Origin of the sequence: Abyssisolibacter fermentans (genome assembly GCF_001559865.1) — a bacterium.
Taxonomy (GTDB): Bacteria; Bacillota; Clostridia; order Tissierellales; family MCWD3; genus Abyssisolibacter; species Abyssisolibacter fermentans.
In genome coordinates this window covers 57672-288357 of sequence record NZ_LOHE01000037.1, presented here as the reverse complement: position 1 = coordinate 288357, position 230686 = coordinate 57672, and the positions used below count along the sequence as shown (strand labels likewise).

222 protein-coding genes and 1 riboswitch (2 of these 223 only partly in view) are annotated in these 230686 nt (G+C 28.9%); of the genes, 34 read left to right on the top strand and 188 right to left on the bottom strand.

What is annotated here, in order from left to right:
* The 11 genes from AYC61_RS04925 to glnA all read right to left on the bottom strand — a co-directional run.
* Window positions 1-764: the beginning of a sensor histidine kinase gene (locus tag AYC61_RS04925; RefSeq protein ID WP_066497685.1), read on the bottom strand. It extends 1432 nt beyond the left edge of the window; 764 of the gene's 2196 nt are visible here — the first part of the coding sequence; it begins with the start codon at window positions 762-764; its stop codon lies beyond the left edge, outside the window.
* 500 nt (window positions 765-1264) lie between these two features.
* Window positions 1265-1948, bottom strand: a complete 684-nt coding sequence (locus AYC61_RS04920) for an anaerobic ribonucleoside-triphosphate reductase activating protein (protein ID WP_066497684.1) — start codon at window positions 1946-1948, stop codon at window positions 1265-1267.
* A 9-nt stretch (window positions 1949-1957) separates the two neighbouring features.
* On the bottom strand, window positions 1958-4078 hold the full coding sequence (locus AYC61_RS04915) for a ribonucleoside triphosphate reductase (protein WP_066497683.1): 2121 nt from the start codon (window positions 4076-4078) through the stop codon (window positions 1958-1960).
* Window positions 4079-4503: 425 nt separating this feature from the next.
* The gene (locus AYC61_RS04910; protein WP_066497682.1) at window positions 4504-4860 is read right to left on the bottom strand and encodes a hypothetical protein; all 357 of its coding nucleotides are present in this window, start codon (window positions 4858-4860) and stop codon (window positions 4504-4506) included.
* Window positions 4861-5080: 220 nt separating this feature from the next.
* Complete coding sequence (locus AYC61_RS04905; RefSeq protein WP_066497681.1) at window positions 5081-6820, bottom strand: ABC transporter ATP-binding protein; 1740 nt, start codon at window positions 6818-6820, stop codon at window positions 5081-5083.
* A 325-nt stretch (window positions 6821-7145) separates the two neighbouring features.
* Window positions 7146-7292: a hypothetical protein gene (locus AYC61_RS21555; RefSeq protein ID WP_162265437.1), complete on the bottom strand. Its 147-nt coding sequence runs from the start codon at window positions 7290-7292 to the stop codon at window positions 7146-7148.
* Window positions 7293-7351: 59 nt separating this feature from the next.
* Window positions 7352-7543 carry a DUF5320 domain-containing protein gene (locus AYC61_RS04900; RefSeq protein ID WP_066497678.1) on the bottom strand — a complete coding sequence of 64 codons (192 nt, stop codon included), beginning with the start codon at window positions 7541-7543 and terminating at the stop codon, window positions 7352-7354.
* Between the two features lie 419 nt (window positions 7544-7962).
* Entirely contained in the window at window positions 7963-8451 is a 489-nt protein-coding gene (locus AYC61_RS04895; RefSeq protein ID WP_066497674.1) for a DUF134 domain-containing protein, read from the bottom strand.
* Window positions 8452-8546: 95 nt separating this feature from the next.
* Window positions 8547-9113 (bottom strand): ANTAR domain-containing response regulator, encoded by a 567-nt coding sequence (locus AYC61_RS04890; RefSeq protein ID WP_066497671.1) that lies wholly within the window; start codon window positions 9111-9113, stop codon window positions 8547-8549.
* Between the two features lie 349 nt (window positions 9114-9462).
* Window positions 9463-9888 (bottom strand): hypothetical protein, encoded by a 426-nt coding sequence (locus AYC61_RS04885; protein ID WP_066497663.1) that lies wholly within the window; start codon window positions 9886-9888, stop codon window positions 9463-9465.
* Window positions 9889-10158: 270 nt separating this feature from the next.
* Window positions 10159-11493: a type I glutamate--ammonia ligase gene (gene glnA / locus AYC61_RS04880; RefSeq protein WP_066497661.1), complete on the bottom strand. Its 1335-nt coding sequence runs from the start codon at window positions 11491-11493 to the stop codon at window positions 10159-10161.
* 309 nt (window positions 11494-11802) lie between these two features.
* Between glnA and AYC61_RS04875 the strand changes: the two genes are divergently transcribed.
* Entirely contained in the window at window positions 11803-12405 is a 603-nt protein-coding gene (locus tag AYC61_RS04875; protein ID WP_066497660.1) for a superoxide dismutase, read from the top strand.
* Window positions 12406-12457: 52 nt separating this feature from the next.
* Here AYC61_RS04875 and AYC61_RS04870 read toward each other — a convergent pair whose 3' ends face one another.
* The 5 genes from AYC61_RS04870 to AYC61_RS04850 are packed head-to-tail and all read right to left on the bottom strand — an operon-like array spanning window position 12458 to window position 15948.
* The gene (locus AYC61_RS04870) at window positions 12458-13219 is read right to left on the bottom strand and encodes an energy-coupling factor ABC transporter ATP-binding protein (protein ID WP_066497658.1); all 762 of its coding nucleotides are present in this window, start codon (window positions 13217-13219) and stop codon (window positions 12458-12460) included.
* A gap of 16 nt (window positions 13220-13235) precedes the next feature.
* Window positions 13236-13997 carry a cobalt ECF transporter T component CbiQ gene (cbiQ, locus tag AYC61_RS04865; RefSeq protein WP_066497656.1) on the bottom strand — a complete coding sequence of 254 codons (762 nt, stop codon included), beginning with the start codon at window positions 13995-13997 and terminating at the stop codon, window positions 13236-13238.
* Window positions 13997-14635: a cobalt transporter CbiM gene (gene cbiM, locus AYC61_RS04860; RefSeq protein WP_066497654.1), complete on the bottom strand. Its 639-nt coding sequence runs from the start codon at window positions 14633-14635 to the stop codon at window positions 13997-13999. The genes cbiQ and cbiM overlap by 1 nt, the downstream gene beginning before the upstream one ends.
* Before the next feature lie 5 nt (window positions 14636-14640).
* Window positions 14641-15078 (bottom strand): hypothetical protein, encoded by a 438-nt coding sequence (locus AYC61_RS04855; RefSeq protein WP_066497653.1) that lies wholly within the window; start codon window positions 15076-15078, stop codon window positions 14641-14643.
* A gap of 57 nt (window positions 15079-15135) precedes the next feature.
* Entirely contained in the window at window positions 15136-15948 is an 813-nt protein-coding gene (locus AYC61_RS04850; protein ID WP_066497652.1) for a hypothetical protein, read from the bottom strand.
* A gap of 302 nt (window positions 15949-16250) precedes the next feature.
* Here AYC61_RS04850 and AYC61_RS04845 point away from each other — a divergent pair, with 302 nt between their 5' ends.
* Window positions 16251-16886, top strand: a complete 636-nt coding sequence (locus AYC61_RS04845) for a DUF3786 domain-containing protein (protein WP_066497646.1) — start codon at window positions 16251-16253, stop codon at window positions 16884-16886.
* 130 nt (window positions 16887-17016) lie between these two features.
* On the opposite strand, the gene AYC61_RS04840 is transcribed toward AYC61_RS04845, so the two are convergent.
* Window positions 17017-17637 carry a GyrI-like domain-containing protein gene (locus tag AYC61_RS04840; RefSeq protein WP_066497644.1) on the bottom strand — a complete coding sequence of 207 codons (621 nt, stop codon included), beginning with the start codon at window positions 17635-17637 and terminating at the stop codon, window positions 17017-17019.
* A 283-nt stretch (window positions 17638-17920) separates the two neighbouring features.
* On the opposite strand from AYC61_RS04840, the gene AYC61_RS04835 reads away from it, so the two are divergent.
* Both AYC61_RS04835 and AYC61_RS04830 read left to right on the top strand, forming a co-directional pair.
* Entirely contained in the window at window positions 17921-18304 is a 384-nt protein-coding gene (locus tag AYC61_RS04835) for a hypothetical protein (protein WP_066497641.1), read from the top strand.
* Between the two features lie 267 nt (window positions 18305-18571).
* Window positions 18572-18805, top strand: a complete 234-nt coding sequence (locus tag AYC61_RS04830; protein ID WP_066497637.1) for a hypothetical protein — start codon at window positions 18572-18574, stop codon at window positions 18803-18805.
* 645 nt (window positions 18806-19450) lie between these two features.
* Here the strand turns inward: AYC61_RS04830 and AYC61_RS04825 are convergent.
* The 33 genes from AYC61_RS04825 to AYC61_RS22255 all read right to left on the bottom strand — a co-directional run bounded on the left by AYC61_RS04825 (window position 19451) and on the right by AYC61_RS22255 (window position 55466).
* The gene (locus tag AYC61_RS04825; protein WP_066497634.1) at window positions 19451-19789 is read right to left on the bottom strand and encodes a DUF8180 domain-containing protein; all 339 of its coding nucleotides are present in this window, start codon (window positions 19787-19789) and stop codon (window positions 19451-19453) included.
* Between the two features lie 344 nt (window positions 19790-20133).
* On the bottom strand, window positions 20134-20547 hold the full coding sequence (locus AYC61_RS04820; RefSeq protein ID WP_066497629.1) for a DUF3842 family protein: 414 nt from the start codon (window positions 20545-20547) through the stop codon (window positions 20134-20136).
* A gap of 63 nt (window positions 20548-20610) precedes the next feature.
* Window positions 20611-20802, bottom strand: coding sequence for a CooT family nickel-binding protein (locus AYC61_RS04815; protein WP_066497619.1), 192 nt, complete (start codon window positions 20800-20802; stop codon window positions 20611-20613).
* A 105-nt stretch (window positions 20803-20907) separates the two neighbouring features.
* On the bottom strand, window positions 20908-22830 hold the full coding sequence (gene acsV, locus AYC61_RS04810; RefSeq protein ID WP_066497617.1) for a corrinoid activation/regeneration protein AcsV: 1923 nt from the start codon (window positions 22828-22830) through the stop codon (window positions 20908-20910).
* Window positions 22831-22941: 111 nt separating this feature from the next.
* Window positions 22942-23316, bottom strand: a complete 375-nt coding sequence (gcvH, locus tag AYC61_RS04805; protein ID WP_066497616.1) for a glycine cleavage system protein GcvH — start codon at window positions 23314-23316, stop codon at window positions 22942-22944.
* A gap of 29 nt (window positions 23317-23345) precedes the next feature.
* Window positions 23346-25475, bottom strand: coding sequence for an acetyl-CoA decarbonylase/synthase complex subunit alpha/beta (acsB, locus tag AYC61_RS04800; RefSeq protein WP_066497615.1), 2130 nt, complete (start codon window positions 25473-25475; stop codon window positions 23346-23348).
* Between the two features lie 60 nt (window positions 25476-25535).
* Window positions 25536-26321 (bottom strand): carbon monoxide dehydrogenase/acetyl-CoA synthase methytransferase subunit, encoded by a 786-nt coding sequence (acsE, locus tag AYC61_RS04795; RefSeq protein WP_066497614.1) that lies wholly within the window; start codon window positions 26319-26321, stop codon window positions 25536-25538.
* A gap of 136 nt (window positions 26322-26457) precedes the next feature.
* Window positions 26458-27801 carry an acetyl-CoA decarbonylase/synthase complex subunit gamma gene (acsC, locus tag AYC61_RS04790; RefSeq protein ID WP_066497612.1) on the bottom strand — a complete coding sequence of 448 codons (1344 nt, stop codon included), beginning with the start codon at window positions 27799-27801 and terminating at the stop codon, window positions 26458-26460.
* 84 nt (window positions 27802-27885) lie between these two features.
* A complete protein-coding gene (gene acsD / locus AYC61_RS04785; protein WP_066497607.1) occupies window positions 27886-28827 on the bottom strand; it encodes an acetyl-CoA decarbonylase/synthase complex subunit delta in 942 nt (313 codons plus the stop codon).
* Between the two features lie 23 nt (window positions 28828-28850).
* Window positions 28851-29621, bottom strand: coding sequence for an ATP-binding protein (locus AYC61_RS04780; RefSeq protein WP_066497601.1), 771 nt, complete (start codon window positions 29619-29621; stop codon window positions 28851-28853).
* Window positions 29622-29667: 46 nt separating this feature from the next.
* Window positions 29668-31044 carry a dihydrolipoyl dehydrogenase gene (lpdA, locus tag AYC61_RS04775; RefSeq protein WP_066497594.1) on the bottom strand — a complete coding sequence of 459 codons (1377 nt, stop codon included), beginning with the start codon at window positions 31042-31044 and terminating at the stop codon, window positions 29668-29670.
* 53 nt (window positions 31045-31097) lie between these two features.
* Window positions 31098-31973: a methylenetetrahydrofolate reductase gene (locus AYC61_RS04770; RefSeq protein WP_066497587.1), complete on the bottom strand. Its 876-nt coding sequence runs from the start codon at window positions 31971-31973 to the stop codon at window positions 31098-31100.
* On the bottom strand, window positions 31974-32633 hold the full coding sequence (locus tag AYC61_RS04765) for a methylenetetrahydrofolate reductase C-terminal domain-containing protein (protein WP_066497721.1): 660 nt from the start codon (window positions 32631-32633) through the stop codon (window positions 31974-31976).
* A gap of 25 nt (window positions 32634-32658) precedes the next feature.
* Complete coding sequence (locus AYC61_RS04760) at window positions 32659-33513, bottom strand: bifunctional 5,10-methylenetetrahydrofolate dehydrogenase/5,10-methenyltetrahydrofolate cyclohydrolase (RefSeq protein WP_066497586.1); 855 nt, start codon at window positions 33511-33513, stop codon at window positions 32659-32661.
* Window positions 33514-33623: 110 nt separating this feature from the next.
* A complete protein-coding gene (locus AYC61_RS04755; protein WP_066497584.1) occupies window positions 33624-34256 on the bottom strand; it encodes a cyclodeaminase/cyclohydrolase family protein in 633 nt (210 codons plus the stop codon).
* A gap of 19 nt (window positions 34257-34275) precedes the next feature.
* Window positions 34276-35952 carry a formate--tetrahydrofolate ligase gene (locus AYC61_RS04750; RefSeq protein WP_066497583.1) on the bottom strand — a complete coding sequence of 559 codons (1677 nt, stop codon included), beginning with the start codon at window positions 35950-35952 and terminating at the stop codon, window positions 34276-34278.
* Entirely contained in the window at window positions 35942-36724 is a 783-nt protein-coding gene (locus AYC61_RS04745) for an ATP-binding protein (protein WP_066497582.1), read from the bottom strand. The genes AYC61_RS04750 and AYC61_RS04745 overlap by 11 nt, the downstream gene beginning before the upstream one ends.
* Window positions 36725-36786: 62 nt before the next feature.
* Window positions 36787-38676, bottom strand: coding sequence for an anaerobic carbon-monoxide dehydrogenase catalytic subunit (gene cooS, locus AYC61_RS04740; protein WP_066497581.1), 1890 nt, complete (start codon window positions 38674-38676; stop codon window positions 36787-36789).
* A gap of 360 nt (window positions 38677-39036) precedes the next feature.
* Entirely contained in the window at window positions 39037-39825 is a 789-nt protein-coding gene (locus tag AYC61_RS04735) for a folate family ECF transporter S component (RefSeq protein ID WP_066497580.1), read from the bottom strand.
* A gap of 70 nt (window positions 39826-39895) precedes the next feature.
* A complete protein-coding gene (locus tag AYC61_RS04730) occupies window positions 39896-40468 on the bottom strand; it encodes a 5-formyltetrahydrofolate cyclo-ligase (protein WP_066497579.1) in 573 nt (190 codons plus the stop codon).
* Between the two features lie 1091 nt (window positions 40469-41559).
* A complete protein-coding gene (gene nhaC / locus AYC61_RS04725) occupies window positions 41560-42993 on the bottom strand; it encodes a Na+/H+ antiporter NhaC (RefSeq protein ID WP_242866740.1) in 1434 nt (477 codons plus the stop codon).
* 83 nt (window positions 42994-43076) lie between these two features.
* The gene (locus AYC61_RS04720) at window positions 43077-44261 is read right to left on the bottom strand and encodes a MalY/PatB family protein (protein WP_066497567.1); all 1185 of its coding nucleotides are present in this window, start codon (window positions 44259-44261) and stop codon (window positions 43077-43079) included.
* A gap of 26 nt (window positions 44262-44287) precedes the next feature.
* Window positions 44288-45532, bottom strand: a complete 1245-nt coding sequence (locus tag AYC61_RS04715) for an MFS transporter (RefSeq protein WP_066497565.1) — start codon at window positions 45530-45532, stop codon at window positions 44288-44290.
* Between the two features lie 226 nt (window positions 45533-45758).
* The gene (locus AYC61_RS04710) at window positions 45759-47363 is read right to left on the bottom strand and encodes a sigma-54 interaction domain-containing protein (RefSeq protein ID WP_066497564.1); all 1605 of its coding nucleotides are present in this window, start codon (window positions 47361-47363) and stop codon (window positions 45759-45761) included.
* Window positions 47364-48350: 987 nt separating this feature from the next.
* Window positions 48351-48479 carry a hypothetical protein gene (locus tag AYC61_RS21970; RefSeq protein WP_275935214.1) on the bottom strand — a complete coding sequence of 43 codons (129 nt, stop codon included), beginning with the start codon at window positions 48477-48479 and terminating at the stop codon, window positions 48351-48353.
* Window positions 48480-49066: 587 nt separating this feature from the next.
* Entirely contained in the window at window positions 49067-49297 is a 231-nt protein-coding gene (locus tag AYC61_RS04705) for a hypothetical protein (protein WP_066497563.1), read from the bottom strand.
* A 143-nt stretch (window positions 49298-49440) separates the two neighbouring features.
* Entirely contained in the window at window positions 49441-50433 is a 993-nt protein-coding gene (gene amrS / locus AYC61_RS04700) for an AmmeMemoRadiSam system radical SAM enzyme (RefSeq protein WP_066497561.1), read from the bottom strand.
* A 9-nt stretch (window positions 50434-50442) separates the two neighbouring features.
* Window positions 50443-51855, bottom strand: a complete 1413-nt coding sequence (gene amrA / locus AYC61_RS04695; RefSeq protein WP_066497557.1) for an AmmeMemoRadiSam system protein A — start codon at window positions 51853-51855, stop codon at window positions 50443-50445.
* Window positions 51856-51878: 23 nt separating this feature from the next.
* Window positions 51879-52691, bottom strand: a complete 813-nt coding sequence (locus tag AYC61_RS04690; RefSeq protein ID WP_066497555.1) for a CPBP family intramembrane glutamic endopeptidase — start codon at window positions 52689-52691, stop codon at window positions 51879-51881.
* Between the two features lie 28 nt (window positions 52692-52719).
* Complete coding sequence (locus AYC61_RS04685) at window positions 52720-53238, bottom strand: O-acetyl-ADP-ribose deacetylase (RefSeq protein ID WP_066497552.1); 519 nt, start codon at window positions 53236-53238, stop codon at window positions 52720-52722.
* 421 nt (window positions 53239-53659) lie between these two features.
* Entirely contained in the window at window positions 53660-54535 is an 876-nt protein-coding gene (gene sdaAA, locus AYC61_RS04680; RefSeq protein ID WP_156456352.1) for an L-serine ammonia-lyase, iron-sulfur-dependent, subunit alpha, read from the bottom strand.
* Window positions 54536-55216, bottom strand: coding sequence for an L-serine ammonia-lyase, iron-sulfur-dependent subunit beta (sdaAB, locus tag AYC61_RS04675; protein WP_066497547.1), 681 nt, complete (start codon window positions 55214-55216; stop codon window positions 54536-54538). It abuts the gene before it with no gap.
* Between the two features lie 139 nt (window positions 55217-55355).
* A complete protein-coding gene (locus tag AYC61_RS22255; protein ID WP_156456351.1) occupies window positions 55356-55466 on the bottom strand; it encodes a hypothetical protein in 111 nt (36 codons plus the stop codon).
* Window positions 55467-55772: 306 nt separating this feature from the next.
* On the opposite strand from AYC61_RS22255, the gene AYC61_RS04670 reads away from it, so the two are divergent.
* On the top strand, window positions 55773-57770 hold the full coding sequence (locus tag AYC61_RS04670; protein ID WP_066497546.1) for a diguanylate cyclase domain-containing protein: 1998 nt from the start codon (window positions 55773-55775) through the stop codon (window positions 57768-57770).
* Window positions 57771-57892: 122 nt separating this feature from the next.
* On the opposite strand, the gene AYC61_RS04665 is transcribed toward AYC61_RS04670, so the two are convergent.
* Together AYC61_RS04665 and AYC61_RS21045 are read right to left on the bottom strand one after the other, a co-directional pair.
* Entirely contained in the window at window positions 57893-58825 is a 933-nt protein-coding gene (locus AYC61_RS04665) for a protease complex subunit PrcB family protein (RefSeq protein ID WP_066497544.1), read from the bottom strand.
* On the bottom strand, window positions 58822-58962 hold the full coding sequence (locus AYC61_RS21045; protein ID WP_156456350.1) for a hypothetical protein: 141 nt from the start codon (window positions 58960-58962) through the stop codon (window positions 58822-58824). The genes AYC61_RS04665 and AYC61_RS21045 overlap by 4 nt, the downstream gene beginning before the upstream one ends.
* A gap of 209 nt (window positions 58963-59171) precedes the next feature.
* Between AYC61_RS21045 and AYC61_RS04660 the strand changes: the two genes are divergently transcribed.
* Together AYC61_RS04660 and AYC61_RS04655 are read left to right on the top strand one after the other, a co-directional pair.
* Entirely contained in the window at window positions 59172-60023 is an 852-nt protein-coding gene (locus tag AYC61_RS04660) for a radical SAM protein (RefSeq protein WP_242866739.1), read from the top strand.
* A gap of 138 nt (window positions 60024-60161) precedes the next feature.
* Window positions 60162-60851: a YetF domain-containing protein gene (locus AYC61_RS04655; protein ID WP_242866738.1), complete on the top strand. Its 690-nt coding sequence runs from the start codon at window positions 60162-60164 to the stop codon at window positions 60849-60851.
* 63 nt (window positions 60852-60914) lie between these two features.
* Here AYC61_RS04655 and AYC61_RS04650 read toward each other — a convergent pair whose 3' ends face one another.
* The 31 genes from AYC61_RS04650 to AYC61_RS04500 form a co-directional block, all read right to left on the bottom strand.
* Entirely contained in the window at window positions 60915-61400 is a 486-nt protein-coding gene (locus AYC61_RS04650) for an FUSC family protein (RefSeq protein WP_156456347.1), read from the bottom strand.
* A gap of 372 nt (window positions 61401-61772) precedes the next feature.
* Window positions 61773-62657: an alpha/beta fold hydrolase gene (locus AYC61_RS04645; protein WP_066497541.1), complete on the bottom strand. Its 885-nt coding sequence runs from the start codon at window positions 62655-62657 to the stop codon at window positions 61773-61775.
* Between the two features lie 140 nt (window positions 62658-62797).
* Entirely contained in the window at window positions 62798-66151 is a 3354-nt protein-coding gene (locus tag AYC61_RS04640; protein WP_066497540.1) for a DUF5704 domain-containing protein, read from the bottom strand.
* Between the two features lie 9 nt (window positions 66152-66160).
* Entirely contained in the window at window positions 66161-67075 is a 915-nt protein-coding gene (locus AYC61_RS04635; protein ID WP_066497539.1) for an S-layer homology domain-containing protein, read from the bottom strand.
* A gap of 161 nt (window positions 67076-67236) precedes the next feature.
* Window positions 67237-68193, bottom strand: coding sequence for a hypothetical protein (locus tag AYC61_RS04630; RefSeq protein ID WP_066497536.1), 957 nt, complete (start codon window positions 68191-68193; stop codon window positions 67237-67239).
* On the bottom strand, window positions 68180-68719 hold the full coding sequence (locus AYC61_RS04625; protein ID WP_066497529.1) for a hypothetical protein: 540 nt from the start codon (window positions 68717-68719) through the stop codon (window positions 68180-68182). The genes AYC61_RS04630 and AYC61_RS04625 overlap by 14 nt, the downstream gene beginning before the upstream one ends.
* 11 nt (window positions 68720-68730) lie before the next feature.
* Window positions 68731-69126 carry a hypothetical protein gene (locus AYC61_RS04620; protein ID WP_066497527.1) on the bottom strand — a complete coding sequence of 132 codons (396 nt, stop codon included), beginning with the start codon at window positions 69124-69126 and terminating at the stop codon, window positions 68731-68733.
* 84 nt (window positions 69127-69210) lie between these two features.
* Entirely contained in the window at window positions 69211-69678 is a 468-nt protein-coding gene (locus tag AYC61_RS04615; RefSeq protein WP_066497525.1) for a hypothetical protein, read from the bottom strand.
* An 18-nt stretch (window positions 69679-69696) separates the two neighbouring features.
* Window positions 69697-71691 (bottom strand): hypothetical protein, encoded by a 1995-nt coding sequence (locus AYC61_RS04610; RefSeq protein ID WP_066497524.1) that lies wholly within the window; start codon window positions 71689-71691, stop codon window positions 69697-69699.
* A complete protein-coding gene (locus tag AYC61_RS04605) occupies window positions 71684-73546 on the bottom strand; it encodes an ATPase, T2SS/T4P/T4SS family (RefSeq protein WP_066497522.1) in 1863 nt (620 codons plus the stop codon). Before AYC61_RS04605 ends, AYC61_RS04610 begins: the two co-directional genes overlap by 8 nt.
* The gene (locus AYC61_RS04600; RefSeq protein WP_066497520.1) at window positions 73547-74362 is read right to left on the bottom strand and encodes a CpaE/TadZ family protein; all 816 of its coding nucleotides are present in this window, start codon (window positions 74360-74362) and stop codon (window positions 73547-73549) included. It lies immediately after the preceding gene.
* Between the two features lies 1 nt (window position 74363).
* A complete protein-coding gene (locus tag AYC61_RS04595; RefSeq protein WP_156456346.1) occupies window positions 74364-75041 on the bottom strand; it encodes a hypothetical protein in 678 nt (225 codons plus the stop codon).
* Entirely contained in the window at window positions 75019-75996 is a 978-nt protein-coding gene (locus tag AYC61_RS04590; protein ID WP_066497517.1) for an SAF domain-containing protein, read from the bottom strand. Before AYC61_RS04590 ends, AYC61_RS04595 begins: the two co-directional genes overlap by 23 nt.
* 100 nt (window positions 75997-76096) lie before the next feature.
* Window positions 76097-76747 (bottom strand): hypothetical protein, encoded by a 651-nt coding sequence (locus AYC61_RS04585; protein ID WP_066497514.1) that lies wholly within the window; start codon window positions 76745-76747, stop codon window positions 76097-76099.
* 1 nt (window position 76748) lies between these two features.
* Window positions 76749-77882, bottom strand: coding sequence for a hypothetical protein (locus AYC61_RS04580; RefSeq protein WP_156456345.1), 1134 nt, complete (start codon window positions 77880-77882; stop codon window positions 76749-76751).
* A 21-nt stretch (window positions 77883-77903) separates the two neighbouring features.
* Window positions 77904-78419 carry an A24 family peptidase gene (locus tag AYC61_RS04575; protein ID WP_066497511.1) on the bottom strand — a complete coding sequence of 172 codons (516 nt, stop codon included), beginning with the start codon at window positions 78417-78419 and terminating at the stop codon, window positions 77904-77906.
* 13 nt (window positions 78420-78432) lie between these two features.
* Complete coding sequence (locus tag AYC61_RS04570) at window positions 78433-79392, bottom strand: DUF6382 domain-containing protein (RefSeq protein WP_066497509.1); 960 nt, start codon at window positions 79390-79392, stop codon at window positions 78433-78435.
* A 178-nt stretch (window positions 79393-79570) separates the two neighbouring features.
* Entirely contained in the window at window positions 79571-80143 is a 573-nt protein-coding gene (locus tag AYC61_RS04565) for a prepilin peptidase (protein WP_066497507.1), read from the bottom strand.
* A 56-nt stretch (window positions 80144-80199) separates the two neighbouring features.
* Entirely contained in the window at window positions 80200-81303 is a 1104-nt protein-coding gene (locus tag AYC61_RS04560; RefSeq protein ID WP_066497505.1) for a TadE family protein, read from the bottom strand.
* A gap of 8 nt (window positions 81304-81311) precedes the next feature.
* A complete protein-coding gene (locus AYC61_RS04555) occupies window positions 81312-84275 on the bottom strand; it encodes a DUF5702 domain-containing protein (RefSeq protein ID WP_066497504.1) in 2964 nt (987 codons plus the stop codon).
* A gap of 29 nt (window positions 84276-84304) precedes the next feature.
* The gene (locus tag AYC61_RS04550; RefSeq protein ID WP_066497498.1) at window positions 84305-84955 is read right to left on the bottom strand and encodes a TadE family protein; all 651 of its coding nucleotides are present in this window, start codon (window positions 84953-84955) and stop codon (window positions 84305-84307) included.
* Window positions 84956-84979: 24 nt separating this feature from the next.
* Entirely contained in the window at window positions 84980-85159 is a 180-nt protein-coding gene (locus AYC61_RS04545) for a Flp1 family type IVb pilin (protein WP_066497497.1), read from the bottom strand.
* Window positions 85160-85494: 335 nt separating this feature from the next.
* On the bottom strand, window positions 85495-86361 hold the full coding sequence (locus AYC61_RS04540) for a type II secretion system F family protein (protein ID WP_066497496.1): 867 nt from the start codon (window positions 86359-86361) through the stop codon (window positions 85495-85497).
* A 3-nt stretch (window positions 86362-86364) separates the two neighbouring features.
* Window positions 86365-87255, bottom strand: a complete 891-nt coding sequence (locus AYC61_RS04535; protein WP_242866737.1) for a type II secretion system F family protein — start codon at window positions 87253-87255, stop codon at window positions 86365-86367.
* A complete protein-coding gene (locus AYC61_RS04530; RefSeq protein ID WP_066497493.1) occupies window positions 87243-88502 on the bottom strand; it encodes a TadA family conjugal transfer-associated ATPase in 1260 nt (419 codons plus the stop codon). Before AYC61_RS04530 ends, AYC61_RS04535 begins: the two co-directional genes overlap by 13 nt.
* 11 nt (window positions 88503-88513) lie before the next feature.
* Window positions 88514-89620: an AAA family ATPase gene (locus tag AYC61_RS04525; protein ID WP_066497492.1), complete on the bottom strand. Its 1107-nt coding sequence runs from the start codon at window positions 89618-89620 to the stop codon at window positions 88514-88516.
* 868 nt (window positions 89621-90488) lie between these two features.
* Window positions 90489-91304 carry a stalk domain-containing protein gene (locus AYC61_RS04520; protein WP_066497490.1) on the bottom strand — a complete coding sequence of 272 codons (816 nt, stop codon included), beginning with the start codon at window positions 91302-91304 and terminating at the stop codon, window positions 90489-90491.
* Between the two features lie 294 nt (window positions 91305-91598).
* Window positions 91599-92324: a hypothetical protein gene (locus tag AYC61_RS04515; RefSeq protein ID WP_066497487.1), complete on the bottom strand. Its 726-nt coding sequence runs from the start codon at window positions 92322-92324 to the stop codon at window positions 91599-91601.
* On the bottom strand, window positions 92321-93151 hold the full coding sequence (locus AYC61_RS04510; RefSeq protein WP_066497484.1) for a 4Fe-4S binding protein: 831 nt from the start codon (window positions 93149-93151) through the stop codon (window positions 92321-92323). Before AYC61_RS04510 ends, AYC61_RS04515 begins: the two co-directional genes overlap by 4 nt.
* Window positions 93152-93186: 35 nt before the next feature.
* Entirely contained in the window at window positions 93187-94548 is a 1362-nt protein-coding gene (locus AYC61_RS04505; RefSeq protein ID WP_066497482.1) for a HAMP domain-containing sensor histidine kinase, read from the bottom strand.
* On the bottom strand, window positions 94548-95222 hold the full coding sequence (locus AYC61_RS04500) for a response regulator transcription factor (RefSeq protein ID WP_202906800.1): 675 nt from the start codon (window positions 95220-95222) through the stop codon (window positions 94548-94550). Before AYC61_RS04500 ends, AYC61_RS04505 begins: the two co-directional genes overlap by 1 nt.
* A 452-nt stretch (window positions 95223-95674) precedes the next feature.
* On the opposite strand from AYC61_RS04500, the gene AYC61_RS04495 reads away from it, so the two are divergent.
* Entirely contained in the window at window positions 95675-96274 is a 600-nt protein-coding gene (locus AYC61_RS04495) for a LysE family transporter (protein WP_066497480.1), read from the top strand.
* A 189-nt stretch (window positions 96275-96463) separates the two neighbouring features.
* On the opposite strand, the gene AYC61_RS04490 is transcribed toward AYC61_RS04495, so the two are convergent.
* The 7 genes from AYC61_RS04490 to AYC61_RS21015 form a co-directional block, all read right to left on the bottom strand.
* Window positions 96464-96934 (bottom strand): flavodoxin family protein, encoded by a 471-nt coding sequence (locus AYC61_RS04490; RefSeq protein ID WP_066497478.1) that lies wholly within the window; start codon window positions 96932-96934, stop codon window positions 96464-96466.
* A 169-nt stretch (window positions 96935-97103) separates the two neighbouring features.
* Window positions 97104-98327 (bottom strand): MalY/PatB family protein, encoded by a 1224-nt coding sequence (locus AYC61_RS04485; protein ID WP_066497476.1) that lies wholly within the window; start codon window positions 98325-98327, stop codon window positions 97104-97106.
* A gap of 760 nt (window positions 98328-99087) precedes the next feature.
* Window positions 99088-99237, bottom strand: coding sequence for a hypothetical protein (locus AYC61_RS21035; protein WP_156456343.1), 150 nt, complete (start codon window positions 99235-99237; stop codon window positions 99088-99090).
* A gap of 230 nt (window positions 99238-99467) precedes the next feature.
* On the bottom strand, window positions 99468-99626 hold the full coding sequence (locus tag AYC61_RS21030; protein ID WP_156456342.1) for a hypothetical protein: 159 nt from the start codon (window positions 99624-99626) through the stop codon (window positions 99468-99470).
* 107 nt (window positions 99627-99733) lie between these two features.
* Complete coding sequence (locus AYC61_RS21025) at window positions 99734-99886, bottom strand: hypothetical protein (protein WP_156456341.1); 153 nt, start codon at window positions 99884-99886, stop codon at window positions 99734-99736.
* A gap of 801 nt (window positions 99887-100687) precedes the next feature.
* Window positions 100688-100825, bottom strand: coding sequence for a hypothetical protein (locus AYC61_RS21020; protein WP_156456340.1), 138 nt, complete (start codon window positions 100823-100825; stop codon window positions 100688-100690).
* Window positions 100826-100896: 71 nt separating this feature from the next.
* Window positions 100897-101046, bottom strand: a complete 150-nt coding sequence (locus tag AYC61_RS21015) for a hypothetical protein (protein WP_156456339.1) — start codon at window positions 101044-101046, stop codon at window positions 100897-100899.
* 689 nt (window positions 101047-101735) lie between these two features.
* On the opposite strand from AYC61_RS21015, the gene AYC61_RS21965 reads away from it, so the two are divergent.
* Together AYC61_RS21965 and AYC61_RS22335 are read left to right on the top strand one after the other, a co-directional pair.
* Window positions 101736-101870 carry a hypothetical protein gene (locus AYC61_RS21965; protein WP_275935213.1) on the top strand — a complete coding sequence of 45 codons (135 nt, stop codon included), beginning with the start codon at window positions 101736-101738 and terminating at the stop codon, window positions 101868-101870.
* Window positions 101871-101932: 62 nt separating this feature from the next.
* Window positions 101933-102001, top strand: a complete 69-nt coding sequence (locus AYC61_RS22335) for an IS3 family transposase (RefSeq protein ID WP_156456357.1) — start codon at window positions 101933-101935, stop codon at window positions 101999-102001.
* Window positions 102002-102225: 224 nt separating this feature from the next.
* Here AYC61_RS22335 and AYC61_RS21005 read toward each other — a convergent pair whose 3' ends face one another.
* From AYC61_RS21005 to AYC61_RS04435, 9 genes are all read right to left on the bottom strand, one after another.
* Complete coding sequence (locus AYC61_RS21005) at window positions 102226-102372, bottom strand: hypothetical protein (RefSeq protein WP_156456338.1); 147 nt, start codon at window positions 102370-102372, stop codon at window positions 102226-102228.
* Between the two features lie 534 nt (window positions 102373-102906).
* Window positions 102907-103845 carry a thioredoxin-disulfide reductase gene (gene trxB / locus AYC61_RS04480; protein ID WP_066497474.1) on the bottom strand — a complete coding sequence of 313 codons (939 nt, stop codon included), beginning with the start codon at window positions 103843-103845 and terminating at the stop codon, window positions 102907-102909.
* Window positions 103846-103864: 19 nt separating this feature from the next.
* Window positions 103865-105037 (bottom strand): glycine/sarcosine/betaine reductase complex component C subunit alpha, encoded by a 1173-nt coding sequence (gene grdD / locus AYC61_RS04475; protein ID WP_066497471.1) that lies wholly within the window; start codon window positions 105035-105037, stop codon window positions 103865-103867.
* A gap of 9 nt (window positions 105038-105046) precedes the next feature.
* Window positions 105047-106585, bottom strand: a complete 1539-nt coding sequence (gene grdC, locus AYC61_RS04470; protein WP_066497470.1) for a glycine/sarcosine/betaine reductase complex component C subunit beta — start codon at window positions 106583-106585, stop codon at window positions 105047-105049.
* Window positions 106586-106681: 96 nt separating this feature from the next.
* A complete protein-coding gene (locus AYC61_RS04465) occupies window positions 106682-108151 on the bottom strand; it encodes a BCCT family transporter (RefSeq protein WP_066497469.1) in 1470 nt (489 codons plus the stop codon).
* A gap of 667 nt (window positions 108152-108818) precedes the next feature.
* Window positions 108819-109295: a glycine/sarcosine/betaine reductase complex selenoprotein A gene (gene grdA / locus AYC61_RS04460; RefSeq protein ID WP_082759781.1), complete on the bottom strand. Its 477-nt coding sequence runs from the start codon at window positions 109293-109295 to the stop codon at window positions 108819-108821.
* A gap of 33 nt (window positions 109296-109328) precedes the next feature.
* Window positions 109329-109646, bottom strand: a complete 318-nt coding sequence (gene trxA / locus AYC61_RS04450) for a thioredoxin TrxA (RefSeq protein WP_066497464.1) — start codon at window positions 109644-109646, stop codon at window positions 109329-109331.
* Between the two features lie 96 nt (window positions 109647-109742).
* Window positions 109743-111056: a betaine reductase selenoprotein B gene (gene grdH, locus AYC61_RS04440; protein ID WP_082759780.1), complete on the bottom strand. Its 1314-nt coding sequence runs from the start codon at window positions 111054-111056 to the stop codon at window positions 109743-109745.
* A 12-nt stretch (window positions 111057-111068) separates the two neighbouring features.
* Window positions 111069-112394 (bottom strand): glycine/sarcosine/betaine reductase component B subunit, encoded by a 1326-nt coding sequence (locus AYC61_RS04435; RefSeq protein WP_066497454.1) that lies wholly within the window; start codon window positions 112392-112394, stop codon window positions 111069-111071.
* A gap of 842 nt (window positions 112395-113236) precedes the next feature.
* Between AYC61_RS04435 and AYC61_RS04430 the strand changes: the two genes are divergently transcribed.
* Window positions 113237-113911: a TetR family transcriptional regulator gene (locus AYC61_RS04430; protein WP_162265435.1), complete on the top strand. Its 675-nt coding sequence runs from the start codon at window positions 113237-113239 to the stop codon at window positions 113909-113911.
* A gap of 61 nt (window positions 113912-113972) precedes the next feature.
* Here AYC61_RS04430 and dagF read toward each other — a convergent pair whose 3' ends face one another.
* The 10 genes from dagF to AYC61_RS04380 all read right to left on the bottom strand — a co-directional run bounded on the left by dagF (window position 113973) and on the right by AYC61_RS04380 (window position 122415).
* Complete coding sequence (gene dagF / locus AYC61_RS04425; protein ID WP_066497448.1) at window positions 113973-114725, bottom strand: 2-dehydro-3-deoxy-phosphogluconate aldolase; 753 nt, start codon at window positions 114723-114725, stop codon at window positions 113973-113975.
* Between the two features lie 15 nt (window positions 114726-114740).
* Entirely contained in the window at window positions 114741-115853 is a 1113-nt protein-coding gene (locus AYC61_RS04420; protein ID WP_066497445.1) for a DgaE family pyridoxal phosphate-dependent ammonia lyase, read from the bottom strand.
* Between the two features lie 131 nt (window positions 115854-115984).
* Entirely contained in the window at window positions 115985-116671 is a 687-nt protein-coding gene (locus AYC61_RS04415) for a DUF4310 family protein (protein WP_242866736.1), read from the bottom strand.
* Between the two features lie 19 nt (window positions 116672-116690).
* On the bottom strand, window positions 116691-117395 hold the full coding sequence (locus tag AYC61_RS04410; protein WP_066497443.1) for a DUF4311 domain-containing protein: 705 nt from the start codon (window positions 117393-117395) through the stop codon (window positions 116691-116693).
* Between the two features lie 21 nt (window positions 117396-117416).
* Window positions 117417-117722: a DUF4312 family protein gene (locus AYC61_RS04405; RefSeq protein WP_066497442.1), complete on the bottom strand. Its 306-nt coding sequence runs from the start codon at window positions 117720-117722 to the stop codon at window positions 117417-117419.
* Between the two features lies 1 nt (window position 117723).
* Window positions 117724-118086, bottom strand: coding sequence for an SFCGS family glycine-rich protein (locus AYC61_RS04400; RefSeq protein WP_066497441.1), 363 nt, complete (start codon window positions 118084-118086; stop codon window positions 117724-117726).
* Window positions 118087-118473 carry a PRD domain-containing protein gene (locus AYC61_RS04395; protein ID WP_066497440.1) on the bottom strand — a complete coding sequence of 129 codons (387 nt, stop codon included), beginning with the start codon at window positions 118471-118473 and terminating at the stop codon, window positions 118087-118089.
* A 27-nt stretch (window positions 118474-118500) separates the two neighbouring features.
* Window positions 118501-119616, bottom strand: coding sequence for an amidohydrolase/deacetylase family metallohydrolase (locus AYC61_RS04390; protein WP_066497435.1), 1116 nt, complete (start codon window positions 119614-119616; stop codon window positions 118501-118503).
* 29 nt (window positions 119617-119645) lie between these two features.
* A complete protein-coding gene (locus AYC61_RS04385; RefSeq protein ID WP_066497433.1) occupies window positions 119646-121670 on the bottom strand; it encodes a PRD domain-containing protein in 2025 nt (674 codons plus the stop codon).
* Window positions 121671-122139: 469 nt separating this feature from the next.
* Window positions 122140-122415 (bottom strand): hypothetical protein, encoded by a 276-nt coding sequence (locus tag AYC61_RS04380; protein WP_066497430.1) that lies wholly within the window; start codon window positions 122413-122415, stop codon window positions 122140-122142.
* 662 nt (window positions 122416-123077) lie between these two features.
* Here AYC61_RS04380 and AYC61_RS04375 point away from each other — a divergent pair.
* Both AYC61_RS04375 and AYC61_RS04370 read left to right on the top strand, forming a co-directional pair.
* Window positions 123078-123914, top strand: coding sequence for a glycosyltransferase (locus AYC61_RS04375; RefSeq protein ID WP_066497428.1), 837 nt, complete (start codon window positions 123078-123080; stop codon window positions 123912-123914).
* A 39-nt stretch (window positions 123915-123953) separates the two neighbouring features.
* Window positions 123954-124778 (top strand): glycosyltransferase, encoded by an 825-nt coding sequence (locus tag AYC61_RS04370; RefSeq protein WP_066497426.1) that lies wholly within the window; start codon window positions 123954-123956, stop codon window positions 124776-124778.
* A gap of 71 nt (window positions 124779-124849) precedes the next feature.
* Here the strand turns inward: AYC61_RS04370 and AYC61_RS04365 are convergent, their stop codons facing one another.
* From AYC61_RS04365 to rfbB, 4 genes are all read right to left on the bottom strand, one after another.
* Window positions 124850-126151, bottom strand: coding sequence for an ATP-grasp domain-containing protein (locus tag AYC61_RS04365; protein WP_202906799.1), 1302 nt, complete (start codon window positions 126149-126151; stop codon window positions 124850-124852).
* 37 nt (window positions 126152-126188) lie between these two features.
* A complete protein-coding gene (locus AYC61_RS04360; protein WP_066497424.1) occupies window positions 126189-127277 on the bottom strand; it encodes a DegT/DnrJ/EryC1/StrS family aminotransferase in 1089 nt (362 codons plus the stop codon).
* A 193-nt stretch (window positions 127278-127470) separates the two neighbouring features.
* Complete coding sequence (locus tag AYC61_RS04355; protein WP_066497421.1) at window positions 127471-128535, bottom strand: glucose-1-phosphate thymidylyltransferase; 1065 nt, start codon at window positions 128533-128535, stop codon at window positions 127471-127473.
* Between the two features lie 69 nt (window positions 128536-128604).
* Entirely contained in the window at window positions 128605-129606 is a 1002-nt protein-coding gene (gene rfbB, locus AYC61_RS04350) for a dTDP-glucose 4,6-dehydratase (RefSeq protein ID WP_066497416.1), read from the bottom strand.
* Between the two features lie 298 nt (window positions 129607-129904).
* Window positions 129905-130015, top strand: a riboswitch (TPP riboswitch).
* A 129-nt stretch (window positions 130016-130144) separates the two neighbouring features.
* Here rfbB and purF point away from each other — a divergent pair.
* Together purF and thiC are read left to right on the top strand one after the other, a co-directional pair.
* Complete coding sequence (gene purF / locus AYC61_RS04345; RefSeq protein WP_066497413.1) at window positions 130145-131497, top strand: amidophosphoribosyltransferase; 1353 nt, start codon at window positions 130145-130147, stop codon at window positions 131495-131497.
* Between the two features lie 20 nt (window positions 131498-131517).
* Window positions 131518-132831 (top strand): phosphomethylpyrimidine synthase ThiC, encoded by a 1314-nt coding sequence (gene thiC, locus AYC61_RS04340; RefSeq protein WP_066497411.1) that lies wholly within the window; start codon window positions 131518-131520, stop codon window positions 132829-132831.
* A 447-nt stretch (window positions 132832-133278) separates the two neighbouring features.
* Here thiC and AYC61_RS04335 read toward each other — a convergent pair whose 3' ends face one another.
* The 5 genes from AYC61_RS04335 to AYC61_RS04325 all read right to left on the bottom strand — a co-directional run bounded on the left by AYC61_RS04335 (window position 133279) and on the right by AYC61_RS04325 (window position 136660).
* Window positions 133279-133860, bottom strand: coding sequence for a hypothetical protein (locus AYC61_RS04335; RefSeq protein ID WP_066497401.1), 582 nt, complete (start codon window positions 133858-133860; stop codon window positions 133279-133281).
* 180 nt (window positions 133861-134040) lie between these two features.
* Window positions 134041-134184: a FeoB-associated Cys-rich membrane protein gene (locus tag AYC61_RS20575; RefSeq protein ID WP_082759777.1), complete on the bottom strand. Its 144-nt coding sequence runs from the start codon at window positions 134182-134184 to the stop codon at window positions 134041-134043.
* Window positions 134185-134198: 14 nt separating this feature from the next.
* Window positions 134199-136229 (bottom strand): ferrous iron transport protein B, encoded by a 2031-nt coding sequence (gene feoB / locus AYC61_RS04330; protein WP_066497398.1) that lies wholly within the window; start codon window positions 136227-136229, stop codon window positions 134199-134201.
* A gap of 64 nt (window positions 136230-136293) precedes the next feature.
* Window positions 136294-136416, bottom strand: coding sequence for a hypothetical protein (locus tag AYC61_RS21960; RefSeq protein ID WP_275935212.1), 123 nt, complete (start codon window positions 136414-136416; stop codon window positions 136294-136296).
* A 22-nt stretch (window positions 136417-136438) separates the two neighbouring features.
* The gene (locus AYC61_RS04325) at window positions 136439-136660 is read right to left on the bottom strand and encodes a FeoA family protein (RefSeq protein ID WP_066497396.1); all 222 of its coding nucleotides are present in this window, start codon (window positions 136658-136660) and stop codon (window positions 136439-136441) included.
* A gap of 718 nt (window positions 136661-137378) precedes the next feature.
* Here AYC61_RS04325 and AYC61_RS04320 point away from each other — a divergent pair.
* Window positions 137379-138992: a PucR family transcriptional regulator gene (locus tag AYC61_RS04320; RefSeq protein WP_066497395.1), complete on the top strand. Its 1614-nt coding sequence runs from the start codon at window positions 137379-137381 to the stop codon at window positions 138990-138992.
* A 91-nt stretch (window positions 138993-139083) separates the two neighbouring features.
* On the opposite strand, the gene AYC61_RS04315 is transcribed toward AYC61_RS04320, so the two are convergent.
* The 16 genes from AYC61_RS04315 to AYC61_RS04240 all read right to left on the bottom strand — a co-directional run bounded on the left by AYC61_RS04315 (window position 139084) and on the right by AYC61_RS04240 (window position 157796).
* The gene (locus tag AYC61_RS04315; protein WP_066497391.1) at window positions 139084-140229 is read right to left on the bottom strand and encodes an amidohydrolase family protein; all 1146 of its coding nucleotides are present in this window, start codon (window positions 140227-140229) and stop codon (window positions 139084-139086) included.
* Between the two features lie 67 nt (window positions 140230-140296).
* Window positions 140297-141439, bottom strand: coding sequence for an amidohydrolase (locus AYC61_RS04310; protein ID WP_066497389.1), 1143 nt, complete (start codon window positions 141437-141439; stop codon window positions 140297-140299).
* 24 nt (window positions 141440-141463) lie between these two features.
* Window positions 141464-142729 (bottom strand): M20 family metallopeptidase, encoded by a 1266-nt coding sequence (locus AYC61_RS04305; protein WP_066497385.1) that lies wholly within the window; start codon window positions 142727-142729, stop codon window positions 141464-141466.
* An 18-nt stretch (window positions 142730-142747) separates the two neighbouring features.
* On the bottom strand, window positions 142748-143716 hold the full coding sequence (locus AYC61_RS04300) for an ABC transporter ATP-binding protein (RefSeq protein WP_066497382.1): 969 nt from the start codon (window positions 143714-143716) through the stop codon (window positions 142748-142750).
* On the bottom strand, window positions 143716-144720 hold the full coding sequence (locus tag AYC61_RS04295) for an ABC transporter ATP-binding protein (RefSeq protein ID WP_066497379.1): 1005 nt from the start codon (window positions 144718-144720) through the stop codon (window positions 143716-143718). Before AYC61_RS04295 ends, AYC61_RS04300 begins: the two co-directional genes overlap by 1 nt.
* 24 nt (window positions 144721-144744) lie before the next feature.
* Entirely contained in the window at window positions 144745-145644 is a 900-nt protein-coding gene (locus AYC61_RS04290) for an ABC transporter permease (RefSeq protein ID WP_066497378.1), read from the bottom strand.
* A complete protein-coding gene (locus AYC61_RS04285) occupies window positions 145645-146607 on the bottom strand; it encodes an ABC transporter permease (RefSeq protein ID WP_066497376.1) in 963 nt (320 codons plus the stop codon).
* Between the two features lie 164 nt (window positions 146608-146771).
* Window positions 146772-148391, bottom strand: coding sequence for an ABC transporter substrate-binding protein (locus AYC61_RS04280; protein ID WP_066497372.1), 1620 nt, complete (start codon window positions 148389-148391; stop codon window positions 146772-146774).
* Window positions 148392-148438: 47 nt separating this feature from the next.
* On the bottom strand, window positions 148439-149119 hold the full coding sequence (locus tag AYC61_RS04275) for an AroM family protein (protein ID WP_162265433.1): 681 nt from the start codon (window positions 149117-149119) through the stop codon (window positions 148439-148441).
* Window positions 149112-150053 (bottom strand): DUF1177 domain-containing protein, encoded by a 942-nt coding sequence (locus tag AYC61_RS04270; RefSeq protein ID WP_338026019.1) that lies wholly within the window; start codon window positions 150051-150053, stop codon window positions 149112-149114. The genes AYC61_RS04275 and AYC61_RS04270 overlap by 8 nt, the downstream gene beginning before the upstream one ends.
* A 632-nt stretch (window positions 150054-150685) precedes the next feature.
* Window positions 150686-151666 (bottom strand): tetratricopeptide repeat protein, encoded by a 981-nt coding sequence (locus AYC61_RS04265; RefSeq protein WP_066497364.1) that lies wholly within the window; start codon window positions 151664-151666, stop codon window positions 150686-150688.
* Window positions 151667-152031: 365 nt separating this feature from the next.
* Window positions 152032-153597 carry a Na+/H+ antiporter NhaC family protein gene (locus AYC61_RS04260; RefSeq protein WP_066497361.1) on the bottom strand — a complete coding sequence of 522 codons (1566 nt, stop codon included), beginning with the start codon at window positions 153595-153597 and terminating at the stop codon, window positions 152032-152034.
* Window positions 153598-153789: 192 nt separating this feature from the next.
* On the bottom strand, window positions 153790-154158 hold the full coding sequence (locus AYC61_RS04255) for a BlaI/MecI/CopY family transcriptional regulator (RefSeq protein WP_066497359.1): 369 nt from the start codon (window positions 154156-154158) through the stop codon (window positions 153790-153792).
* An 88-nt stretch (window positions 154159-154246) separates the two neighbouring features.
* Window positions 154247-154678 carry a hypothetical protein gene (locus tag AYC61_RS04250; RefSeq protein ID WP_066497357.1) on the bottom strand — a complete coding sequence of 144 codons (432 nt, stop codon included), beginning with the start codon at window positions 154676-154678 and terminating at the stop codon, window positions 154247-154249.
* 648 nt (window positions 154679-155326) lie between these two features.
* The gene (gene hcp, locus AYC61_RS04245) at window positions 155327-156973 is read right to left on the bottom strand and encodes a hydroxylamine reductase (protein ID WP_066497355.1); all 1647 of its coding nucleotides are present in this window, start codon (window positions 156971-156973) and stop codon (window positions 155327-155329) included.
* A 193-nt stretch (window positions 156974-157166) separates the two neighbouring features.
* Complete coding sequence (locus AYC61_RS04240) at window positions 157167-157796, bottom strand: DUF4085 family protein (RefSeq protein WP_066497351.1); 630 nt, start codon at window positions 157794-157796, stop codon at window positions 157167-157169.
* A gap of 298 nt (window positions 157797-158094) precedes the next feature.
* Here AYC61_RS04240 and AYC61_RS04235 point away from each other — a divergent pair, with 298 nt between their 5' ends.
* Window positions 158095-159123 carry a branched-chain amino acid aminotransferase gene (locus tag AYC61_RS04235; RefSeq protein ID WP_066497348.1) on the top strand — a complete coding sequence of 343 codons (1029 nt, stop codon included), beginning with the start codon at window positions 158095-158097 and terminating at the stop codon, window positions 159121-159123.
* Between the two features lie 266 nt (window positions 159124-159389).
* Here the strand turns inward: AYC61_RS04235 and tsaA are convergent, their stop codons facing one another.
* From tsaA to AYC61_RS04195, 8 genes are all read right to left on the bottom strand, one after another.
* Complete coding sequence (gene tsaA, locus AYC61_RS04230; protein WP_242866735.1) at window positions 159390-159842, bottom strand: tRNA (N6-threonylcarbamoyladenosine(37)-N6)-methyltransferase TrmO; 453 nt, start codon at window positions 159840-159842, stop codon at window positions 159390-159392.
* A 37-nt stretch (window positions 159843-159879) separates the two neighbouring features.
* On the bottom strand, window positions 159880-160428 hold the full coding sequence (locus tag AYC61_RS04225; RefSeq protein ID WP_066497346.1) for a hypothetical protein: 549 nt from the start codon (window positions 160426-160428) through the stop codon (window positions 159880-159882).
* 187 nt (window positions 160429-160615) lie between these two features.
* Window positions 160616-161386: a TerD family protein gene (locus tag AYC61_RS04220; protein WP_082759774.1), complete on the bottom strand. Its 771-nt coding sequence runs from the start codon at window positions 161384-161386 to the stop codon at window positions 160616-160618.
* Between the two features lie 349 nt (window positions 161387-161735).
* Window positions 161736-162596, bottom strand: coding sequence for an AIM24 family protein (locus AYC61_RS04215; RefSeq protein ID WP_082759773.1), 861 nt, complete (start codon window positions 162594-162596; stop codon window positions 161736-161738).
* 213 nt (window positions 162597-162809) lie between these two features.
* The gene (locus tag AYC61_RS04210; protein WP_066497341.1) at window positions 162810-163169 is read right to left on the bottom strand and encodes a MazG nucleotide pyrophosphohydrolase domain-containing protein; all 360 of its coding nucleotides are present in this window, start codon (window positions 163167-163169) and stop codon (window positions 162810-162812) included.
* A gap of 491 nt (window positions 163170-163660) precedes the next feature.
* On the bottom strand, window positions 163661-164431 hold the full coding sequence (locus tag AYC61_RS04205) for a nitroreductase family protein (RefSeq protein WP_066497340.1): 771 nt from the start codon (window positions 164429-164431) through the stop codon (window positions 163661-163663).
* Between the two features lie 174 nt (window positions 164432-164605).
* A complete protein-coding gene (locus tag AYC61_RS04200) occupies window positions 164606-164827 on the bottom strand; it encodes a YdbC family protein (protein ID WP_066497339.1) in 222 nt (73 codons plus the stop codon).
* A 239-nt stretch (window positions 164828-165066) separates the two neighbouring features.
* Entirely contained in the window at window positions 165067-165300 is a 234-nt protein-coding gene (locus tag AYC61_RS04195; protein ID WP_066497338.1) for a DUF2164 domain-containing protein, read from the bottom strand.
* Between the two features lie 719 nt (window positions 165301-166019).
* On the opposite strand from AYC61_RS04195, the gene AYC61_RS04190 reads away from it, so the two are divergent.
* Window positions 166020-167873 carry an ABC transporter ATP-binding protein gene (locus tag AYC61_RS04190; protein WP_066497332.1) on the top strand — a complete coding sequence of 618 codons (1854 nt, stop codon included), beginning with the start codon at window positions 166020-166022 and terminating at the stop codon, window positions 167871-167873.
* 167 nt (window positions 167874-168040) lie between these two features.
* On the opposite strand, the gene AYC61_RS04185 is transcribed toward AYC61_RS04190, so the two are convergent.
* Window positions 168041-168334, bottom strand: coding sequence for a hypothetical protein (locus AYC61_RS04185; RefSeq protein ID WP_066497326.1), 294 nt, complete (start codon window positions 168332-168334; stop codon window positions 168041-168043).
* A gap of 401 nt (window positions 168335-168735) precedes the next feature.
* Between AYC61_RS04185 and AYC61_RS04180 the strand changes: the two genes are divergently transcribed.
* The 8 genes from AYC61_RS04180 to AYC61_RS22250 all read left to right on the top strand — a co-directional run bounded on the left by AYC61_RS04180 (window position 168736) and on the right by AYC61_RS22250 (window position 176865).
* Window positions 168736-171675 carry a sigma 54-interacting transcriptional regulator gene (locus tag AYC61_RS04180; protein WP_066497325.1) on the top strand — a complete coding sequence of 980 codons (2940 nt, stop codon included), beginning with the start codon at window positions 168736-168738 and terminating at the stop codon, window positions 171673-171675.
* A complete protein-coding gene (locus tag AYC61_RS04175; protein WP_066497323.1) occupies window positions 171668-172141 on the top strand; it encodes a PTS sugar transporter subunit IIA in 474 nt (157 codons plus the stop codon). The genes AYC61_RS04180 and AYC61_RS04175 overlap by 8 nt, the downstream gene beginning before the upstream one ends.
* 131 nt (window positions 172142-172272) lie before the next feature.
* Window positions 172273-172575, top strand: a complete 303-nt coding sequence (locus AYC61_RS04170) for a PTS sugar transporter subunit IIB (RefSeq protein WP_066497322.1) — start codon at window positions 172273-172275, stop codon at window positions 172573-172575.
* 40 nt (window positions 172576-172615) lie between these two features.
* Window positions 172616-173872 carry a PTS transporter subunit IIC gene (locus tag AYC61_RS04165; RefSeq protein WP_066497321.1) on the top strand — a complete coding sequence of 419 codons (1257 nt, stop codon included), beginning with the start codon at window positions 172616-172618 and terminating at the stop codon, window positions 173870-173872.
* 255 nt (window positions 173873-174127) lie between these two features.
* On the top strand, window positions 174128-174772 hold the full coding sequence (locus tag AYC61_RS04160) for a class II aldolase/adducin family protein (RefSeq protein WP_066497318.1): 645 nt from the start codon (window positions 174128-174130) through the stop codon (window positions 174770-174772).
* A 33-nt stretch (window positions 174773-174805) separates the two neighbouring features.
* A complete protein-coding gene (locus AYC61_RS04155; protein ID WP_242866734.1) occupies window positions 174806-175843 on the top strand; it encodes a zinc-dependent alcohol dehydrogenase in 1038 nt (345 codons plus the stop codon).
* Between the two features lie 63 nt (window positions 175844-175906).
* Window positions 175907-176068 carry a hypothetical protein gene (locus AYC61_RS21000; RefSeq protein WP_156456335.1) on the top strand — a complete coding sequence of 54 codons (162 nt, stop codon included), beginning with the start codon at window positions 175907-175909 and terminating at the stop codon, window positions 176066-176068.
* Between the two features lie 242 nt (window positions 176069-176310).
* Window positions 176311-176865 carry a DUF6431 domain-containing protein gene (locus AYC61_RS22250; protein WP_420806803.1) on the top strand — a complete coding sequence of 185 codons (555 nt, stop codon included), beginning with the start codon at window positions 176311-176313 and terminating at the stop codon, window positions 176863-176865.
* 418 nt (window positions 176866-177283) lie between these two features.
* Here the strand turns inward: AYC61_RS22250 and AYC61_RS04145 are convergent, their stop codons facing one another.
* The 4 genes from AYC61_RS04145 to AYC61_RS04130 all read right to left on the bottom strand — a co-directional run bounded on the left by AYC61_RS04145 (window position 177284) and on the right by AYC61_RS04130 (window position 179599).
* Window positions 177284-177874 carry a hypothetical protein gene (locus AYC61_RS04145; protein WP_066497306.1) on the bottom strand — a complete coding sequence of 197 codons (591 nt, stop codon included), beginning with the start codon at window positions 177872-177874 and terminating at the stop codon, window positions 177284-177286.
* A 69-nt stretch (window positions 177875-177943) separates the two neighbouring features.
* The gene (locus tag AYC61_RS04140; RefSeq protein ID WP_066497305.1) at window positions 177944-178471 is read right to left on the bottom strand and encodes a zinc metalloprotease; all 528 of its coding nucleotides are present in this window, start codon (window positions 178469-178471) and stop codon (window positions 177944-177946) included.
* Window positions 178472-178885: 414 nt separating this feature from the next.
* Window positions 178886-179155, bottom strand: coding sequence for a hypothetical protein (locus tag AYC61_RS04135; RefSeq protein WP_066497302.1), 270 nt, complete (start codon window positions 179153-179155; stop codon window positions 178886-178888).
* A 15-nt stretch (window positions 179156-179170) separates the two neighbouring features.
* The gene (locus AYC61_RS04130; protein WP_066497301.1) at window positions 179171-179599 is read right to left on the bottom strand and encodes a hypothetical protein; all 429 of its coding nucleotides are present in this window, start codon (window positions 179597-179599) and stop codon (window positions 179171-179173) included.
* A gap of 940 nt (window positions 179600-180539) precedes the next feature.
* Here AYC61_RS04130 and AYC61_RS04125 point away from each other — a divergent pair.
* Complete coding sequence (locus AYC61_RS04125; RefSeq protein WP_066497300.1) at window positions 180540-180938, top strand: SatD family protein; 399 nt, start codon at window positions 180540-180542, stop codon at window positions 180936-180938.
* Here the strand turns inward: AYC61_RS04125 and AYC61_RS04120 are convergent.
* The 9 genes from AYC61_RS04120 to AYC61_RS04080 all read right to left on the bottom strand — a co-directional run bounded on the left by AYC61_RS04120 (window position 180912) and on the right by AYC61_RS04080 (window position 191009).
* Complete coding sequence (locus AYC61_RS04120; RefSeq protein ID WP_066497297.1) at window positions 180912-181721, bottom strand: DUF3307 domain-containing protein; 810 nt, start codon at window positions 181719-181721, stop codon at window positions 180912-180914. The two genes, AYC61_RS04125 and AYC61_RS04120, sit on opposite strands and share 27 nt — an antisense overlap.
* On the bottom strand, window positions 181722-182489 hold the full coding sequence (locus AYC61_RS04115) for a SatD family protein (RefSeq protein ID WP_066497293.1): 768 nt from the start codon (window positions 182487-182489) through the stop codon (window positions 181722-181724).
* 26 nt (window positions 182490-182515) lie between these two features.
* A complete protein-coding gene (locus tag AYC61_RS04110) occupies window positions 182516-182977 on the bottom strand; it encodes an NUDIX hydrolase (protein ID WP_066497291.1) in 462 nt (153 codons plus the stop codon).
* A 94-nt stretch (window positions 182978-183071) separates the two neighbouring features.
* Entirely contained in the window at window positions 183072-183860 is a 789-nt protein-coding gene (locus tag AYC61_RS04105; RefSeq protein WP_066497285.1) for a nucleotidyltransferase domain-containing protein, read from the bottom strand.
* A gap of 146 nt (window positions 183861-184006) precedes the next feature.
* On the bottom strand, window positions 184007-184495 hold the full coding sequence (locus tag AYC61_RS04100) for a prolyl-tRNA synthetase associated domain-containing protein (RefSeq protein WP_066497280.1): 489 nt from the start codon (window positions 184493-184495) through the stop codon (window positions 184007-184009).
* Between the two features lie 67 nt (window positions 184496-184562).
* Window positions 184563-186815: a leucine-rich repeat domain-containing protein gene (locus tag AYC61_RS04095; RefSeq protein WP_066497277.1), complete on the bottom strand. Its 2253-nt coding sequence runs from the start codon at window positions 186813-186815 to the stop codon at window positions 184563-184565.
* Between the two features lie 16 nt (window positions 186816-186831).
* Window positions 186832-189165 (bottom strand): leucine-rich repeat domain-containing protein, encoded by a 2334-nt coding sequence (locus AYC61_RS04090; protein WP_066497269.1) that lies wholly within the window; start codon window positions 189163-189165, stop codon window positions 186832-186834.
* 90 nt (window positions 189166-189255) lie between these two features.
* Complete coding sequence (locus tag AYC61_RS04085) at window positions 189256-189543, bottom strand: transcription initiation factor IIE subunit alpha family protein (protein ID WP_066497268.1); 288 nt, start codon at window positions 189541-189543, stop codon at window positions 189256-189258.
* Between the two features lie 167 nt (window positions 189544-189710).
* On the bottom strand, window positions 189711-191009 hold the full coding sequence (locus AYC61_RS04080) for an L-cysteine desulfidase family protein (RefSeq protein WP_066497266.1): 1299 nt from the start codon (window positions 191007-191009) through the stop codon (window positions 189711-189713).
* A 202-nt stretch (window positions 191010-191211) separates the two neighbouring features.
* On the opposite strand from AYC61_RS04080, the gene glsA reads away from it, so the two are divergent.
* On the top strand, window positions 191212-192129 hold the full coding sequence (gene glsA / locus AYC61_RS04075; protein WP_066497265.1) for a glutaminase A: 918 nt from the start codon (window positions 191212-191214) through the stop codon (window positions 192127-192129).
* A gap of 387 nt (window positions 192130-192516) precedes the next feature.
* Here glsA and AYC61_RS04070 read toward each other — a convergent pair whose 3' ends face one another.
* From AYC61_RS04070 to AYC61_RS03925, 30 genes are all read right to left on the bottom strand, one after another.
* Window positions 192517-193647, bottom strand: a complete 1131-nt coding sequence (locus AYC61_RS04070) for a mandelate racemase/muconate lactonizing enzyme family protein (RefSeq protein ID WP_066497263.1) — start codon at window positions 193645-193647, stop codon at window positions 192517-192519.
* 363 nt (window positions 193648-194010) lie between these two features.
* Window positions 194011-195135, bottom strand: coding sequence for a mandelate racemase/muconate lactonizing enzyme family protein (locus AYC61_RS04065; protein WP_066497262.1), 1125 nt, complete (start codon window positions 195133-195135; stop codon window positions 194011-194013).
* A 96-nt stretch (window positions 195136-195231) separates the two neighbouring features.
* Window positions 195232-196779 carry a BCCT family transporter gene (locus AYC61_RS04060; protein WP_066497260.1) on the bottom strand — a complete coding sequence of 516 codons (1548 nt, stop codon included), beginning with the start codon at window positions 196777-196779 and terminating at the stop codon, window positions 195232-195234.
* Window positions 196780-197091: 312 nt separating this feature from the next.
* A complete protein-coding gene (locus tag AYC61_RS04055; protein ID WP_202906797.1) occupies window positions 197092-198672 on the bottom strand; it encodes a BCCT family transporter in 1581 nt (526 codons plus the stop codon).
* Complete coding sequence (locus AYC61_RS04050) at window positions 198647-200764, bottom strand: acetate--CoA ligase family protein (protein WP_066497251.1); 2118 nt, start codon at window positions 200762-200764, stop codon at window positions 198647-198649. The genes AYC61_RS04055 and AYC61_RS04050 overlap by 26 nt, the downstream gene beginning before the upstream one ends.
* Window positions 200751-201302 carry a 2-oxoacid:acceptor oxidoreductase family protein gene (locus AYC61_RS04045; RefSeq protein WP_066497249.1) on the bottom strand — a complete coding sequence of 184 codons (552 nt, stop codon included), beginning with the start codon at window positions 201300-201302 and terminating at the stop codon, window positions 200751-200753. Before AYC61_RS04045 ends, AYC61_RS04050 begins: the two co-directional genes overlap by 14 nt.
* Window position 201303: 1 nt before the next feature.
* A complete protein-coding gene (locus tag AYC61_RS04040; RefSeq protein WP_066497248.1) occupies window positions 201304-202041 on the bottom strand; it encodes a thiamine pyrophosphate-dependent enzyme in 738 nt (245 codons plus the stop codon).
* Window positions 202042-203142 (bottom strand): 3-methyl-2-oxobutanoate dehydrogenase subunit VorB, encoded by a 1101-nt coding sequence (gene vorB / locus AYC61_RS04035; protein ID WP_066497247.1) that lies wholly within the window; start codon window positions 203140-203142, stop codon window positions 202042-202044. It lies immediately after the preceding gene.
* 17 nt (window positions 203143-203159) lie between these two features.
* Window positions 203160-203357 carry a 4Fe-4S binding protein gene (locus AYC61_RS04030; protein WP_066497245.1) on the bottom strand — a complete coding sequence of 66 codons (198 nt, stop codon included), beginning with the start codon at window positions 203355-203357 and terminating at the stop codon, window positions 203160-203162.
* Window positions 203358-203540: 183 nt separating this feature from the next.
* On the bottom strand, window positions 203541-204887 hold the full coding sequence (locus tag AYC61_RS04025; RefSeq protein ID WP_066497244.1) for a sigma-54 interaction domain-containing protein: 1347 nt from the start codon (window positions 204885-204887) through the stop codon (window positions 203541-203543).
* 249 nt (window positions 204888-205136) lie between these two features.
* The gene (locus AYC61_RS04020) at window positions 205137-205340 is read right to left on the bottom strand and encodes a hypothetical protein (protein WP_156456334.1); all 204 of its coding nucleotides are present in this window, start codon (window positions 205338-205340) and stop codon (window positions 205137-205139) included.
* A gap of 787 nt (window positions 205341-206127) precedes the next feature.
* The gene (locus tag AYC61_RS04015; protein WP_066497241.1) at window positions 206128-208110 is read right to left on the bottom strand and encodes a complex I subunit 5 family protein; all 1983 of its coding nucleotides are present in this window, start codon (window positions 208108-208110) and stop codon (window positions 206128-206130) included.
* Between the two features lie 15 nt (window positions 208111-208125).
* Window positions 208126-209571, bottom strand: coding sequence for a proton-conducting transporter transmembrane domain-containing protein (locus AYC61_RS04010; RefSeq protein WP_066497240.1), 1446 nt, complete (start codon window positions 209569-209571; stop codon window positions 208126-208128).
* A gap of 9 nt (window positions 209572-209580) precedes the next feature.
* Window positions 209581-211047: a complex I subunit 5 family protein gene (locus AYC61_RS04005; protein ID WP_066497236.1), complete on the bottom strand. Its 1467-nt coding sequence runs from the start codon at window positions 211045-211047 to the stop codon at window positions 209581-209583.
* Entirely contained in the window at window positions 211034-211402 is a 369-nt protein-coding gene (locus AYC61_RS04000; RefSeq protein WP_066497231.1) for a sodium:proton antiporter, read from the bottom strand. The genes AYC61_RS04005 and AYC61_RS04000 overlap by 14 nt, the downstream gene beginning before the upstream one ends.
* A gap of 36 nt (window positions 211403-211438) precedes the next feature.
* Window positions 211439-211852, bottom strand: coding sequence for an MnhB domain-containing protein (locus tag AYC61_RS03995; protein WP_162265432.1), 414 nt, complete (start codon window positions 211850-211852; stop codon window positions 211439-211441).
* A gap of 11 nt (window positions 211853-211863) precedes the next feature.
* Window positions 211864-212133, bottom strand: a complete 270-nt coding sequence (mbhE, locus tag AYC61_RS03990) for a hydrogen gas-evolving membrane-bound hydrogenase subunit E (RefSeq protein ID WP_066497224.1) — start codon at window positions 212131-212133, stop codon at window positions 211864-211866.
* Window positions 212130-212369, bottom strand: coding sequence for a hydrogenase subunit MbhD domain-containing protein (locus AYC61_RS03985; protein ID WP_066497222.1), 240 nt, complete (start codon window positions 212367-212369; stop codon window positions 212130-212132). The genes mbhE and AYC61_RS03985 overlap by 4 nt, the downstream gene beginning before the upstream one ends.
* A 40-nt stretch (window positions 212370-212409) precedes the next feature.
* Window positions 212410-212685 (bottom strand): monovalent cation/H(+) antiporter subunit G, encoded by a 276-nt coding sequence (gene mnhG / locus AYC61_RS03980; RefSeq protein ID WP_066497218.1) that lies wholly within the window; start codon window positions 212683-212685, stop codon window positions 212410-212412.
* A 182-nt stretch (window positions 212686-212867) separates the two neighbouring features.
* On the bottom strand, window positions 212868-213113 hold the full coding sequence (locus tag AYC61_RS03975; protein ID WP_066497216.1) for an MrpF/PhaF family protein: 246 nt from the start codon (window positions 213111-213113) through the stop codon (window positions 212868-212870).
* Entirely contained in the window at window positions 213103-213573 is a 471-nt protein-coding gene (locus tag AYC61_RS03970) for a Na+/H+ antiporter subunit E (RefSeq protein WP_066497214.1), read from the bottom strand. The genes AYC61_RS03975 and AYC61_RS03970 overlap by 11 nt, the downstream gene beginning before the upstream one ends.
* A gap of 327 nt (window positions 213574-213900) precedes the next feature.
* Entirely contained in the window at window positions 213901-215904 is a 2004-nt protein-coding gene (locus AYC61_RS03965) for a sigma-54-dependent Fis family transcriptional regulator (protein ID WP_066497209.1), read from the bottom strand.
* A gap of 93 nt (window positions 215905-215997) precedes the next feature.
* Window positions 215998-216342: a hypothetical protein gene (locus AYC61_RS03960; RefSeq protein WP_066497206.1), complete on the bottom strand. Its 345-nt coding sequence runs from the start codon at window positions 216340-216342 to the stop codon at window positions 215998-216000.
* The gene (locus AYC61_RS03955) at window positions 216342-217613 is read right to left on the bottom strand and encodes a DUF1576 domain-containing protein (protein WP_066497203.1); all 1272 of its coding nucleotides are present in this window, start codon (window positions 217611-217613) and stop codon (window positions 216342-216344) included. The genes AYC61_RS03960 and AYC61_RS03955 overlap by 1 nt, the downstream gene beginning before the upstream one ends.
* 434 nt (window positions 217614-218047) lie before the next feature.
* On the bottom strand, window positions 218048-219265 hold the full coding sequence (locus AYC61_RS03950; RefSeq protein WP_066497201.1) for an MFS transporter: 1218 nt from the start codon (window positions 219263-219265) through the stop codon (window positions 218048-218050).
* Window positions 219266-219560: 295 nt separating this feature from the next.
* Complete coding sequence (locus AYC61_RS03945) at window positions 219561-220091, bottom strand: hypothetical protein (RefSeq protein WP_066497196.1); 531 nt, start codon at window positions 220089-220091, stop codon at window positions 219561-219563.
* A gap of 101 nt (window positions 220092-220192) precedes the next feature.
* Window positions 220193-220477, bottom strand: a complete 285-nt coding sequence (locus AYC61_RS03940) for a zf-HC2 domain-containing protein (protein ID WP_066497194.1) — start codon at window positions 220475-220477, stop codon at window positions 220193-220195.
* The gene (locus tag AYC61_RS03935) at window positions 220467-220982 is read right to left on the bottom strand and encodes an RNA polymerase sigma factor (RefSeq protein ID WP_066497192.1); all 516 of its coding nucleotides are present in this window, start codon (window positions 220980-220982) and stop codon (window positions 220467-220469) included. Before AYC61_RS03935 ends, AYC61_RS03940 begins: the two co-directional genes overlap by 11 nt.
* A 3-nt stretch (window positions 220983-220985) precedes the next feature.
* On the bottom strand, window positions 220986-221273 hold the full coding sequence (locus AYC61_RS03930) for a hypothetical protein (RefSeq protein ID WP_066497190.1): 288 nt from the start codon (window positions 221271-221273) through the stop codon (window positions 220986-220988).
* Window positions 221266-223272 (bottom strand): hypothetical protein, encoded by a 2007-nt coding sequence (locus tag AYC61_RS03925; protein WP_066497187.1) that lies wholly within the window; start codon window positions 223270-223272, stop codon window positions 221266-221268. The genes AYC61_RS03930 and AYC61_RS03925 overlap by 8 nt, the downstream gene beginning before the upstream one ends.
* Before the next feature lie 180 nt (window positions 223273-223452).
* On the opposite strand from AYC61_RS03925, the gene AYC61_RS03920 reads away from it, so the two are divergent.
* The 4 genes from AYC61_RS03920 (at window position 223453) to AYC61_RS03905 (ending at window position 226315) form a co-directional block, all read left to right on the top strand.
* The gene (locus AYC61_RS03920) at window positions 223453-224727 is read left to right on the top strand and encodes a M14 family metallopeptidase (RefSeq protein ID WP_202906796.1); all 1275 of its coding nucleotides are present in this window, start codon (window positions 223453-223455) and stop codon (window positions 224725-224727) included.
* 225 nt (window positions 224728-224952) lie between these two features.
* Complete coding sequence (locus AYC61_RS03915; RefSeq protein ID WP_066497186.1) at window positions 224953-225306, top strand: ArsR/SmtB family transcription factor; 354 nt, start codon at window positions 224953-224955, stop codon at window positions 225304-225306.
* Window positions 225306-225794 carry a permease gene (locus tag AYC61_RS03910; RefSeq protein ID WP_066497184.1) on the top strand — a complete coding sequence of 163 codons (489 nt, stop codon included), beginning with the start codon at window positions 225306-225308 and terminating at the stop codon, window positions 225792-225794. The genes AYC61_RS03915 and AYC61_RS03910 overlap by 1 nt, the downstream gene beginning before the upstream one ends.
* A complete protein-coding gene (locus AYC61_RS03905) occupies window positions 225788-226315 on the top strand; it encodes a permease (RefSeq protein WP_066497182.1) in 528 nt (175 codons plus the stop codon). The genes AYC61_RS03910 and AYC61_RS03905 overlap by 7 nt, the downstream gene beginning before the upstream one ends.
* A gap of 118 nt (window positions 226316-226433) precedes the next feature.
* Here the strand turns inward: AYC61_RS03905 and AYC61_RS03900 are convergent, their stop codons facing one another.
* Window positions 226434-227393, bottom strand: a complete 960-nt coding sequence (locus AYC61_RS03900; protein WP_066497177.1) for a stalk domain-containing protein — start codon at window positions 227391-227393, stop codon at window positions 226434-226436.
* 544 nt (window positions 227394-227937) lie between these two features.
* Between AYC61_RS03900 and AYC61_RS03895 the strand changes: the two genes are divergently transcribed.
* Window positions 227938-228462, top strand: a complete 525-nt coding sequence (locus tag AYC61_RS03895; RefSeq protein ID WP_066497174.1) for an ECF transporter S component — start codon at window positions 227938-227940, stop codon at window positions 228460-228462.
* Window positions 228455-229027: a class I SAM-dependent methyltransferase gene (locus tag AYC61_RS03890; RefSeq protein WP_066497172.1), complete on the top strand. Its 573-nt coding sequence runs from the start codon at window positions 228455-228457 to the stop codon at window positions 229025-229027. The genes AYC61_RS03895 and AYC61_RS03890 overlap by 8 nt, the downstream gene beginning before the upstream one ends.
* 392 nt (window positions 229028-229419) lie before the next feature.
* Here the strand turns inward: AYC61_RS03890 and AYC61_RS03885 are convergent, their stop codons facing one another.
* Window positions 229420-230686: the 3' portion of an SLC13 family permease gene (locus tag AYC61_RS03885; protein WP_066497170.1), read on the bottom strand. The gene runs 80 nt beyond the window's last position; only the last 1267 of its 1347 coding nucleotides appear in the window; the start codon falls outside the window, past its right edge — the gene reads right to left on this strand; its stop codon occupies window positions 229420-229422.

Genomic DNA, 230686 nt, shown 5'->3' with positions numbered 1-230686 from the left:
TTATTTAATAAATCTTCTCTTGTACAATTAAAAATTTTCAGCAAATTATCATTAGCGTCCAGGTGCTTACCAAAGCTACCATCATCATTTAACTCTATTAAAATATAATTGCTATTCATATTTTGAACTAAATTGTTTAATTTTTTTTCACTATTTAAAATTATTCTATTATTGCTTCTATCTTCATTAGTTGTATCATACGCAAAACCATACGCAAACTCTGTTTGAGTTACATTTCCTTTTATTTTAAATAATCTCCAACTGTTACCATAACCTTTAATTCTCATTCCTGTTTCAAAAGCTTCTTCAATATGTTTAAATTTGTTATCCATTAAATCATGAATTACCCCTCTATCATCTGGGTGTATTAAATATAGCAAATCATACAAAGTCTCCACATAACCTATTTTACAATCAACAAAGTAATCAGCATGTCTATAATATACTTTTATTTTATTTTTTTTCAAATCTATGATCCATATATAATTAGCTATATTATTAAGAATATATACAAAATCTCTTTCAAAATCTGTCTTACACGATTCAATTGAAGCAAAACCTGTTAATAAAATAATAGAACTACCTATAATATTTATTATTAAATTGGATTTTGGAATTGTTTTATGAGTATAAATATAGTATATTGTGAATACCCATGCTAATGGAATTACTAACTTTAGTGTGAATAAATTCTTCCTTAAGTTAATTTTAAAAAAAGAATACAGTCTTTCTTTTAGTCCATTAAAATTTCCCATAATTCTCATTTTAATAACTCCCTATTATAATTTTTAAACCTGATTATTCATATAACTCCCGATAATATGCTGTAAGTTTCTGAATTATAAGATTTCAGTGAATTAGAAGGCATACCAAGTTGGTATGTCGAGAATTTAATGAATATCTTATAAACAGAGAACTAAAATCTATGATTTTATGTGAATAGCTTACTCATTCGAAGAATGAGCTTCATTTAAAAGAAGTATTTATTTTCTATGAATAATTTGGTTTTTTCTAGTTACTATTTACATTCTCCGTATTCCATTATTTTCCTTCATTTTTTTCGTTTTTTTCGTTTTTTTTTTATATTATTTAAATTTTATCTATTTATTCACTTTTATATATTAGCAAAGTTATCTATTATGAAAATTTTGTACAAATAGTCTGAAATTAATGGTATAAATTGTTAATTATATATCTCTGAAAAAAACTTTTTATCTTAAACTAAACCGACCTAAAAAATATGCTTTAGGTCGGTTTTATTAGTTTATCTAATTATCAATTTGTTAAAATAATTATTTATCTTTTGTTTTAAAAAATCTAGTTCTTCTATTGTAAAAGGAGTTAGCTTACCTTTTCCAACTAATACATTATCACCATCTCTAAAATTTTGTATAGCATATTTACTACTGCCTTTTAAATATTCTGCTATTTTTATTATATCCTCTACACTTAATAGTTCTTTACAAACGGTAGTTCTAAATTCATAACCTTTTTTTGATTGTCTTATAATTTCTATACTATCTTTTATTTTTTTTATGTCTGCATCTGCATTAACTACTGATTTATATTTTTCAAATGGTGCTTTAATATCCATAGCTATATAATCTATATAATCTTCATTTAATAGCTTATAAATCATTTCAGGATTAGTACCATTTGTATCAATCTTTGCTAAGAAACCTAATTCTTTTACTTTTTTTAAAAAATCATAAAGTTGTGGATATAATGTAACTTCTCCTCCAGAAACACACACAGCATCTATAAAATTCTTCCTTTTATTAAGAAAATCAAAAATATATTTTTCATTCAATTCATTTTCCCACTGCCCTAAAAGCTCTGCATTATGACAAAAAGAACACCTGAAATTACAGCCTTTAGTAAATAACACAGTCGATATTTTATCAGGGTAATCAATAAACGAACTCTTTATATGCCCATGAAATATCATATCAAACACCTATAATACTGTTACTAAATCAGATTTATTTTGCTTTAAGCTGGTTTTTGCTTCGAATTCCTGTCTATCATTAAATTCTTCTAACTTACCTTTGTTCCACGATTGAATAGGTCTATGGAATCCGACAACACGTGTCCATACTTCAGTTTTACTGTTACATTTAGGGCAAACTGGTTGATTCCCGCTCAAATAACCGTGTTCACTACATATACTATATGTAGGTGTTATAGTTATATAAGGAATTCGACTATTTTCAAAACATCTTTGTAATAAAAGTTTCACCGTTTCGATACTATCTAATTCTTCACCCATAAATCCATGAAAAACTGTTCCACCAGTATAAAGTGTCTGTAAATTTTCTTGTAACTCAATTGCTTCAAATATGTCTTTTGTATGACCCACTGGAAGTTGTGTTGAATTTGTATAATATGGCTCTTTATCACCTTGAGTTATTATTTTAGGATACATCCTTTTATCCATTCTAGCAAATCTATATGCAGCCCCTTCAGCTGGAGATGCTTCTAAATTCCATAAACTGCCAGTTTCTTCTTGGAAAATTTGTATTACTTTATTCATAAATTCCATAACTTCTACAGCAAATTCCTGTCCTTCTTCAGTAGTTATATCTTCTCCTAATAAATTAAGACATGCTTCATTCATTCCATTTAACCCAATTGTACTAAAATGATTTTTATAATAACCACCTTGTGAGTCTTTAACTCCTTGTAAGTAATATCTTGAATATGGATATAGACCAGCTTCCATATATTTTTCTAAAGATGTTCTTTTTAATTCACAGATTAATTTAGCTTTTTCCATTAAACTCCTTACTCTTTGTTTGAATTCTTCTCTAGATTCTGATAAATAACCTATTCTTCCCATGTTCAATGTTACTACATTAATTGACCCTGTTAGCGGATTAGCTCCGAATAATCCTCCGCCTCGCCTTCTTAATTCTCTGTTATCTAAACGTAATCTACAACACATGCTTCTTACATCCTCAGGATCAAGTTCACTATTAATGAAGTTAGCAAAATATGGTGTTCCAAACTTTCTAGTCATTTCCATGATACAATTTGATATTTCAGAGTCCCAAGGAAAATCTCTAGTTATATTTATTGTAGGAATAGGAAAACTAAAGCTTCTACCCGCTCCATCTCCTTCCATCATTACCTCACAAAAAGCTTTATTAAACATATCCATCTGATCCTGAAATTCTCCATAGGTCTTTTCCATTCTTTTGCCACCTATAGTTACAGGCATATTTTTTAGCATTGGATGACATATTACATCAAGCGTTATATTTGTAAACGGAGTTTGAAATCCTACTCTAGTTGGAACATTTAAATTATATATAAAACTTTGCACTGACTTTTTAACTTCATAATATGATAAATTATCATAATATATAAATGGTGCTACATAAGTATCTAATGAACTTACAGCTTGTGCTCCTGCTGCTTCACCTTGCAATGTATATAACCAGTTAACTATTTGTCCTAAAAAAGACTTTAAGTGCTTTGGTGGTTTTGATTCCAATTTACCTGAAGCTCCTTTAAAGCCATTATTCAATATTGATTCTAAATCCCAACCACAACAATATGGTGCTAACAATCCTAAATCATGTATGTGTAGATCTCCATTTATATGAGCATCTCTTAACTCTTTAGTATAGATCTTATTAAGCCAATATTTTTGTGTTATTGAATCTACTATATGATTATTTAATCCTTGTAAACTAAAACCCATATTAGCATTTTCATTAATTCGCCAATCATCAAATGATACATATTCATCAATCATGCTTTCTGCATCCATGAACAAATTTTTATTTTCTCTAATTTCAGCATGTTTGCTTCTATAAAGAATATATGCTTTAGCTGTTTTCGCATGACCTTCTTCTATAAGTACTTTTTCTACTATATCTTGAATGTCTTCGACTGAAGGAATTCCTACTCCAAAAGCTTCTGATATTATATTTTCTACCATTTCAGCTAATCTCTTTGATTCATTGATATTGTCTCCTCCAACTGTTTTCGCTGATGAAAAAATAGCATTTTGAATCTTATGTAAGTCAAAATCAACAATATCACCATTTCTTTTTTGAACTCTTGTAATCATTTATACAACCCCTTTATATTGTGGTGTTTCTTTTTTCAATACATATATATTGTATATTACACCAAACTATTTGTAAATAGTAATATTTTATTAATAACTTAACCTTATGTTAAGTAGTATTATAAGAATTACTGTAAATTTGAAAGTTTCTTCATTATTAATTTTTTGTAAATGCGATTATGGTAAACAAATAATTAGTTCTTTTTTACTATAAATTTTTCTAAATTAAACATCAAGACTTCAGGTGAAAATTCTACTCCACCTGTAATCAAAGAACTTCATCCTCTCACTTATTGAAATGAGAGGATGAAGAATTAATAAAAAAGTAGCAAATATCCACGTATTTACCACTTCATTATACTACTAATTTTAATTTTTCAAAAGCTTAATAATGTAATATATCAAACATAATTCACTGTTATATGTTAATATCCATAATATGGTCCATAATATGGTCTATAATATGGTGGTCTTCTTCTCTTCATAAGTTCTCCAATTATTATAATAGATATTATATCTTTAAGTAATCTTTTCCTCCCATAATAGGGTCTATTTTGAGCATATTTTGTTCTAATAAGACTTTTTTGTTCTTTTATGTCTTTATTTATCTCAGGGTATTCTCTAACAACTTCACTATATACTTCATCAACCATAACACTTAACTGATCTTCATCTGGCATTTGATTAAGTGCATTATACGAAGAAAAATATCTCATTATGCATTGCACAACGCTTGGATGAATTCTATAATATATTTCCGGATACTGTATATTGAAATCCATACAAGTTACACCTCTCTTTATTAAATATTTATACAGTATTATACTATGTAAAATATTTATTTTTGTGATATTTGTATGTAGTTTTTATATACAGTTTTAATTTTCCATAGTGAATTCGTTTACTAAAGTTAACCCTGATTAATCATAAAGTAAAGTGTTGAAAATTGATAAATTTGTTATTTCTAACTTACCACTTGAACTGTTATTTTAATATTAAATACTAGTAATCTATATCATCAGGTATATAACCCCTAAATTGTGATTTGTATAGTTTTTCATAAATACCTTTCTTTTCTAACAATTCTTCATGATTGCCTCTTTCTTTTACACCTTCATTAGTAATAACGACTATTTCATCTGCATTTTTTATTGTTGACAATCTATGAGCTATAACTAATGTTGTCCTTCCCTCTGACAATTCTTCTAAAGCTTTTTGTATTCTTATTTCTGTTTCGTTATCTAAAGCAGAAGTTGCTTCATCTAAAATCAATATTGGAGGATTTTTTAAAAAAACTCTCGCAATAGATATCCTTTGTTTTTGTCCTCCGGATAGCCTTACTCCTTTTTCGCCTACATAAGTATCATAACCATCTGGTAAATTACATATAAAACTATGAATGTTGGCTTTCTTAGCTGCTTCAATAACTTCTGCGTCTACAGCATCTGGTTTTCCATATAATATATTGTCCTTTATTGTTCCTGAAAATAAAAATATATCTTGTTGAACAAAACCAATATTTTTTCTTAAAACTTTAATATCAATATCTTTGATATTAACACCATCAAGTGTAACACTACCTTCATTTACATCATAAAACCTTGGTATTAAATGACACATAGTAGTTTTACCACCACCTGAAGGACCAACTAGTGCAAGTGTTTTACCGTTTGATATTTTTAAGTCTATATTTGATAAAACAGATTCATCTTGATTATATGAAAAAGTTACTTTGTCAAATTCTATATCTCCTTTAATATTATCAAGTACTATGGATTTTTCAGAATTTTGAATTTGGGGTTGTACATCCATTATCTCAACAAATCTTTCAAAACCAGCCATTCCAGCTTCATATTGCTGTGTGAATTGCATCAATTTTCTTATAGGCTGTAAGAAAAACTGTATATATAATAAAAATGCTACTAAATCACCGTATACTAACTCATTTCTATATATCAATATACCACCAATACCAATAACTAATATTTTTAAAATATTAGCAAAAAAATGAATACCTGATGTTAACTCCGCCATCGATTTAAACGCTTCTTCTCTAGATTCCCTAAACTCAAAATTTCCTTCATCAAACTTTTCCATTTCATATTCTTCATTTGTAAAAGATTTTGCCACTCTTATTCCTGATATACTATTTTCTAAACGTGAATTTACATTAGCAATACGTTTTTTTACCATTTTAAATGCTCTTGACATTTTCTTTCTTTTTTTTATTGCATAAAAAGTCATAATAGGAACAAATACAAATACTACTAGTGTAAGACGCCATTCTATAGTAAGTAAAATAAAAAATGAACCAACAAGCATAATTAACGATAAGAATAAATCCTCTGGACCATGATGTGCTAACTCTGAAACTTCTCTTAAATCATTTACTATTCTAGACATTATATGTCCAGTTCTTGTATTGTCGAAAAAGTTAAAAGACAAGGTCTGAATATGTGAAAATAAATCTTTACGCATGTCATATTCCATTCTTACCCCGACTACATGTCCCCAATAGTCAACTATGTAGTTAAATATTGCTCTTAAACCATATATAACTATCAGCACAGCAACCGAAATATATATAGCTCTTAAGTTACCATCTGGTATATACTCATTTAAAATGTCTCTTGATAGTATTGGAAAGACCAAATCTATTATAGCTATTAATAATGCTGCTACCATATCTAATATAAATAATTTCATATGTGGTCTATAATATGATATAAATTTTTTAATCATATGACTCCTCCTCTTATTTATATTGATACAAAATATACAAAAAATGATGTTTGTCCCAAGCTAATATACTAATTTCGCTATTCATCATTTAATTCATAATATTTTGTATAGTATATTATTATATTTTATATGATATATAATGTCAATATTTATATTAAAATATTAATTTAACCAATTATAAGTCATATATGCTGAAAATCGTTTTCTAGATCATTCTTAAAGATTTCCTCATTTCCTATTTGTTATAATTTTTATTAGGTCATTTTTATCGCACCCGTAATAATATTTCCATTACTAAAGTAATCTATTCAAAACTTACAAATCACTACTTAATCAACCCGTGAACAACTGCTATAATAACTAATCCAACTAATAAATCTATTAGGAATTGAATTTTATTCTTATATGTTAAAAGAGACTGTTCAAAATGAACAGTCTCTTTCTGCATTACTTTGGTTATTATATTAGTCATAATCAAAATACATAATCAATGGACTATATTTATTTATTATGACTTTATTGGTGAAAACTTTATTCTTCTTTATCTTTTTGAATATAAGTAGCTCTAGAAAACCTTCTAGGTCTTCTACGGCATCCAAATCCTAAACCTCTACCTAAACCTCTTAAGTCCTTTATATCGCCTTCTTTTGCTTCACAAATACCTAATCCTCTACCTGTTAAACTACCTTCTCCACATGGACCAGTTCCATCTCTTCCTGGCATATTATCACCTCACTTTATATAAAACAATAAATTCAGTTTATTAGCATATGCTCATTTTAATTATACCACGTTTCGGGCATATGTCAATAATGTTTTTGATTTTATCCAATTTTTTATTCTTATTTTAGCCCTGATTATTCGTATAACTTTGAATAATATACTGTAAGTTTCTGAATTATGAGCAGAGAACCTAAATTTTAATTTAGTGTGAATCGCTTATTCAGACTAGTCTGAGGTACATCTAAGTTAATATTCGAAGGCATACCAAGTTGGTATGTCTGCCATTTAATGGACATCTTCTAATCAGAATATCTTAATAAATGAATCTCCTATTCAGTTCTTTCATAGGAGTAAACAATTCACACCAAAAAAATTTGGGTTCTCTGCTCAAAAAAAGAACCCTTTTTACAGGTTCTAAGTTATTCTATATTTTTTCCTCTTCTATTTTGACATCTCTTTCTGCAATAATTTTGTTTAGTTTTTGATTCACATTTAATTTCGCGTGATTCACATTCTGGACATTTAATATTTATATTCTTTATTTCTTCTATATCTTCTATATCTTCAACTCTAATTTCCCAAGTATGATCACAAGCTAAACAACGAAACATACATATATTTTTAGTATAATTTCCACCTTTTATAAGAATCGCTTTTCCATTTATTAAACTATCAGCAACCTTTTTCTTAGCAAAGCCATATATTCTTTGAAAAGTTTGTCTGGAAACATTCATCTTTTGTGCACATGCTTCTTGATCTAATCCCTCTAAATCTTTTAATCTTATTGCTTCATACTCTTCTATTTTGAGAATATTTTCTTCTAATTCACATGCAGGTATATTACCAGGTTTAAAATAATTATATTTAGGCATATATTCAATCTTTCTCCATTTAATCGGTCTAGCCATAATAACCTCCTATTTATTTGTAATATTTATCCAGATTTTTTGTTAATTAAGGTAAATAAGTTTTCATGCATAAACCATATCCCTTATCATTTTTTTCAATATTTTTTTATAATATCTATCGCAACTTTTTCCATAGATATGCACATATCCATACTTCGTTTCCTCAAAAATTTAAAAGCTTCATCTTCAGTAAAATTCATTTTTTGCATTAAAAGACCTTTAGCCTTGTCAATTTTTTTTCTTGCAGATAAAGTACTCTCAAGTTTTTCCACTTTTTCATAAAGACTATTCATCTTATTAGAGTTCATAATAACAAATTCTATTAGATGATTTATTTGGTAAGGGTTGATAGGTTTACTCAAATATGCAAATAGTTTGTATTTTTTTAGTTTCTCATAAAAATACTTATCCCTTTTGTCAGTCATAAATACAATAGTTGAAAGATTGTCACTCTCTACAATCCGTGCTACATCAAAAGCATTCATTCCCCATATATTTACATCTAATATGATTAACTTTGGTCTAATAGCTCTGGCAAGCCTCAACACCCCACCACCATCACTTGCCTCATATACCTTATATCCTTTTTTATTTAACAGTTGTACTATAGACAATCTATGTTTTTCGTTGCTGTCTCCTACTACAATTATGTAGTTTTCCAATGTAAAATCACCTCATACAGTGAACTCGTAGACTTCAGATAAAAACTCTATCTGAAGATAAAATATTTTTTGCTACTTATAGTTTTCGATATTAAAAACAAAAATAATAATTCTTATACTACTATTTATTATACTATTTTGAGTATCTCATTACAACATCATACCTAACGCATATATTGGTATTATATATACTGATTGTTTTATTTTACAAATAATTTATTTAGGGAGCTTTTCTTAAACTTAACTTATTTTGAACAAAAACTTTGATTTAAATTTATCTTAATGTTGATTTTACCCAATATACATATGTTATATAAAATCAAGCTATAAAATACAATAATAATTATTTTTAAATACTATAATCTATTGTTGCATGTCCAACCACATCAGACTTATTAGCTTGAATATTTATTTTTATTTTTGTTTTATGCTCTTTATTTGTTTTTAATACACCATTTATTTTTTGTTTTGGTTTTATTTTTTTGTATTCACCACCACCACCTTCACTGGAGTAAATAGTTATATTATATATTGCATTAGGATCATCAACCATAATTGAATAATTAATAGCTATCCCTGCGCCAAAAGGCTCAGCTTCAACATCATATCTTCCATTCTTATCTAAATTAAAAGATATCTTTTTACTGCCTGAAATTGCATTTTTTCTATTTCTACGTCTCGGGAATTTAAATATACTACCCCGCCTAAAACCACTTGAATTATTTTCTCTGCCATCAACTATACATTCAAATAACTGCTCAATTTCTTTTTTCAAATTATACCCCCTTTGAATTTACTCCCTAAATAATAATGTTCTGTAATGACGTTATGCTATATATTATTTATTACCAAAAAAAAATATAACTATGAACAAAATGTTTAACTTTAATTATTCATATAACGTTGAATAATACGCTGTATAGTATTTAATTTTCTATCAATAATCTGGGTTTAATGAGATTTATACTTCTCATAACAGAATTATATTTATTATTTTCAAGAAATTTTTTTGTGTATAAAAAAAAGAGTGTTTAAACACTCTTTTTTAGAATTTCTTCAAATATCTATCTAGTTCCCATTTTGAAACAAATTTCGAATACTCAGCCCATTCATATTTAGCTATATCAACATATTTCTTGTATATATGATTTCCTAAAGCTTCTTTAATAACCTCATCCTTTTTAAGATCCTTTACAGCTTCATATAAATTAACAGGCAAGCTGTCAATTCCATTTTCTCTTCTTTCTCCTTTATCCATATCATAAATATTACTATTTATAGGTTCTGGTGGAGTAAGTTCTTTTTTAATCCCATCAATCCCAGCCTTTAAAACTACTGCTAAAGCTAAATATGGATTAGCCGATGGATCAGGATTTCTTAGTTCTATTCTTGTAGACTGACCTTTTTTAGCAGGTACTCTAACTAATGGGCTTCTATTACTAGCAGACCATGCTATGTGTACAGGTGCTTCAAAACCAGGTACTAGTCTTTTATAAGAATTAATTGTTGGATTAGTTATAGCAGCTAAACCTTTTGCATGATCAAGTACTCCTGCTAAATAATGATAAGCATCTTTAGATAATCCTAAATCATTATCTTTATCATAAAATGCATTCTTTCCATTTAAATCAGCTAATGACATATTAATATGCATCCCTGAACCTGCTATACCATGAACAGGCTTTGGCATAAATGTAGCATGTAAGCCATGTCTTTGAGCTATAATTCTAACAACCATCTTAAATGTCATTATATTATCAGCAGCTCTTAGGGCATTGTCATATTTAAAATCTATTTCATGTTGTCCTGGAGCACATTCATGATGTGAAGCTTCTATTTCAAAACCCATTTCCTTTAAAGTTAAAATCATGTCTTTTCTAGCACTGCCACCTAAATCAACTGGAGCCAAATCAAAATATGCAGCATTATCATGTGTTTCTAATGATGGTTTGCCTCTTTCATCAGTGTGGAATAAGAAAAATTCACATTCTGGTCCTACATTCATAGCATATCCCATATCTTCAGCTTCTTTTAATATTTTTCTAAGTGTATTTCTAGGACATCCTTCAAAAGGAGTACCATCTGTATTATACACATCACAAATAAGTCTTGCTTCTGCCGCTTGTGTAGACCAAGGGAAAACCACAAAAGTTGTTGGATCTGGTCTAAGATACATATCTGATTCCTCAATTCTAACAAATCCATCTATAGAAGAACCATCAAACATTATTTCATTATTTAAAGCTTTTTCTAACTGTTCGATTGTAATAGATATGTTTTTCATAACTCCTGATATGTCTGTAAATTGTAAATGAATAAATTGAACATCTAATTCTCTTGCTTTCTCAATTACTGTTTCTTTAGTGTAGTTTCTATTCATAATAAGCCTCCTAAATGTTTTTTGGTTTTTCAAACAAAAAAAGTCCATAATAAAAGGGTATGATATATCCCATTATTATGGACGCCGTTGCCCAGAAATTTAATTATGTAAATATTATAATATTTTTTATGAAATTTTTCAATAGTAAATTTCAAAAAAAATTACTTCGAACAGTTTGTTGAATATTTTATTTTCTAAAAATAATCTCGTTATATATTTATATCTGTATATTTCATAACATAATATAGTATTAAATAAATCTTTTTAGAACATGTTGGGTTAAAAATAAAATTTAGAAAGGATGGCACTATGAGCAATATAGAACCTATAACCTTTAATTTTGATACTGTAGAAGGTATAAGTTTAAATCAGCTTAATCAGCACTATAAATTATACTTAGGTTATGTTAATAAAACTAATACAATATGGAATATATTAAGCGTAGAAAAAAATTATGAAAACTCTAATACTACTTATTCAAAAATGAGAAGCTTAAAATTAGGAGAAAGTTATGCATTAAATGGTGTAAAGCTTCATGAATTATACTTTTCTAATATGACAGGTGAAAGCAATAAGCCTCATGGAGATGTTTTAGCACTTATAAGCAGGGATTTCGGCTCACTAAAAAATTTCTATACCAGAATAACGGATGTAGCGCTATCTATGAGAGGATGGGTAGTAGTAGCATTAGATTCCATGGATAAAAGACTACATGTGTTTGGATGTGATTCTCACGATATGGGTAGTATATGGAATGCCTATCCATTATTAGTTTTAGATGTTTATGAACATGCTTACATGATTGACTTTGGAATAGATAGAAAAAAATATATCGAGATTTTTTTCAATAATATAAATTGGACAGTTGTGAATCAGAGACTATATATGTTTAACACATTTAATTTAATTTAGTATAATAAACCCAAAATATTAGGGTGTTTCAAAATTTTGATACACCCCTATTTTATTGAGCAGATGTTTTGGTATAGCCACATGTGTAAGTAAGCGAATAAGGTTTTTCTAACCCATGTGAATTCATTAACTCGCTATCTGCAAGTATAGTCTCTGGACTATCAATAGCAATAATTTTACCTTCATCAAATAATATTATTTTATTACATACTTGTAATATGAATTCTAAATCATGAGAAGATACTATTATTGCTTCGTGATGAGAAGATTTTAAAAATTTTATTAGTCTTTTTTTATATCTTATATCCAAATTAGAAGTTGGTTCATCATAAATACCAATTTTAGACTTCATAGATAATATTCCTGCTATTGAAACTAAACGCTTTTCTCCTCCTGATAAATGATGTGGCGCTTTATCCTTTAAATAACTGATATTAAGTATTTCAAACGCTTCATTAACGTTTTTATCAACTTCCTCATTTGACATACCCATATTCCTAGGTCCAAAACTTACATCATCATAAACTGTAGGACAAAACAGCTGATCATCAGTATTTTGAAATATCATACCAAGCTCAGGTCTAAACTCTCCTTGCTTCAGTTCTCTTTGACAGATGGTAATTTTGCCTTTTTGAGGTTTGTCAATTCCACATATAAGCTTAAATAGTGTAGTTTTACCAACACCATTAGGACCTATTAAGCCTATTCTATCCCCTTTAAATACTTCAAAACTAATATCGTTTATTATCTCATTATCAATATCATACCCAAAAGTAACATTTTCAACATTTATTAATTCTATGTTTTCTTGCATATTTACACCTCTATTTTTAATAAATAATTTCACATCCTACAACAATCAATACTGCTAATGATACAGCACAGGTCATATATATGTCATATTTTTGTATTTTCCTTAACTCTTTATAATTCTTATTATCTTGTACTCTATAACCTCTTAATATCATTGCATCATAAACTCGTTTTGACTGTTCATAGCTTCTAACAAACAGCGTTCCTATTAAACATGCTATGTTTTTTATATCTTTAACACTATTAAACTTAAATCCTCTAAGCTTCATTGCAGTTTGCATAGCATAAAGATTATCAGCTAATTGAAATATATATCTAAAAGTAAATAACATAATATCTGTTAATATACCCGATAACCCAAGTGTGTTCATAGCTTTAATTAAATCCATGATTTTAGATGTTTCAAATAATACAGTTATTAATGTAAATATACTAATAAATTTTAACATAATTCTAAAAAATTCAATTATACCATTCATTGTAATTGAGAAAATCCATAATTTAAAAACTATGTCTCCATTTGAAGCTAATAATATAAATATACATGAAACTAATACAAAAATTCCAGGAATAATAATTCTCTTTAGAAGCATTTTAACAGGTAGCTTTGACACTTTGTATAAAATTATTGATAATAAAAATAATAAACTTAAAAGAGTTATACTATTTAAAATCGAAATACATAAAATCAATACCGCTAAAGTTATAATCTTTAATCGAGTCTCCCATCTGTGTAATGGAGAATTTATATCTAAATAATTATTAACACCATTCCTCATTATCTTTCCCCCAAAATTTCAGGTTTTGTTTTTTCTAAAAACTCTACTAAAAAGACTGTAAAAACACCTTCTATAAGCATCAATGGTATGTGTGCTATCACTAATGCTATTACTGCATTTCGTTCTGCAGTAGCATCAACACCTTCAGGTAAAAATAATATTATGATTAGTGAAAATAATAAAATACTCAAGCAAACTCCTAAAAATCCAGTCATAAAACTTATTATTTTATTAACTACTTTATTACCACTAATATTATATAATACTCTATATAAAATACTACAAACTACTGCTGGAATACCCAGTATCACAGCATTAACACCTAATGTAGTTAATCCTCCATGATGAAACATAACTGCCTGCAAAAATAATGTTACTAAAATTGCTGGCATTGCATAAATACCAAGTAAAATCCCAAGCGTGCCTGTTAGTACTAAATGCACGCTTGCAGGTGGTATAGGTACACTGATTAAAGATGCTACAAAAAATACTGCTGTTACAAGAGAGACCTTGGGGATTTCACCTTTATAATTTTCTTGCTTTTTTATTTTTTTTAAACTGTACCATACAGACGCTGAAGTTACTGCATATCCAGCTAAACAAACAGGTGCAGATAATATACCATCAGGAATATGCATGTTGTTTACCTCCTAGCCTTAAAATACAATGTAGTTCCTATAAAACCCCATAAAATACAAATACTCATTATTATCATCTGTATTTTAGAATAACCTGTAGTTCCTTCTAATGCTTTATCTTCACCAACAGGTATGTTTATATTAGCGCCATGCCCGCCTTTTCTAAACTGTACTAACCACATACCTTTTTGCGAAGAGTCAAGCTTAACACTAATTTTTCCCTCACTATCGCTTATACCTTTATACCAAGGCTCAGAAGGATTTTGTGGTGAATAAATAGTAACTTGTGCTTCAGATAAAGGTTGTCCTGTATCATAGCTTGCACTTATTTCATATTCTATATTAGCTTTATAACTTATATTTACTCCGTGAGCATAAACTACATTAAAAGGTATCAGTAGTAAAACTACTAGTAGTAACATAACAACATTAACATTCTTCACTTATATCACTCCTATAACATCAGTTAATTGCAAATTACTTAGCATATTAAACAATTGCTATTTTATTTGTACACTATAACAATGACCTTCCCCAACATGTCCTAAAGTAGGTATTAAATTTAGTAATTTTTCATAGTCATCTTTTGCAAAACCGTTTTTGATTTTATCCATATCTACATTAATTTCATTGTTTACGACAAGTTTAGCAAAAGGTCCAAAACCAATAGCCCCTTTATTTAACTCATCATCCGTAGCTAAACTTCCATCTCCAAATATATGATCAAAATGATATGTCATTTCAACGTCAGCTGTTTTACCTTCTTCAACTATTCCTTTTCGATTCTCTCCTACAAATTCTCCGCCAAAGAATTCATACTGTTTATTAAACCTAATTGTAAAATCAATAATCTTACCATCTTTTTCTGCCTTACCTATAAAAACTATGGATGAACCATTCATTTTTTCGTCATCACTATTAACTACTTTCCATGATATAGCATTATAAATTCCTGTACTAACACCTTTTACAATCCCTAAATTAATAGGTGCAGCATTTTCATCTCCAGCAGCTAAATCAACAATAATATTTTTATTTAGTACTGCAACTTCATCAGCTTCTATTTTAGTATTATTTTCAGCATCATATGGTTTATTACAAATATATGCTTTAACATCTTCTAATGATATAAATATATTATCAAATTTAAGATTCCATCCATCCAAAGTTGTAAACCCTTTTCTAGTAAAATCTTCTCCATTAGCAGTAAATATTAAATCTCCTTTTGACTCTTTTTCACTACTTACATCAACAGAATTACAACCTGTAAAAATCATCATCATAGCTAAAAATATGATTAAACATTTTTTCATTTAAATCGCCTCCTAATTTTTTATGTACCAAAAAAAAACACAAAAACCTCTCTTGCTTTCAAGCTAGAAAAAGATCTTCGTGATCATAATTATTATATATATTTTATTGTATACAGTATAACATGTATTAAGTTTCATTGTCAATATTTTATCAATATTCTTTTAGATTTTTATTTTCTCACATTCCCAATATTAAATTAATCTTTTAATAGGCTTTAAAGGTTGACAATTAATCGCTCGTATTGTATCATGTATACAAAGTGATTGTTTTTATTTTAACAATTTGTAATGGAGGAGATACAATGCAAAATAATCAAGCTGTACAAGAAAAGCGAAAAGATAAAATTCCTTATGAATATAATAAATCACAATTTAAAAACTTTGATCCCCTTGAAATGTCAAATAATACTGGATGTCCTTACAATGAAGAAAAACAAGAATTTACAGTTACAGTTATGAATAATAAATATGTTGTACAATACCCTTCTGGAAATATTTTAAATAACGATTATACAGAAGTTGAAAAATACCCAATTAAAACATTAATACTTAGATATTTGATAAATGCTAAAGGCATAGAACCATCACATAAAACTATAACTTATAGAGAAGTATCTGGTGGAAATGTATATTACAATAATTTTTATGGTAGATGTATTCTTAGATTTCAAAAAACCTTTGGCAAAAACTTAGAAGGTTTTAAAAAAGCAGCAGAAAACTGTAATGGTATAAAGGTTAATGGTGGAGATTTAGCTTATAAAATAGAATTCATAAACAATGTATATATTACATTAATATTATGGCAGGGAGATGAAGAATTTGAAGCTACATCTCAGATACTATTTGATGGAAATGTAATGTTTTACTTTACAGCTGAGGATTTAGCTTTTGTTGGAGATATCTGTATGGGAGCTCTTACAAAAAAAGCCTTCAGCTAATTAAATAGCCCTTATATACACATATATTACCCTATAAAGGAGTGTCTTGAAAGCATTTGATACACTCCCTTTTTTGACTTTTAAATTAACCCAGATTATTCAAAGATAATTTGATAATCTGGGTTAATTACTATTCAATTGAACTAATTGGCTGTCTAATAATTGTCTTTAGATTTTGAGGTGCAGCTTTTCTAACATCACTCAAATATATCTCATGGTGTTTTCCATTAAAAACATAGCCATTATCTTTGATGTAGTTATGTAATTTTTCAATAGTAGGTTTTTCTTCGCTATATGGACCTATATGCATAATTTGAGCTGCTAAGCCTTCTTCTATGATTTGAAATTTAATCTTTGATATAGCAGGTAGTTCTTTTTTCTTATTTACCTCTTTCATGGCTTCATCAACCAATTCTTTTTCGACAAAGTCTGGCTGCATAATCATCGCAGTCCAGTTCCATAAATCTTTTCTCTCAATTGAAAAATCATTCATATCCTCAGTCCACCATAAGCCTTCTAAAGGTAGTACTCCATAATCAATACCTATACTACCCTTCTTGATCATGAATTTGACCTTATATGATACACTAAAAAGTGCCTCAATTGCTTGTTTATATTCTATGGAGGTATTAGGATCGCCTACACCATCAATTGATAAATAATTAAATTTAGTTATCTCTACAATACTCACTTTTTTTACTGAAGGTTTATATAACTCCTTATATTCTTTTTTAAAATCTATTTTACTCATAATTTAACTCCTTTTTTATTTATATTCTACTATATATATTTGACAATAGTATGTCAGGTATTAAGCAAAAAATATTATTGAACCTTCTCAGCTACTGCTAGGTATTGAAAAATCATATTGTTACCCTATCCACCTGATTAGTAGTCCACTAGATAAAAATAGAGGACTTCATTTAAAATATATGAATAAATTTATGTATACACTATACAATATCTTTATTTTTTATTGATTTTGTATTATTATAGTTATAGAGGAATAATCTAAATCTAAGGGGGAATTAGTAATGTCAAAGATTAATTTTAGTTATCCATTTATTCTATTCGAAAAATGTGGATGTACAAATCAAGTACCTATTTTAAGCATGAACATACAGGAAAATGAAGATTATATTGAACTTAAATATGAACTTAAATGCCCTGTATGTGGATCCCATATCAAAAAAGTTATTAAGGTAGATAATAAAGAAGTTGACCTTTCTAATTCAATTAATGCATTTAAGGTAATTCCTTCTATCAAAGATGAGTTAGCGTTAATTAAACTTGATACCTTCAAAGCTAAATTAAAAGAAGATGGTTTGAGCTTATATGGAAACTATACTCATCTAAGATTCTGGGATAATAAAATCCAAAGAGATATTATTAAAGTCGCTTACCATAAAGAAGACTAATTATCTCATTTTATTTCTCAGTATAAAAGCAGTGTTTTTGACACTGCTTTTATAATCTAAATGAACAACTTTATATTATACTTCCATAATGAACTAATATCTAAACGCATATCTTGTACAATCTCAAGTATATTTTATAAATTCGTTTATATTCTTTTTATGTTACTATTTTATATTGACTTTTTTATGTTAGAATTATAATATTGTTATTAATTGAAATATTTACAATTATCAAAAGTAAAATAATATAAATATTAGGAGAATATAATGGATGATTTTCAAGTATTACTAATTTTTTTTATTATGATATCAAGTTTAGTACAAATTTTAATACTAAGAAATAAAAAAATTAATGTTGAAATTCTAATAAGTATGATATTTTTGATAATATTTGCATGTAGTATAGTTTTAATAAGAGAATACGCATTTAGCAAAATTTTTGTATATGTAGCAATAATAGTTTTACTTTTTGGCAGAGTTCTACTAGATCGTATTAAATAATAGTAGAAAATAGGAAACTCAGACTCATTACTTCCTTTGAGTAAGCGATTCACATAAAATCAAATATTTTAGTTCTCTGCTTAAATCCAGTGGGAGCTTCAAAATAAATGGATTCCAAGGCATTAAAAATAGCACAGCTAGGAGCGTACTTAACGTACGTGACTAGTCATGCTATTTATTTTACAACTTATTAATATTAATCATTCTTTTCCTCAAGGGATTTGTTTCAAAATGGATGAAATTCAAGGCATTGAAAACATATGAAAATCTTTCATTCTATGCTTTTTTTATTACTCTTAGCTTCCTCTTTTTAATATGAAACTCCTACTCATTCTTCGTAGGAGTAAGCGATTCACATGAAATCAAAGATTTGAGTTCTCTGCTTAAATCCAGTGGGAGCTTCAAAATGAGTGAATTCCAAGGCATTAAAAATAGCATGGATAGGAGCGTACTTAACGTACGTGACTAGTCATGCTATTTATTTTACAACTTATTAATATTAATCATTCTTTTCCTCAAGGGATTTGTTTCAAAATGGATGAAATTCAAGGCATTGAAATTTGCACAGATAGGAGCGTACTAACGTACGTGACTAGTTGTGCGATATTTCAATAACGAAGAATTTAGCCATTTTGGGACAAATCCCTACATGCGTTTTTTTGCTTCGAGTAGCATATTGTTTGCACTGTCTATAAATTCAACAGCTTTCTTAATATACTCAGCTGTTTCTTCCTTGCCCATTTCCTTTGCTCTTACTATCCATTGCTCAAAATCATCTGTATGTGATTTATTGTGTTGTATCCAGTGAGCTAATAAAACTCTCAATGTTTTTTCTTCTTTTGATATACCATCACAGCAGCAATCATGCTCGTGTTCGTGAGTATGTGAATGTGTATGCTCTGAGCAACAACAATCATGGTCATGTGTATGTTCATGATTATGATCATGGTCATGAGTATGAATATGGCTATGTTCTTTACACATATTTAAAACCTCCTATATTTTGATTTTACATTATTTTAAACTTTTTTCCCCACACTTAATCCCAGATTATTCATAAAAAATTAAATACTCTGTATTAATGAAACTCATTCTTAGAATGAGTAAGCGATTCACATAAAATCGTAGATTTTAGTTCTCTGCTCATGTTTATAAGATATTCACTAAATTCTCGACATACCAACACGGTATGCCTTCTAATTTTTTTAGATGTACCTCAGACTACGTCTGAGTAAGCGATTCACACTAAATTAAAATTTAGGTTCTCTGCTCATAATTCAGAACTATACAGCATATTATTCAAAGTTATATAAATAATCAGGAATAAATTATAAGTTAAATTCCTTTTTAATACGCTCTACAGCATCTTTTATTAAAAGTAATATTGGTTTGTTTTCTAGTCCTACTATTTCATAATTTTCCTGCATGATAGGTAGTAATATCTTTAATCCATCTGCAAGCATAATACTTTCTGCTATCCTTGGAGTTATTTCTCCCATCATTGCATTTGGCATCATTATTGATACTGGTCCTATTATAACACTTGCATTTCTAATAGAAACAGCTACTGCATTTTCTCCTGTTGCACCTTTGTTTGCTCTGCTCTTCATCATTGCAGAGGTTGCTGCTGAATTAGTTCCTAAAGCGTATATTTCTACATACGAGGGTAATTCATCTCTCAATGCTGAAACTATCTTTGAACCAATTCCTCCTCCCATGCCATCAATAACTGCAACGATCATTTTTCTCCTCCATAAATGAATATTTTTACATTTTATATAGTACTAATAATAACTTACGTAAACTTAATTATTTTCGATTATTATCTTATGATCTATTAATTTTATTTCTTTAATTTTACCATCAACTATTTTCTGTTCACCTAACAAATCAGCTAAAAAAACTTTACCGTCATTTTCTGGTCTAAGTTCTACCACATAATCCATTATTTTTTCTTCACCATATGGAGTAACTAAATAAGCTGTTGATTCACACATTTAATTTCACCTCCGAATTTTGTATTAATCTTTGTAATTCATATCTTCCAACTATATATTATCAAATAATATTTAAACAACCAAGTTTTTTATAAAATAAATTTTCTATGATAATAAAAGTTTTATGTTTGGGAATCTATCTATGTTAGTATGAGGTAAAAAGCAAGCTGATACAAATTCATCCATATAACTTGGATAAACACTAAGTTCAACATAAGTCATTTGATTTGCAATTTCCTCTACTTTATCTCTAGCTGATTTACTAATCACGCCCAAGCAGCTGCCACTTAATGAACTATTACCTATATATTTAAATTTATCTTTAGCTAAATCAGGTAACATTCCTATTGCTATGGAATTTTCGATATTTAAACTGTTTCCTATACCTCCAGCAATGTACACTTTATCTATACAGCTTAAATCGAAACCAACACTTTCTATTAATGTATATATTCCTGAATAAATAGCACCTTTTGCTCTAATAAAGTTATCTATATCAATTTCATTTATACAGATATCATTTTCTATACCGTATTCATCTTTAAAGGCTAGAACATATTCTCCAATTCCATGCTCATCAAATCTAACTCTGTTTGTTTCTATATCTTGAACTATCTTCCCTCTTCTATCAATTATACCAGCAAACATCATTTCTGCTATCAAATCAATTATTCCCGAACCACAAATACCAACAGGTTTATTGCTGTCAATTATGTTTATTTTAGGTTCATATTTGTCTATTTTAACTCTTTCTATAGCTCCTTTACTTGCTCTCATACCACAACTGATTCCACCGCCTTCAAATGCAGGACCAGCAGAACAAGCACAGGTCATCATAAATTCTTTATTTCCAAAAACTATTTCGCCATTTGTTCCTAAATCTATAAATAATATATTTTCCTGTGAATTCCAAATACCTGCTGAAAGAACTCCTGCTGTTATATCTCCTCCTACATAACTAGCAACTGATGGGAAAGTATATACTCCACCAAGCTCATTTATACATAGGTTCAAACTTGAAGCTTGCATTATAGGCATATTTGAAAATACAGGAATATACGGCTCTTGTCTAAGATAATCTGGATATATCTTCAATAGTAAATGAATCATAGTTGTATTACCTGCTACAGAAATAAAATATACATCATCTTTAGAAATATTAGCTGATTTATACATTTTGTTTAGTAAAGGGTTTAAAGTATCATCTATGATAGCTTTATTTAAAGCTTTAAGACCATCTTTCTTAGTAGCGTATATTATCCTATTGATAACATCTGCCCCATACTGTATTTGTGCATTTGCTGATGATGCTTCTGCTATAACATCACCGGTTAACAAGTTTATTAAACATGTAGCAACTGATGTAGTTCCTATATCAACAGCAACTGTATATAACTTATCTGTTGTATTCCCTTTTTCAATATTCATTAATGAAATTGTATCGTTACTTTTAATCATATATGCAATCGTAATTCTAAAATTTGACTCTCTCAATAATAATGGAAGTTTGCTTATTAGGTTTAAGCTTATTTCAACCTTCTGAAAACCAAGCATCTGCCTTATTTGCCTAGTTAATCTATCTGTATCAGCAATATTATCATCTAAAGTTGGTATGTCTAGTTCTATATATGCTTTCTTTACGTATAAATTTAACTTAAGACCGTTGTTCACTAAGGATTTCTTTGCTCTATCGAAAGCCATTTTTCCCTTTAATCCAGAAAAATCTTCTATCTTCATATCATTCTTATACAATGAACTTGTATCAGGAATTTCTACAATAATATCCTCTATTACTTTCGTTGCACACGCTAATACATATCCTTTTTTTTCTTCTTCTTTACTAATATGAACAGACTTTTTGGTATCTACTTTACCTTTTAATATTCTTACTTTACATTTACCACATGACATATTTCCATTACATGGTGCATCTATTGCAATATGCGCCTCTCTTGCAACACTTAATAAATTTTCATCTTTCTGTACCTTTATTTCTATATTTGACGGTTTAAAAATAACCTTAAACATAATCCACAACCTCCAATATAAGCTGCAAACCTATTTTAATAACATTTCTAATACGTTTATAAATTAAATCATAGGACTACCTAATTTAAGGTAATCCTACGATTTTCTATTTTACTTAATTATTTGTTCATAATCTGCTGCTTCTAATAATTCTTCTAATTCACTTTCATCATTAACTTTTACTTTTGCAATCCAAGCATCATATGCATCTTCATTTACATATTCAGGTTCATCATCAAGCTTTTCATTTGCCTCTATGATCTCACCAGTTACAGGAGATGCTACACTTGAAGCTTTTTTTGATGATTCAACTACTGTCAACTCATCACCTTTTTCTATTTCATCTCCTACTTCAGGAAGTTCAACAAATAATATCTCTCCAAGTTTATCTTGTGCATAGTCTGTAATCCCTATAGTTGCAACACCATCTTCTAAACTTACCCATATATGCTCTTTATTATATTTCAAATTTTCTGGGAAATTCATAATCCATTTCTCCTTTCAATCACTTTAAACTACATAATAGGATCCATTGTTAAAGCAGGATGTCCTTTTTCTGTTAGATAATTTAATACTTCTTCTGATTCTATAGCTATTGTTTCATCACATATCATATCTGTGAAATTATCTATATCATATTGTTCCTTTGCTGCTTTATTTAATTTATCCGCTACATAGTCTTTAAGCTCTTTAGGCATCCAAACTATTCTCGCAAATCCACCTTCTGCTTTCATGAATTTTTTAGATGAAATAAATTGTCTTCCATGACCCATGAATCCAGGAGTTTGAACCCCACCACCAGTCATTGAAGCAAGCTCACCAAATGTCATTCCAACAGGAGTCTGAGCTGAATACTCTCTATTTACTATTACTACTCCATTAGCTTCAGGCATGATTCCGCATATACACTCAAAGCAACCGCAAGAAGTCATTGGATCAATCAAAATACTATATAATGAAACTCTATCTATTGCTCCTTGAGAATAATGCTCAACTGCTTTATTTACTTCACTCCAGATACCAATTTCTTCATCTTCTACTCCTTCTTTTGGTACTGGTTGACATGGACCTGTAGGATCTAGTTCATTAGTTGCTTTTGCATCTAACCAACTAACCGCACCACAAAGACCAAGTCTCTCAGGAGTTACTATACAAACATGCGCTGGAGCAAATGATTGACATAAGTTACATGTATAGAATGTATTTACGGTTTCATCTGATAAGGAAGCTAATCTCTTATCTCTGGCTTCATATTTAACTGTAGCATACTTATCTCTTAACTCTTTAGCTTTTGCTTCGTCTGTTATTAAGGTTACTTGACATTTATCAACTACTGAAGCAAACTCATCTAACATTTTAGCATATAGAACTTCTGCAACATGCTTAAGGTCAAAACCTTTTTCTATTGCTTCTTTCCCAAATCTAATCCAAGTTATATTTCTTTGTCCTACGTGCATAACACCTTCAATATAGTTCATAAAATAGTGAATTCTTCTTTCCAAAACAGGTTCAAAATCTTCTTGCATGTTTTTACCTGCAACTTCTACTAAAACTGCTAATGGTAATCTACCAGGAACTGTATCAATTGTATCTAATCCCGGACCAATTATCTCTATTTTATGGTCTTCTATTTCTCCTAAATCTTTAGCCCTAACAAGTTCCCAAGATTCAGTTTTTCCTCCACCAAACTCTACATACATATCACCTTTTCTTATTCTTTCACCTTCAAAGGCTGCACCAAAAGCTACTGGTATAGGTAATTCAGTAATTTTAATTTTGATACCTCTAGCTTCTAATGATGTTTTAACTGTTTTATCAGTATCTTTTTGAGTTAATAGAAGTGTTGGTACTTCAGGAACATCAGTATCACATATTACAGGGAATCCTAATGCAATAGCTCCTGCACCAACTGAAACAACTAATTCGCTCAAAGGACCAAATGCATTTACAAATGCAGGTACTCTTTCTTTAGTATATTTTAAGAACTCACCTAATTTACCCGGCTCTATAGCACCAAAAATCAAAGCTGTTCTTATAGCTACTGAAACTACATGTATAACTGATGTTACGTCATGACCTAAAGGAATAACCCTTAAATCTAATCCCATCTTAACTTTTGCTTCTTCAGCTTGATCTATTACATCTCCAGCTAAAAATGTTAATATACCTTTTGATTGATAATCTTTAACTATCTTACCTATATCCTCGCTATTTTCTGCTTTTCCAAGCATAACAGCAATACCTGGTATGTCTCCTGTTACTAGAGGTACTCCTAGTGAACGAATGATAGGGTCTGCAACAAAACCTATACCTGCTTCATCCTCATAAGGATTCTCATTATTAGCATATTTTATAGCTTCAATAATCTCTGCACTTACTGCTGTAGCTAAACCTGAATTCAAAGCTTTATCAAGAATTTCTTCTTCTACTATAAGAGATTTTACTACATCTAAAGCTGATTCTAATTCTCCTAAATTTGTTATTTTACTACCTGTAGCTGCGTATATAATTGGTAAGAAATAAGCTGTATCAGGAAATGCAACTTTGTGATCTTTACCTTTTTCATCTATAGCTTTTTTTACAACGCTCTCTGCTAGCTCTAAAGCTTGTTTGGAACCTGTAAATATTGTCTGAAATAAATTCATCAGAACAACCTCCTTTTTATAATCCGTCAAGATTTTTCAAAGTCGACATCTTAATTTTTTTTATAACTGTAAATAAGAATCTGCGTATAAAGTATTTCCTTTTATAACATCACAAGTTTTAATTGTTTCCATTAATCTTAAATCACAAGGATTTACTATTGCTGAAGTCAATCCACACTGCATAGCCATTGCAACTGTAGCAGAATCCATAATAGGTCTAATTTCTTTTGGTGCACCGTTTGAATTATTGCTTAATCCACCAGTTGTTTTTAATCCCATCTCACTAATCATTTTAATTGCTTCTAAAACTTCAACTTGTTTATCTTGCATACCTTTAACAACTAAGAATAATGGATCAAATAATACATCTGTTGGCTCCATTCCAAGTCCCATAGCTCTTTCCAATAACTCTGTACAATAAGCTATACGCTCATCATTATCTCTTGGTATACCTTGTTTTGCACATAATGCTACTACCATTGCATCATTTGCTGCTGCTAAATCAATCATTTCTATTCTTTCTCCAGCATCAGCTGAGTTTATAATTGGTTTGCCTTTTGACCTGTTATAAACTTTTAAACCAGCTTCTATAGCTTTTTTATTTACTGTATCAAGTGCTAAAGGTACATTGTCGAATTCTTTTTGAAGAAGCTGTACTGCCCAAGCCATTACTTCTTCTCCATCTTTTTCTGCTGGTCCTATATTAACATCTAAATAAGTAGCTCCTGCTTCTAACTGTTCTTTAGCTCTCTTTATGATTGGCTCAGGATTTCTTTCTGCTAGTGCTTTTCTAATAGTAGGAGAAATACAATGTATTCTCTCTCCAATAACCATAAATTTTTCCATTTTGTCAACCTCCATTTTATTTTTTATAAACCCTTGATAAAAGGTAATTACATACTGCTATAATAGTCAGTTATGTAATTACTCTTTTATCAGAATAGGTGGGGTAATAACTAATTAAACTTATTTTTCAATGCATTTACATTTCTTTTAAGAATTTTGGTAAATGCATTGCTTCATTTGGAGCTACAACTACTTCCCATTCAGGAAGATTGTCTTCTATATCTCCTTTTAACACAGCAACTTTACCAGGTATTAATAGCTTCCTTGACTTTGTTTTTTCCTCGATTCCTGATTCTTTTATAAAGTTACTGATTGATGAACCTGTAAATTTACCTGCTGCCCATGCTGTAAGAACTGAATATCCTCCTGCATCAGGAACTACTAACCATACAGGTTTTTTAGATCTTTCAATTTCTCCGGAAACTATAAAATAAGTTAATGCAAAGTCAACTGTTACTAATACAGGTGAATTCTCATCCGGATTGTTTATTGGATATATCTTAGTCTCAACAGTCATTGGTCTTTGTGGATCTGTAAATATGTTTTGTCTTAAAGCAAATAATGGTAATGCTTTTGCATATTCTATATCATCTAGAACAATTATTGATCCATATTTAATTGTAAATAATGAAGCTAAAGCAGTTTCCATGTATTTGTTGTTATTAGCTAGTTCTCCAGCAAATATTACTGATGGATAACCAAATGTTCTGTCTCCATCTTTTAATGCTATTCTTCTAATCTGTACAGCATTTTCAAAAGCTTCTTTTATTGATTTACTTCCTGCATCTAGTATTAATTCTTTATGTCCAAGCTTCCCAACATTTTCTGTTACTTCATATAATTCTTCTAATGAGTCAGCTTTTAATCCTAAAACTAATTTATTCTCTTTTGCTACCTCTGTCATAGCCTCATAGTTTTCTTTGTTTGCACCGTATATAATTGGATTTTCTGATTTAACTAATTCTACAGCTTCTTTTAATACTTCTGCATCTTCACATATTAGCATATATGCAACTTTTAAATTAGCTGCTTTTACTTTATTAACTAGCTCTATATACTTGTCCTTGTTTCCAGTATATTTTAAAGCAGCTATTTCAATATGCATTTCTTCACCAATTCTTATATAGTTAACTTTTTCAATATTTGTAAGTCTACTATCTATCTCTTCATTACTCATGCTGTCACTTATTAAAACTGCATATCTGTTTCTGTTTACAAAAGTTTTTTCATGTCTATATAATACTGTTTCTCCTCCAAGCTTGTACTCAGCTTCACCTGCTCCAAATTTTACAGTTTTCATTGGTGGTGCAGTAGCCTCTGCAAGTTTATCAAGTGCTTCCTGTCCCATATGTGGGCATTTACTTATTTCAACTGCTCCTGTTGCAACCTTCATTGCAAATGCAAGACAAGTAGGAAAACCACAATCCTTACAATTTTTTTTAGGTGTTAATTTAAATATATCCAATCCTGTTAAAGCCATCTTACTTCCTCCTCGTAAATAAAATACTCTTTACTGTATTTAGCTGTACACTACTCCAGATTCTTAAATCATATATAAATCAAACTACATTAATTCATTTACAAATTCTCTTATAGTTTCAACTGATTTAGGGTGACGAAGCACTACTGCATCAGCTCCTGCTGCAAGTACACTTGCTGCTGTTGAAATTTCCATCATTATACCTCTATCTTCTTGACAACCCCAATCAGGCATTTCTGATTCAGGTGCAATAGATTCTTTTACATTCCATGTTTCAAATGAAACAGGTGTAATTATAGGCATTTGTAATGTTTTATCATTCTGACCAAACGCAGCAAGTCGAATTCTATCATATGTTGATGCTAGATATTCAAATCCATAACCAACTGCTGCACATCCTACGTTCATTACAATGTCTTCATATTTTACTCCAAGCTGATTTAATAAAATATTTAACTGTTTAGCTAAATTAATATCTACTGAAGATTCTGCTCCAACCTTGTGATTATATGCTAAAGCACCTGCTGCACCTACGCTTTTGTAGTTTTCTTCAACAGCTGACATCAATAATACATTTTTTCCATCTAAAATTTCAGCTGCTTTTTCAAATAATTTTCCGTCTTTTTCATGGTTTCCTGTTCCTGCAATAACTAATGGAGTGCTTATACTATCAGCAACTTTTTTTGCAAGTTCGCTACATTCTTCTACAGTTTTATTAGCTCCATTTGGGTCTGCACCTTGTAATCTTAAACAAATAAAATCAGGATTATATTTTTCTTCAACTGCTTTTGCCCATTCTACAGTATCCTCTGCTACATCTTTGTATAAATCTTTTAAACTATTAGTCCATCCTTCTGGGTTAATGTCTAATATTTCCATGCCTATTTTAGGTGCATTTATTTCACCATCGAAGCTGTGAAATGCCATTGCATTTTCTCCACCTAAAGTTATCTCTTTTTCTCCAGTTCCAATTTTTAATTCATTTATTCTTCCAGAATATTTTTGAACTGACTTTTTCAATGCCATTATGAACCGCCTCCTAATACTAACTACTTAATCTCAACCTTCGATAATATTGTTTCTAGTGATTTCCTTGCTAAAGAATCCTTTGGAAGCTTAACCAATGGAGTTCCATTACTATCATACTCATATATATTTGTATCCATTGGAACAACTCCTATTAAATCTAAATCTTGATTCTTAATTTCAGATTTAATTCCATCATTAATTTCACCTTGTGGTGCTTTATTAACAATAAGAAAAATGTTTTTTACCTTTATTTTCAAATCTTTTGCTAGTTGTTTTATTCTGCCAGCAGCTTGTATTCCTCTTCTTGAACAATCACTTATAAGGAATAATAAATCTATGTCCTTAATAACTCCTCTACTTAAATGCTCCATACCAGCCTCATTATCTATAACCAAATAATCATAGTTACCAGATAGTGATGCTAATTGAGTTTTAAGTATTCCATTAACATAACAGTAACAACCTTCACCTTGGGTTCTTCCCATCACTAACATGTCATAGCCATTTCCTTCAGTAACCATTGTATTTAATCTGTACTTAAAGTAATCTGCTTTTAACATACCGCCAGGAAATTCTTTGCCTGTTGCCTCTGCATTATTAACTTCTTCTCTTATTTCTCCAATAGTTGCTTCTATTTCTTCTCCTAATACTTCATTTAAATTAGAATTTGCATCAGCATCTACAGCTAATATAGGACCTTTTTTGTTATTAACTAGATAATCAATCATAAGCCCTGTTAAACTTGTTTTACCTGTTCCACCTTTTCCTGCTACTGCTATTTTAAAACTCATATTACCCCTCCTATTCTCTACTAAACAGGGCTTCAATTTACCCTATCTAGTCAACTGCATGTACACATTTACCTTCAACGGCATGAGCTGCTTCCATAATTGCTTCTGACATTGTAGGATGAGGATGTATTACATCTCCTAATTGCTTTGCTGTTAATCCAAAATGTACTGCCAAAGTCAACTCTGCTAATAAATCTGTTGCGTGAGCCCCAACTATAGAAGCTCCAATAATTTTTTCATCTTTATCTACTATAATTTTCACAAATCCTTGAATTTTAGAAGTAGCTTGTGCTTTACCTAAACCTCTAAAATCAAACATTCCAATTTTATATTCAATACCTTGCTCATCTAATTGTTTTTGTGTCATTCCTACAGCAGCTACTTCAGGACTAGTATAAACACATCTTGGTACAGCTTTATAGCTTATTTCATTAACCTTTCCTAATGCATTTTCAACAGCTATTAAAGCTTCTTTTGAAGCAACATGTGCTAATAATGGACTGTCAACAATATCTCCTATAGCATATATATTGTCTATATTTGTCTGCATTTTTTCATTAACTACTACTTTGCCTCTATCCAACTGGACATTTAAAGCTTCTAATCCTAAATTCTCAGTGTTAGCTCTTCTACCAACTGACACTAACATTTTTTGAGCTTCTATTTCTTTACCACTTCCAAGAACAACCTTTACACTTCCATCATTTACTTCTACTGAATCTACTTTATCTTTTGCAATAATTTTTATTTTTTGCTTTTTAAATGCTCTTGTAAGCTGTTTAGCAACATCATCATCTTCAAATGGAAGTACATGACTTGCCATTTCAACTATAGTCACTTTTGTACCTAATTTGCTAAAAAATTGACCAAATTCACAACCTATAACTCCTCCACCAACTATTAAAAGAGATTTAGGTATCTCTGTTAATTCAAGAGTTTCGTCACTTGTTAAAACATTCTTTTTATCATATTTAAACATACCAGGTACTATAGCTTTAGATCCTGTAGCTAAAATAATTTTGTCTGCATCTACTATTTGCTCAGAACCATCATCCATAGTTACTGAAATTTGATTCTTTGTTATTAATTTACCAAAACCATTTACTAAATTAACATTTCTACTCTCTAGTAAAAACTCTATTCCCTTTACTAGATTATCAACTATCTTATTTTTTCTTGAATTTATTTTAGCTAAATCTGCTTCTGCATTTATATCTGATTTTAATCCAAAGTTCTCAGCTTCTTTTATAAAATCAAATGCCTCTGAACAAGCTAATAATGATTTTGTAGGTATACATCCAACATTAAGACATGTACCACCAACTTTATTTTTTTCTATTAATGTTACTTCAGCGCCCATCATTGCAGCCTTTAAAGCAGCAACATAACCTCCTGGGCCTCCGCCAATTACTGCTATTTTCATTATTGTAGCCTCCATCATTTCATAATATTTTGTAGACATGATATTGTATACAATTACAACCCAGCTTCATCCAATATTAATGGAATATTTTGTTCTGCTCCTATAGCCATTATGTGAACTCCATCACATAAATCTTCTTCTCTAAGTTTAACAATTAACTCTCCAGCAATTTTGATACCCTCTTGTACCTTATTTTCTGCGTTTTTCATTCTCTCAATCAACTCATCTGGTACATATATTCCTGGCACAAATTTGTTCATGTATTTTGCCATTCCAGCAGATTTTAAAGGTATAATACCAGCTAAAACCTTAGCATCTAAATGTTTTGTCTTTTCTCTAAATATCTTCATTGTTTCTATATCGTATATTGCTTGTGTTTGAAAAAACTTTGCGCCTGCTTTTATTTTCTTTTCCATCTTTAATATTTGAAGTTCTAATGGCTCATATTTAGGAGTAACACATGCACCTAAAAAGAATTCTGGAGTTCCGTCAAGCTCATTACCAACCATATCAGTACCTTGCATTAGTATTCCAGCTGATTGTAAGATACCTACAGAATCAAAATCATAAACTGGTTTTGCACCTGGATGATCTCCAACTACAGTATGATCACCAGTTAGTGCTAAAACATTTTTTATACCAAATGCTCCTGCTGATAACAATTCTCCTTGTATAGCTATTCTATTTCTATCTCTACCTGTTATTTGCATAACAGGCTCCAAGCCTTCATCTAGAGGCATTTTACAAGCTGCAAGTGATGTAGCTTTCATTGCTGCAGATTGAAAATCTGTTACATTTATACCATGAACTCGACCTTTGACTGCTCTTGCACACTCAAGCATATGAGTAAAATTTGTTCCTTTTGGAGGTGCCATTTCAGCAGTAACTGCAAATTCTCCTTTGCTTAATATCTCTGATAATAAACTCATTTATTTCACCTCCTGCTCTTTTAAATTTATTTTATTTGGATGAGATGATCTCTTGAAATCTCTTGGCTCTCTAATCTCAGTTAAATTCTCTAATCTACCCATGGCTTTAAGTCTTTCGTAAATCATTATCCATGCACAATCATTTTCAGGATTAACTTCGCATTTACCATCTCTCGCTCCACCACAAGCACCGTTTAATAATCCTTTTGCACACATTGTTACTGGACATATACCACCTGTCCAACCTAATTGACATTCTCCACAAGCTTTACATGATTCTTCATATTGTCCAACTCTCTTTGTTTCTCCGATAAACATAGTGTTGTTACCAGGGAAAACAGGAATTTTAACAACTTTAGCAATTGTTTGAGTACCATCTCCGCATGATAATGACAATATTGCATCTGCAGTCTTTAATTCTTCTTTAAATGCTTTTAATGATTTTCTAGTTTGTAAAAAATTACATGCAGGATCTAAAACTGTATGTCCTACGACATCAATTCCTTCTTGTTCTAATTTTTCTTTCATTTCAAGAACTTCTTCTTCGCCTCCTACTTTACAAGCAGTAGCACAAAGACTACATCCAGTTATAATAACTTTTTTACAACCTTTTAGATACATCATTATTTCTTCGAAAGGTTTCTTTTCAGAAATAATCACTACAATACGCCCCCTTTCTAAATAATTATTTAATATTATTTTGTAATTTACATGCTTTAACAACATGTTTTGCAAGTATTGATGTTGTAACTGATCCTACTCCACCAGGAACTGGTGTAATCATTGAAGCTTTTTCTTTAACTTTCTCAAAATCAACGTCTCCACAAAGCTTTCCATCTACAACATTTATACCAACATCTATTACTACTGCACCTTCTTTAACAAAGTTTTCTTTAACTAATCCAGCTTTTCCTACAGCAACAATCACAACATCAGCTTGACTAGACATCTTGGCAGTATCCTTAGTGAAAATATGGCAAACTGTAATAGTAGCTTCTTGGTTTAATGCCAATATAGCAGCAGGTTTTCCAACAACATTTGATGCACCTATAACTGTTACATCTTTACCTTTTAAATCAACATTGTAATGTTTTAATATTTCCATTACAGCTAATGGTGTACATGGAGGAAAACCTGATTTATCTCCCTCATATACCTTTCCTTGATTTACAGGGCTTAAGCAATCTATATCCTTCTCTGGAGATATTATATATTTAATTTCTTCTTCATTTAACTGAGCTGGTAATGGTCTAAATATCAAAATCCCGTTTACCTTGCTATCATTATTTAATTTTTCTAGTTCTTTTATGAAATCTGCTTGAGTTATATCAGGAGCAAGCTCATGAACTTCTGCCATTACACCAACCTTTTCACATCTTTTTAAAGCTCCTCTTTCATATGCTAAATCGTCTGATCTAGCTCCTACTCTAACTATAGCAAGCTTTGGTAAAATATTATTAGCTTTTAGACTTTGTACTTCATTGATAAGATTTTCACTAATCTTATCTGCAACTGGTTTACCTTTGATTATTTCTCCCATTTTAAATTAAACCTCCTTTGGAATTTTTGTACATATTATATTGTATACAGTGTTTTGTTTTTATATAGCAGTATCTTCATTAATCCAATTTAGATACTGCTATATAGTCACTATTTAGTCAATGCTTCTTCTACCTTTTGATAAACTTGATCTGCTATTTTTGTGCCTTCCTCTACAAGCTTCTTTGTTTCTTCGCCTACTTTTTTTACATATTCATCATCAGTAATAGAATTAATATTAATTATCACATTTAATTGTCCACTAATTAGGGCGGCTCTTAAACACTGCACTCCTACTCCTACATCACTAATAGCAAGTCTAGATCCCTTATCTACTAATCTTTCATGTAGTTTAATTGCTTTGTAGGCTGTCTTAACTATTTGAATTGGAACTTCACATGCCTTTTTAAGTGCACTTTGCAATACTCTATCTTTCTCTGCTTTTTCCTCAGGTGTACTGGCTTTTATACCATATGCTTTTGAAAGAGGTAAAAAATTTTCTGCATCATCATCAATCATTTTCAATAGCTGTGCTTCAATTTCTCCTGCTTCTTTCAATATATCTTTTACTTCTTCTTCATACTGTGCATATTTCTTTTTGCCAATTGTTAAATTACATACCATACTACCCAGTGCTGTTCCAATGGCACCAACTAAAGCAGCAGCACCGCCACCTCCTGGAACAGCAGCCTTAGAAGCAAGTACTTCTACAAATTCAGTACAATTTTTTTGTGCTAAATTCATTCAAACCGCCTCCTGTTATCTAGAATAATCCTGTTATTACTCCATTTTCATCTACGTCTATTTTTTCAGCTGCTGGTACTTTTGGAAGTCCAGGCATCTTCATAATTGACCCTGTTAATGCTACTATAAAACCTGCACCTGCTGATATTGTTACGTCTCTAACTGTAATGTTAAATCCAGTTGGTCTACCTAGTTTTTTAGGATCATCTGTCAATGAATATTGATTCTTAGCTATACAAATAGGTACATTTCCAAAACCTAAATCTTCTAATTGTTTAATTTTTTTAGCTGCAACAGCTGTAAAATCAACATCATCAGCACCATAAACTTTTTGTGCTATATTTCTTATCTTATCTTTTACAGGTATATCTAATTCATAAGCAAATGTAAAGTCATTTTCCTCTTCTTCAATAAGTCTTAACACTTCATTTGCTACTGCTTTACCACCTTCAGAGCCTTTAGCCCATACTTCTGATAATGCAACATTTACTCCTAGTTCTTTACATTTATCTTCGACAAGCTTTAATTCTGCTTCAGTATCAAGTGGGAATCTGTTTATAGCAACTACTGCTGGTAATTTAAACACTTTTGTAATATTTTCAACATGCTTTAATAAGTTTGGAAGTCCTCTTTCTAAGGCTTCTAAATTCTCTTCATTTAAATCATTCTTAGCTACACCACCATTATATTTTAATGCTCTAACTGTTGCAACTATTATTACTGCATCTGGTTTTAAATCAGCCATTCTACATTTGATGTCTAAGAATTTTTCTGCACCTAAGTCTGCTCCAAAACCTGCTTCTGTAACTACATAGTCTGAAAAATGCATTGCCATTTTTGTAGCTATAACTGAGTTACATCCATGAGCGATATTTGCAAATGGTCCACCATGAACAAATGCAGGTGTTCCTTCAAGAGTTTGAACTAAATTTGGTTTTAAAGCATCTTTCAATAATGCTGCTACTGCACCTTGAGCATTTATATCTTTCGCTGTTATTGGTTTACCATCTCTTGTATATGCAACTATTATTCTTGCTATTCTTTCTTTTAAATCAACTATATCATTAGATAGACAAAATGCAGCCATTATTTCAGAAGCAACTGTTATATCAAAACCATCTTCTCTAGGCATTCCGTTTGCCTTTCCACCAAGACCATCAGTTATAAATCTAAGTTGTCTGTCATTCATATCTACAGCTCTTCTCCAAGATATTCTTCTTGGATCTATGTTTAAGCTATTTCCTTGATATATATGATTGTCAATCATAGCTGCTAGTAAATTGTTTGCAGCAGTCATTGCATGTATATCTCCAGTAAAATGAAGGTTTATATCTTCCATAGGAACAACTTGTGCGTAACCGCCTCCAGCAGCTCCTCCTTTAACTCCAAATACAGGTCCTAATGATGGTTCTCTTAATGCTACTATTGTAGATTTTCCTAAGCTTGATAAAGCATCTGCAACACCTATAGTTGTTGTTGTTTTACCTTCTCCAGCTGGAGTTGGATTTATAGCTGTTGTTAATATTAATTTTGCTTTCCTACCGCTTTCTTTTTTAAGTAAATTATAATCCACCTTAGCTTTATATTTACCATAAAGATCTATATCGTCTTCTGACAAACCTACTTTTTTTGCAATTTCCCTGATATCTTGCATTTTTGCTTCTTGTGCAATCTCAATATCTGATTTAAACCCCATTTATAACCCTCCTCAAGTTTTTGTTTATATAATTAACCTCCATTACAGCATTTTTATCTACCTCATAAGGAGATTTATTAGCTCTATCTGAATCTATTACATCCCAGCTATAATGCATAAATCCTAGTAATGCTTCACTATCTATATTATTTAATACATAGTCTTCGTCTTGTTTGTTTCTAATTTTGTTTGCAACGGCACATACTCTTTTAACGCCGAGATCTTTTGCTATTGAACTTATATATTTATAAGTCTGAATACTTCTAATACCTGGCTCTACAACAACTATAAAAGCATCTACACCTTGAGCTGTACCTCTTCCTATGTGCTCAATACCTGCTTCCATATCCATTATAACTACGTCTTTATTTTGTAGTATTAAATGTGAAGTCAGTTTTTTAAGCAAGACATTCTCAGGACAAAAGCATCCTGAACCTGCTGTATTGACAGTTCCCATAGTTAGTAATTTAACACCATTTTTCTCTTTACAAAATTTCTCAGGTATATCATCTACTTTTGGATTTATTTTAAACATCTTTCCAAAAGACTCTGTATCTGCATTAGTTCTATCTGAAATAAGCTTTTTCATTTCTGCTATTGGTACTATATCATTTATTTCTTCTTCGCTAAACCCTAAAGCTAATGCTAAATTTGCATCTGGATCTGCGTCTACAGCTAACACTCTATAACCTTCATCTGCGTATATTCTACTTAAAATTGCTGTGAAAGTTGTTTTCCCAACTCCACCTTTTCCTGTAATAGCTATTTTCATAAGATCACCTAACTTTATAGTTATTTTAAAACCATTTTAAACTAATTATAACTAAAAATCGATTATATTCCAAGGTTTTTTCGTTTAATTTCTACTCTTTCTATCATTTGCTCTGCTGCTTTAACTGGATCAGTTTCTATATAGAATTTTGCCCCAACCATATCTTCCATTCTATTAGTTAATATATCTACTACTTCAGGACCTCCTGTAACAGGTGGTACAACTCCAAGCCATGTATCTATACCTGAACAAACTACATATGTTCCTATAGACACAGCTTTTTCAGACATCCATTCTGGAGCAGCTCCTACTACTGGTAAATCACTCATATCTAAATCAAGATGTTTCGCTAGTTCACCAACAAGTCTTAAAATTCTTGAATTATCTACACATGAACCCATATGAAGAACTGGTGGAATATCTAATAATTCACAAACAGTTTTTAATCCTGGACCTGCTAGTTTAGCAGCATCAACACTCATTAATCCCGCTTTAGCAGCAGCTTGTGCAGCACAACCTGTTGCAACAACTATTATATCATTAGCTATAAGTTTTTTCATCATTTCTACATGACCAAAATCGTGCTGAACCTTAGGATTATTACATCCAACTACGCCAGCAGCTCCTCTCAATACTCCAGATACTACACAATCAGCTAGTGGCTTCAATGTTCCTGTATTATCTATTTGACTATTAACAACTTTATCTAAATGACTAATAATACTCTCAACACCAAATCCAACTACTGCATGTTCTTTTGATTTTGGTATAAATACATTTTCTTTCTTCCTATTAGTATAGTTTTGTACAGCTTGTGTTAAAATATTCTTTGCACATTCATAAGCTTTTTCTTCATCAAATTCTACATAAATAGAATCTTTTATTCTTGCTTTAGGAGAAGTTGATATGAATTTAGTATGATAAGACTTTGATAATTCTGATAACGCTGGCAATATACATTGAACATCAACTATAACAGCTTCAACAGCTCCTGTAATTACTGCAAGTTCTTGCTGCAAGAAGTTACCAGCCATTTTAACTCCATGTCTCATTGTTACTTCATTAGCTGTACAACACATACCTACAAGGTTTATGCCATCAGCGCCAACCTCGTCAACTAAAGATTTGATTTCTGGATCATCAGCAGCAAGTACTATCATCTCTGATAAACTTGGCTCATGACCATGTATAATAACATTAATTTGATTTTCTTCTAAAACACCTAAGTTAGCTTCTGTATTATTTCTTGAAGGTGTTCCAAATAACACATCACTTAATTCTGTACCTAAGTAGGATCCGCCATAGCCATCTGATAATGAAGTCCTCATAGACATTTTAAGTATACTCTCTGCATCTGCCATACAGCCTACATGTGTAGAATGCATAATAGTTACAACTTCTCTATCAATAGCTCTTGGTGTTATGCCTAGATTTTCCCAAATTTGCTTTCTTTTTTCTGGTACACAGTCTGGAATTGTTAAAGTTCCAAATTGTTTACCAAATTCATTAAGTGCAAATTCTGATACTTCATGAGCTACATCATAGATATCTTTATTTTCATAATCTATATTCCATCTTTTAGCTAATTCTAAAACTTTAGCTTCATCTTTAACATTATAATTTCCGTCTTTACTAGCCATATGAAGAACATGTGCTATACTTCTAGCATGATCAGAGTGTGCAGCACTTCCTCCTGCAACCATTCTAGCAAAATTTCTTGCAACAATCACATCGGCTGTAGCTCCACAAAGACCTCTTTGAGCTCCTTTTCCAGCTATTGGACTTATTCTACATGGACCCATTGCACATATTCTACAACAAACACCTCTCTCACCGAATCCACAAGGTGTCTTCATAGCAACTTTCCTATCCCAAATTGTTTCTACACTATCTTGTTTAGCTTTTTCAATAAGTTTTTCTGATGCATTATCTATTGAATGCTTATTTTCCACAAATAACTCCCCCTATCCAATTTATTCGCTTTTTGTATGCTGTTTATTGTATACATTGTTCGTTATTATTATAACGTACATTCCTAAAAAAAGCCATTATTTCTTATGAAAAATTATTACTTTAAATATTTTTTGTGAATCTAATCATCTTTGAATTTTATTTATAAAATGTTTTTTATAACACTTATAAATCCATTATAATTTGCTAAAATTAATTTAAAATCAATGATACATTCTGTACTAATTTATATCTACTGAAACATATTTATCCTTAACTTTAACTTTATTAATGAGTTTAAATAATTATTATTTAATAGTTAATTATTTAACATTGTAACGTTTCACTGAATATACTTCATCTTAAATATATTTAATTAACTTAGTCATTGTATATAATACAATCGTATTTAATGGTATTATAACAAAGCTAAAAATAATTCTTGTTGGTAAAAATATCATAAATCCTTTATTGAATAATATCGATAACCAAAAAGTATTTAATACTATAGAAATTGTTAAATAACATAATGTAGTTATAAATAATATTTTGTCAATTGAGTATAATGAATCTTCTTCATTATATTTTCTTTTTATTATTGCTGGGATTACTATATATGCTAATGTTAATGCTATGAAAGCTATTATATATCCTTTGGATAGCTCACCTCCTCCATAGTAAACACTTCCTTTGGAAAAAATTAGCAATCCTTTTAGCTGAAGACCTTTAATTACACCTGCTGCCATAAATATTATCATTAATGAATTGATTATATTAAAGTTAATCTTTTTAAAATTGAATTTTTTTTGTTTAAGTATTTTGTATACAATTCCAGGTATAGCTCCACTTAAAGCTGCACTTACTGTAAAACCTGGAAAATACATTCCACCCATAGGATTAATTAAAAATCCTACTAAATCTGATACTATTCCTGATAATATTCCTGCTATAGGACCAAAAACTATACCAACAATCGCAATAGGTATTGCTCCGAAAGTAATTTTTTGTGCCGGAAGACCTGCTATTGGTATAATAACGCCTAAAAATCTTGATAATATAATGCTTATAGCTGTTAAAATACTTGCACTAACTAGTACTTTTGTAGTAAATAATCTATACCCTAATTTTCTTCTTGCTACTTGACCGTTCATATACTCCTCCTTTCTATTAGAAGCCTATATATTCTAAAATAATCAATTTATATCATAACAATATACGATTTTAATATATTGTTACCTTCTTTTTTTCTGTAACAATTTGATTCATTGGTACATCATATTTATCCTTTGGTACTTCTCCTAGTAATTGATAATCATGACATACAGCAATAGATGTAGCATTTAAAGCTCTGTTAAGAAATCTATCATAGTATCCTCCGCCAAATCCAATTCGATTTCCTTTTATATCAAATACAACTCCTGGAACAATTACTAAATCAATATCTAAAACAGGTACTTCTTTTAACTTATCAAGCTTAGGTTGCAAAAATCCTAATGGACTTTTCGTTAAATCTTCATCAACATTCCTTATTTCGCTTGGAATAATCTTCTTTTCTTTCTCTATACAATATGGTACTACTACTTTCTTATTATTTTTAATACACCATTCTAGTAAACTAAAAGTATTAACCTCATTACCAAAGCTTAAATATAGCATAATAGTCTTACTTTTTTTTATAATATTCATTTCAGTTAACATAGTTTTTATTCTATCGCTATTGAAAGCTACTTCTTCTTTTGTCATATTTCTTCTTTTCTTTAACATATCTATCCTTATAATTGCTTTCTCGTCCATAATGAGACCCCTCCTAGATACATGCATTTTGTATACAGTAGTTTGTTAAAAATATATTCATCTTTGTTAATTATTCAACAACATTATAACATATTTTTTTCACTGTACAAAGCAAAGTTTTTAATTATTTATGTTTTTAATAAATTATTTTAAGTCTCAAAATTATTTGCTCATTTTCCTCATTTATTGCTCTGTATAACATACCCTTTAAACTTGTTGTTTATCGAAAAAAAGACTAATCATATTAATGCTATCGATAAAAATTTTAAATTTAATAAATACTAAAAGTTATTATTTACATATAATAATATAATACGTTTTTTTAATAAATTTATATCTGGTGTGATTTTATAATTGTTATTATGTATTTTAGGTTAATTTCAAAACTTTTCTTTTATTATATTCAAAATTATAATTTTAATATAAGTATTTAATAACAGTATTTAATTTTTAAACTGTAACAATTAATAAAATCATCTACTTATTTTAAATAATATATTCAAGTAAAGTTCATAATGATAGAATAATAAACATTACAATGTTATACTACTGTTTAGTTCAAATTAATTTATTATGAATACTTTAAAAAAATTTTGAAAAAGAAATTTTTATAAGTTAGCTATTTATAATTAAAGATTCGTTTGCAACTGAAAAATTTAAGAGTTTTGGGGAAATTCCAGGTTAAATGTGTTTAAGAGAAGAGTTAATGGAATAATAAAAGTTGATTGCAAATATCGCCGAGATGTAAACTACGATTTAAAGAAGCTTGAATTGCACAAAAAGAGATTATTGTAATATTATAATAAGCTTAACTTTGATAATATTACAACTTTTCATAGGAAGAAAAGATAAAACATGATTTTCCTCTAATAGCCACATGTACTTGACTATGTGTGATTAGTAATATATAAAGATGTATTAATACCCTGATTACTCAACAATCAGGGTTTAAAATTAATATGGAAACTTATTATTAATTCATGATAACGTTTTTACAGTTCAGTCACTCTCCTTTAATAATCAAATTGATTGGTATATACATATTAAATAGTAATAATAATGCATTTATTATATACAAATTTATTACTATCTTATTTTGATATATTTTTCTTAATTGTAATGCCCGTTTTTGCATAAATCAAATCCATTAACGGAGTCATCCAATTCAAAAAACAAAAAGGTATAAATGCAAATTGTGATACTCCAAGCATCTGTGCAGCATATAAAGCATTTGCATTCCATGGTATCAATACTGCTCCAAGTGTACCTGCATCTTCCAGTGTACGAGACAAATTCTCTGGAGCAAGACCATTTTTTCTGTAAATATCCTTCATCATTGTTCCAGTGACAATGGAAGCAAAAAGCATTGAAGACCCTATTGAATTGGTTATATAAGTAAGTATGATTGTAGCCATTATAATTTTAAAGGTTGAAGTTCCACATTTTTTTATTAGTGGCTTTACAAGTACACTTAATATTCCTGTTTTTTCTAGCATTCCTGATATACATAATGCAAGAAATATGGCTAGAAATGCACTGATCATGCTATTAGTACCACCACGATTTAATAGCTTATCAACAAAACCATTCCCAGTGTGAAGTGTAAACCCATTTATCATATAGTTAAGAACATTATGAATGCTTTCATGTTGATGAATTACTGCAATTACACCTCCTGAAATTGTACCTATTAAAAGTGAAATTATAGATGGTATATTTTTAACCAGTAAAATAAGAACCAAAATAATAGGCAGCAATTCTACAAATGAAAATTTGAATGTACTTTCAAATGTATTCATAATTTCTGTAGTGATATATAAATCATATGTATTAGTTGAATATTTTAACCCTAAAAAAGTAAATATTACTGCACTTATTAAGTAAGTAGGAATTGTTGTATACATCATATGCTTTATATGCTTCATAACAGGTGTACCTGCAATCGAAGCTGAAAGAATTGTACTGTCTGATAAAGGAGACATTTTATCTCCAAAATAAGCTCCCGAAATGATTGCACCAGCAGTCATCTGTGAAGGAACTCCCATTGCATTTCCAATACCAATTAAAGCAAGTCCTACTGTTCCTAATGTGCCCCATGAAGTACCTGTTGCAAGTGAGGTAAATGAAGAAAGTAGTAATGCAGATATAAGGAAAATTTTCGGAGATATAAATTTTAAGCCTAGATATATAATATATGGAATAGTACCAGATGCAATCCATGTTCCTATCATTGCACCTACAACAAGTAGAATAACATTTGGTTCAAATGATGATACAGCCATATCCCATGCCATATTTTGTAGTTCTTTATACTTATAACCCAACACCATTAATAGTGGAACTACAATGATCCATGATAATAGAAACATCAGTTCAAGTGGAGCTTCAAAGGCTATCATTCCAAATGCAATAAACCCAAATACAAGAAAAACAACCAAAACTGCATAAATAAAAGTAACTGGATGTAATTTATTTTCTACAACGTTTTTTACTTCTGGATTGTTTTTACTTTCTTTATTATTCAATATAATTACCTCCCTAAAAAGCCATATACAACTGTCAAGTGATACACCACTTGACAGTATACTAGCTTCATATAGACTTACCCTTATTTGATATTTTTAGACTTGTAAGCTTTACTAATGCATGATAATGCTTTTTCTAGAACAGCAGTTTGGCATGCAATGTTCACTCTGACAAAACCTAATCCATTCTTTCCATAATTCATTCCATCATTTACTTTAACACCTGAATCTTTAAAAAAATTCATTAATTCAAACTGAGTTAAATTCCATGCCCTAAAGTCAAGCCACATTAAATAAGTACTCTCCTGCTCAATAACCTTAACCTCAGGCATTGTGTTTTTAATAAAATCTTTTACAATACATATGTTTTTCCATAAGTATTCATTAAATTGATCAACGTAATAATCACATTCGTTATAAGAAGTTATAAGTGCTTCAATCCCAAAATAATTGTAGTCAAAATGATAATTAGAATAAACAACATCATATTGATCACGCAATGCTTTATTATTCATAACAACATACGCAGAATAAAAACATGCCAGATTAAAAGTTTTGCTTGGAGAACTCATAACAATAATATTATTCTTAGCATCTTCAGAAATTGAAAAGAACGGTGTATGCTTAGCTCCATTATAGACAATATCTCCATGAATTTCGTCACTTATAATTAAGACGTTGTTCTTTTTACATATTTCATAAACTCTTAATAGTTCTTCTTTTGTCCATACTCGTCCTACTGGATTATGTGGATTGCAAACCAGTAAGATACGAACTCTTGGATCTGCTGTTTTACGTTCTAAATCATCAAAGTCCATTTCATATCTACCATCTACAAGTTTAAGTTCATTAGTTTCAATAAAACGTCCCGCACCTTTAATAACAACATTAAATGTATTATATACGGGAGGTTGAATCAAAATTTTATCTCCTGGACGTGTAAAAGCATCCAAAAGCATCCAAAGAGCTCCTGTCATCAAACCTTGAGAATACCTAATAGCTTCTTCGTTTACATTTAGTCCGTATCTTTTATAATACCAATTACAAATTGACTTTGCAAATCTATGCTGTGGCAAATATCCATATGCATAAACACCTAAATCAACTTTTTTATGTAACATGTCAATAACAGGCTGTGGAGATTTAAAATCAGTATCGGCTACACCAAGTGGAATATATTTTCCACTCTCACCCTCATAATCCCACTTAAAAGAATCAGTATTAATACGATTCACAGGTTCATCAAAATTATGTGTTAAAATCATCATAAACAACTCCTTTATAATTAAGTCTTTTAATTTTTAGCTTCAGTTTGTTTTTTCTCTTTTTTTAGTATGTGTGTTAATAAAATACATGATATAAGTCCCAAAACAGCAAATCCAATCATCCAGGCAAATACTAGATGATAACCATGAATACCCGGATACTTGTCAATAAAACTACCATATAAAGTAAAAATAAACAAATCAGGTGTATTTCCAACAATAGATAGAATACCAGCTGCCGCTCCAGCTAAAATAATTGGTATTTCCATTTCATCAGTAGTAGCATAATAAGTACCTCGAATGGTCATTATTACTGCTGCAAGAACAATCATTACACTAACAACAATCCATACTGAACTACCTGCTGGTACAAAGAAATAAATTGCGGTAAGCAATGCACCTGTTATAAGTGCAACTTTTAAATAGCTTATAGTAGAACCCATTTTATCTGCAATCATACCTCCAATTGGAGCTGCAAGAAACGCAATTAAGTAAGTTCGTACAATACTCAAAGCAGCACCCATTTTTACTGACATACCATATACTTCAGTAAGGTAAGGAGTTAAATATCCAAGTCCATTATAAAATGAGTAGCCAAAAAATATAATACAACCTGCAACCCATACTTTTGGAAGCTTAGCTACATTAATAAGTCCTTTAAGTGCTTCTTTGGCATTGATTTTTCCCTCAACTTCATTTTTTTCTATTAAGAAATAAGTTAAAATTCCCAATAATACTAAAACACAGCTGTAAAAGATTATGGTTGCCTGCAAACCCATCTTGCCTTCTCCAAATTTGCTGAATACAAATAGAGAAGCAAAGGAAACAACTGTTGAAAACAATCCTCTTCCACCTTCCAATAATCCAAATAACCTTCCTTGCTCTGATTGTGTGCCTAACATACGAACGCCTTTAATCATTGCTTCCCAAAACAATAAAGTAATAGTAACACCAAACAAACTTTGAATAACTAAAACCATTGTAAAAGGAGGATAAGTAGCTAAATAAAATCCTAATGCTCCAGTTGTAATTAATGATAACGGTATCAGTAATTTTACAGGAAAAACATCAACCAGCCAGCCTCCTGGTAGATAGCATAAAAACTGCGTGACAGCAAAGGCTGTCATCATCCATCCTAACTCAGTATTTGTTACATTAAATACTTCCTTCATTGGAACATAATAAACATCTCGAAGATAAGCAATTTTGAAAATAACACCTCCTGCAATACAAATTGCAAGTAATGTCATCCATTGTTTATTGGTCTTCTTCATATATAACACTTCCTTTCTATATTTGACAGTTATATATAAAGCAACTACCATGCCAATATTAAAAAAACAATAATAAACAGCTATTTTATATATAAATAGCTGTTCATAGGCTTTTTTAAGTCAAATCTTATAGATAAGAAAATATATAATTCCTATAAATATAAGATAAAGTAAAAATAATTGGCGCAAAAAAAGTTTACACTGCAAATTTTTTTACTTTTTTAAATTACAGACCGTATTTTTTTATTTTATGCTGTAATGATTGTCTGGTTATACTTAAACTGCGTGCTGTTGCTGTAATATTATTATCATTCTTTTCTAATTCAGTTATAATAATTTTTTTCTCAAACTCATCTACTAATGATTTTAAAGAAATCGTGTTCTGAAAATCAATACTTGTTTTTTTATCTATAGCCTTTGCACCTTTAGAAAAGAAACTTCTATAATAAGGAGGGATACTATCTAGTGTTAAATTTTGAATATAGTCGCTTGCAATTGAAAAAGCACTTTCAATTACATGTTCAAGTTCACGGACATTACCAGGCCAATTATATCTTCGAAACATATTCAAAAGCTCAGAATCAATATATCTAATATTTAAATGATATGAGTTATTAAACTTTTTTAGAAAATAATTGGATAATAATTCTATATCACTCCTGCGATTACGCAAAGGTGGAATATGCAGTATAGAAGAAGATAATCGATAATATAAATCCATCCTAAGCTTATTATTGCTAACACATTTCATTGGGTCTTCGTTTAAAGCGCAAATAATACGGCAGTGAATATCTATATCCTTATCGGACCCAAGTCTACGAATTTTTTTTGTTTCAATTGCTTTTAAAAGTTTTGCCTGAAGTCCAATATCCATACTATTGATTTCATCAAGAAATAATGTACCATACTGCGCTTGTTCAAATAAGCCAATTGAATTTCCAGCTCCTGTATATGAACCCTTAACAGTACCAAAAAATACGCTTTCAAGAAGAGTATCTGGTACAGCAGCACAGTTTATAGAAATAAAAGAACCATTCTGATAAACACTGTAATTATGAATACTTTGTGCAAAAAGCTCTTTCCCTGTTCCTGTTTCTCCATAAATAAGTACAGTTGTATTATTTTGAGCAATTCGTTTTGCATTGGAGATAGATTCTATAAAAGAGATATCTTTTCCAATTAAACTTTTAAAATTATACCTTGTTCCATTTTCATATTTGTACTTATTAAAATGAGTATATAATTCTAAGCTTTCTTCCATTGACTTTTTTATTATAGGAAGGTTTTTAATTATAGAATACACTGCTATAGTATTATCTCTATATTTTACTGGATACATTTTTTCTATAACATTCATTACTTTATGATTCTCTTTAACGATGTATTGATTAACATATTCATTTGAAGCAATACCTGTGTTTAAAACCGCAGAATGCATACTTAAATTCGGAGTATTCTTTGTTGGAGAATATATCTCTTCCATTAGTTTTAGATAACATTTTTTTCGGTCAATACCTTCAATAGTTTCACAAGCATTATTAATAAAAATAACCCGATTTTTTTCATCTGATATAATAATACCTTCTTCAAGATTGTTTAGAACATGTTCATATATTTCTAATAAACTATCATTAGCATTCTCTTCTAAACAAAATATCAAGCATTGGTTTCCTGCTAAAGAAAACGTATCACAGGAAAATTTTTCAGTGAGAGTACAAAAGATTTGATTAACAGAAAGCTTATTTAGTCCAGTTTCTTCTAAATAGCATTCACAATCATGATTTGCAAAAACAATTTTATCTGAATTGCAAGCTAAGAAACATACTCGCATATAATCACCTCATATAATTCATTTTATAATAGGATAACTAATTATTAAAATATTATCAAGTACATTACTTCAAATAACTTCAATAATTCAAATAACTACCGAGTTGTAGTTTTCAATACAATTTATTTTGAGTGTATGATTTTATAATTATATTTATAATTATTTATTTCATTCCTAAGCTATTTAAAGAAAATTACTAATTTAACTGTATTATCTGAAAGTGAAAGTATGAAACCTTATAATCTAATTATATATGCTTTAAACCAATATCCACCAGTAATACTGGTGGATATTGGTTTAAGTTATGTCTTTTTCATATAATTTAACTCGTCTTTTATTATTCTTTGTATTACTATAATCAATATAATCAACCTCCATTTTTATACATTAAGATATTTATATTCTAATTTTGAATACTGTAGTCCATAATCTTTAGTTGAAACATTCTTCTTGTATGTAGGACTTCATTTTTTGTATTCTATCTTCTTGTATTCATTTAAACCTGTATCATTTATTGGGTTATTAATTAATGATAAGAATTCATTTATATTCATTTTAAATCTCCTTTCATAAATAACATAAATTATTTCATTATAAAATATTAGTATCTTCTAAATTCTAATTTATAATACTCCTCTAAACCTAAATCTGTTTTTAACCAACCAAATCTAAATGCTATTGAAAATAATTCTTTCATGTATATTCACCTCCTAAAATAATGTTATTTGCAATCATAAATTGCTTAATCATATTTACCCTCCTCTCTTTTTTTTGCAAACAAAAAGTCGCCCAATGCGACTTTGTTTATATTATAAAAATCGCAGTTTATACTGCGATTTTTATCTCATATTATACATCAAAATCTTTGATTTAAAATAAATTAAAATCGATTTTGATAAAATACATATAGAAAATATAAAAAGTCACAGATTACTCACCTGCAACTTTAATATACTAATTTATTTATTAAATAATTAATATCTAAAATCAAATCCTTATTTGCAGGTCGTGTTGTGAAATTGTAAGTGCATCAATTACATTAGTTGGCATAGCTTTTCTAATTATTGAAGCATTATACGATTCAATTTTGTTAATTTGTACAGTTGATTTAATCATTTCACGACCTCCTTTTTTATTTTTATTACATGTTGAAGTTTAACATACTAATTAGATATTTTGCAAGCATTTTTTCATATTGTAATATAACTGTAATAATGCTGTAATATGCCAAAACAAATACAATAGATTTCCTTAGAATACACGATTTACTCAAAATCAATTTAATTTTTCATCTTATAAAGCCTTCCTATAACAATTAATAAGAAGGCTTACATTTACTACTTTCTATATTCCAACTTTAAATATTCATTCATTCCTATATCTTTGACCATTTTCTTTTGAATATTGTAAACATGAAAATAATTCATTTTTAAAACCTCCTTTTTTAACTGTCTAATTATTTCTTATGCTAAATTTACTAATATTGTTCCTATTTTTTTGTATTCAGAATTTTTAAATTATTTAAACAAGTAATAACCTATGGTTATATTATTAACTCAATATAAGTAAAATACACACATTCATTAATTGTAAGTTATAAATGCGCATCTTTTTTGAATATTTATTTTTTGCACCATGAAAAGGTCAGGAAATTATCTCCTGACCTTAACTCTTAAATAATTAATTGATTTTAATTATAAAAATTATTTAAGATTGTTCAAATTGTTCATTGCACTGTTGTTCATATGTTGTTTAGCTTTGTTCATTTCTTCTTGACCTACAGAGGTTGAATTTGCTAAATTAAGTGATGATCCCATTCCAGCAGTAGTTGCGTTTGTCATTGTACCCATATTAGCTGCACTAGTCATTCCATTACTAGCATTCATTCTACGTCTAGCTTCTTGTAATTCATACTCTTTCATTTTATTATTCATAACTTACCTCCATATAATCATTATTTTTGCAAAGAATATACAATAAAAAACTTTTCTATTGCTTTTCTTCACATTAATATAATGTGTCTTTTGGAGTTTTTTTATAGCTAGTAAAATATCATAATAAAAAACCATACTGGTGTTTATACTATAATATTCAATTTATAACCGCATACTACACATTTACCATTTTTAAAATTAATAAGCTTCATGTTATTGCTTCTTTTCACTATTAATGCACCACAATTAGGACAATATGTATTTTTATCATTACTAAAAATATTTCCAGCATAGACATAGTAAAGGTATTTTTTAGCTACATCTCTTAGCTTCATTATAGTTTCAACTTTAGTCGCAGGATTATTCATTTTATAGGATGGATAATATCTATTTAGATGTAAAGGAATATTTTCATCAACACTTGCTAACCATTTGCATAATCCTATAATTTCATCTTTACTTGTATTTAAATCATCTATTAATAATGTTGATATTTCAATATGACATTTTTCAGCCGCTATCTTTATATTATCCTTTACTTCTTCTAAACTTCCTTTGCATATCTCTAAATAAAACTCATTTGAAAAAGCTTTCAAATCTATGTTCATTGCATCTATATATTTTAGAAGTTCTTCTAATGGTTGTTTTTCTATATAACCATTAGATACTAAAATATTTTTTAAACCTTTAGCCTTTGATATTTTTGCAGTGTCTAGTATATATTCATACCATATAGAAGGCTCATTATATGTAAAAGCTATACCTAAATTATTCTCGTATGATGAAGCAATTTCTACTAATTCTTTAGGACTAACATATTTATAGCTAGGTATTTCATGTGCTATCTCGAAATTTTGACAAAAGCTACACTTTAAATTACACCCAAATGATCCTACAGAAAATATATAATGTCCCGGGTAATAATTGTATAAAGGCTTTTTTTCAATAGGATCAATGTGATAAGCTGTTACTGCACCATAATTTAATGTATACAATTCACCATCAATGTTTTTTCTTACCTTACATATACCTACTCCGTTTGGAAGAATCAAGCAATTATGCGGACAAAGTTTACATCTCAAACTATCATTTTTACCTTTTTGATAATATAAAGCCTCAACTAATTTACTATTCATAATTCTCTCCTATTTATGTCTTATAACTTCAAATTTATAAATATCATATTTTTCATCTGATAGTATATCTGCCTTTCTTAAAGCTATATTTATCTGCTCATTTACTGTATTAACACCATCAAGATTAGGCAATAACAACCCTCTTTTTGAGCCCTTCACAACTATGATTCCATATCTTTTTACATCTAATTCATCTAATGAAGATATCTTCTCTGACTCTCCTAAAACATCTACAGAGTAAACTAAACTATCAAGCTCATCAACCCTAACAGGACTAAATCTTGGATCCTCTGTTCCTGCTTTTATAGCATTATCGATTATTTCCTTGTATATATTTTTTTGTGTTGCTATTATAGTACCTATACAACCTCTTAAATCTCCATCCTTTTTTATTGATACAAATGTTCCTGCTCGTTTAGTTAACATATCTTCTGGTAATACATTTGACTTGTCTTCTATTACTTTTCCAGTCATAATATAGCTTTCTAAACTTTTTCTAGCTAATGCTACATGTTCGTCTTCATTTTTTCTTATGTATTCTATTTTTTTCTTTTTATCGTTAATTAAACATTCTAATAATTTTTTATTTTCTTCTTTATCCTTATAATCCAGTATAGCTGTCATGTATCCTACTCCAAAAGGTCCTTCATATGACAAGACTGTATTTTCACTTGAATAACCATCTAATGCTCCAAGCATTATAACAATAGAAAGAAATCCACATTCTGCAGCTGATTCCCTTAGATTCTTTTCAATATTCATTATAGCTTTTCTATCATCATATTTGATATATTGTGTCATCAAATTATCAAATTTTTGACCCAACGGATTGTATTCATAAGGCCCATCATTTGATAACTTATGTGATAAATCACCGCTGGCTATTATTACAACATCCTTTTCATTTTCATTAACAGTCTCTTGAATACATTTTCCAAATTCATATAATTCTTTATTGCTTAAAAGTCCATATGTTATATGAACTAAATCATAATCTTTATACTCTTTATCTACAAAATATAACGGTACTAACGCTCCATGATCCAATTCACAATCAATATTATATAATTCGCAGTTATTTTCATTTAAAAATACACAGCTAATACCATTTTTCTCTGAACTTTTAATAATTTTTTTAGTTAATTCTAAATCGTTTTTTTTAGATAGATGAATGTTTTGGAACCCGAAATTTTTAAAGTTGCCTTTTAGCAAATCTGTCCCTCCTATTGCAATAGCATCTCTAAACATTGTTCCATGAGGAGTTATTAATATTATCGTGTCCGGTTTCCTTTTGCTAATATCTTTTGCAATATTTTGACAACCTTCTATGGTTTTTTTTGCAAGCTTACTTTGTTTACCCCCTATTTCTGATACTATAATTGGTGGATGAGGGCAAATATACGATGCTTTAATTTTTCCCATTGAACACACTCCCAGTCTATTTTTCATATATCAAAAACATCTTGTTTATTATTAGGTTTACATCTAATGATATGTCTTATACATATTGTTAAAACTAATATTGACAATATTATTATTGTTATAACTAATTTTGAACTTAATATAGTAATTTCGGATAAATTTTTTGATAAAAAAATACTTAAGCAATTATTGCCTATATGTATAAATATAGGAATCCAGATAGATTTTGTATAAATATATGCAATTCCTAAAACAACACCCAGTATTGATGTAAAAATGCCTTGAATAAGATTGCCATGATATGCTCCAAATACTAAAGCTTGCAATATTACAGCTAAATAGATGTTTACACCTTTTTTTAGTTCATTAAATATCAAACCTCTAAATAATATTTCTTCAAATATCGGAACTATTATACCAATAAGCAAAATTGATATGATAAAATTATTTTGCTTAATCATGATTTCAAGTAATTCAATATCAGTCGACTCATATTGTTGTAAGTCAATAAAATTAATAGCAACTGCTGCAAGTATATTTATTGACATTCCTAAAAAAAATGCATATAATACAGTCTTATATTTTGTAATTTTGAACTTACAATATAAAAAAATATTCTCACCTTTAAATTGCAATGTAAAAAAATAAATAAAAAAAGTCATCAGCACACTTAAAATTATTATTAAGTTGCAATAACCAGCATAGCTATAAACTTTTTCTTCAATATTAAAAACAAAACATACTAAACTGACAACTACTGCAATTAGCTTCTGAACAATAATATAAATAGCTCCAAGTGTTATAACACGAAATATCATTCTTATATATTTAGACAATATTTACTCCTTCCTAATTAACTTAACTTTATTTTATTAATTTTTCATACAGTTCATAGTCTTCTTGAGTAAATAAAACAAAAATGATTTCCATTATACTATTTGAATTGTTATCTATAAAATCTTTAACTGCTTTGATTGCTATAAGTGATGCGTCCTTTTTTGGATAACCGTAAACTCCTGTAGATATTGCAGGAAATGCTATTGATTTGATTCCATAATCAAAAGCTAACTTCAAAGAATTGTAATAGGCTTCATATAATAGCTCTGGTTCATCATGCATACCATCTCTGTATATAGGTCCAACTGTATGTATAACATATTTGCTAGGCATATTTCCCGCACCTGTTATTTTTGCCTTGCCAACAGGACACCCTCCAATTTTTTTACACTCATTAAGTATAGACTCTCCTCCAGCTTTATGTATAGCTCCATCAACACCACTACCTCCTAGCAATGAAGTATTAGCTGCATTTACAACAGCATCAACTTCTAAAGTAGTAATATCTCCTTTTACTATTTTTATGTTTACACCTCTATACTTCATACCATTTCACTCCAATCTTGTTATTAATAAAAATGCTAGGTATAAGAAAACATAATTCTTTATAGTTTCCTTTATGTACATGTTATCACATATGTAATAATTATCCAATACAATTTGTCTTATAAGATAAAAAAATGATTTAAATATATAAAAATACTCCCCTTAAGTGATAAAAAAAATCTAACACTAAAGGGGAGCATTTCATTAATCAAAGAAAAATATCATCTTTGGTAAGTGACTAGTCATAAGACTATTTATGCAACTCAGACTCATTCTTCCTCTGAGTAAGCGATGAGTTGTACCTCATATTCATATGAATAAGCGACTCACATAAAATCACAGATTTTAGTTCCCTGCTCAAAATCATAGATTTGGGTTCTCCACTCATAACGCAGTAATTCGCCATTTTGAGTCAACCTAACTATTTATTAAATATTCTATTACTTATCTCAATCCCTGTAGGAGTAGCTGCAACACCACCTAAAGCAGTTTCCTTTAATTCGAATGGCAGCATCCTGCCTACCCTATACATTGCATCAATAACCTCATCAAAAGGTATTATACTCCTTACTCCTGCTAAAACCATGTCAGCACATATCAAAGCATTAACTGTACCTGAAGCATTTCTTTTAGCACAAGGTGCTTCTACTAGTCCTGCTACTGGATCGCATATTAGCCCCATTATGTTTTTAATAGCTATTGCAGCTGCATGTAAAGACATCTCAGGTGTTCCGCCTGCTAACTCTACAATTGCTGCTGATGCCATTGCTGCTGCTGAACCACATTCAGCTTGACATCCTCCTTCTGCACCTGATACTGTTGCATTCTTTGATATTATCATCCCTATCCCGGAAGCTGTTAATAAAGCATCTATGATATCGTTATCACTTGATTTATATATTTCTGCTGCTGTTAGCACTGAAGCTGGTATTATTCCGCATGAACCAGCAGTTGGAGCAGCACAAATTTGTCCCATACCTGCATTTACTTCTGCACATGAATACGCTCTAGCTATCGCTTTATTAATATTTTGTCCGCATAATGTCTTACCTTTATTTGTATAGTCAAAAACTTTCTTAGCATCTCCGCCAATAATACCACCTACAGATTTTATTTCTTTTTCTAAACCTGCTTGAGCTGATTTTTTCATAATTTCTAAAGTTTCATTCATTTTATTTCTTATATCTTCATGTGTCAGCCCAGTGTATTCACATTCACAAGCTAATACTACTTCTGATATCTTTAAACCATTTTCTTCAGTGATTTTCAATAATTCTTCTCCAGTATTGAACATAATTTAACTCCTTTCCTCTAGTGAATTAATTGCTCTAGCTACTATAATATCATCTATGTTATTTAAATCTTGAATTATTTTCTTAGTTATTTTTTCGTCTACTTCTATAATCATAGAGGCCTGATTACCTTTCTTGATCCTACTTACTTTCATAGTAGCTATATTTAAGCCACTACCAGCTAATACAGTTGAAACCTTACTTATCATCCCTTTTTTATCCATATGTCTTATAATTATTGTAGGAAGCTTTCCTGTTAATTCTACATCATAACCATCTATATTTTTTATATAAATATTTCCTCCACCTATTGATGCGCCTACAATCTCTGTTGTAGTGCCATTTTTTTTGCGTACTACAATTTTAACTGTATTAGGATGAGAAACTTCATCATCCTTTTTTATAAAGTATACTCTTATTCCTTTTTTCTTAGCAATAGCTAATGAGTTCCTTAAATCTGTATCACTAGGGTTCATTCCTAAAATCCCAGCTGTTAACGCTTTATCTGTTCCATGTCCCTTATATGTTTTAGCAAATGATCCATATAAATAAAAATCAACATTATCAAAATCATCACCAGCTATACATCTTGCCGCCATGCCTAGTCTAGCAGCTCCAGCTGTATGAGAACTTGATGGTCCAACCATTATTGGACCTAATATATCAAAAACACTATAATCATTCATAATTATTCTCCTCTTATTTAGTAAAATCGATACTATTATAACACAAAAGATGTTTATCAATAATAATTTATAAAAAGTTCTTTTATTACTTATAAACTTGTTAAGCTAAAAACAAAACTTCAAAAAAATTTTTCTCCACTTATGGTGTGAAAATCAAATATATCAATAATTTTGTCGAATTTAAAGTTTTTTTGTTTGTACGTATAGTATTGTAAGATGTATAATATATATATATACCCATATTATTCATAACAAATAAAATCTTTCAACAAAATTTTTAATTTTAACTTCAATTTTTGCTTTAATCCTAATTATATTATAAAAAACAATAAAATAAATTAAAATCTATAATTACATATGCATGCTTTCTAAAATCAAAGTTCTAATTATATTAATAATATTCTATTTAAAGATATCCTTAAAATAGAAGACAAGCTGGCTCAGAATGCCTTCAGATTCGCTGTAATCTTCTAATATACTATGCAACATATTATTCAACCTATATGAATAATGGGGTTAAATAATTAATTTACTACATCAATTAGGGGTGATTTTTATGGATTATAATAAACTAAACAAAGATGAGCTTACAAAAAAAATAAACTCATTAGAAGATAGTTTCAATTTAGTAAAGGAAAATTCTGAAAATTTTAATTATTTGATGATATATAAATACTTAACTAGATTATTGAACAACATTTATGAAAATATATATATATCTGACCCTGAGACATATGAAATAATATTTGCAAATGAAGCATTAATTAATTCTTTGAAAAATAACCCAATAGGTAAAAAATGTTATGAAGCGCTTCAAGGATTTAAAGAACCATGTAGCTTTTGTAGTAATAAAATAATATTAGAAAATAAAAACGAAATATACAAGTGGGAATATTATAATCAAATCCTAGATAAACATTATATTTTAGCTGATAAAATTATCAAATGGATAGATGGCAGAGATGTTAGATTCGAATTTGCTGTTAACATAACTGATCTAAAAAAAACACAGAATGCTTTAAAAAGAAAACTAAAATTTGAAAAAGCTATTAAAGATATATCATATAAATTCATAAATCTAGATAATTTTTATGATAAAATGAATTATTCTTTCGAGAAAATTGGAAATTTAACCAACTCATCTAGGATATATATATTTGACTATGATAACAAATACGATACTTTAACAAATACTCAAGAATGGTGTGCCAAGGGGGTTTTTCCACAAATTAACAAACTCCAAAACTTACCTGCAACTATGTTTCCTTGGTGGATGAAAAAGCTGCATAACAAAGATTATATAATAATTAAAGATGTCAATAAACTACCTCCAGAAGCTGAAAACGAAAAAAAAATCTTGCTTGAACAAAATATAATTTCATTAGTTGCTATGCCTATATTTATTGGCGACGAATTATATGGTTTTATTGGATTAGATTACATAGAGAATAATTTTACTTGTAGTAATGAAGATATAAATCTTCTAAGGATTTTCTCTCAAATTGTTGGTATGAGTATTAATAAAATAATCATCAATAAAAAACTAAATTATCTCATATACCATGATACTCTAACTAAAGTTTATAACAGAAATTACTTTGAAAAGGAAATGGATGAACTAAATAAAAAGAATTTATCAACAGGTATTATAATATGTGATATTGATGGACTTAAACTAATAAATGATACTTTCGGTCATAAGGTTGGAGATAAACTATTAATCGATTTTGCTAGTATTTTAATAAAATGTGTGAACAATACTGATACAATAGCTAGAATAGGTGGCGATGAGTTTGTAGTACTTTTATCTGATACAAACCGCTGTTATATACAAAACATCATTGAACTCATTAAAGAAGAAATTGATAACTATAATAGCAAAAAAGAAATAAAGCTAAGTGCTTCAATAGGTTATGCTATTAAAACTGATAATGATATGGATTTACGTGATATATTTAAGCAAGCTGATGATTACATGTATAGAAGGAAACTGCTTAATAGTAATAGTATTAGAAGTTCATTAATTCAAACTCTTACTAAGGCTTTAGATGCTAGAGATTTTATTACTCAAGGTCATGCTGAAAGACTTGAAGAGTTAGTAATCAAATTAGCTAAAGCATATAAACTTCCAAAGAATATGTACGGAGATCTGATACTGTTTGCTAAATTTCATGATATTGGTAAAGTAGGTATATCTGATAAAATATTATTTAAAAACGGTCCTTTAAATAAAGAAGAGCGAAAAAATATACAGAGACATTCTGAAATTGGATATAAAATAGCTAGAACTTCACCAGATTTAGTACTTATATCAGATTGGATTCTAAAGCATCATGAATGGTGGGATGGCTCTGGTTATCCAATAGGTCTAAAAGGGGAGGAAATTCCATTAGAATGTAGAATTTTGTCTATAGCAGATGCTTATGATGCTATGACAAATGATAGACCTTATAGAAAAGCCTTAAGTAAAAAAGAAGCTATAAAAGAGCTTAAAAAATACTCTGGTAGACAATTTGATCCAGAACTAGTTGATATGTATATAAACATCATATAATAACATCTCCTACTCACTTTGTTCCTAGGAGTAAGCGATTCAACACTAAATCAAGATTTGAGTTCTCTGCTTACAAAGAGACCGTGTTCCATACAGCAGTAAAGAATACGGTCTCTTTGTTATTATTTTCTATTGTTTGCATTATCTATTGCATCGATTAATTTGCTATCTTTAATATTTGAAAAAAAACACTTTGTAGACGAATATATTTTTTTATAATCTTTATTGTTATCAATCTCCAGTACTGCATATGGATACGATATAACATCTAGCACACAGATATTTTTGTCAAATAATTTAGCTTGATAATTAATAAATAAATTTTCACCTACAGAATATAAATCCTCAACTTGAATATTATATCCTGATGTTGAAACTTCCTGCATTATATATACATAGGTTTTATCATCTATTTTTTTAATACCTTGCAACTTTTTTGATTTTTTATTTTCATTTACCCATTTTTTTATTTTTTCGGTAAAATTCTTATTTTCTACAAGCTTATAATTCACAGCTTCTTTATCAACAATTGGACTTACATTAACAGGATTTATAGTATTTTTAGCTATTATTTTCTTATAATCTTTATTATTTTCTATTTCAAATACTGTATATGGATATGATATAACTTGTAAATTAACTGCATCCTTATTGATTAACTCAGCTTGATATTTTACTAACAAAACATCATTAGTAGATTGAACATCATGTATTTTAATTTGATACCCTGAACTAGGCGTTTGTTGCATTACATATACATAATTTTTATTGTCTATCTTCTTTATTTCACAAGTTTTTTTTAGTTTTTTATTCTCATCAACCCATTTTTCAACATTCTCAGGTAGTTTATTATCTAATAGATTATATTTTATTTTACACTGCTCTTCCTCACCTAAAAATAGTCGCACTCGTTCTAATAATAACTTATTTAAATCCTGTTCAATATTTAATCTACATTTTAAATTAATATTATTATTAATACTTTTTGCAAAAGCACTAGAAGTCATAACTATCACGAAACTCAAAATCAAAATAAACAATCTTTTAATTTTCATACATCTACATCTCCTTTATATGTAGTAATTATTATTTTATTATACTTATTAGACTTTTGCTGTTTTAAAAAAGTTCCAAATAATTCTAATATTTTTAATTTTATTAGTAATCTAAATATAATTATACTTAATATCATGTAGTTTTCTCATTCTCAATCCATTTATACCTCATCACCTTGTATATCTATTTTAATAAATATTTCTAATTATATATCTCATCTTTTTTTTAAACACCTTTTTTCTGTAACATGTTATTTCGAAGAATTTTCAGGATTAATGGGGTGTATTATTTTCTGTAAAGGATAAAATACTATTTAGTAAAATTATTGAGTAAAGGATGATTGATGTGAATAAACCTAGTTATTTAAATTTATTATCAAATGGTGAATTAGAAAAGAGAGTTACAACCTTGAATCAAATGCTTAAGAATTGTGTTCTTTGTCCTCATCAATGTGGTGTAAACAGACTAAAGGGAGAAAGAGGGTATTGTAAAACATTGAATGATTGTGTTATATCTGGAGCTGAAGCGCACTTTGGTGAAGAAAAAGAATTGGTAGGGACATATGGATCAGGGACAATATTTTTCTCATATTGTAACTTAAGATGTGTATTTTGTCAGAACTATGAAATAAGCTACTGTGGAGAAGGTCAAACAGTAAATACGACTAAGCTTTCTGAAATGATGCTTTCTTTACAAAACATAGGATGTCATAATATTAACCTTGTATCTCCAAGTCATATAGTCCCACAAATAGTAGAAGCAATATTTATAGCAGCTAAAAAAGGTTTAAATATACCTATAGTTTATAATACTAATGGTTATGACTTAACTGATACACTTAAATTATTAGAATGCATTGTAGATATTTACATGCCTGACATTAAATTTTCTGATGATGATATTGCAGAAAAATATTTAGGTGTAAAAAACTATTATACGATTGCAAAAAAAGCTGTAAAAGAAATGTATAGGCAAGTTAATAATCTAAAAACTGATGATAATAACATTGCTTATAAGGGTCTTCTTGTTAGACATTTAGTACTTCCACATAATCTAGCTGGTACAAAAAAAATAATGCAATTTTTAGTAGATGAAATATCTACAGATACTTATGTAAATATTATGGCTCAATACTATCCTGCTCATGAATCCTTTAAATTTAAAGAAATCAATAGAAGCATATCAAGAGGAATATAAAGTAGCAGTAAATTCAGCTAAATTAGCTGGGTTAAAAAGGTATAAAACAATATTATGATTTAATATAACAGATTACATGATTAATTGTTATACGTTCGAGATATAATTATTTTGAATATAATAATGGAGGTAATTATATTGTTTAATCCTTTAAACATATTATTACGTGTGGTGTTAGCTCTAATATTTCTATTTACCGCAACAAAACTACTAACTAAAAGAAGCTTAGCAAACCTAACTTATTTTGACTATATTGCTACTACTACACTTGGAACTATAGGTGGTAATCTCGCTTTTAATACAAAAATAAATATTTCAACATTTATTTTTTCAATGACTTTAATAACTATAATTATCATGTTAGTATCATATTTATCTATGAAATCGAAAACTATTAGAGATTTTTTTGCTGGAAAACCTACAATACTAATTGAAAATGGAAAAATTCTAGAAAATACTATGTCTAAATTAAACTATTCCTATGATTACTTAAATGAACAACTAAGGCAAGAAGGCATATTTGATATTAATCAAGTTGAATTTGCTATTCTTGAATCTAATGGAGGGTTTAGTGTCAAACTAAAATCTCAGAATAGAGCATTAACTCCTCATGACCTTAAACTTGCTACTCAATACGAAGGACTTGCTACTGAAATAATTCTAGATGGCAAAATAATTGAAAAAAACCTTCAAAAAAATAACATAGACAAAGAATGGCTGTATAAACAACTACTCAAAAGAAAAATAAATAGCATAGAAGACGTCAGTTTTGCAGCATTGTCCACTAACGGTAATTTATATGTGGATCTTTATCGCGATAGTATTTAACCCAGTTATTCATAGAAAATTATTTAATGTAATATAAATAATCTAGGTTAAATTAACTTTCTACTAATCTAGTTCCTTCTTTTTAAACAGCTTAGAAAGCTTTATTTTTTCAATCTTTATATATTTATTGACTAATATTGCAACAAGTATACCTATCAAGGTATCTATTACCCTAAGAACAGCATATTCAAGTGCTGAAACATCTTTTAGATTTACCATAATTGCAATAAATACTATACAAGATATTACTACAGAACCTTTCTTATCTAGTAAATTACAAATATATATCACTATAATAATTCCTAAAGCACACATTACAGAACTATTACCAAACAATACTGATAACAAATATCCCAGTATACCACCTATTATTGTTCCTATCATTCTATTTTTACCAATAACAAATGAATTCTCAACAGAATTTTGCATACATATTACTGCTGCAATACATGCGTAAAAAGGATATGTCTGTTTTAAAAGCTTGCAAATAATTAAGCTAATAAAAACAGCTATCGCTGTTTTCAAATTTCTTGCACCTATTTTTAACATAAGATTTAACCCTTTCATCAGATTCTATTCTTTTATTATAGTTATTTTTACTATTCTTTTCAAAGGTTTTACTAAAATTTTTCCCCTTATACCTATAAATATCTTTACATAATTAAGTAAGTAAAAATCTTTTAAATCATCTATAAATATAGAAGTTAAAAATAAAAAAAGAAAAAATTAAAATAGAAAGGAAATTTTACATATCCAAAATATTTAACTATAATTTTCCAGTGTTCTTATTTGCTTTTTTACTGTTTGTGTGAATTAATATTTTCTTTATTGGTGGTAATCTAGGAGCTGTTAGTTATTGAATTAAATATCATAAAAGACCATATTCCATAAGGAATATGATCTTCTCATCAATAGATTTTATTATTTAAACCAATTCACAATATCTCTAGCAACTTCATTAGGTCTATCCCAATGAATCATATGTGTTGTATCTCTATATGCTTTAGCAGTCAATTTAATTTTCTTTTCAAATGCTTCAATCATCAACTTCCTTATCTCAAAATACTCCTCAGGAAGGTCAACATACAAAAGCAATATATCACTTTTAATGCTATCAAATTTCAATGTTTTATATACATTGTACTGAAATTTAATAAACCCTCTGGCAGTATCACCTGTAGCATGATATTTAATTTTACAATCCTCTTCTCTCATCAAATCATATACTGCTGTTTCCAACAACTTTGACCATCTTTTATAATTTGATTTTTCTGTCTTTAAAAAGCTCTCTTTATCATCGAAAATAAATTTGTCAAAATCATCTTCATAATACGTTATCTCTTCCTCTAACGAACAATTTGGCTTATATCCAAGTTTTCCACTTTTATATAATTTAATAAAATAATCATAACACATTTGGTTGTTATGATATCCCCCATCTAACAGTAACATTTTGTTAACTCTTTCAGGACACTCAGCGGCATAATGTAAGGCTATGCTTGCTCCAGCCGAATGTGCTAATAAATAAAATGTATCTTTACCAATGATATCTATCAATTCTACTACCCAATTAATCAAATTTTCATATCCATAATCTTCATCTTTTTCAAAACTAGGTGTTTTGCCATGTCCCGGTAAATCAATTGATAGTATATGGTATCTATCTTGTAATAACTCACCAATCTCAATAAAACTCAAACTTGTACTACCTAAACCATGTAAGCAAATAATCTCAGGATTATTTTTATCTCCCCATTCAGTAATTCTAGCTTGTTTTTCTCTAATTTTTACAAAAAATTGTTTCATATAGTAATCCCCCTGCTATTTCGATATGATTTTTTCAATGAAAATTGCTATCTTCATCATTTTATCATATATTCACTTATTTATGAGGTTTTTAAATGTGCAACATCATAGTACTAAGTAATAATTGTTAATAGTACAATCTAATGAGTTCCCATTACCTTATAATCATCTGATGCTTTTTCATCTGCTCTGTAAAATACTATATCTCCACATTGAATCTTGAATTCTATGGTATTATCTCGTGTTTTTAAATCAAATCCGCATTTTTTTGTATTAAAGCCTTCTACTTCCCACATGTTACACTTTGGTGCTTTGTAGCTTAGTACTGGACTTCCGAATTTTGCCTCCTTTACTGTCCTTATATCAAAATTCACTACTATAAATCCTTTTCTCAACCAAAAGTCTTCATTGAAATCTATTCCATTATGTGTTCTTGCGTATTCTATTACATCAAAGTTTGGCTCACATGCATATACATCGTTTGGAAGATAGTATTCTCCATACCAATGCTGTACTGATTTTTTCACTCTTTCTTCATCTACTTTATCTTCTCTTTCTTCGTTTAATATTTCTGGTGGTAAATCTTCTGTATTTCCTACGAATGTTCTAACCCATCTTGCTAATATTATGTCATCATGAAAGCCTATTGAACTTTTGATATATTTGTACGAATTGTAATCCGCTCCCATTATATCCACTGTGTCTTTTATAGCTTCTTCTGGTACATTCCTATGTGGCTCTCCCATTTCTATATGAATCCTATATTGCTTTTCGTGGTCTTTTCCTTCTCCTATTTTAAATAGTTTATCTTTCTTTTTTTCTTCATCCCATGTCATATACCACAGGTCTACTTCTTTTCTTTCTATTCCATCTTTGTCTACAAAATAAAATTCTGGTAGTATTTCTATGCAGTCATAGTCTCCAAAGTAGTTTCCTATACTTTCTAGTTCAAATCTAAATTTGTAGCCCGGTTTCATTGCACCCCTATTTATATATTTAGGGTGACTTCCCTCCATTAATGGTAAAGTCTGGCGTTCATCACTTCTTATAGCTTCTCCGTTATGATTATTTAGACCTACCCAGTAGTAGTTTCCTGTATGTTTTGATGTTTTTTCTCCTACTCTAAATACTTCTTCCCACAGTGGATAATTTACCACATCTGTTATTTTCATACCATATACTCTACCTATTACTCTAACGGGTATGTTATTCGTTGCCACATATACCTCTATGTTTGTATTTGCTGGAGATTCTGTTTTATTAAAATCTTCATCTACTGCATTCTTTGATGCTACTCTGACTTCCACCTCCCAATCTCCCTCGTCTGCCCATGTAGGTATGTACAGATCTATTTTTGATTGTTCTGACGGTATTTTTTCAGACCAATCATTCGCTTTTAGGTATTTGCCAGGTTCTCTATATGTTGTACCAATATATACGTCAAATGGAAATTTTAATCGTCTGTAGGCTGTGTATTTTAAATAGTTTCTTTCTCCGTATCCCCGTATTTCTTTGTGCTTGCCTATTTCGGAAAAATTAATGCTTGATGCTCGTCCTAATATTAGAGACCTTCTATTACCGCCCTGATTAATTTCTTGATTATATTTTTCATCGTCATGCGCATCTGCATTACATACTACTGGTGTGTGTACTACTACTTGATTTATTTTTTTTGGATCTATTTTTTGATCGTACTTATCTGGTTTTGTTGGATTTATTTCTATGTCTTTCATTCTTTCATAGTGCACTTCTCCTTCACTTGAGTATACACCATTCCTTTTTTTAACAGGTATTTCGATGTTATCTTGATATAGCACATTATTATTTATTATACCCGCTGACGGTATTTGTTTTGGAGCTTTTGTACTTGTTGTTGTTGGAACATCTGACATTATTGGATCTCCATTAAATATTAATCTGTCATTTCTTACTTCTAACTCTCCTAACCTTCTACTTGCTTCCACTCTTAAATCCTCTGATGGAGTTGGTCTTCCTCTTTTTCCTCCATTTAATGTTTTCGTGCCTAAGTCAAGATTTAGTAGTGGGTCTTTTACATGGTCATCTAAGCTATCACTATGCTCTACGTCAACATTTGGTAGATTGTAAATCTTGTTTGTGGTTAATGATATCTTATTGTCAGGTAGAGCTCCTTTTGTTAGTGTCGCTCCTGTGAGTTTATATACCTCTAATCTATCTATTATCCAATACTCATAAGGTTTTCCTATTTTGTAGGTTCTCGTTATGGCTTCTGTAGCTGACTTTTCCTCCCATTTTGTAACTTTCTTTTCAACTTCTTTTCCCTCATCATTCGTTATGGTCTCAGTGTCTTCATAGCTTTCTAACCATTTTAAATTATATGTTTTTGTAACTGTAACATTTAATTCTTTTGTCCCTTTTATCTGCTTGAATTCGTAATCGGATAGGTACTCTTTTGCAAATACATTTGCATAAAGTGCTTCTCCTGAAGGTATTCCAAGTAATACGTTGAATTTTTCTTTCACTCTATCATCTGCTTTTATAACCGCTGTGGGCTGTGCGTCCATGTTACTATTTACATTCGTCTGTCCTTCTTGTCGTTTATATATAAATACTATATTCACTTCATTAAACGATTCATCGTAAATTATAGTATGACTCGTCTTATTTGTTAAAGTATCGTCTTTTAGCTCACTATCGTATCCAAACTTTAAACATTGATATTCATATCCATCTATGCTCTCTGGAGTTATAGTATAGGTTTTATCCTTTTCTAAAGTCTTACTATAATCGTGCCTTCCTAATGAAATACCTGTATCAGTAACATGTTTTACATTAACTACACCTTCTGGATTAATTAATATTCCTGGTGCAAGTGCCACATCTATATACCACAGACTTCCATCATTACTTATATGCCAAAGCCTCGCTAAACCAAAAGCGTATTTTGTAGGAGGCTGCACTATATGCATGTATTGCTCCCACGGTACATCTGGCTTGTTTTCAAAATAAGGGCCGTGCTGTAGCTTCATACCTTCAATGAATTGCTCTTTGTAATCATCTCTACTGTCATCGAAGTCTGTTGGTAATACGTCTGGATAACTTTCTAGCACACGACTATTAAAAAAAGGATCTTCAATCCAACTCATATCATCAAATTTTCTATTTGATTTTTTATCATAAGGATATTTATAGTTTGGAATTCTCTCACCTGTTGTTGTTGTACCTAAATACCTATATTCACCAACATCTTCATTATAAGTTCCAGTGGGTTCTCCATACGATATAACCTTATATTGATAATAGGTATCATCACAAAGTTTTGCTTTTATACGGTTTTCTTCTTCAAAATATTGTTCTAGACCAAACTTAGTTTCTAATTCATCATTCGCTTGATTAACAACTTCCTCATAACTGACATCTGGTATTAAATGGTTTATATCATCATCTGCCTGTACCAAAACACCTATACATGTAAATATCAGGAGCATACTCAAAAAAATTAAAATATTCTTCATATATATCACCTACAACCCACGTATGGTAATTAAACCATTTCCCCAAGGTGATGCTACTTGAACTCTTTTATCACCCCAATCATAGTATTTGGATTCAAGTTCGTATTTATAATGAGTCTTTAGTTTTACATAATCCATAATCTCCTTTGTCAGTTTCTCGCCTACCTTTTGATTTAAGTATGTCTCTGCTTCTTTATATTGAGGTTCTAGTTCTGCTGTTGTTTTGATTAAAACAGCAAATTCAACTTTATCTTCTTGCCCTTTAAAATCAAAAATCTGAACCTCTGATTTCTTTTCTGCTTCATCTTTTATCTCTACACTCTTCCTCGCTTTCACATCTATAGTACGCCTTATTATCACTGTTGCTTCTGCTCTTGTAAGTATATTTTCTGCTTTGAAAGTGCCATCTGGATAACCCCCGATTATACCCATATCATATACTTTTACTACATACTCATTTATCTCATCAGGTACATCCTTGAAATCACCAATCAGAGGTTTTATCTTTTCTGCGTCTCTGTATTCATATTCTCCTGTTATATTACCTACTGCCCTGACGACTATTCTAGACATTTCTCCTCTTGTTATAGGCTTTGTATAATCTACTATTTCGCCTTCCTTGACATATCCAAGCTCTATTGCTTTAGCTTTATATGGTTCTGACCAGCTTTGTCCTTCTTCTGCTTTAAAATTATGTCCACTTGCTACTACTATGCATTTTATGAACTGCTCTACTGTAAGTTTCTCTCCTGGCTTAAATGTCCCATCTGGATAGCCCTGTATGATTTTCCTCGCATCATTGATTATGAAGTCCAAATCCTGCTTATACCAACTATCGCTCTTTACGTCATTAAAACCACTCGCTAATGCTACTTGCGAGAGCATCAATATTGTAACTAATGTAATTAATAATATTTTTCTCATTTTACGCTTCCCCCTTTATTTGTATTTTCTGTATTATTATATATTTTCCTGGTTTTTATGTCAAACCCTTGCTTTATTCAATTAATCAATATGATTTTCATCGCTACTGGTAGAAATAAATACTATAAAATAATACAAATTTCCCTATCCTACTTTTTATTTTATGGCTTGCAAACTGGACAAGGTAAAGCACCCTTCTTAGCACAGTTAATTTGACTTTCCTCAGCTATTGATTTTGTTTTCAGCTTAGGACATCCATCTTTGTGATAATACTCTAAACCTGAAACGTCTGTTTGAATATAAAATTTTATTGGTTTTACTACTCTTGCTCCACCAAGTGCATAGCTGTTATACCTTTCATTCCCTACTCCTATAGGAAAGCCTTGAAAGAAAACTATCATACTAATATCGTCAACAGTGTTATACCAATCTTCATCGTTAATTACTGGCAAAGAAAAATTGTAGGTTATACCAAACTGTCTCGCTACTTCATTATGTTTATTTATTCTATAGTTTATTTCTCTTTTTAGAGCTTCAATTATCGTTCGTCTTCTAACTTCTTCGAACAAAGAATCATTCTGTATTATTTCACTACTAATAGTACTTTTTAAATCCTTATACGAATCACTATAGTACTCCCCTGTCAATATGTCATAAATCTTTACATTTTCATTTAATGTGAAGCTTATAACATAATTTTCGTATACTTTGCTATATGGCATTTTTTCTTTCCACATTGGACTTATTATCTTGTATCCATCTTTATCTGCATACTCGTCGTTTGATAAAATATAAAAACCATCATAATCAACTACTGCTATAACGGGTATATATCCCGTTATTTTTCTCTGTGCAATCTCATTACCTATTACATCAAGGTTAATAAAAAGTGAGTTATAGAAGGATTGCAAAGCTCTGTCTTTGCTAATGACAACCCGTTTGTCTCCTCCTACATTTACTAAATCATTAACACCATCTTCTACTGCACAATCTAATACTCTGTTAAGCTCCATTTTTTTATATGCAGCTAGTTCTAAATTATCACACCTGAGGTTTAGTAGAAAAACAAAGGGAAATGTTATAATGACAAAAAGAATCGCTAGGTCAGTAATTTTCATTTTTCACCATACCTCCATAAGCTATGTATATTTGTGCATTGTCAAAATCAGCGTTATATAACATTTCCTTTATTTTTGTTGCAACTGTTTTATTTTTGTTTACTACTCTTACCATGAAATAATCACCTTTTGAAAATGTATATTTATTATTGCTTGAATGTGAATTTGGAAAGAGTACTTTCATAATATCATCTGTATAAAATGCTGAAAAATTGACACCAATATCATCTTTAAAGCTAGCAACATTTGTAGGGTCACCATAAACTGGATCTATCTTTCTATGACGATGCTCCATTTGTATATCATATATATTATTGGTAGCTAAAAGCTTATTTACGAACTCTTGATACATATTTGGACTGATATAACCAAGATTTCTCACAGAGTCAACAAATTTTGTAGTCTCAGAAAGAACAAAGACTCTGCTTGTATCATCTTGTCTTTCAAACATAGTCATAATAGGATATATAAAAAAGATGACGCAAGCAACTATAATTGCAACAATCTTACTTAATGAACCCTCCATGATATCACCACCTATCTTTTACTGAATATTATCCTTGTAATCAACCCATTACTATTTATATCGTTTTTTACATCATATATATCATTAGGTCTTGTAACTAAAGAGTTAAGTGCTTCATCTTTTAACAAATCATTAAATTTCTCATCTTTTCTTATTAATACTCCATCGACAACGATATCCTTATCCAGTCCGATTATTATTGAGCTAATTATGTCAGCTCCAATTACATGATAATCTTCAAAGTTAAAATTACTTTCATAAAGAGCCTTATCATTGTTTAAATCTTCTTTAACAACTTCTATAGCGGTTACACTACTTCTATACATGATTAAAAAAAATGATATAGCGAATATAAACAAGAGATACATTGAAACCCTGTATAGAAAACTTGCTATGTTTTCCGACATATTAAAACCACCTTTGTATTGATACCTCTACTTATAAAAACAAGCTTCAAGTGAAAGTGCTACCCCACTTGAAGCGATGCTACACTATTTAGTATTCTGTATAAATTCCAGTGCTGATATAGCACCATTTTCATCACGATATACTTTTCCCGTAAATCTACCATTTGGATTTATATATTCATTTTTTGTTTCGTCAATAACATTGGATATTTTATTTGTTGATTTTTTTCCAACATTTGCAGTGTCATCATCAATAGTTACATCATAAATGTACCATGTACCTGTACTTTTTTTACCTGTTTCTACTCTGATTCCTATATACTGATTCTTGAATTTGTTCAAAACGTTTACTACTTCAGAGCCTGAAATATCTAATCCATCGTACATTGTATAATCTGATTCTGCTATTTGTGTGTTCATATTTGAAATTTTTTCGCTTGTGTTTCTTGCTGCATCTTGTCCCTGTCTCAGAATATAAAACCCAACTGATACTATAACCATAGTGATAGCTATTGAAGCTCCTATGATAATTGCTTTAACTGAATTTTCCATGATTCTATCTCCCCTTTTTTACATAATATCTTTTAATTGATCAGAATAACCTGTCAGCTGTTTTATACTAATAAGTATAAACGGCAATATTGTGTAGAGTAATAACGCTAACATCATTGGTGCAAAAGCAATCAGCTTTCCCCACATACCTTTTTTATTAACCATAATTTCATTGTCTTGCTTCCTCTTTTGTTGGTAGAAACCTCTCTCGATTTTTAACTCATCGAATGCTTGTGCAATTGAAATCTTGTCGCTTGCAGATTGTAAATTCTCTACTATTCTTACAAATGGTAAAAATGGTTCGTCTATCTTTAATTGCTCAAGTGCCTGATAGTCACCATACTCAAAATCATTTATGCATCTACTTATTGAACTTTTGAATGTATTTGAAAACTGCTCCATCCAAGTCAAGATATCCTCAACTGCAATCCTTTCTATATGCATCAACATAAGAATAATAGTATGAAACTGCATAACTTCATCTTCCATATTCATCTGAACGATTTTTTTCCTAAATAATATTATCCAGTATGGAATGTTATAAAATAGTAAAGCAAACAGTACACTGATTAATAACTCCCACCACTTAAAGTAGTGACTATCGTATTTATCTAGCTTAGTCAATATCCGCTTAGCGGTTATAGCTATAATTGTTGAATCCCTAATATTAACTGATTTTTTTAAATCATTTCTAATATCATTAAAGCTTGGATTTTGCCCTGAATACTTTAGTATATATTCTCTATCTATAGCTTCACTTAGTGTATTTTGTTGTACTTCACCTCCGTCGATATTTTGTGAATTCAAAATATTATGCCTGCTAATTAAATGTATGTTTAAAAATATCATAAAGCTCAATACAAATCCAAAAATTGTCCATAGTATCCTTTTTAAATAAAAATGTTCTATATTCGCTCTATAACCTACGGTTTTTAGTAGTTTACCAACTTTGATTGATTTACTATATTGTTTCTCTATTACTCTATCCATTAGCTCAGAAATCTTATTATTTTTAAGTAAGGCTTCTTCTATGTGGTTTGATATTTGACTGACATTATCATCACTACTCTGCATTTTGTTAATCATTTGATAGCTTAATAATACAATTAAAAATATCACTATCTGGACAACAAACCCATACGCACCGCTATAGTAATACACCAAGTCTGGCATATTAGATATTGCCCATTTTTCAATAGGCTTAATAAGAAATATTGGTACAATTGCTATTATTGATAAACTTTTGAATAGATAATCTATTTTTTTCCTTTTCAAGAACTCTAAATTTATCTCCTGCTTTAAGTAATTAAGATTTGTTAGAAACATCGATTTACCATCTACTACTTTATCCCCAAATTTTTGTACTAGATAACATAGTGCTAGAAAAGTTCTAAAATATTTATTAGGCATCATATCGTTATACTTGTCCAAATTACTCTCTACATCATCAGATGTTAGCACTTCATACATTCTGGTAGCGTGTAAGGATATCTCATAATCACTCTCATTTATTGAATCATATATTGCTTCATCTATCATTCCATGTCCATGAAAATGATGTCTGATATCTCCCAAGTATTTCTCAAATTGCATAAGTATTTTGTTTTCAATCCTATCTATCAATAACTTTAATATTTGATTATGCACTATATAAATAGTGAACACTGATATTATAAAATAGTAGAAACTTAAATCTATAGTCATCATCACTAAAAACAATCCTAAAGATAATCCTAAGGAGATATATGTAAATTTCATAGTTTTTCTATTTATCGTCCAATTATCCGAAAGCTCCATTAGCTCTAATCTCAATCTGACTCTCTGAATATATTTCTTAGTCAATGTATATTTACTAAAAAATATATATGAGGTATATAAAAAATCGTTTTGACTTTTTATTTTAGCTTTCATATTGCTGCTTTTTTTCTTTTGACTGTTTACTAGTATTATAGCTCCTGCGATTATTAGTATTATAAACGTAGCGCCAATAAGTATTATACTTGTATTACTCATAAAGCTTCCCCCAATTAGTAACTAAAAAATCATTGAATTTAAGTCTACCAGCCTCTTTCATGTGATTACACAATTTGTCATAAGTATACTTAGTTATAGCTTTGCCTGGCTTAAATTCTCCGTTATCCCACACTACAATATCTCTTGTCTCGAATTTCTTTCTATCTGTCATTCTGTTAAAAAATTCTCCCATTGTATCCATAAACATATCAATCTTTTCATCATGATTTTTTGCATGTTTATAAGCTTGAGGATAATCACAGTGTTGTGTAAGAGGTACTATTTCAGTAATTCGTTCTATATATCTATGTCCGCTTATATCCTTGCTTAAGTGTATATCGAAGTTGATGACCTCAGCTACTTGTTGTTCTGCTACGCCTTCATTGTTAAAAATACCCGTCTGTAATAGATTATTCCTTAGAGATACAATCAAGTTTTCAGCAGTTTTAGCATGGTGTGTAAATAATGTAAATAGTGATGCTACTTGTGCCATCTGAATCATCCACGAAGCTACTCCCGCTGTCGCTACCTCACCTAATATATTTACTGTACCATCAGTCTTTTTCTGTAAATCTAGTCCTTCTTGTCCTGAAATTGTTGTAGTTTCTCTAAGAGTCAAAATATTTCTATATGGATATATCTTTCTTAGGTGTAACTCAAAAGCCATTTCTTGTATACGCAAAGTATAAGTTGGATCGATAAACTTGATGATTGACATAAGCAATGTAGTTTTACCTGTTCCTTGACTACCCGTAACAGCTGTAATACTACACCCTTTTATAATCCATTGAATGAAGTCAATAGGTAATTTATTGTTTTTATCTACTACTAAATCTTCTATGTTTTGATTTTGTATACTATCAAATTTTCTAACAAAAAATACCCAACTCTCCGCAAAAGGCGGTCTTGCAACAACTACACGACTTCCGTCCTTCATTTCATTTATCTTGTAACCATTACTCTCTGACAATTGTCCTGGATTATTGTACCTATATATGTTTTTACATACTCTAATCAACTCATTTTGCGATCCAAAGGATAAAAATGACAGATGAATTGTCTTACCTTTAAAAAATATCCAAACAGAATCATGACTAAACGGTAGAGCTCTTATGAGATTAATATCCATGTTGAAATCAACTTTCTCATGGAAGGTTGATGGTATACCAGAAACACCTCCTGAAACACCGTCTATTTTCATATCTCTTATTTCATCTATAACACCATACCCCTTGTATCTTTGGTATATACGCTGGACGATTATATTGAGCTTGTCTTCAAAATTGTCAATCCTCTTTATTTTTTTATAATAAAGCTTTTCGATTTCTTCTTTTGAAATTACATAAACCTGTCCATCATCTGTTTGTTTCAATACATCTAATTCGTTATCTACTATAATCCGCTCTAATGCCTTATAGCCTAATCTTTTTTTGTACACATACAACATAATTTCAAACTTATCTTGCACAGATAATTCTCTGGGACTGTTAAAATTTATAACCTTATTTATATTTGATTCGTCAATATTATATGATTTGACCAATATATCTTTGATGAAAGCTTTTACATAGTTTTTTGCATTTAAATCTCCATATGTACAGCTTTTGAGGGCTTTTCTAAGTTGATTTCTATTTTGCATCCTCTTATTAAACTCATCCTTTGATATATTCATCTCATATAAGTTGGTTTTTAATATATCGTTGAATGTGTCTTTAATGTATTCAGTCAAGACATTTATATTGTATTTATCTTCATCAATATGATAACCACTCCATTTTTTAACCCGACTGAAATATTTGTATATAAAACCACATACAGCTAAAATTATAATGATAATAATAACAAGATTCGCCATTTAATCACCTATCTTTTTCAGACTAATATCAATATCTATTTTTTCTAATATCATCTGTACAGACTTTCTTACCTCTTTTATAAAGTAATAATTGCTGTCATCCTTATTAGCCCTTAGATTTCTCATGAAAAAATCTACTGCTTTTCCTTCGTTGCATGCATCCCCAAATTCTCTACAATAAGGAATTAATCCTATACCTTTTTTTAAACCATATTTTCTACTAATCATTTTGTAGTTAAACCTTGAATTATCATCATACATACTGATTAATACAACACATTTATCTAATAAATCTTTATGATTTTGAAAAAAATCGTCTAATACATTAATATTTTGATTGAGATTTACTACAACTAAATCTGATTCGTCTACTATTTTTCGTGAAAGCTCATTATAGCCTGAACAAACATCGATAAATAAAATGTCATAGTATTCTTGTGCTGAATTAAATATTGTTTGTATGATTTTTCCTAAGTTATTAAAATACAATTCTCTATTTGTGTTTGATGTACCAATTAGTAAATCTAATCTATTCTTCAACAGTGTTGTTGTATAGTTCACTATGCTATCTTTGTCAATGTTATTAAACTTGACGAATCTGCTCAATGCATCTATACCTGTATCTTCTAGGTCAGTTAATCCCTTTTTTAAGTACCTTCTATTTATTAAACTACTTTCAAGAGTACTTTTTTCAAAATGATTATGTGTTATCAAAAGCTTCATTCTATATTCTAGCGCTGTCATCAATGAAACCGCTATCATGTTACTTGTAGTACTCGCTTGTCCATGTACAACGCTCCAAAATGCTACCTGCAAATCACTTCCCCCTTTCAGCAAGCTTTGCTGCTTTGAGAATTTGTTTTTTTTCAATTTGGAAATACTCGCTAATAATATCATTTAACATATCTTTGTAGTATTTCGATAAATCTTTAAATTTAAATATATCATTATACTGAAATTCAATATTACTTTTATAATCCTGTGGTTCTAACTCAAATTCGTATTTTGCTATAACCTCAAAGTTATCTATATTTAAATAGCTATCTATATATTTGCTATCAATCTTACTATCAACCATATCTCTATAAATTCTAATTATAGAAGACTCATCTTTTAAATCATTTGTAAAAGCTCTTATACGTTGAATATTATACCTTTGAAAATCAGATATTAAAAATATTCCCGTACAATCATATAGCTTGTCTAACAACGATTTATTAAATCCAAAGTCTATCAGTATAACGTCATAATCATCAAATGTAACATTGATAAAACTTTTTTCAGCTTGACAATTTATATAAAAATCAACACTTCTATATGATACATAGTTGCCGTCATATGTTTGTGGTATACAATAACGCATTGTCTGCTCAATACTTGCATCAATCACGGCTACTTTTTTATCTAATTTGCTTAGAATTCTTGATAGATAATTTATAATATCGCATTTGTATGTTCCAAAAAATCCTAATTTATTTTTTATCAAAGGCTCCACTTTTTTTACTTCCTTTTTTATCATCCTTCTCCTTAGCCCCCTCTTGAATATCATCTGATTCCAACTCAGCTTGGACTCTTTGCTTTTGCTCGCTTATCTTTTCACTTCTCTTATTAACCTCTTGTGATACTCCTGCATTTACATTTGATATATCCTCTGGCTTCAGTTGTAATAATCTATTGTCTAGCTGTAATCGAACTTGTTCACTTAATGAAGTTTTAGCAAGCTTTAAAATATTAGGATTACTTTTCATTATATTTAAAACATTTATCTTTACAGGATAGTTAGGTACTGATGCTTTCTGTATATTAGGCTCTACATATGTAACAACATAAAGCTTAGTACCTTTATTTAGATAAGCATCAACTATTGCACTATTTATAGTCATTATTTCTTCTTCATCAAGCCACAGCCATACTATATTTTTTGACAAATCAATATTTCTAACTTTCTTTTTACTTATAACAATATAATCATCTCCATTAGCATAGCCTATTCTTACATCAAAATACTTGTCTTTTTTTAAGTTACTCTGTAACAAAAGCATGTTAAATTCCTGCTCTCTCAAATCCTTAGTAATATCTTCAGTAGTTATCATACTTTTGAATATTGGATTACCACTTTTTAAATCAATTACAGCTATATCACCTAAGTTATCTTTTGTTAGAAGTTTTTCTTTATTTACATCTAAAAGCATTTCTTTTTCTTCAACCATTTGAGCTTCTATTTTGGTTCCAGCTGGTATATCATAAATAGGTGTTAATACCATTCTTTTTAGGTTATATTGTTGCATTCTTAAATCATCTATTTGTTCTATATATGCTTCTTGTACTTTTTGAACTTGCTTATTATACATGATATACACACCCACTACTGCTCCACAAAGAATAAATATAAGTATTAGTGCAAATATAATACGTTTTCGCATTTTATTTTTCTTTTTAGTAAATCCCATAAAATCCCCTCCTTTTCGTAGAAATATATATTTACATATTTAAGAACTTACAATTTTGCTTTAAATATCAGAGTTTTTCATAAGATGATATAGCATAGAGTTAGTTTAGTATAATCTTTGCGAAAAAATTGTTTACTTCATTATTGGGTTTAAAAGGGTTCATATTAAAAGGTATATGATATATTGGGTTATCAACTAGCTGTTTAATATCTTTTAAATATTTGTCTTCTATAAAAGGAATACAATAAATCCAACTTCTATTAACATCTACACTGCGAGTATCATTATAGAAATTAATAAGCTCTTTTATTTTCCAATCTATTCCATGAGCTAGTACGACTCTTTTGTCGGCTCTTATAAATTCATCAAAATCTATTAGTTCATTATAATTACCAAAATCCATTATTATAAAATCATATTTTTCTTTATGTTTCATGATAAAACTCGAATAGTCTATATCCCAATAGTAATCAATCTTGTTATAAGTAAAATAATTTTTTTCTAAATATATATTCTCATTTGTAGCTCTATATATTTCTTTAAAAGCCCCTGTTTCATTTAATTCCAAAACTGCTACTTTATATTTTGATGATAAACACTGAGCAAGCATTATAAGTGTATGGGTAACACCTACACCACTTGTTACTCCTATTAATCCAATGCTAGTTGTTGAAGTAGGATTTTTTAAATAATCTTTTATTTTTTTATCTTCCGTCATTATAGATTTATACAACCTTGATTTACGTTTCATTTTATTTCTCCTTTTTGAAAATACCACTAATATTAAACTTCAAACCTTTTCTTTTACCATCCTGTTTAGGAATTATATTCTCAAGCAACTTTGCGCACATTTTATAGCTATTCTTATTTACTAAAAATGGGTTACCTGTTAGTGACGATAAATAACATCTTAAATCAACCATATTCTCTTTTATCTCTGCAAACGTTTCTTCGTCTGAAAAATTAAAAAGATATTTATTTTTATGTATGCCATCTCTTGTCCTTAAAATAGCTTCTAATGACCCCAATTCCCAATCTTTTACTCCACTAACGATTATTCTCTCATCAGCTCTTTTAAATTCTTCTAACTGGCAATCATTATAAACACCTAAATCCAATACTATGTAATTAAAATCATCTTCTAGAATGTTTAATAATTTCATATCTTCTTTGTTTGGATAGAAATATATACCATCTAATAAAAAACCATTATCAATATCTTTAACATCTATATATGAATTTTTTATATCTTCAAATACTGTAGTTTTATTCAGCTCTACTAATCCTACTTTGACGTTAAAGGTCTTTAAAAAACTCGCTATATTTATAGCGGTATGTGTTGTCCCAATTCTGTGCATAGTTCCAACTACACCAATAACCATAGTTCCAACTATTTTATCTTTTACTATAGTTACAACATTCTGGTTGGAATTTGCTTTTACATTTTGTGATAATGCATTTAATCCCAAATCCCATTTTACAGCCTTAGCATAAGTTGTCGGATACTTTAGTACCTCTAACAAATCAGAATAAAGATCATAATCATTAAGATTATCTCCTATTGGATTTAGAATATCGTAAACTCCCATTGTAACTATTAGCGATAATTCTTGATTACCCGGATAACAATTAGGTGCAATTATAATAATTTGCGTATTCTCATTCTTTATTCTAAAATCTCTTATCGCAAATGGTATATCTCTATGATTTTCTACTGATACCATATCTATAATTAGATAATCAACATCTAAATTATCAACTTCTTGTAAAGCATCAATAATATCTATGTTAGTAGAAATCATATTATAAACTATTTGTCCTTCGCTATCGTAAATTGCCTTCTTTATCTGCCCTGAAAACAGTGAACTCGCTATAACTGCAAACAAAATATCACTCCCTTTGTCCATTTATATATTAATCCACACTTGTAATAAAAAGCCTAAAAATACAGCACTTGAAAATGGAAATTTCGATTTTAAGTCAAATTCATATTCCAAAATACTGTGTGTTAATATACATGCTTTAATAAAATTGAATAAACTTTTAAAACTTTTTATCGCACTATTTCTAAATATAATATAAAACAAACTAATAACTCCACCAGCTAAAAAAGAATATATTATTGTAAATACTGTGAATTTCGCTCCCGCTATCGCTCCTATACAACAAAAAAGCTTAATATCTCCAGCACCTAACACTCTTGCTATAAACAGTATCCACAATATTACTATAGGCATTACAATTCCAGCTAGAGAATCTATTAATCCATGTACATTATTTACATATACATTTGTTATAATACCTATACATAAAAATACCAATATTAATTTGTTTTTTACTTTATATGATTTAATGTCTTGCAGAAAAGCTATTGATACTAAAATAGCTATTTCTATCCATTTAATAAATACTATATCTCTCACCTCATATTAGTAATTAAATATCATCTTCTCTACCAACATTTATTTTTTTTGCTTTTCTCATTGGTACAGATGGTTCATTTATTTGTCTTTCATAATTATTGTTATTTATGTTCTCTTTTGATTTAACTAACCTTTTTAAAATCAGGAAATCTACAGCTATAACTAAAATTAAAATACCAGCATATGTAGTAGAATCTACGTTATTAGCAAACTTTAAAATTATTGTAATTATTATTATTAATACCAATTGCGTCAAGCCAAATATTATTAAGTTTTTCTTTTGTTTTGTAATAGAATAATTTTTCTTTCTTTTTACAATTGATTGTGCATCTTTCTTTTTAACCTTATCAGGTTTATTAGATTTATTGTTTTTGGATTCAGGTTTCTTGTACACTTTATTACTTCTTTTAATCTTATTCTTTATTTCATATGTATTTGTAAGCTCTATTTTAGCTGATTTAATTTTAAGTAATTCCAGTTGTTTTAATAAATCCACATAAGAAATATCAATTTCTCCTGTATCCACCCCTACTACTTCATTGATTAAACTTCTTATATTCTGATTAATATTAAAATCAAGTTTTATTGGTAAATACATTACTTGTACTTTTGATGAATTTTGCTCAATATAAATATAATTTAAATCAAGAATAAAACTATTCTCATATAATAAATAGTTCTTACTATTTTTTATAGTCCTTATTACAGATTGCAGCATTTCTATTTTTTCATTTTTACTAAGCTTTTGAACTTTTAAATATTCACATAAAGAAATCTTATCTGACGTATCATAATACAATTTAACTATATTATTTTCTGCCATAACATTAATTGGTATTATGCCAAGCTCTAAATTCTCACCTATCATTTCAACTTGATAATTAATAATGTCATCTAATGGACAAGTTAATTCGATAATTGTATAAATATTATCATTACTGTTTTTATTAATCTTATATTCGCCTACAGCCATAAAAGACTCCTTTCTTAACAGGTATTTAGGCATATGAAAAAAATAAATAAGTCAATTTGCAAAGTAATTTTGATTATTTTCTAGGCACTCAATCACTTACTGTATGTAAGTGATTGAGTAACAACAAAAATACTCAAAAGGACTAGTAAGATAACTATTTTATTTTTTCAAATGTGCCTTAACCTATTATAATTAATATCATCAATGAAATCATTATAAAAGGTGAAAATGGCAGTTCTGTTTTCCTATTAGCATTTTTTAATAACACTAATACAATACCTGTTATACAACACAATAAAGAAGCAATTAATAAAATACTAATTATTTTACTCCCTAAAAATAAACACATACACCCTATTAGCTTTACATCTCCCATCCCTAAAGCTCCCTTAGATATGAAAGACACTAAAAACAATAATACAGTCAAAGCTACACAATAAATAATTTTATTTTTATCCATATTAATACACATAAAAATAAGACCTATTATAACTGTTAAAACAATCAATCTATTCGGTATCATCCTATTTTTATAATCAACTAATGCTGTCCAAATTAGGATTATATACAGACTGGCATAAATATACAATTCTACTGTTAATCCATAAATTGAATATACCAAAACTGTAAATAACCCTATGAATACTTGAATAGCAAGTATATGAATGTAATCATAACTCATCCACTGCTTTAAAAAACATCTTATGAAAAATGAAAATACTACTGCACTAAGAAAAACTAAATAAATCATTATTTAAACCTCATACTAATTTAATTTCCATCCAAAACTGGAGGATTACATTTCTTTCATGGTTCATATGTCTTAACTGCATCTTCTAATTTAATTTCATGTATATCTTTAAAAATAGCAGTACATCCATGCTTATGGTATCTTTTATTAGAAAACTTTGAGGAATCAGTAATATAGACTTTCGTAATATTCTCTTTTGAATCTTTCAAGCAAATTTCACAAGGGGTGTAGCCTTGATCTATAGCCTCTTCCAAAGTAATTGAGCTTAATTTTTTGAAAATCAAATTACATCCAAACCTATGATATTTTTTGCCTTTTGATGTTACGTAAACTTTAGTTTTATTTGCATCATCTTCATCATTATCTTTATCACTCAATTCATCCTTATCTTCAGAATTTTCGTTTAATACAGAAGTATTAATCCCTCCTGCCATCCATGCTCTTGCTGTAGCTCTTTGAGTAATAGCTATATTGTTATTCTTAAAAGGTACAGGTAATTTTATAGAATATGTTACAACAATATCTATATCTTCATTTCCATCATAGTATCTTGAGCCTGCTACACTAAAATTCTCTACATTTAAATCTTTTAATTTTTCATCATCTAGTCCGTATTTCTTTAAATATAGATGTAAAATAACATTTCCTACGGTATCTTTGCATTTACTAAATGTTTTATCTGCAGCGAAAGACGCTATGCTCATAATCTCCTCAGATGGATTTTTAGCACAGTTAGAAATTATAGAAGCAATCTCTTTAGCATCATCCTTACACACCATAATTTTTTCTATTATGCTATCGCTGCTACTCTTAATATTCTCTAAATCAATTTGCTCTGATTCTTTAACCAAATCACTTATATGCAAATAGGTTTCAATACTCTTTTGCTTGTTTTGTTTAAAGCTACCAGCTTTTTCATCTAATCTATCTTGCACGCCTTTCTGCAAATCATACACACCACTTGCATTATATAGATAACTAGTTGATGCCATTTCGCTTACAGCATCATTTATGGCATGTCCAATTAATTCTTGTACATACACAACTTTTATAAACATCCCTATAGCCATAATAGTAAATATAAAAACCGGCAGTACTATTGCTGCTTCTACAGTTAATGATCCTTTTGAATTATTAATTTTTTTAGCCAAATTATTCATTTCATCACCTAGTACCAGTTATATAATTCTACTGTAAATCTATATCTGTTATCTTTCATTTTTTTATCTTTTGGTAAGAATATCTGTGTCATAAACAGGCATTTTACAGATATAGTAGCTTTAACTTTTAAGCATACCTTATGTTCACTTAATCTAAACGCCTCATCATTTTTGTTATAATTAATCTGTATTAAATCTAAAGCTCTATTAATACTTTTTTCTTCATTTTGAAGCAATAACAAAAACCTTAAATAATCTATATAATAGGTATCTATAGCAATTGCCTTGCTGTCTTTTTTGAGGTCAAGCTTAGATAGTTTATTATCTTTTTCATATTTATCAATGTAAGTATCCAACTTATCCTTGCCCATCTTAGAAAGCTCATTCGCTTTCTCTTTAAATATTTTATTAAACTCAACCTTATGTGAATTAATATATTCTTGAATACTCGCCTTTGATTTTTGCATATATTTTTCTAATTCTTCTTTAGCCTTTCCTTTAGCTTCTTGATTTACTTGCTCAAGCTTTGCATCCACACCGCTTATAAGTTCTTTTAGATTAGGGTCACTGACATTTGCAAAGTCCTGTAGACTACCGTTACCTATAGGCTCACTTCCCTCAATTGCAGCTATCTTTTCCTCTATGAATTTATCCATATAGTCATTTGCCACATCAACACAATAATTAGTCATTTGCTCTGAAAATCTTACTGCTTCACCTTCTGCATAATCTATAATTTCATGTGCTATGAGTTTTCCACAATCCGCTTTCCATGTTGCTTTTGTTTTAAGCATAGGAACAGGTTCACCACGTTCTAAACATCGTAAATCTAATATTGATTCTGCCATTGCCCATGCACACTGCAATATAGTTCTAAAAATAGGTATTCCTGCACCAGCGGTCCACCATCCTGCCATAGCAGTTGCTATAGCTGTAGCTTCTGCTCTCTTTTGACTGTCTGTAAAAACATGAATACAGTTTAGACCAAATCTAATCATAATAATTTTACTATCTGTTAACAGCTTATTTTTTCTTTCTGACCTACAACCATTTAGAATATATTCAACTTCTCCATTGTTAAAATAGGTTTCAAGCTCACTTTTTTTAATGTTTCTTAGATTTAATTCCATAGGTTTTAATTCAGAAACATCGTTTTTAAAAGAATTAACGATATATTCGTTTACATATATTTTATCCCTCATATCTCCTAATAAATCAAAGCCAAAACCACTTAAAAAATCAAAGGCATCTTCACTGTATGTATCTTCTTCATCCACGTCAAATACTACATCTCTTGTTTCTTCGTCAGAATATTTACTTTCATAGGAAGGTAGCGTCTCGTACAAATCCTTAGGTATTTCAATATATTTCTTGGTATCATCATCTTCTTCTATTTCTTCATTTGCTTCATCTGCAATTTCCTCTAACTCTTCTTCTCCCTCTTCTGCTCTTTTCTCGCTTTCCTCATCCTGCTTCGCTGATAATTTAACATTAGTTTCTATATTATTATTGAACTTTGGTATGAGACCAAAAAGTCCCTTTTTATTGCTAGAATTACCAATTATATTTTTAAAATCTTCTATCTTTGAAAACTTATAACTATATTCGTCATTGACTATTGTTTCACTATTTTCAATTACACTTGGACTTATTTCATTAATATGCTCCATCATTTCTTTCAAAAATTCTAAGTTGTCATTTAATGTATTTTTGAACTTGTTGTTATTATATGCTAAAGAATTTTCATCAGGTAACAAACTCCTATATTCAGATATATCCTTTTCTAATTCTTCATATGAGCTGCTTATAATTTTATCTTTTTTTTGATCAAGATGGTTCTCGAATTCATCTATCCTCTTAGTAACCTTGATAGTTTGCCTTGAAACCTCATCTATTATCTCTATGCTCATAGCACACGCTTTGTTATAACCATTTGGTTCGTCAAAATATTTTATAATAATGTTGTCTCTATCTAAATCATTTTGGAAATCGCTATATAGCTTGTCTATTGTTTTTTTATTCTCATCTACTACATCTCGAAGCGTATCAATCTTGGCTTCCAAGTCACTTTTCTCGTCTCTTAATGAAGTTCTATCGCTTTTATAATCATCAATTTTCTTTTTATCTTCAGGATCATCATTATCGAGGTTTCTTATTTTTTTGTTAATCTCCTCTATTTCATCATTTATTTCTTCTATTTCTTTTTGTAATAGTCTTATTTCTATTCTATTATTTTGATATTCAATAATAGTATCTCTGTATTTAATCACCTTGCTTTGAAAACTTAACTGCCCATCGCTGAAATCATCTTCATTATTAAACCTATTGATAAAACAAATATTCTTGTCAAATTCATCTTTATATATCTGAATAGATTTATTATCAAAAGGTGCTACAGGTCCTACTAATTTGTACAACTTTTTTCTAAGTTTATCTAGTTCATTTATTGTTTTTTCTACATCTAATTTCTCACTATAAGACTCAGTGGTAGATGAAGCTTTTTTCAAAACCTCTAGTTTTAATAAATACTCTTCAACTAATTCCTTTGGAGCTCTGTACTTCATATACTCTATAATTTGTTTCTTAGCAACATCAACATCTGTAATTTTAAATAAAGGTTCTATTTCAATATTTTCAACCTTATAATCATACAAATCTAAAAAATCTATTGCTCCTCTAGCTGTTAAATCATCCTTATCTATCATTAAGTTTTTATTAAAATAATAAAGTAAAACTTCTTCTAACTCAGCCTTATCATTTTGACTTAATGCAAATAAACCCCAATCATTTTTCAAATCTTCATTATACCCTGCTAATGCAGAATTGATTGACACTAAAGTAGCTCTTTGAGCTTGTGTATTTGCTACACGTATTCTTGCATTATCAACCATCAGACCAGTTAAAGTCATAACAACTAATAATATAATACATAAAAATATTGATATTGCTCCTTTCTGTCTGTATAAAAACATATATACTTGTTCCTCCATATCAATGTATATCATTCTAAAAATTTGTACACATTGTCTTTTACTTTTTCCATAGAAGCTTTGATATTATCTAAAACTCCTAGTTGATCAGCTGTATCCGCCATAAAGTCAACATTTCTAATAAACTCTGTATTCTCATTTATAACTGCTTTTGATTTTTTTTCAATTGTATAAGCTTCCTTCAAACCAAATGATTTAAAGAAACCACTAAAAGGAAGCTTATACGAATCTTTGAGCGTAATATTTATTTCTCTATATACAACATAATTCTTTACCTTAATGTCAACTTTGTCTTGAGTAGAAAGCATTCCATTTATCATATTTCCATAATTTAATTTTGCTATAGCATAGTCTCTAATAGATTTTATTTTAGTTGTCTTATCTCTATCGTATAGATGCCAATATAAATCTCCTTCTAAATATGTAGTTGTAGAAATTGGTATATTTTTATTATTCAATGCTTCAATTCTTTTAGTATTATTCCAATTCAAAGCACTAATTTGAGCTATTTGATCTGCTGTAGTTTGTAAATATGCACTTTGATACAACAAGACACACATAAAAATCATCGAAAATATGACTAGCAAAACAACAGGAAATACTAATGCTGCTTCTACTGTTAAACTTCCTTTAGTATTGAAAAATGCTCCCCGAAATTTCACTCATTACACATCCTTAATATCTAACTACTTGGTGGAATCAATACCTGTATCTGCATCTAATTTATCAATTAATCCATTTACAATTTTTACAATTCTTTTTTTAAACAATAGAGCTAAACCTATCAAAATAGCTATCAACAAAACTATCTCCACTGTTCCTAAACCATCCTCTTCCTTTATAAACCTTCTAATCTCATTTTTCATGATTTTCCTCCTATAATTTAATTTATATTAGTTAGTTACAAAACACTAAACTACTGATAACTACTATGTTTATATGTTTAATATGACTAAGTTTCTCACACAAAACAGTTATAAAAATACCAATATAGTTAATAGGGAACCATCTCATGTTTCTTTGTAAGTGTGACTTCAAGAGTTCGTTTCTTCATAGCTCTCACTTAATCATAAGAAACGAGCTCTTGTCGGAACCGTCAAAGATTATGAGATGGGTCCCCTCACCAAAAACTTATGAGCTAAACAATTAATGTTATCTACATATCATATTTTAATTTTTGTTTTGCAACTATCTATTTAATTTATATGTTCTGAAGCTGTAAAACTGCTGGCAACATCATTATTAACAAAATTCCAATAAACATCAGCATCATAGGCATCAAAAGCTTTGAGCTAGCCTCTTCACCTAATTTTTTAGCTGTGTTTTTCCTTATTTCCCAACATTCAGCTCCTAAAACTCTTAATAACATTGATAATTGAGCATTTCCTCTTTTCAAGTTTTGTAATACAATTGATATAAACTTTGTTATCTCAGGTGTCCTGCATCTTTTAGCAAAATCTTCATAAGCTTTTTGTTGAGCTTTGCCTGATTTGATCTCAAAATATGTATATTCTAATTCCTTATAAAGAGGTCTATTATTATCTCTATTATCTTTAACAATTTTTTCCCATGCTTTAGGAAGTGTCATTCCTGCATTTATTAGCAAAGATATTTCGTTCATAAAACTTGGAAAGTCCAAACGAATTAATCTATTTTTATCTTCAATTTTTTTGTCTAAATCCTTGTCCATACCATAAAAAACAGCAAATATTAAAATTATAGCAAAAAAGATGAACTCTCTTGATACTTCTTTTATACCTGCACCAAATAAACCAATAATTAATAGCACAACCATTAAGTATGTCACTTTATTAACCCAAAATAACTTTAAGTAGTAATTATCATTTCTAGTAGTATGTAAATTAATCAATTTTTGCTTTATGTATTGGTCATATTTAGTATTATATTTGTAACCTACTGCTTTCATAATGTACAAGCCCATAGGCATTAATGATTTCAACGGATATTCTTTTTTATCAAGTTCATCTATTATGTCATTGTATTTATTTTTTGATAACATATATACCGTAAGAAATATCGCTGTTACAAAAATGAAAAAAATACTCATTGTTTACACCTCAATATTTATTATCTTTACAGCTAGAAAATATGAAACAACAAACAAAGCTATAGCTATAGTTATTACTACTTTTCCTATAAATGTGTTGAATACAGGATTCATATATTCTGGACAGCTCCATGATAATAGAAGTATTAAAACTATAGGCATAATGCCTAATATTTTTTGCTCTAATTTTTTCTGAGAAAGCATTACATCTATATCCTGTTTTATATGTATCTTATCAGCTATTGTATCTGATGTCGTTTTAATAATATCTACTAAATCTCCACCGGTACGTTTACATATTACAAATACATCTACAAAATTGCTTACATCCTCTAAATGAGCTCTGCTTTTAAAATCCAAAAGTGTATTTTCTATAGTTTCATTTAATTCTAGTCTGCGTATTATATATTCAAGCTCTTTTAAAATAAAGGTATCAGGATTTATATACAAAACCTTTAAATCCTTTAACGCGTCTTTAAATGCCATTTCAACAGACTTACCCGCTGATAAAGATGATGATACTGCATATAACGCTTCTTTAAATTGAATGCTTAGCTTTTTCTTTTGATTTTTAATTATTTCTTTTTCCCTCATAGAAGGATATTTTAAAGCAACTGGAGTTATAATCAATGCCATAATAATACTCCTATAAAATACATAACCAATTACAAATACAACTATAGCAGCAATCATTGTATAAAATATTTTTTCCTTTAAATTCATATTGTAAGTATTATAGTCAATCAACTCATTATCTTTATTTACTTTTACATTAATATTAGTCATTTTTATTTTCTTTTTGCTTTTAGAAGAAGGTTTTTGAGTTTTATTTAAAATCAAAAACATTATAGCAGAAATAACACCTGCTATAATTACTAAAATTATTGCTCGCATATGACACCATCCTCTGATAATTTAAAACCTGCCATTTCTAGTTTTCGTGTATTTTGCAGTTTGTTTTTAGTTTTTTGTAAGCTACCAACTATTTTTTTGTCTTCAGTTTCACCTTGTTCAACAAAATTAAATAATGAATTTAATTTTATTTCTCCATTGTAAAATCCTAAAATTTCAGATATTTCTAGTACTCTCCTAGACTTATCTCTCAACCTACCTAAATGAATTATAATATTAATAGCTGATGCAATCTGCTGTCTTATAGCATTCAAAGGCAATTCTGCTCCACTTAATACCATTGTTTCTATTCTACTAAGCATGTCCTTAGTAGAATTAGCATGTCCTGTTGAAAGTGAACCATCATGTCCAGTATTCATTGCTTGAAGCATATCTATGGCTTCCTTACCTCTTACTTCTCCAACTATTATCCTATCTGGTCTCATTCTTAGAGATGCTTTTATTAGATTCGATATTTCTACTTTACCTTTTCCTTGTGTATTGGCATCTCTTGTTTCTAGTCTAACTAAGTTAGGCACATTGACAATTTTAAGCTCCGCTGAATCCTCTATAGTTATAATCCTTTCATCTTTAGATATAAAGTTTGACAAAGTATTCAAAAATGTCGTCTTACCAGAACCAGTTCCCCCCGAAATAAAAATATTATATTTTGCTGTAACTAATTTTTCTATAAAGTCAGCAGCTTCTTTTGTTAGTGATCCTAAATTAATTAATTCTTCTATAGTTAAAGGCTTGTCAGGAAATTTTCTAATAGTTAATATAGGACCATTTAATGCTATTGGCGGTAGTACTACATGTATTCTTGATCCATCAGCTAATCTTGCATCAACAATCGGACTTGATTCATTTATAGTCCTATTTACCTTTGATACAATAGTCTGTATAATATTTTCTAATTTTGTAGTGCTTTCAAACTTCTGATCTATCTTAGTTATTTGACCTTTTCTTTCTATGAATATATTGTCAGAACCATTTACCATTATCTCTGTAATAGATTTATCATCTAATAACGGCTGTAGTATATCTAATCTTCTTAAAGAATTAAATACTGTCTTAATTACATTTTGCTTTTCAGATATATTCATATAATATTTTTTAGATTTTTCAAACACAGTTTTTGTTATGAGCTCTTCTATTTCTTCATCTGTTGGATCTCTAGTTATATCCATATTCTCTTTAACATAGTCTTCTATTTCTCTTATTAAACTATTTGTGTCAATTTTAATCATAAAATCACCTGTCAATTAATAGAATTTAAAATCTTATTTATACCTTTCACTAAAGAATCATTCATATCTATTTTGTATCTGTTCTTATACTTAAAAATTAAATTATTAGCAGAAGGTATTCTAATAATTCTTTTATTTGAATGCATATTTATGAAATCTATTGATGTATAGATTTTATTGTCATATTTATTTATTATTATTTGTATCTTTTTAGAAATATCATTATTTCTAATTTGTCCTATTAAATCTATTTGATTAATAAATTGCTTTGCTTTTATTAATGACATTTCATCTTGTCCAAATAGTAATAATATAAAATCTGCTATATCAAGTATTTCTATGTTTTTATCGTTCATGCTTGTCGACATGTCTACGAAAACATAATCATATTTTTTCATTCTTCTTAATTCTTCAAATATAAAATTGACTTCTTCAACGGTTAATTCATTCATATCATTTATATTATCCGGTGGTAAAAAATAATGTACATTGCTATCATTGTCTAGTTTTATTACCTCTTCACATTTTAATGTAAAGCTTTGTCTTTTGGCCTTTACATAATATAGTAAATTAGATAAGTTCTTATCTCCCTTACATTCAAAAAAACATTCAGTTGATTGTATATCTTCAAAGTTAACATATAAAACGGACTTACCATTAAGTGCACTTTGAATACTACACCCAACTGATAAAGTTGTCTTACCTATTCCCCCAACAGGAGAATAAACAGCAACTATTTTCGTTTCATTATTTCCTACCATATTATATGTAAAATTTTGATTCTTTTCGCTATAGATACTTAACACGTTATTTAAAAGTATATCTATCCTTTGATATTTGTTTATATAATTCAAATCACTATAAGAACAATTTTTATTTTTAGTTAATATAATTATTACACCTACATCAAATTTTTTTAAATTTTCTTCATATATATCTTCTGCTACAAGTAAAATATCAATTTTGTTATTACTTTTTTTAGTCAAATCATATAAATTATCCTTATTAGAAAAAGCTGTTATTAAAAATCTATTACCGTAATTATTTAAAATGTAGTTAACAAATGCCTCGTTGTACTGCTTATCAGCATCAGCTACAACCATATTGATTTTTTTCACTTTAACCTCCAGTGTATTGCTATAATTTATGTTTATTGTTATATTTTTAAACTATTAGTTAATATATGATATATATTTTATTCTTTCTACATTCTAAGAAATCCTTCTATTTTTTAATTTTATATACATTTTTTATATTCACTTAATAATTTTGTCGTATTATGTCATATTACTGTATACCTTTCTAGTTAATCATTATTTTTCCATATAAAAAAGCAGAGAAAAATTCTACTCTAATTACTCATTTTTCTCTGCTCTTTTTATTATTTCTTTTCTAACATATCATTTAGCTTAGTCTTAGCTTCTGAGAATGAAATACCATTTTCTATGCATATGTCTCTTATTAGTAAATTAACATTTTCAATAGTTCCACCAACTACTTCCTCTATTTCTTCTATTGTTAACCCCCACTCTATTGCATCTTTAACAGTAGTCTTTCCTTTTACAACTTGTTCTTCCTCGTGTTCCTCTTCATTTTAGGTGTTCAAAAATGTAATCCATTTACATAACAGCTTAGTATTCTTTACTCATACATTCCTTCCTCCCCTATTCTTTCGTCATATAACCTTGGTCGAAAAAGTAATGTATATATAGATGGCTTTTTGAGAAAGCGACTATATTGCATCCATGGTAAAAAGGCTCAAGAAGTTATAAAAATCCTAATTAAAAGAATATTAGGATATTACAAATAGTTTGATTTGTGACAAAATGTAAAAAAAGATACTAACATTTTTGCAGGTCTCTTTTTAATGTTAAAATATTTTAATAACAGTTTTATAATGTAATTTTTGTAATTTGATGTATAACGCTATATCTTAATTAAATAATATAAGACATAGACTTTATATACGGTTTTATTTTACAAATATTATTTTTCAAATTGTATATCTGCAATAATAAACCTAGTTTCTTCATAATTAGCATCATCCGACGCAATAATAGCTAATTTATCTATTCCAGTTACGTCACAATCAAATTTAATAAAATTACTTTCTTCATTTTTTTTAACTTTGTTTTGGGTAAAATCATGTGAACCAATAACAGTATTAGTATCTGCGTCATAAAGCCATAGTTTTGATGTAAGACATTCGTTTAAAGATGAAAATTTACCTATGCTTTGTACCTTAACGTAACAACTCATCTTTTTATAATTACTATTTAATTTAATAGTTGTCGAATTAAACTCTGCTTCTTCATTAGAAAATTTTAAAACTTCATCATGCCCAGTAGAATTGTCATCTATAACTAAACCAGCTTTAAACTTAACTCCATCTTTATTAACCAAATCTGCTTTATCATTAGTTATTTTAGCAGTTTTATTTGCATTATAACAAATTTCAGCATCCCCATATCTATTTAGCGAAACTAATCCTTTTTTATGCAAATCCATAATTCCTGGCTTCTCTAAATTAACAGGATCTTTTATTAATTTAATTGTTTTTGTAGTATTATCCCATTCTACGTCCAATCCTGTTAGATTAGCTATAGAACGAACTGGCAAATATGAAGTCCCATTGTAAATTAAAATAGGTGCTTGTAATTCTGCTTTTTCATCATCAAGTGTTAAACTTATAGCATCATTAATAGTTGCTGTAACGCTAGTGATAATTTCGTCGGCATTTACTCCTACTGAAAATGAAATTATCATGACGCACAGTGTTACTAATATTAGTTTTTTATTCATAATTTATATCCCCCTGTATATTTTTGTTATATTTCATGTTATATAATATCATTGTAATTATAGTAAAACAATATATTAAATAGAAATACGTAAAATTAATACCATTATTCCATGTAATTTTTATATTATTTACGTATAATTTAGACACAAAACGAAACTAGCAAACGCTAGCCTTTGCAATATCTGTAATTATTACAATTTTTTAATTTTTTATTGTAAATATAAGATTCTTTGTTACATAAAAAAACAGAGAAAAATTCAACTCTAATTACTCATTTTTCTCTGCCTGTTTTATTACTTCTTTTCTAACATATCATTTAGCTTAGTCTTAGCTTCTGAGAATGATACACCATTTTCTATACATATGTCTCTAATTAATAAATTAACATTTTCAATAGTTCCACCAACTACTTCCTCTATTTCTTCTATTGTTAATCCCCACTCTATTGCATCTTTAACAGTAGTCTTTCCTTTTACAACTTGTTCTTCCTCGTGTTCCTCTTCATCTTCTTGGCTTACAACTGTATTTTCTTGAGTTGCAGAAGGTAAATCTATAATTCTATCAGCTAGACTTCTCTGTAATTCTTCTGTCCATTTTCCTTCTTCTTTTAATAACTCTACAGCTTGTAGACTAATATAGTCATCACCTTCATATGGTAAGCCTGTATATAAAGAAACAAATAATTTAACTGATCCTGTTTCTATTTCTATATCTTGTCCTAAATTACTATATATTTCTTCTAAATCTTTTGCTTTCATATCACTAGGTTGATCTGTTTGAATATTGAATGCTTTAGCAATAATTTTAGCTTCTACTCCAAAAGCATTTTCTATATCTTTAAAAGAATAAGACCCTCTTATATCTTCAGGATTAGGCATTCCTTCAAATTCTCCTGTTTTAAATTTTACTGGTTGCTTTGAAGACTCTGTCTGCCACCAGCCCATAAAATCTGAAAAATATATACCTCCAAAGAGTATAATTACTATTGCTCCAATAAGGACTGAATTTTTTATTTTCATGATTTTACCTCCTGTTTGAATGCTCCTGTTCTGAATTCAACTGTTTCTTCTATAGGACACGTATTATCTGACGTACACTCACCACACCTGATACATTGATGATCTTTAATTACTTCTTTCTTTGACACTTCTATATTCATAGGACATACTTTATCACATTTTTTACAACCTATACATGTTGATTTATTTCTTTTGATTTTAAAAATACTGATAAAATTAGATAGTCCTATTAATGCACCAAAAGGACATACATATTTACACCATGGTCTTTCAATAATTAATGACAATAGTAGTGTTACCACTAATACAATAATTCCACCTATTGTAGCTTCTGAAGACCAGAAGTTAAATAAAGCATAATATGGATCTACTTCTAGAAAAACAAGCTTTAATGATTCAGTTGTTAAATAAACTGTAAAAATCAGCACAAAGTATCTCATATATCTTAAAACTCTATCTATTTTCTTAGGCATAATATTGTTATATTTATTTTTAAATATTTTCTTACCAAGCTTTCCTAACCATTCTTGAATACTTCCAAGCGGACACATATAGCTGCAAACAACGGGTCCAAAAAGAATAGCAAGTATCATAATAATTGATGTCATAACTATTGAAGATAAATGTATCTTTTTAACCATAACATCAAATTTTATCAAAGCTATAAATGTCTCTACACCTCCAAATGGGCATATTGCATGTAAAGAAGCTGATGAAATGAATGGAATTTCTTTTCCTATTTCTGATAAATAATGATTCAATGCAATAAATGCTACTACTGCAAAAAAGAATATTTGACTTATTAATCTAAGTTTTTTCTTTTTCATAATATCTCCCTCCAATATTTTATTTATATATAATATTAAATAATCACAACAAACTTAACTCCATTTTGGGTGTTTTCTACACGATAATCTCCTTTATGCAAAACTACAATTTGCTTTACTATGGCAAGTCCTAAACCAGTCCCAGTTTTCTTACCTTTCTTTTTATAAAAACTATCAAAAATAAATGGTATGTCCATTTCATCTATAGGCTCACCACTATTAATTACTTCAATTTTTAAATGATTATTCAAATTAGAAACATTTAACTCTATTTTTCCGTTAGAATGTTCAATAGCATTAGACAATAGATTTTTTACAACCTGTTCAATTCTTTGTGCATCCATATTTATACACAAATCACCCACCTGATTACTATATTTAAACTCTAATCCATTTAATTGAATATAATTCTTATACGTAGTTATAATCTTATTCAACCAAGGATTAACGAAAATTTCTTCTTTACTTATGCTAAAAAGTCCAGTTTCCATTTTAGAAAAATCCAACACATCTTTTATTAGCTTACTCATATTTTTAGTTTCATTATAAATACTCTCAATATAATGATCTCTTTCAACTTCATCTTTATAAATACCATCATAAATTAATTCTGAATAACCTTGAATAACTGATATTGGTGTTTTTAATTCATGTGCAGCTTGTGCTAAAAACTGCTTTTTAAGTTTTTCTACTGCTCTTTCTTTCTTTATTTCAGCTTCTAGTCTCTGTATATTTGATAATAATTCTTCATAAAGCAGATTCAAAGATTCATTTAATTGCCCAATTTCATCTTTTGTATTTGAAACCATTACAGATTGAACCTTTTTTGATTTCATAGACTGTGCTAATTTATTTAACTCTTTAATTGGCTTTGTAATCTTAATAGATATAAAATAGGCACTTATTATAGATATAAGCAAACTTATTAAAAGTAAATATACAAAAAAATTCATCATAATCAATACTGCATCTTCGAGTGATTGAATAGACACCTCATAAATTAGATATCCATTCTCCATTTTTACGCCAAAGATATAAATCTCCACGCCAATCTTATTTATAAAATTAGCTTCAAAAATGTCATCTTTAATATAGCTTCTAATTTCACTTTTCTTTCTAGTCATATTAGAACCGTTTATTTGACCATTATTGTCTATAAAATAGGTATCCCCACCAATTTCTATTCTTAACTGATCAAAATAATCATATATTTGGTCAAAATTATCCTCTTCAAATGCCATTTCTATTTTATTAGTATACTGCTTTATACTCTCTAGTTTTTGATTTTTGTAATACTCTGGCAAAAAATATCTGATAGCTATCCCAACAAATAAGAATAAACTTAGAGTAAAGCTTAAAAAGACAATAAATATCTTAAATGAAATTGATTTTCTCATTATTCTTTCACCATCCTATACCCAAGCCCCCTAACAGTTTCAATGCACCGATTTTTTCTGCCAAGCTTTTTTCTAAGCCTTTTTACATGTGTATCAACAGTTCTTTCATCACCAAAATAATCAAAACCCCACACAGCATCTAAAATCTTTGCTCGAGACAAGGCTATATTAATATTATCTACAAAATATAAAAGTAAACTATATTCTATGGGTGTTAAATCAATCTTCTCATCATCTATATATGCTTGCCTAAAATCCTTGTTAATTCTAATTTGATTTATAATAATTTCATTGTTTGCTGATAATACATGATTTCTCTTTAGCAGTGCTTTAATGCGAGCTACTAGCAACCTTGAGCTAAAAGGTTTTGTAATATAATCATCAGCTCCTAATTCAAAACCAAATAGTTTATCTTCTTCTTCACTTCTGGCTGTAAGCATAATGACAGGAACATCCATAGATTCTCGTATATGACGTAATATAGTCCAACCATCCTTATCTGGTAGCATAATATCAAGTACTATTAAATGATATTCTCTTTCAGCAAGCTTCTTTAATGCTTCTTCACCAGTACTTGCTTCAAATAGTACAAAGGATTCTCTTTCAAGATATTTTCTTATTATTTCTCTAATCCTGTCATTATCTTCAACTAGCAAAATTTTAATTTCATACATAAGCATTATCTCCAATACAACTTAGTGTTAAATCACAAATATAACTTATAAAAATGTACTCTGTTAAGTTAATCTTTCGTTCAATTTCCATAAAAATATCTAATACTATTATTTCTACCGACTTCAATAACATGCATTTTGTCTTTGCTATTTATTAATTACTTTCAACTCCTTTCTTATTTTTACTGATTTTATATTTTCATTTTAGTAATGTTTTGTGACAGTTATGTGACGATAATATGTAACTTTACTTAGTTTTACTATGTAAAAGCTATTTTAATTATTTATAGTTTTATTTTATTAAATACCCAATTAAATTAACTTTAGCAATTTTATTAGTTTTTAGTTTATAATAGAATATATTATCTTCTTCGAAATAAATAAACAACGAAATGTTATATAAAGGTTAAGTATTATAGAAGCAAAAGTTATGACTTTAAGGAGGAATTGCTATGTTTAATATTATTCCGTTTTTATCTTATGTTTTTGCGGTAACATTTACACCTGGTCCAAATAATATTATGTCTATGGTAAATGCAAGTAAATCTGGGTATAAAAAAACTTTCAAATTTATATTAGGCGTATTTACAGGATTCTTTATAATTATGATTCTTTGTAGTTTTTTTAATCTTATACTATTTAACGCAATGCCAAAGATTAAAATATTCATGGGTATTTTAGGAGCTGTATATATGACATACCTTGCAATAAAAATAGTGAAAAGTAAAGAGGAAGTAAGTAATAAGGATGAAAAACATATAAGTTCATTCATTACTGGTATAACAATGCAATTTGTTAATCCCAAAGTAATACTATATGGTATAACTGTAATTTCTAACTTTGTTATTCCTTATTACAAATCTAATGTTGCCATAATTCTTTTTTCTATTTTCTTAGCATTTATTGCTTTGATTTCAACTTCATGTTGGGCATTATTTGGAGCACTTTTTAATAAATTCTTATCAAAATATAGAAAACCATTTAACATAGTAATGGGATTACTGTTAATTTATAGTGCTATATCTATATCAGGTATAACTCATTTGTTTTAAGCTAGTGTTTAAATTAAGAAGATCAACCAATAAATTCTTTAGAAGTTACAGACATTTTTTGAGCACGATATTGATGCCTATATTTTTCATCTTTATATAATCAGAAAAATATAGGCATCTATAGAGTAAAAAATGTCTTGCATAGCTTCAACAAAAAAACATTAAGCCACACTTCCCTCAAACGTCATATTAAGATATTTCTTTTATTTCTTCTACGAACATTTCTATTGATTTTTTAATATCTTCATCAGACATTTTCTTTTTTGCTATTCCAAGCTTTGCATTTAATTTTGGCGATATACTCTCAACATAGTCAAATGATTTCTTTAAATCACTACTTTCACAATCTAGTACTAAAGCTAAATTTTTAAACTTATCTTTTAGTTTGATACAGTAACTATTAATAGCTGGTGGCACTTTTCCTGCCCAGACTGGTGATACTATAATTACCATATCATATTCTTCTGGTTTTTTTGTATATATAATTTGCGTCTTTTTCTTTTTTAATGCATAATAGCCACCTTTTACAAAGCCTAAAGCACCCTTCCAACTTTTGTCGTCTTTTATTTTATCTAAGTCACCATTTATTCTCTGTGCAATATCTTTAGCTAAACTCTCAGTGTAGCCTGATCTAGAAAAATAAGTAACCAGTGTTTTCATATATTCTTCCTCCTATTCTATTATTAATTAGAAGATATCATTTTTGGTATTATTTTGCAACTATCCTTATTATTTATTCTTCCAATATTTCTATACATCTAGACTTATCTACTAAATAACTATTATATTTTTTATATCTTTTATATCTTTTATTAAGATTTTACATTTATTATATTATTTCATCTACAGCTTTTTTTAAGTTATCCAGTGCAGTTTTTAATATAGCTCTAGGACATGCTATATTTAGCCTTACATACTCTAAACATTCTTCATCAAATGCTGATCCTGGATTAACACCAATACCAGCTTTTTCTACAAAGAAATCTAATAAATCTCTATCTTTTAATTTCAGTCCACTACAATTTAACCAAACCAGGTAAGTAGCCTCTGAATCAATAGGTTTTATTTGAGGTATGTTTACTTTTAAATAATCTTTTAGATAATTTAAGTTTCCTTCTAAATAAAATAATAAATCTTCAAGCCAATTTTCACCATGTGTATATGCTGCTTCTAGAGCAACCTCTCCTAGTACATTACCACCATCTAATCTATGCTTAGATAATATATCATTGAATTCATTTCTAAGCTTTTCATTTGGTATAATTATTACTGAAGTTGACAATCCTGCCAAACTAAATGTTTTACTAGGAGCTATACAAGTTATAGAATTCTGCTCTAATTCCTTGGAAAGTGAAGCTATAGGTATATGCTTGTAATCAGAATATATAATATCAGAATGTATTTCATCTGATACAATTATCATATTATTTTCTAAACACACGTCTCCAAGCTTAATAAGTTCTTCTTTTGTCCATACTCTGCCTACTGGATTGTGTGGATTACAAAGCATAAACATTTTTACTTTAGCATCTTTAAGTAGCTTTCCTGATCCACTGTTACTAGTAAAACTAACATCCTTTATTGTTATTTGTTTATGTAATTTATCTAAGTCCATATAATATTTATTGTCTTTTATGATGAGCTTATTATCTATTACAATTCTTCCATTATCTTTTATTGTTTGCTTGAATGGTGGATAAGAAGGACTTTGGACTAGAATTTTGTCTCCTATATTACTGAAAGCCTCAACAGTAACACCTAAAGCTGGTACTATACCTGGCGAAAAAGTTATCCACTCTTTCTTTATATTCCAACCATGCCTTTTCTTAACCCAACTTATTATTGATTCTAAGTATGAATCAGATCTATATGAATATCCAAATATTCCGTGCTCTACACGTTTTTTAAGTGCTCCAAGAACTTCATCTGGAGCCTTAAAATCCATATCAGCTACCCACATAGATAGAATATCTTTCCTACCAAAAAATTCTTCATTCATATCCCATTTAACACTATTAGTGTTCTTTCTATTTATAACTTCGTCAAATCCCATTAATCTACCCCCTAACAAATATATTACTTATTTCTTCTATAAATATATATTTATATCCTCTGTAAAAAACATTTTAGAATCTATTATTAAATAATCCTTCCTATTTAAAATAGTCTAAAAGATTCTATATTATCACTTTTTTATTAATACTTCTTATAATAAAAAAAGCTGTAACAAGTTTTAATCTTATCACAACTAAATGAAGTTTAAATTTATCTAATACATTGATTTTCTCTAGTACTTTATTTATTAAAACCATTGTACATTGTAGTTTCTTTATGCATCATTAATTTTTTATAATGCAATATGTATAAAAAAAAGAAGTCAGTTATACTATTAATGACCTCTATCACTTTATATACTTTATATTTATTTATTATTAACACTCTTCATGTAATCCACTAACTGATTTATTCTTTTATTATTTTCTTTGACTAATTTGTTTAACATATTAACTCGGTTTAACACTATTAATAATATAAATAATATAGTGATATTTAACATGATAATATATAAATTCATCTAATCCTTTTTTACCTCCTTTTAAACAACTTAATGTCCTAAGTAATTATAACATAATCATTTTTAAGAAACACTTAGTAATATTATCTAAATAGTTGAATTAACTAGACCTAATACTTATATTATTTTTTAAACGATAAGATTATTTAGCTTTAACCCGAATATTCAAATAATTTTGATTAATATAAGATATTTATTTTTTCATGAACATACCGGGATTAATAATCAAATATTAACCTTACTTTAGTGGCATTGGAGGATCATTATGCCTATTATATTCAAGTGCAGTAGCAGTATAATTATCCATAAATTTATCGCATAAACATCTACAGTAATATTCGAAAGTAGTTATAGTTTTAAGATTTAATTTTTTTGTTAGTTTTTTCATTTTAACACTCCTCTCTTATAAATAATAGTAGGTGTAGGTCTAGTTAATTTAAAAATTAAATTTTCACAAAATATATTATTGTAAACTTTATTATTATTTTTGTACAATTCGTGAATTTAATTTAAATACCTATATTGCAGTTATTTACTTACTTATTTATTTAGTTAATTTCAAAACAAAATCTACATATATTCCTATGTAGATTTTGTTATATTCATTAATAAAAATAATTATTTTAAAGGCATATCTGGATCATGAGAAATATTATAATTAGGTGCATAATCATCATAACCATCGAAATCTGAGACATCGCATGAACAACCACATATAGGGTTAACTGCTCCAAATGCAGTAATATTTGTATTAACTTTCTTTATTAATTTTTTCATTATTTCATCTCCTTTTTGTTAATATTATTATTAGGTCCAATGATTTAATTACATTTACTTACTTTTAATAACTTGTTTCTATGGTCTTAATAATATAGAATTCAAATCTATATATAAGGTAAATCTGGATCATTATGTTGATTGTAATTATAAGCGTAATCGCAATAACGGTCATTAACTATAATACTACACTGACACCCGCAATAAGCTGCAAACGCTTTAGTATTACTTTTATTAACTTTTTTAATAAGTTTTTTCATTCAATTAATCTCCTCTCTCAATGTTCTTCATTAGACCTAATAATATTAATTTTTCCGTTTTACTTACTAAGAGAGTTAATCCAAATCATGATAAACATTATAATTATTAGCCATATTCTTTATAAACTATCACAATCATAGCCACTGCATGAACAGCCATAATGTGGTACAAATCTAGTAAAAATAGTTACAGTAATTTCTTTAAATTTTAAAAATCAATCTTCTTTTACTGGTTTCTAATTAGGATTAAAAACTACAATAAATCAACTGTAATAAAGAAGATAATGCTTAGTATAATCTAATTAGTAGGATAAGGTTTCGTCGGACTATTATATTGATTGTATTCATCAACATGTTCACATTGCATATCTCGGTTGTAGCTACAATTACATGCACAATAATATTCAAAATCATGTAAAGTGGCAGCAACAGTTTTTTTGTTTATTCTTTTATTTATTAATTTAAGTTTATTTAGCTAACATTATTAAAATTCATTGAAAGGTTCATTATTTTTTTATACTCGTTGTATACTCTCTATCATCATAATGATCTTTTTCATCACAGTGACATATACAATAGAAATTATATGTAATCACTATATTAGTATCAACTTTTTTTTATAAGTTTTTTCATTAAATTAACCTTATCTTCATCTTTTCATCATATGTTATTATATTTGTTTTTTATTAACTTTATGAAAATTAAAAAGGTGTTGCTTAAGATACATTTTCAGACAACACCTTTTTAAATTGTATTTAGTATCTTATTTTACTTAAAAATAATTAATTAACCCAGTTATAATTACTCACCATTTTCTATTCTGTAAGCATGTTGTTTGTTTTCATAATAGCTAACATACTGATCACAGTCACATATGCAATAATATATAAATGCTGCAATTATAGAATTAGTATTTATTTTTTTCATTAATTTTTTCATTCTAATCCTCCTTTCATTGTTTATTTAGATTGTAAATTTTGATTCAATTAAAAATACATGCTATTTTTAAACTATTCAGGGATTGGTTCATTATTTTCTATCCTGTACATACGTAAGTATTCACTATAATGATCAGTATAGTATATATCGCAATTACATCTGCACTCAAATTTAAATGCAATTATTGTAGTGGTATTTATTTTTTTCATTAATTTTTTCATTCTAACCCTCCTTTCATTATTCATTTATTATTTGAATTACATATTTTATTTAATTAGATTTATCCTAGAATTATACTGCAGGCTCATTATAGTGAAGATATGTTGAAAGTGTGACGTGACGATAGTTCTCTAAGCCTGAACAATACATCTGCATGAACCTTGATAATATTCACAATCATGAGTACTTATATTAACTTTCTTTATAAGTTTTTTATTGAATTTTTCTTCCTTTTTCAATTAGTTATATATTAATAATAATGTTTTCATTTACATATTGTTTGATTGTTAAAATATTATCTTTTTATTAGTATGATTTTTGAATCATTGATTTTGTTCCATATTTTTATATATTTACTATATAAATTTAATAATGTTTTATAATGTATTATGTTCTTGTATTTTCTATATTTATGGATAATGTTTATATTCATTCATTTCAAAATAAAAATCCCCTAATTCTAAATAAATTTATTTCTTTATCTATTCAAAATTAAGGGAATATATCAAAACTTACATACAATTCTTTAATTCATATACTAAGCCAATTTTCTTACTTTTAATCTATTTTTAAATTATAGATTTGTTTATTCCATTTTAACTATTTATTAAATCTAATAAAAAAAGAGAGCTGAACGTGATATAATACTTCCAAAGTAGACAGTCTAATTAATTAAAAATAAACTATCTACTTGGAGGTATTTTTTATAGGAAGAAAACCAAAATATAATAAAGAAATTAAAATTGAAGATTATATAGCTGGAAAAGGTAGCTTTTACAGTATAGCCAAGTCAATTGGTTGTGCTACAGAGAGAGTACGTCAATGATATTTAAAATATAAAATTCATGGTTTTAAAGCCTTTGATACTAATGTATAGATAACGGTTCTATGGAAGGTTTCTTTGTTATATTAAAATCTGAAATGTTTTACGGAAAGAAGTTTAAATATCTTGAATAATTAATAGAAAAAATAGTTGAATACATTAAATTTTACAACGAAAAAAGATTTTAAAAAAGATTAGGATGCATGGCTCCTTTAGAATATCGAAACCATGCATCTATATGTGCATAATATATTAATTAGTTAATCTGTCTACTTGACATGGGTCAGTTCAAAACAACTCTCTCACTGTTTTTCACCTAAACCTTTTTTTTACGGAACGTTAATAATAGTTAATCGATTTATATGTGAGGATTATTTGGATTTTCATTATTAACAGTTTCCATATTTTCATAATAATTATATGGGTCCTGCGAATTACATCTACAAAGACATCTAGAAAATGTAGAAATAGTACTTTTGTTTATCTTTTTAATTAATTTTCTCATTACATACACCTCCTTTATAAATTTTAGTTTCTTTATTTAACTGCTTAAAATATATGAAATTTATTCACACACTTATCTATATGATTTTTTTGTTTGCAATTTTGTTCCATAATATTTAATTTTTTTTACTAAAAATATGCTAAAATATGGTTTAATAATGTATTTTGTAAATAAAAATCATAAATTTGGGTTCTCTGCTTATATTAAAAGATGCTGCCTCTAAATATGTTTTTGAGCAGCACCTATTATAAATCACATTTAATCCTGTATAATTCTCTTAAGTTTATCAGTAAAAATTAATGTTCTAATTCTATATAGAATTTAATTAGTTGCAGAACTCTAAAACTATGAGGTTATCAAAGCTAACATATATATCTATCCAATAATATAAGTAATAAATAGTGCATATTCATAAACTTAGTCAATTCATGATTATACCTATTTTAAAAATTATAGTCTATTTATTACACTTTAACTAATTATTGATACACAATAGAAAAGAAAGCTAGTTAATAGCTTTCTTTCTATCTAACATTATCCTAAATGCTCAATATATTTTTCTGCTGATACTGCTGCTATTGCTCCGTCTGATGCTGCTGTTACTACCTGTCTTAATGGTTTTACTCTGCAATCTCCTGCTGCAAATAATCCATCTACACCTGTAGCCATTCTATCATCTGTCTTTATATATCCATGGTCAAGCTCTAGTATATCTTTCAATACATTAGTTTGAGGTACGTAACCAATGAATATAAATACTCCAAATGTTCCATCTTCTTCATCAGCTTCATGAATAGATTCTTCCTTTGTTTCTCTGTTGTATAGAACGATTGACTCTACTATTCCATCGCCTTTTATTTCTTTAATTTCTGTGTTCCATTTTATCTCAATTTTCTCATTATTAAATACTTTTTCTTGTATTGACTTTGCACATGTTAGCTCTGGGTCTCTTGATAATAAATAAACTTTTCTTGCAAAGTTTGTTAAAAACATAGCTTCTTCAACTGCTGAATCACCACCGCCAACTACAAATACTTCCATATCTTCAAAGAAAGCCCCATCACATGTTGCACAATATGATACTCCTTTACCTGTGAATTCTTTTTCACCCGGAACTCCTAATAGTCTTGGTTTAGCTCCTGCTGCATAAATAACTGCTTTTGCTTTGTAAGTTTCTTTTTCACATATAACTTCTTTTATATGACCGTCTAATTTTAATTCAGTTACTGTGTCTTTTACTATATTTGATCCAAATTCTTCTGATTGTTCTACCATTCTTGCTATTAATGAAGGACCACTGGCATCTCTTACACTACCTGGAACATTAGCAACTTCTTCAGTCGTCACTATTTGTCCTCCAACCTTTGATTTTTCTATAATTACAGCATCTAATGTAGCTCTTCCGGCATATAAACCTGCTGCTAATCCTGCAGGTCCTCCACCAATAATCACAATATCATATGTTTTTTCCACAACATTCACTCCTTGTAATCTAGTCTTTTGTTATATATCCTGCTTTTGCTAAAATATCAGAAGCGTCATCAATATTTTTTACATTAACCATTACTATAGGACCGGTACATCCCATTCCAGTTTCAGCATAGATATTATTTTTCCAGATTTCTTTTACAGCATCTTCTAAATCCATGATATCTATACCTGAAATTGCTCCTGTCACAATTTCTTTTTTAGGAGGCGTTATTTCTTCTTCATCCTCTTTATTGGACTTTTTATCTTTTGTCAGTTCTTTTAAAATATCATTAAGTTTAGCTTTTTTAGCTTTTTCAAACTCTTCCTTTGATTTCTTTATAATGTCTCCTCTAGCTACTTCCCCGGCATATTTTATTGCACTCGCAATGAGAGGTGAACCTGAAGCTCTTGATATAATAAGAATATTTCTTTCATATCCATCTCCAACTCCCGGACCATAGCCATAGCCTAATGCCTCATAGCTTCCACCCGTTGTGTATGATGAAAACATTTTAATTAACAAATTTCCAGTAAGAGAATCTGTTATCATAACATCTGGTGTTCCTGCTAGCAAATCATTTCCTCTCATAACAGCTCCGCCATCTGCTCTTAGTGACTCTGTGAAATTTATGTCATATCCATTAGATTTAAGCTCTTTTAATGTTCTTTCTACTTGTCTTGCTCCATCAACATTTAATATGCCTACCGTTGGATTCTTTTTGCCCAATGCCTTAGCTACAATTATTCCATATAGACCATTTTTAACCATAGCTTCTGTTCTATGAGGAGATGAAGTACCTGTTGTTGTAGCTATAAGCATTTCCTTTCCTTTTGCAGGAGTTATTACTCTACCTACTGTAGAAACTCCTATAGGGAAGTTATAATGTAAAGTTACACATCCTTGTATTTCTCCTGAATCTAAAAGTTTTTCCATAACCTTGTGCTGCTGTTCTTCTGTATCTGCTTCATAGTTTTTTAGATTTGTGTCATTTTTAGGACCAATTAATACTACTTCTATTGAATTATCATTTTCTTGTGCAGCCATAGCTCCATTTAAAACATTTTCTGTGCCATGTTCACTTCCTAAAACAGTAACACCTATTCTGACTTTCTTTCCAAATTGACCTGTTTCAATACCATCTGCTATGTCATTAAAAACCTCAGCAATCATTTGTTTTATTTTATTATGCTCCATAATACACCTCTATTCTTCACAAAGCTTAGATGCAAATTCTCTCATAGCTTCTGCTACCATTTTCTTTAACGCTTCAGCAGGAAGTGCACCTTGAGTCTCAGTTTCACCGCTGTTAGCTTCTATTATTACAGACACTCCATCAAATAAGTTAGTCATTCTTCCTAAGAATAAACTTCCCTTTCCAACTATCATAGCTTTTTTGATGGTTCCTGCTATTATTTCATCTTTAGCAAACCCTATATATGGTACTCCTGACGGAATGTGACCTTGCGTTGGTGCCCAGCCAGCCATACCATGTTTCTTTACAAACTGTGGAAGCTCTTTTCTGTCTAATTCTTTTCTCTTAACTCCTAAAGCTCCTATCATTTTATAGTTTGCTGTAGGCACATCTCCTGCTCCAGCAGGTTTTGTTATATCTGGATTTTGCATTTCAACAGAGTACTTATCTATATCTGTTATTTTCATGTTACCTTTATCTAAAGGATTAGTTATTAAAGAAGTAATTACAGCTTGTGGTGAAGAACCTGTTCCAACTGTATGTTTACCTATTAAATCAGTTCTAATAACAGGATTTACTCCATCGTTTTTACTTACAAGAACTGCAAAACCGCCTAAAGTATCTTCAAGTATTGGCATTTCTTTTTTAACATGGTCTTTACCATTCATTCCAAGTTTAGCAGTTGCACCACCAGCAACAATAACAACATTGTCATATGTCCCTGCTTTTACAAGAGAAGCAGCCTCTATCAATGCATGTGTTGGAGCAGCACAGAAACCTCTAGTATCAGATCCCGTAGCATTATCACAACCACAAACTTCTGCTATTGCTTTAGCAAAGTTTCCTCCACCTCTTTGATTCATATCTCCACATGCTTCTTCTGAACATTCCACAACATAATCAATATTTTTTGGATCTATGTCGTTTTTTTCGAATAAATTTAACATAGATAATATACCTGATGCTTTAACAACTAAGTTTTCAAACATTACATGCGCATTTAAATTTATATCAACATCATGGGCTCTCTTAACACAACCAACTAATTTTTCATCATTATATATTGCTTCAGCATGATGTTTTTCTATTTGTTCTTTAATACTTTCTAAATCAGAACCTTCTTTAATTTTTGATACCATTTCTTCTGTAATTAATGGATGTTTATTTAGTTTTTCTTTAACTTGCTTTGTAAATTCATCTGTTAACATAACTAAATCAAACGCATCAGCAATTTTCATTAACCCTATGAATTCATCTTGAGGCATAATTTCACCATATTTACCAAACCTACTTGCATTTTCAACTTTTTTATCAAACCAAGGCATCTCATATTCTGCAAGTTTCTCTGGTGTTATTTCTCCTATATATGTCTGATTTGGAGGATAATTTACTACATCCTCATATTTTCTAAGATGTTTAGGTAATGCTTTTAAATATTCTGATTCTGGATTTACAATTTTCTCAGTTGTTTGAGTTGTACCATTATGCATAATCATGTCTGGAGTATGTACTAAAACATATCCAGCTCCTTTTATAACTGCAAAAGACATTTTTTACACCTCCATAAGATATCGGATAGACTGCATATGTACTATATGCCTATCTATCCATTTTATAGTTAATTTTTTCACATATATATGTGTGAATTAAATATTTTCCTTTCTTAATGCTTTAACTATTGATATCATAGTAAAGAACATTATAAAAACAAATGGGAAAGCTGCAACAATCGAAGCTGTTTGAAGCATTTTTAGTCCACCTGACAATAATAGCGATAAAGCAAGTAAAGACTGAATTATTCCCCAAGTAACTTTTCTTTTTAAGTCTGGATTTAAGTCTCCATTTTGTGACATCATACCAAGTACGAATGTAGCTGAATCTGCTGACGTTACAAAGAATGTACAAAGAAGTATTACAGCAACTAAAGATATAAGAGTTCCCAGTGAATATTGATCCATAACTACAAAGAACGCTGTAGACGTTTCTGCTATTGCTACTTTAGCAGTTTCGAGTCCTGTTTCTATTCCCAGTGTTCCAAAGCAAGCAAACCATATCAATGAAGCAAGTGTTGGTGCTAAAAGTACTCCTCCAACAAATTCTCTTATAGTTCTTCCTCTGGAAATACGAGCTATAAAGGTACCTACAAATGGAGCCCAAGCTATCCACCAAGCCCAATAGAATATAGTCCAAGACCCATACCATGCACCTTTACCAAATGGGTATGCATCTACAACTAAATCTTTAGCGTACATCAAAATACCTTTCCCTAATGAACTAAATATTAAAAGTGTTGGTCCAATAATTATAGATATGATTAATAATACTCCAGCAATACCAACATTTAAGTTAGATAAAAACTTAATTCCTTTGTCTAAACCTGTAATAGCTGACATCATAAATAATATAGTTACAACTACTACAATGATAATTTGAACAAGCTTGCTTTCAGGAATTCCAAACATATAGCTTAAACCACTGTTTATCTGTAAAGTACCTAAACCCAATGATGTTGCAACTCCGGCAACGGTAGCAAATATAGCTAATATATCAATCAATTTACCTATAGGTCCTTTAGCTGCTTTTTCTCCTATTAATGGTATAAATACACTACTAATGAGACCAGGTTTATTTTTTCTAAATTGCATGTATGCAAGTGCTAAAGCTAAAACACTATAATTTGCCCAAGGATGTAAACCCCAATGTAAAAACGATTTCATAATTGCAAAATCAGCTGCTGCTTGAGTACCAGGTTCTCTCATTGTACCTGCAAAGTGATTTAAAGGTTCAGCTACACCCCAAAACACAAGTCCAATTCCCATACCCGCTGAGAATAACATTGCAAACCAAGATATAAAGCTATAGTCAGGTTTTGAATCATCCGGACCAAGTTTTATTTTTCCGTATTTACTTAAAGCAATCCATACAGAAAATATAATAAACAATGACATTACTAATAGATAAAGCCATCCAAAATTACCTACTAAAAACCCAAAAGCCTTGTTCGCTGATATTTCAAAGTTTCCAGGTGCAAATAAGCCCCAAGCAACTATTATGAATACAACTGCTAAAGATATATAAAAAACAGCATTACTTTTTTTCTGTTTGACAGAATTCATATGCTATCTCCTCTCTTTTTTAGTAAACTCCTACTCGTTTATCATTAAAAGTAAAGGAATTTACGTTAAGATAAAATTTGTGTTCATTACTTAAATGAAACTCCTACTCACCTTGTTCCTAGGAGTAAGAGACTCAAACCAAATCATAGATTTGGGTTCCCTGCTTTCTAACTCTTTGCCTCAAATACCCATTTTTATATATTGTATTTTTTGTCTATCTTTATTGTTTTCTATTTCTTATATCATCAATCTGTAACTCCTACTCACTTTGTTCCTAGGAGTAAGCGACTCACACCAATCATAGATTTGGGTTCCCTGCTTTCTAACTCTTTGTCTCAAATACCCATTTTTATATATTGTATTTTTTGTCTATCTTTATTGTTTTCTATTTCTTATATCATCAATCTGTAACTCCTACTCACCTTGTTCCTAGCAGTAAGCGACTCACACCAAATCATAGATTTGGGTTCCCTGCTTTCTAACTCTTTGTCTCAAATACCCATTTTTATATATTGTATTTTTTGTCTATCTTTATTGTTTTCTATTTCTTATATCATCAATCTGTAACTCCTACTCACCTTGTTCCTAGGAGTAAGCGACTCACACCAAATCATAGATTTGGGTTCCCTGCTTAATATGGAAAGGGTGAAATATCACCCTACCATAATTAGTCATTGAATTTACAAAATTCTTCTCTTATATCAGTCATTTCTTCTATAATTTCATCAACATCCAGTACCATTTCCATCATACCAATTTGTTCTTCATAAACGTCTGGATTAACTTCGTCCTTAAATTGAGGTTCAACAACATGATATACTCTAAGCCCTAACTGGACTCCTGCTAATGGACCTGCAAAAGTAGGGTCTCCACCAGTAACTGTTTCAGCCGCTAAACCAGCTGCTTCAGCTTCTGCTGCTCCTAATAACACGATGATATTTTCATCACCATGCTTTTCAGTAAGTTCTTTAACCCTTTTTTGATTTTCCAAATCCATTGCTCCTGCGGCAGTTCAGACAAAACATTCAGTTGAAGAAAAAACTACTTCAGCTCCTGTTTCTTTAAGACATTCTTCTACAGCAGGACCAGGGATTCCATCTCTGTCACCGATTACGATGACTTTTTTACCATCATATAATCCCATGATTACTCCTCCTTTTTTTGTGTTAAAAGCTATCTATATATATTTTTTTATCATAGCTTCAATATTAGATTCTGTTGCATCATCTTTTGTTAATTCATCTATCTTTTGACCATCTTTATAAATAACTATAGTTGGTAATCCTAATACTTTTTGTTTTATAGCTAATCTTCTTGCTTTAGTTATATCTAACTTACAAAATTTCATTGAAGCTTCATATTTGCCTGCCAATTCTTCAACTGAAGGTAACAATGCTTTACATGGTTCACAACCTTCACTCCAGAAATCTACAAATACATAACCTTCAGCTTCTAATACTTCAGGTTCAAAAGTCTTTTTGTCTAATGCTAACATTTCTTCCACCTCTTTTAATATTAACCCTAGTTATTCTTATAACTTTGAATAATATGCTATAGGGTTTTAAATTTTCTATAAATAATCTGGGTTTATCTATATTTTTACTTTATAAATTGTCTGTTCTTTAACATCGTCTGTTAAAGCGTCTAAAGCAACTCCTACTCTATGATATCTTAGCTTCCATTGTTCTTCCTTTGTTGTAGCTGGATCTCCTAATGGATATGGTATAGATATTGTAGGCACAATCTTATTCGCTCCAACTGTTTTAGCAACCGGAATCAAGTTAGCCATTTGAACTACAGGAATTCCAGCTCTTTCAATTTCTTTTACCATCGTTGCACCGCAACGTGTACAAGTACCTCAGGTAGATGTTAGTATAACTGCGTCAACTCCATCTTTCTTTAGATACTCAACTATTTCTTTACCCATTCTTGCTGCTTCGCCTTGAGTAGTCCCTGTACCAACAGTTGAATAGAAATACTCATGTACCTTTCCAATCTTCCCTTCTTTTTCATAAGCTTTAAGAGCATCTACAGGTACACATACATTTGGATCTGCATCAGCAGCAGCAGGGTCATAACCCGCATGGATTGTTTTAAATACTCCACCTTCTAATCTATCCATTTCTGATATATCATATCTTCCCCATCTAGTAGCAGAAGCTGATTGAATTCTGTCTGGATTGTCAACAGGCACAATACCACCAGATGTAGCTAGTGCAATATTTGCTTTTGATAAATCTAATACAGGAGCTGCAATAGGTACTCTATCTAATTTAGGTATTGGCAATTCTGTTTGAAATTCTTCACCATTTACTTTTTTAATAAGCATCTCAACAGCACGGTCAGCAGCAGTTTTTTTACTTTCAAGCCAAACTTGATGTCTAATTCCTCTTTCGTAATAACCTTCTTCCTCTGCTGTACCAAGCTTTTCACCAGCTAATATTTTATCTCCGTAAGCAGCTATTTTCTTAATATCTTTTCTCATGGCAGCTGCACTTTTACCACCTGGGAAAATAACAATATCTTTCTTAAACATTTCAACACCAGGATTTTCTTCATGCATTGAAGATATAACTGGTACATTAAATTTTTCCTTTACAGCTTTTGCGATTACACCACAAGCATTTCCATATCTACCTGCTTGAAAAGCTGGGCCAGCGAAGAATATATCAAACTCTTTATCTTCTAAGAAGCCTAATATTGTGCTAACAGCTTCTTCTTCATTTGAACCCATGAAGTTATCTCCACATATAATAGTGTGTGTAACCTCTGCATTTTTTAATCTTTTATCTAGCTCCATTGCAGGTCCAACATGACCTTCTCTTATCTCCGGTGCAAAATCAGCTTTATCCTCTCCTCCGATTTGACCAAAGAATTGGTTTAAATATAATATTGCTTTCTTCATCTTTACACCTCCTTAAAATTCCTTCATTGTCTTAGTCGACCATCCAACTACTCGGTCTCCACAGAACATTGCATTGTTTTCCATTATTATTGATCCGTCTTCTTTTACTGATGATCCTAATATTTCATCACTATCCCAACCACCTGATAAACCATCTCTAGCTAAAGCTTCAAGCTCACCAATAACTGTTTCCATAGGAGGTAATTTTATTAATTCTGATACGTTACCACAAGATACTATTGCATTTGCTTTTTCATCTAATGTAACAAGTGGCTGACTCGCACCATCTCTTCCTGTACACTCATTTGTTATACCAACAGTTTTAACTCCTGCATCTTCTAATGCTACAACACATGCAATAAAATCTGCATCTGGATTTCCATAGCCTTCTTCTGCTACAATAGCTCCATCAGCACCTAATGATTTAGCAATTTGAGCCACAAATAAAGCAGAGCGTTCCTTTTGCTCTAATGCAACATTTAAATTTGATAATATTACTCCTAAGAAATTTAATGTCTTCCCATGCTCTTGATATAATTTCTTTATTAAAGGTAAGTTTTGAAAATCATAAGTTGACCATTTTGATGAACATGGCATAAAGCTTCCTGATATAATAGCACCATCTAAAATTTCATTAGGATGCATTAATGTAGGAACTAAATGATTACAATCCCATCCATAAACTAAATCGTTATATCCTGCTTCTTCCATTTGTGATTGAGGTTGAAGTACTAAAACAACATTCTTTAATTCCTCAGCTTCTTTCAATCTCTTCGTAATAGGTGGAAGTTCATACGTTTCTACTTCATCTGGCTCTAATTCTTTTACTGAGTTACCAATATACTCAGCTAATCTCATTCCAGCCCATCTTAAAGCTTTATTTTTCTTTTGTTGTTCTCTTTTTTCAAAATCTTCATCAGTATCTGCTACTAAAACAATATTCTTAAGTTGTGAATAATAAGTATACTTAGCACCTTCACCACTCATATCAATTAGCCCATCCTGGAAACCACCCCAGTGTTGTCCTACAACAATTACACTACAACCTTTTAATGCGTGTGTCTTACCATTTCCAGCTTGTGTTAAATCACCAGTAACTCCTGGAAACAAAGGGTCACCATTTAATTTTACTCTTGGCTCTATAGCCTCTTTAACAGGTACTAAACGTACCTTATCTCCTGGATTAACTATTTTTATATCAGCCTTTGTAATATGTTCATCTTCTTTAACTACAGCTAAAGCCTCTTCTTTATTAATAGTTAATACTCCATTTTGAAACTCTGTTTTGTCACCAAAAAGAATTTCTTTAACATTAAAATTACCTATTTCTAGTTTCACAATACACACTCCCTTCTATTGTTTATAGGATTAGTTTTATATATACTAATTTGAATGAAACTCCTACTCAGTTTCTTTCTAGGAGTAAGTGATTCACGCCAAATTAAAATTTGGGTTCTCTGCTTAATAAACAAAGTCATTACTCTGATTTTGTTGGAAAACAACACAAGAATATTTTGATATTTTATGTTTATTTCTACATAGATTAAGCAATTAATAAACTATGCAATGCTAATAATATTATTTGTATTAAAAATTTTTTTAACCATTACTGATAAAATATTTAATCATGATTTATTCATACCATATGGCTTTAATAAATAGTCAATATAATATTTTTTAGTTTACGATAATCATTGTTAAAAGTCTAACATAATAAAACAAACAATAACTTTTCTATGTATAAGATGCAAACATTTGCACAGTAAAATAAAAGTAATTTTTCGTTTTATTTTTTGTTATTTTGGCAATATTTTAGTAAAATTGATTCTATTTTGATTTTGTCATGTTTATTTTGTAATCATGATTGTTAATAATTTATTTATCATGATTTTATCATAATCATGATTATGAATCAACATTTATTTTAAATTTTTTTTAATTCAACAGTTAAACAAAGCTAAACATCGAAATTTCAGGTAAAAATTATATTTATGTATTCAAATTTTAACTCCTTAATAAAAAACTAAAAACTCATCTTCTGCTTAACTTGATTTTTTATTAATTATTCTATATAATGAACCAAGTAGCTCATTTATTAAGCAAAATATTGAGACTTTTGGTATAATTATATTAATAGAAATAATTTCTACACTTGCTTGTAAAAGTATGTGTAGTAAAAATTGAAAGGTGATTATATGTCAAATAAAGAAATTCAACGTAATCGAATGATGCGATACTTCATTGATGCTGCTGCTGAAATAATAGAAAATAAAGGTGTTGACAATGTAACAATTAGAAATGTAGCTAACTTGGCTGGTTACAATAGTGCAACGCTTTATAACTACTTTGATAATTTGCATCATTTAATATCTTTAGCTTGTATCAAATTTTTAAAGGACTATGTAAAAGATCTTCCTTCATATATAGCAAAAGCTAATAACACTTATGAAAAAACTCTCTATATTTGGGAATGTTTTTGTGTTCATACATTTGAGAAACCTGAAATATTTGCTTCTATATTTATACATAGTCAACAAAGAACTATAAGCGGATATATAAAAGATTATTATGAAATCTATCCAGAAAATTTACAAGACATGTCTGAAGATATAAGAAGAATGCTTACCTATAATGATTTATATGATAGAACTTTGGTACTTCTTTTACAATGCCATAAAGATGGATATTTTAACAAAGAAGATTTAAATGATATAAGTGAATTATCATATTTTATTTACACAGGTATGCTCTTAGATATTTTATCTAATAAATATAAAGGTTCAGTTGAAGAAGCTGTACAAAAAACAATGAATTATCTTAAAAAATTATATAATTCTTTTAGAATAAACAAATAAAAACAACTCCAAATGTAGCTTTAGGAGTTGTTTTTATTTGAAATTATAGCACTACTCTTTTCTACTCAAAAACTTTTTTAATCTCATCATATAATTTCTTAACTATATCTAAATCAGTTAATCCAGTTTCCTTATCAATAGCTGAGCTATATACATGTGGTATAACTTTATCACACCCAGCATCAACACAAGTCTTAACAATGTCATATATATTTTCTACTTCTATACCACCAGTTGGTTCTATTAATGGTATACCTACTCTCACACAGGCTTTAGCTACTTCTTTTAATTCTTCTAAATGCTTTGTTCCCTTCATATGAAAGAATTTTATTGAGTTTACACCTGCATCTTTTAGCATTGATAGTGCAGTATCTACATCTACAACAGCTTCCTTTGCATCAGAGCTTAGAGGTCCAGTAGATATTTTTACTTTACCAACTTCACCAGTTGGGCTGATAAGTGCATTTACTATTGTATTTTTGCATTCCTTCCCTTTTAGAAGACCTGCTGTATAAGCTGCAGTTGTAAAAACCTGATTTACATGTCCTGGGTCTGTCTCTGATGCAATTTCTGCAGCCATTTTCCATTGGTTAGGATCTCCTGCACCTAATCCTATTGATATTACTGGTAGTTCTTCTAAAAATCTTTTTGCATATGTAACAGCCTCTTCAACTGTGTTAAAGTTCTTTGATAATATACCAATAACTACATTACCGTCTAATACCTTTGCTACGTCTTTAGCATTTTCTAAATCTTTTGCTAATAGATTTAATGCTACTTTGTCTTTATAAAAATTGAATTTTTTTATTTGCATAACTAATACCTCCAATTATTTGATGTTCTCAACAATGTTTTGAAATCTTTCTAAGATAATTTTCTCTTCTCCTTTTTGCAAGGGTCTTGGATCTACATTAATTATTCCTAAATTAGCATAGTGATTTCTTGTATAAATAGATGGGTTTCCTTTTTCTAATTCATTTATAATATAGTATGCATCAACCCCTAAAACTTTTGAATCAATTTTAATTCTCGTTCTGTATATTGCCCTTCCTGCTTCGTCTTGTGTAATTGATGCACTCAATCCTTCAATTTTATTTATTTCCTCACTTAACCATTCCATGTTTTTCTTTTGATTTTTAACAATTTTTTCATTATTTCTATTTTCATAAAGCTCTAATGCTTTTAACAATCCCATAATATTTTCTTTTCCAACCTTCATTGCTCTTCCAATGCCTTTGTATTGTAATTTACAGCATTGTATTAAATCCTTTCTACCAGAAATAAATCCCGATGTAGGTCCTTCAATAGCCTTACCACCACTGTATATTACTAAATCTACTCCTAATGTTATATATTTTCTTAAATCTTCTTCTGCTGCTGAATCTATTATTATAGGAAGATTATGTTTATGGGCAATTTCAACCATTTTTTCTATTGGTACCATCCCCTTTTGTACTGCGTGATGAGATTTTACATATAATAAAGCTGCTGTTTTATCATTTATAGCATCTTCAATATGAAAATCTTGTACCTTGTTTGCCTGTCCTATTTCGATTGGCACTCCTCCACCTAGTCTCACCATCTGTGTTAGTGAAGCTCCAAAATTTACAGCATGTCCCTTTTGCAGAATTATTTCATTTCTTAATCCATCACTAATAGGCAATTTTTCAATCACTGAAATATTATTCTTTGCTATACATGCTGCAGTTGATATAGCAATTCCTGCGGAAGCTCCAATTGTAACACAAGCATCCTCTCCCCCTGTATATCTTGAAATTATCTCACCAGCTTTATCAATTAATGAGTCTATTTTCACAAAACTCATTCCTGCTTCCTTCATATATTCTCCAACTTTATTATCAATTGTTGACACCCCTAAAGGTGTCATTTTCCCACTTGAGTTTATAACCTTAGACAATCCAATTGATTCGTATATATTCATTTTGCAAACATTCCCTTTCTTTGAGTATTATATTAACCTATTAACTTAATAAAATATCAAGACATACTATAATAATGAATCATATAGTATGTCCTTTATAAGCATAAAATGTTACACTATTTGTTTAACTTCTATACATACATATATATCGCTCCTAAAAACATTGCACCTAATACTGCACCTCCAATAATTGGCTTATCTTTCTTATGACATATTGCTGCTCCTATAACTGCACCCATTCCTGCTGCAAAATTATACTTTAAAGCCATTATAATTATTATAGGTCCAAACCATTTTCCAACGATATTTCCTGCTCCCATCATTACATCAGTTCCCATTGTATTATATCCACTTGGCATAATTTTTCTTACTACTAATATAATAATTGCTATAGTTAAACCAATACCTGCTCCTACTATCAAAGATAAAATAAAATTATCAAGAACAGTTTTATATCCTAGAGAAAGAAATAAAGCAGGCAATCCAGTTCCTACACCAGTCATTATTGAACCACCTATGTCTAGAATACCAACTAATGGTCCTTCCAATATCCTAGCTATTAAAAAACCACCAGCGAAACCTATTAATGCTGCATAATCTCCACTCTCTAATGCACCACTTAACATAACAGTTACCGATGTAGTACTAAAGCTTCCTGTATGAAACTTTAAGAAAATGTGCGTTCCTGCAAATACACCGGCACATGCTAGCATCATTAAAATGATAAATGCTTTTTCAGTCATTAAAAAATTATTTGCTCTAATTTTAAAATCATCTTTTTTATTAACGTTTTCATTAATTACACTACTTTGCATCATGTCTGTCACTCCTTTTCAATTATATATTTATCTTTCCTCTAAAGTATGCTATAGCTAAGAACATAATACTAATGAATATTATAAATGCTTTGCTTCCCTTACTATTGAAACCAGAATCTTCTACTGATTGTCCTGCAAGTATACCTAATATACAACCAGGAGTAGCATTACCCATAATATATTGAGCTAATCCTCCAAATATTGTTGCTAGAATACCTTGCCATTTTCCAGCATCCAATGCAGCAAGCCAAAAAGCAACAGGTAACACTGGCATTAAAATAAATTTTGCTGCAGGAGTAACAACTTGTTCAGCAATTTCCGCCATGCCGCTAGGTATACTGCTAGCTAGAGTATTTAAGAACGTAACTACAATTGCACCCACTATAGCACCAGCCATTAACATAAAAAACGGATTTTGAGCACTATCTTTTTTCTTAGTTTTTGATATAACAACAGCAGCAGACCAGTTTGGTACAATTCTGTGTAAAACATCTGAACTTAATGAGCCTGTTCCTACTACAGAAGCTGCTGAGCTAAAAAGTAAACCAAGACCAAATGTAAAATGTGACACTGGATCTCCGGAGCAAGCATTCATTTCTCCTAATGTTCTAAAAGCTCCCATTCCTTGCACTTCTGGTGCATGAAACATTCTAGCTGCTCCACCGGCAATACCAGCACCAGCTAATGCACCGACAATTATTGATTTGATAACCAATTCAAACATATTATTCCTCCTATTTTTTGATTATTTTATATTCCTCAGAAATTTAACTTTAACACTTACTTCCGCTGTTAATATGTATTTAGTCCTTTTCTGAGGAAGAAAAAACATAAGAAATTTTTCTATTTTTTCTTCTACTTGATAATTTTTTATAATGAATTTTTCAGGAACCATATGGACTAAGTATCCTTCCACTTTTGAATAAATGTCTTTTCTTAACTTAATGAATACATTATTAATAGCTTCTTCTACTGTTTTCCCTTCAGAATTTAATGTTATTACAATGTTTTTTTCTTCAATTAAGTTTTTATTTAATAAATCATTATTCATGTTAATCATTATCCTTTTTCTTATAAGCTTCAACTATTTTAGAACCTAGTTCTTCAACATCTAAAAAACTGAATCCTAAAACTTTATAGCCTTTTTTTATTGCTGTAATTCCACTTTCTATTGAACGTAAATCATATGTTGCCTTATACCCATATTTGTTACCTGCGGCTAAAGCTCCACCTCCTCCGCCTCCACAAAAACTTATTCCTATATCTGCATTTTCTTTATGCATAACATCACCCAGTTTCATATCTGCACCAACTCCAGGAATCACAATAGCTTTACCTCCTGCTTTTTCAACTCCTTTAGCAACTTTAAAACCTTTTCCTAGTCTGTGTCCTATTACTACCTTAATTTCTTTCATTTAACATTCCTCCTTATTTAATCTTTCTTTCATTGCTCCTAAATGTGAAGATATTAATAATATTTCATCTTTTGGAACTATGCAATTAAAATATTCATTCATAATTTCTATTATTTTTTCTCCCATTTTATATAATTCTTCCCCTAGTTCAGCAAAAAGCTCACAATCCACTTTGATATATTCTTTTTTCTTTGCTCTTTCATAAAATGTTGTAATATGAGAAACAAATACTATACCTGCAGTTTCATCAAATTCAATGCTATTAATTTTGCAAAACTCCAATATTTTAATAGAACATTGAATTATTTTATCTATTTCTTTTTCATTAATTTCGTGCATGTTTTTAACCCTTTTTTTTACTATATCTTCAATAATAGAATAATCCATTTATTATTTCCTCCTTACGTCTACCTTTTAGAACTGTTTAATGTTATTTTTATTAATAGCATATTTGATAATGAAATGTTCGAGTATATTCATTTTATTTTGGTCTGAATCTTCAACTTCAATTGTATTATTTTTTAATTCTAGCACCGCTATATCCGCAATATTTCCTTTAAATATATGGTTATCTACATCCAATATTTTTGAAGCATTCCTACTAACACATTCAAGTATTTCTTCAACACTCAACCCTAATACTAAAAACTTTGACATAGTAATTAGCAAGCTTTTTACAGGTGAATTGAAGTTTCTAGCATGAATATCTGTACTAATCGTTCTTGGTTTGAGTCCTAATTTTATAGCTGCTTTTGCAATATTAAAATTGAAACTCGCAGTACCATGACCAACATCAAATATGACACCTCTTTTATAAGCTTCTTCAACTTCTTTTAATACTTTACCATTACAATCAAACATTCCACCAGGTTTTCCATGATATATATGAGTTACTATATCTCCCTTATCAAGTATATTAAGCACATCAATAATTTTTGGTGGTTCGTTTCCAATATGAACCATTAAAGGTAATTTCATTTCTTTTGCAAACTTTTTTGCAATCATAATAGGTTTAATTCCCAGCTTTCCTACAACTGACTTACTAGCTCTAACTTTTATTCCTTTTATGTAAGCTCTATTATCATTAATTACTTTCTTGTTTAAATTCAGATCAATATTATTTAAATCAGTTAATTCACCTCCATGTTTCAAACCATATTTTGATATGTTTAAAAAACTATATACATTGGTTTTACTGTTTTTAATTACATCATCCCTAAATTTTTCAAAATTTAGTGCTCCTGCACTACCAGCATCAACAACTGTACTAATACCCATATTAACTCCTATATCATCAGCATTAATTCCAAGGCTTGTCTCATCTGGGTATACATGAGTATGCATATCAATCAAACCTGGTATAATGTACATACCACTTACATCAATTATTCTTGTTGTCTTTTCAGTTATTATGCTTTTTCCTATTTCGTGTATATATCCATTATGAATTAGTATGTCATAATCTCCATACAAATTAATTTTATGATCTATAATCTTTCCACCTTTTAGTATTACATCATACGTACACATAATTTTTCACCTCTGATATTTTCAAAATCCTAGATTAAATATCTCATAATAGCTACTGTTTCAGTATCTGGTATTTCTAAATCATAATCTTCACTAATTTTATCTAAATACGCTTTGATAATAGCATAGATTTCAGGGTTTTCTTTTTTATATTTTTGGAAATCTTTCTCTTTGTAATACTTACCTGCTTGCCACCTATAGATAGACATTACTATATGGATAACTATCCCCCACAAGCTTGAAATATCACTGTTAACTTCAATTTTCTCACTTATTTCTTTCAACATTTCTCCTATTTCCACTAATATTAAAGAGTTCATTTGAGCAAATCGTTCTGATATTTCTATCTGTTTCGTAGGTTTATTAGAATTGTTAACTAAAAAACCTGTTAAGTAGCTAAGCTCCATTTTCAGCTTTTCTTTATCCTCTCTACTTATATACTTATCTACAACATTCATTATAGATTCAAGCATATAATTTCCTTGTTGTATTTCTTTAAGCTGAATATTTGACTTTTCTTCATTGATAAAAGATTTTATTTTATTTATTTCAATATTATTTATTAAAGGGCTTACCTTTATTACTGGTTTATCTAAAGACTTAAGGTATACTGTACTTATGATTAAATCAATATCATTTAACAATGTATGTTTATCCTCAAGTTCAAACATAGATACAGTTTCTACTATATCCAATTGAGGTATACAATTTTTAATTCTCATTGCTAATATTTTTGCTGAACCTTTACCAGTAGTGCAAACTACTAACGCCTTCTTTTTTTTCTTCTGCTTAGATATTTCAATATGAGCTGCTAAGTGTAAAGCAATGTATCCTATCTCACTCTCAGGTAATTCAATATTATTCTCTACTTTAAAAACTTCTGACATCTTTCTTGCAATATCAAATGAGTCACAGTAATTAGCTTTTATTTGGTCTAAAAGTGGATTATCTGATATAATATTCAATTCATATTTTTTCAATGTTAATTTTAAGTGCGATAATAAGTCAATCTTCAATTTGTCATAGCTATACTCACTCAACAATACATATTCCTTCATTACTTTTATCATCTTGTCTACTACCTCGCTTAATTTGTCTTTTGTGTCAAATATGTTTTCTTGATACAAATACTCTAGCTTAAGATTAGATGATATAAGATGAAGAGTAATGTTTGCTATTTCGTCTTCTGGAACTGTAACACCATAAATCTCAGATAATCTTTCTCCTATTTCATCAGCTATCTGATACTCTTTATAGTCCTTAATCATATTTATCCTTTCTGGGGATAATTCAATATTTTGTCCTTTTAATAATCTGTCCATAGCTATTGCTATATGAACAAGAAGAGAAACATAAGAACTGTCTGGAATCCAAAAGTCGTTAGTTACTTTGCTTAGTTTTATTGCCTTTTTAATATCTTTAATATTAATTTGTTTTGATAAATTATTAAGCGATTCAATATTAAAAGTTGAATTTTCATTGTTTTTTGTTTTTTTATCAATATTACTAACTATTAATAACAGCTCTTGACTGCTCATATTTTCAATAAGTATATCGCCAATAAGTTTTCTAATGTTTTCTTCATTACCAATAACCCTGTAACCTATCCTTGGTTTACTTCGTAACTCAATTTCATATTTGTTTAGCTCTTGTTTAACTTCTTTCAGGTCTTTCATTATAGTAGTTCTGCTTACACCTAATTCATTAGCTAAGAACTCTGCTGTTACAGGCTCTATTGACTTAAGTAATTCAAAGAGTATATAATGAAATCTTTCAACTTTCGATAATACACTTATCTGACGATTAGTTGTAATTATTTCACTTTTTAAAATGTCTTTTTCTCTTTTCTTTAAATCCAACCATATACCTACATTTGGTCTCTTTATCAAAATAATATTTCTAGTTTTTAACCAGTATTCAATAGCTTCCAAATCATACCTAATAGTCCTAATACTTAAATTAAATTTCTTGGCTAGTTCTTTTGTTGAAATAGGATTATTTATATTAAGTAAATCTTTAATTATTAGCCTTTGCCTTTCTGTAAGTTGAATCATACACATCTTCTCCCTGAAATGTTGTAATGAGTTATCTATTTATATTTTCACTATACTATTTCCTTTTTGTTCTTGATTTATTATACCTTATGCTTATCCATATAAAAACAAGTATTCATTGCACTTGGATTGTTGCAAAAGTTTACTAATGATATGTAATCTACTTTACTTAGGTATTTCTACTCTTCTAGCATTTATATGTTTGTATAAATTACATCTTAAAGCTATAAATTCCAATAATATAAAAGTACTTTATTTAATATTGTAAGCTTTTAGACAATATGCTGCCTCATATGTGTTTCTTGGCTAATGGTATTTAGAACCCTCCCACTATAGATTACACCCATACTCGGAGCACAATTAAAAACTCCCAAAATATATATCAGGAGTTTTATTTGTTAAACTATAGTTTATAATTTTTTTTACTATTAAAATCTTTTTTAATACGATAATTATTAGTAATAGGTAATTATTTTATTTGTCCCTCAATGATTTTTTCTAATCTATCAATTTTTTCTTTTAACATGGCAATATCTGAAGCTAAACTAGACGTATCACTTGATTGACTCTCTAATAATGCTTCTTGAGCATTTACTGCAAGTAACACCTGAGAAATACCTTGTAAATAATTTCCAACAAAATTCTGTTGCTCTAATGTTAATAAATCCGCTAATACTGTCCCTACTGCTGTAGAAATTAAATTTGATATCGTTGTTATTCTATTTATTATTATCTTATTTTCCATATAAATCCCGCCAATTTTATATTCTATATATAAACTTACTATCAATACTATTCCAAATTGCTTATTTAAAATTAAATGCTATATTGCTTGAAGGACTCTTTATGCATTCGAGAATGATATCTTAGATGTAATATAGACTACGCCTGTTCGGGTAATTTAAATAAATTGAATTTTAACCTCATAGTACAAATATTATTCAAAGATATATGATTAGTCAGTGATAATAATTTATTAGCTTAGTATTATACAACATACGTATATATTGTTTTAATACCTTATATTATATATTATTCCTCATTTTAGTATATGTTATATATCTATTTATGTTTTTATTTATTTCTTAATATATTATTTGATTTTGTATTAAATAAGCTTCACAAATAAACCTCATTATATTAAACCAGAACAAGATTTTAAATTCTCTGCTTACGGACATAAATTGTTTTATGCTGCTTAGTTGTTAAATATATATTACCGAATAGATTTTTCATTTTGAGACATTACTAAAAAAATAATTTAATTTCACCCAGTAGATATTACGGCAAAAGCTAATAGCATTATTGTTATCAGAATTTTATATCTACAAATCACAAATAAATTTAAATATCATATTATTTAATATAATAATAATTTATTAAAATTTCACAATAGAAGGTGCTATTATGGGTGTTTCACGTAAATTTGTAATTAGTAAAGAATTACTAGTAAGAACTAACAATAAAAACAATCCAGTTAATAAATCTTTATATGATTTAATTAAAAAGAGGAAACAAAAAAGAAAAAATGTTATTGATAAAAATTTAGAAGAAAAAAGTGTTACGGTTATCACTTGCACCCACCGTCCTAATAAAATGAATCAAGTCTTTCAGAATTATTCTAGACAATTATATAGGAATAAAGAGTTAATTGTTGTACTCAATAAAAATTGTATGAGTTTAACCGATTGGAAAAATGAGTCTAAAAAATACAAAAACGTTCAAGTTTTTCAACTAGACGAAAGCTTGACATATGGAGAGTGTAAAAACTTTGCTATTGATAAATCAAATAATGACTTTATAACTTTCTTTGATGATGATGATTATTATGGTCCCAGCTATCTAAAAAAATCTATACCAGCTTTTACTTATACAAAAGCTGGTATAATCGGAAAAAGAGCCGCATATATTTACTTTCTTGATAAAAAAATTCTTGCTATACAACATCCTAAATTTGAAAATCGCTATGTTGACTGGGTACTTGATTCTAGTATGGTTTTTAAAAGAGAAGTATTTGATAAAATTAGATATCCTTTAAATTTTCCTCGAGGAGCAGATTGGGAGGTACAAAGAGAAGCTTACAAAAGAGGATACAAAATATATGCAACAGATAAATCTAATTATGTAGTAATAAGAGCATCAAGAAAAGACGGTCATTTATGGAAAATTACAGATGAGGAGTTATTAAAAAGATGTGCTATTGTCGGTACTGTACAAGATTTTACTAAGTATGTTAATAGCTAATGTAAAGGTATTTAAAATATTATGTGAAAGGTAAAATAAATGAATATGAAAAATCACATTATTACAAACCCTGTAAATAAAACAATACCCAATAGGAAAAAATTCAAATACAAATATACTAATCCAAAAACAAAAAAGAAAATTAAATTGCCTTTCATAACTGTTTATACATGTACCCATATGCAAAAATATATGAATAATATTTTTGAGAACTATAATAGACAAATATATAAAAATAAAGAATTAATTATAATTTTAAAAAATAATAAATTAGATGAAGCTGTTTGGAATAAAAAAGCAAGCTCATATGAAAATGTTAAAATATACAAACTTGACGAAACACTAACGCTTGGTAAATGCTTTTCTTTTGGTATTAAAAAATCTAACTATCCATATATATCAATCTTTGATCATGACGACTACTATGGCTCAAATTATTTAGCTGATTCAATAAAAATCATCAATAATAATAATGTATCTATGATAGGTAAATTTACGCATTTTGTTTACTTTGAAGAAAGTAAAATTTTAGGTTTAAGAAATCCTAATTTTGAAAATAGATATGTAAAAAAATACATTACAGGTGGATCTATCATTTTTAAAAAAAATATTTTAGAAAAGTATAATATTAAATATGAATATAACAACAATGTTGATTGTGCTATCAGCTCTGGTCTTATAAAAAATGGATTAAAAATCTATTCCGTTGATAGATTTAATTATGTATATCTTAGACGTAAAGACAAAAACAATCATGCTTGGAAAATAGATGATAGAGAGCTATTGAAAGATTGTAAAATAATAGATACTGGCAAATCATTACATGAAATAATTAAATCAAATAAAATTTTTAAACATTCTTAATTATTTAAATGTGACTTAGCGAATTAAAAAAACTCTTTAAATCCTATCCTAGAGTAATTTAAAGAGTTTTTTTAAATTTTCCAATCTATTAAACACTCAATATTGTTGATGTCAAAAGTTGGAATATTTAATTTACTCGCAACTTTTAACCTTTCTGAAAATGAATCATCAATAAATATAGAACTATTTTCTTTTATATATTTATATTTTTCATCAGTATTTTTTATATATATAATTTTTTCGAATATATTTCCAATCTTAAATTTATTTAGAATCTCTTCTATGTCTTTATCATTCCGAGTAATAAGATATATTTTTTTATTTTTATTTAAACATTGATATAAAAATCCAATGAGTAAAAAACAAACCTTACTTTCATATATTAATGTGTCATCTAAGTCTACATAAACATTTTCATAATAATAATCAATTTTATATCTTGATATAAGAGCTCTATCCATTTCAATATCATAATTGTTAGTTATTACTTTAATATCATATCCAAGTCTATCATATAAACTTAATAGAGAAAAATTAATGCCTATATTCCTGTACAATCCCATTGTTCCTGCAACTCTAGGAGCTATTTCTAATAAAGCATAGTCATTGTTTTCATTTATTTTTACTTGAAAAAACCAAACTCCTCTCATTATTAAATTCTTATTTATTTCTTGTGCCATATTATTGATTCTTTCATCAAATATTGGTGATGAATTTACACTTATACCATTTTTTATTCGTTTTCTTTCTCTAGCTCCGATAAACACTAATTTTGAGTCTCTATCAGTAAAACAATCAACTGTATACTCCTTACCAGGTAAATATTCAAGTATTAATAAAGTATTATCTAATTTTCTATAAAAACTAATTTCATCTTTTGTGTTTGCAATATACGTTCCTTTAGAACCACAGCCTATATCAGGCTTTAAAAAAACCGGAAATTTAATTATATTATCAGAATTTTTATATACTGTAGGAATATTTATAATTCCTCTAAATGCATTATAGGTTTTGCTTTTTGAACAGCAAATGCTACAAGTTTCTAAAGGCGGAGCAATAATTTCACAATTTATATTTTTTCTATTTTCAACTAATTTTAAAATAACACTATCTAGTGCTGGAAAAATATAATCAATATGTTTTTCATTAATTATTGTATTTAATTCTTTTATAAAATCACAACTGTTTATAGAAGTTGAAATTTTTATATAGTTTTTATAAACATATTTACCATGATTAGAATCTACACTTGAAGCTCCAAATATTTCAAAATGCTTAGAGTAAGATAAAGACCTATGAATTTCAAGACCTATTTCAGAACTGCAAGGAAAAACTAAAACTTTTTTTTCAATGTAATCACGCCCTTCAGACATTTTTCGATTTATTTTCAATAAAATGTGAATAGTTATTCTAAATCACATTATTTATAAGTTTACATATATTTGTAATTTCCTCTATTTTTAATTTACCATACAATGGTAGACATAAAACCCTTTTTGATATATTTTCTGTTATCTTTAGGTTTTCATTATTCTTAGCGAATAATTTCAAACTACTAAGTGCAGGATAAAAATATCTTCTAGGAAAAATATTATTTTCGTTTAACACTTTTAATGCTATCGTTAATTTATCTTCATCACTAAATAATACAGGCATATAACTGAAATTATAATTTTCTTTTCTAATCTTTTGAAACCTAATTGAGCTGTTATTATTTAATAAGTTCAGATATAATTCATATTTTTCCTTTCTATTATTCAATTCATTATCCATGTATTTTAGGTTTGCTAATCCCATTGCAGCGTGCATTTCTGACATCTTGGCATTGGTTCCAAAATCTATAATCTCTTTTTGTTCATTGAACCCAAAATTTCTTAGTGATTTTAATCTATTCATAAGTTTCTCATTCCTTGTTACACAAGCGCCACCTTCAACTGTATTAAATAACTTTGTTGCATGAAAACTAACAACAGATATATCACCATATTCTAAAATAGATTTTTCTTTATAATCTACAAACATAGCATGAGCGGCATCATAAATAATTTTTAAATTGTATTTCTTTGAAATTCTATCAATTGCTTCAATATCACATGGATTACTAAAGGTATGAACTGCTAAAATAGCTGCAGTATTTTTACTTATCCTATCTTCAATTTTACTTGGATCTATATTAAAAGTCTCTGGATCAATATCTACAAATACTGGTGAACAATTTTCCCAATTTATAGCACTAGCAGTTGCGATAAAAGTAAATGGTGTAGTTATTATTTCACCTTTTAAATGCAATGCTTTTATAGCTAATTGGATTCCCATAGTTCCATTAGAAGTTAAAACAAGATTTTTCAATCTTAGCTTTTTCTCTAATTTTTCTTCCAATTCTTGAACTAATGGACCATTGTTGGTTAATATATTGTTTTCCCATATTAATTGAAGATAACTTATATATTCATTTATTGGAGGTAAAAAAGGACGTGTTACTAATATCTTTTTATTCATAATACTCCCCTTTATTATTTCATCTATTAATCTTGCTTAATTTACTATGTCTACTAGTTGTTTAAACATTATATCCCATTCACCGTTTCAACGAGGCGGGATATATGCACACGACCTGTTAAATCTAAGCGTTACCCGCCACTTATAGAGGTGGAAGACATCTTGATCCTTGTTTATATAAAGCAAACTTATATTAATACAATTCCACTTGACTATTTTTACCTAATAAAAACTTATTTGATTGTTTACTTTTAAAACTTTTTTTTATTATAGTATCTTGAGCAACTATACTTGAATCAATGATTGTATGAATGTTTGAAATAATACATCCTTCTAAAATAATGCTGTTTTTTAACTTTGAATTTATTATATTAACATTATTACAAATAGATGAATAAGGACCTATATATGAGTTTTTTATTATAGTATTATTACCAATTATTACAGGACCTTTAATAAAGCTGTTTATTATTCTAGAATTTTCACCTATTATTATATTACCAGAAATTTCACTTTTAGCGTCAATTTCACCATTTATATAATGCATTATTCCCTTCATTAGATACTGATTTCCATAAATAACATCTTGAGGATTGCCTAAATCTTTCCAAAAACCTTCATGCATTTTATACGTTACTTTATAACCTTTTTGAATAAGCCATCTTATTGCATCAGTGATTTCATATTCTCCTCTCCATGAAGGTTTAATGTTTTCACATGCAGCAAAAATATTTTTATCAAAAATATAAATTCCTGTAATAGCTAAGTTTGAAGTTGGTATCTTTGGTTTTTCAACAACATCTACTACATAATCATTGTTTGTTTTAGCTACACCAAATCTCATAGGATTATCCACTTGCTTTAACAAAAGATTACAATTACTATTATTTAATTTGAACTCATTTATAAGCAATTTAATATCTAAATCATAAAGATTATCTCCTAAAATCATTATAAAATCATCATCTTTTATAAACTCCCTAGATGATGATACTGCGTTTGCTAGACCAATGGGCTTTTCTTGTTTTATATATTCAAGTTTTATTTTTTCAGTTTCATATTTCTTCAAACTTTCTTTAAACAGTTCCATATTATCATTGACTAATATCCCTATTTCATTTATATCAGCTTTTATTAAAGAATCTATTATATAAAATAGCAAAGGCTTATTTACTAATGGTATTAATTGTTTTGGTAATGAAAATGTTATAGGAAATAACCTAGAACCAATTCCACCACAAAGTATTAGAGCTTTCATTTTATTACCTCTCCTCTCTATATACAGTAAATCAAGAATTGTAAATTAATGTATTGATTCTTTAACCTGTCATCTACTTGAATTATTCTGTTTCATGTACAGTTTTCTATATGCTATTTCCCACCAATGCTTATTTTCAACATACCAATCTACAGTATCTTTCAAACCTTTTTCAAATTCATATTTGGGGCTCCACCCTAGATGTTTAACTATTTTTTTATTATCTATAGCATACCTTATATCGTGTCCAGGTCTATCTTCAATAAAATTTATTAGACTATAAGATTTTTTTAATATATTTAATATAAACTTTACTACTTCTAAATTACTTTTCTCATTAATTGCTCCTATATTATATATCTCTCCTACTTTACCATGATGTATAACAGCATCAACAGCTCTACAATGATCTACCACATGAATCCAATCTCTAATATTTTCCCCATTGCCATACACAGGTAGATACTCATTATTTATTGCCTTAATAATCATTAATGGAATCAATTTTTCAGGAAATTGATAGGGACCATAATTATTAGTACATCTTGTTATAACTGCTGGTAAACCAAAACTTTTATAATATGATAGAGCTAAAAAATCAGCACTAGCCTTACTAGCTGAATATGGACTGCTTGGATTTACTGGTGATTTTTCCGTAAATAAACCTTTTTCTCCTAATGATCCATAGACTTCATCAGTTGAAATTTGAATAAATTTATCTACATTATAATTTTTAGCTTCATTTAACAGCACCTGTGTACCCAAAATATTTGTTTTTACAAAAATTTGTGAATTATTAATACTTCTATCAACATGAGATTCAGCTGCAAAATTTATAATACAATTAACTCCTGTTTCCAATATTTTTTTTACAAGATTTATATCATTAATAGAACCTTTAATAAATTTATATCTATAATTATCTTCAATATTTATTAAATTGTTAACATTACCTGCATAAGTAAGATTATCTAAATTTATAATCTTATAATTTTTATATTTATTTAGAAAGTAACGTATGAAATTACTACCAATAAAACCAGCACCACCTGTAATTAAAAAATTTGTCAAAACAATCACCTGCCATCTACTGTTAACATAAAAATTGAATGTAAAATTACTTATAATATATATTATTAAATGATTTATAAATTGTTAATTACTATTTTAAAACCATTCGTTTGATTTAAAAATAGTAATACTGCCCTGCAACTTTGTTATTTTTCTTCTACAGATATGCCGCAATAGTAATTTAATAAAACCCGAATCATTTTTAGATTTAGTTAACATTTAGCATATAATTTAAAATTATAGATTGATTTCAAGATTTTTATATGTTATTATTTAAATGCACGATAAAAACTAAATATTTGAGAGCTAGGGGGGTTGGATAGGCCAGCTGAGATAAAGAACCTTTTAATTCTTTGACCCTTAACCTGATCTGGATAATACCAGCGTAGGAAAGCAAAATATATTTATTAATGATTATTAAGCATAAATCCTGTACTGGATTTGTGCTTTTTCTATTTTAAGTACAATTCTAATAGTACCCCTTCCTCTAGCTTTTCAATTTTTTCTTTATTTATGACATATGATTGGAGCCGTTAATATGATAAAACTAACTAAGCTAAAAGAAGAATGCGGAGTAATAGGTATTTATTCCACAGCTGCCGTTAATTTTAGGTCATTAATCTATACTGCTATGATGTCTCTTCAGCATAGAGGTGAAGACAGTGCAGGTGTTTCAATTAGTTCTTATGGCACCATAAAAAACTACAAATCTATTGGAAACACAAATGACTTATTTAATAAAATTAATGATCTTTCTTTAAAAGGTACCTCATGTATATCTCACGTAAGATATACTACTTTTGGAGATAATGTGATTGATAATGCTCAACCCATAAGTTCTGATGAAAATACATTGTCCATTGCTCATAATGGTAATATATATAATAGTCAACAATTGAAAAAGAAACTAATGGATAATGGCATAAAATTTAATACTACTAGTGATACTGAAGTAATTCTTAATTTATTTAAATGCAATAAACAACTTAATTTAAAAAATAGAATAATAGAATCTGTTAAAAGACTAAAAGGTGCATTTGCAATAGTTATGCTAATTAATGATAAACTTGTTGGTATAAGAGATCCATATGGAATAAGACCTCTTTTTTTAGGTAAACTTAATTCTAGCTACATACTCTCTTCTGAAACCTGTACCTTTAATGTTATAGGAGCAAACTATATACGTGAAATAAAAGCTGGTGAAATAGTTATAATTGATAATAATGATATACAATCTATAAATTATGCACATAAAAATCCAGCATTATGTGCATTTGAATACATCTATTTCTCAAGAACTGATAGTATGTTAAACAATAAAAATTTATATGAAGTAAGAGAAAATTTAGGTAAATGTCTTGCTAGTAAATATCATATTGAAGCTGATGTTGTAATAGGTGTTCCAGATTCTGGAGTACCTTCAGCTATAGGATATGCCCATGCATCAGGTATTACCTATAAATTAGGATTCACAAAAAATAATTATGTTGGTAGAACATTTATAAAACCAACTCAGCTTAAAAGACAAAAAGATTTAAATATAAAACTAAATATTATCAAAGAAGCTGTCATAGATAAAAAAGTTATAGTTGTAGATGATTCCATTGTTAGAGGCACTACAAGCAAAGCTATTGTAAGATCATTAAAAAAGGCAGGCGCAAAAGAAGTGCATTTATTAATTAGCTCTCCTAAAATAGATTACACCTGCAATTTAGGAGTAAATATTTCTACCAAAGAAGAGCTGTTGTCATACAAGAAGTGTATAAATGAAATGAAAGCCTTTTTAGATGTAAATACCTTAGGCTTTTTAGATATACATGATTTATATAAAACTTTTGAAACTAAAAGTATTTGTACAGGATGTTTTAATGGTATATATCCTAAACAATAAAATTTAAGGAGATGAATTTAATGAATTATACAACTCAAATGGATGCTGCAAAAAAAGGGATTTTAACTGAGCAAATGAAAGCTGTAGCAAAAAAAGAAAATATGGATACAGCTAAACTAATGGAGTTAGTTGCTAAGGGTAGAATAGCTATTCCTGCAAACAAAAACCATAAAAATTTAGAAGCTGAAGGAGTAGGCGAAGGATTACGCACAAAAATCAATGTAAATCTTGGAATTTCAAAAGATGCAAATGATATTGATTTAGAATTAGAAAAAGCTAAAGTAGCTATCGAGTTAAAAGCTGAATCCATAATGGATTTGAGTAATTTTGGTAAAACTAGAAAGTTTCGAAAAGAACTAATAGATATGTCTACAGCAATGATAGGTACTGTACCTGTATATGATGCTTTAGGCTTTTATGACAAAGAGTTAAAGGATATCAAAGCTTCAGAATTTCTTGATGTTGTAAAAACGCATGCTCAAGATGGAGTAGATTTTATGACTATACACGCTGGTATTAATAGAGAAACAGCTAAAACATTTAAAAGAAATCCAAGACTTATGAACATAGTATCAAGAGGCGGAGCTTTGATGTTTGCATGGATGCAGCTTAATGTAAAAGAAAATCCATTTTATGAGCATTTTGATGAGCTTTTAGATATTTGTGCTGAGTATGATGTAACTCTTAGTCTAGGAGATGCTTGCCGTCCAGGTGCAATAATGGATTCTACTGATGCTAGTCAAATTAAAGAACTTATAACTTTAGGTGAACTTACTAAAAGAGCATGGAAGAAAAATGTACAAGTTATAATTGAAGGTCCAGGACATATGGCACTTAATGAGATTGAAGGAAACATGATGCTTGAGAAAAAACTATGTCATGGAGCACCATTTTATGTTTTAGGGCCATTAGTTACTGATATAGCACCAGGTTACGATCATATTACAGGTGCAATAGGAGGAGCTATTGCCGCTGCTAATGGAGCAGATTTCTTATGCTATGTAACTCCTGCAGAGCATCTACGTCTACCATCACTTGATGACATGAAAGAAGGAATTATAGCTACAAGAATAGCTGCACATGCAGCAGACATAGCAAAAGGAATTCCTGGTGCAAGAGTGTGGGACAACAAGATGAGTTTTGCTAGACAAAAGCTTGATTGGGATACTATGTTTGAATTAGCTATAGATCCTGAAAAAGCAAAAAATTACAGATCCGAGTCAAAACCTGAAGATGAAAATTCATGCTCTATGTGTGGTAAAATGTGTGCTGTAAGAAATATAAATAAAGTTCTAAATGGTGAAGATTTAAATATTCTTAGAAATGATAAATAAACTGTATTTGTAATAATATATAAAAATAGTATTATTAAAAACTATCAAGTTGCAATTCCAAATACAATTAATGCCAAAATCTAAATTTAATATTACATCAGTATTACGATAAAAAGACCAAAATGTTTACATTAAATAACCAGTATAGTTACTAGGAGGCATGCAGGGTTTCTTTCTAAGGAACATTGGTGCGCGTGTTTTTTCCTTTCGCTTCTAATAAGAAAAAACACGTACATCACCGTGACGAGAAAGATTCCTGCATGCCTCCCACACACATAGTAAAGAGCTAAAACAAATTTATTATTGCTTATTCTACATTACTATAAAAGATAAGAATTACCTTAGAAGATGATTTTCTGTATAGAAAAATCATCTTTCTTTAATTACATTGGATAACTATAATAATTACAACTATATATACTATAATGATATAAGCCATGAATAAGATTAATTGCTTACTTCAATATTTCCCTCTAAACCGTCATATTTATTATCAAATTCAATTAATAAAGTATTAATTTCATCAATAGTCATGTTTTTAATTCCTATACCTTTATCATCTTCTGATGAATACATATTATCTCTAATTTTTATTAAATTTACTTTTAGCTCTTTTAAAAAAGTTATTTCATTATTTGAAATTACCCCATCTTCCATAAAGCTTTCACACGTACTATATTCACTATCAAACCCTTCATCTATAATTATACTGACTATATTAAATCCACTCATAAATGAATAATGTATATCATTATCAATAAAGCGTTTTGCATGATATGTAATGTAATCGAGTTCTGAAAGACTTTCTATAACTCTTTCAATATTATGCTTTTGTACTCTTTCCATATCTGAAAAACCTGAAAGAAATGTAATACAATTATTGATTTCACAATACATTTGATTAATAAAATTTCCTTTATGCTCTATATAGTTCATGTAATTAAAAACCTGCATGCAAACTGATATAAATAATGCAAAACTTAATATAATACAAATATACTTGTACCTTTTCCTAGGCTTATCATTCATTGTAATAACCTCCTGTAAAGTTTAAATTTGCTATTTAGTAATATAGTACTATTTTATATTAAAGACAAACACACATACAAGCATTAACAAAAATGATTTACCAAGGGCTATTTTTTTCTGATTAAAAGAAAAAAGATTAACTTATAATTCAAAGTTAATCTTTTTTTATTTATCATATTATTATTCATGTCTACTGCTGCAATTAAAACTACAACTGCTGCAATCTGAGCATGTATGCTTTCCAGATGCTATCTGTTTTGTTTTTCTATATATTATAAATGCAGCAAATCCTATTACAACTGCTCCTATTATAAATGTGTACATAAAATATCAACTCCCTATAAAAATATCAAACTACCTACTTGATATACCAACAATGCAACAACCCAAGCTACAAGAAATTGATATATTACTGAAAAAGCTGTCCATTTCCATGAATTTGTCTCTTTCTTGATAGTACCTATTACAGCTATGCATGGTGTATAAAGAAGCACAAATACCATGAATGCATAAGCAGCTACTTGATTAAAGGCTTCCTTTAATGTGACTGCCAAAACTCCTGCATTTCCTTCAATTGCTGCTTCTGCTACCCCTTCTCCCAATCCATATACAATAGCCATATTACTTATTACAATTTCTTTAGCTGAAATACCAGTTATTAATGACAATGTAGCTTGCCAACTTCCAAAGCCTAATGGTTTAAATATAGGTGCAATAAATTTACCTATAGAAGCTCCTATACTGTTTGTTATTTCAGTAGCTCCTGAGAAATTATATCCAAGTATAAACCAAATAATTATTGATGCTGCAAATATAACTGTACCTGCTTTAACAATATAGCCTTTCGCTTTTTCCCAAACATTTAATAATACCCCTTTTACTGAAGGTATTCTATAAGGAGGTAATTCCATAACAAAAGGAGCACTTTCTCCTTTGAACAATGTTTTTTTGAATATTAATCCTACCAATATAGCAATAATAATTCCTAATATATATAATGAAAAAATTACAATACTCTCATTTTCTTTAAAAAACACTGATGTAAATAACACATAAACAGGTAATCTCGCTCCACATGACATAAATGGATTTATTAAAATAGCTAACAATCTGTCCTTTTCATTTTCAAGTGTTCTTGTACTCATAATAGCTGGAACATTACAACCAAAGCCCATTACCATTGGTAAAAATGCTTTTCCGCTTAATCCTATCTTTCTCATGAATTTATCCATTATAAATGCAACTCTAGCCATATAACCACTTGACTCTAAAATAGATATAAAGAAAAATAGTAATGCTATATTGGGTAAAAAAGTTAAAACTCCACCTACTCCACCTATAACTCCATCAACAATTAAAGATTGTAACCAACCAGCTACATTTAAATCTTCTAAAACTGCTCTGACTGCTCCTGATATAGTTTCATTAAAGAAAATATCTATTTTATCTAAAAATATATTCCCTATATTAAATGTAACATAAAATACTAAAAACATTAATCCTGCAAAAATAGGTATTCCCAAAATTCTGTTAGTAAGTACTTTATCAATTTTATCTGAAGTTGTTAATTGCTCTAATTTAGGCCTGCTTACAGACTTAGATAGTATTTTATTTATAATAACATATCTTTCTTCTGCTAACATGGAATCAAAATCATTCTCCTCAATTACCACATCTGACGCAGCTGAAACTTCATCTATTTTTTGTTCTTTTAAAGCTTCCATTACTTTTTCATCATTTTCCAATACTTTGATAGCTATCCATCTGGAATTGTATTTATTACTCAAACTAGCATTATGTGTTTCTAATTTTTTAATCGTATTATTTATTTCATTTTCTATATTCTTGCTATAAACTATATTAGCTTTATTAATTACAGTTTTCCCTTGCATATGATTATATAAAGTTTCTTTTAAATCATCTAAACCTGTTTTTTTGGTAGCTACAATAGGTATAACAGGAACCCCCAGAGCCTTTGACAGTTTTTTTTCATCAATTTTATAACCTCTTTTTTGTGCTACATCCATCATGTTTAGAGCAACTATTACAGGTTTGTTAAGCTCTAATAACTGCATTGTTAAATATAGATTCCTTTCAATATTGGATGCATCTACAATATTTACTATAACATCAGGATTTTCATCTAATATATAATTCCTTGCTATAATTTCTTCAATTGAATATGGTGACATGCTGTATATACCTGGTAAATCCACAACTTTTACATCATCATCTTTAATTTTTAGTGTTCCTTCCTTTTTTTCTACAGTAACTCCCGGCCAATTTCCTATATGCTGTCTTGCTCCTGTCAAAGCATTAAATAGTGTTGTCTTACCACAATTAGGATTACCAGTTAAAACAATCTTCAAAGAATTCCCCTCCTTTTATTGCCGATATCGATATCCATTATCATTGTATTGTCAAAAAATTTATTCACCAATAATTTTTTCTAAGTGTTAAACTATAACCTATTACCTTTATTTCTACTGGATCTCGTAAGGATACTACTTTCTCAACTAAAGCTTTACTACCTTTAATAAGACCCATACCCATCATTCTTCTTGTAACTATACCTCATTTAAACACATTCAACCATTATTTTGTTACTTATACCTGCTCCCAAAACAACTTTCGAACCTCTTATATTTACAACTGTTGCTCCACTCATATAACCAAATAAAACTTTTATTTCAACACCATTTGTTAATCCCATATCACTTAATTTCTTTTTAAGTTTCGATCCTGAATATATAGCTTTAAGTTTAACTGTTTTACCATTTTCAACCATATTAAGTGGCATAAGTCTCACTCCTTTTTATAATCCCAGATTATTCATAGAAAATTTTGAGTAGTGAACCCAAATCTTGATTTGGTGTGAATCACTTACTCCTATGAAGGAACTGAATAGGAGATACATTAATAAGGTTCCTTCTGTTTATAAGATATCATTAAATTCTCGACATACCAACTCGGTATGCCTTCGAATTCACTGAAATCTTCTAATTCAAAACTATACAGCATATTATTCAACGTTATATGAACAATCAGGGATAAAATATAATACGAACTATCGCAATTGATAATTATTCTCAATTACATTTTAACAAATAACTTTGCTTTTGTAAAGATTTTTTTCTCATATTTTTTTCTTTTCTTCTTTTTCAAAAATATTATCCTTGAATTTATTATGAATTTTAATTAAACTTAAAAATAAATGGTTTAAAATAATCTATATATTACCCCAGATTATTCATAGAAAATTATGAGTAGTGAACCCAAATCTTGATTTTGAGCAGGGAACTAAAATCTATGATTTTATGTGAGTCGCTTACTCATATGAATAGAATGAATAGGAGATACATTAATAAGGTTCCTTCTGATTATAAGAATTCCATTAAATTCTCGACATACCAATTCGGTATGCCTTCGAATTCATTGGAATCTTCTAATTCAAAATTATACAACATACTATTCAAAGTTATATGAATAATCAGGGATTATTATGCGAAGGTGATGAAATGCAACTAAATAATCTTGAATATAAACTAATAAAAATTAATAATGTTGATTACAATAAATGTAATTATGAATCATTTACATTTCTATTTTTCCTAGAAAATAATTTTTGGGTGAAAAACAATGATTTTGTTTTCGTAGTATTGAAATATATACCAAAAAACTTGAGAAATGAATTTTTTAAATCATTATGCAATAAAAATATCAGTGCTTGCTGTATTATTTATAATGATAAAAATGACTTTTTAGATTCCTCATTAATAAATTTATTCGAGTTTTATAATGTACCATTATTTAGTATTTACAGTGAAATAACTGATGAACTATTTACAAAACATATATATAACATTATTAAAGAAAAAAACAAAGCTCAGTTTTTCAATCAACAATTAAAAAACAATCTAATTGCTCTTATGAACTCAACTCAAATAAGTAAAAAAATACTTGTTAATATATTAGGCTTTTTTTTACAAAGAGAGTGTTTTCTTTTATCTAAACAATTGAATTTGATCCATCATTCTATTTATAACATTAGTTTTTTAGAAGATAACTTATATAACAATAAAGACTGGAAGCAAAATTTATCTAATATTAACAATGATAATTGTAAACCACTTTCACCTTATAAATTTTATATAAAAGATGAAGAATTTTTATGTTTTCCCATTAATGCATATAGTAATATTTTAGGGTATTTTTGTATCAAAAATAATCACTTTCTATATGGTCAATTAGATATACCTTTTATCGCAGACATACTCCCTAATTTTACTGTATGTATGATTAATAAATATAAAAACGAACTTATTTATAATAAATCACTGAAGGAATATTTACAAAGTGTATTATATGGTTTATTTACTGAAGAATCCACTATCAAAAGAGAAACTGAATATTTTAATCTAAAATATAATTTAGATAGATATGTTTGGATATTAAAGATTGAAAATGTTAATAACTCACAAAAAATAAATGACAACCAAATGCCTATATCCATAATAAATGATATTAAAAACTATTTACAAAATTGTTTTAAAGATAATTTATTTTTAACAGAAAAAGGTCAAATTGTATCCATACACATAAAAGATGAAAAGCATAATAGAATGATGCCTGAAAAACTACAAACATTAATATATAATCTAAAACATCAATACCCACAATATGAATTTATAATTGGTATTAGCAGAGGTTACAGTGACATACCTCAATTAAAATATGCCTATCAGGACGCAATATTCAGCTTAAGGATGGGGAGAACGTATTGTCCTGATAATGATAAAATTTTCTGTTACGATGATTTATTAATATACCACTTTCTTCATCAGCAAAAAGATAATCCAATATTAGAAAGGCTTTATTTAAATACTATAAGTAAGATTAAGGCATATGATTATGAAAAACAAGAAGAATTATATTTGACTATAAATACTTTAATTAAATATAATTTTAATTTGAAGCTAACCTATGAGCAATTATATATTCATAGAAATACACTTTATAAGCGTATAAAAAAAATAGAAAAAATCATAGGTCTATCTATGAACAACGCAGAAACTAAATTATGGCTTCAGTTAGGAATAAAATTGGATCATATTTATACCATTTTAAATTAGAGATTAAATGTATATAAAAATGAGTAATCTCATGTATTTTTTATCTAAGTACATAAGATTACTCATCACATAAAAATAAAAAACTTAATTTTTATGAGCAAGCTGTTAACTCTCCATTTAATATAGTCATAACAACCTTAGCCATACTATTAATAGGATTATCATCAAATACTATTATATCAGCATCTTTTCCTACCTTAATACTACCAATTCTATCATCTAAACCTAAAATTTTGGCTGGATCAATAGTCACACTTTTTAAAACATTTATATGAGACATTCCTGCTTTAGCATATATACCTGCTGATATCATCAATAAACTTGATATTACATCAGGGTAATTACTTGCAACTGCTGTAGTTATGCCACAACCTGATAGAATCTTTCCTGAAGAATCTTTTCTATTTATTAGGTCATAACTTGATTTATCTGTTAAACACGAACCTAATATAACAGGTATGTTATATTTCTTTAACACTTCCCTCACTAAATAAGCTTCTGTTCCATAATTTATTACTACTCTTATATTAAATTCATTACCTATATTTACAGCAGCTAATATATCTTGTGCCTTATGAGCTGTGATTTTTAATGGTACCTCATTGTTAAATATGCTTTCAAAGGCATCATATTTAGCATTATATTCTAGGTAACTTATACTTTTGTTTTTCTTATTTTCTAAATAATCTCTAGCTTCAATTAATGTTCTTCTTAGTAAACTAATTATTCCCATTCTGGATAAAGGAGTTTCTTGTTTACCTTGATTCCATTTCTTTGGACTATCGCCTAATACAATATGTAAGTCTACAAAATCCTTTACAAGCATCTCTTCTAATGAACTATTTTTAGTTTTAATCGCGCAGCTTTGGCTACCGATTACATTCATTTTACCCGATGTTATAACTGCTGTTGTTACACCATTTTTTAATGCATCATTAAACCCATTATCCCATATATAAATTCCATCTTTTGTTTTCAAATCTGATAATATTAGTTCATTCTTTTCATTAATATCATCGCCTACTAGCTTCTTACCCTCTTCTATTAAGCCTATACTAGAACATGCATCTATTAAGCCTGGTATAACAATTTTTCCACTTAAATCTATTTTTTTAGCATTTTCGCAAGATATATCTTCTTCAATCTTTAGTATTTTCCCATCACTTATCAATATGTCTGTATTAATAGCTTCATCTGTTTCCATAGTGTAAACTAAACCGTTTTTTAATAATAACATGATTATTCACCTTTTCGTATAAATTGGTTAATAACTGTCCAAATTACTTATGAAAAAAATATACCATTTAATTATTTCTGGTATATTCAATTTCACCATTTATCATTGTTACACAAACCTTAGATTGTAACTCTAGAGGATTTCCATCATATATGACTATGTCAGCATCTTTGTCTTCTTTTATACTTCCTACTCTATCATCTATTTCTAGAGCTCTAGCAGGATTAATAGTTACCATTTTCAATGCTTCTATATAATCTAACCCATTTTTAACCAAAACACCTATTGAAGTCAATAAATATTTAGCATTGGCAAAAGGGTGGTCAGATATTATTGAAATGTTACAACCAACATCTGAAAGTACCTTCGCAGTCTCTATATTACCATCTTTAAGTTCAGATTTTGATTTAAACATCAATAGTGGCCCAAGTAATATCGGACAATTTTTATTTTTTAGCTGATCTACTATTTTTATCCCTTCTGTACAATGATCTAAGGTATATTTCAAGTTATATTTTTCCGCAATTCTAATACCTGTTAAAATATCATCAGCTCTATGTGCATGAATTTTTAATGGGATTTCCTTTTTTAAAACAGGCACAAAAGGTTCTAAATCATAATCCACTTTTACTTTACCTTTTTCTCTTTCATTTAAATATAAGCTAGCTTTCTGCAATGCCTCGTCTAAAACCTTAGCAGTAGACATCCTGCTTGATGGACTCTTTCCTATAGAACCATAAACATTTTTAGGATTTTCACCAAATGCAACCTTCAAAGCAGCATATTTGTTTATAACCATTTCATCTACAGAATTACCTTTTGTTTTTAGTATAGCCGCTTGACCACCTATAACATTTCCACTACCAGGTGGTGTCATAACAGTAGTTATACCAACTTCTATAGCTTCGCCAAAACAAGGGTCAAAGGGATTTATACCATCAATAGCTCTCATTGTCTGAGTTGCTGGCTCTGTACATTCATTAGCATCATTTCCATTTTGAGTATTTGTCCACATACCTATATGACTATGTGCATCAATAAATCCTGGAAAAACATTTTTACCTTCAGCATCAATAACTTTATCAACTTTATCATTAACTAGTTTTTCGCCAACGCGTTCTATTTTGTCATCTTTAACTAATATATCACCCTTAAAAAAATCGCCCTTCTCTGAATCAAATATATAACCATCTTTAATTAAAGTAAGCATATAATATCACCAATCCACTTAAATTTACTCAAGTTCTAATAAATCTGCAAATATTCCCATATAAACCTTAGCAGCATTTATTACGTCTTCAATATCTACTGTCTCATTATATGAATGTATACCTTCAGTATTAGCAGGACCATATTGGATAGTAGGTATATTAGCATATCTATAATATCTTGCATCACTTGAAGCCCATTGATATGCTGGCACTACTTTTTTACCCCATATATATTCTGCATTCTCTACAGCAGATTTTACTATATCAGAATTAACATCTGTAAAATTTGCTTCTGAATTCCAGTTGAATTTATATTCAACATCCTCAATATTTAGTTTTTTCATTATATCTTCAAATTTATCAACAACGTCTTGAATCTTAACACCAATAGGAACTCTAATATCCATAACCACTTCACAAAAATCTGCAACCATATTTGCCTTTGTACCGCCATTTATTGTACCAACATTAACTGTTACATGATCAATAACATTTTCTACTCCTTCAGCTTTCAAAGCATCTCTTGCTATACGTTTTGAATCAGCTAAGACTTGTTTTTGATTTTCGTTAAATTTACCTTCTAACTCTCTTAGTTTCTCTATATGATTCAGTATCTTTGTTGCTTTCAATATAGCATTTTCACCAACATAGTTTCCTATACTTCCATGTGCTGATTTACCATGTACTTTTAAATCAATCCACAAAGACCCTTTTTGTCCAACTTCACAATTATTATAGCTTGTAGGCTCTGCTATTAAACATGCATCTGCACCATCTGCATATCCATTTTCAACAAGCCATTTAGTTCCTTCTTTACCGCTAGTTTCTTCGTCAGGAACTACATGAAGCATTGCTTTACCTTTCATGTTTATTTTTTCTTTAGCTAAAACCTTCATAACAAACATTAATGCTCCTAAGCCTGCCTTCATATCAGATGTTCCTCTACCTAGAATAAGCTTATCTGTTATAGTTCCACAAAATGGATCAAAATCCCATTTGGATCTATCGCCAGCTGGCACAACATCACAATGTCCATTCATAACAAGAGTTTTTCCTTTTCCTTCGCCCATTGCAGCTATAACATTAGGTTTATCAGCTTTAGGTCTCACTATATCATATTTTATATCCGCTTCACCTAAATAGCTAGTTATAAAACTAACAACTTCCTCCATATCTCCTGGTGGGTTTTCACTTGGTATTTTAATTAAATTTGAAACCAAATTTAATAGTTCATCTTTATTATCGTCAACTAATTTCCATAGTTTTTCTTTTATAGCTTGATTTTTCATATTTATCACTCCAATCTATTATTTATATAATATACATGCTACCTCATGTCCATCTTTTACATCAGATAATTGTGGTACTATCTTTTTACATTCGTCTACACAATTTGGACATCTAGATGAAAATGGACAACCCGGCGGTAGATTAAGCGGACTAGGTATTTCCCCTTCTAATAATATTTTCTGCTTCTTCTCCAAAGGATTTTCAGGAGGTATAGCAGAGAACAATGCCTTTGTATATGGATGTAATGGCTTTTCATAAATATCTTCAGATTTACCTATTTCAACAATTTTTCCAAGATACATAATCGCAATTCTGTCACTAATATATTTAACCACACTTAAATCATGTGAAATAAACAAGTAGGTCAAATTAAGTCTCTTTTGTAAATCTTTAAGAAGATTTAAAACTTGAGCCTGTACTGAAACATCTAAAGCTGATACAGGTTCATCACATACTATTAATTTTGGATCTAGTGACAATGCTCTTGCAATATTAATTCTTTGTCTCTGTCCACCGCTAAACTCATGAGGATATCTTGTAGCATGATATTTGGTAAGACCAACAAGCTCTAATAACTCAATAACTTTTTCTTTTCTCTCTTTTGCAGTACCCATATTATGAATTATCATTGGTTCTTCAATGATGCTTCCAGTAGTTTTTCTAGGGTCTAAAGAAGAATAAGGGTCTTGAAAAATAATCTGTATATCCTTCCTCATTTTTTTCATTTCATTATCAGATATTTTGGTTAATGAAACATCTTTATACAAGACATTGCCAGATGTAGGTTCTATAAGCCTTATAATACTTCTTCCTAAAGTAGATTTCCCACAACCTGATTCTCCTATAATTCCTACCGTTTCACCTTCATATACTTCAAATGACACATTATTTACGGCTTTTAATCTTTTTGGGGGACCAAATAATTTATCGCTTTTTATATTAAATATTTTTGTTAAGTTTTCAACACTTAGTATAGCTTCTTTCATTATAATTCCCCCCTCTTTAATAATTGCTGGCCTACTTTTTGAAAATGACATGCTACAAAATGACCTTCTTCTATCTCTATAAGCTCAGGAACTTTATTTTTACAAATATCCTTAGCGTATGGACAACGATTATAGAAATTACATCTATCACCTGTAAGCTTTAAATCTGGTGGAGTTCCTTTAATAGCTTTTAGTGGCTCATCAGGATTATCGCTTAGCTTAGGCATAGAACCTAACAATCCCCATGTATAAGGATGTAGCGGATTTTGATATAATCTTTTTACATCTGTGTATTCTACAGTTTTGCCTGCATACATAACCATTACATCATCACACATATCCCATACAATACCTAAATTGTGCGTAATCAACATAATAGATGTACCAAGCTTATTTTGCAAATCTTTCAATAAATCTAAAACCTGTGCTTGTACTGTAACATCTAATGCAGTTGTCGGTTCATCAGCAATAATCATTTTGGGCTTACATATTATTGCCATAGCAATAATAACCCTTTGTCTCATTCCACCTGAAAACTCATGTGGATAACAATTCAATCTTTTCTCAGCTTCTGAAATTCCAACCATTTCCAAAGCTTCTAATGCCATCTTTTTTGCCTGAGCCTTCGTTACATTTTGATGAATTTTAATAACTTCCATTATTTGATGTCCTATTGTAAATACAGGATCTAAGGAAGTCATTGGGTCTTGAAAAATCATAGATATGTCTTTACCTCTTATATTTAACATATCCTTATCTTCAAGCTTCAATAAATCTCTACCTTCAAATATAATCTCTCCGTCAACTATCTTACCTATAGGTTTTGGTACTAATCTCATTATAGAAGAAGCAGTTACACTTTTACCAGAACCAGATTCTCCAACAATACCTATAGTTTTGCCTTTTTTTATACTAAAGCTTACTCCATCAACAGCTTTTGCAACTCCTGTTGACAGATAGAAATATGTTTTTAGATTATTAATTTTAATAATATCTTGCTCCATTTAATCACCTCCATGTCATTAATACTATCTTTTCATTTTAGGGTCTAAAACGTCTCTTATACCATCACCTAATAGATTAAAACCTAATACTGTTACTAAGATTGCAATACCTGAATAAGTGGCAATATGAGGTGCTGTTATCAAAGAATCTTTTCCTGCTCTAAGGATAGTTCCCCATGATGCTGTTGGAGGCTGAATTCCTAATCCCAAAAAACTAAGTGCTGCTTCTGATATTATTGAACCTGCAACATTTAATGTAGCAAAAACGATAATTGGCGAAATACTATTCGGTAAAATATGACTAAACAAAAGCCTTATATCTGATGCACCTATAGCTCTTACTGCTTGGCAGTACTCTTCTTTTTTTACTATGTGTACTTGTCCTCTAACAATACGTGCATAACTAGGTACATTGGCAATACCTATAGCTAAAATAACATTCTTTAATCCATCTCCTAAAACAGTCATAAGTACTATAGCTAATAACACAAAAGGAAATGCAAACATTCCATCCATAAGTCTCATTATTATGGTATCTACGATTCCTCCCTTGAAACCAGAGAATAATCCAAGCAGTATTCCAATAGCCCCACCAACCATCATTCCTCCAACGGCAACAATTAATGATACTCTGGAACCATAAATAATTCTACTTAATAAATCTCGTCCATATTCATCAGTTCCTAATATATGACCATCAACACCTGGTTTTGCGTAAGTATTTACAAGATCCATCTTATTAGGAGCATAAGGTGCTATCCATTGAGCTAACAAAGCCATAAGAATCATTGTTATAACAATGACTAAACCAATCATTGCAGTTTTGTTTCTTTTAAACATATTCCAAGCACTATTTGCTTTTCTTTCTTTTTTTATCATTTCTTCTTGCTTTTTCATATCTAATATATCATTGTTTACTGTCATTTATTCTCCTCCTTTTCCTGCTTCGTAAGAAACCTTTGGATTCAAATATAAATATGCAATATCTACTATTAAGTTAATTACTACGTATATTAAAGCAACAAATAATACTGTACTCTGAATAAGTGCATAATCCCTGTTACTGATTGCATCAACTATTAGTTTACCCATCCCCGGCCAACTAAATATAGTTTCAGTAAGTATTGCACCAGCAAGCAAGCTGGACATTTGTAATCCTATTACTGTTATTATTGGAGGAAGAGCATTTTTCAAAGCATGTTTCCATACAACAATTTTTTCTTTTAGTCCTTTAGATCTCAAAGCTTTTATATAATCCTGTTTAATTATTTCTAACATGCTTGATCTTGTAATTCTTGCAAAAGTAGCTGCAGGAATTGTTGCCAAACAGATACTTGGTAAAATATAATGACTTACTAAGTCCCATAATCCGTTATCAATGCTTCCCATTCCTATCGAAGGAAGCCAAGCCAATTTAACACTAAATACTAATACCATCATCAATCCTAACCAAAATATAGGCATAGAAACTCCAACTAAAGCTGCAATCATAGATATATAATCAAAAAATGAATATTGCTTGGTTGCAGATATAATTCCTACTGGAACACCTATAATAAGAGCTATAATTATTGCAACTAAACTTAGTGATAAAGTATTTGGAAATTTTTCCGTTATTAATTTAACTACTGATTCATTATAATAATAAGATTTTCCTAAGTCACCCTTAAGAATGTCTTTTAAGTACATGAAATACTGCTGAGATATACTTTTATTAAGTCCTAATTCTTCACGCAAATCATTTACAGCTTCAACTGGAGCTTGAGGTCCTAACATAACAGCTGCTGGATCACCCGGTATCATTCTTGTTATAACAAAAATGATAGTTACAACAATAAATAAAATAGGTATAATCTGCAAAAATCTTTTCAATATTGTTTTTAGCATTGTTTCACCTCCACTTGTGTTTTTGAAATTGAAAAAAAACTGGATTGTTTCAAATAGCAAATTTCAATGCCTTGAACTTCACTCATTTTGAAACAACCCATGGGAAGGCTCAAAAACATTTTGAACCGACCCCAATTTTTCCTTTCAATATGAAGCAAGCAAGCTTATTTATTTAACCAAACATTGACCTCTGAAGAAGTTAATGTTATTTGACTATCAGCTCTTAGATTAAAGCCTTGAACTCTATCAGTTAATCCATAAATAACTTTTTCATGTGAATAATTTATTCTAGAATATTCTTCTGTTATAAGCTTTAATGCTTGTTTATAATATTTTGCTCTTTCATTAGTTTCTGTAGCTTTTCCAGCTTCACCTAATAATCTATCTACCTCAGGATTATTAAATCCTTGACCATTTCCTAACGCTCCGATTTGTGAGCTGTGGAACATATAGTTTAAGAAGAAGTATGGATCTGGGTACCAAGTCCAAGACATACCGTACATTGGTGCTTTACCCTTTGATGCAATATCGCTAAAAGTACCCCATTCAACTTTTTTAATTTCAACATCAACATTGATGTTTTGTTTTAAGAAAGATTGAAGAATTGTAGCCATCTTAACTCTAGCTGGTTTATCAGCAACATATATTTGAGTTGTAAATCCATCTTCATATCCAGCTTCCTTCATAAGTTCTTTAGCTCTTTCTGGGTCATAGCTAGGAATTAGACTTTCTAAACTCTCATCATATCCCCATGATCCTGGAGGAAGTGCTAAATATCCACGCTCTGCTTCGTCAAATTTATAGATACCTTTTACCATCTGATCTATATCTATAGAACGTATTATAGCTTCACGTACTCTTTTATCTTTTGTTGGTCCTTCCATAAGGTTCATATATACATAACCTACATGTAATCCCGGAACTTCTTGTAATACTAATCCTTCAGCTGATTTAACTATTTCAACACTCTCACCTGATAAATCTGTAGCAACATCAATTTCTCCTGTTCTTAAAGCATTTGTCATCATGTTTCTATCAGATATAAATTTGAAAACAGCTCCATCTAAGTGAGGTTTTTCTCCCCAATAATTATCGCTTCTTTCTAGTACAACACTGTCATCATTATTCCACTGTACAACTTTAAAAGGTCCTGTACCTACTAAATTAAATCCAAAAGCTTCTTTCCAGCCTTCAACCTCTTCTTTAGGTACTATAACATTTCCTGAATCAGTTAGTACTGTTAAAAATGCAGAATTAGCTTCTTTTAAATAACACTTAACTTCAAAATCACTTACTACATCTACATGATCAAGCATACTTAATCTGTTCATAGCAGATTCTTTAGCAGAACGCTCTAAAGAATATTTGATATCATCAGCTTTCATTAATCTTCCATCTTGATATTTACCTTGTTGGAAATGTACATCATCTCTTAATTTAAATGTGTAAACTAATCCATCATCTGAAACATTCCACTCAGTAGCTAAATTAGGTACTAATTCACTTAAATCTTGCTTGTATTTAATTAAAGTATCAGCAACATTTGTGATAATATTTCCTTCATAAACTCCAGTATATTTAACTGGGTCAATTGATTTAGGTGTAGCTGATAAAGCTACTGTTATAGTTCCACCATCTTTAGGTTCACCCGGATTTTCATTTGCAGTTTGCTCTGAATTATTATCGCTTGGCTTGTCCTTAGGAACATCGTTAGTTTCACCACAACCAGCAAATAGTGCTAAACTCAAAACAATAACAAGCATTAAACTAATTATTCTTTTCATTATTTTTCCCCCTTATTTTTTGATATTTATTTTTACACTAATTTTAATTAGTATAATTCATTTAATATTCTTGCTATAAGTGTTCTTGGCAATATTACAGGCTTATTTGTAATATCTCTTACTATTTCTTTCATCTCTATAGAATAACCCATGCAATCCATGAAAATTATTCCTACTTCTTTATTATTAATGAACTCTTCAGAAGCTGCTTTGATTTGTTCTAAGTTCATATAAGGCGATGCTACTGTTGTAACTATATCTACTTTGTTTCTTTTCCACCTTGCAACAGTTTCTTTAACTTGATCTGTATTTGGTACAAAGACACCTATTTTTTTAGTTCGCTGAAGCTTTGAAGTGCAAGTATGCAATAATTCTTCAGGTTTTATTAATAACACATTATGCTTAAATTCTGGAAAATGACCTGTACATAGCAGTAGAATAACATCTATACCTTCTGCTTCTAGGTTGTCTATACATTTTTGTAGTAATGAAAGTATATGACTTTCTCCTATTTTCACCTGTCTGCCATCTCTTAACCTGCTGACTAATATACTATCATTTTCATCAGGTTTAAATTTTTCTAGAACTTCATCATATGTGAAATTATCAAGCGCTCCTTTTTCATAAATAACAAATTTTTCATCCAGTATATCTAATATATCAGCTGTAAAATCAACTCTAGGAGATTGTCCAATAGTTATTATTCCAAGTTTAACTTCTTTAGCCATCAATATCATTGCCTAGTGTTTGAAATTGATTCATTTTTCCATAAAGCTTAACTAACCTTTCAAATTCATTACTATCGTAAAATTCACATCTGCCTTCTCCAAAATCTTTTGCAACCTCTAAAACAAATCTTCCAGTCATTTCTACATCAACCAAATGAGTTGCACCTGTTGCACATCCTGCTACTGGTACTTCTGTAGTTATAGCAACTCCAACTACAGGAGCATTTGTAGAAGTTGTAGGTTGTAAAATACTATTCAAATGATATACATCATTACCATAAGGAGTTATATCTTGCTGACATAATGGGAATACATATGGTAATCTACCAGTAGTTCTCATCATAATATCTAATAAAGTATCGCTAGTTTTCAATATATATCCCTCTTTAACAGTTGGAGATATTGCAAAACCTCTAGTATTTATTACCCTATTACCTTTTGTAGTATCAACTGACAAAATTACATCCATTTCATCAACTACCTCTAGCTTATTCATAACATCCATAGTCACTGGTGAATCCATAAATGGAACAGGTTTGTGATCTAATGTTGGAGCATCTGGACAAATGTGAGTAGTAATAATCACATCTCCTTTTAGTACATCTCCATTTTTCTTCATTTTTGAAAGTTTTAGAGCTACAGATAGTGCTGTTAATGCTCCATCACCGTCAGAAACAAAGCCTGTCATCTCAGGTCTAGCTCCTAAACCTCCAAGTCTACCTATTACTCCCATTGTTGGTACACTACCTCCTGAGCTTTTACCTTCTTTACCTTTAATAATAATTTTAATAAAATCAGTACTTCCTTTATCACTACCTACAGTTTCAACAATTACTTCGTCAGCTCCATTTTCTTTCAAAATTTCAGCTACCTCAGCCCCATTAGCATCTGGTTTATCTAATAGTTCATACATGTCTATTACTTGTTTTAACATTATTTTGTCAACTCCTTACGCTTTATTAGTTTATTGATTTATATTATTAAAGTGTCCTTATATAACTAGCACCATTTCGATCATTAATTTTAAAATATTCATCTCTAATATAGCTAATGATGTCGATTTATGTCTTATTTTAGGTTATTTTTAATATTAAATTATATTATATTATAAAAATTAATAATTGAAAAGTAAATTTGCAAAGTTATAAATGTTTTTTTGAATTAGTTGTGCTTAATAATAATACATGTGTCTATAATACTAAAACACTTTTAATATATTTTCAACACTTTCTATTCATTTACCTTTGTTCATTTTAACATTATTTCTTTTTATTTGTGTACTTTTTGCACACTGCGCATTCTTTAACACCTAATTATTAATATTAATTCTTTATAGTATTATTATTCAAACCATAAGATTTAAACAAAGTATATTTATACTCATTATATGTAAATTTATACTTTATGCGTTGTATTTTTATTAATTTGTTTCTAGTTGTAGGCAATCCACATCAAATAAAAATTCGGATTCTCAGCAAAAAAAAACGCTAATACGCGTTTTTTACAAATATATACCGACATTCGATTACGATTAATTGTTCTACATTTGTTTATTATAATTTTTTTTCACACATTTATAATATCATAAAATTTATTAAAAAACTTAAGATTATTTAAAGCTTTATCATCATAAGCAATTCTTTTATATTTGTTATCAATTTCTATTGCTTTTTTAAGACAATGAAAAGCTTTTTCCTTATATCTAAAATAAGCAAACACTCTACTTTTTTGATAATATGCATCAGCATATTTAGGATTTAACTTTATACATTTATCAAATGTGTTTAATGCTTCTGTAAATTCTCCTAGATAACATAGTGTATTACCCTTAGCTACATATACCCACGGTATCTCTTTATTAATTCTTAAGATTTCATTATATGCTTTCAATCTTAATTCATAATTATGTGTCATCAAATAACATTCTCCTAAATAAGAATATGCATGAGTATCTTTTGGGACAAGCTCTAGATATTTATTAAAACATAATATTGCTTTTTCATAAGCTTTACTATAAAAATAAGCTATCCCTTTGCCATAAATACTATATATCAAATCTGATTCAATTCTCAATGCCCTATCATAATAATCTATCGCTTTTTCATATTTTTTTAATCCTAAATAAGAATTCCCTAAATTATTCAATGCATAGTAATCATCTGTATCTTGCTTTAAAACTTCATCTAAATTTTCAATCGCTTTTTCAAACTCCATAATTTTATTATAAGCCCAGCCTAAGTTGTTTAATACTACAACTGTACTAGGATTTATATCTAAAGCTTTTTTAAAATATATAATAGCCTCGCTTGCTTTGTCCATTAACATCAATGTATATCCTATTTGATTTAATAACAAAACATTTTCATCATATTGGTTAAGTCTATTTTTTAAGTATATTATAGCTTTTTCATACTCTTTTGAGTCATATAATTTATTTAATTTTTTCATATCCATCAATTCATCTTTGATTTTCTTTCTACAATTATAACTTTTCAAGAACATACATATTAACATTACTATAGTAAAAGTTAAATAAAAACCCTTCATAAAATTCCTCCTCTTCGTATAATATGAAATTATTTGTAGAAGAAAACTTATAAAATCATTATAGATGGATAAATAAATATTTCTTATTACTTAGAGGTTTCTTTTAGATAGGATAACAAGCTTAATATAACAAACTTTTTATAGAACTGATTCCAATAGAAGTTTTTTTCATAGAACGGTAAATTAGACATTCTAAGTTGAGTAAAATATCAACTCAAAACATAAATATTAAATCCCTCTCATGTAAATTTTATCATAGTATTGATAAAAAATCCAGCTTTGTAAGCTGGATTTTTTTGAATAATTAGTGATATTTTTTTAGATCAATTTATTTGATTGTATATGAGTAATCGGAATTTTTTATGTTAGTATTTTCTTTTAGTTTTACTATCTATATTATATTTTTTACTATAATAACTAGATAAAACGTTCATCAACACATATAGTAAAATAATTCCCAATGGTATTAAGTAATAAATTGAAACACCCACAAAACTATATAAACTATACATGACGAGTGCTACAAAAGCAGCTGTTAATGCATATGGAATTTGTGTAGATACGTGATCAATATGATCAGCTCCAGAGAAAATTGAAGCTAATACTGTTGTATCAGATATGGGTGAACAATGATCTCCAAATATAGCCCCTGAAAATACTATACCTGCAATGGAAACAGCTGTTACAGCATCACCAGTCAATTTATATGTAAGTGGAATTGCTATAGGAGTAAGTATAGTCATAGTACCCCATGATGTTCCAGTTGAAAATGATATCAACATTCCTAAAATAAAAATAATTACTGGTATAAAACCAAATGATATAGCACCTCCTAATTTTGATACTATATAATCTGCTAATTTCATATCTCCTGTAACTCCTCCCAAAGACCATGCCAACACAAGTATAACACATGCAAGTAACATAAGTTTAAGACCATCTAAAAAAGTATCCATAGTCTCTTTTATATCCATCACTCTTAGAGCCATTAATATACCAACTAAAGTCATTGCAAAAGATCCCCAAAGCAAAGCTAGTGCTGGGTCTGAAGCTCCTAATACATCTGTCAGATTATTCCCACCAGCTCTACCTGTCCACCAAAACCCAAATAATGTAACTGCAACTAATGCTATAATAGGTGCAAAGAATGTAAATAAACTAGATTTAACATCTTTTGGTTCACCAAGTTCATAACTAACATCCATCATAGGACTGGCACCTTCATTAACTATTTTACCTGTTGTAATTGCCCGATTTTCAGCTTTAAGCATTGGACCATAATCTTTACCGCTAATAACCAACATTCCGACAAATATAACAGCAAATATACAATAAAGGTTATATGGAATACTCATAAGGTAACCTTGAAATGCTGAAACTTCAGTTATTCCAGCTACATCCATCCCTGTTTGCACCATAGATATCTGAAACGCTATCCAATCAGAAATAAAAAATGTTGCAACAGGGGCTGCTGTTGAATCTAATATATAAGATAATCTTTCTGATGAAATATTATACTCTTCACAAACATCTCTAAAAACATTTCCAACAATAGCAGCATTTACATAATCATTAAAAAAAACTATTATTCCTAACAACCATGCTCCTATACCAGCAGATTTTCTTGATTTTATTTTACTCTTTGCCCAATTTGTTAAAGCTCTACTTCCTCCAAGTTTCCATATGAACGCTACACCAGCTCCCATTAACAAATTAAATAATAAAAGCTTCGCATTCCAATCATCTGTCAATGAAAGCACAATCTTATCTAATGAATATGCTATACCACCAAATGGATTTCCTCTAGCTATTATGATCCCTCCGGCAAAGATACCTAAAAAAAGTGAAACTAGAACTCTTTTTGTTAAAAAGCTTAAAACAATTGCAACTAGTGGTGGAACAATTGCTAAAATGCCATAATCAACTTCCATATTTGCCCTCCTTAGAAGTTTTATTGTTTTACTATAAATCTATTTAGTAGTAGTTAGTATGTTATTATATTTACACACTTGTTTGATAATCTTAAGCTTCTTTTTACTGAAATTATTTCTATTATATTTGTACCCAGTTTAAAGTATAAAAATATCCCCCAATATATCCCAGGGAGTTATTTTTATAATATCTTATTTATTAAGCAACATTTTTTTAAGCTCATTTATTTCATTCTCAGTTAAACTTTCATTTTTTATGAAATCTGAAACTAATAAAATAAATGAACCATTATATATCTTTTTTACAAATAATTCTGTCTCGGATTTTTTATATTCATTTTTAGTTATTGTAGGATAATACTCTTTTTGTTTATATCCATTTAAAACTCTTAATACATTTTTCTTAACTAATCTGCTTATAAACGTATGTATTGTTTTTCTACTCCAATCACTTTGACATTTTAATCTATTGATAATTTCAGTTGAATTAAGAGGTGCTTCTTTCCATAGTATCTTCATTATTTCCAATTCTGAATTAGATATCCTATTTGACTCTTTCATAAATCCACCTTCCTACAGATGTAATCTTATATGCTGCATTTATATATTACCCCCGTAGTATATATTTGTCAACTAAAACTCTAACAAATTAAAGCATAGTTTTTGCACACTCTTCAATATTTATATCTAATTTTCTAAGTTCTTCTATTTCTAAAGGATTTAGCTTAACTACTATATCTACAATATTTTCTATATATAGTATTATTCTGTCTTCAACATATAACTGAAAATCCCAAAAAATCGTACAACCTCCATCATATAATGGTTGTTGTAACATTAATATTTTTTCTTTTATATCATCACTTAATTCACCGCTTAATACTATTTTCTCCTTTATTCTGTCTATTTCATTGATTAGCTTTAAGCTTTTTATTTCCTTCAAAAACCAATTTCCAACATTTTCATTAAACTGTAATTTAAAATAATCTGCTTTATTCAAACAGTATTCAAAAATTTGCTGCCATTTTCCTAAACTAATATTACCAATATAAAACAATTTATATTCTTGTTGTTTTGCCATTTGAAGTCCTCCATATTTACATATATCATAAAAACTACTTATGAATTTTTTATATAAATATCAATAATTTTTCTATAATAATACAATTTTACTTAATATAATACATAGTATATAGCTTATAAATAAGTAAATCAAAGGTGCATCTTGGAGTGTTTTACTTTTATTTTCTTTATTATTTTTATATGTAATATATGGTTTTTTAAAGTAGATAAAAGATAAAATGTTGTTAGTTTTTAATATAATTTTTAAAAAATAAGCAGCATATGCTGCGTTAATATTGATTCTCTATACTATCTATTTATTTTATAGCTATTTATAAGCTAAATCTACTTTTCTTCTACGGCTCTAAAAGCTTTTTTCTTCTGAATTTATAAAAATATTAAGATTACAAGCTCTTTTAGCACTCTTCAAAGAAACCTTATAGAAGTTCTAGTTACTTATTGGTTATAATTTTTTAAGCTTATATCTAGGGACAATTTTTAAGTAATCTTATAATCTATCTAATAAACATTTAGCTACACTTACTTCAAGGGTTGACCATCTATTAATATTTTTTTAAACTCTTATTACAAAAGTATAAACTTTCCTAAATATAAAAAAAGTCATAAATGCTCTGACTTTTTTTATATACTATTGATTTTTCAACTTCTATCCTAATATGACTTTTAAATCTTCATCAGGAGTTGAAATTGGTTTAATATCAAATTTATCTATTAGTATCTGTAAGACGTTTGGCGAAATAAACGCTGGTAATGTTGGTCCTAAATATATATTTTTAATCCCTAATGAAAGTAAAGTTATTAATATACATACGGCTTTTTGTTCATACCAAGAAAGAATCAAAGACAACGGTAAATCATTTACTGTACATTCAAAAGCATCTCCTAAAGCTAACGCTATCTTTATAGCTGAATATGAATCGTTGCATTGCCCTATATCAAGCAATCTTGGCAAATCACCTATACTACCAAAATCCATCTTATTAAATCTATATTTACCACATGCAAGTGTCAAAATAACAGTATCTTTAGGCGTTTTCTGTGCAAATTCTGTATAATAATTTCTTCCCGGCCTAGCTCCATCACAACCACCAATTAAAAAGAAATGCTTTATAGCCCCTGTTTTGACAGCATCTATTACTTTGTCAGCAACTCCTAAAACAGTATTATGACCAAACCCAACAAGTATTTTCTTTTCAGGCTCATCTTCTGACCATCCGCCTAATTGAAGTGCTTTTTCTATCACTGGTGTAAAATCTTTTTTATCATTTACTTCGCTTAAATGCTGTATCTCTGGATAACCAACTATACTAGTTGTGTATATTCTATCTTTATATGAATCACGTGGCTTTTGCAAACAGTTTGTTGTCATAAGGATAGCACCTGGTATACCATCAAATTCTTTTTGTTGATCTTGCCAAGCACCACCAAAATTACCTACTAAATGTTTATATTTTTTCAATTCTGGATAACCATGAGCTGGTAACATTTCACCATGAGTATATATGTTAACACCTTTTCCCTCTGTTTGCTCCAATAAATTTTTTAAATCTCTTAAATCATGTCCAGACACAACTATAAACGGTCCCTTCTTTATAGTTATTGTTACTTCTGTAGGAATTGGATTACCATAAGAAGTCGTATTCGCTTCATCTAGTAATCTCATACATTCTAAATTGACCTTACCAAATTCCATATTAATATTAAACAAATCATCAACTGTTAAATTATCATCAATAACAGCATTAAATCCCTTGAAAAAGAATTCATTTACCTCTTTAGATATAAATCCAAGAATATGAGCATGATGAGCATAAGCACCCATACCCTTCATACCATATATGAGCATTTCTCTTAAAGAACGAATATCTGGATCAAGCTCTTGATCGTACATTATTCCTGCTTTCTTTGAGTCCATAAGCATAGATTCTTTAGTTTCAGGTAACTTGTATGAAGCTTCCTGCGGAATATTTCCTTCAATATTACCAGCTAACTCTCTTAATATTTCTTTTAACTCCTGTGCTTTTTTAAGGTATATTACAAATCTTTCAGAATCAAAATTTACATTTGTCAATGTAGAAAAAGACGCATCAGCAACAAATTTACATATTTCTTCATCTATTTCATATCCTTTTTTTAGTATCTTGTCTCCATAAAAACCCATTCCTTTTAATTGATATACCAGCAAATCTTGTAACGCAGCAACTTCGGCATTCTTCCCACAATTGCCTGCTTTAGTACAACCCTTTGCACCTATTGTCTGCTCGCATTGATAACAAAACATAGAATCTATCAAAAAAACACCTCCATTAGTTATTGCAAATATAATATTATACTTCCCATAAACTTGAACATATATATATCTTTGGTTTATATTTTTTTAAAAGCTTTGTATCGCTAATCAATAGATGCAAAAGATAAAAACTTCAGGTTCTCTGCTATTAAAAAGTTCGTCTTCTTTATTATAAAGAAAACGAACTTTTATAGCTTTATAGCATATCAACATTATCAGCAATTATATGTATTTCTCCTTCATCTAATAAAATTCTATATTCAAATTGACCTATGTTTGATAAGTGTATTTCAGAGAATATACATCTTTTATTGTGATAGTTTTCTGGAATATTAACGTTTTTTATGTCACCGAAAATAATGTTAACATTATCCTTTTCATTATCTTTACTATAACTACATCCTCCATTTAACACTAAAGCTACTTCATTGTTTTTCTTTTTTACATTAGTAAGTTTAAAATCATGTATATTTTTAATAGCTAATTTTTGGACATTATTAGAAAGTTTTGATTTTATATTATTATAATGTTTGTTGTATTCCCTACATATACGTATCCATTCAAACTTAAGTTTGTATTGAAAGTTCATCATTGCAATACAAAATTCATCTGAAGGTGCACCATCATAATAAAGCTCTCCTTTATTATCAACATAGTCTAATAATCCTGGAATAAACCTAATTATATTTTCAAAGTTTTTATATATTTCATCTTTTATATCTATCCCATACTTTTGTTTATAATCAAGTGCTTCTTTCCTGCTGTCAAAAATAGCTATGCTTGTCAAACATAATTTTTTATACAAATCTCTTGTTAAAAATTTCATATTTTCCTCCATAATTGATTATAATATATTATATAATTAATGACACATATTATATTTTATCAGTTAAATTGAGATAAACAATATTATACTCATTTTATTACAAAAACTTATACTATTTATTTCTTATGTTTCATTTTGTATCCATTATTAAAGAAATGCATAATAATCAAAACTAGCTATTTCAACTTTTATCTAAATATTATATTTTTTCAGACTATTCAAAGATTTTTCTTGATACTTACAATATTATCTTATAATATATTATTGAATATAATAATATTTTTTTGGAGGGGATAACATGACAAAAGAAGTAAATATTGACTGGAGTAACCTTTCATTTAGCTACATGAAAACAGATCTTAGATATATATCAAAATGGAAGGATGGAAAATGGGATGATGGTCAGCTAGTTGAAGATAATAAACTTTCAATAAGTGAAGCTTCAACAGCTCTTCATTATGGTCAGCAATGCTTTGAAGGTTTAAAAGCATATCGTACTAAAGAAAATAAAATACAATTATTCAGACCTGATGAAAACGCAAAGCGTATGCAAAGAAGTTGCGATACATTATTAATGCCTAAGTTTCCTGTTGAAAGATTCGTTGATGCATGTAAACAAGTTGTTAAAGCTAACGAAGCTTATGTACCACCATATGGAACTGGAGCAACTTTATATCTAAGACCTTTCATGATAGGTGTTGGAGATAACGTTGGTGTTAAACCTGCTCCCGAATACATTTTCTGTTTATTCTGTGTACCAGTTGGTCCTTATTTTAAAGGTGGCATGACTCCTGTTAATTTTATCATATCAGAAAATTTTGATAGAGCTGCACCTTATGGAACTGGTGGCGTTAAAGTAGGTGGAAACTATGCAGCAAGCTTAGTAGCTCACAAAAATGCAGTTGATAAAGGTTTTGCAGACTGTATTTACTTAGATCCAAAAACTCATACAAAAATAGAAGAAGTAGGTGCTGCAAACTTCTTTGGTATAACACATGATAACAAATTTATAACTCCTATATCAGATTCCATACTTCCTAGTATAACAAAATATTCTTTATTACATATAGCTAAGGAATATTTAAATATGGAAACTATAGAAGGTGATGTATATATTGATGAAATAGATCAATTTAAAGAAGCAGGTGCTTGTGGAACAGCAGCAGTTATTACTCCAATAGGAGGAATACAGCACAAAGATAAACTCCACGTATTTTATAGCGAAACTGAAGTTGGTCCTATTACTAAGAAATTATATGATACTTTATATGGAATACAATTTGGAGATGTAAAAGCTCCTGAGGGTTGGATATTTGAAGTAGAATAGCACTGTTAATAAACCAGAGTATTGATTTACTCTGGTTTATATTATTTAGGCAGAATTTTACGATTTTATGTAATTGCTTACTCATATAAAAAAAATAAAAGCCGTTTGTATCGACAAAAACTGTTTCTTTTGTAAATAATTATATTTTTAAACTTAATGAGAATATGAAAAACTTCAGATAAATTTATACTTTATCTGAAGTAAATAATTTATATATTCTATTTTATTCCTCTAATGTTAAATTTCAAAATTATATTTCATCATTATCAGATAAGTTGTAAAATATTTTCATTACAAACATCTACATTCGGATTAAGCTTTTGCTCATAAGGTTTTATGTCTATAATAGGTGTTTGATCTAACATGTCAACTCCTTGAATTTCTAATCTATTATTTTTTATACTATTTAACTTAACTATTGAAATTCCAATTTTGTTTGGACGTTTTGGTGATCTAGTTGCAAAAACACCCTTTATCTCATCACTCCAAGGAGTTGATGTCAATAGTTTATACTCCTTTGATTTATGAAAATAAAACAGCACAACTATGTGTGAATGTTTTTCTAAACCTTTTAGTCCCTCTTTATATTCTTCTTTTATCTCTATTGTAGCTGTTTTTTTAGAAGCAAATACACTTTGTCTTGGGAGCTCTTCAATATTCTTATATGGAGAATGAATATAACCAATTAGATTGATTTCAAAATTTTTCGTGATTATCACCCTTTGCTATTTTATAATATTATTTTTATATGTTTCTTTAATTAATATTAGAATTTAATATATATTCTATCTTTTTAAATACATTATATGATTCTCTTGAAAAATTAATTTCAAACAAGCCAACGCTAATTCCAAAACTATCTTTTTGCAAATAACTATCTTTAAATAATACTTCTATTTCTTTTAGTTTTTGATATTCTGAATAAGTAAGAATATGACCTTCTTCTTTTGATATTATATCAAATATTAAATCCATCATATCATAAAGACAATCTGATATTTCTTCTATTTCCTTATCAATTGCTTTTTTCTTACGGTTATATTTATTTAATGATCTCCAAATGTCACGAGCTCCATTATGTATTTCAATTAAATAATGACATTGCTCTTTGCTTAATAAAACTTTTTCTCCTTCATTAACAATAATTTCTTCATCCAACTTAATAACTATATTTCTCAAATTACCCATTTCACTAATTATACTTCTCTCTATAGATTTTATAAAAATTTGAAAGTCTAACGTTACATACATTGCCAAAACTAATACAATAGATATTATACAAATCTTTTTTATATTTAATTTCATAATATCACCTCTTATTAATAAAATTAGACTTTCTGTAAATATAATTTGTACTATAGTAATTATATCACATATCGATATTAAACTTATAGTTAGCATTGTATAGCATTAACCTTTATTTCCTACAAAAAAAAGTTGCCTCATAATATTATAAGACAACTTTTTTGTCATGTTTAAATCTAATAAGAATTTATTCAGCTGTAACTCCGTATTCACCGCATAATGCTACTAATCCTTGTGTATATCCTGAGCCAACCGCTCTAAATTTCCACTCATTATTATGTTTATACAATTCACCTACAACTAAAGCTGTTTCCACAGAATAATCTTCAGATAAATCATATCTCATAAATTCAGATCCTGAATTTGCATCAATTATTCTAGCAAAAGCATTATCAACCATACCAAAATTTTGTCCTCTAGCTTCAGCTTCATTTATAGTTATACAGAAAGCTATTTTTTCAATAGCTGGTGGTATTTTAGTTAAATCTATTTGTACAGATTCATCGTCACCCGCTCCAGCTCCTGTTCTATTATCTCCACTTAAAACTATAGAACCTTCTGGTATCTGCTTGTTATTATAGAATACGAAATCATTTGTATCTCTAACTTTTCCGTCTGCTTTTAATGCAAATGTAAATACATCTAAATCAAAAGCCGCTTGACCATCATATTTATTAGTATCCCAACCAAGTCCTACTTTTACTACAGATAAAGGTCCATTTACTCCAACACTTGCTGCACTTTTAGCTAGTGAAACCTTCTGTCCTTTCTTTAGAGATACAACATTTGAAGGCTTCGCTGGTGCTTGTGCTGGTACTGATTGTTGGGGTTGCGCACCACCTATTCCACCACCTATACCTCCTCCTAGGCCTCCTAAACCTTGAGAAGGTTGTTGCTGTTGTTGCTGATTATTAACATTGCCAGTATTTAAACCGCCTAAACCACCACTAATACTCATTTTTATTACCTCCTGTTAAATCATTTATTAGTTATAAAACTACCAATATAGTCACTAGGGAACCATCTAATGTTTCTTTGAAAGCGTGACTTCAAGAGTTCGTTTCTTCAACACTTCTAAGTAGAGAACCAAAATCTACGATTTTGAGTGAATCACTTACTGCTAGGAACGCAGTGAATAGTGAGTTTCTTATTTATTTTAAAACGAGCTCTTGCCCAGCCGTCAAAGATTATACACATATTGAAAAAGCTATATGATAACGTATAGAGATGGTTTCCCTCACCAAAAACTACGAGCTAAACAATAAAGGTTATCTACATTTTTAAGTTTGTAATTTACAACTATTTAATTAATCAAAAAATCTACCAAGCGTTTGACCTATATTACCAAGTGGATTTGAACCATTATTTCCTTGATTATTGCCACCACCAAAAGCCTGACCTATGTTATTCATAGTATCACTCATATTGTTTCTAGAATTTTGATAAGAGCTTCCTTGACCTTGTGCTCTACCACCAGAATCAATTGAAACATCTAAGCCAGATTTCCTTTCAGATGGTTGTAATACAACTGATTGTCCCTGATTTTTAAAATTAAACATGTAAGACTCGCCAGATGTTTGACCAATTATAGTTTTCCAGTTTACATCCATTTTTAATCCTGGATCTGGACCAGTCCAACATATAATAGCGTCTGGATCAACTCTACAAGGACTTTGTAATACTATTGCATTACCTTCAGTTATAATTGCTACATGACCTATCTCTCCAGAATTATTTTGAAAATTAGTTGTAAAAAGACCTTTTTGTGATAAAACTCCTGCTCCTATAAATCTTACACCATATTTAAGATTTCCTGAAAACGCCAAAATATTCTCCGATTCTACACCAACAGATTCACCTGGTTGAAGTGGAACTATTTTTACGTTTTTACCTTCCCACGCAAATATAACTAAGCCTTGTCCTGAAACCTTCATAATTTCCATATTTTCACCAGTAAGTCTTCTTGAAACTTGATTAACTATACCTCTTACCAAGCCACCACCATTTGGATCTAATAGTACCTTTTCATATTTAAATTGTCCTTGATCAGCTACCATAGCTCCTTTTTTTGCAAATACTACACCATTACCCTGAGCAACACATGAAAATGCTGGCGTTTGATCAGTAGCACCAGTTAATTTTTCGTAAGTTTCTAATTTAAATCCCATATAAAATACCTCCCCTAACTTTAGAATAATATTATAATAATTTTATATTATTCTATATAATAATAAATTTTCAAAACAAAGAATTTAATTAAAAAATATATTTCTAAGAAACTTTCTTATTTAGAGTTACAAAATTAAAAATAATGTTTAACATTATTAATTTGCATATTAATTAATTTAATTATAATATAAATTATGTTACAAATCAACTATTTATATTTGATACGTTTTATATTCTTTTTCATAATTTCTATTCATGTTTTTTTCATATTTCTTAATATAAATCTCAGAAAATTCTTCAGCAGTAATCTTAAGCCTATTTAAAACATCCATATAATACATTAGTACATCACCCATTTCTTCAATAAATCTTTCTCTTATTATTTTGTCTTCCATTATGCTGTCTGTTCCTTTTTTCTTAATGATAGCTATAACTTCTCCTAATTCTTCTACCAAATATAACAAAAAGTCTTTACTATAACTAGGTTCCATAGGAGACCAATTTTCTTTATTTTGTTCCCAAAGCAACTGTGAAAGTTTTAACATTTCTTCGATATTTAAATTTTTATTCATTGTTCCCTCCAATTAATACTAAAAATTTTTTTATATTTGCTTTTTAATATAAGTAAATTTAATGATTTTCAACAGGTTTCTCGCCATATTATATATAAATTCTACCTAATTGTTTATAAAACCTTTTAATATACTCATAATCTGTTCTTTCATGACAACAATATTCTATTATTTTCGTTAAAGATTTTGTATAAATAATATTACATGAACTTATGGTTTAATGTAGGAATACCTTTAGATTTTGTAGACAAAGTAATGGATATGTTATTAAGTGGAGTGGCAACTGGTGGAAGTATGATTCTAGATGATGGATTATAGAATTTTTTATTTAAGTCAAACGCAAAAAAAAATAGATTCCTACTCAGCCTTCGTATGAGTAAGCGATTCATACCAAATCGCATAAGGTGTGAATCGCTTGAAATAAAGATTTTAACTCCTTATTTAAATAGAAGGTTATAACTATTGCTGCTAACCTATATTTTATAAGCTTATTAATTAAAATTTATACTCAAAACATAATCTAATCCTTCAGTTTTCATATTATCTCTTGAGATTATTTCTGGTTTAAATCCTTGTTCTTTAGAACCTTTAATTATATGTCTTATTGCTATTCCCATATCTATTTTATTTAGTTGATGCAAAGAACTATTAGTTATTGTATTTCCTTTTTTCATATAGATATGCCAAGTATTATTATCTACATGAATCCTCCAAGGCTGTGAATTTAATGACGATGGAGCCATCTTAACTATATCCATAATTGTCATAAGCTCCTTTTTAATCTCACCTTTAAATACAATATCGTCCTTATGTAATCTCTTTTTAATTTTACTTACTTCATTATCATCAGGATATCCAAAAGCTATCAATATGACAAATTCATATCCATCTTTAAAATTTACTTCTTTGTAAAGCTTATCATAACTTACTGGGCTCCCAACCCAACAAGTACCTATTCCTAATTTGGTAAATTCTAATATGATTTCTTCTCCAATATATCCAATATTATATAGGTATCCTTCCTTTTTTTGTGAAGATAGGACTAAATAATATGGTGCTTTAACTTCGCCAATAAAATCTGTTACCATTCTATAAGAACTCATAATATTATCAGTACTATCAATTAATTTTATATCAACACCAATATTATCATAAAGCTTACAAGTATTGTTAATTAGATCATATACTTTTCCATAGTGTTCTATTTCTAAAGGTACAAAGCTATACGATCTAACAGAATGCCTTTCTTTATAAACATTCATTAAATTTCCTCCTACATTTTATTAATAAATTATTACTGCCCTAAACTCTTGCTAATACAATAAGATTACCAATACAGTTACTAAAGTGCTTTCAGATATTTCATCAAAAGCTTCCCTTATGTACATATAGCATAGTAGCTCAGATATGTATCCTTTATTAAATAGTTTAAATAGTTATATATCTAATTCATTCAAAATATCTCTAAGTTTTACCAAATCCTCTTTTGATAATGTAATACCTTTACCCATTTTCTCATGATTCTTTGACCAATCTCTTAAATCATATTTTGGACTTCTTCCATTCCAGCTTATTAAATTCAACTCTTTTGTCCAACCACTGCTAGATTCAGATAATACACCCATCTCTTTAATTATTTCATATTTAAATTCAGCCATAAAATTTACCTCCTAATATAATATTTCATTATTTAGTTGCAAAACACTAAACTACTGACCAAGTTTCCCAAAAACAGTTGTAAAATATACCAATATAGTTACTAGGAAACCGTCAAAGATTATGAGATGGTTCCCCTCACACAAAACTTATAAGCTAAACAATTAATCTCATCTACACATTATATTTTAATTTTTGTTTTACAACTATCTATAATATTTCACATATTTTTTAACATTCACTATTTATAAATTTGTATAGAATAAATATCTTCAAGCTTTTCGCTCAAAAATTTATATGAATCAGCTACGCCAATATTATAAAACTCAGGTGCTAATTCCTCTATAAAAAAATCTAAGATAAAACCAGCTGCTAAATCTCCTAAATCTTCATCTCTTTCTTCTGAAAAATAATATTTAATAGATTTGATCATATCTTCTCGTTTATCTTTATTAACTTTAAATCTATCCTTCATTTTACCACCTCACCATATAATAATACATTATATTTATCTATAGTCGTAGCCTTTTTCCATAAGTAACTTAAAGTTAATTTTATCATACTTTATTACATACTGTAAATATTTGTTTACACATAAAATGATGTAATAAATTTAATTTCATTGCCACATTTTTATAACAAATAAAAACCACAGATGTATAATCTGTGGCTAATAATATATCTCTTGTAATTTGCTTTCCTCAGCTTCTCTAAGGCTTCATTATTATTAGATGTTATATTACCTATTATATATATTTTATCTTTTGATGTATTCATACTATTAAAATGAAAACAAACCCATTATTAAGTATTTTAAATCCACTCCTCTATATGGTCTGTTCCATCAAGATGACAGTATATACTATAAATAAATTTATTTTTCTTATGTATTTATTGATACATTATTACATTACTATATTTTCCTTTGAATATCAATTTTTCGTGTATTGATTACAAAATCTTAATAGCATGTACTTTTTTACTATTTAATTACTATTTTAGTGTTTTACGATAGTTGCAATTTATAATATTTACTTCTGCTTGCTTTATTTCATTTTTTATTGTTAGCTATATATATGTATTATCCTATATTTGATAGAGTTTTAATTTTTTATATGCAATAAATAAATATTGACATATAACTCAGTATGTTGTAAATTTATATTAACTAATCAATTGTAAAGGAGGCAACTTATGACAAAACCAGATTTTACTACTGAAGATTTAAATATAAAAAAAATATTTAGTTCATTTAAATACTGGCCCAGAATTTTAAAACTTCTTTGGAAGTGTAATTATAAATATCTTATAATAATATTACTACTCAGTATATTAATTGGTATAATGCCTGTAATTAATATTGATGCAACTAGAAATTTAATAAATGTTGTTCAAAAAAATGGTAACAATCAAAATGAAGTAATTGATGCTTTTATTTTTTTGATTATCATTTCTGTCTTAACGAATTTGATTTCTTTGGCAAAAAACTATTTTGAAGGATTATTTCAAAATATAATGACTTATGATATTAAAAGTAAAATTATTGACAAAGCAAAAAAATTGTCACTAGCTGATTTTGAAAATCCTGAAGTTTATGATAAATTACAACGGGCTCAAAATGAAGCAGGATATAGACCTTTTTCAGCATTTACATCAATATTAACAATAATAAGTGGTATTATAACTCTTATTTCATCTGCAACACTTATATTTATATGGAAATGGTGGGCAGCACTTATTCTTATAATAGTTCCTTCATTTTCTACTATCAGTTTATTAAAGCAAGGTCAAAGAGAGTTTTTAATGCATTGGAAGAGAGCACCAAAACACAGGAAATCTTGGTATTTAGAATATTTACTCACTAGAGATACAACTATTAAAGAAATAAAACTATATAACTTAGGAGAGTACCTTGTTAAAAAATATAAAATCTTTTTTAAGAATTTTTATAAAGAAGATAAAAGACTAGCAAAAAAACGATTTTCATTAACTCTTATTTTTAATTTAATCAATGAACTTGCTGTAAGTTTAATTATTGGGCTTATAATTTATAGTACTTTCATAGGTAAACTTTTTATAGGTGATTTATATGCATTTTTAAGTAGCACAAAATTAGTACAAACTAACTCTCAATCAGTTTTAAATACTATGTTCCGTATGTATCAAAGCAATCTATACATAAAACAATTATTTGACTTTTTTGATTTACCAATAAAAGATACTAACAAATTATCTTCAAATGAATTATTAGATGAAGTAAAAGAAATAGAATTTAGAAATGTTTCTTTTAAATATCCTAGTAAAGATGTGTATGTTTTGAGAAATTTGAACTTTAAATTATTTGCTGGAGAAAAAATAGCGATAGTCGGTGAAAATGGTTCAGGTAAAACTACTTTTATAAAGCTATTAAGTAGATTGTATGACTCATATGAAGGAGAAATATTAATAAACGGAATATCTATTAAAAAATTTAATTTAAATTATATTAGAAGTAAGATGTCTATAGTATTACAGGATTTTGTTAAATACGAGATGACTGCTAGAGAAAATATTGGTTTTGGAGATCTAAAGTCATTAGATAATGATAAAGAAATATTGAATTCTGCTAAACGTTCTGGAATAGATGAATTTATTACAAAGCTACCTAAATCAATAGACAGCCAATTAGGTGTATGGTTTGATGAAGGAACTCAACTTTCTGGAGGTCAATGGCAAAAGATTGCTCTATCAAGAGCTTTCATCAGAAATTCAGATGTCTATATCCTTGACGAACCAAGTTCAGCTCTAGACCCTCTATCTGAAAAAGACATCTTTGATAAATTCTTTGAATTATGTGAAAATAAAATAGGTATATTTACATCTCATAGATTTTCTACAGTAAGATTTGCAAATAAAATTCTAGTGTTTAATAAAGGAAAATTAATAGAACAGGGAACACACGAAGAACTTATCGAAATAAATGGATATTATTCTAAATTATATAATATTCAAGCAACTCCTTTTGAAAATAACATTAAAAAAAATACTAGCGATGAATATTGCATATAATCATTCTTTTAAATATCACGAAATTTTATGAACTCTACCTAAACTTATAGGATGAGGGCTTTCTCTTTTAAAATTAAATATCTTATCTAAAATAAATAGTAAACTAATTATGAGCAGAGAACTTAAATTAAAGTCCCCTGTTCATTTTTTTACACTAAATTAATCTTCTATCTAAAAAAATAGTACAAAGCTATTGCTAATAACCCGAATACAAGAACAGTATCTATTACTCTAGTCTTTTTATCTTTCTTATTTTCTAAAGCAGCATTATAGTCTAAATAGTATTTGTTATCTTTAGCTTCAAGTATAATACCTCTATTTAATAAATTTTCAAACATTTTATCTTCAGCAATACCAATATCTTTTATTAAAACTGCTGTTTTTTCATTTAAAGCTTCATTGTTAATAAATGCATATACATATTTCCTTTGTATTTTTATCTTTCTTCGAGTTAAGCTCATAAAATCATCTCCCTATAAATAATCCTATATTTTAGCTTTACATCTATTATTTGTATTTCAATAATATTAGTATAGCATATATTATTAATCAAAAGAAGTAGGAGCACTTGCTTTAATTATAGTTTATCTATACCTCCTCTTTGAAATATCTTTTTTCAAATTTCCTTAGCAAAGAAATATTTTTTTTGTGATTTTGCTTTTGAATAAAATAAAACAATTTTAGGTATAGAATTTTTTTTGTGGTGCAAAATGTTGATAACAGTTTTAGAACTGGATCAATATGTTATTATATTTCAAAGTAGATTATTGAATATTCAAAAATAATGGCTAGATGACAAGGTTTCACAATTCGAACCAAAAAATTGGCACTGAACTTGCAAATAATTAAGGTGGGTGAAAAAATGAAAGATAAAATCTTAAAAATAATTGAAACTGAAGACAAAAAAAATCCTTTAACAGATAATGAAATAGCTCAAAAACTAAATATTAATAGAAGTGAAGTTGTCAAACTAAGACACGAATTAAATATTCAAGATTCAAGAGAAAGAAGAAAAGAACTCTTGTTAAAGTATATTAAAAGGATAGTAGCTAATAACCCTAATATTTCTGAAAGAGTTCTAACTAATCAACTAAATGATGAAAAATTCAAAATTTCTAGAAGAGCAGTTTCACAACTATTAAAATTGTCAAAATTTTCAGTTAATGATGAATGTATTGTTCAAAAGAATCTAAAAAAAACCAATAAACAAAATGAAGTCCAGCAAACATCTTTTGCTGAATTAGTAGGAGCTTATGGAAGCTTAAAACCTAAAGTAGAATTAGCAAAAGCTGCAGTTTTATATCCTCCTAATGGTTTACATACTTTAATATGTGGACCTACAGGAGTTGGTAAAAGTGAACTTGCGGAATGTATGTACAATTTTGCTATTGAATCATCTGCAAAAGATAAAGATGCCCCATTTATAGTTTTTAACTGTGCTGATTATGCGGAAAACCCTCAGCTTTTATTAGCTCAATTATTTGGATATATGAAGGGTGCATATACTGGTGCAGAAAGCGAAAAGGAAGGTATTGTTGAAAAAGCAGATGGAGGAATATTGTTTTTAGATGAAATTCATAGGCTTCCTCCTGAAGGTCAGGAAATTTTATTTTATCTTATTGATAAAGGTAAGTTTAGAAGGTTGGGAGAAACTGCTTCATTGAGAGAAGTAAAAATTATGATTATTGGAGCTACAACAGAAGATATAGAATCATCATTATTAGGTACATTTAGAAGAAGAATTCCTATGACAATAAAATTACCATCTTTAGATAAACGACCTTTGCAAGAAAGATATAAGATAATAGAAAAATTCTTTAAGGGAGAAGCTACAAGAATTAATACCAGAATAGTGGTTTCAAATGAAGTATTAGTGGCACTTCTATTATATGATGCAAGAGGTAATGTAGGTCAACTTAGATCTGATATTCAAGTAGCATGTGCAAGAGGATTTCTGAAATATATAGCTCAAAAGAATGAAGCTATAGAAATTGATATACCAGATTTACCAAGTCATGTTGCTAGAGGATTATTAAATATCAATGAAAAAAGAGACTCAATATCTAGTATTGTTGATGGTAACTTAGAGATATATCCTTCTTCTACACAAAAAATAAATACTATAAAAGATACAGCTTATATGTTACCAGAAGATATTTATAAGGAGATTGAATATAAATACCAAAAATACGAAAACCAAGGAATTGATATTCAAATAATCAACAGGATTATTGGAGATGAATTGGAAACTAAAGTACAACAATTAGTTAAACAAATACGGTATAACAAAAGAAATCTAATAAGACAAGACTTACAAAAGATAGTTGGCGAAAAAATAATTAGTGCTGTAGATATAATGCTAAATAAAGCAAAAAAAGAGCTTAACAATATTGATGACAGCTTATTCTACTGTTTAGCAACTCACTTATCAGCAGCTTATGAGAGAATACTTCAAAATAAACAAATTGTTAATCCACAGCTTAAAAGAATCAAGGATAAATATCCAAAAGAGTATGCCATTGCAGATAATATGGCTGAGTTAGCAGGCTTTCATTTAAAGGTGAATTTTCCAAAAGACGAAGTAGCTTTTTTAGCCATGTACCTTAAAGCTTATTCAAAGGACAATTATTTAGAAGAAAACCATGTTGGAGTTGTCATTTTAACTCATGGACACGTAGCAGAAGGTATGGTTAATGTTGCAAATAGACTTCTAGGTGAAGAACATGCAAAAGCTATAGAAATGTCTTTAGATGAATCACCTAAAAAAGCATTACTCAGAGCTGAAGAAGCTGTAAAACAAGTTGATAGAGGAAAAGGAGTATTATTCTTAGTGGACATGGGTTCATTGGTTAGTTTCGCAAATCTAATTTCAGAAAAAACAAACATACCAATTAGAACTATACCCAGAGTTGATACTTTAATGGTTATTGAAGCCTCAAGGAAAGCTGTTTTACCTGATGCTGATTTAAATGAATTAGCAGATTCAATTGAAATGGATAAGTTTGGCCATATACAACTCAAATATAATGAATACAGCAAAAACCAAGATGATGTCATAATTAGTTTATGCTTGACAGGAGAAGGAGCTGCTAAGGTTGCATCTGACCTGATATTGAAGTATTTCCCTGAGATTAATGGTAACGTTGAACTTATCAATATTGGTATATTAACAAATGATGATTTTATAACTGTAATTAGAGATATTATGAAAAGAAAAAATGTATTAGCTATTGTAGGTACAATAAATCCTAAAATACCTGAAGTTCCTTATATATCAATGCGTAAACTTATTAAGGAAAATGGAGCATTAAAATTAAAGAAAATAATCGAAAGTAAAAATAAAATTAAAATTTCTTACGTAGATTCTTCAAAGAAAACTTCATTGAAGGAATTAATAAGAGAAGACTTAATAATGATTAACCCTGATATAAAAACTAAAAAAGAAGTTTTGGCTCAAATAACTGAAATAATGGAGAAAAAGGGTTATGTTACAGATAAATTTTTAGTTTCCATACACCAAAGAGAGATTCTGGCACCTACAGTTATCAATGGTAATATAGCTATTCCCCATGGAAATACTGATTATGTAATAAAGCAGTGTATAGGAATAGTAACACTAAACAAACCGATTGAATGGTGTGAAGGTTTCAAAGTAGATTTGATTTTTATGTTAGCGTTAAATACCTACAGTAAAGATAAATTTAAAAAACTATATAAAATACTAAACGACGAAAACATTATAAAAAAAATCAAAGCATCTAAAAGTGCAAAACAACTAAAGGAGGTAATTACAGATGACTAACGGTTTTAAACTTGACAGCGAAGTAGTAAAAACTCAGCTTGAAGTAAAAACAAAAGAAGAGGTATTTACTCAGATGGCAAACTTGCTAAAAAATGCAGGATACGTAAAAGAAAGTTATTTAGATGGAATTATAAAAAGAGAGGAACTTTTTCCAACAGGATTACCCACAGGAAAAATCGGTGTAGCTATTCCTCATACTGATGTGGAGCATGTTAATAAGCCAATGATTGCAGCTGCTACATTAAAAGAACCAGTAAAATTCAGAATTATGGGAGGTAGTGAAGAAGATATCATAGATGTAAAAATAGTTTTCTTACTTGCTATGAAGGATGGAAATGCTCAACTTGAATTATTAAAAAATATAATGAGTATAATACAAAATGATGATTTATTAGATGAAATTGCATCAGTTGAAAATGAAAACACATTGCTTACATTGCTTGAAAATAGAATTAATATAAATTAACTTATATTTTATTAAAATAAAAATAAAAAAAGAAAGGAGTTATAATTATGATTTGTTTTATTAAAATATAAAATTTATTAATGGAAAGGAGTGCTGAAGCAATAAACCAAAAATAGAAGGGAGTAATAATTATGAAATTTAGAATTTTATCAGTTTGTGGTACAGGTATCGCGACTTCAACAGTTGCAGCTGAAAACTGCAAGAAATTGCTTAAAGCAAGAGGCTTAGATGTTGAGGTTATTGAATGTAGAGTTACTGAAGTAGCAACGAAAGTTCCAGTTTTCATGCCTCATGTAATCGTTCACACAACACCAGTAAGTGATAGTGCAGCAGGTGGAGTTAAAAAATTCTTAGCTATACCATTTTTAACAGGTATAGGTGGAGATAACCTCGCTGATGCTATTGCAGAACATCTTAAAAGCTTAGATAAATAATTGAACTAATAACACAAAATAATAGTTGGGAGGAATGGAAATGCAATTTATTCAATTTATTCTTGATCTTGGACCAACGGTAATGATGCCAATCATTGTAACAATTTTAGGTTTACTATTTAGACAAAAGTTTTCAAAAGCATTTAGAGCAGGTTTAACTATTGGAATTGGTTTTGCAGGTATCAATCTTGTAATGGGCTTACTAGTAAGCAACTTAGGACCAGCTACTGCTGCTATGGTTGAGAGATGGGGTTTAACACTTGATGTAATGGATGTTGGTTGGCCAATATCAGCATCAATAAGTTTTGGTACTTCAATAGTTCCAGCCGTATTTGGTATATGTATCGCTATTAACTTTATTATGCTTGCTATGAACTGGACTAAAACTATGGATGTAGATTTATGGAATTATTGGCATTTTATCTTTGCTGGAGCTTTAGTACAGTATTTAACAGGTAGCGTTGCATTAGGATTAGCTGCTGCTGGATTGTCATTTATTATTATATTAAAGTTTGCAGATTTATCCGCACCATTAGTACAAGATTTCTTTGGATTACCAGGCGTGTCATTACCTCATACAGAAACTGTATCTTGGGCTCCATTAGGAATTATCATTAATAAAATATTAGATAAAATACCAGGAATAAATAAAATACAATTAGATACAGATGCTATTCAAAAGAAATTTGGATTATTTGGAGAACCTATGTTAATGGGTATTATCCTTGGTGCAGGTATTGGAGCGCTTGCTGGATACGGTGCACAAGGCATTATTCAACTTGGCATTAGCATGTCAGCTGTTATGTTCATCATGCCAAGAATGGTTAGAATATTAATGGAAGGTTTACTACCTTTATCAGAAAGTGCAAGAGAATTCTTGCAGAAAAAATTCCCAGGAAAAGAAGTATATGTTGGACTTGACGCAGCTTTGGCAGTAGGCCATCCTGCTGTATTAGCAACAGGACTTGTTATGATACCTATAACTCTTTTACTAGCAGCAATATTACCTGGTAATAGATTGCTTCCATTTACTGATCTTGCAATTATGCCGATTTTTATGATTTGGGCAGTTTTACCTTCAAAAGGTAATGTATTTAGAGGAATCATTACAGGTACTATTTTTATGATAGCTATACTTTATATAGCAACTGATATAGCAGAAGTATCAACGATAATGGGACATGCGGCAAAATTCAATTTCCCAGAAGGAGCAACTACTATTTCATCTATTGATGGAGGCGCTCATTTGGTACCATATCTTATTTATAAAATTGTTCAATTTTTTACAGGTATATAATTCTACCTAAAAAGAAGAAGGAAGTGTCTTATAAGACACTTCCAGGGCTGTTTCAGAATGGTTAAAGTACAAGGCTTTGAATTTCACACGGATATGAGCGTATTAAGGGTACGTGATTAGTCGTGTAACATTTCAATAACGCAGTAATTTACCATTGTGAGACAGTCCCATCAAAAAAAACAATACCATTACCATTATAAATTAAAATTCTATTAAAATAAATAAAATAATAAATATTAAGAGGAGTGCATTATTATGATGTTAGAAGAACAAAGAAAAAAGGTTATTGAAATTGCTTTATCGGTTCAAAAAGAAAATCTAGTCCCTTTAACTTTTGGAAACTTTAGTTTGAGAGATGAAGAAACAGGATATATTTGTATAACTCCAAGTGGTATGCCCTATGAAAGTTTAAAACCAGAAGATATAGTTGTTTTAGATGTAGACTGCAATAAAATTGATGGATCAAGAAAACCTTCTATAGAAGCACCTCTTCATTGCACAGCTTATAGAAAAAGAGAAGATGTTGGCGGTATAGTTCATACACATTCTACTTATTGTACTGCTTGGGCATGTGCAGGTATAGAAATGCCGTGTGTAACTGCTGAAGCAGCAGCATTAGTAGGTGGAAAAATTAAATGTGCACCTTTTAGACCAATGGGAACAGTTGATTTAGCAGAAGTTACTATAGAATGGTTAGGACAAGATAGTGCTGTATTAATGGAAAAGCATGGAGTTTTCGCAGTTGGAGAAAATATTGATCAGGCATTTGTTAATGCTGTTATTGTTGAAGAATCTGCAAAAGTAACACATTTAGCATCACAACTTGGAGAATTAAAACCTCTTGATGAAGAAATGTGTAAGTTCTTGCAAGCTGATACAAAAGCAAATTATGGACAATAAATAAAATAAGCAGGTGATATGATGATAGGTAAAATGAAAGCTCAAATGTTTTATGCACCAGGAGATGTAAGATTTGAAGAAACAGATATACCTATTATTAATACTGGAGAAATACTTGTTAAAGTAAAAGCTGCATTAACTTGTGGAACGGATTTAAAAACTTATAAAAGAGGTCATCCAACAATAATTAAAAGCGTGCCATCTACTTTTGGACATGAATTTTCAGGAGAAGTTGTACAAATTGGAGATAATGTGACTAAGTTTAAAATTGGAGATAGAGTTGTTGGTGCAAATTCAGTTCCATGCTTTGATTGTTATTTTTGCAAAAGAAATATGTATAGTTTATGTGAAAATTTACAATATCTAAATGGAGCATATTCAGAATATGTAGCAGTTCCTGAACAGCTAGTTAAATATAATTTTTATAAGATACCTGATAATTTAGATTATAAAGAAGCAGCTCTGCTTGAACCATTAGCATGTGCTCTTCATGGAATTGATAGAACTCCAATAAATGTTGGAGAGACAGTAGTTGTAATCGGAACAGGTCCAATAGGACTTATGTTTGTGAAGCTAGCAGCATTAAAGGGAGCAAAAGTTATAGCAGTAGATTTATCTGATTATAGGTTAGAGGAATCTAAGAAATATGGTGCTATGTATACCGTAAATGCCCAAGATAATGATCATATAAATAAAGTAAGAAGTTTAACCGCAGAATCAAAAGGTGCAGATGTAGTAATAGAAGCTACAGGTTTTCCTAAAGTTTGGGAAAATGCTGTAAATATGGTTAGACCTAGAGGATTAGTTCTTACCTTTGGAGGAACAAAAAAAGGTACTACTTTCACAATGGACTGTCAGAAATTTCATTATGAAGAAATACAAATTAAAGCAGTTTATCACCATACCCCTTATCATGTTCAAATGGCATTAGAGCTATTAGCTTCAAAACAAATAGATGGAAGTTTATTTATCACTGATGAATATCCTTTGTCTAAAGCAATAGATGCATTAGAAAGTATTGGAAGACAAGAGGGAATAAAATATGCAATATTACCAGATCTAGACAAATAAACTACAAATCTAGGTTTTAGCAGCTTTAAAGCTGCTAAAACCTAAAAAAGAAAGGTGATATATATGATATATGAAATGATGAGATTTATAGCTGGACCATATTTAAATGCAGCAGTTGACTACTATACAGCGCATCAGTCAATTTTTAATATAATAGTTGTAACATTAGGATTCATATGGATATATTTCAATAAACATTATAAACAAGTTGTAGAAAAGAAGTGATATAGAATAATTCTATATCACTTCTTTTTTGAAAAATATTAAATCCAGATTATTCATAGAATGTTTGTGCCCTATAGCTTTGTCAATGCCTAGCTCATAATGATTGTCTTATTCATAAATGATTAGACCATTTGCTTTGTCCATCATCATATAGTAAACTTATATAAATTTATAAGTAAGAAGGTGAAAAGGAGAAAAGCACCACTATATGATATCCTTCCTGTCAGTCGGTATCTCATATAATGGTGCCTCCAAAAACTATGGTTATCATATCATTATACGAGAAAATATGCAATCCTAAATCTAATATTATAATTGTAAGTAAAGAGACTAGTCTCTGTCCTTGTTGCAATCAGAGGCTTTCAGTCTATGATAAAAGAAATAGAAAAATTATAGAATCTGATGGTACAACAGTGATTTATGTAATCAGAAGACTAAAATGTACGTCTTGTGGCAAATTACATAACGAGCTCCCAGATCTGATACAACCTTATAAACATTATGCTTGTGAGATTGTTGAGTCTGAACTTGATGGTACTGGTACATCATGTCCTGCTGATGATTCTACCATTCGCATCTGGAATAAACAGTTTTCAGCTAACCGTCAAAGACTTGATAGTATTCTTAAAGCCGAATGGATTAAATGTTATAAGAAACAGATCTCATTAACTTTAGATTCTTTACTCAATAGATTTATGACCCATGGTACTGGTTGGTTGACAAATGTCACTCAAACTAATACAACATCTGAATCCAATCGATGCAGAGTGCATAGCATACTCAATCAAAGAAGTTAATAAAGTGCTGGAGATGGATTAAACCATGGACTACCATGGTTTTCCTCTCGAATTGAATCGGCATAATAAGCAATCAACTATCGGCATACATTGTGAGCAAGGCGTGGATATATCAAGCGAGCATTAACAATATATTATCTGTTGTGCATTAAAATAACCAGAGGTATCATTTTTACTAAGTAGATATTATATGCTTCCTTGATAGTATAGTGTTCCCTTCATCATTAAATTAGAATGTTTGACTCCTAGCTCTAATATCAGTCTCAATAGAAGAGAGAGACAAAATACAGAAACTATCATAATTAAAAATGCTTAAACCATAAGGCTTAAGCATTTTAATACACTGTTTGAAATTTTTATCTTATATCAATCACTAGAATACTAAAGTATTCTAGTTTTGCTACATTAAAATTATAGCCTATTCATCAAACTCTGTTCCGAATCTCTTTCTTTCGATTTTCACTTCGTCCTTATAATATTTCATATAATCTTTATATTCTTTTGAAGATATTATATCTGATTTGTTGTCATAAGGCAATTCTATAACTGTATTAGAATTTACAGCAACAAGCCCTAGATTAGGATCTCCATTAGCTACTATAATATAATATTTACCTACTTCTGGTAAAGCAAGTCCTTCATATGTTACAGTTGATTTTTGATCATAAGTAATACCACCTAAAACTGATAATTCTATAGATTGGTTCTTTTTTAGTTTACCCTTTATATTATCAATTACCGTAATAGAATATTCAGAAAAAGGAAAATCTCCTCCTTTTAGACCATCATGAGTTTCTCGTAAATTAGGATAATTATTCCCTAACTCTTCTTCAATAAGTGCCACAAAAACGTAATCTCCATTACCTACAGTTTCATACGGATTATTAACGTCATAAGAATGGTCTCCTTTCATAACGAGGTTGCCCCGGTTAGGTAATATTTGATTACTAAAGCCTAATACTGCCACTAAACAAAGTACAAATCCTATAATAAAAGTATTTTTTTTCATAATACTATCCTTTCTATATATATTTAAACGAACTAGATATCTACTATTTCATGATATTAATCTATACACTTAATATCTTGTTGCTGCATCATCAAAAGAGTCTTTGTCATCCTGATGTAATGAACTATAAGAATATTTACCTTGTCTCATAATTGCTGATACACCACTATTGTTTTCGTCAAGTCCTAGTGCGTGTCCAAATTCATGTGCTGTAGTTTTATTTCTGTTATCTTCTGTAAAGGTATCATCAAAATAATAAGAGTTTAACCTTATAGTTCCATGACCTCCGCCACTAGGAATAGTTGTAGTACCATAAGAACCACCTGTAACATTCATATCTTCTACCCACACATCTTCTATAACAGTAAGTGAGTCAGGTCTTATTGTACCAGGTCTATGCCCATTCCATAAGTCCACAGCAAAAGATACTTCATCTGTGTACTTTGTATCACCATCCCAGTCCAAATGACCACCACTATCCACAGCATCCCTATCCCATACATAAACCGCAGCAAAAGCAATTATTCCTTGAGAAACAATTAGTACAAGTACTAATACAACAACTAGTAAAATATGATTTTTGCCTATTTTTTTCATAATTCCCTCCTTTTTTAATATATAATCTCATTTACAGTATAATAATACCATATTTTATAAATTAATGCTATATATTATTACCACAAAATTACTACAAAAATCGACAACAAATTTATATATGATAGTTTAGGGAATATGTTGAAAGAAACGGGAGCAGATACGATAACGTATGTATATATAATGATTTAAACCAGTTGTTAACTAAAACAGAAAATTTTACATATAGTTACTCAAATGTCAAGCTAAGACCAAAAATATTTTCCGCTTACTATAATATTTTAATCCATATAACAAATATTTTCAATTGCTTTTTTATGCAATAAAAAGTACAGTCAACCATTGTAATAATGATTAACTGTACTCAATATGAAGTTCCACTCACTAAAAATTCAAAACAAAATCAAATATAGCGTTTTATAAAATATATAGTGAGTTTTCATCGTATAATTTTTTATTGAAAATTTTTTCTAAATTTACATCTTCCACAGCTATTAACCCTACTAATTCAGTCAATTTTTGTTTATCTTCAAATTTACATAAAGGAACTTGTAATTTAACATCTGAAAAAATTAAAAACCAATAATTAGCATGATTAACAATTGCATAATCTTTGTCCTTATAAGAAAATTCAATTTCTCGACCTTGCTGTAAATCTTCTATCAAATTTTCATAGTTATATTTCATAATTTCATCCTTTCTTTAATAAGCACTTCCTCTGCTTCCATTTGTCCAATCATGCCTATGTGGAAAAGTATGAGAGCCAGTTCCACCATGTCTATAATCAATATCCATGTCTGCATTTCCATTTTCGTCATAATACCGTCTTTGTTTCACACCATTTCCATCATCTAAATCTTTTAATGAACGTGGCTTCCCTTTTGTAGGGAGAGATGATTTGCCTTTTACAACTTCATGATCGTCAGTTTCAGTTCCATCGTCTTTAGCATCTTCATATTCTGAATCAGCTTTAGCTTCAAACCAATTTACTACTTTATTATATACCCATGTTCCACCCGAAATAACCGCTCCACCAATTACAATTACTCCAGCCACAGTTATAACTACTTCACCTACACCTGGTATCCACCAAGTTCCAGCTACTAAAACTGCAACAGATTGAGTTCCCATTTTACCTTCGTTTACTGTTGGCTTTTCTATTTTTATAGCAGTTGCTAATAATTCGTCAAATTCTTCTTGTGTATAATAATTACTATTTATTAATATACCTTCTTCTTGAATTTGTATTGAAGCAATACTATTAGTAGTAATACTACTTGCATTAACAAAACAACTTTACCAGCGTCATCAGTAATATAGTTATCCAATCGATGCAGAGTGCATAGCATACTCAATCAAAGAAGTTAATAAAGTGCTGGAGATGGATTAAACCATGGACTACCATGGTTTTCCTCTCGAATTGAATCGGCATAATAAGCAATCAACTATCGGCATACGTTGTGAGCAAGGCGTGGATATATCAAGCGAGCATTAACAATAGAAAATAAATACTATGATCAGAGAACTAAAAATCTATGATTTTATGTACAATCTTCTTCTGAGTAACGATTCACTCTAACCTTAAATGTATCATATCATAATACTATAACCCAGATTATTCATAGAAAATTATGAGCAGTGAACCTAAATCTTGATTTTGAGCAGAGAACTAAAATCTGTAATTTTATGTGAGTCGCTTACTCATGAGTAGAGAACAGAAATCTATGATTTCTTGTGAATCACTTACTCCTAGGAATGAAAATGAGTAGTGAGTTTCATATTAGAGAAATGAATAGGAAATTCATTAATAAAATTCCTTCTGATTATAAGATGTCCATTAAATGGCGGGCATACCAATTCTGTGTGCCTTCAAATCAGAATTTTACAGCACATTATTCAAAGTTATATGAATAATCAGGGTATAACTAATTTTATTTTTGTTATCTTCCTGATTATTGAATACATTTGTAAATTATTGTTGATAATTAAATAGAGATAACAGTTCATATTATAATGCAAACTGTTTGATAGTTAAGGAAATAGTCTATACTGTTTGTATAGGAGGTACTATATGCTTTATTGCACTATGATTTGTGATATAAAGGGTTCTAAGCAATTGAATAATAGAGAAGAAATTCAATATAGATTAATTGATACTTTAAAAAAAGCTAATAATACTTTCAAGGATGTAATTGTATCGCCATTTATCATTACTTTAGGAGATGAATGGCAAGGGCTTTTAAAATATCCTTGTAATTACATAAAATTAATAAATTTTTTTAAAGAAGCTTTATATGATATAAAATTCTATGTTGGTATTGGTGTTGGTGATGTGATAATACATAATTTTGAGTTAACTGTCAACCAATTAGATGGACCTTGCTTTTATAGAGCAAGAGAAGCTATTGTATATGCAAAGAAAAATAATTTACCACTAACTATTTTATATGATAATTGGGATTATATTTAAATATCTTAATACTATACCTCCTATTATACCTCCAATAAAACTTATAAAAGTACCAATAAGAAAGTATTCTGCAAACCTACTATCGTCTAGTTTTTTAAATCTGACAATAGATTTTGCTGTTAAAACATAGACAAGCATAGTTGGCTGTCCTATTGCTATTACCATTAAAATAAAAATCCTTTCTAAAACACCTACAATAAATCCACCATTATAAGCACTTAGCCCTTTATTCTTTTTTATATACAAATAATCTTCACATTTTTTTATATTGATGTACTTAATAAACTTATTGATAAATATTCCTATTCCATAGGTACTGATTAATAAGACTATTATAGTAATTAGTACTTTATCTACACTAGTTATGCTATTGAACATATCAAGGTAGATACTTTGATTTAAAACTAATTCAGAAAATAGTATTATTGATATTATATGAAATATCTGATCTATTATAAATACATGTATGTTATTTCTAAATGAAGATTTCATTATGATTATTATTGATTTTGACTGGTCTATTATGAAATGAGAGATTGCTATAGATGCGGACACTAATAGAATATTTCTAAAACTTATATTAAAACATAATAAATATAATAAAGCTAGACTACATAAAAAATGCATTAAGCTATGAATTAAATTTCCTAATACAGAATATCTTAATTTTTTTATTATTTTCCCATGCTTCTTAAACCTAAGCTCTAATAGGTATTTTTTTTGAAAAACAAAATCGCATAGAAGATGAGATATATACAATGTCAGAATTAATCTTATCAACATTTAACTATCCTCTCTGATTTTACAATAATATTCTATCAACAATTCTATTATTAAGTTATTTTTATTGATGACAAAAAAGTTTGAATCATTAAGCTTTTGACTAATACTTGATTTTGTCAGTAGATTATTTCCCTTTATAATATTGTTGTATGAACCATATTTTTTATATAGGTTTATTATTTCTTGTTGTTTATTCGTTATATTATTTTTTAATACCTCGGTATTTTCTATTAGCGCATTTATTAATGCATTTATAGAAAAGTTGTCATCTGTACCTATCATATCAGATGTTGCTGCTATTTCATCTAGATTTATGCTATATTTATCATTCTTTTCTATAAAAGTTTCAATCTCTCCACAAAAATAAATCCTATTCTTTTTAGTATTGATAAAATGATTATAAAAAGTGTTCTTATTTTTTACTATATTTAATGCTTTCCTTGCATTTATAAAACATTCCCCATCCATTAGACGAATATCTTTATATACCTTTGTACTAAGCTTACCTAAACCTATACCTGCATATATTTTTATATTATCTTCTCTTAGTAGTTCTTGAAATTTATCTATTATTCTGTAGCTTTTACTAGGTGTTTTCAATATTATTTGCCATTCATCACCTAATGTAATAGTTATGGGTGATAATAATAAATCAATATATTCTTTATTCATATAGCTAATATAATAATTAATTTTTTCTTGTATTATTTTTCTATTTACCAATTTTCTACTGCCTACTATATCAATATTAATTACACTGTATAACATTATAATAATCACCTCTATTAAAAGCTTTAAGCATTAATAGTTAAATCATAATCTATTAAGATACTGTTTTCATATACAAATTTAGCACTAAATATATTATACTCTTTTAGCCATTTTAAGAATAGCTTGTCTCCTTGTGACATTGGTAAATCCAATAATTTATCATTGTCTATCCATTTTAATACTCCTTCATCACTATCTCTGAGTTCACCTTCAAACTCTGTAGCAGTATATAGATATACATACCAATCATCATCGTTTGCAAAGCTTGGAAATGTGAGTATACCCCTTAGCTTTGGTTCTTTTAATATAAGTCCGCTTTCCTCATTGATTTCTCTAATGACACATTCCTCTGGACTCTCTCCGTTTTCTATTTTCCCACCTAAGCCAATCCAATTACCTTCATGTATATCATTTTGTTTCTTTATTCTATGTAGCATTAAAGTTTTGTTATTATTCTCTATATAGCATAGTGTTCCTAATTTCATTTTAAAGCCCCCTGAAGAATTATGTTATATTATCTTTGCTTACATAATAATATTCTATAACAAATAACTTTATCCTTTTTTCTCTTTGTTTACATTAGTCATATTCAACATTATTTAAATACTCTATAGAATATTTTTCTGCTTGTGAATGTATTATTAAATCATCTGTAGCATGATATTCTCGTAAATCTCTATATAAATCTATAATGATAAATAATGCATTAACACAGCTTTGAACATCATAGCTTGGAACTGTCCTTATTAACATATCTAAATCTTCGGGTGCATCATATTCAATTCTTCTAACACCACGTGGTAATTTACTATTTTTCATTAGTAATAATGGTCCTATCACTGTTTGTCTAAGAAATGAAATGAATTCTATAGTTTCAAATATTTCTTTTCTTCCAATTTTTGTTGCACCATAATGAACCCATACCCAAAATCTATCTTCTATCCATTGCAAGCCAGGTAATGGAAATTTAGCATCATTCAATTTAAACTGATTGGAAATTGCATGTTCTCTTTCCCATAAGATAATCGGATCTTCAACTCTAATGTTAACATCATCTAGCGATACAAATTTAAGATCTACATGCAATAATGGTGGTCCATATAGACATATTATTAATCTAGGTTCACCAACATGTTCACCAGTAAATGCTGAAAGCAGATTCCCCAGCTTTTCAGCTATTTCGAATCTTTCACTCATTACTTGCTGTGTACTATCTGGCTTTATAGCTATGACAAGATCAATATCTGAATATTCATCCATACTCTTGTTAATATAAGAACCTCCTATAGTAACCCCTAAAATCCTCGTATCATTTTTCAAAATTTCTATTGATTTATCTATAAAAGCTTCATGTAATTTAGGTATCATTTAATTTCCTCCTTTGTATAATATGCTATATATTTAAGCAAAGAATCTAATTTAAATCTAGTAAATTCAAAGCTATAAATTCATTAACAAATCTCATTCTTCAAATAAGTCAGCAATTCACATAAAATCGTAGATTTTAATTTTCTTTATATCTCAACGTACCTAATTTTATTTCCACACCATTTTAAATACTTTTCAAAACCATTATAAGGTATAGTTATTGTCACTGTATTTACATTTGGATGAAAACAAATATATTCAGATTTTTTCAATTCATTGTCTATTAATATTTCAACATGCTTCTCACTATCATTTATAAGTCCAAATGGTGTAACCGACCCTGGCATAAGCTTTAAATATCTAAACAATCTTTCTGGTGAAGCAAAGCTTAAATTTGTACTATTTATTTGCTTTGATAAACCTTTTAAGTTAGCTTGTTTTGTATCTTTTAAAATTACAAGATAATGCTTGTTTCCTTTTCTATTTCTAATAAAGAGGTTTTTACAGTGAACTCCCGGAATATAAATACCTAACTTATTTGCTTCGTCTACTGTATATAAAGCTTTATGTGCAAATTTTTCATAGGGTATAGCTAAATTATCTAATACATCATATACTTTTTGTTCTATAGTCATGTAAATTTCTCCTTTGTAATTGTGCATTTTTTTATATATTAAAGGGGCTTTTCGCCCCAAATACTTATTAATCCTCAGTTATATGAAGAATCAAGTTCTTATATTTTTTTAAAGATTCTGCATCTATAGGATTTCCTCTAACTTCAATTTGATTCAATGCATTTATTTTTGATACAAAATCAATATTCTTAATTTTATTATTTCTTATGTCTAATAACTCAATATTATTATTGCAATCAAAGACATTTGTATCAATTTTTTCGATTTGATTATTACTTAAAGTCAAGTATCTCAGCTGTTTGCAAGGTAATACATCTATTTTCTTCAATTTATTATTATCTAAGTGAAGCCATACCAATTTAAAATCTTTAAGTGGAGTTATATCAGTAATATTATTATACTGTAAATTCAAATACTCTAAATTTTTCATGTTTTTTAATTTCGACAAATCACTAATATTATTAATTGATAAATCTAATGTACATAGTCCCATTCCATCAAAGCACTGCAAGTCACTGATTTTATTTTGTGCAAGATTAGCTTTACGTAAATTTGGCAGTCCTTTTAGAGGACTAGCATCTACAATTTGATTTTTAGCAAGCTCTATTTCTTCCAGCTTAGAGTTATTAAATGCTTGTAAAGGTTTAAGATCGCTTATTTTATTAGAGTTCAAATATAAAAATTCTAAATTAGGCATAGTATAAAGTTTTGATATATCAGTTATTTGGTTATTATCTAAACTTAAAGAATAAACTTCAGTCAAATTATTAAATGATGGTATTTTCGTTATCTTGTTACCTTCAAGATATATATGTGATAATTTTTTATTTGTATTTAAATTAGATATATCTGAAATTTGGTTATTGTTTATATACAAACCCTCTAATTTTTCCATATTAGACAGATACGAAATGTCCGAAATATTATTGTTATCTAAATTTAGAATCCTTAAGTTATGTATATATTGAATTCCATCTATATTGCTTATTTTTTCTTTACCTTCACCATCATATTCTAACCAGTCGATATTTAATAATTCAAATGCATGTATATCGCCGCAAGGTTTTCCAATTTCATCTCTAACAACTTTTTCAAATACTTTATCTTTAAATACTACAACTTTTCTTGCATCTATATCAGGATATAATTCCTTGTAAACTTCCTCTTCTAAATCAGATAGTTGTTTTATAAATTCTGTAGAATCTTTCAAAGGTTTTATATTATAATCGAAATCTATCAAAATGCTCTTTAAATAGCTTTCTTTTGCAGTATCTTTAATAGAAGAATGTAGTTTTATTGCAGTCAAATTGTTTTCTTTATCAATTTCATATGTAATTTCGTTTTTGAATTTAACATTTTGCATATTATAATCTTTAAAATCAAAACCACCAAACTCTCTGTTAAATGCTTTAAAATCCTCTATTTTAAATTTATAGCTACATTTATCATTACTCAGTTCTTTGATTTCTATATCAATGCTGTCAGCTTCGATAAACTTAATTATTTCATCATTATACGCATTAATATCTAAAAACATAGAATTAGTACATTCCGGAAATAACTTTAATAGTTCAGATTGGTCATAATAAATACTCTGAGAATTGCAATAACTTGTCTTATTGTCAAATATAAACTTACATCCATCATAGCCTCTATTAAAGTATTCTACATCTATTTTCAATGATTCATTATTACTTTTTAATTCACCTGTTGATTTTGATAGTAATGTCTGATCATATTTTTTTTCTTCATCATTCCAAACAATATCATAAAAAGATTTATTTTTCACATTTCTTAAGAATTTAAATTTATTCTTTCCTTGCATTTCAAATTTACTATTTGCATTTATTATAAACATATTTTCATTATACACAAATTTATTAAGCGCCGTAACTAATCTAGTACATTGTGTATCAACATATACCTTTCTTTCGAATTCATCATAGGATAGTTTTGCAAGTAAATTATCTCTAAAGAAATCAAATTCAGCATACAAATTGTTATCTATATATATACTTGAATAATAATAGTCAAAATATTTATTATAAATCTGGGACTTATCTTCAGATATATCAAATTTTCTTGTTAAATCATCGTTTTCAACTACAAAACTGTTATCATTAAAAGTAACTTTATTATCAAGCTTTTCAAATAAAGCTTTTACTGGTAAATATATTTTATTATCTGTTATTTGAATTTGATTATCTAGTATAATCTGTTTTCCGTCTTTATATAATTTCCAATTATTGTTAGTAGCATCAACTCTAAAACCTACAAAAATAAACATAATAACAAAATACAATATAAACCTCTTTTTCATGTATATACACCCCTTTTTACTCTACTATAACACCCATTAAGCTATTTAAAATCGTATTATCCTCTATTGGGTTACCACTTATTATTAAATTCTTAAGATTATTTAATTTTAATAAAAAGTCAAGTTTTTTAATTTTATTATTGCTTATATCCAAAATTTCAATTGTATTTGCTCCTATATAATTTGGATTAATGCTTTCAACTTGATTATTACTTAATGTCAATTTTTCAAGTTCTGAAAACTCTAACATATCTATATTTTTTATTTGATTATAATCTAAAAACAGCCATGATAAATACATATCTTTTAAAGGTGTTACATCTTCAATATTATTATTAGATAAATTTAACTCCATTAAGCTTTTTAAGTTACTTAAATTAGATATATCAGTAATATTATTTGACGATAAATCTAACTCATACAATGTATCAGTGCTAAATACAGGAATACTGTCAATATTATTATTTGCAGCCTTAAGTTCTTCTAAATATTGTAATGAACCCAAAGTCTCAATATCACTTATCTTGTTATTTGACAAATCTAATTCCATTATCTCAGTTAAATTTTCAAATGATGGTAATTCAATTATTTTATTATTTGATAAATCAACTATTTCTAAATCAATATTTGAATTTATCCATGAAATATCAGATATTTGATTATTACTAATATCTAAATACCACAATCCATACATATTTACTATTGAAGATATATCTTTTATATTATTTGAACCTAATTCTAATAAACTAATTCCACTTAATCTTGGTAATCTATCTATATTATTATTATTAAGTACTAAAGTATCTAATTTACATAAATCCTTTAAACAACTAATATCTTTGATTTTGTTATTCTCTAAATTTAATAACTCTAAATTTTCTAAATCTCTTAAAGCTGATATGTCACTGATTTTATTATTATACATCGCCAAATCTTGAAGATTAGTTAATCCGCTTAGGTATGATATGTCTGATATACTATTATCATTTAAATATAATTCTTCTAAGTTTAGCATATATTGTATACCATCAATATTATTTATCTTTTCTTCTTCATCTAATAAGTCATCATCTAAATATTCTATGCCTAAAAGTTCTAAAGGATATATATCCCCAACTGGTTTATTTATTTCTTTTCTGACTATCTTTTCAAATAACGGATCTTTAAATGTTACTACTTTATGAATGTCATATTTTTTTGGTAAAACTTCTTTACTTGTTTCTTCTTTTAATTTATCTATTTTTTTATTTAGAGCTTTTAAATTTTTCACATATTTTATATCATAGTCCATATTTAAAGTAATTTTTTCTAAATAATCATTATTATCCTCCATAACAGCTTTACATTTTAATCCAGTCAATTTATTATCATCAATTTCGCAATTAATTTCAAAACTTAAATCTTCAGAATTAGAAACTACTTGCTGCAAATCATTAAATTTAATTTTATATTTATGGTTCGTTTTATCCATACATTCAACATCAACATTATCTATAGCAATATTTTTTAGTATTTCATTGCTTATATTTACTATATTCTTAAATACATTTGGTTTAGAATCTTCAAGTACTTCAAGCACTATATTTTCTATGTCAATATCATTGCTACTCTTAAGACCTGAAATAGAATATATTTTTTTATTATTTAAACCTATTTTATATCCATCAACATAATTATCATCAAAGTAGTCTATATCTATATTACAATTCGGAATATCAGTCATTTTTATAACTCCATCTGTCTTTCCTAATAAAGTATATCGCAGCTGACATTCTTTATTATTCCAGCTAAAATACCCTTCAGTTTTACTTTTGTATTTTTTTGAAATTTTAAAGTTTTCTTTGTATTTAAAATAACTACTATGTAAAGATGAAACCTCCATCATATTATTGTTATAAATAAAATCGTTTATAGCAGTATACAATTTTTCATACTCAGGATTCAAACAAATTTCCTTTTTGTCATAATCAACAGTTATTTTAAAAGACGTGTTTCTCTTAAAAAAATCTATTTCAGTATATAACTTGTCATTTACATACATACTTGAATATCTCTCATAGAATAAATCTACTACGACTAATTCACCATACTCATTATAAATCATAAACTCCCTATGTAAATCATCATTTTGAGCTACAATATTACTATCATTAATTGTTACCTTGTCACCTGAAAGCTCCAATACTTCCTTGACTGGAAGATATATTTTATTGTTAACAATTTCAAACTGATTATCTAATTTAATCAGCTGTGTATCTTTATAAAGTTTCCAATCAACATTTGTTGCTTGTACATGTAAAGAAATAAAAATACACAAAACTACTAATAGTACGATTAGTCTTTTCTTCATATAAATTACACTTCCTTTTTTAAGATGCGTAGGTGAAAGATTTCACACTTACGCCTTATTATAACATAGTTGGTTTATAAATACACTGGTCTATCGGTACATGTTATATGGAGGATTCCTCAGTTTATTACCACAATATGGACAATGCGTCATTTTGTCCATAGAGCCGTGTCTCATCTCAAACCCTCTATTACAATAAGGACATTTCCAATACATTGTATTTAGAACTATATAAGCAACAAATGTACCTATTCCCAGAATTATAAACAAAATATTTATTACACTTAAAACCAAAATAAAAAGACTAACATATAAACAAAGTAATGCAATAAATCTAAATTTAAAAACTTTTTCACATTCATTTGATTTATCATTCATTTTAAATACTCCTTTCCCATTTTAAGATTATTATAGCATAATATATAATATTCTCCATATTACAATATATTTATTTTTTATTATATGTAAAAGCATTAAGTAAATTAAGTAAAATAAAAAAACCTAAATTCTGCTTTAATGCTTAATTTAGGCTTTTCATATTATATTTATTTGGATGTCATAATTTCAAGTATAAGTTCATCTGCTTGTTTCATACCTTGTGAACCAATTTTAGCTATATTTTTTATTGTTTCTTCTACATCTTGATGTATTATTCCATCTTTCTCTGATATTTCTATTCCGTTAATTGCTAGTAATGCTGATTGTATAGCTGCACTTACTCCTGTTGACACTTTTAAGGCACAGCCTGTTTTTGCTCCGTCACATATCATACCTGTTATATTTCCTATCATATTCTTTAATGCAAATACTATATTCTCAAATTTACCACCCATAAGGTATGTTATTCCACAGCTTGCTCCAGCTGATGCTACTACACAACCGCACAATGCAGAAAGCCGGCCTAGATATGATTTTATGTGTATTGCAATCAAATTAGCTAATGCTAATGCTCTTATTAATTCTTCTTGATTACTCTTTAGTTTCTCTGCCACTGCTACTACTGGAAGTATTACTGTTAATCCTTGATTACCACTACCAGAATTACTCATAACGCTCATCATACACCCATCCATTCTGGCATCGGAAGCTGCTGCGGTTAAAGCCATTGCATAATTTTGAATATCATCAGCTAATATTCCTTTTTTAATACTTTCAGCTAAAGTTTTTCCTACTTTTAACCCATAATCATTATTTAAACCTTCTTTAGCTATATTTTTATTAAGCCTTACTCCTTCAAGTAAAAACTCAATATCTTTTATATCAACACTTAAAGCAAAATCATATATTTTTTTAACACTCAGAAAACGTTTGTCTTCACTGTCTACTTTTTCTTTTTTTTCTTTTTTTTCTTTTTTATCATCATCTTTTTTTAATACAATGTCATCATTTAACTGAACAAAAACAATATTTGAATGATTATCTTTTATGATTACTTTAGCAAAATCTTTACCATTAAAGCATATTGCTTCTACATACAGTTTAATATCTGTTTTTTTAAGCTTAACTTGTGCTAGTTTTTGCGATACCATTTCTTTTGCTTGTTTTATATCTTGTTCGCTTGTATCTTTTAATACCTCCAATACAGCATCAGCTTTACCACCTATTGCACCTAATGCCGCTGCTATATCCAAACCCGTTGATCCTGTTCCCGGTATTCCTACTCCCATTCCATTTTTATATATATTAGGACTTACATAAACCTCTAACCTTTCAGCCTCTTTTCCTAATACTTCTCTTGCTTTAGCAGTAGCTAATGCAACAGCTATAGGCTCAGTACATCCTAAAGCAGGAACTACCTCTTTTTTTAAAACATCTATAAAGCTTTTACAATCACAACAGTCCATTAAACCACTCCTTTTCAAATGTTAAATAATTTTACAAAATTGTATGAAAAAATGATATCGATTATCATAATTATATTTTACAACACCATTTAAGTCAAATGTCAAAATTAGTCAATATTTAAAATATTGATTGTTTATTGTAGGATTATATTGTATTATTAGTATGTACATTTTTAAAAATTAATAAGAAGGGTGACATATTATGCAAAATTTGTTGTATTCTCTTGTTGATAAAAATAGGTCTTGGACGCAATATGGAAACGTTGCCACTTATATACCTGAACTATCTAATAGTAATCCTGATACTTTAGGCATATTTATTTGTGATGTTGATGGTAATGAATATTATGCAGGAGATTATAAGACTAAATTTACGATTCAAAGTATTTCCAAAATAGCATCATTCATGTGCGCTTTAACAGATAACAATATCAACAAACTTTATACTAAAATAAGCTGTGCACCTACTTCAGACGGATTCAATTCTATAATAAATTTGGAAACAAAAAATTCTCATAAACCACTAAATCCTATGATTAATTCTGGTGCAATAGCAACAATATCATTAGTTTATGGATTAACTGCTGAAGATAAATTTAATAGGATTTTTGGTTTTTTAAAAGAAATTACGAATAATCCCAATTTGAAGATTAATTATAATGTCTATGAATCAGAAAAAAATACTGGCGACAGAAATAGAGCTTTAGCATACTACATGAAGAGCACAGGTATAATTGATGATGATGTAGATGAAATACTAGACGTATACTTTAAACTTTGCTCAATAGAAGTAACATGTAAAGACATTGCTTACATGAGCGTCGTACTTGCAACTGATGGATTTTTGCCATGCAATAATAAACAAATACTCAGTAAATCAATATGTAAAACAGTAAAAGCTATAATGACTACTTGTGGTATGTATGACGGTTCAGGTGAGTTTGCCGTGAATGTAGGTTTACCTGCCAAAAGTGGTGTTGGTGGTGGAATAGCTGCTGTTGTACCAAAAAAAATGGGTATAGGTGTTATAGGTCCATCATTAGATAAAAAAGGTAATAGTATAGGAGGCGTAAAGCTTTTAGAAGACTTGTCAAATGAATTAGAATTAAGTATTTTTTAATTACTAGGTGTATCAAAAGGACTTGTAAATAATTTTGTGTACTCTCTTACTAATAGCAAAGATTGAAACTGTCGAAATTTACAGTATTAGAATTTTATATTTTGTCGAATAATCTGTTTACACTTGATTTTTGTTATGTATACCATTCTTTAATTTAGCAAATAATGCTCAATAATTATTAACTAGTTACAGGATAAGGCTATGCTGATGAGCAGCCTGAGCGGTTATTAGTTTCTGACTTGAACGCGGGCAACTTGTTGCCCGTTTTGCGTTCAAGAGAAAACTAATGCTATAATCCTCAGGATTTGGGGACAATGCCCCAATTATGTTCCTTTAATATATTTTAGATTTATTGAGTTTTAGATTAATAAACTAAATTACTATTTACTATTCTTTGCAAGCATATCTAATTCTATATTTTTCAACAACATCCCAGTCCAAGTCTACGCCAAGTCCTGGTCCTTCAGGAGCATTGATATATCCTTCACTGTCTATGTCAAAAGGTTTTAATGCAGCTAAATCATGGCAATCATGTGGGTATGCATGTTCAAAATATGTGCAATTTCCATGAGACAGCATTACATGAAGATTTGCAGCCATAGCAATTGTATCTCCCCAAGACTGTATTTCACATCTCATGGAGTTAGCTTCTGCTAAATGCATTATTTTTCTCATAGGTGTAATTCCACCATTTACAGTAGCATCAGCTCGCACATCTGTCCATGCTCCATATCTTATTCCAGTTGCTATTTCTGCAAGGCTAAGCATACAGTTACCACCACAAGAAATTGGTATATTAGTTTTTTCAACTAACTGTTTGTACCCTTCAAGGTCATAATCATTCATTGGCGATTCAAGCCAAAACCAATCGTATTCCTCTAATAGTTTTGCCATTCTATATGAATCTTCTCTATTATAACTAAGGTCAGAATCCAAACAGAATTTAACGCCTGTTTTTTCATATCCAAACTTCTCTTGAATAAGTTTTACAAGTCTTAGATCATCTTCTATCTTACAATAACAATGCATTTTAATGAATTTATAACCTTTTTCAATAGCTTTACCAACCCAAGTTACATATTCTTCATCAGTGTTATAAGTATCTGTACTAGCATAAGCAGGAATTCGATCTCTGCAAGCTCCAAGCATTTGATATAATGGTAAATTAGCATATTTAGCAGTCAAATCCCAAAGTGCTATATCATACATTGCAACTGTAGTATTAGTAGCTACATTAGCTCTACTCTTCATCCAACCCCAAATAGATTCTCTATCAAGAGCAGATTTTCCAATTAAACCACCCATATATACTTTGGCTGCCTCGAAAGTAACAACATCTGCACAATCATAATTCATACCATATGTCGCTCCTATTCCTACATATCCATCTTCAGTGGTAATTCTACAAACATTATGAACAAGATCACATGGTTCATGCAAACCCCACTTTTTCCTAGCCATTGTAAGATCTCCATAGACAAACAACTCAACTTTTTTTATTGTTAATGGTTTACTCATAACTAATCACCTCATACTTATATTTTATTTTCATAAGAAGTAGCCTGAAAATTACTTTGTTGTTACTTTCTCACTTCTTTTTTTATCATAATGTTTTAATTACTTGAAGAATGTTAACTTCATCATTTCCTGTAGCTAACATTCCTGAAGCATCTAAAGTTCTTGTAATTCCAAGTTTAGTGTATAATTTGGGAATATATCCATCTGGATAACGTTTTTACTAGTTCCAAAACATCGTCTGCATAATTACGTTTCTTAATTTATGTCCTCTTATAAATTCTTGTTATGAAGATTCCCATATATAAACAAAATCCCGTTACTCTGTAATTTGCTGAATTAACTACTCAATAGATAATATCAGTTTTAATAAGTATAGCTATACTCTTTAAGAACGTCCTCATCTATATCTACTCCTAACCCTACTCTGTCAGGTACTTCTATTCTACCATCTACAGCTATGGCACGTTTTCTGTCAACATACTTAAATAACGGACTTTCACTTATCGAATATTCCATCAAATCGCCATACTCTGAAGACGCTAAGCTATGAATAGTTGCAGCAAATAGTATACCTGTACCAAATCCATGTGGAATAAGTTTACATCCGTAAAGTTTAGCTATCATCTCTATTTTCTTAATTTCTGTTATTCCACCACAGTTAGTTACATCAGGTTGAACTATGTCTACCCTTGTTTCCTTCATAAATTTAGCTACTTCTTGTACTGTTGTAATTGCTTCGCCACCTGATATCTTAATTTGAATCTTATCTCCAAGTCTTCTATAAGAATCATAATCACCTGGGGCAACTGGTTCTTCTATCCATTCTAGGTTGAATTGCTCAAGTTTTCTGGCTCTTGACAATGCAGTTGAATATGATTTCCATTGCTTACATACATCTATTGCTATACCTATGTCATCGCCAACTGCTTCTCGAACCGCTTTTGCAGAATCAACATCAAATTTTTCTGATGTACCAAAGCTTCCTCCACCATACTTAAGCAATTTATATCCACCATCTTTTACAGCATTCTTTGCAATTTCTGCTGTCTCTTCGTGGTCATCACTAGGAACGAACGTTCCATAAGCATCTATATAATTTCTATATTTACCACCCAATAATTGATATACAGGCACATTGTAATATTTCCCTGCTATATCCCATAATGCTATATCTATAGCACTAATTGCATGTATTGCAGCAGCATCACGACCATGATGCAAAGTCTTGTAGTACATTTTATACCACAGTCTTTCTATATCCAGTGGGTTTTCACCAATTAATAATTCCTTTAGTCCATAGGATATAAAATTACTATTAGGCATATTCACTAATGTTTCAATTAATGCACCATTACTATCAGCTTCTCCCCAACCAACTATCCCTTCATCAGTTGTGATCTTAATATTCGTACTACTCCAACCCCATGCACAAAATTCACCTATCGGAGCTACTCTTGTTTTAAAAACCTCTACATTTGTAATCTTCATTGTAACTTTACCCCCTATCTTAATGTTTAAAGTATGTCAACTTACTACTTCCCTATTATTACTTCTTATTATTACTTCTTATTATTTCTTCTTTTATCATTTGGTTATGCTCTTTATTTCTTCTTTAGTCAATTTTCCAAAATTAGTTAATAGTCCTTTTATTGAACCATAATTTGCAATACCTATCACAATTAACATAGGTGTAGCTACAACCATTGCAATAGTTTTTATTGTATTGATAGGAGCATCAATTAATACTAACATCAATGGGAAAAACGCAATAGCCATACACCAGTATAATTTGAAAATTGGATTTGGATTATCATTTGAATCTAATTTTTTTGTAGTAACCGATGCTAATGTAAATGAACAGCCATCAAGAGTTGTCGCCATAAATAATATTGCAACTATTGCAAATATTGCAATCATAATTTGAGGGAATGGTAATGTTTTAAGTACTTGAAGAATAAGCTCTGCATCCTTTCCTGCTGCTAACATTCCTGCAGCGTCTAAAGCACCTGTTAATTGTAAATTTAATGTATAATTTTGGAATATGCCCATCATGATAAAACTTCCAATACTTCCAGCAACCAATGTCATCATAATTACATCTTTTAATTTATGTCCTTTTGCAATTCTTGTTATAAAGATTCCCATAAACGGACCATATGTGAACCAGTAAGCAAAATAGAATACTGTCCAATTCTGAGGAAATCCTCCTTGAGTAACAGGATCTGTATAGAAGCTCATTTTAAAATAATTAGTTATCAATAGTCCAATTGCATTTGTAGCATTATTAATACTAAACAACTTAGGTCCCACAATAAATACAACAATCGTAAATATTATGCACAAATACATATTTAAATCACTAAGCTTAGACATTCCTTTTTGTAGCCCAATGTAAGAACTTAGCGTGAAAATAACAGATATAAATAATATTATACCGACGTTCATAGCAAAACTTTCTGATATTCCTAATAAGTCAGTAATACATTTAGAAATCATAGGTATACTAAGACCTAATGTAATACTTACTCCTCCCATTGCTGTTACAATAAATAACCCGTCTATGATTTTCTTTAAAGGACTTGATAATTTTCCTCCTAAAGCATTGTCACAAACTACACTTAATTTAAGTTGACGCTCCTCTTTAATATAAAAGCTGTAGCATACAGGTATTGCACAAATAGTAAATAATGCCCACGCCGATGGTCCCCAATGAAAGTAGTTGTATGTCAATGCCCATTCTACTGCTAAAGATGATTGTGCTTCAATTCCAAATGGTGGTGCAATATAATAGTAAATCGTCTCTAAAAAGCCCCAATACAATGTAGCAGATCCAAACCCAGCACAAATCATCATTGCAAAAAATTGCATCTTTGAAAATTGAGGATCTGTTTTACCCAATTTGATTTCTCCATACTTTGAAAATACGAGCCATGTTAATACTCCAAGTGAAATTATTGTAAACCATAAAAAACCAGACCCCATACCATTTAAGAGAAGCCATAACAGCTTATCTGCAACCATTTTTCCTTTTTGTGGAAATATTGCTATTGATATTCCTAGCAACAGCACCAATGCTGTACTTATAATGGTTAAGGGTAGATCAATATTTCTTCTTTGTTTTTTTCCATCCATTGTTCATTTCCTCCTTTATTTTCTTGGAATTAACTGGTATCTGTACTTTTTCTAATTTAATTATTGTGTATTCCCTATAAATTTTGTTAATTAAATTTTCTTCTTAGTCTATGTACTTACCCACCTCCTACAATTAGAATGATTGTATATATAATCATTCAACTTATAGTTTACGCAAAATACGTACCAAATCAAAAACATACATAACTGCTTATATTTTTGCTATTATAAGCCAAATATTCTCTATTATAATGAGTTAAAATGTACTCAAGAGTATATTTTAACTCATTAGTTGCATCTACCAATAAATATCTACTCAACTTTTTTAATATTTTCTACTTGTAGACATATAGGTTTAGTTGATAATATTTCTCCATAATCTTCTTTCATCCATTTTAATCCAGATAGAACAAGTATAACTAAAATTGGAATCAACGGTAAAGCGGTAATTATTGATGATAATTGAATAACTTTTAATCCATTTACCATAAACAATCCTGCTACAAACATACCAATAATAATTCCCCATAAGGTTCTCAACCATCTAGCTGGTTCCTCATCTCCCTTAATATTTTTAGTACATTGTGAAGCAAGGGTATATGCCGTTGAATTTAATGGTGTAGAAACAAAAAGGAAACACATAATTGTATATACTGGTATTATCAACCATTTTGCAAATTTCATTGTACCTAGTATTTGAAGTATCACTTCTGGTTTAGATAAATCGTTTAGCATTTGTCCAATATTTAATGTACCTGATTCAACAATACTAATACTATATCCACCCCATACTGCAAAGAACACCCAACTCCCTAGAGTTCCAGTAAATAAAACAGCCAGTATCATTTGTTTTATTGTTCTTCCTTTAGATATTCGAGCAACAAACATTCCCATCATAGGTGCATATGCTACTCCCCATGCCCAAAAAAACACTGTCCAAGTTTCTGGGAATCCTCCATTAGCTATAGGGTCTGTCCATAAACTTATCCTAGCAAAATCAGTTATTAAAATTCCCATACTATTTGTAAAAAGATTTAATATTAATAAAGTTGGACCCATCACAAATGTAAATATTAATAAAGCTATCGCTAATAAAGTGTTAAAATTAGAAAGTTTTGCTGTTCCTTTTGTTAATCCAGCCCACACAGTTAGAGTGAAAAATGCAGTCCATATTAAAAGGATAAACAGTTGCAACCCAACAGTTACTTGAATTCCCGTTAAACTAGAAATAAGTTGAGCTACTAAAGGTACTCCTAATCCCATAGATGTTCCTACTGCACCAATCATGGCAAATACAACTAATACATCAATTAATTTTCCTGGCCATTTATCTGAATATTTACCAAGAATTCCTTTGCAGGCAGCACTAATTCTTAATCTTGTAATGCCCTTTACATGTATAGCATATGCAATTGTAAAGGTTGGTAATGCCGAAAATGCCCATATGCTAATTCCCCAATGAAACAGTGGAAGCATGCCTGAATATTCCTTTGCCAAAGTTGAATTTGGTTGCATCAACAATGGTGGTGTATTAGCATAATAAAGTGGCTCTAAAAACGGCCAATATGCTATACCAATAGCAATACCCGAACAAAATATCATAGCACACCAAGTAAATGTTGAAAATTGCGGCTTTTCCTCAGGCTTTCCTAACTTAATTTTTCCCCATTTGCTAAATGATAGCCAAAAAAGAAACACAACAGTAATAAACCCAAAAGAGAGAAACAACCATTTAAAATTAACTGTAATGAATTTGAATATTGTATCAACTGCATTTTTAGAACCTGGTAATACAACTAGTAAAATGGTAATCACTAAAGTAGCAAAAATAGCAGGTAGCATTAATGAAAAATCAATATTATTTTTTTTATTCATAACTCTGTCTCTTTTCATCACTATTTAAAACTATTAGAGCATCTGCTGCACATACTCCTTTTCCTTCTTCATAAACAAATAAAGGATTTATATCAATTTCTTCAATAGAATCTTTCATTTCATATGCTAAATTCGATAGTTTAACCATAGTATCCACCACCCCTTGTATATCCAATGGTTGATTTCCCCTATATCCTTTGAACAATTTACTAGCTTTTAACTTATTTAGCATTTCAGTTGCTTCAAATTCATTTAAAGGAACAGGATATAAAGCAACATCTTCAAACACCTCTACGAATACTCCTCCTAAACCTGCAAGAAGCATAGGTCCAAATTGTTTATCATTATTGATGCCAAGGATTATTTCTGTACCATATGGCAACATTTCTTGAACTAGAACACCATTAATTTTTGCTTCTGGACTATAATTTTTAGCATTCTTAAGTATCTGTCCATATTTTTCCAATAGCTCTGCTTCATCTTTTATATTCAACATAACTCCACCTGCATCTGATTTATGAGGAATATCAGCTGATTCAATTTTAGCTACTACTGGAAATTTAAACTCTTTATTAACTTCTAATAATTCTTTTTCTGAAGTAATAACTAATCCTTTTGTAGTTGGAATTCCATATTTACTTATAACTTTTTTACTTTGTTCTTCTGATAATACTTTTTTTGTTTTAATATCAGATGTTTTACTTATTGCAACATCAAGGTTTCTTTTTTTATGATCGTAGTTGATAAAATTAGTTAAATGCTTTAAAACATTAAATGCATTTTTTGCACTCGGTAATATTGGCACACCAGCGCTTTCTAATTTTTCTCTAATGCCTTTTTCTCTTGTGCTTTCAAAAAATGATAGTACTGCTACAGGTTTTGTACCTTCCATATTTGCAACTTTTACTATTCCTTCAGTCATTGGTACTACAATATCGCCTTCAATCAATCTATCATGTATATTAACACCTAAAAGCACCATATCCACCATTGGATCATCCATTACTACTTTAATAGCTTCTGCATATAAATCAGGATCATAGGATAGAGAAGCAGTCATATCTAATGGATTGTTTGGGGTTGAGTAATCCGGTAGCATTTCTTTAAGCTTGTCAAGAGTATAATCAGAAAACTGTGGAAAACTAATATTGTACATATCTGCAACATCTGCACAAATAGTTGTTTCCCCACCAGATAGATTCATAGATGCAAAATTTGATTTTTTTGGTAATTTTCTTATTGTACTAAAAAACATTGCTGTTTGCACCAATTCTTCAATATCATCTACTCTAATTACTCCAAATTTCTCAAATATTGCATCAAAAGATTTGTCTGAACCTGTTAAACTTCCTGTATGTGCAGTAGCTATTTCCTGAGCTTTTTCTGAACGACCAGATTTTAATACTACTATAGGTTTTCCTTTAATTGCTGCTTTTCTAAGAGTTTCAATAAATTTAGGAGTGTTTTTCAATCCTTCTAAATATACGGCAATTACTTTAGTATCTTTATCTTCCACTAGAAAATCTAGATAATCTTCAAGCTGTGTTACAGAACTATTTCCACATGATATTAAGTAAGATAATTTAACCTTCGACATAAACATTAAGGTTTCACATATTTGACCACTCTGTGAGATTAAACCTATACCACCATTTTTATTATAATTGTCAAGCTGTACACCAAAAGAGTAAATTCTGTTACTATAATTGATAAATCCCATACAGTTTGGTCCCATTAGAGATATATCGTACTTTTTACATATTTGAACTAATTCCGCTTCTATTTTTCTGCCTTCTTCACCAGATTCCGAATAGCCACTTGCATAAACTATTGCTGCTTTACAGCCAAGTTCTCCAGCTTCTTCTAAAATTTTATTTACAATTTTTATAGGAGTACATATAATAACCAAATCAATTGTCTTAGAAACGTCCTTTAATGATGTATAACATTTCTTACCCATCACAGTGTCTCTATTTGGATTAATAAAGAATACATTGTCATTTAACTCTGATTGTATTAAATTCTTACAAGTAGCTCCGCTAAACCCTTCTTTTTCAGATGCTCCTACTACTGCTATGGATTTAGGTTTGAGTAATTTATTTAATTTCACTGTTTTCCTCCTTAACATAATTAAAACTTGCTTCAAATACTTTTAAATTATTTAGTGGATCTATATTTTTGTTTCTTAAGTAACTATCAATTTCAGTAACAAATGTCTCTTTATCAAATATTCTAGTAGCAGATGCAATTGCCCCTAAAGCAGAAATATTAGCTCCTCTAGGATTATTCATACTAGTAGCTATTTCATTCATAGGTACTTCAACTACTTTTATGTCATCTCTATAATTCATATCCTTTATCAATGAACTATTTACAATTAATGTCCCGTTCTCCTTGACATCATCTTGAAATTTTTCTAATGATGCTTTATTCATAGCCACCAATATATCGATTTTTTTACAATATGGACTTGCTATCTCATCACTACTAATTTTCAAAGAACAGTTGGCTGAACCTCCTCGCTTTTCTGATCCATATGAAGGAATCCATGTCACATTTTTATCGTCACTCATAGCTATATTAGCTAGTATTAAACCAGTTAATAATACACCCTGACCTCCAAATCCAGAAATAATAATTTCATTCATCTTATATCACCTCTCCATTTGTAAATTCCCCAAGCTTATAATATGGTATAAATTCATCCTCAATTTTTTTCATACACTTAACGGGATCTAGTTTCCAGTTTGTAGGACATGGTGCAACTATCTCTACCATTGAATAGCCCTTATTATTCAATTGTGCTTCAACTGCTTTTCTAATGTAATTTTTAGTTTTATTTATCTCTTTAAAGTTTGTTATAGTTCCCCTTGCTAGATATGCTACATTAAAGTTTTTTAGTAAATTAAATATATCTAAAGGTTGACCATGTAATTCTGCACTTCTTCCTTTAGTACTTGTTTTTGTTTTTTGCCCAATAAGTGTAGTTGAAGACATTTGTCCTCCTGTCATTCCGAAAACACCATTATTTAAAACTATAGTAGTAATATTTTCATTTCTAATAGCAGCATTTAATGTCTCTGCTATTCCGATACATAACGCATCTCCATCACCTTGATATGTCAAAACAAAATTATCATCTCTAACTCTTTTTACCCCTGTAGCAACTGCAGCTGCTCTACCATGTTGTGCTTGAATCCAATCAATGCCAAAAGAGTCTACCATAATACCACTACAACCTACTGCAACTATTCCTATAGCTTTACTATCAAGACCTTTTTCTTCTAATACTTCAGCTACCATTCTAAAAACAGTACCATGTCCACACCCTGCACAAAATTTATGTTCATCATGTAGTACTTTAGGTGTTATCCTTGTTTTTCCCATTTATAGTACCTCCTTTGCATCACTGTTTAATATTTCTTTAGCCATTTTTATTATTGTATCTTCATCTGGAATATAAGCAGAACTCGCATACATATGTACTGGTATTCTACCATTTACGGCTAATTTAATATCATCGACCATTTGACCCCATGAATTCATTTCAACACATATAATACCTTTTAAGCTATCCGATAGTTTATCAAAAGCTTTGTTGGGAAATGGAAATAGACTTATTGGTCTTATCAATCCAAGTTTTATTCCTTCTTTTCTTGCAGTTTCTATTGCTGCTTTACATATACGTGAGCTAATACCATAGCTAACTAGAACTACATCAGCATCATCAAGATATTTTTCTTCATATAATTGTTCGTTCTCTTGAATATTTTTCACTTTATCAGCTAAATATCTGCCATATGCTGCATAGGCATCTTGAGTATAACGCCCATATTTATCTTGCTCATGATAGTACATATTTGAAGTTACAATCTTATTTTTACCAGATTGCTTACCTTTTAATGCCCACTCAAATTTATTAGGATCATGTTGTTGCATATCAGGTATTCTAACACTTTCCATCATTTGACCAATTGCTCCATCACTTAATAATACAACTGGTGTTCTATACTGTTCAGCTTTTTCAAAGGCTAACAATGTATAATCTAAGTTTTCTTGCACTGATGAAGGAGCGTATACAATAGGTCTATAATCCCCATGACCTCCGCCCTTTACTGATAATATATAATTATCTTGAGCTGGAGATATATCTCCCAGTCCGCTTCCAATCCTCTGAACATTTATTATAACAGCAGGCAGTTCTGCTGATGCAATATATGATATTCCTTCTTGTTTTAACACAAAGCCTGGTCCTGAAGAACTTGTCATTGCTCTATATCCACAACTTGCTGCTCCATATACCATTGATATAGCACCTATTTCAGATTCAGCCTGTACATAATTCCCATCTACTTCTAACATTCTGTCAGACATATACTCAACTATTTCAGTTTGCGGAGTAATAGGATACCCTGCATAAAATCTACAACCTGCCCTTATAGCGCCTTCTGCTAAAGCTTGGTTGCCTTTCATTAACTTTTTTTTCATTTTTTACACCTCTTTCTTTATAATATCTCGAATACGTAATCAGGACATATGCTAATACATATTCCACATTTTTTACATTTAGTTTCATCAACTTGTATTACTTCATATCCTTTTTCATTAATTTTCTTTGAAGTACTAATAGCATTTACAGGACATCCATTTATACATAACAAGCATCCTTTACATTTCTCTGAATTAACCATAAGTTTAGTCATACAATCACCTCCAACATTTTTCCATGCTATGTTTTTTAATAGCTTACTTTACACTATGTTTAATAGCAAAATCCATGCCACAATTTAATACCCTATATTTTCAATAGATAGCTGTTTTTCTACATAAAAAAAAGAGTATAAATGAGTTTTTTTTAACTCACTTATACTCTTTTTCACTCAGTATTATTTTTCAATATATTTCTGGATTAAATTATTCGCTTTTGATTGGCTAATTTTTAATCTTTCAGCAAGCTTTCTTGAACTTGAATTTCTTTGATACAGGTCTTTTACCACTTTTTCCTCATAATTTTCTATTATTTCTTTTAGAGAATTAAATTCTAAATTAATATTACTATTTTTTTTAAGTTCGAAAAGATGTTTTGGAAGATGGCAAGGTTTTATAATTAATTCATCTACAATAACAACTAGCCTTTCAATTATGTGCGATAATTCCCTAGTATTTCCAGGCCATGAATAATTATTTACTATTGCAAAAGTTTCTTCAGATATTTCATGTATTGTATCGTACTTATTATTAAAATAGTTTAAAAAATATGAAGTTAGCAATGTAATATCTGTTTTTCTTTCTCTTAATGGAGGTATTAAAATCTCAAATACATTCAATCTATAAAACAAATCTTCTCTAAATCGTCCTGCCTCAACCATTTTTTTTAAGTCACAATTAGTTGCTGCTATAATTTTTATATCTACTTCTATTTTTTCAGTTCCTCCCACTGGTAAAAATCTTTTTTCCTGAATTACATGTAACAGCTTTGCCTGCAAGTCAAGCGGCAATTCAAATATTTCATCTAAAAACAATGTTCCACCATTGGCAATTTCTATAAGTCCTTTTTTCCCTTCACTTCTCGCTCCAGTAAATGCTCCTTTTTTATAACCAAATAATTCTGATTCAATTAATTCTTTGCTAAAGCTAGCACAATTTATATCTACAAAAAGTTTATTATTTCTATTGCTTTTTTTATGCATATATCTTGCTAGCATGGTTTTACCTGTTCCTGTTTCACCCATTATTAGGCAAGGAGAACTAACTTTAGATATTTTATTTGCAATATTTATAATATCTTTCATTTTTTCGCTTTTATAAATAATTTCTGATTCATTGTCTTGTGAATATTCTTTTTTTGACTTTTCTATTTCTATTGGATTGTAATGATTAATATTATTAATATAATCTCTACCAATCATAGCTACATATTTAAGCTCACCATTCCTATCAAATATAGGAGTTGCAATAGTTACTGATTCGCTTCCCATAGATAGTTTCTGCTTTTGTATAACAGACACTTTTTCATCATATACATAAGGAAGCATTTGCGGATTCCAATATTCTCTGTCTATAATTTCATAATATTTTTTCCCTATTATTTCATCTCTATGAACTCCATAATGCCTTAAACATGGATAATTTATGTATACTAATTTATAATTATTGTCCCAAATTACTATTTCATCATATAAATTATCAATAATATTAACAAATTCTTCAAGATTAATATCTATGTTTTCCATAATTCACCTCATAAATTTGCGTTTTTACGTTCATTTGTATAAGCATTTTAAATACTTAATTGAATAATGTCAAATGATTTTTATACCTAGAATCACTCACCCTAGTACAGACAGGGGGGCAGACTCGCTATTAAACTTTATAATATAGATATAGTTTGCTCTGACGCGTTTAACAACTCTGATAGTTGTTTTTGCTTCATCAATTAAAGCTTTTACTTTTCTAACAAATTCATCTTTTATCCTTTTTATTCATCTATTCTTTGACCTTACTTTTAGCATTTTAAATTTAATTTGATGTGTAAATTCAGTTGTGGCTATAAGTTCATCAATATTTACACTGCTGTTTTCGTTTTCTTTGTTTCTACTTATTGCTTTCTTAAGAACTATTTCTTCTGACACTAGCTTATAGGTCTCTTCTCCTTCAATTGTATCGCCATCCTCAATAAATTCCATATACATTATTATACCATAAAGTTTAATAGTTAGCCTGATCCCATCCGTTCCACCGAAAGCGTTAATTTACTGTAGGAAATATAGGGATAGAAAAACCCCTTCGTGATAGTACAAGAATTGTTTTGTTTTATTATAGCATATTTCCTGTTGACGCGTATTCATGTTTTGTATTTACAGTAACTCTCTCTTTAAAAGATATTTGATAAATACAGCTATGTAAAGGATGCTACGCACCCCGTTGGTGGCAAGTCCTTGACATACTTATATTTTCCAAATAATTAGCACTTAAGAGAATGTTAACATTATTATATGATTAAAATCATAAACTAAAATTTCAATAACTATACAATATACATTTTTACTATCCGCATATACCTCTTAAACTTTTTAATACATTATATAATTCATTGGTTTTACCTATTTTCTCTACTATAATGTCACTTTTAAATACTTCTAAATATTTCTTTCTTCTCTTTTTTTATATCTTATTAAATCTTGTATTTTATAGGAGGTGTAAAGCTTTTAGAAGATTTGTCGAACGAACTCAATTTAAGTATTTTTTTAATTATTAGGATGCATCAAAATGAGTGAACTCACATCAATATTTTTCATTTTGATACATCCTTTTAGGCATATAAAAAAAATAATTACGTTGCGAAGTATTTTTGATTATTTTCTAGGCATTTAATCACATACATACTTACTGTATTAAGTGATTAAGTAACAACGAAAAGACTCAAAGAACGAATAGAATGACTAGTTTATTTATTAAATATGCCTTATATTATTATAATGCAATGATAAAAAGAATACTTCCTAATGTAAGTGCAAATATTAATATTGAGTATCCTATATTATTTATTGTAAATAAACTATTAGATATTACTCTTGACAGATTTTCTTTACTATCCTGAGTTCCTTCTTCAATTATATATGAAGTATTGTTAATATTTTTTAATAATTCCTTTGTCTTTTTGGAAATTTTCTTATTAATTGGCTCGATATCTACTTGACTTAACTTTTTTAAAGATATAGCTATAAATGTCACACCTTCAACAATCATTGTATCAAAAACATGCAATATTTTAGCTGATATATGATAACTTATTGTAAGCACAGGTTTATAAACATCTGCTTCTAAACTCAAACATTTCAATGTAGGATTTACATATGTTTTTCCCTTTAGTAAGAACTTTTGAATAAACAAATAATATATTAATACTCCTAATGCTGTAACAAACAATGAGCTTTTTATACTCTCTAAACTATAAACATTTAAGTGAATTATTTCTTTTATACCAAACATTTTTAATGCTCTTGATAACAAAGGCTTTAAGCTATTTGGATTTAAACCTACATAAATTACTACTACAGCAAGTATAATCATTGGAATTATTGCTCTTTTTTTTATTTGCTCCTTGTATTGACCTGTAAATTTCTCATTTTTTTCAACAAATACAAACATAAAAATCTTTAATAAATAAGCAGTGGTAAATGCACTTGCTAAATAAAATATAATTTCAGCCATTATGAAAAATATATTGTGGTTTTCCTTTGCTGCTTCCGCTAAGGCTTCATGTAATATAGTCTTGCTTATAAAACCATTAAATCCAGGAAAGCCTATTATTGCAAACAATCCTACCAAAAATATAACTTTTAAAAGCTTTTTGTTCTTGCCAAAGCCTCTAATTTTATTAATGCTAAGTTCATGTAAAATCATATAAATTACACCTGCTGTTAAAAACAATAAAACCTTGAAAATCCCATGATTAAACACATGATACAATACACCTATGATAGCTACTTGTTTATCGTGTAAAACACCAACCAAACCAATGCCCAAGGTTATATAACCTGCTTGGCTCATACTGCTATAAGCTAGTATTCTTTTGATATTTCTCTGAAACATAGCCATAAATCCACCAAAAAACATATTTATAAGTCCTAAACCTATTATTATCATTGATAATAAATAATCTGAATCCATCATTATATTTACAACAATAATCATTCCAAATATTCCTGCCTTGATTAAAATTCCTGATAGAACTGCACTTGCAGGTGTTGGAGCTGCTGGGTGAGCTTTTGGAAGCCATATGTGTAATGGAAATATACTAGCTTTAGCACCAAAACCTACTAAAATTAAAAAGCTTATTACATATCTAATATTGCCTAATGTTTTTACCTTTAAAGGCAGCTCATCTATATTTAGAGTTTGAGTATAATCAAATAATAGAAATAACCCCATCAATAACACTAATCCAGCTCCAATAGCCATACTTAAATAAGTCTTTCCGGCATCTAGTGAGTATTTATCTTGGTCATGTATTATTAAAACATATGAAGTAAATGACATGATTTCAAAGAATGTAAATAGATTTAATAAGTTATTTGATATAAAAATGCCAATTGTACTACTAAGAGTAAGCATAAAAAATGCATAATATCTATTTCTATTCTTATACTTTATCAAATAAGCTCTTGAATAAATTATACATAAAAACCAAACAAATGCAGTTATCCACACAAATATATATCTAAAGGCATCTAATTTAAGGTCTAGCCCTGTACCCATTATGTTAGGAATAAAAACACTAATATCTCTTACTATCACTACTTTATATAAAAATGAAACTACTACAAGTAGTAACCCTGTTGTTATAAAGTTTATACGATTTCTATATTTTTCACTATATCTACCAACTATATATCCTATCACACACCCAATAGTCGGTATTGATATTAAGCTAATTAGAATAATACTATCCACGTCAAATTCACCCCTTTAAAGCACTTCATTTACTATACTTATTACATAATTTAATACTACATTAGGAAATAGACCTAAAAACACTATAATACCTGTTAGTATAGTAATAGGTATTAGCATATTAAACTCTGCTTCTACTTTTTCAATATTTTCTTGATCTTTTTTATGAAAAAAAGATGTTATTATTACTGGAAGTATATACATTGCAGTTAAGAAAGCACTTAACAATATTATTATTGGAAATATGACTTTATTGTCTAAACCACCTAGCGCAAGATACCATTTACTCACAAAAGCATTAGTTGGTGGTATACCTATAAGTGATATAGATGCTATAGCAAAACAACCCATTGTAATTGGCATACTCTTGCCAATACCTTGCAATTGTGAAATGTATTTTTTATGAGTCTGTACATATATAGACCCAGCACAAAAGAACAACGTTATTTTTATTACAGCATGGTTTATTAGATGCATCAAAGCACCAATAAGCGCACTTTTATTCAATAGTACTATCCCTAGTAAAATATATCCCAGCTGACTTATTGTAGAATAAGCCAATCTCTTTTTTAAATTATCTTGATGTAATGCTAATATAGAACCTAACAAAATTGTTAAAACAACCATTATGCTTAAATAAATATTTGCTCTTGTAGCTTCAACAACTTCAGCTCCAAATATATAATATGTTATTCTTATGAGTGCAAATATTCCTGATTTCACTACTGCAACAGCATGTAACAAGGCACTTACAGGTGTAGGTGCTACCATTGCTGCTGGGAGCCATGAATGAAAGGGAACCATGGCCGCTTTCACTCCAAAACCAACAAACATAACTATATATATTAACATCATATCTCTATTAGCATACATGATATTTGCTAGAACACCTCTGTTAGTAAAATCAAGATTACCAGTAAAACTATAAAGAATCATCATTCCTAACAATACTAATGTCGCTCCACTAAACGAATAAATGAGATATTTCTTCCCACTATATAATGCATCTTTACTTTCAGCATGTATTACTAAAGGAAATGTAGATAATGTTAACAGCTCATAAAAAATGTATAGTGTAAATAAGTTACCAGCAAATGCTATACCCAACGTTATCCCTAAAGTTGCTATAAAAAATGTAAAAAACCGTTTTTCGCCCTTTTCATGCTTCATATAGCTTATTGAATACGTTGTTGTAAATATCCACAAAATACTTACTAATAATGCAAACAAAACGCTTAATTTATCTATCTTAAAATATATATCTAAAAAAGAGCTGATCTTTACAAAGTGTACATTCACCTTTTCATTAGACTTTATTAAAGCAATAATAATTAACAGGTTTGTAATGACTGTAAAATATAAAAAAAAGTTTCTATTCTTCTTATTTTTAAATTTGATTATGTTTTTCAATTGTGCCATTAATAACGGAAAAAAAATCGGTAATAATAAAGTATATTTCATACATTCCTCCTAAAAATCTATGTTTATCAAATTTATTAACTGCAATGAAAATATCCCTGAAAGTACTATTAAAAAAGTTAAAATTGTTAAAGGTATCATTTTAGCTTTCTTAAGCTCTTTGCTTTTATATACCTTGTTTCTTATATTTTCTTCTCCAAAAAATCCATTTATTATAATTGGGAAATAATATGCTACATTCAATAAGCTGCTAAGTAATATCACTCCTACTAAATAAATTTTACCTGATTCTATGGTTGCAAGTGAAAGCTTCCACTTACTTACAAAGCCTGGCAATATGGGTATACCAACCATTGATAAACTACATATTGTAAATAAACCTAACGTTATTGGCATCTCTTTTCCTATACCTTTTAAATCTTTTATATACTTAGAACCAGTTTTATGAATCATAGCTCCAACTATCAAGAACAATGTTGATTTAGTAAGTGCATGACCTATAATATGAAATATACTAATTACAACTCCAAACTTATTACCTAAACCTATTCCATAAAAAATATATCCCATTTGAGCAATGCTTGAATATGCTATTAATCTCTTTACCTCCTTTTGATTAAGTGCAAATATAGAACCTGCTATCATACCTACTAAACCAAATACTAACAAAACATCTAATATACCTATTTCTTTAATTAAAGATATACCAAACACTCTATAATATATTTTTATTAGTAAAATTACTGGTGGCTTAATAACCAAAGCAGATAATATTGCACTTGAAGCAGTGGGAGCTGATGAATGTGCATCTGGCAGCCAAGTGTGTAAGCCAAACATAGCACTTTTAACCCCTAATCCAATAGTAAAAAGACATACACTGATTAGAATTAACCTATTATAGCTTTCTCCAACGTTCATAATAGCCTGCTGACACATATCCATATCTAAAACACCTGTTAAGGGATATAAAAATGCTATACCCATAAGCACAAGTCCTGAACCTAAACTACTTAAAATCAAATATTTAAGTGTCGCTTTTATACTCTCTTTGCTGTCCTTTACTGCTATAATCCCACAAGAAGTTAAGGCAGATATCTCTAAAAATACAAATGCATTAAATAAATCATTCGTAAATACTATACCTAGTAATGAAGCTAATAGTACATTTATTAATAAATAATAAAGATTTTGTTTTTCTATATTAACTTCATTTTTTATAATAAAATAACTGTAAAAACATATAAGCAAGGTAACAACACTGAATAATAGACCGATTATAGCCTCTGTATTGCTTATAAAGAATGTTATACCTATTGGTGCATCAAAATGACCAACTCTATAAGTATAGCTACCGTATTTATAAACATAAATAAAATGTACACACATCAATATAAATACTAGAAACAAACTAATTGCTGATAATTTTTTTGTATTTTTTTTATTTATTATTATAAATAAAAAGCCTGAAATAAAGAGTATCAAAATACTTAGTAAAGGTATGCTTCTAACTAAATCCATTGTTCTTCCTCCTTATTTCCATAATTTCATCTAATTCTATAGTTCCATAATACCTATATAACTTAATGGTTAGTGCTAATAACACTGCTGTAACGCTAAGTGCAACAACTATTCCAGTAAGCATTAATGCACTTGGTAATGGATCGACATAGCCACCACTTGTGCTATTTAATATAGGAGATTGCTTGCCTATAATAAAACCTTTTGCTATAAAAAATAAAAAAACCGATGTATCCATAATATTCATGCCTATAATTTTTTTTATCAAATTATTATGAATTAAAAGTGTCATAAATCCTATACCAAATAAAATAATTGCTCCTGTTTCAAAATAGTTATCTAACAAAATCTTCATACAATAAACCTCCTTGTCCTAAGCATGATTATGGTTCTATAGACTTTCAGAGTTAAATATATTAAAAAGTAAATAGACAGTAATGCTTACTATGACTCCAACAGCAATATTAAGCGGTAAAATAGCACCTGCACTAATTATATTTCCTGCTTTACCTAATGGTAAAACGGGCAAATGAAAATTATCACCTAAAAAATAATATCCTTTTAATAACCCATAAAATATTAAAGCTGTTGCCATAACTCTCATTAATTTTGTAACAGCTAAGATTTCATTTAGTTTCTCCTTAGGACAAATAAAGCTGTAAAGTATTAAACTAGCACCAGCTATAGTACCTCCTGCAAAACCTCCTCCAGGCGATAGATGTCCAAAAAACATAACATATACACCAAACATCTGAATAAAAGGAATTATTACTTTTAGCATTTCTCTTAATATAACGCTATTCATATATTCACATCCTATTTTTTTAATAAAAGAATTACTATACATATAACACCTGTAAATAAAACAGTCGCCTCACAAAAAGTATCAAACGCTCTGTAATCTAATATAATACCAGTCACTACATTTATAGCTCCTGTATCTTTTACTGAATCATCTATATATTTTTTTGAGATAGTTCTCTTTTCAAATGCTTTATCACTATGAAAATCAGCTAAATCACATACTCCTAGCAATAATATAGATATAATAATTATAGTAATAATTATAGATAAAAAAATTCTCATCTCTTAATACCTCTAATCTTTTTAAGTGTTATAACAAATAGAATTGTAGTAATACCTGCTCCTACTGCCGCCTCTGTAATTGCAACATCTGGAGCATGTAACTGCTGCCAGAGTATAGCCATTATTAGTGAATAAACCATAAATATAATTACAGCAGACAATAAATTTCGTATAACTGAAACTGTTATGGCTGAAATTATTAAAAATGCTATCATTATAAAACTAAAACTTTCCACAAATTTCACTCCACTTCGTATTTAATATAACTTAATAAAGTTATTTTTTATTCGCAGCTTTTGCAATTAAATGTGCTATGGTAGGATTACTTATCCATACAAATACAATTACCAACATAAGCTTTACAGATACAAAGTTAAAACCATTGTGTAATGCTAATGCTGACAATGATAGAGCTAATCCTAATGTGTCACATTTTGCTCCGCTATGGATTCTAGTCATTACATCAGGAAATCTCAATATACCAATTGTTCCAACTGAAAAGAAAAATAAACCACCTAGTAGTAATATAATTTCAAGAATACTCTTTATCATTTTTTCCTCCTGTTTTGTGTATATTGTTAACCCTGATTATTCATATAACTTTGAATAATATGCTGTATAATTCTGAATTAGAAGATTTCAGTAAATTCGAAGGCATACTAGGTTGGTATGTCGAGAATTTAATGGATATCTTCTAATCAGAAGGATGCAATATAGTATTCTATTTTCTATGATTAATCTGGGTTACAAACAAATATTGATGATAGAAAACTAATAAGTGCATAAACTAGTACCACATCAATAAAAAATGTTTCATGTATGATAAATGCTACTGAAGCAATTAGCACAATAGTTTTGGTACCTATAATATTTATTGCAACTAGTCTATCTAATTTTGAAGGACCTATTACAGCTCTTATCATACAAAGTAAAATATTTATGCTAAGTGCTATAATAAAGATTTTTATTCTATACTCCATAATTCATCTCCTCAATTTTTAGAAGTATTTTTTCAAGCTTTAAATCCTTTAAGTTTTCACTATCTCTTTTAGTAAGACAGTGAATATCTAGTCTATCGTCTTTAATATCTATTGTTAAAGTTCCTGGTGTAAGTGTTATCGAATTTGCTAATATAGCTATATAAGATTTGGATTTTAGAGAAGTTTTAATAGAAATTACATTTGGTGATATTTTAATATTAGGTTTTAAAATTATTGCAGCTACCTTAAAGTTTGCTATAATTATTTCTTTGATTAGAATTAATGAGTACCATACAAAATATAGAACTTTAAATATACTAAAACTACTTGTCTTATTTGTTTTAATAAAGCTTCTGTTCAAATAGCAAACAATCAAGCTTAATACAAATCCAATTACTACAGTTTCTATGTTAACGCTTTCAGCTAAAATGATAAAAAACAATAATAATATAATAATCAAAATTATTCTCCTTTGTTTAATTAGTTAATGTATTATATCGCAAAAATCATACCAATTTTTTATTATCTCTTGAAACACTGTTGTTTACCTAATTTTCAAATTTAGATCATATAAAAAACAGAGTGATTTTTTACTCTGTTTTTATTTTTATATAATTTTGTTTTATTTTGATACACTTTTAGTTTATTTATTGTTTCATTTTGTTACACGTGTTTCAAAATGATTCATTAGTACGTTCTTTATTACCATCCTTTGTAAGTCACGTAGCTTATTATTTTTGATTGAGCTATGGAAGAGATTTTTTAACTCGCAGAAGAGCGTATTCATTTACTTTGAAATACTCCCTTTTAATAAATACTTATCCATCTTCCTGTACAAAGTACTTCTTCCAATACCTAAAAGCTTTGCTGTCAAAGCCATGTTTCCTTTACATTTTTTTAGTGCTTCTATAATTGTATTTTTTTCTATTGCTTCTAAATTGTAAATATCGTTATATATTGCAATATTATCAGTATTTTTATTATCCATATCTTCAAATATATATCTTGGTAAATCATTTGATGTTATGTATTGATTATCTTTTACCATATTTATTGCTCTTTGTATTACATTTTGTAATTCTCTAATATTTCCAGGCCATGAATATTGTTTTAATGCTTTATAAAAACTTGAATCTATCCCTTTTATTTTTTTATTCATCTTATCTAAAAATTTATAGATAAAATAATCACTAACCTCTGTTATGTCTTCTTTTCTATTTCTAAGCGAAGGAATATATATAGGCATTACATTTAATCTATAAAATAAATCATCTCTAAAATTGCCTCTTTCAACTTCTTTTTTTAAATCTTTATGTGTTGCTGCTATAACTCTAACATTAACTGGAACTACTTCATGTCCACCAACTCTTGTAATTTGTCTCATTTCTAACACTCTCAACAAACTTACCTGAGCATCTAATGGCATATCTCCTATTTCATCTAAAAAAATAGTACCTTCGTTAGCCCGTTCAAATTTTCCATGCTGCCCACCTCTTCTTGCTCCAGTAAATGCTCCTTCTACATATCCAAATAACTCGCTTGCTACCAGTTCTCTTGGTATCGCTCCACAATTAAGCACTACAAAGGGCTTTTTCTTTCTATTACTTTCATTATGAATAGCCTGAGCAAACATCTCTTTACCTACTCCACTTTCACCTAATAATAATACTGTAGTATCACTAGCTGATGCCATCATAGCCATGTTTTTTGTGTTCTTCATGGTTCTACTATCACCTATAATATCATCAAACGTAAATCTTGCCTTTGCTCCAACTATTTTATTAACAAGCTTATGAACAACCTTTTCATTTTTAAAAGTTATAACTATACCCTCAAGACTTTCCGAAGCCAAAAACTTTATAGGTGTTATATTTACTATGCACGGATTACTTTTACCACTTTTTGTTTTAAAATATATTTCTTCCTCTTCAAATCTTCTTCCTTTTTCTATCAAGTTTTCAATCCTTAGATAATCATTTTTATATAAAATGCTTTCTATTCTTTTACCCACAATATCTTTTTCCTTTAATTTCAAAAATCTTCTAGCAAACAAATTAATATCTTGAATTACTCCTTTACTATCTGTACATATTAAGCCTTCTGATATAGATTCCATTATTGCGTAAAAATGTTTGTTAGCTAAGTCCAATTGCTTATTTATATTTTCTAATTTCAATTCATTTTCTATAGCTTGAGATGCAGCAATTACCATACCTAACGTATGTGGATATATATTATTTTTTACTCCTGTTAAACTTAATACTCCAATTATATTATTCATATCGTCTTTTATAGGACATGCAGATGAAGTCCAATTATGATATATTTTGCAAAAATGTTCCTCTCCAACTACTTGTACGGCTTTTCCAATTTTTAAAGCAAGTCCTATTGCATTTGTTCCAATTACATCTTCTCTTATATTACATCCTTTGTAAAAATTCAATTTTCCATATTTATTGATAAAGCCTGGTTCTCCAAGCCATTCAAGAACATATCCATCTTTATCTGTAAATCTAATTATAAGGTTTGGACCTCCAACAAGCTTATTCAAACTTTCCATGAAAGGCTTAGCTCTTTTTATCAATGGTAACATCTTTTGATATCTATGCGACAAATCTTTACTATTTAAAGATATTTGGATTTCATTAATATAAGGATCTATTCTATATGTTTTACTTCTTTCCCACGAATCTATAATAATATCCCTAATAGTCTCATCTTTATTGCCTTTATGAATAAATTCTTTCCAAGTCTTTAAAGTTACGCCTCTTCCAATAGCAAGCTTATCCAAAATAGCACCCCTCTCAAAAACTAAAAAATAGCTTCACCAAATCGTCTATATATACTACTCCCAGATAATTGGGCGTTACATGAATAATCGTAGTTACTTATTTTTATATAATTCAATATCGATTTTATTATCGTCTATATTAACATTTACTTTATCAACCATCATTCCTATAAGTGTAAGTTCAGTGTCTACATCGCAATCGCCTGTTAATTCCCAATAGTATTCTTCCATTGCCTCTTGCTTAGGACAGTTGAGATATTTTATTAAATTATCTATTTTTTCTTCGTTATTTTTCTTCGTATAATTACTTTTTGCACATATCTTATACCTATTTTTCTCATCTTTAATATTAACAAATACATCATCTGCTCCTATTGACAATAGATATGTTATAAGCTCATCTACTATCTTAGATATTCTTTTTTTAGTATGTTTCATTAATCCTCATCCTTTCTAAAAGCTTCTATTATAGGTACTAAAATAGATGCAACTATACCTGCTGCAAATCCATTATTATATAAATTCATACCACCATGTAAAACTCCTACATTTAAAACAACTGAAGAATGAATAAATCCTGCTACTGTTCCATAAAACCATCCAAACTCTCCAGCTATTGGTGCTAATGCAGTTCCAAACAAAGCTGCCAATTGTATAGATGGATCATTGATAGCCCATACTTTTATTAGTGATCCTAAAAATACTCCTAAAAAAATAGGTAGTATATTTTTGTAATGTTTACCAAATGCTCCAAATCCAACTATTGTTAATATTCCGCTTATAGTTGGTCCATTTAAATCTCCTCTTATTAAGATAACATATGATAGTGCAATTAATCCATTTAAACCCATATTGATTAGCGTAGGTGCAAAGCCTTCAAGTAAAATAAAATCTGTAACCAATCTACCTGTATATTTACTTATATTCTTAACACCTTTAAATGACTTATTATTTAATATAAATCCTGTAATAATAAATGAAATAAACACTATGCAAAAATACGTTCCCAATAACAAATTATTTCCTCTAGTCCATATCATGCGTGGATTTGGTAAAAATCCAAATGATTTAAAAATCGAAACAAATATAGTCCCTATCATACCTGCTGCAAATCCAATATTGTATAAGTTAAAACCTTGATGAACCCTAATAAGATAAGTTGCTAAAGGAGGTAATATAAAGCCAATAGTTATTCCAATAAATACACCAAAGACTAATCTCATAGTTAATGAAAATGATGTGCTAAAAATAATTTCAGTTACCATCGGAGCCATAGCAGTTCCAAATAAAGCTACATAAATATATTTAGAGAATTTTTCCTTTTGCACTCTCGAATATAAATACACCCCTAAAACTATAAACCATACGTTAAATAAATTTTTACCAAACAATGCAAATCCCGATATTAGAAACAATGCCGCAAATGTAGCTCCGTTAAAGTTAACTTTTAACCGGTATAATAAAAATATAAATATCAAAGTGAGTAACCCAGCATTTAAAAAGGCTGCACCTATTCCACCTACTCCAATATAATCTGTTATAAGAGTATCTGGTTCTATCATAATCCTGTATAAACCAATAAATATTGATTTAGGATTATCTACAGCAAACCCAAACAATATCAAAGATATAGCATAATAACTAAGTATTTTAAATTTTAAAGGATTAGTAATATCTTCTCTTATCTTACCTCTTATCAGTTTTATCAAAATACCTCCTTACATATTCAGATTCAATCAACAGATATAAATTATACATATATCTGTAGTTTGTTTTATGTTTATATTATAATATAGCCTTAAATATCGTCAACTATGTGTTAAATAAAATGAAAATTTGCTATCAGATTCTAATAAAACGTTTACAATATATTATTTACAGCATTTTTTGAACTCTTGTCAAAATAGTAGGACTTTTTATTATAAAATTTATGTATCTCCGAGTAAAAAAAGTCTTGTATGGCTTCAATCTAAAAACGTTGAGTCACACTTACCTCAAAGGTTGACCCTAAATAGAAATTTTTTAAACTTTTACCCAGATAGTAGGACTTTTTTATTACATAAAAAAATATACTCCTCCTTTGGGTAAACAGTTTTTATTTTTTATACTGTCTACCATAAGAGGAGCATATCACTATCTGGGCTTATTTTGATATTAAACTATTTCCTTTTTTATTTAATCTTTTTCTTATACTAATTAACAATAAGTAATTTATAGTTAACAATGCAGGTATAAGATATAGTATGCTACTAACCTTATAATTCATTGATATATATGCTCCAACCATCGGAGAACAAATCCATCCAATACTGCCAACTAAACCTTGGTAACCAAAGAGTTCTCCTCTTCTTTCTGGACGAGTATTCTCAGCTGTTATAGATGTAATAATAGGTTCTACTCCACCAATAAAGAAGAATAATAACCCATACAATAATGCAAACATGTATAGTGAACCAGCTTTAGTCAAGCTTAAAGAAACAACAAACGCAATACCTAATAATATTGTTACAATTTTTAATTTATCATACTTATCACCTAACCTACTTATAGTAAGTCCCGAAACGGCTGATGCTATTCCAATAATTCCATTGATGTAACCTGTTAATTTAGATGCTCCTTCAGTTGTATTTAATACTCCTTGTATATATAGTGGAAGATATGGTGAAAATATAGTTCTTGTAACTCTATGAAAAAACAAAACTACAATTAACGAAACAACCAATGGTGTAAATAATTTGTAATTGCTCTTTTCCTTATTTGAATCTTGTTTTTCACTTCCCTTAACTACAACTTCTTTCTCTTCAACAACAAAAAATAGTACTAAAAGAAAACCTATTAACATTACAATTGAACCTAAAAAAAAGCTGAATCTAAAACCAAAATTATCTGCAAAATACCCACCTAAAACAGGACCAATAGTATATCCTATAAAAGTTGAAGACGAAATAACTCCTAAAGCATATGAAAGCCTTTCTTTTGGAGTTGTTGCAGCTACAAATGCTGTTGCGGCTGTTATTGTTCCGGTAAATAATCCTTGACAACCTCTTAATATCACCAACTGCCAAACATTAGTTACAAAACCCATACCCGCAATTACTAATATTGCAAAAAACATTGCTCTAAGTATCATTAACTTCCTACCGTATTTATCTGCCAACTTGCCCCAAACTGGTGCCATTATAGCCATTGTTACAGCAGGTGCAGTTGATAAAATACCAGTAAAAAATTTTATTTGCTCTGGTTCTACCACTCCTAATTTTTGTATGTAAAATGGTAAAAATGGCAATCCTAACCCGAAGCTTGTCAGAGATATTATTTGAGTAATCCATAATGCATATAAATTCTTCTTCCACCGTTGCATAAAAATCCTCCTGTCTTTTATCTTTCTACAATATAATAACACAAATCTAAATTTTAAAAAGCTATTTTTTATTTTTTTAAGGTAATCAAAAGCTAAAATCATACTTAGCATAGATTGAAAATATATGTGAGCCTTTTATTAATCTTTCAATTTGTAACTCCTACTCACTTCGCTCCTAAGAGTAATCAATTCACAAGAAATAAGGGCTACTCTTTTCAAGCAAGCCCTTATTTTCTATGAAATACATATATTTATAACACTAAGTATATTCCTTTCACCTCATATTTACATATAACTATTTATTGAGATTTACCCATGAATCAAAGTCATTTTTCATAAACGAATCAGCTGCTACTTGTGTTTGTAGAATTTTAAAATGTTTTCCTTCTCTTTTACCCATATGTCCCTTAAATATCTTTACTACAACATAACCTATTATACTTATAATAACAAATGCTGCTAACACCTCAAATATTACTGATGTAGATGTAGTAAAACCTATATCCTTAATCATTTTAGTTAAAGCATTCTTGTCTCTTAAATCACCTCTACCAAATAATACAACATTATTTTTATCATATCCATAAAATACACCATTATTAGAATGACTTACTTTTAAATCCTTCATATGAATAGATGTTAATGAATTTTCAGTCTCGTCACCAATGATAATTAAATTTTTTGGTTTTTCTTTATCGTTATTATTCATTTTGTATTGATTCAGACTTAGATTAATAGCATTATGACCTTTATTATTGGATATATATTCAGCTAAATCTTCTGCTGTCTTACTATGTTTATCAGATGCAACAACAACTATATCCACTTAACTTCAACCCCTTTAAACATAATCCTCCCTCATAGTTATAATATGCAATTAGCGTAATAATCTACACTAAAAAAGAGTTTAAAAGGGTTATATATTACTTAATTTATTAAAATCCCTATCAGCATTAATAAAATATATAAAGCAAAACCAGCTAATACAAACCTCTTTATGATAAATCCATAATATTTTTCTAACATTTTTGTTTCATCAAGTATAGGAGGGGACTTTTCTTGTAATCCTTCTATATTCAAAGACATTGATGCTTTTATACTTCTGCAATATTCACAGTTTTTCAAATGCTGGTCAACAAATTCTTTTGTTTCTTTTCTACATAAATTTTCTTCATATAAAGGAAGTAAATCTAAAATTATATTACAATTCATAATTATCCACCTTCTCATACAATTGTCTAAATTTTATTCTAGCCCTGTATATTGTAACCTTAACTTTAGCAAGACTCCAATTAAGCTTATTAGCAATTTCTTTATAAGACAACTGTTCTATATCAAATAAAATCAGAGCATTTCTTTGATCATCATTCAGCTTATCAAGTATATTATAAATCATTTGAGAATTTTCTTTACAACTTATATATGCTTCTGGGTTTTCATCTCTTTTATTGTTAACAGCTAATTGTTCGTATGGTAATTCTTCAAATTGGAATTTTTTATTTTTTCTAACATATGAAATGAACTCATTTCTAGCAATAGTCAAAACCCAATTTTTTATTGAAGCCTCTCCTCTATAACTATAAAGAGATTTAAAAACCTTCAAAAACACTTCTTGTGTTAACTCTTCAGCAACAGCTTTGTTTTTGAGTTTTATATTTAAAAAATAGTAAACTATATCTTTGTATTCTCTATAGATATCTTCAATTTTTTTATCCATAATTTATTTACTCCATAATATACTCCATAAGCTTATCCACAATAAGAATACGCCTACAAAAGAACATCCTAAATAAAAAACTAGTCTAACTTTTTTTATTAGCTTTTTATCCTTTTCACTTAATACATCTACTTCTGTCATTAGTTTCTTTGCTTTTTCATCTGGTATATAATTTTTACATTCATCACAAGCAGAAATATGCCCTTTCACCCATGCTAGAGTTTCCCCTTCCAGTCCTTCTATACCGTAATAGTCTATCAAGTCTCTTACCATCATACAATACTTACTCATTTTTAATCACCTTCCCAAAATCATATAATGCTTTTACATTACCTGTTTCTGAGTCAACTCTATATACATGGTGTTCTTTTTTACCAAAAGGCGTAATTTCAATAATATATCCGTAATTACAATTATTATCTTGGTCAATAAACATACCTAAACTCACTTTTGATTTATATATCTGCCAAGGCTTATATAGATTCTTTACTGATTTTAAAGCTCTATTTCTTGATATTTTAAATTCTGAGTAAGTAGGTTTATTATTATTTTTAGTTTTCCATTTATAGAAACTAACAAGTTCTTCATCATTATCTAATTTAATAATTATCTTATCTTTTTCATTAGAAAATATATATTCTGTACCTTCAATTTTAAAACTATATTCTTCATCATCATAGAATAATTTGAAATATCCTAGTACTTTATCTTTGTTTTCTGTTTTAGCAGAAACTGCTTTTTTGTTTTTTGCACTATATCTTATAATATCTCCACTTAAAGTATCTATCCTTAATGTTTCTTTATGTTTAGTATAAATATTGACAATTGGATTACTGCTATAATCATTAGAAATATTATTAATTACATAAGGTGGAACGTCATTGTTTAACTTTTCATAAAACTTTGTAACAATATCTTTTACATTACTTTCTGTCATTTCTATATCATCAAAATATGACAATGGATAAAGTCCAAAATTACTGTTATAACCAATCAATTTACCATCTTTACTCCACACTAAGTCTCTTCCGTCATTGTACAAATTGTGTTCTTGATCTGCAATTTCTCCATTTGTAAACTTTAATGGAAATTTAATTTTAAACACTTCATCATTTTCTTCAATAATCATTTCTTCAACTAAAGGATTGTATGGATTATCAATTGATTTTAACCATTTTACTGTCATATCTTTTATTTCTTCTTTTGATTTTATTTCATCTAAATATACAACTTTTACATCTCTGGATTTTCTATATATACTAAATATTCTATTATTAGTTGAAAAAAATCTTATTCTATAATCATTTATAACACTTTCTATTTCATAATATAATATTCCTCCACCAGAGCCAATAACATTAAACGGTGAATCATAATCATTTAAAGCTTTCCTTGCAATCATTTCACATGTTTTAATATCACTCAAACTAGCATTTTCCCTTACTGTTGAATCCCAAATTGGCTGTGTATTATCAATACTGTAATCAAATAAATTATAAAAAGGGTTTAACAAAATAATACAAATGCATGCTGTAATAGTAGTAAAGGTTTTTGTAAATATACTTTCTTCTTTATTTTTTTTATGTATTAAATAATAAACCATTTCATAGCTACCTAAAAGGAATAAGAACAATGATGATACAAGTAAAGCAGTTCTGTCGCTACTTGTAAAATTACTACTTTGCTCAATTAATCCTAATAATAAACCTATTAAACTAAAAAAGTAAAACAAACTAATTCGTTTAGCAGATTTCTTCCAATACATCTTAAAAAAGAAATATATAGTCAGCACAACAATAACAACTGTTATAATTTCAAGTAAAATATATTTCAAGTTTTCTACTAAATCAAATTTAAATATTCCAACTAATACAATAAACACCTTATATATTATTGGTGTTGACATTATCAATGTATCGAAGCTGTAAAAATATCCTTTGTACTTGCTTTCTTTCATAGTTAGAATATAATAAATTCCAACAACTATCATATATCCAAAAAATAGATTATTCCACAACCCTCTAACAACATTAACAGAATTAATGATATCAGTATTACTATTACTTATAATTTTATGTAAAAATTCTACTCCTAAAGATATCAGGAAAACAACTCTTAGTGCTGAACCTAAAATTGCTTCATTCCTAGAAAATAATTCTTTTTTATAAAAAATATGAACTAAATAAAGTAAAACTAATAAACTTATACTAACACCTATTATACTCATTCCCAAATCTCCGATTTCTGCATATCTATCAAGATGATTAGGAATACCCGCTAAAAAACGCATATTAACACTACCTTTCTAATGAATTATAAAAATTAACGTTAATTCAACAATAATGACGTAATTCACTTAAAAAAGTTACACAATTTTTAAACTTTTAACACAACTACGAATATATTAAATCAAAGAGTAACGTATTTAACTAACTATATATTATAATCTCATATAGAAATCTAATAGGAGGTGTTCATTATTTTAAAATACGGAAGTTCTGGAACTGATGTCATAGAAATACAATCCTTATTAAAACAAATAGGTTATAATCCCGGACCAATAGATGGCTATTTCGGCACTCAAACAGAAAATGCAGTCAAAGCTTTTCAAAGAGATAATGGTCTAGTAGCAGATGGTATTATCGGTCCGAACACCTATCAAATTATTAATACTTTACTAAACGGATATGATATATATTATATTCAGCCGGGAGACACACTCTGGCTTTTAGCTCAAAGATACTACACAACTGTAAATAGCATTTTAGCAGCTAATCCCGGAATAAATCCATATGCCTTAATGATTGGACAAAAAATTATTGTTCCTTATGGTATTGATGTAGTAGATACAAATATATCATATACTTACGAAATAATGGAAAGAGACATACAAGGTTTAAAAACAAGATATCCATTTATTGAAGTTGGTTCTGCTGGAAAAAGCGTTTTAGGTAGAGATCTGTATTATATAAAGCTTGGAAAGGGTGATAATAAAGTATTTTACAATGCTGCTCATCATTCACTGGAATGGATAACGACTCCGCTTTTGATGAAATTTACAGAAAATTTTTTGAAAGCTTATGTTAACAATCAAACAATACGAGGATATGATCTGGATTATATTTGGAATAATAGTTCTATTTATATTATGCCACAAGTTAACCCTGATGGAGTAGATTTAGTACTAAATGGTTTGCAAGCTGACAATCCTTATTATAATGATTTAATATCCTGGAATAATGGAAGTACTGATTTTTCAAAGGTATGGCAGGCTAACGTAAGAGGTGTAGATTTAAATCATAACTATCCTGCTAAATGGGAGGAATCCAAAGAATTAGAAAGCCAAATGGGTATAACAGGTCCAGGTCCTACAAGATATGGTGGTGAAAAACCTCTATCAGAACCTGAATCTACAGCAGTAGTTAATTTCACTAATAATCATAATTTTAGACTAGTACTTTCTTATCATACTCAAGGTGAAGTAATATACTGGCAATTTGAAAATCTTGAGCCGCCTGAAGCATTAACAATAGGTAAAATGTTTGAAAAAGCAAGTGGTTATAAATTAAGTACAATAACAGGAATTGGCTCCTATGCAGGTATGAAGGATTGGTTTATACAAGAATATAGAAGACCCGGATATACTATAGAAGCAGGAAAGGGAAAAAATCCATTGCCAATATCTCAGTTCGATAAAATATATAATGACAATGAAGAAATATTACTACTTGCTTCAATAGTTTGATTTAGAGGGATATTTTTATTTAAAATTATATTGACTCACAAGTTTTGGAGAGGGAGACATGTATACATGTCTCCTAGTAATATTATTAATTATAGATTATAGTTATTTACTTTGAGTTCTCTGCTTAAAAAATAATAGTAAAATTTATCATTTTACTATTGCATAAACTAATTAAGTATATTATAATCTAGTTAAGTAATTACTTAATTGATTAGAGGTATGTTTATGAAAGACATGGTAGCTAAATTTAAAGCACTAGGAGATGAAACCAGATTTAAGATATTTATTTTAATTTCTAAAAAAAAGATATGCTCAAAATGCATAGCAAAAAGATTAAATATCTCCGAATCAGCAGTTTCTCAACATTTAAAAATTTTAAAAAATGCCAATTTGATACACGGTGAAAAAATCAGCTATTTTACTCTATATACAATTCAAGAAACAGAGCTAAAACAAATGAGTGAGTTTTTGCTAGGAAATTTACAAATTAGTGATGAAATGAGAGCTATACTTGATATTTCTGGTAATTGCAAACACATATGCTCTGGAAAAAATAAATATTATTGTGGTGATAAATAATGACTATATTTTATGTACTTGTAATTGTTATGTTATTAGTTTCTTACATAGCAGACAAGAAAAAAACAAAAAAAGCACTTAAAATAGCATTAAAAAAACTAAAGAATATTCTACCTGCTTTTCTTACTATGCTAATTATGGTATCTATAGTACTATATCTAGTACCTGATGCTATGATTGCTAAATACCTAGGTGAAGAAAACATCTTGAGTGGAGCACTAATTGCTTCTTTATTAGGTTCTATTTCATTAATGCCAGGTTTTATTGCTTTTCCATTAGCTAAGGTACTTCTCAGTAAAGGTATTAAATATTGTGTAATTGCTTCCTTTACAACTTCTCTTATGATGGTTGGTATAATTACTTACCCAGTAGAAAAAAAATACTTTGGTAGTAAACTTACTATTGTTAGAAATATCTTTAGTTATGTAATTGTATTAATTCTTGCATTAATTATTGGACTAGCTTATGGGGAGGTTATAATATGGTAAAGAAAAAAAAGCTTATATTATTTATAGCTTACTCTGTATTCATAATTGTATCATTATTATTTAAATACGAACCTGGAGTGAAAATCAGCTATAATTTTTATTTATTTGCATTAGATATGATTAAAATACTCCCATTTGCTTTTATATTAATAGGATTATTCGAGGTATGGGTTAAACGAGAAACTGTAGAAAAGCATTTAGGAACTTCATCTGGTATAGAAGGATACTTTTGGGCTATAGCATTATCCTGCACAACAGTTGGTGGTATTTTTGCAACACTTCCTTTAGCTCATTCTTTATATAAAAAAGGAGCAAGATTAACAGTAGTACTCACCTATTTAGGTGCTGCTGGTGTATGTAGAATACCTATGACAGTTTTTGAAGTAACATTCGTAGGGGTAAAATTTTCAATTATTAGATGGGTCGTATCTCTACCACTTATAATTATAACTTCAATATTAATAGAAAAGCTACTTAACAATAGAAACCTAGATATACCTGAAGTTATAGAAGAAAAATAAGTGATGCTCCAAAATTGTCAATTTCATCGATTTTGAAACATCACTTACATAATCTCTGATTGTTCATAGTTATATGAATAATCAGAGATTGTTGATATAAGCTATATTTTATGTCAAATTAAATATAAAAATGATGTAACCCTATTATTTTATAAAATGTTTTATTATTCGTAATCCAATTATTTGTTGATTTAGATGGATTTAAAAAATATAGACAATCTCCTATATTGTCATAGCCTTCCAGAACTTTCTTTGCAGCATTTATACTTTCTTGTGATGGTGTATTATTTATCGAACCATTTAAAACAGGAGAAAATTGATAATAACCTCCCTCTTTATCAAAAACAACTTCCTTTATCGTGTTAGGAAATTCTGAACTCTTTTTCCTATTAAGAATAACATTACCTACTGCTACCTTTCCTTCAAAAGGCTCTCCACCTGCTTCTGCATGTATTATTCTAGATAACCAATATAAATCATCAGAATTTGTTATTTCATTATATGTGCTTTTTGTATCAATCTGAACAGTGTAATTTTTGCTATCCCAATTTACATCTATATCAAAAGCTTTGCATAAAAATCGTACTGGAACGAAAGTTCTTCCATTGTACACATTAATTGGGGCATCAAGCTTTACATACTGTCCGTCAATTTGAGCAGTGTCAGACCATAAAGGAAGAGAAATAGTTTGTCCGTTTTTTTGAATAATAGCAGTTTTATTTGTTTTGTCCCATGATATTATATCAGCATTAAGAGCTTCTGATATTATACGGATTGGAACATATACTCTGTTATTTTCTAAATATGGAAATTGATCAGGTGAGATAAGCTTTCCATTAACCTTAAGATTGATGGTTTTATTAGATGGTTTAACTTTTACCAGCTTGCCTTCATATAACATGTCACCATAGAATTGATTCATATTTTGCAGCTTAGATAACTCTACACCATATTGATTTGCAATTTTCCAATAAGAATCACCGTTCTTAGCTGTATGCATCACATATGAGTTGCCAAATGAATAGGAGGCACTCACAAGAATACAAACAAGTACAAATACAGCTAAAATTTTCCTCATAGTATTCCTCCTTTCACTAATAATACCTTAACATCTGTAGGATTCAATTTCAATGTAAAATAATTGGATATTAGCCTATTTTTAATACAATTCTTGTTTAATTTTCTCTTTTTGGTTAATTTTATTTTGTAAATCGAATAAATATAAAGAGTAATATATTATACTAAGACCACAAGACTAATTTTCAAAAATATATTGAAAATATCAGTATATAAGTTTATAATGTTCTTGTAGACAAGACTAATATGAAAACAAATCTTCAATTTAATTAATTTTTAAAAAACATAAAGGAAATTATAATCTTACTAAGTTTATAATTTCCCACGTGTTATAAGAGAGATATTCTTACCACGAAGGTAGGGCTAATTTTGCCCTACCTTTTTATTATTTAATATAAGTTCAGTAAACTAGCTTTAGCTTTACATTTTAAAAAAATCAGTGGACTCTTACCCACCTGATTGAAACAAAATTATATTATTGTAGAGCTTTAACATGAATAATCTGTATAAAATTAAGATTTGTTCTTTATTAAGGAGATGATTATATGAATAAAACACAAGAATTGACAACTTCTAGTATCTTTTTAGCTTTAGGTTTAATTTTACCATATGTTTTTCATTTAACAGGAATTGCAGGTCCTATACTCTTACCAATGCATATACCAGTTTTACTATGTGGCTTTATTATGGGTGCAAAAACAGGTTTATTAATAGGATTTATTACTCCATTATTAAATTCAGCTATAACAGGTATGCCGCCTGCTTATCCAACAGCTATAGCAATGGCATTTGAATTAGCTGTATATGGTTATTTAACTGGATACCTATTTAAAAACAGAAAACTAAATGTATTTGCAGCTTTAATAATATCAATGTTATGTGGTAGAGCTGTTTCAGGTTTTATTAATTTTATACTATTAACATTTGGAGGTAATGGCTTTGTATTAAAAGGGTTTTTAACTGCGTCCTTCATTAAAGCTATACCTGGTATAATAATTCAGCTCATAATCATTCCATTAATTGTTAAAGTTTTAGAACAAAATAGATTGGGGATGAAAATTCATGGATAATAGAAAGTTTTTTAATGATCTTGCTCATAAATGGGATGAAATAAGTATACATGATAAAAACAAGCTTACTAAAATAATAGAGTTATCTGAAATAAAACCAAATGCTAGGATTTTGGATATAGGAACTGGAACAGGTGTACTAATAAAATATTTACTAGAAAAATCACCATCTCATATACATGCTGTTGATATATCTGAAAATATGATAGCTATAGCAAAAACAAAGTATAATGACAATAGAGTGAAATTTACTAATATAGACGTACATCAATTAAAAGAATCAGGTTTTGATTACATATTTTTATATTCTGTTTATCCTCATTTTCAGGATAAAGATGCTTTATTTTCACACTTAAAATCAATGTTAAATGAAGATGGAAAAATTGTCATTGCTCATTCTCAGAGCAAAGAAGCTATTAACTCTGTTCATAGAGAAAATGAAAATACAAAAAATGATAAATTACCTCCTGTAGAGGTTACCGCTGAAATTATGAGTAAATACTTCAAAATAAATAAAACGGTTGATAATAGTGATATGTATTACATTTCTGGGATAAATAAATAAAACAGCAGTTTTGTATACATAATGCAATTGTGACAATTATGCTACTATACAATTAATTTATAAATTTGCTAATTAGAAAATTGGTTAGAGGAGATAAATATTTAGTATGAAAATCTTCTAAATAGTAGATAAGTTATACTTACAGATTGTTTATTTATTACACATTAGACTATAACATAATAATGAATAGATTTGTGATTTTTTTACTCGGAAAAGGGAGTATTTTTTCAATCTTTATAATGTTAAAATACTCCCTTTTGATATCGTTATAAAAAAACTCTTACCCGCTCCTAAATATGCCTCAGCTGACAAAATCAGCACACCTAGCTTTAATCTTTTTATTATTTGTGTTAAATATTAATCCTAAATTCACAATTCAGTGTACAATATATCTATCTCATTACAAGATTCCACCAAGGAATACATACAAACAGTATCAAGATAAAAGTAAACAAAGTAAGAAAGATACCGTATTTAGCTATTGTTTTAGTATCATATAGACCTTCAGAGTATCCTACCATAATTGTAGCATGGTGGAAAGGCAAAACATATTGAACACTTACTATAGTGTATACAAATAAACACAAAGTATTTTGAGTAGCAAAAATTCCTATATGCGAAATTGTTGGTATTACTACAGATGAAGTTGTAACAGCACTTCCTAAAAGAAAATTGAGTATAAGTGTTATTAAAGTTAAAAAAATAATCGCAAGGTTTCCATTAGATTCTGGCATAAGTGTAATCAACCAATCAGCAAGCATCTTGGCAAAACCACAATGATTTAACACACCACCAACCGAAAAAGCAGCGGTAAAAAATAATAGCAAGCTCCAATTGATACTCTTTATACTGTCTATTCTGATTAATTTAAGCATAACACTTATAACTACTCCTATGCCTAATATAAAAACAGCATTAAGATTGTGTATGCTTTGAGTAGCAAATCCAATTAATATAATAAAGCAGACGATTAGAGCCTTCTTTTGCTGTTTACTGAGAGGTTGAGATATTTTAATATTTGCTGTTGAAAAAGAATTTATAAATAATTCCTTTTTAAAAATAATTAAAAATAGAAAGAATGTTACTATACAACATACAATTGTTGGTATACTCATATATATAGCCCATTGCTCCCAATTAATATTTGCTCCAGCCAATTTTACGACTACATAATTTAAAAGAGTGTCAGCATTTATAAAAAACATTGAAGTAAAAGTTGATGCAGTAAATATGCTAAAAAAGAGAATGCTTTTGGAAGTATTGGAGATATCTTGTTTTGATAAGAACTCTTTATAAAAAGCTGTCAGAAGTATTACTCTTGGAAAAGGTTGGGGAATGAAAAATATCAAAAGAAAACCTGCTACATATGAAAAAAGTACAAGTCTTACAGGTGTAGTTGCCATTTTATTCATTATTTTACGTGAAAATACCTTGGCTGTTCCAGTTGATGTTACTACATAACTTATAAGATACGATAATATTATAAGATAAAAATTCTCAGTCATTGGAAATCTAAATACTATGCTACTAGGTGCTAAATTAAACACAAGACAACTTAACAAAAAAGCACAAGCTATTACACTATTATTTACCGCATTTAACCCCCATAATATAAGAGCTACAAAACATATTACCGTAGCAAATTTCATATTTGTTTCA

Bases quoted from the DNA above. Each gene is read 5' to 3' on its own strand.
- AYC61_RS04335 (WP_066497401.1), bottom strand. From the start codon at position 133,860: ATGAATGATAAGCCTAGGAAAAGGTACAAGTATATTTGTATTATATTA.
- acsB (WP_066497615.1), bottom strand. From the start codon at position 25,475: ATGAATTTATTTCAGACAATATTTACAGGTTCCAAACAAGCTTTAGAG.
- AYC61_RS04535 (WP_242866737.1), bottom strand. From the start codon at position 87,255: ATGCGAGCAATAATTTTAGTAATTATAGCAGGTGTTATTTCTGCTATA.
- AYC61_RS03940 (WP_066497194.1), bottom strand. From the start codon at position 220,477: ATGAATTGTAATATAATTTTAGATTTACTTCCTTTATATGAAGAAAAT.
- AYC61_RS04010 (WP_066497240.1), bottom strand. From the start codon at position 209,571: ATGAAATATACTTTATTATTACCGATTTTTTTTCCGTTATTAATGGCA.
- AYC61_RS04520 (WP_066497490.1), bottom strand. From the start codon at position 91,304: ATGAATAAAAAACTAATATTAGTAACACTGTGCGTCATGATAATTTCA.
- AYC61_RS04485 (WP_066497476.1), bottom strand. From the start codon at position 98,327: ATGGGATTTGACGAAGTTATAAATAGAAAGAACACTAATAGTGTTAAA.
- AYC61_RS04400 (WP_066497441.1), bottom strand. From the start codon at position 118,086: ATGAAAGAAATTAAGGTAGTAATAGGACACAGACTAGGAAAAGGTTTT.
- AYC61_RS03950 (WP_066497201.1), bottom strand. From the start codon at position 219,265: ATGCAACGGTGGAAGAAGAATTTATATGCATTATGGATTACTCAAATA.
- mbhE (WP_066497224.1), bottom strand. From the start codon at position 212,133: ATGAGAATTTTTTTATCTATAATTATTACTATAATTATTATATCTATA.
- AYC61_RS04220 (WP_082759774.1), bottom strand. From the start codon at position 161,386: ATGAGTATTAGTGGTGGTTTAGGCGGTTTAAATACTGGCAATGTTAAT.
- AYC61_RS03975 (WP_066497216.1), bottom strand. From the start codon at position 213,113: ATGGAGTATAGAATAAAAATCTTTATTATAGCACTTAGCATAAATATT.
- AYC61_RS04685 (WP_066497552.1), bottom strand. From the start codon at position 53,238: ATGAAGTATAGAGGTGTAAACATAAAAATAGTAAAAGGAGATATTACT.
- AYC61_RS04275 (WP_162265433.1), bottom strand. From the start codon at position 149,119: ATGGCTAAAGAAGTTAAACTTGGAATAATAACTATTGGACAATCTCCT.
- AYC61_RS04235 (WP_066497348.1), top strand. From the start codon at position 158,095: ATGACAAAAGAAGTAAATATTGACTGGAGTAACCTTTCATTTAGCTAC.
- AYC61_RS04000 (WP_066497231.1), bottom strand. From the start codon at position 211,402: ATGAAGATTTTGTTAGATAACTATTTTGAAACAGGAGCAATTATTTTA.
- AYC61_RS04105 (WP_066497285.1), bottom strand. From the start codon at position 183,860: ATGATACCTAAATTACATGAAGCTTTTATAGATAAATCAATAGAAATT.
- AYC61_RS04920 (WP_066497684.1), bottom strand. From the start codon at position 1,948: ATGATATTTCATGGGCATATAAAGAGTTCGTTTATTGATTACCCTGAT.
- AYC61_RS04760 (WP_066497586.1), bottom strand. From the start codon at position 33,513: ATGGGAGAAATAATCAAAGGTAAACCAGTTGCAGATAAGATTAGTGAA.
- thiC (WP_066497411.1), top strand. From the start codon at position 131,518: ATGAATTATACAACTCAAATGGATGCTGCAAAAAAAGGGATTTTAACT.
- AYC61_RS04315 (WP_066497391.1), bottom strand. From the start codon at position 140,229: ATGTTATTATTAAAAAACGGTTTAGTTTACACTATGGAAACAGATGAA.
- AYC61_RS04630 (WP_066497536.1), bottom strand. From the start codon at position 68,193: ATGAAAATTACTGACCTAGCGATTCTTTTTGTCATTATAACATTTCCC.
- AYC61_RS04065 (WP_066497262.1), bottom strand. From the start codon at position 195,135: ATGAAGATTACAAATGTAGAGGTTTTTAAAACAAGAGTAGCTCCGATA.
- AYC61_RS04085 (WP_066497268.1), bottom strand. From the start codon at position 189,543: ATGAATGATAAATCAAATGAATGTGAAAAAGTTTTTAAATTTAGATTT.
- AYC61_RS04645 (WP_066497541.1), bottom strand. From the start codon at position 62,657: ATGAAACAATTTTTTGTAAAAATTAGAGAAAAACAAGCTAGAATTACT.
- AYC61_RS04410 (WP_066497443.1), bottom strand. From the start codon at position 117,395: ATGTTTGAATTGGTTATCAAATCAATAATTGTCGGTGCATTAGCTGGT.
- AYC61_RS04500 (WP_202906800.1), bottom strand. From the start codon at position 95,222: ATGTATGAAATTAAAATTTTGCTAGTTGAAGATAATGACAGGATTAGA.
- AYC61_RS04300 (WP_066497382.1), bottom strand. From the start codon at position 143,716: ATGAAAGAAGCTATACTAAGTGTTGAAAACTTAACAAAAATATTTAAT.
- AYC61_RS04730 (WP_066497579.1), bottom strand. From the start codon at position 40,468: ATGGACGAGAAAGCAATTATAAGGATAGATATGTTAAAGAAAAGAAGA.
- AYC61_RS04100 (WP_066497280.1), bottom strand. From the start codon at position 184,495: ATGACTATAGAACAAAAAGTATATGATGTATTAGATAATTTAGCTATA.
- AYC61_RS04070 (WP_066497263.1), bottom strand. From the start codon at position 193,647: ATGAGTAAACCATTAACAATAAAAAAAGTTGAGTTGTTTGTCTATGGA.
- AYC61_RS03925 (WP_066497187.1), bottom strand. From the start codon at position 223,272: ATGCGTTTTTTAGCGGGTATTCCTAATCATCTTGATAGATATGCAGAA.
- AYC61_RS04390 (WP_066497435.1), bottom strand. From the start codon at position 119,616: ATGTGTACGTATGATGTAATACTAAAAGGTGGAAAGATTATAGATCAT.
- AYC61_RS21005 (WP_156456338.1), bottom strand. From the start codon at position 102,372: ATGAGAAAATTAATTAAAAAGATAAACAAAAGTACTATTTCTACATTT.
- AYC61_RS04295 (WP_066497379.1), bottom strand. From the start codon at position 144,720: ATGGAGCAAGATATTATTAAAATTAATAATCTAAAAACATATTTCTAT.
- AYC61_RS04080 (WP_066497266.1), bottom strand. From the start codon at position 191,009: ATGGACTGTTGTGATTGTAAAAGCTTTATAGATGTTTTAAAAAAAGAG.
- cbiQ (WP_066497656.1), bottom strand. From the start codon at position 13,997: ATGAGGAATGGTGTTAATAATTATTTAGATATAAATTCTCCATTACAC.
- AYC61_RS21555 (WP_162265437.1), bottom strand. From the start codon at position 7,292: ATGACTAATATAATAACCAAAGTAATGCAGAAAGAGACTGTTCATTTT.
- AYC61_RS03895 (WP_066497174.1), top strand. From the start codon at position 227,938: ATGAATAAAACACAAGAATTGACAACTTCTAGTATCTTTTTAGCTTTA.
- AYC61_RS04160 (WP_066497318.1), top strand. From the start codon at position 174,128: ATGATGTTAGAAGAACAAAGAAAAAAGGTTATTGAAATTGCTTTATCG.
- AYC61_RS04755 (WP_066497584.1), bottom strand. From the start codon at position 34,256: ATGAATTTAGCACAAAAAAATTGTACTGAATTTGTAGAAGTACTTGCT.
- AYC61_RS04210 (WP_066497341.1), bottom strand. From the start codon at position 163,169: ATGAATAAAAATTTAAATATCGAAGAAATGTTAAAACTTTCACAGTTG.
- AYC61_RS20575 (WP_082759777.1), bottom strand. From the start codon at position 134,184: ATGTACACATTTATAATAGGAGCAGTTGTAATAGGATTTGCTGCATTT.
- AYC61_RS04205 (WP_066497340.1), bottom strand. From the start codon at position 164,431: ATGAATGTTTATAAAGAAAGGCATTCTGTTAGATCGTATAGCTTTGTA.
- AYC61_RS04040 (WP_066497248.1), bottom strand. From the start codon at position 202,041: ATGGGAAAAACAAGGATAACACCTAAAGTACTACATGATGAACATAAA.
- AYC61_RS04590 (WP_066497517.1), bottom strand. From the start codon at position 75,996: ATGGGATTTACTAAAAAGAAAAATAAAATGCGAAAACGTATTATATTT.
- AYC61_RS04125 (WP_066497300.1), top strand. From the start codon at position 180,540: ATGCTTTATTGCACTATGATTTGTGATATAAAGGGTTCTAAGCAATTG.
- AYC61_RS04870 (WP_066497658.1), bottom strand. From the start codon at position 13,219: ATGCAAGAAAACATAGAATTAATAAATGTTGAAAATGTTACTTTTGGG.
- AYC61_RS04490 (WP_066497478.1), bottom strand. From the start codon at position 96,934: ATGAAAACACTGGTTACTTATTTTTCTAGATCAGGCTACACTGAGAGT.
- AYC61_RS04715 (WP_066497565.1), bottom strand. From the start codon at position 45,532: ATGAAGAAGACCAATAAACAATGGATGACATTACTTGCAATTTGTATT.
- AYC61_RS04260 (WP_066497361.1), bottom strand. From the start codon at position 153,597: ATGGAAGTTGATTATGGCATTTTAGCAATTGTTCCACCACTAGTTGCA.
- AYC61_RS04355 (WP_066497421.1), bottom strand. From the start codon at position 128,535: ATGAAAGCTCTAATACTTTGTGGTGGAATTGGTTCTAGGTTATTTCCT.
- AYC61_RS22255 (WP_156456351.1), bottom strand. From the start codon at position 55,466: ATGAATAATATGGGTATATATATATATTATACATCTTACAATACTATA.
- AYC61_RS04780 (WP_066497601.1), bottom strand. From the start codon at position 29,621: ATGAGTTTTAAAATAGCAGTAGCAGGAAAAGGTGGAACAGGTAAAACA.
- AYC61_RS04815 (WP_066497619.1), bottom strand. From the start codon at position 20,802: ATGTGTGAATCAACAGCTTATTTAGTTACTCCATATGGTGAAGAAAAA.
- AYC61_RS04135 (WP_066497302.1), bottom strand. From the start codon at position 179,155: ATGAAATATAACTATGAAAATTTGATAGAAGATTTACAGCAAGGTCGA.
- AYC61_RS04705 (WP_066497563.1), bottom strand. From the start codon at position 49,297: ATGAATAATAAAATGAAAGAGTATGAATTACAAGAAGCTAGACGTAGA.
- AYC61_RS04650 (WP_156456347.1), bottom strand. From the start codon at position 61,400: ATGTTAAAAATAGGTGCAAGAAATTTGAAAACAGCGATAGCTGTTTTT.
- acsE (WP_066497614.1), bottom strand. From the start codon at position 26,321: ATGGAAAAATTTATGGTTATTGGAGAGAGAATACATTGTATTTCTCCT.
- AYC61_RS04415 (WP_242866736.1), bottom strand. From the start codon at position 116,671: ATGATGCAAAGTAGTGTAATTAATGAAAACGTTAATAAAAAAGATGAT.
- AYC61_RS22250 (WP_420806803.1), top strand. From the start codon at position 176,311: ATGGTGCCTCCAAAAACTATGGTTATCATATCATTATACGAGAAAATA.
- AYC61_RS04225 (WP_066497346.1), bottom strand. From the start codon at position 160,428: ATGAAATTAAATATAAAAAAGATTTGTATAATATCTATTGTATTAGTT.
- AYC61_RS04585 (WP_066497514.1), bottom strand. From the start codon at position 76,747: ATGAAACGTAAATCAAGGTTGTATAAATCTATAATGACGGAAGATAAA.
- AYC61_RS04025 (WP_066497244.1), bottom strand. From the start codon at position 204,887: ATGGAAAACATAGATATTAATCTTGAAGAATTTGTTAATATTATTGAT.
- AYC61_RS04875 (WP_066497660.1), top strand. From the start codon at position 11,803: ATGAGCAATATAGAACCTATAACCTTTAATTTTGATACTGTAGAAGGT.
- AYC61_RS04370 (WP_066497426.1), top strand. From the start codon at position 123,954: ATGAATATGAAAAATCACATTATTACAAACCCTGTAAATAAAACAATA.
- AYC61_RS21030 (WP_156456342.1), bottom strand. From the start codon at position 99,626: ATGAAAAAATTAATAAAGAAAGTTAATACAAATATTACTGCATTTGGA.
- AYC61_RS21025 (WP_156456341.1), bottom strand. From the start codon at position 99,886: ATGAAAAAACTTATTAAAAAAGTTAATAAAAGTAATACTAAAGCGTTT.
- AYC61_RS04555 (WP_066497504.1), bottom strand. From the start codon at position 84,275: ATGTTTTTATACAGACAGAAAGGAGCAATATCAATATTTTTATGTATT.
- AYC61_RS03915 (WP_066497186.1), top strand. From the start codon at position 224,953: ATGAAAGACATGGTAGCTAAATTTAAAGCACTAGGAGATGAAACCAGA.
- AYC61_RS04640 (WP_066497540.1), bottom strand. From the start codon at position 66,151: ATGAAGAATATTTTAATTTTTTTGAGTATGCTCCTGATATTTACATGT.
- AYC61_RS04380 (WP_066497430.1), bottom strand. From the start codon at position 122,415: ATGGAAAATAAGATAATAATAAATAGAATAACAACGATATCAAATTTA.
- AYC61_RS04130 (WP_066497301.1), bottom strand. From the start codon at position 179,599: ATGGGAACTCAATCTGTTGCAGTTTTAGTAGCTGGAACTTGGTGGATA.
- AYC61_RS04625 (WP_066497529.1), bottom strand. From the start codon at position 68,719: ATGGAGGGTTCATTAAGTAAGATTGTTGCAATTATAGTTGCTTGCGTC.
- AYC61_RS04515 (WP_066497487.1), bottom strand. From the start codon at position 92,324: ATGAAAATAAAAAATTCAGTCCTTATTGGAGCAATAGTAATTATACTC.
- AYC61_RS04405 (WP_066497442.1), bottom strand. From the start codon at position 117,722: ATGAATAATGATTTATTAAATAAAAACTTAATTGAAGAAAAAAACATT.
- AYC61_RS21000 (WP_156456335.1), top strand. From the start codon at position 175,907: ATGATATATGAAATGATGAGATTTATAGCTGGACCATATTTAAATGCA.
- AYC61_RS04845 (WP_066497646.1), top strand. From the start codon at position 16,251: ATGCAAAATAATCAAGCTGTACAAGAAAAGCGAAAAGATAAAATTCCT.
- AYC61_RS04145 (WP_066497306.1), bottom strand. From the start codon at position 177,874: ATGAAAAAAAATACTTTTATTATAGGATTTGTACTTTGTTTAGTGGCA.
- AYC61_RS04005 (WP_066497236.1), bottom strand. From the start codon at position 211,047: ATGGATTTAGTTAGAAGCATACCTTTACTAAGTATTTTGATACTCTTT.
- AYC61_RS04635 (WP_066497539.1), bottom strand. From the start codon at position 67,075: ATGAGAAAAATATTATTAATTACATTAGTTACAATATTGATGCTCTCG.
- AYC61_RS04745 (WP_066497582.1), bottom strand. From the start codon at position 36,724: ATGAAAATAGCTATTACAGGAAAAGGTGGAGTTGGGAAAACAACTTTC.
- AYC61_RS04530 (WP_066497493.1), bottom strand. From the start codon at position 88,502: ATGATTAAAATTGACACAAATAGTTTAATAAGAGAAATAGAAGACTAT.
- AYC61_RS04385 (WP_066497433.1), bottom strand. From the start codon at position 121,670: ATGATTCAACTTACAGAAAGGCAAAGGCTAATAATTAAAGATTTACTT.
- AYC61_RS04750 (WP_066497583.1), bottom strand. From the start codon at position 35,952: ATGGGGTTTAAATCAGATATTGAGATTGCACAAGAAGCAAAAATGCAA.
- AYC61_RS04030 (WP_066497245.1), bottom strand. From the start codon at position 203,357: ATGACTAAACTTATGGTTAATTCAGAGAAATGTAAAGGATGCTTGTTA.
- AYC61_RS04365 (WP_202906799.1), bottom strand. From the start codon at position 126,151: ATGTCTGAAGGGCGTGATTACATTGAAAAAAAAGTTTTAGTTTTTCCT.
- mnhG (WP_066497218.1), bottom strand. From the start codon at position 212,685: ATGATAAAGAGTATTCTTGAAATTATATTACTACTAGGTGGTTTATTT.
- AYC61_RS04285 (WP_066497376.1), bottom strand. From the start codon at position 146,607: ATGCTAAAAACAATATTGAAAAGATTTTTGCAGATTATACCTATTTTA.
- AYC61_RS04615 (WP_066497525.1), bottom strand. From the start codon at position 69,678: ATGGAAAATTCAGTTAAAGCAATTATCATAGGAGCTTCAATAGCTATC.
- AYC61_RS04255 (WP_066497359.1), bottom strand. From the start codon at position 154,158: ATGAAAGAGTCAAATAGGATATCTAATTCAGAATTGGAAATAATGAAG.
- AYC61_RS04115 (WP_066497293.1), bottom strand. From the start codon at position 182,489: ATGTTATACAGTGTAATTAATATTGATATAGTAGGCAGTAGAAAATTG.
- AYC61_RS04165 (WP_066497321.1), top strand. From the start codon at position 172,616: ATGCAATTTATTCAATTTATTCTTGATCTTGGACCAACGGTAATGATG.
- AYC61_RS04825 (WP_066497634.1), bottom strand. From the start codon at position 19,789: ATGTGTAAAGAACATAGCCATATTCATACTCATGACCATGATCATAAT.
- AYC61_RS04665 (WP_066497544.1), bottom strand. From the start codon at position 58,825: ATGAAAATTAAAAGATTGTTTATTTTGATTTTGAGTTTCGTGATAGTT.
- amrA (WP_066497557.1), bottom strand. From the start codon at position 51,855: ATGGGAAAAATTAAAGCATCGTATATTTGCCCTCATCCACCAATTATA.
- AYC61_RS21970 (WP_275935214.1), bottom strand. From the start codon at position 48,479: ATGATTAAATCAACTGTACAAATTAACAAAATTGAATCGTATAATGCT.
- AYC61_RS04505 (WP_066497482.1), bottom strand. From the start codon at position 94,548: ATGAGAAAATCAATTTCATTTAAGATATTTATTGTCTTTTTAAGCTTT.
- AYC61_RS04560 (WP_066497505.1), bottom strand. From the start codon at position 81,303: ATGAATAATTTGGCTAAAAAAATTAATAATTCAAAAGGATCATTAACT.
- AYC61_RS04545 (WP_066497497.1), bottom strand. From the start codon at position 85,159: ATGAAAAATGAGATTAGAAGGTTTATAAAGGAAGAGGATGGTTTAGGA.
- grdD (WP_066497471.1), bottom strand. From the start codon at position 105,037: ATGGAGCATAATAAAATAAAACAAATGATTGCTGAGGTTTTTAATGAC.
- AYC61_RS04270 (WP_338026019.1), bottom strand. From the start codon at position 150,053: ATGTTAAAACAAGTAATAGACATGTATGAACTATTAGATAAACCAGAT.
- AYC61_RS04850 (WP_066497652.1), bottom strand. From the start codon at position 15,948: ATGAAAAAATGTTTAATCATATTTTTAGCTATGATGATGATTTTTACA.
- AYC61_RS04495 (WP_066497480.1), top strand. From the start codon at position 95,675: ATGTTTAATATTATTCCGTTTTTATCTTATGTTTTTGCGGTAACATTT.
- AYC61_RS04840 (WP_066497644.1), bottom strand. From the start codon at position 17,637: ATGAGTAAAATAGATTTTAAAAAAGAATATAAGGAGTTATATAAACCT.
- AYC61_RS04915 (WP_066497683.1), bottom strand. From the start codon at position 4,078: ATGATTACAAGAGTTCAAAAAAGAAATGGTGATATTGTTGATTTTGAC.
- AYC61_RS04200 (WP_066497339.1), bottom strand. From the start codon at position 164,827: ATGGCTGAATTTAAATATGAAATAATTAAAGAGATGGGTGTATTATCT.
- AYC61_RS04360 (WP_066497424.1), bottom strand. From the start codon at position 127,277: ATGAATAAAAAGATATTAGTAACACGTCCTTTTTTACCTCCAATAAAT.
- trxA (WP_066497464.1), bottom strand. From the start codon at position 109,646: ATGTTAGCATTAGACAAAAAGACTTTTGAACCTGAAGTATTAGAAGCT.
- AYC61_RS04710 (WP_066497564.1), bottom strand. From the start codon at position 47,363: ATGCGAGTATGTTTCTTAGCTTGCAATTCAGATAAAATTGTTTTTGCA.
- AYC61_RS04570 (WP_066497509.1), bottom strand. From the start codon at position 79,392: ATGGCTGTAGGCGAATATAAGATTAATAAAAACAGTAATGATAATATT.
- AYC61_RS04830 (WP_066497637.1), top strand. From the start codon at position 18,572: ATGGATGATTTTCAAGTATTACTAATTTTTTTTATTATGATATCAAGT.
- acsD (WP_066497607.1), bottom strand. From the start codon at position 28,827: ATGGCATTGAAAAAGTCAGTTCAAAAATATTCTGGAAGAATAAATGAA.
- AYC61_RS04290 (WP_066497378.1), bottom strand. From the start codon at position 145,644: ATGACAGTAAACAATGATATATTAGATATGAAAAAGCAAGAAGAAATG.
- AYC61_RS04215 (WP_082759773.1), bottom strand. From the start codon at position 162,596: ATGGGATTTAAATTAGAAACTTACGAAAAATTAACTGGTGCTACTGAT.
- AYC61_RS21015 (WP_156456339.1), bottom strand. From the start codon at position 101,046: ATGAAAAAATTAATGAAAAAAATAAATACCACTACAATAATTGCATTT.
- AYC61_RS03890 (WP_066497172.1), top strand. From the start codon at position 228,455: ATGGATAATAGAAAGTTTTTTAATGATCTTGCTCATAAATGGGATGAA.
- glnA (WP_066497661.1), bottom strand. From the start codon at position 11,493: ATGAATAGAAACTACACTAAAGAAACAGTAATTGAGAAAGCAAGAGAA.
- AYC61_RS21035 (WP_156456343.1), bottom strand. From the start codon at position 99,237: ATGAAAAAACTAACAAAAAAATTAAATCTTAAAACTATAACTACTTTC.
- acsV (WP_066497617.1), bottom strand. From the start codon at position 22,830: ATGTTTAAGGTTATTTTTAAACCGTCAAATATAGAAATAAAGGTACAG.
- AYC61_RS04910 (WP_066497682.1), bottom strand. From the start codon at position 4,860: ATGGATTTCAATATACAGTATCCGGAAATATATTATAGAATTCATCCA.
- AYC61_RS21960 (WP_275935212.1), bottom strand. From the start codon at position 136,416: ATGATGGGTATGGGTCTTATTAAAGGTAGTAAAGCTTTAGTTGAGAAA.
- AYC61_RS04240 (WP_066497351.1), bottom strand. From the start codon at position 157,796: ATGAAATTTTTAACAAGAGATTTGTATAAAAAATTATGTTTGACAAGC.
- AYC61_RS04420 (WP_066497445.1), bottom strand. From the start codon at position 115,853: ATGAATATATACGAATCAATTGGATTGTCTAAGGTTATAAACTCAAGT.
- AYC61_RS04325 (WP_066497396.1), bottom strand. From the start codon at position 136,660: ATGCCACTTAATATGGTTGAAAATGGTAAAACAGTTAAACTTAAAGCT.
- AYC61_RS04180 (WP_066497325.1), top strand. From the start codon at position 168,736: ATGAAAGATAAAATCTTAAAAATAATTGAAACTGAAGACAAAAAAAAT.
- AYC61_RS03960 (WP_066497206.1), bottom strand. From the start codon at position 216,342: ATGAAACATACTAAAAAAAGAATATCTAAGATAGTAGATGAGCTTATA.
- AYC61_RS03900 (WP_066497177.1), bottom strand. From the start codon at position 227,393: ATGAGGAAAATTTTAGCTGTATTTGTACTTGTTTGTATTCTTGTGAGT.
- AYC61_RS04090 (WP_066497269.1), bottom strand. From the start codon at position 189,165: ATGAAGAAAAGACTAATCGTACTATTAGTAGTTTTGTGTATTTTTATT.
- AYC61_RS04185 (WP_066497326.1), bottom strand. From the start codon at position 168,334: ATGAGCTTAACTCGAAGAAAGATAAAAATACAAAGGAAATATGTATAT.
- AYC61_RS04250 (WP_066497357.1), bottom strand. From the start codon at position 154,678: ATGGCAAAACAACAAGAATATAAATTGTTTTATATTGGTAATATTAGT.
- AYC61_RS04170 (WP_066497322.1), top strand. From the start codon at position 172,273: ATGAAATTTAGAATTTTATCAGTTTGTGGTACAGGTATCGCGACTTCA.
- AYC61_RS04020 (WP_156456334.1), bottom strand. From the start codon at position 205,340: ATGGAATTTATTGAGGATGGCGATACAATTGAAGGAGAAGAGACCTAT.
- AYC61_RS03935 (WP_066497192.1), bottom strand. From the start codon at position 220,982: ATGGATAAAAAAATTGAAGATATCTATAGAGAATACAAAGATATAGTT.
- grdC (WP_066497470.1), bottom strand. From the start codon at position 106,585: ATGTCTTTTGCAGTTATAAAAGGAGCTGGATATGTTTTAGTACATACT.
- AYC61_RS04895 (WP_066497674.1), bottom strand. From the start codon at position 8,451: ATGGCTAGACCGATTAAATGGAGAAAGATTGAATATATGCCTAAATAT.
- AYC61_RS04175 (WP_066497323.1), top strand. From the start codon at position 171,668: ATGACTAACGGTTTTAAACTTGACAGCGAAGTAGTAAAAACTCAGCTT.
- AYC61_RS04190 (WP_066497332.1), top strand. From the start codon at position 166,020: ATGACAAAACCAGATTTTACTACTGAAGATTTAAATATAAAAAAAATA.
- AYC61_RS04900 (WP_066497678.1), bottom strand. From the start codon at position 7,543: ATGCCAGGAAGAGATGGAACTGGTCCATGTGGAGAAGGTAGTTTAACA.
- AYC61_RS04820 (WP_066497629.1), bottom strand. From the start codon at position 20,547: ATGATCGTTGCAGTTATTGATGGCATGGGAGGAGGAATTGGTTCAAAG.
- AYC61_RS04060 (WP_066497260.1), bottom strand. From the start codon at position 196,779: ATGGATGGAAAAAAACAAAGAAGAAATATTGATCTACCCTTAACCATT.
- AYC61_RS04110 (WP_066497291.1), bottom strand. From the start codon at position 182,977: ATGAAATTAGGAACACTATGCTATATAGAGAATAATAACAAAACTTTA.
- gcvH (WP_066497616.1), bottom strand. From the start codon at position 23,316: ATGAATTTCCCAGAAAATTTGAAATATAATAAAGAGCATATATGGGTA.
- vorB (WP_066497247.1), bottom strand. From the start codon at position 203,142: ATGAAAAAAAAGTTAATGAAAGGCAACCAAGCTTTAGCAGAAGGCGCT.
- AYC61_RS04055 (WP_202906797.1), bottom strand. From the start codon at position 198,672: ATGAAAAGAGACAGAGTTATGAATAAAAAAAATAATATTGATTTTTCA.
- AYC61_RS04095 (WP_066497277.1), bottom strand. From the start codon at position 186,815: ATGAAAAAGAGGTTTATATTGTATTTTGTTATTATGTTTATTTTTGTA.
- AYC61_RS04905 (WP_066497681.1), bottom strand. From the start codon at position 6,820: ATGATTAAAAAATTTATATCATATTATAGACCACATATGAAATTATTT.
- AYC61_RS03930 (WP_066497190.1), bottom strand. From the start codon at position 221,273: ATGAGTAAGTATTGTATGATGGTAAGAGACTTGATAGACTATTACGGT.
- AYC61_RS03905 (WP_066497182.1), top strand. From the start codon at position 225,788: ATGGTAAAGAAAAAAAAGCTTATATTATTTATAGCTTACTCTGTATTC.
- AYC61_RS04280 (WP_066497372.1), bottom strand. From the start codon at position 148,391: ATGAAAAGAATAATTAGTTTAATGCTTGTTATTGTTTTGAGTTTAGCA.
- amrS (WP_066497561.1), bottom strand. From the start codon at position 50,433: ATGAATAGTAAATTAGTTGAGGCTTTATATTATCAAAAAGGTAAAAAT.
- AYC61_RS03910 (WP_066497184.1), top strand. From the start codon at position 225,306: ATGACTATATTTTATGTACTTGTAATTGTTATGTTATTAGTTTCTTAC.
- AYC61_RS04510 (WP_066497484.1), bottom strand. From the start codon at position 93,151: ATGAAAAAGAAAAAACTTAGATTAATAAGTCAAATATTCTTTTTTGCA.
- AYC61_RS04770 (WP_066497587.1), bottom strand. From the start codon at position 31,973: ATGAGTTTATTATCAGAGATATTAAGCAAAGGAGAATTTGCAGTTACT.
- AYC61_RS04610 (WP_066497524.1), bottom strand. From the start codon at position 71,691: ATGAGTAATACAAGTATAATACTTATTGGCGCTACGTTTATAATACTA.
- AYC61_RS21020 (WP_156456340.1), bottom strand. From the start codon at position 100,825: ATGAAAAAATTAATGAAAAAAATAAATACTAATTCTATAATTGCAGCA.
- AYC61_RS04265 (WP_066497364.1), bottom strand. From the start codon at position 151,666: ATGAAGGGTTTTTATTTAACTTTTACTATAGTAATGTTAATATGTATG.
- AYC61_RS04540 (WP_066497496.1), bottom strand. From the start codon at position 86,361: ATGAGTATTTTTTTCATTTTTGTAACAGCGATATTTCTTACGGTATAT.
- AYC61_RS04120 (WP_066497297.1), bottom strand. From the start codon at position 181,721: ATGTTGATAAGATTAATTCTGACATTGTATATATCTCATCTTCTATGC.
- AYC61_RS04620 (WP_066497527.1), bottom strand. From the start codon at position 69,126: ATGTCGGAAAACATAGCAAGTTTTCTATACAGGGTTTCAATGTATCTC.
- AYC61_RS21045 (WP_156456350.1), bottom strand. From the start codon at position 58,962: ATGATATTAAGTATAATTATATTTAGATTACTAATAAAATTAAAAATA.
- AYC61_RS04565 (WP_066497507.1), bottom strand. From the start codon at position 80,143: ATGATTTATTTAGTTTTTCTTAGTGCAGTAGTATTTTCATTTTTCATA.
- AYC61_RS04045 (WP_066497249.1), bottom strand. From the start codon at position 201,302: ATGAATGAAATTATTATTTCTGGATTTGGAGGTCAGGGTGTATTATTA.
- AYC61_RS04305 (WP_066497385.1), bottom strand. From the start codon at position 142,729: ATGAAAAATCAAGCTATAAAAGAAAAACTATGGAAATTAGTTGACGAT.
- AYC61_RS04375 (WP_066497428.1), top strand. From the start codon at position 123,078: ATGGGTGTTTCACGTAAATTTGTAATTAGTAAAGAATTACTAGTAAGA.
- glsA (WP_066497265.1), top strand. From the start codon at position 191,212: ATGCAAAATTTGTTGTATTCTCTTGTTGATAAAAATAGGTCTTGGACG.
- AYC61_RS04465 (WP_066497469.1), bottom strand. From the start codon at position 108,151: ATGAATTCTGTCAAACAGAAAAAAAGTAATGCTGTTTTTTATATATCT.
- dagF (WP_066497448.1), bottom strand. From the start codon at position 114,725: ATGCAAATAAAAAAATTCAATTTTTATAAAGACAAAGTAGCATTAAAT.
- sdaAB (WP_066497547.1), bottom strand. From the start codon at position 55,216: ATGAATGATTATAGTGTTTTTGATATATTAGGTCCAATAATGGTTGGA.
- AYC61_RS04195 (WP_066497338.1), bottom strand. From the start codon at position 165,300: ATGAAGGATAGATTTAAAGTTAATAAAGATAAACGAGAAGATATGATC.
- AYC61_RS04320 (WP_066497395.1), top strand. From the start codon at position 137,379: ATGCAACTAAATAATCTTGAATATAAACTAATAAAAATTAATAATGTT.
- AYC61_RS04605 (WP_066497522.1), bottom strand. From the start codon at position 73,546: ATGGCGAATCTTGTTATTATTATCATTATAATTTTAGCTGTATGTGGT.
- AYC61_RS04670 (WP_066497546.1), top strand. From the start codon at position 55,773: ATGGATTATAATAAACTAAACAAAGATGAGCTTACAAAAAAAATAAAC.
- AYC61_RS04720 (WP_066497567.1), bottom strand. From the start codon at position 44,261: ATGATGATTTTAACACATAATTTTGATGAACCTGTGAATCGTATTAAT.
- purF (WP_066497413.1), top strand. From the start codon at position 130,145: ATGATAAAACTAACTAAGCTAAAAGAAGAATGCGGAGTAATAGGTATT.
- AYC61_RS04310 (WP_066497389.1), bottom strand. From the start codon at position 141,439: ATGCTTACTTTAATTAAAGATGGTTATATATTTGATTCAGAGAAGGGC.
- AYC61_RS04835 (WP_066497641.1), top strand. From the start codon at position 17,921: ATGTCAAAGATTAATTTTAGTTATCCATTTATTCTATTCGAAAAATGT.
- acsC (WP_066497612.1), bottom strand. From the start codon at position 27,801: ATGGCTTTAACAGGATTGGATATATTTAAATTAACACCTAAAAAAAAT.
- AYC61_RS04735 (WP_066497580.1), bottom strand. From the start codon at position 39,825: ATGAACGGTCAAGTAGCAAGAAGAAAATTAGGGTATAGATTATTTACT.
- AYC61_RS03995 (WP_162265432.1), bottom strand. From the start codon at position 211,852: ATGAATAGCGTTATATTAAGAGAAATGCTAAAAGTAATAATTCCTTTT.
- AYC61_RS04140 (WP_066497305.1), bottom strand. From the start codon at position 178,471: ATGAAAAAAATAGGCAAAAATCATATTTTACTAGTTGTTGTATTAGTA.
- AYC61_RS04395 (WP_066497440.1), bottom strand. From the start codon at position 118,473: ATGGATTATTCTATTATTGAAGATATAGTAAAAAAAAGGGTTAAAAAC.
- AYC61_RS04155 (WP_242866734.1), top strand. From the start codon at position 174,806: ATGAAAGCTCAAATGTTTTATGCACCAGGAGATGTAAGATTTGAAGAA.
- cbiM (WP_066497654.1), bottom strand. From the start codon at position 14,635: ATGCATATTCCTGATGGTATATTATCTGCACCTGTTTGTTTAGCTGGA.
- lpdA (WP_066497594.1), bottom strand. From the start codon at position 31,044: ATGAAAATAGCAGTAATTGGCGGAGGCCCAGGAGGTTATGTTGCTGCT.